The sequence below is a fragment of the Staphylococcus nepalensis genome (assembly GCF_002442935.1).
In the GTDB taxonomy this organism is placed as follows: Bacteria; Bacillota; Bacilli; order Staphylococcales; family Staphylococcaceae; genus Staphylococcus; species Staphylococcus nepalensis.
On the sequence record NZ_CP017466.1, the window covers coordinates 2,076,174 to 2,306,859 of the forward strand.

Here is a 230,686-nt window from a genome sequence, read left to right on the forward strand (position 1 = left end):
TTCAAACTCCAATCAATGGATATGATGACAAGTTTCTGGATTCCACAGTTAGGTGGTCAAAAATATGCGATGACTGGAATGACAATGGATTGGACTTTAACTGCTAGCGAAGAAGGAACGTTCAGAGGACGTAACTCAAACTTCAACGGTGAAGGATTCGCTCGCCAAACATTTGATGTCAATTCAGTTAGCCAAAGTGAATTTAAGGATTGGGTAAAAGATGCTCAAAGTCAAAAGGAATTAGATCAAGATACTTTTGATAAACAACTTTTACCAACTACTGAAAACAAAAACTTAACTTTCAGTGGTACGCATATGGCGTTTGTTGATCCAGCAGCTGATCCTGAGTATATTTTCTATGCTTATGATCGTTTCAATTACGTACAGAAAGATCCAAATTTTAATACACCAAAAGAAATAAAAGAGGACGTATTAGATAAACCTAATAAACCTGCACGTAAGCCACAAATCACAAACGCAAACTACGAACGTCATGGTATGAAAGCTATGATTCTAGGCAATAATGAACCATATAATAGTGAGTTTAAAGATGAAGAATCACATAATATGGACGAAATGGAAAAAATCTCAGAAGGTGCTAAAGACGAACAAGCATCAGAGTCTGAGAAAAAAGACCATGAACATGGAGGTGGACATTAATGAATTTCCCATGGGATCAATTGCTCGTTCAAGGTAACTGGATGATTACAATGGCACAAATTGGTGCACCGTTCGCTATCATCGCAGTGATCGCAGTAATTACTTACTTTAAATTGTGGAAATATCTATACAGAGAATGGTTCACATCTATTGACCATAAAAAAATCGGCGCTATGTATTTAATCTGTGCTGTATTAATGTTCGTGCGTGGCGGTATTGATGCCTTAATGATGCGTACACAATTAGCAATTCCAGATAATACATTTTTAGAAGGAAACCATTATAATGAAGTCTTTAGTACGCATGGCGTAATAATGATTATCTTTATGGCAATGCCTTTCATTTTTGGTTTATGGAATGTTATTGTACCTTTACAAATTGGTGCAAGAGACGTTGCATTCCCTGTATTAAATAACGTAAGTTTCTGGTTATTCTTCTCAGGTATGTTGTTATTCAACTTATCATTTATAATCGGAGGCTCACCTGCAGCTGGTTGGACGAACTACGCACCACTCGCAGGAGAATTCAGTCCAGGACCTGGGGTCAACTACTACCTTATCGCAATACAGATTTCTGGTATAGGTACCCTAATGACTGGTATTAACTTCTTTGTAACAATACTTAGATGTAAAACACCTACAATGAAATTTATGGAAATGCCAATGTTTACGGTTACTACTTTCATTACAGCATTAATCGTTATCTTGGCTTTCCCAGTACTAACAGTGGCATTAGCACTGTTCACAACAGATAGAATCTTCGATACTGCATTCTTTACAGTCGCAAATGGCGGTATGCCAATGTTATGGGCTAACTTCTTCTGGGTATGGGGGCACCCCGAAGTTTATATCGTTATCCTGCCTGCATTCGGTATTTATTCAGAAATTATTCCAACATTTGCTCGTAAACGTCTGTTCGGTCACCAAAGTATGGTATGGGCAACAGCAGGTATCGCATTCCTTAGTTTCTTAGTTTGGGTTCACCATTTCTTCACAATGGGTAATGGTGCATTAATTAACTCATTCTTCTCAATCACAACCATGCTGATTGGTATCCCAACCGGTGTTAAATTATTTAACTGGTTATTCACTTTATATCAAGGTAGAATTACGTTTGAATCGCCAATGTTATTTGCGCTAGCATTCATCCCTAACTTCTTACTTGGTGGTGTAACTGGTATCATGCTTGCAATGGCAGCAGCTGACTATCAGTACCATAATACGTACTTCTTAGTAGCACACTTCCACTACACGTTAGTAGCTGGTGTTGTATTTGCTTGTTTAGGTGCGCTCATATTCTGGTGGCCTAAGATGACTGGATTTAAGTTAAACGAAACATTAAACAAATGGAGTTTCTGGTTATTTATGATTGGATTTAACGTTTGTTTCTTACCTCAATTCATCCTTGGATTAGATGGTATGCCACGTCGTTTATACACTTATATGCCAGAAGACGGCTGGTGGTTGTTAAACGCAATCTCTACTGTCGGTGCGCTCATGATGGCATTAGGCTTTATGTTCTTAGTTGCTAGTATCGTATATAGCTTCTTCAAATCACCACGTGAAGCTACTGGTGATAACTGGTACGGTTTGGGACGTACATTAGAGTGGTCAACTGCTTCAGCGATGCCACCTAAATACAACTTTGCTGTTACACCAGACTGGAATGACTATGATACATTTGTAAATATGAAAGAACACGGTAGACACTACTTAGATAATCACAACTACACTGATATCCATATGCCAAATAATACGCCAGTTGGTTTCTGGATGGGAATTTTCTTCACAATCGGAGGCTTCTTCCTTGTCTTTGAAACAATTATTCCAGCTGTTATTTGCTTAATAGGTATCTTCGGTACTATGATTTTCCGCAGTTTCCAAGTAGACCACGGTTATCATATCCCAGCTTCTGAAGTAGCAGAAACCGAAAAACGTTTACGTGAAGCACGTATAAAAGAAAGGGAGGCTGTAAGTCATGAGTCATGATGCAAACACTATTGATCAACGTTCGCATGAAGGTAATTTAAATAGACTTGGCTTTTGGATATTCCTTACAGCAGAAGTCTCACTATTCGGTACGCTATTTGCAACCCTATTAACACTTCAACATGGTGGAGACTATGGCGGTAAAATGACGACTGAAATGTTCGAATTACCCCTCGTTTTGATAATGACATTTGCGTTATTAATTAGTTCTTATACTTGTGGTATTTCTATTTACTATATGAGAAAAGAAAAAGCAAAATTAATGACGATTTGGATGATTATCACTTTATTATTTGGTGTTGTCTTCGTAGGATTTGAAATTTACGAGTTTGCACACTACGTATCAGAAGGTGTTAACCTAACAATCGGTTCTTATTGGTCTAGTTTCTTTATACTTTTAGGAACACACGGCGCCCACGTCTCATTAGGTATTATTTGGATTATTTGTTTATTAATCCAAGTTGGCATGCGTGGACTAAATAAAGACAATGCGCCTAAGTTATTTATAGTAAGTTTATACTGGCACTTCTTAGATGTTGTTTGGATCTTCATCTTTACTGCCGTATATATGATAGGGATGGTGTTTAGCGGATGAATACAATTGTAAAACACACAGTAGGCTTTATTGGCTCAATCGTTCTGACTCTTTTAGCAGTATTCGTAACCCTATACACATCAATGGCACTTAATGCTAAGATTACAATCATCTTTGGCTTTGCTTTTATACAAGCTGCAGTACAATTATTAATGTTCATGCACTTAACTGAAGGTAAAGACGGAAACGTACAAGGGTTTAAAGTTATATTTGCGCTTATCATTACTTTAATTACTGTTATCGGTACTTATTGGGTAATGCAAGGTGGACACTCAAGCCACTTATAGCTCAAGCAAAGGCTTCTCGAAAGAGAAGCCTTTTTTATTTTATTTATTAACCTCCCTTTTCATTTTTGGATGATAGTTTGCTTTTTAACATTTTATTCGAGAAAAGTTGTAGAATATAATTAATAAGGTAACTTACGCAATAGGAGGATTAAAAATTTGATGAAACAACCAATTATTATAGATACAGACCCAGGCATTGATGATGCAGCAGCAATAAGTATTGCTTTAAATCATCCCAACTTCGATTTGAAAATGATTACTACAGTTAACGGTAATGTAGGAATTGAAAAAACAACTGCCAATGCGTTAAAACTCAAACAATTTTTCAATAGTAATGTCCCTGTACATAGAGGTGCATCTCAACCACTACTTTCAGAAATAGTTGATGCAAGCGATGTACATGGTGAATCAGGTATGGAGGGTTATATTTTCCCTGAAATAGCGGAAAGTGATTTAGCATCTACGCATGCTGTTGAAGCTATGAAAAATGCTTTGCTAAATAGTGATGCGCCGATTACGCTTGTCCCTATTGGACCTTTAACAAATATCGCATTGTTACTTACGACTTACCCAGAAGTAAAAACATATGTTAAGGAGATCGTATTAATGGGCGGTTCGGCATCTCGAGGTAATGTGACCCCTTTAGCTGAGTTTAATATTTACTGTGATCCCGAAGCTGCTCAAATTGTCTTTAATTCTGGATTGCCATTAACAATGGTAGGCTTAGATGTAGCAAGAAGTTCTAGTTTAACGCACGATACTATAAATGAATTACAATCCATAAATGACACAGGTAATATGCTACATCAACTGTTCAAACACTATAGAGGAGACGATTTTGAAAAAGGTATTAACGTTTACGATGCATATACCATCCTATATCTTCTTCATCCTGAAAATTTTGCGGTTCAAGAAGCTGATGTGCAAATTGAAACAAACGGCAAACTGACTAAAGGTGCTACAGTAACAGATTTCAAATCACATTTCCCTAATACATCAGTAGTTCTGTCAGTACAAGCAAATATCTTTAAACAAATGTTTATCGATGCCTTACAATACTGTAAATAAATTCGTATTAATAAAAAAAGCATCCAACGATTCATTTTATTAGAATCATTGAATGCTTTTTTTATTTTTTTAGTATGGTTGCTTTACTTTATTATATGACCCACCCTGTTGAAGTATATCAAAGTAAATATGCTTCATTTTCTGCTCGTTACTTGTTTTTCCGTTTTCGTAATTTGTAGCTAAAACGATAATATAATTATCATTAAAATATACAGTAAATATATTTCCATAAAAAATACCATTAATTCGATTTTTATCTGCAAAAGAATAAAAACCATAACGATACGCTTGAGGGTATTGTATAGTTAAACTTTCGTGGATAAAAGGTCTCGTAATCGTCGCATTAAAAATTTTATTTTTTTGTAGATTTAAAACGACTTTCCCCATGTCGTAAGGCGTCATATAAAGGTTGCCTGCCCCATCATATTGACTTAAAGTGTTAGGATTCTGTTTGACGCGCTTTCCAGTACTTTTATCCTTTTTATAACCAGTAGCCATATATTTTTTAAAATTTGAATCATTATACCGGCCCGTATATTTTAAATTATAGGGTTTCACTATTCTATCGTTTAAATTTTGAGTATACGATTGATATGTAACTGCTTCTATAACTTCTGACAATACTAGATAATTGGCATCATTGTATTGATATTGATTATAATATAATGGGTTAATATCTCTTTTTATTATTGCATGTACAGCTTCGTCTAAGGTTTTTAATTTTGGGTTAGCTTGATATTTATATAAACCGCTTTGATGTAACATCAACTGCTTTAAAGTGACAGGGTATGCTAATTCAAAATATGGTAGATATTGCTTCACGGGTGCTACCATACTAATTTCACTTTCAGTTTCTAATTGTTTTAACATAAGCCCTGTCATAAATTTTTGTGCGGAACCTATCAAAAACATTGTATTAGCCGTATTAGTTTCATTTTTTTCAAAATCTTTAAATCCATAACCCTTATTTAGACTTAATTGACCTTTTTTAAAAACTGTTACAGTACCATTAAATTGGCCTTCCTCTAAGTATTGATCTATTTGCTTCATTTGTGAATCACTGTGATCAACCACTGTTTTTAATTCTTTTTCCTTTTTAGTTGTTTGTTTTTTATTTACCTTTTGTGAAGCATGAGTAGGATGCATAGCGTCTTTAGTCTGTTTATCATGTCTGTAACTATACACCCCTACTATTATAAAAATAAAAATGATCATAACAATAATTAATTTGAACTTGTTGACTTTCATCTAGCTGCCTCTTTATGTTTTATTTAATATTATTAATAAATTCATCTTTAAATTGATCTGTTAAAGCAGTCATATGCTCTATATTTAATGAAAAATATAGTTTGATTTTAGGTTCAGTACCGGATGGTCTTAATGCTATAAAACCATTTTCAAAAATAAATCTAATTAAATTAGTTTTAGGTAACGTCAGTGCTTCTGTTGTACCTTCTTCAATATTTTTAATTGTACCTAATTCATAATCTTCAATTTGTTTTACTTCAAGACCACAAATTGTTGATACTTCTTTATTTCTAAATTGGTTCATTATTTTCGAAATTTTTTCAACGCCTTCTGCCCCTTCAAACAAAGGAGACAATGTTTTATCTTTATATGAACCGATATGAGCATAAATATCTTCCAAAGTATCTTTAAATGTCATACCATTATTTGCTAATAAATTTTTATATTTTATTAATAATGGAACCATTTGAATTGCATCTTTATCTCTTGAAAAAGGTTTTGCTAAATAACCATGACTTTCTTCAAAAGCAAGTAATAGTTGCTTTTCTTGTTCTGAGCTTTCTTGTTCTAGTAAATCAGAAATATATTTAAAACCAGTCAAGACATTTTTCACTTCGACATCTAAAGCTATAGCCAATCTCTCAGCTAGTTCGCTTGTGACGATTGATTTAATCATATACAGCGATTTACCTTCATCTGCTAAATCTTGAAATCTTAATTTAGTTAGTAATATACCAATTTCATTCCCATTAAAATATCTATACTCATTATCATTATAACGTTCAATAAAACCTAATCTGTCCGCGTCTGGATCTGTTGCTATAATCAGTTGTGCATCTGTATCATTTGCCAATTTTAGCCCTCGTTCAAAAACTGCTTCAGCTTCCGGATTCGCAATTGCTACAGTCGGAAAATTACCATCTGGCATTGATTGTTCTTTTTCAATTACAAAGTTATCATAATTTAATTCAGTTAAAATTTCAGATGCTAAAGGTAAACTCGTACCATGTAAACTTGTGAGTACCACTTTTGCTTCTTTTTCCGGAATTGTATCTACTAAGGATTTAACTTCATGTTTGTATGCTTCAGTGACTTCATGGGACATATATTGAATTTGTTTTTTTTGTAGCAATGCATTAAAATCACCTCGATGAATTTGTAATGGATATTCTATCGCATTGATATAATGACTTAAGCGCTCTGATTCATCTGGCAACAATTGACCACCGTTTTGGTCATATATTTTGATACCATTATAATGCTTAGGGTTATGGCTAGCAGTAATCATCACACCTGCATCTGTTTTTAAGTGTCTTACTGCAAATGATAATTCCGGCGTAGATTTGTAATTTTCTGATAAAATTGTTGTCACATTATTTTCAGCTAAGACAGATGCCATTTCTTCAGAAAATGCTTTAGATAGCAATCTAGTATCAAAATGTATCACTATTGAAGGTTCACTAAACTTTTCATTCAAATATTGTGCTAATCCTAATGCAACCTTGCGTATTGTAAATGCATTTAAACGACCAGGCCCTAATCCAAAAGTACTACGTATGCCAGCAGTACCAAATGTTAATTCGTCTTTAAATCCTTCTTCTTTTTCTTCTTCAGTTTGTGCTTCATAAAACGTTTTTACCAAACTTTCGTCTATTCTATCCAACCATTCTGACTTCATGGCTAAATCCTCCTTGTTTCTTTAATGTGTTAGAATTCATTAATAAGCATCTATTATAATGATTTAAAAAGGATTATGCTTTATGACACCTTTTATAAGTTATTTTAAAATTTCAAACTATGCTATCTACTTTATTTTTAATCTTTGAACTTATTTTTTAAACATCATCTCTTTAACCATCAATAACATTTATCATATGCTAATTATATCGTATGTTTATAAATAAATCATTTTTAGCTACATGTCTTTTTTATAATTATTTTTAATTGTGATTGACGTCGTTTCTATCAGTGATCATATTCTATGATATACATTTCAAACTTTAGTTGGATAAATTCTTTGTTGATATTTTATTATGTTAGATATAAAATTATAAGTTATAGTACAAATTTCTCTTTACAATAATTTAATGAAATTAGCGAAATTTTAACATTAAACCAATATTGTAATATAAACCAAATCATATACAATGGGGAGCTTCTTACATGAATAAATTTTTTAAATACTTTTTAATATTTCTATCTTTAATTCTTGTAGTTGTTCCAGTTATATTTGCCATTTTATTACTTAAATCATCGCAAGGTGCTTTTGAAAATTCATTGAACACAAGTGATACGTCCAGAGAATCAAGTATTCGTGAAACAAAAGTCAACCCTTCTGAAGATCCAATTTCTATTTTGTTTTTAGGTATCGATGATAATAGTGGTCGTCAAAAAAATGGTCAAAGTGCTGAACAATCAAGAACTGACGCAATGATACTATCAACATTTAATGCAGATAAAGAACAAATACGAATGTTAAGTATTCCACGTGATACTATCAGTTATATTCCAGAAGTTGGGTATTATGATAAAATTACACATGCACACGCCTATGGCGGCCCTACAGCATCAATGGATTCTGTAGAAACAACGATGAATGTTCCAGTCGATTATTATGTAAGAATTAATATGGAAGCATTTGTAGATGCTGTAGATGAACTAGGCGGTATTGAGTATGACGTTCCATACGATATCTCCGAGCCAAATACAAATGATACTGGCAAGATTAAAGTTAAAAAAGGTCATCAAAATTTAAATGGTGATGAAGCTTTAGCAGTTGCTAGAACACGTCATCAAGATTCAGATTTAAAACGTGGTCAAAGACAAATGGATTTAATCAAGAAACTATTTGTCAAAGCTCAAAAAGCAGATTCATTTAGTAAGTTAGACGACGTTATTGAAATAGTTGGTAAAAACGCCAAACATAATTTAAGCTATAAAGATGTTAAGGCATTAGCTACTTCTTACTTAAAAGACGACGTTGAAATTAAAAGTAAACAACTTGAAGGTGAAGATGATTACTTAAACGGTGTATATTACTACAATCCTAATATTAAAAATATACAAGATACTGCTAATATTTTGCGTGGTGATTTAAATTTACCTAAAATTACAGACACAAATGATTTCTTAAATAAACGTATTATTGATTTTTATGGTACACTCGTACCACAAACAGAAATTGATAGTAGTTTATTAAGAAAAAACCAAAAGAGCAGTTCTGACCAAAAAGATGATAACTCAAACGAAGATAATTCAGGAACGTCTTCCGAAGAAAATAATATGAACCAACAAGAAACTGAAATGCCAAATGGAAACCAACAAAATAATAATCAATCAATGCAACAACCAAATGAATCAAACCAACAAATGGATCCAAATCAGCAACAAAATCCTAATCAACAACCAAACCAAAACCAACAACCAAATCAAAACCAACAGCAAAATACGCAAGAATTAGAAACAAATTTATATTAGGCTGTAGAAAGGAGCACGTGGTATGTCACGAAAAACATATGAAAAATTAGTAAACATAAACGGCATGTTCAATGTTTTAGAACAACAATTAATCCATAGCCAAGATATGGCACATTTTAGAAATGAATTTTTCTATGTTAATCACGCACACCGTGAAAATTATGAAGCTTTGCGGATATACTACAAAGATAGTGACCATAATCCAGTTGTGGATGGTGCGTGTTATATCGTTGCACTTCCAGAAATTTTTGAAAAAGTTGATGTTTTCCAATCAGAATTGCCCTTTTCTTGGGTTTATAACCAGAATGGCATCACGGAAACTATGAAACAAATCAGTGTGCCCTTACAATATTTAATTGCCGCAGCTTTGGAAGTAACAGACGTCAATTTATTTAGACCGTCAGGATTTACTATGGGGATGAACAATTGGAATATCGCCCAAATGAGAATTTTTTGGCAATACACTGCCTTGGTTAGACAAGAAGCTCAATAATTCGTAAAATAACTACCCTATCACACTATAGTTGTGATAGGGTAGTTTTATTATATTAATAGAAAAGAGGCTATTTATGATTTTTAAAATTGTTAATACATCTGATATGTTAAACGATGCATATGAAATTAGAAAAAAAGTTTTTGTGCTTGAACAAGGCGTCCCACTCGAAAATGAAATAGATCAATTTGAATCTTCTTCCACTCATGTTATAGGTTATGACAATCTTCAGTCCCCTTTTGCTACTGGAAGATTTAGAACCTATAAAAATGGCGCAAAAATTGAAAGAGTGGCTATTTTAGCTTCTCATAGAAAACTAGGATACGGTAAATCTCTAATGCAATTTATCGAAGCAGCAGCAAAAGAAGCAGACTATCATACTTTAACTTTGAATGCTCAGTGTCATGCACAACACTTTTATGAAACATTGGGATACACAACATTTGGTGATGTTTTCTTAGAAGAAAATATAGAACATATCGTTATGACGAAAACAATCTAAATAAATTATATTTAAAATGCATCTTTATTATGTAACATTCCAAAGGGTGTAATATTTTAATACCAAAAAAATAAGGCGTGTTTACGCCTTTTTTAAATGTTTTATACTTTTCCCCCGGCTTAATAAGATTAATTTTATATTACAAATCAATGAAATCAATTTATTAAAACTATAGTCGTATTATAATGGTATTAAATAATAACAGTAAAAGGGGCAGTTAAATGACTAAGAAAAAATTAACTTATAAAGTACCTTCAATCGTTGCATTAACATTAGCCGGCACAGCTTTGACAACACATCACGCACATGCGGCTGACAATAATCAAAACCAAACGTCAAGTAAGAATGTGTTAGACGATGGAAATACTTTAAAACAAGGCGAAGAAATAAAGTCTGAAATTAGCAAACCAACAACCAATATTTCAGGCACTCAAATTTATAATGACCCTACGCAAGTTCAAGCACTTTCAACAGATGAACCTGAAAATTATGACGCTCAGTTAGATGAACTAGATAAAAACACATCAAGTCAAAATACATATAATGCTCAAAATCAAGAAGAACAAATTAATTCAGAACAAAAAGAAACTGAAACTAACGAAACTTCAAAACAATCATTAGAGAAAACTTCAACTACTGCTGAACAAATTCAACAAGATCTAGTTGAACCTACTTCTGAAAATGAAACTGCTACTCAAGCAGAAAAAACGAGCGATACTCAATATGATCAAGTGGATAATATTACAACTGGTACAGAAGACAATAACGCTTCTCATGAAAATACTGAAACAGAATCTGACAAAACATCTACCAAAACGGGAGATATTAACGATGCTCAAGTTAATGGAAACACAGCTAGTGTAGCAAATAGCAACGCTTCTAATAATGATGCAGAAACTCAATCTGAGGACACAACTCCGTCTAATCAATCAGTAAACAATGATAACAGTGGCGAAGTGGAAACGGATGATTCTACTACTGTCGCTAAAGATAATGATGCTGCTAATGATGAAACTGAGGCAAAATCTGATGAAGTGGCTTCTCAAAAAGAAGATACGAACGATGCTAAACATGCGCAAGACAATGACACAACAACTAACGTAAAAGACAACAACACTTCTAACGATGCAGAAACTCAATCTGAGGACACAACTCCGTCTAATCAATCAGTAAACAATGATAACAGTGGCGAAGTGGAAACGGATGATCCTACTACTGTCGCTAAAGATAATGATGCTGCTAATGATGAAACTGAAGCAAAATCTGATGAAGTGGCTTCTCAAAAAGAAGATACAAGCGATGCTAAACATGCGCAAAACAATGACACAACAACTAACGTAAAAGACAACAACACTTCTAACGATGCAGAAACTCAATCTGAGGATACAACTCCGTCTAATCAATTAGTAGACAATGATAACAGTAATGAGGTAGAAACGGATGATCCTACTACTGTCGCTAAAGATAATGATGCTGCTAATGATGAAACTGAGGCAAAATCTGATGAAGTGGCTTCTCAAAAAGAAGATACAAGCGATACTAAACATATACAAGCAGTTAATAACAAAACTACTAATGTAGCAGACAGCAAATTTTCTAACGATAAGGTTGAAACAAAATCTGATAAAGTATCTACACCTTCTCCATCTGTCAGTACAGATATAGAAGAAAATGATTCAACAAACTCAGATAATAATACATCACAGGAAATTGCACATGTATACAGTAATGCATCTGCGCCAAAATTAAGAATGGCAAGATCTGTAAGTAGCAGCCCAACAACAGCAACAAGATCTGCTGTTAGCACTAAATCTGCAACTAAAAGTGCATTACCAAAATATACACCAAAAGTAAATTCATCTATTAATAATTATATTCGTAATAATAATTTCCAAGCGCCAAATTATGAGCAAGATATTGCAAGTTATTTACCAAAATATCAGTATCGTTATGGCAAACCTGAAGGTATCGTTATGCATGATACAGCCAACGATAATTCAACAATTACTGGCGAAATTAATTATATGAAAAATAATTATAATAGTGCATTTGTACATGCCTACGTAGATGGTAACCGTATTATTGAAACAGCAAATACTGATTATTTAGCATGGGGCGCTGGCCCAGCTGCAAACGACCGTTTTATACACGTTGAGTTAGTTCATACGCATGATTACGATTCATTTGCACGTTCAATCAATAACTATGCTGATTATGCAGCTACAAATTTACAATATTATGGTCTCGCACCTGATAGTGCTGAGTACGATGGTGTTGGTACTGTTTGGACGCATCAAGCAGTCAGCAAATATTTAGAAGGATCTGACCATACTGATCCTCATGGTTATTTGGCAAACCACAATTATAGTTATGACGAACTTTACGATTTAATTTATGAAAAATATTTAATTAAAACTGGTCAGGCAGCTGCTTGGGGCTCAAGTTCATCAGGAAGTACAAGTGGCAGTAAAAATGAATCAAATAATTCTACGACGAAACCAAACACTGGTAAATTAACTGTATCTAAAAATGATGGTGTTGGACGTATAAATACTAATAATAATGGTTTATATACGACAGTTTATGATCAAAATGGCAAGAAAACGAATCGTACAAACCAAACATTAAAAGTTACAAAATCAGCTACTCTAGGAGATAAAAACTTCTATTTAGTTTCTGATTACAATAATGGTAATTTAATTGGTTGGGTGCACCAAGCTGATGTGGATTATAATACAGCTAAAACAGTTACAAAGCATAATCAAACTTATAAAATAAAACCTGGTGAAGTTGTTTATACAGTACCTTGGGGCACAAGTTCTCAAAAAGCAGGCACAGTTTCTGGTACTTCTAACCAAACTTTTAAAGCAATAAAACAGCAACAAATAGGTAAAACAAATTACGTTTACGGTACAGTTAACAATTTATCTGGTTGGGTAAGCGTGAGCAAGTTATCTTCAACAAATAATACAGCTACCTCCCCTACTACAAACACAGGACAATTGACTGTAAATACACTTACAAACAAACAAGGTACTGTAGCTAAATCGAATCATGGCGTTTATACATCTGTGTATGATAAACAAGGTGTTCAAAAATCTTATGTTAATGGCAATACTTACAAATTAAGTAAGAAAGCTACGTTAGGAAATAATTCATTCTATTTAATTACTGATAATAAAACAAATACAAACTTAGGTTGGATGCAGACACGAGATATCACAGTTAAAGAGGCAGCTACACAAGCTACTTCAACGCCGACTAAATCAGTTAGTAAGATTGGTCAATTAAATACAAATAATGCAGGCATCAAAACGACTGTTTACGATCAAAAAGGTAAAGATGCATCTAAATTTGCTGGACGTACATTTACAGTTACAAAGCAACGTACTCAAGGCGACAACACGTATGTTTTAATCCAAAATTCGAAACAGAATACGCCTATTGGTTGGGTCAATACCAAAGACATTAATACTCGTAATTTAAGTAAAACTAAAGCTACAAATGGACAATACACAGTGAAGGGAACTAATAATGGCTTATATGCAATCCCATGGGGAACTAAAGCACAGCAATTAGATACCCAAAATAATATTAAGCATAACAACTTCAATGCCTCTAAATCTGTATTCGTTGATAAAGATGAATACCTTTACGGCAACGTTAATAATAAAACAGGTTGGGTTTCTGCTAAAGATTTAAATGCAGTTCAATCGCAATCGGATATCACACCACAAAAATTCGATTATATCATTTACAACGCTAATGGAAGTTACTATCTTGATCCAAATTCTACAAAAGCAGCTGGCTCATTAAAAGATTTCCATGAAAGTATCTTCACGGTTTTTGAAAAACAAATCATTAATGGTGTAACTTGGTATCATGGTAAATTATCTAACGGCAAGGTCGTTTGGATTAAAGAAAATGATTTACGCAAAGAACTTGTGAAATACTATAAATCTAATTTAACTTTAGATCAGGCAGTAGCATTACAACATGGTTTAAAATTCAAGCCTCAAATTCAGCGTACACCTGGAAAATGGGAAGATGCTACAGCTAATGAAATTAAAAACGCTATGGATAGTAATAAACTTGCTAAAGATCCAACTCAAAAATATCAATTTTTACGCTTAGACAAAGCACAAAATATTTCTGGAATGGATTTAGATAAATTACTTGTTGGTAAAGGAATTTTAGAAGGTCAAGGGGAAGCATTTAGTGAAGCTGCACAAGCTTATAACATTAATGAAGTTTACTTAGTTTCACATGCACTTCTTGAAACAGGTAACGGCACTTCAACGCTTGCTAATGGCGGCGATGTTGTAAATAATAAAGTTGTTACTGATGGATCGAAAAAATACTATAACATGTTTGGTATAGGTGCAGTTGATAGTGACGCTGTTAAACAAGGCTTTGTCACAGCTAAAAACAATGGTTGGGATACTGTTAAAAAAGCAATTGTAGGCGGCGCTAAATTTATTGCAAATTCGTACATCAATCAAGGGCAAAACACTTTATATAAAATGCGTTGGAATCCGGACAACCCAGGGGTACATCAATATGCAACAGATGTTGCATGGGCATCTCATAATGCTACACGTATCAAAGGTTTCTATGATTCAATGGATAAATTAGGTAAATATTTCGACGTAGATACGTATAAATAATTCAATTTAATTGGCTCTTTGTCAAAGAGAACTGATACAAAATTTTGAGATTAAGCAACCTAAGTTGTTTAATCTCTTTTTTTGATCGAAGAAGCGTCAAGTCTCGGAATTAATATGATATGCAGTATATATAAAAAAACAGGTCTGACTTTTATATCAGCCCTGTTTAATATAGAATCTTAAAAAGCCTTAGCCATAGAAAGTGTCTACAACCTTTATAATATTGGCAGAAGTTGATTAGAATAAGCTTAAACTATTATCGAACTAGTTCATTCCCTTTCGTTCATATATAAATCAAGATAGCGAAATACTACTCATAAAGTTGATTTATATTAGTGAATAATTCTAAGTGTATGATTTTGAATCTTTTCTATTGGACGTAGGTATGCCGATTATTTAGTTTATGTAATAAGTTATTTAAACACTCAATATCCGTTGAGGTTAAATTTTGACATCTCGCTTCAATTAAAGCTACCCTTACTTCATTGATTTGTTGCACAAGCGCTTTGGTTTTTTCTGTAACCATTAAATCTTTACATCTTAAATCTTTGCTTGATTGTTTACTCGTAATATAGCCCATCTGACAAAGTTTTTTAATCCATCGAGACACAATAGACTGTTCTTTATTAATTTTCATAGTTAAATCATATTGCGATAACATGTTGTAATGGTGTAAAATACGTAACATTTCTAATTGTTCTGATGTTAAATCAGTGCGCTGCCCAAACCTTCTGCTAACTAAATTTAAATCGTTACTTGTAAGTGTAATTAATTGCTCAAGTTGTTTATACATGTTGTTTCATCTCCACTACTTTAATTAAAATGTTCAATAGCATTTAAATTTATTATTTTATTTTCTAATATTATAATGTTATTCTTCCTAATATACAATGATAATCTACAAATCAGTCGATTTTGTTGCATTTGTCATATGTTTTATAATAAATTAGTAACAGTGATTATATTTTCACCTGCATTATAAAAGGAGCAACCACATGGCACAATTAAAAGAAAGAGACTTTTTCTTTGATAATGCAAGGATGATATTAATATTTCTTGTTGTATTTGGTCATTTATTACAACCATACACGGAAGAAAGTAAATATCTATCATCGCTTTATTTAACTATTTATAGCTTCCATATGCCGTGCTTTTTATTTATTTCAGGTTATTTTGCTAAAAAAGCAGGCCAAGCTGGTTATTTAGAAAAAGTTTCTAAAAAATTATTAGTACCTTATTTTATTTTCTTTGTATTTTTTACTTTTTATTATTATTTCACTGGAAAGGAAGATAGCGTTACATTTGATCCTTTTGATCCGGTGTTCGCATTATGGTTTTTACTTACCTTATTTTTCTTCCATGTCATATTAGTCATAGTAAAAGATTATAAACCTTATTATGTCTTACCTATTGCTATAATTATTTCTTTATTTGCAGGTTATTCTGATAATATTGACAATTATTTAAGTTTTTCAAGGACAATCATGTTCTTCCCTATATTTTATTTAGGTTATTTATTTACAAGTAATCACACACTTACATTAAGAAATAAAAAGTTTGCCCCTATCGCTATGGGTGTACTTGTAATATTTTTCATCATCTATACTATACATCCAATTAATTCTGATTGGCTTTTAGGCCACTCGCCTTATATGTCACTCGAAGGTAAACTTGACCTTTATAGTCCAATAAAACGTTTACTATTATACTTTATTATTTTAATAACGATGTTTTCTTTTCTAAACTTAGTTCCAGAGAAAGAAAGATTTTTCACTTATATTGGACGAAGAACAATGTATGTTTATCTATTACATGGTATCGTTATTGGCGTTATACGTGGGTTTGGTGTCTATCCTTTTAAAGAGCATATTTCTGTGATGACTTATATATATCTTATCCTGCTAACAAGTATCATTGTATACGTGTTATCAACAAAATTTATTTCGAAATGGACTAACCCAGTGATTAACTTGCAAGCCCCTTCTAATTTTAAAGAGTAATGTTATATTAATCCGATTTGTAGTGCATACAAATATGTTATGATAGTAGTAATTTGATAAATTAAGCTATCCGTACCTATTTTAACTACAAATCGGTATTTCTATTTTGAGGTGAAAACGATGAAACTATCATTAAATGACAATTCCAAATTTTTAACAGCGCCAAGTATTAGACAATTTTCAAATAAAATAAAAGACATTGATGATTGTATAAACTTAACTATTGGTCAACCAGACTTTCCTATGCCTGACGTAGTGAAAAATGCTTATATTAATGCTATAAAAGAAGACCAAACGAAATATTCACATAATAAAGGCTTACTTGAAACAAGAAACGCAGTTAGTCAATATTTCAAACAGCGTTATGGTTTTCAATATAGTTCAGAGGAAATTATTATTACTAATGGGGCGAGTGAAGCATTAGACACAGTTTTAAGAAGCATTATAAACCACGGAGATGAAATATTAATCCCTAGCCCTATTTACGCTGGATACATACCACTGATAAAAACACTTGGTGGCATACCTGTGTTTATTGATACAACTGAAACGAACTTTAAAATTACACCCCATGCCATAAAAAAACATATAACATCTAAAACTAAAGCCATTCTATTAAACTATCCTACTAACCCAACAGGTGTAATTCTAACTTATGACGAAGTTCAAGCGATTACTAATGTACTAAAAAATGAAGCAATCTTCATCATTAGTGATGAAATTTATGCCGAAAATACGTTTAATAACAAACATACTTCCTTTGCCGAATTCGAATCTATTCGTGATCAATTGTTACTAGTAAATGGTTTAAGTAAGTCGCATTCTGCAACTGGCATTCGCATTGGCTTTTTACTTGGTCCAGAATATTTAATAGAAAAATTAACTTTTATGCATGCGTATAATTGTATTTGTGCTAATGTGCCTGCTCAAATTGCATGTATTGCTGCTTTAAACGAAGGCCTAGATGCTCCACAATATATGAATAAAGCCTATATGGAAAGACGCGATTTTTTAATTGATAAACTTCAATCTCTCGGCTTTAAGTTAGATGCTAAACCAGAAGGTGCATTTTATATCTTCCCCAATATTGAAAACTTTACAGAAGATGATTTTACATTTTGTGTCGATGTGCTTGAAAAAGCCCATGTTGCAATGGTTCCTGGTTCTTCTTTTACAGATATTGGTAAGGGGCATGTACGTATTTCATATGCTTATGAACTCGATGCTTTAAAAGAAGCTATGAGAAGGTTAGAGCAGTATCTTATAGAACGATATTAATTGTATAACGGTGATGCTTTGTTATAGTATATTAAAACTTAGCGTCGCTGTTATAGTTTATTAATAAGGAAAACTGTAACGAAAAGAAAACGCATACATAAACAGTTAATAAATGTTTTTCTGCAAATTTTTGTATTAATTTATAAAACATTTCTATATCTTCTGGATTTATATAAAACTGTTGTAACATGTCACTGCAATTTGTTTAAAATGATCTTTTAATGCTGTGCCTCTTCCTGTTCATTTTACTTTAACGCTACGTTCGTCTGCTTCTATTCTTATTCGTTCAATCAATCCTTTCTTTCCTAGACTTTTATAATCGTGCTAATTATTCCTGAAGCTAAATAGCGTTTGTCGCCTAAAGTTTTAATATATACAGTAACTTTATTTTCAATATATAGCATTACCGCTCAGTTCGGAAAGCTAGTATCATACTGCTTTAGATGTCTATTAAACTTGTTTACTACTTCTTTACTTGGTACATAAAATAGAAAACACATTTCTTTCATTATATGGTTCTTTGTATTTTATGTCATACATACGCTCCTCTAACCTTTCGCAATTATATTAATAGAATTTTTATTTGCTGTAAAATATAATAATAAACTACTCAAAACTTTTAAAAATACTAGCGTTTATCAATGTAATGTCACCGAAACCCATTTTATTCTAATCATTTTCTAGTTTTACAGGTAACCCAAAAAATATTAATAGTATATTACGCATATATTTAGTGCCAAAACTTAGATTTGCAATTAATTTTCTCATTATAAAGCATTTTTCGTAAAAAAATAAACCAAACGAATCGTCGTTTGGTTTACCAAATCTTTATTGATTCAATTATGGGAATTTAGGAAATTGATCGAAATCAGGGTCGCGTTTTTCTTTAAACGCGTCTCTACCTTCTTTAGCTTCGTCAGTTGTATAATACAGTAATGTAGCATCCCCGGCCATCTGTTGTAACCCAGCTAAACCGTCAGTATCCGCATTCATTGCAGCTTTTAAGAATCTTAATGCAGTAGGTGAATGTTGCATGATATCTTCACACCATTTAACAGTTTCATCTTCTATTTCATCTAATGGCACTACTGTATTTACTAAGCCCATATCTAAAGCTTCTTGAGCATTATATTGTCTGCACAAGTACCAAATTTCACGTGCTTTTTTATGTCCTACAATACGAGCTAAGTAACCTGAACCATAACCAGCATCAAATGATCCTACTTTTGGACCGGTTTGGCCAAATATGGCATTATCAGCAGCGATTGTTAGGTCACAAACAACATTCAATACATTGCCTCCACCGATTGCGTATCCTCTAACCATAGCAATAACTGGTTTTGGGATGATACGGATAAGTCTTTGTAAGTCTAATACATTAAGACGAGGGACTTGATCATCGCCTACATAACCACCATGGCCACGCACTTTTTGGTCTCCGCCTGAACAAAATGCTTTATCGCCTTCACCAGTTAAAATAATAACTGAAATACGTTGGTCATCGCGCGCTCTTGAAAATGCATCCATCATTTCTTGGACAGTGTTCGGTGTAAATGCGTTACGTACTTCAGGTCTATTAATGGTTACTTTAGCGATTCCATTATAAAATTCATACTTAATCTCTTTATATTCTTTGATTGTTTCCCATTGTCTAGTCATTTTGCTCCTCCTTATAAATAAAGCCTAATACTATTTTATCAAATTCTGCCATTTCTTCCACATGTACTGTATGTCCACTATCAGCAATTTTGAACAAACGGTTATTTGGTATCAATTGACTCATTTTCTGACCAATGCTTACAAACTTTTCATCTAAAGCACCTACAAGGATACATGTGGACACGTTTATATCCTTTATTTTTGGCCATAAATTGGGCATTTGTCCAGTTCCATAATCTCGCAATGCTTTTGCTAAACGCATTGGCGCTTGCTGCATTCTCATCTGACGCATTTTTTGTCGCTTTGTTTTGCTCAAATCATATTGTGTTTGAAATAAAGGTAACTTTTCCCAGTCATTGACAAAAATTTCTAAACCTGCAATTTCCAAAACTTTTGCACGTGCTTGGTCTACCTGAATCCTTTCAATACGATCTTCTTCTTTTTTAATACCGGGCGATGTACTTTCTAAAATCAATCCGTTTAATTTATATGCTCCATATAGTGCATAGTATAATGCTATTCTACCACCCATGGAATAGCCATGTAAAAATAATTGATACGTATTAAATAACGATAGTGTATGATTTATTTCTTCACAAATAAACTTAAAACACCATGTATAACTTTGATTTGATTGGTCGTGGCCGTGACCAGGTAAATCAATCGTTAATACATTGACTTCTTCAGTAAACAGACTGATATGGTCATCAAATGTAGTTTGGTCACTGATAAAACCATGCAATAAAATCAATAGTTGATTCGTATCTTTCTTTGATTGGTGAAACTTATAATGTAACATTAATGATATCACTCAGTTTCGTATAAAGATTTTGATGCTGATTTAAATTCTCGTCACGATTTGTCATAATCTCATAGATATGAGATCCAAATTTTGATAGTTCTGCATACTTAAACATTTCTATTGACTCAAAGCGCTTAAATGTAAAATCATAGAGTAACGCAGCGTGTTCGAAGTTCAGGCCTGTCGGTGTACCAAATAGTCTTTCAAAATAACTATCTGCTGCTGTTTTCTGTGGTAAGTAAGAGAAAATACCTCCACCATCGTTATTTAACAGGACAATATTTAAATTAATATCATTTAATTTAGACATTAGCAATCCATTCATATCATGATAAAATGCTAAATCACCAATTAATAATGTTACACGTTTATGCGCTGCCATACCAATCGCAGTAGAAACCACGCCATCTATACCATTAGCACCACGATTAGAATAAACTTCCGCTTCACAATCAATAAATAAATTGTCAACGTCACGGATTGGCATACTATTACTTACAAATAGTGCATCATCTTTTGTCAATTTATCTAATACATTAGCTACAAATGCTGATTCGTCAGTTGCTGTTCTTAAATGGTCTTTTATTTTGATATGTGCTTGTTTTTCTAATGATTGCCATTTTTCCAACCAATTTTTTCGTTCAACCGCAGGTATTTCAGATAGTTGTCTAAAGAAATCATTAGCAGACATTTCATAAGATACATGAGGCACCTTTGGAAATGCATCTGGACGATCATTATTTTGCACTAATATCTGAAATGCTTCAGTCGCTTTTAACCATTGATTTACTTTTTTAGAAATGACTGGTTTACCGACTCGTATTATAAAATCAGCATTAATTGATAATCCGGATCTATACAATAAATCATACGTCGTCACCACATTAGGATGATGTTCCCTACGCAATTGGCTTAAAGGATCGGCTAAAATTGGCATATCATGTATCGTAGCAAATGTAAGAATTTGGTCTACATCTTGATGTTGCATATCACCAACAATAATGAGCCCTTTACGCTTTTGCATAATTGTGCTTATCTCATTAATACTCGTTGTTTTTTGATAATGTGGCAAAATTTTGTTATCTGAAGTTAGCCACTCTACTTTTTCTAAGTTAGGCGTTAAAGGTTCTCTAAATGGTAAGTTTAAATGTATCGGGCCTCGGTGTGGGCCGTATAAATATTGACTCGCTTTTTGCATTTGAAATTTTACAGTATCAGCCATATAATCTTGCACTTCATTAGCATCTGCTATAGGAAAATCAAATTGGTAATGTATATAATTTTCAAACATATTTGTCTGATTAATCGCTTGCGGTGCGCCTATACCCCTTAATTCATGTGGTCTATCACTTGTTAAAACTACTAAAGGTAAATGACTTAAATTACTTTCTGCAATCGCTGGGGTATAATTTGCAGCAGCCGTGCCAGATGTACATAAAACCGCAACTGGTCTTTCACTGCCTTTCATTAAACCCATAGCAAAAAAGGCAGCACTACGTTCGTCTGGATGAATCCAAGATTTTAACTTAGGGTGCGCCTCAATTGCGATTGCTAAAGGCGTTGAACGAGACCCTGGGCTAATTACGATTTCTCTTATGCCATATGCATATATTTCCGAAACAAGTGTGAAAACTTGTTTTGTTAAAGCATCTGTATGATTATTCATATTTCTCTACTCCTAAAGCTTTCATCATTGGACTAAATTTAACAGCAGTTTCTGCTACTTCACTATCAGCATCAGAATTATGCACAATGCCACACCCCGCAAATAATGTTGCTTGGTTCTTTTTAATTAACATAGACCTAATAGCTACAATAAATTCGCAGTTATCATACATATCTATATAGCCAACTGGCGCACCATATAGACCTCTTGTACCAAATTCATACTGCTCAATATAAGAAATTGCTTCGTCCTTAGGGTAACCACCTAATGCTGGCGTAGGATGTAAGTTATCTAGTAAGCCAATATAAGATGTCTTGGTTAAGCGGCCCTTAATTTTAGTGTATAAATGAAATAAATGATCATTCGTTAAAATTTGTGGTTTTTCATTGAAAGTAATTTGTTCTACATAAGGTTTAATATCATTTAAAATACTTTCAACTACGAAACGATGTTCATTTAAATTTTTTTCATCATTTAAAAATGCATCTATATTTGCTTTATCTATTTCTTCTTGATGTGTTCTCTTAATTGTACCAGCAACTGCTTTTGTAGATAAAACATCATCGCTTATTTCCATTAACTGTTCAGGTGTCTGTGAAAAGAACACACTATCTTGCGATTCTAATACAAATAAATAACTATTATGTTCACCCTGTATTGCTCTGTTTAAGATGTATGAGATATTGACGTTCTTATCAAATATAATCAGTCGTTTTCTTGCAAGTACAATTTTTTTATTTTCGTCTAAAATATCAATTGTGTCTTTAACTAGATCACGCCATTCATCTTTATAAATGTCATCGATCCGCTTAATATCTCCTATTTTGTCATTCAGCTGTATATCTTTTTGAGTAAGCTTATCAATAATTGCTAAGAAAGCATCTATTTCAAAGTTCTCGGATTCTACAGTATATGTGATAAATGTTTTTCCTTGTTCCATCGTCACCAACACTTCTGGTAAGACAAAATGATTAATACCAAATTCGCGCCATTCATCCCCTGATTTATGTGATGAAAATTGAAAACCACCACATATTTTCAAATGATGTTTCTCGGAGCTTGGATGTATTAATTCAATATCATTCTTATATTTTTCCCACTCGCGGAAAATAGATTGCTTATTTTCAAAATCATTTTTAAATCTCTTAATAGCATGATAGCCAAAGAATGAAGTTTCGTTGTCATTTTTCTTGAAATAGAAACGGTCTCCTGCACAATCTTCGGTTACATGAAATAATATTGTAGGATCTAATTCATAATCTAATTTTGCTTCTACAGAAACCCAAGTTTGGTTACTTTCGTATACCGCTTCGACAATTTCACTTTCCTTGACATCTAAAGTCATCTATTTCACTTCTTTCATTATCAGTTTACACTCATTATAATATTGTACCACTTTTCAAAATCCATGTACGCTTTTCAGCTTATTTCATACAGACATTTTTACGTAATTTGACCTTTACCCCTTCTTCTATTAAAATAAATTTGATAAAAATTTATTACATTAAAAGGATTCGAGGTAAAAAATTATGGCATCTCAATACCAACAATATTCAACTGTCAGAAAATACTGGCATTTAATGAGACCACATACGTTGACCGCTGCAGTTGTACCAGTATTAGTAGGTACTGCTACCGCAAAGATTTTCTTGTTAGGCAGTGAAGATCATCTAAAACTTAGTTTATTCGTGGCTATGTTAATTGCTTGCTTACTTATACAAGCAGCAACAAATATGTTTAACGAATATTATGATTTTAAAAAAGGCTTAGATGACCACACTTCGGTAGGCATAGGCGGCGCCATTGTGAGAAACGGCATGAGTCCAAAACTCGTCATGAATTTAGCTATTGCCTTTTATATTATCGCTGCGATACTTGGCTTGTTTATTGCAACGCAAAGTTCTTACTGGTTGCTACCAATCGGCTTAATATGTATGGCTGTAGGTTACTTATATACGGGCGGCCCTTTTCCAATATCATGGACACCTTTTGGTGAGATTTTCTCTGGTTTGTTTATGGGAATGATTATTATCCTAATTTCATTCTTTATCCAAACTGGAAATGTACAGAGTCTAGCGATATGGATAAGTATTCCGATTGTAATTACGATTGGTCTGATCAATTTAGCAAACAATATCCGTGACCGCGTTAAAGATAAAGAAAGTGGTCGCAAAACTTTACCTATTTTATTAGGAAAAAATAATGCTGTGCGCTTTTTAGCATTAATGTATATCATCGCTTATTTGCTAGTTATCTATATTACATTCTTTAAACCAGGTGGTTCAATCTTTTTCTTAATTGCTTTACTATCTTTCCCAATGCCAATAAAAGCAGTTCGTAGATTTAAAAAGAATGATACCCCTACATCAATGATGCCTGCAATGGCAGCAACAGGAAAAACCAATACATTCTTTGGTCTCCTTTATGCTTTAGGTATCTATATTAGCGCATTGCTAGGCGGTATCTAATATTAAGACACTAAATTGAATAGCTTGAATTCAAAGTCGTTCTTCATTCATTTGAAGAGCGATTTTTTGTTACAATTATTTTAAGATTGAGTATATACTAAGTGATAATGCATATGACCATATAAATCAAATTCACTCATGATTTGGAACCCTAATTTCTCATATACATGCAACGCTGCTATATTTTCTACATCACAATTTAAACTCCATTTTTCGTTTGGATTATTATCTAATACATGTTTAATTAATTTTGTTGCTACACCATTTCCACGATATTGAGGGAACGTTGCGACAGTTTCAATATACCATTCGTCATCATTAGCTTCTTTCATTGGCATAGGCGTGCCATAAGCTTTAATATCTTCATCTACGTTTAGTTCTAACCACGCTTGCTCAAGTTCTAATTCTTGATCCCCTGGATAGGCTATCAAACACCCTGCAATATGACCATCTATTTCATATACCCAAACATTACTAATGTGCCCCCTATATTTTACGTCGACCATACTTTGTTTCATTATATTAAGTAAGCGAGACTTTTCTACTTCCTTTACCATATCTATATCTAATTGACTCCAGATGATATAACATAATTCTGCTATTTCTTTTTTATCATAAGGCTTCGCTTTTCTAATCATTTTAATTTCTCCTTTATGTTAATCCAACTATTAATTCTATTATATACGAATCCATGTGAAAATTTGAAGTAATCATAACGGTGCCCTATATACTTTTTCATATTGTTTTATTTGTCCTAATGCGTGATATAAGAGATAATTAAATCAATCAATTAAAGGAAAGGATATTATACTAATGAAAGTAAATAAAGTTATATATGTTGTACTCGCGTTTTTGTTAGGCTGGTGTGGTATACACAAATTTTATTCAAATCAATTACTACAAGGTATTATTCATTTAATATTTTTCTGGACTGGCATCCCTTACATTATCGCTATAATTAGCGGTATACTAACGATTTTCTTCAACAAAGCAGATGAAAACGGTCTAATCACGCTTGAAAAGTAACCCGCATTTAACTTTCTAAAAAATTCCCTATCTTTATTTACACTGTCTTAAACAGGGTATAGTAGTTGTATATAAATGAGTGATTTTTTATTTGCTAGGAGGTTAAACTTATGAACATTATTAAACGCATTTTTAGAACCCTTATTGTAGGCTATATTGTTAAAGGAATTAGAAATTTAATCAAAAATAAATCAAAATAAATTTACGAAATAAATTGCACGAAACTTCAAGAACAAATGTAGGCAACCGCTTATACCCTGTTGGCATAATCAATATGGGTACGAGCGGTTGTTTTACGTATAATCAGAGAAATAATCTTTCTATAATTGAATTTTTCAAACTTGGTTTTAATTATCTACGAGCATATTCGGAGTCAATTTAAATGCCACATTGCAATCTTGGATTAAAAGTGAAATTCTCAGTCTTAGAATTAACCATTTCTTTCTAACATATCATTAAGGCCTTTCAGCAAAATGTATATAATTTAAAATCAATTTAACAATACTTTGATTCTTCTGTAAAGTATAATTTCAAGACATTACGCTATTAAAGAATGAAATTGGGGTTAAAGGTTTATTATCATGTATATATAGTTAATTTTGAGCCTTTACAAGTGTTAAAACATCATAATTCAGAATAGTAACTGTTTGCTATTTATTATATTTCGTATAAAACAAATAATTTTTGATATAAACTATAGATTTATATATGTTGTTTTCATATAATAGAAATATTATGTTTTTAATTTGTTAGGAGGGTTTTTATGGGGAGTTTGTTATTTATACTATGGGTTGGCTTTTCTTTAGCTTTTATAATCATGTTAATTATCACTATAGTTAAAGCAGTTACTAAACAAAAAGTAAAAACTTCACTGATTAGTACCGGGATACTTTTTGGTGCTGGATTACTTTGTTTTATAGGTGGAATTGCTTCGGTTCCAAGTAAAGACGATGATTATACAGTAGAGAAAAATGACAGCACTGAAATAAGTGATGCAGATACTACTGGTGAAGACAGTGACGAAGATAGTAATGAAAAGAAAAAATTAAATCTAGGAGAAACGCTTAAAGTTGGTGGTGCAGAGGTTACAGTTACTACTGCCGAATTTGTACAATCTGACAATGAGTATTCAACACCAGAGAAAGGGAATATTTTAAAAGTTTCATACAAGTTTAAGAATAATGGTGAAGAACGTTTCTTAGCTACTGATGACATATTCAATCTCACAGTAGATAATGAAACTCAGAAAAATTTCTTCGGTATGGACGATACTAATGACGGGTTCAGTGAATTCTTAAATACTAATAACACAGTAAGTGGATACACATACTTTGATGTACCAGATGCAGAAGAATATAAAGCTGAAATGAACTTTGACCCTCATCTAGAAACTTATAAAGCTGATTGGATAATTAAAAAATCTGATATTTCATAACATACAAGGGCATTTTAACAATGCCCTATATATTTTTATCTTTTTTAGGAGGAAATGCCTATGAATGTAAAAAAACTGGTAAAACTTGGGAATATGATTTTCGACATAATAATAAACGATATAGAAAACGTGATTTTAAAACTAAGAAAGATGCAACTGTTGCAATGAACGAGATATATAACAATGTTGTGAATGGAGGTAAATTGCCAGATGGTATAACATTCCTTAAATATTTTGATAACTGGATTAAAGTGAATAAGGAAAATCGTATAAGTCAATCCACGTTAAATAGGTATTATAATGCTTTAAAAATATTCGATGAGAAGTTTGGTGATATCCCAATTAACGATGTATCACAGTTAAAATATCGTGAAATGTTAAAAGAATATGCAGAAGGCCATTTTGTAGGTGGTCGAAAAGAAGGACGAACAAAACAAAGTGTAAGTAAATTAAATAATTGCTTCTCACAAGCGTTTAAAGATGCTTTGAATGAAGGATTAATACAACGAGACCCTACTTGGAACACACCTATTTATGAGAAAAAAGCACCAAAAAAGGAATCATCTAAATTCTTGAATTTAACAACTTACAAAGCATTAAAAAAATTCGCTAGCTCAAAAAACGAATTGTCCTATTTAGCACTTTTTGTTTTGATAGCAACTGGTGCAAGATTCGGAGAAATACAGAAATTACAGTATAAAGATATAAACAGAAAAGATTGTACGATTCATTTACCTGGCACAAAGACTGAATCAGCTGATCGCACTATCACAATTACAGATAAGGATATGAAGCATATAGTCAGTATATTAAAATCTCGACCCACTTCATTTAATGGATATATTTTCAATACTGGTGCAAATTTAATTAGTAACAAAGCAGTAACCGATACAATGAGAAAATTTTTATTAGAAAATGGATCAGGAAATTTTACATTACACGCATTAAGACACACACATGCTTCAATGTTATTAGCAAATGGATTTTCTATTCAATATGTAAGTAAACGTTTAGGTCATGCAAATATAGAAATCACTTGGAGAGTATATAGTCATTTATTGGAAGAATTAAAAACCGCTGAAGATAGCATGCTTAATAGGGTTGTAGACTTTTAACGGACAACCAAACGGACAAGATTGGACAAAAAACAACGGAATTCAAAAAAGTTGTCCACTCGTTGACCAAAAATTTAAAAACATCCAAATAGAGAATTTTAGACAAAATAAAAAGAACGCTGATATATCAACGTTCTTAAGGCATTCTGTAAAATAGAATTTTAAAGAATTTTGTGTTATTACGGAAACGGAGGGATTCGAACCCTCGCGCCGCTCTCGCGACCTACACCCTTAGCAGGGGCGCCTCTTCAGCCAACTTGAGTACGTTTCCAATGGCTCCACAGGTAGGACTCGAACCTACGACCGATCGGTTAACAGCCGATAGCTCTACCACTGAGCTACTGTGGATTAATTTGTATCTCTAATCAAGCACAAATATTATTATATCAATTAATAACAAATTTTCAAGTACTATTGCAAAAAAATATGCAGAACATTTACACTAAATTAATATAATATTCCGCATATCCTAATTTTACATTAATAATTTAAATAATTCTTAACTATTTGCTTTCAAACAAAGAGTATTTAGCTAATGCTTCGTATATATTAAGTTGTGGTTTCGTATAATCTATTGGAGATTCCGGATCAAAAGTTGCAACCCTAGCTGCTCTGTCCATCATATAATAATAATAAATACCATTTAAATATTGATGATGCATGCTATGTGCTGAAATACTGACAATGATAGACTGATTATCAACAAAGTTAACTCTACATTTTTTATCTTTTAATGATCTAATACTTTGAACATAATGGATGTTAATCCATGTATTTTGTGTTTTTCTATCAGAATGAGTTGGAAAAAAATAAGTGGGAAATAATGGAGTAAATAGAATTGGGGGTTTACTGCTAATACCAGTGATCCGAATGGTGTCTTCTTTCTTAAACACATAACTACTACCATAAAATCTACAGGAACGATCAATAATTTTATGTGTACGTTCTTTAATCACATCTTCATCTTCTTTATACCTTAGTACGCGCGTTCCTTCATATTGTCCAATAGCTAGATGGCAAGGTTGTAATGCCATATCACCTTTTTTAATAATGTACGGTTGATTCATAGTTGTGACCTCCTTGCAAAATTTGGTGATACTCAAATAATATACCAACACCAATTTAAAATCAACTTATATTATAAAATGTTTTATAAATTTTCTGCAATTAAATTTTAGGTGCGAAACTTTTTCTATTTTTAAATTACTGAAAGTTGCATTTTACACTAATTTTTCCAGAAAAGTCAGAATATTCGTTGATTTAGGATTCAAAACCTTGTATACTATACGTAAATATAGATAGAGAGGTTGTGTTTTCAATGAAACATAATACACATGTAAAATACAATACATTAGAGTCTTTTGTATCAACAATTAACGACTTAGGTATTGAATTAATCATTGACGAATCATTAAGGAATGTACGTAAACAGCAACTAGAAAATCTGATAGATAACGCTCTTAAAAATAAAAACGAGAATGATTTCAAACGTTATACTGAAGAATACAAAAATTTGGAGGAATATCTCGTTGGCTAATTTATTAGAAGTTCATTTAAATTAAGGTCTATTCACTAATTATTTAAAGTTAGAGAATAGACCTTTTTTCGATGTTGTATTTATTTATTTATGACATTAATCTAATCAGTTCGTGTCGATCAATATCACCGAAATAATGGAAAATATCATAATCTGCTAATGCTTCTTCAATACTGTCAAAATCATGTAATGTGCCTTCTAAAGCGTGTTCTAATTCAGTAACATCCCCCACGCCAAAGAAATCACCAAAAATTTTAGCATGTTCGATTCTACCTTTTTTAACATCTAATTTAATTTGTACAAAACCTTTTTCAAATTTTTCTTCTCGTTCGAAATTATATTTCGGGTTTCGACCATAATTCCATTCCCAAGTTCGATATTTCTCATTGCTTAACTTCTCAATATTCTCCCAATCTTTATCCGAGAGTTTATATTCTTCAACTTGCTTAGCTTCACCGAATATCGTTTTTAAAATAATTTCTTTAAATGTATCAATATCTAACGATTCTTCTAAAAACTCTGAAATGTTTGCCACACGGCTTCTTACAGATTTAATGCCTTTAGATTTAATTTTAGCTGGGTTTACTCTTAAAGCATTTTGAACTTCGTTAAGCTCGCTATTCAACATTAATGTACCGTGGCTAAACATTCTATCTTTTACTTTGACCATTGCATTGCCTGATATTTTGGCGTTACCAACTTGAATATCGTTTCTACCACTCATTTCAGCATCTAAACCAAGAGATTTTAAAGCTTCTACAATAGGTTCAGTGAATTTTTTAAAATTATGAAAACTATTACCGTCATCATCGGTTATAAAACTAAAATTTAAATTACCCGTATCATGGTACACTGCGCCCCCGCCAGAGATACGTCTTACTACATCTATACCGTGTTCATCAATATACGGTTGATTAACTTCTTCAATTGTATTTTGATTTTTACCAATAATAATTGAAGGTCGATTTATATAAAAAAGAAAATAACTGTCATCATTCGGCATATTTTTTAAAATATATTCTTCCATTGCCAAATTTAAAGCGGGATCGGTAATATTATGATTACTTATAAATTTCATTTACTGCACTCCTTTTCCTCAATATACCCTTACCTTATTTATGCAATACTTTTATAAAAAATGCCAATCATTTAACTGATTTTCTCAATATTTTTCAAAAAAAGAAGGATAACAATATATTTAATGGTTATTTGTTTATTTGTCTTAAGATTTTTTGTATAATACTATCTAGTTAGCATTTCTAGGGAGGACTAAAAATGACTGTTGCAGAAGTGGGAAATATAGTAGAATTTTATGACGGTTTAAAAGGCCGCGTAGAAAAAATTAATGATAATTCAGTAATTGTAGACCTAACAATTATGGAAAATTTTAATGATCTAGACTTGCCTGAAAAAACTGTCATCAATCACAAACGATATACAATCGTCGAACAAGAAGGATAGTTATATGAATAGAATTTCAAACGCGTTAATCTGGTTTATCATAAGCTTTATCGTATTCCACATTATTTTGTATATTATGTGGGGCGAAAAGCAAGAATATTGGTACCTTTATACGGGCATTATGCTTATAGCAGGTATTAGCTATATATTTTACCAAAGAGATATTGAATCTAAAAGGTTATTAACTTCTCTTGGTATGGGTATAATTACAGGTATCGTACTTATAATTATACAGCTTATTATAGCAGCAATCTCGCCAGATATTAAATACGCTTCACTGATTAAAGAATTAACTCGTACGGGTGTATACTTTAAATGGCAGATGTTAGTTACTCTATTATTTGTGATACCATGTCATGAACTTTATATGAGAACTGTACTACAAAAAGAATTACTAAAATTAAATATTCCTATGTGGTTAAGTGTATTAATAACAGCAATCTGTTCTGCTTCATTATTTTTCTATTTAGATAAAATGTGGATTGTTTTCTTCGTATTTATAGTTCAATTAGTACTTTCATTAAGCTATTATTATACACGTAGAATTGCTACGACTGTAATAGCACAAATTGTTGCAGTTGTTATTCTATTAATATTCCATGGCTAATCCAACTTGGATAATCAAGTCTATTAATAATGATGTAGAGGAGCCTTAGACATTTTGAAATGTTTAAGGCTCCTCTTATTTTATTCATGTATTACTTTTTATTAAAAGTTTTGGATATTTTCCTTTATTTCATAACGCGTTGTCTATTAACAAAACATTTCACATGTCAAAGTTTCACATCGAATGTTTGCTTTTGCTGTATTTGATAATCATTATTTTTTAAATTTCTAGCGATTAATTCTACCATGGTAATTTCATCTGTTTCATGGATTACTGCATTTTCTAGATATTGTTTGTAATTCCTATAGCAGTAATCAGTCATGCTAACACGGTACATATGCTCTAATTTTATATTTTTTAACGTCACGCGGTTAAATGGTTCGGCATTCATATCGATAGTATAATCGACCCCTTGCCAAAAAGTACATAGCGTTTCATCTACAATTGTTAAACTTAGTTCACCGTGACTGAATTCAATGTGAGAATAACAATATTCTAATATAGCTTGAATTTGTTGGCCTTTCATTGTTAAATCAACTGGTACATCAGGATGTGGATACGCATTGAATAAATCTTCATTTGTGATAATGCCATTGAGCCCTTTTTCACCACTTGTAGGTAAATGAACACAAGATATATCATAGTCATACGCCAAACGAATACTATCATGTAATAGCTGCGTAAATGGATGCGGTTTAGTAATCACATCTCCTAATCCATTGACCGATGCTGATACTGCCTTTTCGTTGATTACCTCTTCACTCCAGTGACAAACTGCTTTTCTATCATAAAATGTTAAATCTAATAAAGCTGCATCTTCTGGATAATCATTCAAATCCACAATTTTGGAATTTACATCTTCTAGTTCATATGAATTTGTACGTTTCTTAAAATTAATCATTACATGAATCAGCTGTTCGGCATTCTGCCCTGCTTGAACGTAAAGCGTTTGATCATCCCTACCAATAAATGTTTGATGTTGATGTCCAGTTATCAATAAATCAATAACACCTAAAGTTTGCATAATTTTTTCTGCTTCATTCACATGTTGCTCTCGCTCATTAGATGTTTTATTAAGTTGATTAAGTCCGCCATGATAAATAACAACTAAAAAGTCAGGCATTTCAGTTTCGTGAATAAATCGAATCCATCGCTTAGAAGAACGTAATGTTTTTTCAATACGTACATCGTTTTCCATCTCAAAATGTTCACGTTCCATCAATCCATCTGAAGTTAAACCCACAATTGCAATCTTAACGCCTTCTATTTCTTTAATTGTATATGGCGTGGAGAAGTATGGTTCTTTCGTACGTTTATATTCAATATTTGCAGATAGCCATGGGAATCTAGATAATGATACGGCTCTTGAAAAGAATGACAAGCCAAATTTAAATTCATTTGGACTAATACCACTTGCGTCATACTGCATGGCGTTCATTAATTTAATCATGGGATGACGCTTATAAGGTGCAACAATAGCGTAATAAAATGCTGCTAATGAGCCGGCTAAACTACCGCCACTATCTAATAAAATGACATGGTCATTCGTTTCTCTTACATCTTTAACATAGGAGCCTGCTCTATAAATATTTGAATTATTTTCACCGCTTTGAAAATAACTATGCATATCGGAAGTAGTAATGATATCTATTGCAATTTTTTCACTTTTTTTCATACGCCTCTCCCCTCATTAACACTAGTCTAACACGTTTCTAAAATAGCTTGAAATAATAATGCTAGAATTTTTTCAAGTTATATATAGCAGTTTAATTTTCAATTTAGTCCACAATATAAAAGCGCCAATACATCAATGATGAGATGTACTGGCGCTGATCATTATACAAACTGACACAATCCACTTTGCTCTTTAAAATAATTTTTATAATTAGCCGATTTGTATACGTTCTTTAGGATAATGAAATTTATCAGGTTCTCTACGTCCACCGATCATAATAATAAAACTAATTAAACCAACGCGTCCGATTAACATTAATAGCATTAACACACCTTTGGTCATATCATTAACATCATCTGTGATACCCAAAGACAGTCCGCAGGTTCCAAACGCTGACATAACCTCAAAAAACGCTTGTAAAAATGATACTTTACCATTTTCTACAACGAGTATAAATATCATGCTCGCGAATGTCAGTATACTAGCCATGATAAATACAGCAAAGGAACGCTGAACATCTGTGATATGAATTTCGCGATTAAAGGCTTTGATAGATGTTTTTTCTGGTTGATTACTAAAGTTTAATAAAAACAATATTAAAATAGCAAAGGTCGTAGTTCGAATACCACCGCCAACCGAGCTTGGTGAAGATCCTATAAACATTAGGATACCCATCACTATATTAGTACCTTCACCAAATCCACTTACATCCAATGTCTGTAAACCAGCACTTCTTGTTGTTGCTGATTGAAATAATGCGTAAAATAATGACTTATGCCAACTCATATTTTGAAATGCTTGATTATGTTCTAATAATAATATGATTAATACACCAAAAATAAATAACGCAAAATAAGTTACCGTTGTAATCTTGGCAAATAATGAAAATCTAAAATTTGGTATTCTATTTTTAATATACGCTTTCACTTCTAATAGGACTGGAAAGCCTATGGAACCTAACATACTTAAAAACATTACTATTGTTTGCACAAAATAGTCATTTGCATACGGTATGAGTGATTGCCCAGTAATATCAAGTCCACCGTTTGTTGTTGCAGATACGGATACAAACATACCTTGCATAATTGCATATTGAATATCTGGCGTATCTCTGTAAAAATAAAATGCTAATAACGATGCACCCACAAGTTCTATGATTAAAATTGTACGAACGATATCTAAAATCAATTTTACAGTTCCACTCATTGTATGTTTATTATTATCTAGCATAATTAATTGACGCTCACGCATACCAATATGTTTACCTAATACAACCCACAACATGGTACCGATAGCCATAACACCAATACCGCCCATATTGAGTATAATCATTATAATAATCTGACCGAATGTCGTGTATGTATCGATTATATTAACAGGTGATAAGCCTGTTACACTCACGCCAGATACCGCAACAAACAATGAATCAATTGGGTCAACCGTTATATTGGATTTATGTACAAAAGGCAAATTAAGCATTAAAAATGCTACAATAATCGCCACTATATAATACATCACAATCCCTTGTTGAGGACTTGATTTTTTTAACAATTGATTGAAAATGGACAACGTTTCATCACCTCAACGTTATTTCAGTTTAATCTTAATATCCTTTTCTTTGCCATCTCTATATATTTTGGCTGGCAATGTTTTCAAATCATCTTTATGGCTAAAAATAATTTGTCTATATCTAAGATTATCTTCTAATTCTTTACCATCTAATTCTACTATGACATCATTTTTTTGCAACCCAGATTTTTCAGCTAATGAATCTTTTTTTACTTCCCCTATAAATACACCTTTATTTACATCATCAGGTAGATTAATGGATTGTTTTGTCGAGTCATTAATGTCGCCTATATTGGCAATTGTGATACCCGTATTAGGATATTTAACTTCACCTTTATCTTCTAGTTGCTTAGCAATACTTTCAGCATCATTAATAGGAATCGCAAAGGCTATACCTTCCACATTGTCCATGTCTATTTTCAGAGATGCTATGCCGACCAATTTACTCTCTCTATCAATAACTGCGCCACCAGAATTACCTGGGTTGACTGGTGCATCCATTTGAAAAGCACTCATCAATACATCATATTGATTGTCTTTGTCAATATCAACTGGAATATGTCGATTTAGTCCTGAAACAATGCCATTTGATATACTGCCTTTAAAATCTACACCTAATGGATTTCCAACTACTATAATAGGTTCTCCTAACACTAATTTACTAGAATCTCCCATTTTAATTGGTTTAACGTCACTATCTGATTTAACTTTGGCTTTAACCACAGCGATATCTGAGTATTTATCTGCTCCAATCACCTTCCCAATTGAATAATCATCGTTGCCATATGTAATCTTTTGCTCTTTTTTATCTCCAACAACATGTGCGTTCGTCATAATAAAAATAGAGTCGCCCACTTTTTTGTAGACGACACCTGAACCTAATTCATTCTCTTTTCCTGCTTCTTGTGTCTCTTTTTCAGCAGAGGTTGTATCATTACTTGTGTCATTTTCAACAGTTACTACGGAATGAATTGCGTTATTTGCACTTTTCATTGTTGTTGTGTATGTTTTGTCTGTATCTTGAGTATCATTGAAAGCATTGTGATTTGAACTGCCATTATCATCAACATTTTTAAATATTGCTTGTATTAATATTAATAGCACAATAATTGCAACAACGATTAAAATTTTAGCCCAATGCTCAATAAAAAACGTCCTTACCTTTTCTGTAGTACGTTGTTCACCTTTAGTTTCAGTTTCTGATTTAGATTGATGCAGTTGCTCTGATTCCTCTAATTTTGGGTTATGAGGTTGAGTCTTATTTTCATCATCATTTAAATAATGATCAACTCTAGACTGTTGTGCATTTTCTGAATAAAAGTGCTCCTCTTGTTCTTTTTTTAGCGGTGTATCTTGTATGTTCGGTTCATCTTGATTCAAACCACTGCCTTGATTATCAACGGTAAGTTTTGATGGCTGTTTATCTGTTGCATGTTTATCCTCGTTGTCAATTTGCTTTGATGTTTCATTAAATGTATCATCTAAAGGGATTTGCTGATCAGTGGTTTCTCCTTGTGAATATGTTGAATTACGCGCAGCAGCAGTTGCTTGTTGTTGCTGAATTTCTTCTTGTGTAAGTTTTTCTATGCGTGCCTTTCTCAGGTTTTCTTTAACACGTTCTTCATTGTTTTTAGCAAGAATTTCAGCTCTTTCTTCACGCTGTTTTCTAGCTTTACGCTCTTGTTGGACACGCTGCTCCCGTTCCTCATTATGAAAATATTCGCGTCGCTTACGACCGTATTTCCCTTTTGGGATGACATGTTTTTTATTTTGCGTCACAATAATCCCCCCTAATACTTCTTTATTATAACTATATTATGACATATCATATATCATTTTTCTGCTCTATTTTGTCATATAAAAATAGCATACTACAGATTATAGACCCTTGTAACAAAAAATTCTAATTTTACTACATATATGTGATAAGAAAAACTACCGTTCTATTTTTCTTTATAGATGCATGATATTAAAAATGGCTGACCTCATAAATGATATGAAATCAGCCTTGCTAAAAACTTTAATTATTTAATTGTCCACTTGATCAGACACAGTTCCGAATAAATAGCTTCGTATCAAATAAGGTCTTTACCAGTGGTTAACTAAACTAAAAATATGCTTAGTATAGATATTCACACCTATTTGATATGACACCCTATTATTGCGTTGTTTACAAGCTAAATATATTATTTATTTTCTTTTTTATTATTTTTGACAGAAGTCAACCAACCAATGATGACAAGTACAATCATAACTGTCCAGAAGATAGATTGCCATGCAATACTATGTGGGAAATGCTCTGGCAATATTTTAATATCAGGATGTGCGAGTACCATAATAACCAATTTAATACCTACCCATCCAACGATAGCAAATGCTGCACCTTCTAAGCCAGGATATTTATTAAGTAAGTTGACAAACCAAGTTGCTGCGAAACGCATAATGATTACACCTAACATACCGCCTAAGAACATCACAGCAAACTGGCCTAAGTCCATGCCTCCAAAATGTATACCTACGGTAGGTAAAGTAACTGCGATAGCAAGTGCTGCTAACATAGAATCGATTGCAAACGCGATATCCGCAAATTCTACTTTTAACACAGTACCCCAAAATGCTTTTGGACTTGCATGTATTTCTTCTCCAGATTCATCAAAGTGGTGATCGTCTGTACCATCATCTACATGATGCTCTTTCTCTTTAAAGAAGGATATGAGATTTTTAATGGACATGTACAATAGATAAAGTGCGCCTAGCGCTTGTATCCACCAAAAATGCGCGATAATACTTATTAAGAATAAAGAAATGAAACGGAAAATAAACGCACCTAACAAACCATAAAATAAGGCTTTTTTACGTTGCTCTGGTGGCAAATGTTTAACCATAACTGCCATTACAACAGCATTATCTGCTGCTAATAAACCTTCTAAAAATACTAGTACGACAAGCACCCATAAATAAGGTAATATTAAACTCGGATCCATATAGGCCAACTCCTTTAGTTTTTCAACATAAAAATAGAGACCTAAGCTAAGTAAATGCTACCCACATCGTCAATGATACAAACATACTAAAATATAATAAAACGTTAGTATGTTTGTAAATTTTTGGTGTTTGTAACATTTATAGCAAAGGTCTCACTCGACAGTATCATTCTGCCCATTTTACCGGAAACATTGCATGTTTCGTAATGACGATAAAATGACTATGTTAAAAAGATATATAAAACAGATATGTTCAAACGATGTCGCTACTTCATATATCTCTTTAAAAAAGTTGAATTACTCCCCTCTGACTACAAAGTCATAGGTATTCTATTAATAATATAGTATTATACACAATTAATCACTTTATAACAAACTGTATAATTTAATTTCTGGAAATTTCTCTTCAAACCATCTCGTAGCAAATTCATTTTCAAATAAAAATACATAATTATCATATACGTCTTTGACTAAAATAGAACGCGATGAACTCATGTTATCTTTAATATCTGCTTCGTTTTCAACCCATCTTGCAATTTTTGGACCTACAGGTTCCATTACGACATCTACATTATATTCATTTTTAAGACGATGCTCAAACACTTCGAATTGTAGTTGTCCTACTGCACCAATGAGAATTTGGTTGGTATGCAATGCTTTATAATACTGAATTGCGCCTTCTTGAACTAATTGTTCTATACCTTTATGGAAATGTTTTTGTTTCATCACGTTTTTAGCAGAAACTTTCATAAATAATTCTGGTGTGAATTGTGGTAGTTCTTGGAAACTAAATTTTTGATTTCCTCCTACCAAGGTATCACCAATTTGATAATTACCTGTATCATACAATCCTATAATATCTCCAGCTACTGCATGATTGACTGTCGCTTTATCATCAGCCATAAACGAAGTTGAACGCGTTATTTTTTGTTTCTTTTTCGTACGTTGTAACGTGACGTCCATACCACGTTCAAATGCGCCACTGACTACGCGCATAAACGCAATTCTATCTCTATGCTTTGGATCCATATTCGCTTGTATTTTAAATATAAAGCCTGAAAAATCTTGGTCATATGGACTGACTTCAATGTCTTCTTTAGTTTGTCGTGCGCTTGGCATCGGTGCATGATCAACATAAGCATTCAAGAAATTTTGCACACCAAAGTTGGCTAATGCTGAACCAAAGAATACGGGTGTTAAATCACCTGTGCTTAATGCTTCGTTATCAAAAGTTTCTCCCGCTTCTTCTACAAGCATTAATTCTTCGATTGCTTGTGTAAACGCACTATCATCTTTAATGTGGTGATCTTCTTCTAGTTCATAATCTTCGTTTAAATGAAGCACATTTTGTTCATCTCTGAATGGCTCAATTGTGTGTGTACCGCGGTCAATAACGCCGAAGAAATTTTGTCCCATACCTACTGGCCAATTCATTGGGTAAGTTTCTATTTCTAATGTAGATTCAATTTCATCTAATAATTCAAATGGTTCTTTACCTACTCTATCTAATTTATTGATAAAGGTAAAAATAGGTATGCCTCTCATTTTACAAACTTTAAACAATTTTAAAGTTTGTGGTTCAATACCTTTGGCACAGTCGATAACCATTACTGCGCTATCAACAGCCATTAAGGTTCTGTATGTGTCTTCAGAAAAATCTTCGTGACCAGGGGTATCTAAAATATTGATTTTATAATGATCATAGTCAAATTGCATAACTGAACTTGTAACTGAGATACCACGTTCTTGCTCGACTTTCATCCAGTCACTTGTCGCGAATTTCCCACTTTTTTTACCTTTTACTGTCCCTGCTTCTCTAATTGCACCACCAAATAATAGTAATTTTTCTGTTAAAGTGGTTTTACCAGCATCAGGGTGAGATATAATCGCAAAAGTTTTTCTAGATTCTACTTCTTCCTTTATACTCATTTGTTCTCTCCTTTAATTCTCAAATATCCATTGACCAATAACATCAGCAATCTGTTCTGCTGTTGATTCATCAAGTAACGTAAACAAGTGTATCACAAGTTCCTCCTTGATATCATCTTCATCTAATGAAGATTCAATTTCTATTGACCAATTTAAGTCTGGTATAACGATCAGGTATAACCCATCGCTTTTATTCTCATAAATATAACTACGTATATTGACGCCATCATGTTCTATATATTTAATCTTCAACAGGACCACCACCAAATTTTTTATAAGCAGCTTCTAAACCAATCAAATCATCTCTATGTGGTACTTTTACATGGCCTGGCATAATTTGATAAGGTTCGCGTCCTTTTGAAGCTAATACGACTGTATCTCCAGGGTTAGCAATCTCAATAGCGTGACGAATACCTTCAGCACGATCCTCAAACTCTACATAATTGTTGTGTGTAGCCCCTTTAGCTAATCCTCTAGTTAATTTTTTTGGGTCATCATTGGCCGGATTATCCGGCGTGAATATAACATAATCTGCTCTACATGCAACTCGCCCCATTTCAGGTGTTTTTCCCATATCACGTTCTCCAGCCATACCACATAAGAAAATCAACCGTTGTTTCGCAAATGGTTTCACTGCATCGATCAGCTTATCCATACCGTCTGCGGTATGAGCATAATCAATAATTAAATCAATGGGTAAGGATGAGTCTAATACTTCAAGTCTTCCTTCAACTGGTTCCAAATGCTCAACTGCTTGAATAACTTCTTTGAGTGACGGGCCCTTACTCCAAACTGCAATCATTGCTGCCATAATATTAGATACGTTAAATAACCCAACGTACGGCGATTTCACAGTGAAAGTGCCTTCTGGTGTGTTGAAATCAAAGGTCACCCCTTGTAAAGATTCATTGATATTTTCAGCCATAAATTGCGCTTCATTCTCAATTCCATAAGTAAACACTTCAAACGGCGTTACTGAAGCCAAGTACTCTGAAAAAGTATCATCTTGATTTAACACAACGTATTTTTCTCGTGATAAATCTTCTCCTAGTTGACTGAATAATAATGACTTAGCATGCCCATATGCTTCCATTGTGCCGTGAAAATCCAAATGATCTTGTGTCAAATTTGAAAAGATAGCTACATCAAAATCAACGCCGCTTAAACGTCCCAATGACAAGCCATGACTCGATACTTCTAGTGTCATCGCTGCTGCATCTTTTTCTACTGCTTCATGTATTTTTTTGGTTAAAGAAACTGTTTCTGGTGTAGTATTTGCACCTTTAGACTTCTCTTCATTAACTTGGAAGCCATTTGTACCTAAATAAGCACTACCTTTATTAAGTTTTCTATAAATGTGATGTATCATTGTTGCTATAGAAGTTTTGCCATTTGTTCCGGTAACACCATATGTAGTAAGTTGTTTACTTGGGTAGTTAAACAATACATTTGCAAGTAAACTTGCAACGCGCAATGTATCGGGTACAACGATTTGAGTTACTTCTCCTGCCAATAATTGCTCATGGGTTACTACAATGAGTTCACAGCCTTGATTTACGACATCTTGACAAAATTTATGACTATCAACTGTATAACCTTTAGAAGCAACAAAGATACTTCCTTGTCCAGCAGTACGCGAGTCCGTTGTTATATCAGTAATGTTTCTATCTAATGTTCCAATTACTTGTTTGACCCTTATTTTTTTAAACAACTCATTTGCATTCAACATTAATCGCTCCTTTATTTCCAATACTTCTATTATACACTTTTTCATTCGATTTTATAGAAACTAATATTGCCAATTAATGATTATTTGACTATTATTTCTTTCATGTTTCTTTTTCATGTATATTTATTTAATTTCTTAAATTCAGCTTATTTTGAAATAAAGCGTGGTATTGTGTATATATAGGACAACCTAAATTTACAAAGTATAATTTTTTAAATTAGTATGAATCATTTTCCATACATTTGTAAAATGATATAATCGCTATTCATTGTGTTTTTTCTTTCGCAAGACAATAAAATGCGTTAAACTTAGCATGAGCTAAATTTATACTATTGGAGGGTGACTCAAAATGGTTACTCGTAACAAAAAAATATTGATTATTACTGGTTCTTTTGGTAATGGGCATTTACAGGTTACTCAAAGCGTAGTAAACCAATTCAATGAAATGAATCTAGACAATTTAACAGTTATAGAACATGATTTGTTTTTAGAAGCTCACCCTATTCTGACTTCTATATGTAAAAAGTGGTATATCAATAGCTTTAAGTATTTTAGAAATATGTATAAATCTTTTTACTATAGCAAACCAGATCAAATTGACAAATGCTTCTATAAATATTATGGCTTAAATAAATTAATTAATTTATTACTAAAAGAAAAGCCGGATTTAATTTTGCTTACTTTTCCAACACCAGTTATGTCTGTATTAACTGAACAATTTGATATGAATATTCCAATAGCTACAGTTATGACAGATTATAGATTGCAAAAGAACTGGGTTACACCTCATTCCCAAAAATATTATTTGGCTACCGAGGAATTAAAAGACGAGTTCGCTGCAATAGGAATTCCTAGAAATCAATTAAAAGTCACAGGTATCCCTATTTCTGACAAATTTGAAAAAGATATAGATACAACTTCGTGGTTACGTCAAAATAATTTAAATCCAGAAAAACCTACTATCCTTATGTCAGCAGGTGCATTTGGTGTATCTAAAGGATTTGGACAGATGATTAATGATATTTTAACTAAAAGTCCACATTCACAAGTGGTTATGATTTGTGGTAAAAATAAAGAGTTAAAACGCACATTGGCTAACCAATTTAAAGATTATGATAACGTACTTATTTTAGGTTACACAAAACAAATGAATGAATGGATGGCGTCCAGTCAATTAATGATTACAAAACCTGGAGGCATTACTATCTCAGAGGCACTAACACGCCAAATACCAATGATTTTCTTAGATCCTGCACCAGGACAGGAATTAGAAAATGCTATTTACTTTGAAGAAAAAGGTTACGGTAAAATCGCTTATACACCAAAGGAAGCGATTCAACAGGTCGCATCGTTAACTAATAATTCAACTTCATTAAAAGAGATGACTAAAGCAATGAGTGAATCACGCATCCCCTATTCAACATATAAATTATGCAAAGACTTATTAGAACTTCTAGATCATTCTACTCGATATGAAGAAGTATATGGAAAGGTTCCTTTATATGCAAAGCTCTTCGTTAAATGATATTAACTATAACTCAAATAAAAACTTTATAATTATGTTGATCATTTTATTTTTAATGGAGTTTGCTAGAGGTATGTACGTGCTTAGTTATTTAGCGTTACTTCCGACAGCAACTTCTATTGCGGTAGGTGTTACATCTATCGCTATTTCTATTCACTTTATTGCTGATGCGTCCACAAATTTTGTCATTGGATTTTTACTTAAACGCTTAGGCACCAAGCTTGTGTTAACACTGGGTTTCTTATTAGCTTTTGGTAGCTTATTTTTAGTGATTTGGTTCCCAACATCACCCATTGTATTAATCACGAGTGCTATCTTATTAGGTATTGCCGTTAGTCCAATTTGGGTAATTATGCTAGCAAGTGTAGATGAAAAAAATCGCGGTAAGCAAATGGGCTATGTTTATTTCTCGTGGCTTTTAGGTTTATTAGTCGGTATGGTCGGCATGAACTTGATATTTAAAATACATCCAACACAATTCGCTTTTATGATGTCACTCTTCGTACTCATAGCATGGATTTTATATTACTTTGTTAAAATACGGCTTACAAATTACAATACAAGACCTGTTAAACAACAACTAGGCCAAATTGTAAATGTGACTAAACGTCATCTCATCTTGTTCCCAGGTATTTTATTACAAGGTGCATCTATCACAGCCCTAGTACCCATACTACCTACATATGCAACAAAAGTCGTCGGGGTTTCAACCGTTGAATATACAATGGCAATCATTATTGGCGGCATCGGTTGTACAGTCTCTATGCTATTTTTATCTAAAATTATCGATAAAAACGGGACATCTTTTATGTATGGCATTATATTTAGCGGATTTGTCTTATACACTTTAATGATATTTATATTATCTATTATCACAGACATTAAAATCGTTTGGGGTCTTGCGTTATTTATAGGGCTAATGTACGGCATCTTATTACCTGCATGGAATACATTTATGGCGAGTCATATTCATATGGATGAACAAGAAGAGACTTGGGGGGTGTTTAACAGTGTACAAGGGTTTGGATCAATGATTGGTCCACTTGTTGGAGGATTAATCACAGAATTCTCTAAATCAGTTAATAACACTTTCTATTTTTCAGCACTAGTATTTTTATTTTTAGCAATATTTTACGGCATATATTTTGTTAAAAATAAAAACAAACATCAGCATAGCTAATTTAAACGAACCATTCACAAGTAAAAAGGGGTCGCTATCCTTTTAGACATCCTCTAAAAGTTGATAGTGACTCCTTTTTAGTTTCAATATTATATTTTCGGTCATCGAAATATAAGTTCATCTAAAATATTATGCAAAATTGAAATTCTCTAATACTTTCCATTTTTCAGCACTTTCGTCATAATAAACTAAAGAAAGTTGCTCAATTGCTTCTTTATAGTCAATACCCGCTAAGTTCAATTGACCAAAGATGTCTTCGAACTCTTGACTCGTCAAGCCTTGTGCAATTGTAAAATGTGGCACAAATGGATGTTCCGGACGACCATAAAAATCACCACTGTTAAATTGGTTAAATAATTTTTCTAAAGTTTCAGTTTTTGCTACTTTAAAATAAATTACGTTTGTAATTGGCGCAAAGTTAGATGCCTTTGTCGCGTGTACTTCAACAGGTGGTATCCCCTCGATTCTTGATTTGATTGTCTCTTTGACAGCTTCAAGATCACTTTCGTTTATTTTGAAATGTTCTTTAATCGTAATATGTGGCATGATTGTTGCATAATGCGCATCATAACGTTTACGATATGCGTTCACTTCATCTTGAAATGCTTTTGACGGAATTAATGCTAATCCTAAAATCATTTAAATTCCTCCTTTGTTTAACATAACTACATTATATCAAATTTCATAAAAATTCGTTACTTTTAACTAAATTTCCTTCAGATAATCAAAAAGAAATATTATCTGATAAAAAATATTTTAATAAATCATCTAGTAAATTTTTCCACGATTTCCATCTATGTCCGCCTTCGAACTCTGTATAATGGTAGGTAATGCTACTATTTTCAATAATTGTCCTAAGCTGGCGGTTAGGCGTTAAAAAATCTGCGCTTTTACCTGTAGTTGGCAGGGCAAAATCGTCTTCTTCTAACCCAACTGTATGCCAAATTGTCAATTGTTCCTGAAATTGACAACGCTCAATCAATGTTTGTATTACATCATCATGTTGAGGACTTAAAAGGCCGACTTGACTAAATATTCTTGGATATGATAATGCTGTCATTAACGCTGCACTTCCAGCTAGGCTATCACCTAGCACCACCCTACCATTACCTACCTTATAAGTTGGAAACTGAGCATCAATATACGGTAAAATTTCGTTAGCCATAGCTTTCACCGTCAAAGGCGTGCGAATTCCTCGTGGATGAAATTCAGCTCTCCGTTTTTCAACATCTTCATAGTGAAATCCTACAAAGATAGCTCTTTCTATTTCATTTGCTTCCCATAATTTCTCGTATGTTCTGTGAATTTTCCCAAAACTGAAAAAATCTAAACCATCAAAACAAAAGATAACTTTATATTTAAACAGTTCTGTAAAATCTTTAGGTAAATAAATAGACAATGTTACATCTCTATCTAATATTTTACTAGGAAAATCTATCTTATTTATTCTTCCTGGTTGAAAATGATCCATAAAAAAATGCGCCCCCTCGTAGTCTTAATGACATTGTACCAAGAGACGCATTATTTTAAAATAAATCGATTAAAATCCATCTAATTTCCATATTTAGTTTTAATCATTTATGTTTTCTTTTCTTAAACGTTCCGGGTAATCTTTTAACCAAAATACAGCGTTAGGTACTTCCTCAGGATCTGGTTTATATATTGCTTTTTTACCAGAACCTAATTGTTTTTTCTGCATTTCATAATCTTTTAATGCATTAATGGCAGGCTTGTGTAATAACCAAATCGCAATAATATTAAGCCACGCCATCATTCCTACGCCTAAATCTCCCATTAACCACGCGATATCTGCTGTTTTGACAGCACCGTATACTGTAGCTAAAATCAAGACAATTCTTGTTATATTAATAAATATAAAAGAAGTTCTAAAATTTGCATTTCTTGTTAAATACGCAATATTCGTCTCTGCGATATAGTAATATGCCAAAATAGTAGTAAAAGCAAAGAAAAACAATGCTATAGCTATAAAATAAGAGCCTAATCCAGAGAATGCAGGGTCAAAGTGGTAACTGCCTCCTTGTAACGCTTTATCTATACCTGCCTGTGCATACATTGCTGTACCGGAATAATCTTTATCACCATTAGACATTTCCACAAAAATACCATTATCCTTAATTAAGCTTGCCTTATCACTCGGTGTATTGCCACCGTCAGTTACATTGTAAGTACCTGAAAGTAAAATGATCAGTGCAGTAGCTGTACAAACAAATAATGTGTCTATATAGACTGAGAAAGCTTGAACTAAACCTTGCTTAGCTGGGTGTGAAACTTCAGCTGCTGCTGCTGCGTGTGGTCCAGTCCCTTGGCCCGCTTCATTGGAATAGAGTCCTCTTTTTACACCAATTTCAATCATAGCGCCTACAATGCCACCAAACGCCGCTTCCATCCCAAATGCAGATTTAAATATTAATGCAAAGAGTGCAGGCACTGCTTCAATATTAATGATAATAATAATAACTGCCATTAATATATATATTATTGCCATAAATGGTACCACTGCAGTTGCAGCATTAGCAATCCACTTGATACCGCCAAATATAATTAGTCCAATAATGATTGCTAAGAAAATAGCAATCACCCAAGGATTTAACTGGAATGCATTTTTCATTGAACTAGATATTGCGTTTGATTGAACACCGGGCAACAATAATCCTACTGAAATAACAGTGACAATCGCAAAAATCAAACCATATATTTTCCCTGTTTTCCCCTTAATGCCATATTCAATATAAAAAGCTGGCCCGCCTCGGTACTGACCCTTTTCATCACGTTTATATATTTGGCCAAGTGTAGATTCAATAAACGCACTACTCGCGCCTAGAAAAGACGTAGCCCACATCCAAAATACTGCGCCAGGTCCTCCAATAAATATCGCTGTAGATACACCTACGATATTACCAGTACCTACACGACCGGCTAAAGATAATGCAATTGCTTGAAAACTTGAAATACCTGTTGGTGATTTTTCCCCTTGAAACATCAACCTTATCATTTCTTTAAAATGTCTTACTTGGAAAAATTTCATAAATAGTGAAAATAAAATCCCCGTGATAAGTAAACCGTAAACTAAAGGCTTGCTCCAAACAATGTCATAAAGCCAAGTTAAAAAACCTTCTATCATAACTTATCCCCCTTGTTTAACCATTATAGAAAATGATATTTTTTCATATTATACACATATATTAGGTTCCGCGCAACGCATTTTTTTAGTTATTATTTTCACAATTTATATATTAAGTTATGAAATTTTATAGAAAGTTTATTAATAAATATTATATTTATTAAAACGAATACCACACTATTTATTAAAATTTCTTATATATTCATATTATGCGAATCCTTTATTATAAATATATTTTCTACGCGTAGATTCACAATTTTATCTTTTGTTCTATCTTTTTTTAAGATATACTGAATAGTAAATTCAAATAAAGTTTTTAGGAGGAACCGTCCTATGCTTAACAAGGTATGGTTTAGAACAGGAATCGCTTTATTAATCCTGTTTTTACTAGTCAAATTAGTAATGGAAGTACACACTATCTTTACACCTTTTATTATTATTCTTCAATCGGTGTTATTACCATTGTTACTAAGTGGCTTCTTATTTTATATTTGTTTACCTTTTCAAAAAATACTTGAAAAAAATAAAATCCCGCGCTGGGGTAGTATCACAATCATCTTTATAGGATTAATTATAATCATAGGTATTATTATTGGCGTGTTAGCTCCGTTAATTGCCGAACAAATTGAAAATTTAGTAAATCAAATACCAGCTTTACAACATGAAGCTCAACACATTATAAACTTTGCGTTAGACCAGATGGAAAGATTACCTAATGACGTAACAGATAGAATTAATAAAATGGTTCAGTCTATGAGCGATAGCATCGCTGGCATTCTATCCAACTCGTTAGGATACCTTACATCATTTATTTCTACTTTGTTCTTACTAATAATGGTTCCGTTCTTCTTGATTTATATGTTAAAAGATCATGAACGTTTTATACCTTTTATCGCAAGATTGTTTAAAGGAGATAGAAAAGTGTTTACTGTAGAATTATTGAAGGATTTAAATGAAACAGTTAAATCTTATATTCAAGGGCAAGTTACAGTTAGTATTATTCTCGGAATTATTTTATATATTGGTTATTCCATTGTAGGTCTAAATTATACACTTTTACTTGTTATGTTCGCTTGTGTAGCTAATATGATTCCTTTCTTAGGTCCTTGGATGGCTTTTGTTCCTGCAGGGGTCATTGCTATTATACAAAGTCCTACTATATTCATTTGGGTATGTATCATCACACTTGTTGCACAACAACTTGAAGGTAACGTGATTACGCCTAATGTAATGGGTAAATCTCTTAGCATTCATCCATTAACTATTATTGTAGTCATTTTAGCTGCTGGGAATCTAGGTGGATTCGGCCTTATCTTAATAGCTGTACCACTATACGCGGTAATTAAGACTGTAGTTCGCAACGTGTTCCGTTATCGACAAGATATTATCGCTAAAGCAAATAGCGATGTAAAAGAATAAAATAATTGGTAAACATTAACAAAAGCAATACGTAAATCTAATTAATTATAAAAAGTTGCTTGTCTTGCCTATAATAAAAAAGCTAGGATATCAATATCTCTGCCGCCTGATTAAAGAATAAACGTCCATTTTTATTGAAATAATATAGCAATGGACGTTTTACTTGTTTTTATGAAATTTTATCTCGTTGAGCTACTATTTTTCTTACATTGTATGATTTTAGGGCAAATACAAGTTTTTGTTTGTCTTTGTCCCCCCCATTGCTCTGAATTTTAAATCATTCTTTTGGTTTGGTTCAATCTTCGTTCCTTTACGTAAATTGTGTTCTAAATTCATCCAACGCGTTATTGTGCCAAATCTGTATCAGTATTTTTAAATTTCTAATGCGGTTTTATCTTTCATAAGTCCATTGCAGCGTAATCTTATGTCTTGTTATAACCATTACCTATCATAAGTTTCCTTGTTAATTTAATTAAGTGGTGTTGATTAAAATGATATGTAAATGTAGTAGAAGTTGCGACATGCCTTCAACCAAAGGCAGTACATTAAAACTACAGGTTCAAGCTAAATCTACGCGAAGCGCGTAAAATAATACAAAGTGTTGTTATAAAATGAGCCCCAAGAAGATACTCTAAGTTAGAAATCTTTTTGGGGCTGAATGTTGGGATTTGTATCCCAAACATGTTCGCTTTTAAATAGTATTTGATAACAAACACAAGATAGCATTCAAACATTGCTACATTAATTTCTATCTTGCATTTTAATAAACATTTAATACGTGAAAATAGTTGAGATACATTGGTATTATAAAGCAATATTATTTTTTTTCATATTGATTTACTCACGAATTATTTAACGATATGATAGCCACTATCTACATGAATATTTTCTCCTGTAACACCGCTTGATAAATCACTTAATAAATATGCTGCTGTTTTACCAACTTCTTCTTGGTCTACATTACGTTTTAATGGCGCACGTTCTTCAATTTCTTTCATAATCGTATTAAATCCACCAACGCCTTTAGCGCTTAGCGTACGGATTGGACCAGCTGAGATTGCATTCACACGAATATTATCTTCACCAAGATCCAATGCTAAATAGCGTACATTGGCTTCTAGACTCGCTTTTGCTACGCCCATTACATTGTAATTCTGTACTGCAAATTCGCCACCTAAATAAGTTGTAGCAACGATACTGCCGCCTTCGGGCATAATTTTTTTAGCTTCTCTTGCAACGATTGTTAATGAATATGAGCTAATATCTTGGGCTAATAAGAAACCATCTCGAGATGTGTCTGAAAAACGTCCTCTCAAATCTTCCATATTAGCAAATGCAATTGAATGGTAAACACCATCAATATGCCCCACTTCTTCACCAATTTTGGTAAAACCATCGATTACATCGTCATCGTTTTGCACATCTATTTGGTACATACGTGGCGTTTGTTGATCCAATTGTTCTACAAGTTTTTCCATTTCTTTTCTACTACGATCTTTACGATATGTAAAAACTAATTTCGCACCTAATTTGTCTAATACTTTAGCTACACCAAAACCGATACTACGTTTATTTGCAATACCCATAATGACGAATGTTTTATTTTCTAAATTTAACATGAAAATAACTCCTTTTTTAATTTTCATTTTAAATTGGCTCGAGAATTTATAATCAATACACTAATCATTTTGCTCAATGCCAATTCTAACAAACTTCATTTTAACATTGGTTTCATTATTTAAACAATTTATTTTACTAACTTCTATTTAAATTAAATAGGAGTAGGATTGAAATCATACCTTACTAATACGATTTCGTTGCCCACTCCCTTTATATTAATAATAAAATTCTAGTTCACGTTTTAATTCATCAACATATTCTTTTGAACCTGTCACAATAACTCGGTCTTTATAACGCAATTGTGTATCACCATGAGGTACGATAGATTCATTATTTCTAATAATTCTTACAAAAATAATGTCGCCATCAAATGGGAAATTACGTAATTGAATCTGATCATACTGATGGTTTAACATTGCAATTTCATATAATGATGTTTCCACGTTACTTAAAAGGTTTAGCATATTAGGTGTTTCTATTAAACCTTTCAATAGAATCTTGTTACTCATGAATCCACTAAACACTTCGATACCTTCGCTTTGTAAAGCTTCATCACCTGTACTTGCTTCTAATCTACAAATAACTCGGTTCACACCGTGGTTTTTAGCCATTAATGCAACTTTTCGGTTAATATCATCGTCGTTTGTAGAGCAAACCACGATATCTCTTTCAAATAAACCTAAGCGTTCTAATAAACCTTCTTCATAGTCGGCAATTTCAATCATTGAAATTGCATCGGATAATTTACGTTTATCACTTAAATCATTTCGATAATAAAGCGAAACTTGGTAAAGTTGCGATGTTAAATTTTGAGCGATAGGTATGGTTAATTGGTTTTTACCAATTAAGCTCACTTCAATTTGTCTCGTAGCTTCATCTGGCATTGGGAACATCTTTTTAAATATAATCGGTACAAAAACACATGTTATCACTGCGCTTAAAATTAAAATACCTGATATTTCTGAAGATATTGTACCTAGTTGTTCTGCAATCTTCGCCGAAGCAATCACTAAAGACAATGTAGAAGTTAATAGAAATGCTGAAGAAATCGTTGTTTTCATATCAAACCATCTACGTATATACACCACTGGTATTAATTTAGATATTAAAAATGCTAATATTAAAAATGGAATAATGATTAATAACGATGGTTCTTTTATTAACGTAGGTATATTTAAATCTACACCAACCATTATAAAAAAGATTGGAATAAAGAAGCCATAACCAAATGAATCTAATTTCTCTACCATGTCTTCATCTGGACCTAATAATGAAACGATTACACCAGCTAAGAAGGCACCTAAAATATTTTCTGCACCAACACCTTCTGCTAAAGCAACCAACATAATGATGAGTGCAAATACTGCACGAATACCAATTTGCGTCGTGCCATCCATTAACTTCTGCAAGAATTGCGCTTTTTTAAATATACCACCTAAGAAATAGAAGATAATCGCAAATACAACCAAGCTACCGATTAACCAAAGTGATGTGCCGCCTGAGGCATGTAAAGCACCATATACAGTTAATAATATCATCGTAACTAAGTCAGCTAAAACTGCAACAAGCAAGATAAATTGACCTATAGTCGTACGCATAATATTCATTTCTTTTAAAGTTGGTACAACAACGCCTAATGAAATAGTTGAAATAATAATAACCATAAGCAAGATATCGTCAATTAAACCAAACCATTTGAAAGCATATGCTAGGGCAATTGAGATAATCATGATTAACATAAATACAAAGAGCGCTAATTGTAAATGTCCTGGCTCTTTGCTTTTTTCTTTATCTTTAGTTACGTTTTTTTCTTTTTTAAAGGCTTTAAAATCAATTTCTAGACCACTTAAAAACATTAAGAAAATAAAGCCTAGCGTTGATAAAATATTTAACATCGCATCACGTTCAACAATATCTAAAAATGAATGACCGATGATGATGCCCATTAATATTTCTGCCACAACAACAGGTAAAAACGTAATTCGTAATCTATTTATTAAAATCGGTGTAAAGAACGCTGCCAATACAACGACGACAAGTGATAAAAATTCCATATACCCCCCTAAAGTAAATAAGACATGAATGAAGTTGCTAATCCAAAGTAAATCAGCATACTCACAATATCATTAATTGTAGTTATAAATGGACCACTAGCTACTGCTGGATCAATGTTTAATTTATTCATTACTAAAGGTATCATTGAACCTACTAATGTACCAACTGTCATGGCAATCGTTAAACTACTTGCAACGATTGTAGCTAATATAGGTTGTCCATAAAGGATGAGTATAATAATAAATAATAAAATTGCGCAAACTAAACCACTTAAAAAGCCACTGCCCGCTTCTCTTAATGCCACTTTAAAATTACTTTGTTCATCTATTTCACCTGTGGAAATATTACGAACAGAAACGGCAAGTGATTGTGTGCCAGAGTTACCAGACATACCACTAATAATCGGAATAAATGCAGCTAACAATGAAACTTGTGCCAACGTATCTTCAAATGACCCTAATATCGTTGCTGTTATCATTCCTAAAAATGTTAAAATGATAAGCCACGGCAGACGCTTCTTAGCAGTTTTAATGACTGAATCATTGGTAGCATCGACATCTGAAACCCCTGCTAAACGTGAGTAGTCTTCACTAGCTTCTTCATCTATAACGTCTAAAATATCATCAATAGTTATAATCCCTAATAAATGATCTTGATAATCGACAACTGGCATAGCAATAAAGTCATAATCACGCATTTTTTGAGCTACGTCTTCTTGGTCATCAGCTGCGTTTGCGCTGATAACACGTTCGCTCATAATATCTTCAATATAAGCATCATTTTCTGCCACTATTAAATCTCTTAAAGACAAAACGCCAGCTAATTGTTTATGTTCATTAACAGCAAATATGACATAAATAGTTTCTGCATCTGGCGCTTGTTCTTTAACATGCATCAAAGCCTCTTTGACAGGCATAGTTGACTTTAATGAAATATATTCCGTCGTCATGATACCGCCGGCAGTGTCTTCATCATAATGGAGTAAAGCTTTAATTTCTTTAGCTTCATCACGGTTCATGAGTGTTAATAAGCTTACTATTTTCTGTTTAGACAATTGGTTCATAATGTCAACTGCATTATCGTATGACATGTCCTCTAACACTTTACTAGCATATGTAGCATCCATGGTATCAAAGAGCTCTTCATAATCTTCTTCATCAATTTCTAATTGTTCGAAGAAATCTGCTACTTCTTCAGGGGACAATACTTCAAATATTTTTTGTCTAATCTCTTCGTCGCTATCTTCAAAGTATTCACTTTGTTCATATGTGTGCATCGCTAAGAATTCTTCTCTAAACGCATCTATATGATTTTCATGTAGCAAGTTATCCAACATTGCTTGATCATATACTTGTTCATCTTCTAAAACGATTTGATCTTTTTCATTTGCCAAAAGTCCCACCTCCATGGTTAGTCAAATTATATCATTTTAAATATATTTTCTATTGCGTCATATTTATCTTGAATTTCAATTGTTTCGTTGTAAATTGGGTGTATAAAGGACACTTTACTGCATCGTAATAATTGATGTTTATATATCGGATGTGTTCCACCATATAAATCATCGCCTACAATGGGGTGCCCTATATGTTGGAGATGTACACGTATTTGGTGTGTTCTACCCGTTAGTAACGTTATCTCGCACAAACTATAATGATTTTCATATTGTAAGCATTTATATTTTGTTTTTGCTTGTTTTCCAGCAATATCTACGCGTCGCTGAATAATGCTAGAAGGATCTCTACCAATTGGCGCATCTATCAGGCCTTGACTCCTTATTTTTCCATAACATATACATAAATAGGTTTTATCTATTACTGTTTTAGACATCAGATGATGTAGAAAACCATGTTTTGCTAAGATCACAATTCCTGAGGTATTTCGGTCAATTCTAGTCACAATATGTGGGACCAACCATTGGTTTGTGTCTTTAAAATAGCCTAGCGCTTGTTCAACTAAACTAAAATGTTTATGGTCTCGTGATGGCGCACAATTTTGATTGGCTTCTTTAGATACAATTAATAAGTAATCATCTTCATATAAAATATTTAAAGGTTGATTAAATGGGTGTAAATTAGAACTTGCTGTTTCTTGGCCTAATTGTACATTTAATATATCTCCTATTTCTAGTTGTTTTCGAACGGTTTCTGGTTGCCCATTAACTATTAAAGCGCCATTATGTTTAATGGCGCTAATTGTGTTCTTGGAATACTGACGTTCTTGTAAAAAAGTTTTTAACATACACGTGCTTCCAATAATATAAGTGAATTGCATTACTCGTCGTCCCCACTGGAAATAAACGAATCGTGCACTCTTTTCCAAAATGGAAATGGTCTAAATCTAGCGAATCTAATTTTTTCATTCGCTACTCTAAATTGAATTGCATTAACATTTTTATGTTTTATACTGACATGATCGATTGTTGTTAAAATTGTATCATGATTTACAGGTGTAATAAGACATGTGTGATGCTTCGGTAACACTAAAGGCGAACCAACTGTTCTGAAAACTCTATTGTTAATAGACGCTATTTCAGCAATTTGCATTGCTTCTAAAGATGGATGTATCAAAGCGCCTCCTAAAGCCTTGTTGTAAGCAGTTGAACCTGATGGCGTTGAAACACAAAGTCCATCTCCTCTAAAGCGTTCGAATTGATTACCTCTAATATTGACATCAACAACTAACGTTGAACCATTCTCTGTTTTCATCGTTGCTTCATTTAATGCTAAGTATCTTGTTTCATACCCATTGTTATTGTATCGTACAATAATTTCTAATAGTGGATATTCTATCACTTGGAATTCCGAATTATTAATTTCAATAATTAATTTTTCAACTTCATGTGGCAACCAATCAGCGTAAAATCCTAAATGACCTGTATGTACACCAACGAAAGCACACCGAGATAGCATATGGCTATATTGGTGGAATGCTTGTAATAATGTACCGTCCCCACCAACGGAAATGACAATTTCAGGATTTTCGGCGTCTTCAATCATTTTAAAGTCTTTCATATGATTAATCATCTTATGCTTTAAAGCGTTAGACTTTGAATCACCTTTAGACAAAATCGTATATCGCATGATTACACCCCCTAATCATTATTATGTTTTTTAGCGCGTTTTTTAGAATAATATTTTTGTGCTTCTTGTATTTCTTCTTTAATTTCTGACATTTCTTCATCAAGTAAAAATGCCGCTTCTGCCGCTCGTTCTAATCGGTGCTGAATTTCTGGAGGATAATCTCCATCATATTTATAACGTAAGGTGTGTTCAATCGTTGCCCAAAAGTTCATTGCTAATGTTCTGATTTGTATTTCAGCTAAAATTGATTTTTCGCCATTAAGTGTTTCGATTGGATATTCAATTATGACATGATATGAACGGTAACCACTTTGTTTCGTGTTACTAATATAGTCACGCTCTTCTACCACTTTAAAATCTTGACGTTGTCTCAAAAGATTAACAACAATATCAATATCATCTACAAATTGACACATTAATCTCAGACCTGCAATATCATACATTTCTTCGTGCAAACGGTCAAATGAAATTTGTCTTTTATTCGCTTTATCAATAATACTTGTCATTGGCTTAACGCGGCCTGTTACGAATTCAATCGGTGAAGCATTATCTTCTACATCGTATTGCTTTCTTAGGCCTTTTAGTTTAACTTTTAATTCATCAACTGCTTGTCTATATGGAGATAAAAACTGATCCCATTGATTCATTGTGCTTCACTCCGCTTCACTCTAATTCGAAAGTATCTTCCACAACAGAAACAAATGCCTTACCATAGTTTGAATTACCTTGAATATTATCTAATATGTAATTAAGTTCTCTTCCGAATTGTTTTAATTCTAAATGATCATTAATTATTATTTTCTTGTTTTTATTTTCATGTAACATTGACCATGTTTCTTGAACAAATATTAAATAGGAATAGGATTGGCCATCATCTAAGATATATGCAAAACTATAATTATCACTGTCAACAAGCATTTGTCCTGCTTCTTGTAAACCTTCCGTAGATTGTTCTGTATAACAATTTAAACTATCTTTTGTTACTTTAATTTCATTCACATAAATACGCATGCTTGTTCCTCCTTATTCTTCATCATTTTAACATAATTATCCCGTACATAACACGTTACATTTCTATTATAATGTCATCAATATACTTTAATATAATATAATCATTTCCACCTAGCGATGCAATTCAATTTAAATTAACTTACAAGTCCTTTAAAATGAATTATCATAAATATTTAAGGAGTGTGTATTGTGTCAACGAACAACGAAATCGAATTTAAGCAACTACTATCTAAAGCAAACTATCAGGACATTTATGACAAATATTTTTTAGATGAAAAAGCGTTTAGCCAAACCAATTATTACATCGATACATTAAACTTCGATTTAAAATCACATCAATCCGCATTGAGAATCAGAGTTAAAAACAATGCCTATGAAATGACTTTAAAAGTACCTGCAGAAATTGGTTTACTAGAATACAACTTTGAAACCAATATTGAGCCTAAACTAAACAAACAAATTGAAAGTCAAGATTTACCTGAAGATATATTAGATCAACTCTTAAATATGGGTATAGATATTGATTCATTAATCATTTTAGGTGATTTAACCACTGAACGCATCGAAAAGGAAATCGATGGCAATTTGCTTGTCTTAGATAAAAATCGTTATCTTGGTTTTGAGGATTTTGAACTTGAATATGAAGTAGATGATTATAATGAAGGGTTAATTCAATTCAAATCTATTCTTAATCAATTTAATATAAAACATGAAATGCCAAACAATAAAGTTCAAAGATTTTTCAATCGTAAATATAAATTAAGCAACAACTAGTTGCGCACAATATTAAGAAGTCGAATTACTTCCAAATGTAAAAATTCATGTTATATTAGTATTATATTAGCAGAATATGGTGATATTATGACGCAAACACCTTACGAGGTTATTGGACAAGATGCCTTATTTAAAATGATTGACCATTTTTATTATATGGTTGAACGTGATGATAGAATTAATCATTTGTTTCCTGGGGATTTTGAAGAAACAAGTAGAAAACAAAAGCAATTCTTAACTCAATTTTTAGGTGGTCCGCAACTATACACAGAAGAACATGGTCATCCAATGTTAAAAAAACGACATTTAGAATTTGTAATAACAACTGATGAACGTGACGCATGGCTTGAAAATATGTACGAAGCAATTCAACAAGCACATTTTCCTGCGGGCGTCGGGGATTATTTATATGAACGATTACGTTTAACAGCGAATCACATGGTTAATTCCGAAAATTAATTGTAGGTGAAAAAAACATGGCTGAAGAATTAAAATTAATAAATGCTAATAGTCGTGAAGATGCAAATCTTTCACCTTTGAGTAAGATAGAAATTTATTCCTTTTTCGATCCATTCAGTAAAGAATGCTTTAAATTGTCAGCAATACTTTCAAAATTACGTCTCGAATATAAACAATATATTAGCATCAGACACATTTTGAATCCTTCCTTAAGGGTATTGACGAAATGCCAAGCACAGAGCACATCAAATCTAGATAATATTGCTTTAGCTTATAAAGCTGCCGAACTCCAAGGACGCATACGAGCAGAACGCTTTATACACCTTGTTCAAAATGAGATTATACCGAAGCGTGATATTATCACCGAAGAGATGGTTAATAATTGCATTAGTAACGCAGGTCTTGATTATGAAGTCTTTAAAGAAGACTTACATAAAAGTGCTTTAAAGGAAAGCTTACAAGTTGATTTGCATATTGCTCGAGAAATGGAAATTGAAGAAGCCCCGTCCCTTGTTTTCTTTAATGAAGATATACAAGAAGAAGGTTTAAAAGTTGAAGGCTTATACCCTTATCATATATATACGTATATCATAAATGAACTTATTGGTACACCAATTGAAAAAGAACTTCCACCAAGTTTAGAATCTTACATTCAACAACAACAATTAGTAACCAAAGAAGAGTTACTGACTATTTATGAATGGCCTGAAAAATTATTGAATAAAGAACTGAAAAAATTAGCATTACAACAAAAAATAGAGAAACTACACTCTCCTGATGGTAAATTTTGGAAATCTAAAGTTTGAATCCCATTTTATATTCAAAACAAAAAATGTAATACCATTTCAATTTTACAATCACGATATCCTAGTTCCAATACAAGAAGCACTGCCCAAAAATGGACAGTGCTTCTTTGTATGTAATATTTATTGTGATCTGATCTCAATGATTAAGCAAAGTTAAACGGTTAAAATAAGTCTAAATATAGCATAAGCAAATGCTCCTTTTTACTACATTAACCCCTTCTATTTTACTTTATTTATTTAAACATTAAATACAGTTTGGTGATGCTAAAATAACTGAATAGTTATTCAATATCTTATACATAACGTAACAGTTTTAAAAATAGGTATAAAAAAAACGCCGTGTCTGATTACACGGCGCTAAACAAAGGGGATGGGAGAAATTTTTCACTTCAAACAAAGGGGTATGTTTGTTATGTGATTAATTTCATGTATATAATATAACACGCTGATATATACCTTTCAACCTTTTAAATTAAATAAATCCACTTTGTCACAAATTTGTCATATTGTAAACGAATACATTCATACTAAGCTTTCATTAGTTTTTCAAAGGCGTCTAATTTTTGTTCAAATACTTGGCAAGCTTGTTCAATTGGTTCTGGTGTCGTCATATCTACACCTGCATTTTTTAAGATTTCAATTGGATAATCTGAGCTTCCTTTTTTCAAGAATTCATTAATATAACGTTCTACAGCAGGTTTACCTTCTGTTAAAATCTGATGACTTAAGCTCTGTGCTGCACTGTATCCGGTTGCATATTGATACACATAATAATTCATATAGAAGTGCGGTATTCTTGACCACTCTTTACTAATATTTTCATCCGTTTCAACGGAATCACCAAAATATTTTCTATTTAAATCCGCATATACTTCATTCATACGGTTTGCAGTTAATGGTTCTCCAGCTTCTTCTATTTGGTGAATTTTATGTTCAAATTCTGCAAACATTGTCTGTCTAAATAATGTCGCACGGAAACGTTCAAGTTCTTGATTTAATAACAGTAATCTACGTTTATCGTCTAGGTGTTTATCCATATAGTCACTCAATAAAGCTTCGTTACAGGTCGACGCGACTTCTGCTACAAAAATAGTATAGTCACTTAAGTTCGACGGCTGGTTTTGGCGACTGAAATAACTATGTGCAGAATGTCCGAATTCATGAACTAAAGTATATAAGTCTGAAACTGTATTTGACCAATTTAATAAAATAAATGGATTCGTTAAATGGGCGCCTGAAGAATAGCCGCCAGAACGTTTCCCTTTATTTTCAAATACATCTACCCAACGATTATTTAGCCCTTCTTCAACAACTTTCATATATTCTTCGCCCATTGGTTGTAATGCTTTTAGCATCCAATCTTTAGCTTCTTCATATGGCATTTCAAACTTAACATCTTTAACTAAAGGCGTATAAAGGTCATACATTTTCATATCTTCTAACCCTAAAAGTTCTTTGCGTAACTTAGTATAACGATGTAGTAAAGGTAAGTATTTATGAACTGTTTTCACTAAATTATCATACACCGTTTCTGGAATGTGATTATTGCTTAAAGCTGCTTCTCTTGCAGTATTGTAATGATGCGTTTTTGCGTTAAATACATTTTTCTTAACTTCTCCAGCTAAAGTCGCGCTAAGCGTATTATTGTATGCACCATATGCTTTATATAGGTTTTCATATGCAGACTGACGTAAAACGCGATCATCTGATTCTAAACATTTGATAAATGTACCTTGCGTTAGAGCGTGGCGCTGGCCATCTTTATCTATTGCATCTTCAAATTCTAAATCTGCATTGCTAAACATACCATAAACATTATCAGGCGTAGATAATGCATCTTGTGCCTCAGTCAATAATTTTTCTTTATCCGCGCTAAGCACATGAGGTCTTTTTTCATTAATTAATTTCAAATCAAATTGATAGCGTTTCAAATCTTCATTTTCTTCAATAAATGATTGAATCGTTGCTTCATCGATTTGTAAAATTTCAGGTACTAGGAAACTCCAAGCAGAACTAAATTTTATGATTAATTGATGTGCACGTGACTCAAAACCTGTATATTTATCATTTGCAGTATCTTGATCTTGCTTTAAGTGCGCGTAGACATACACTTTTTCTAATTTAGAACCTAATGCATCTTCAAGTGCTAAAGCATTGTAAAGTGTAGTTGAATTATCTGCTAAATGGCCAACAAATTGTTGTTCTTGACCTATATTATCTTCCACTTCTTTAAATGCTTTTTCAAAAGCTTCATCGGATTCAAAGATAGTAGATAAATCCCAAGTGTATTCAGGATATTTACGTTCTTGCTCTTCTCTTGTTAATTGTTGTGTCATAATATCTAGTAAACCTCCTATAAATTCATTAGTATAATTTTCTCACGTAATAGTCAATTTTGCACGCTATAACACCCATGGATACCATAGAATTGCTTAAAAGACTGTACAACATTATACGTAATTTGCATTGTATCTATATCTTCATTATAAAACCTATTAAATTTCAGTAAAGATTGAAATGCCCCAATTTGTAGCGTATGATTACGTAAAAAATACATGAGCTGTAATTGCCAATATATTGGATGGGATTTAATAAATATTTGTTCCGGAAAAACTATCCCTAAATAACGACTAACCCATTCATCCGTTAAGCGTAAGTTATACATAACACTTAAGCTAGGTTCCAAAACAGAACGCGCTTTACGACATTGGTTAATATAATGATATATTGATTTTCGAGTTAATTTAATCGACTGAGTTGGGCATTGAAATGCCTCTGCGCTCTGAATAAAATTGATTAAATCATCAATCTCTAGTAGATATCTTTTGGCAATAAATCGCTGTCCTCCCAAAAAATAAACTATCCTATATACATAAAACTTATCATGAATAGCGTCCCACGAAAATAGCAATCTATTGTGGCTATTTATAAAATTACGTTCATAATTTGATAGATAGAGTACGCATGTTTTGATATTATATTTCACATTTTTGATAATCCAAATCACTTTATAACCAATATTTTGCAACGATCTACTGCGTCTTACAATATGTGCTACCACTTCACTAGAAAATTGGATTTCAATTGCTATTGCATCATCAATAATCAAATCTGGATATTGATAACTATCAGGTATGTATGGCTCAATGCTTACTTTGTAATTTAATTTTTTCAATTTCTAAGCAATACAATATTTCAAATTATAATGTTCATGAGTTTCGCTTTTTTGACAGTATAAATGATTCCTTTTATAATGCGCGAAATGTGGCGTGATGATTTGCCCATTTTTTAATAGCACTTCACAATTACAAAATGGACAGCGGTATTGGTCTCCTTTTAGAGCAGACCCAGCCCAAACATTTTGATTTTGACTATTCCTTGCATATAACATGGCTCCTCACCTCGTTTATATACACGCAGAAGTCGACCTAATTACTACATGATTACATGATTATTAAAGTATTTATCCTATATATGGATAGTCTAAATAAAAAGCCATAAGTTAACTGTTACCAATTAACCTATGACTTCTCTCAAAGCAATTAATTATACATTTTTGTTCATAATTGAACTTATTTTAGTTTAATGTCATTTCTCATTATTCTGCTGTATTAGAAAAATAACGACGTACTTGTGACGCAACGTTGTGACTCATAATAATTTTAGCATAATCGTTTAAATATACTTCTGATTTATCAGTAGGATATGCGAACTCAAGTAATTGACTATAACTATCGTTAATTGCATCTTGTCCAACAGTTTCATCAAAATGAACAGCATAATAATAGACATTATCAAGACTATATAATAAATCTTCAAATTCATCCGTTTTTTGGTTGTTATGATAAGCGTAATCAATTACTTCCTCTAAATCATTAAATTTAACTATTACGGTACGTATATTTTGTGGTTTACGATTGTTACGCTCTTGGTCATGATTATTTTCTTTTTGTTCTTGACGCTGTTCAAATAAATCTTCTAAACTTTCATCTTGGTCAAATGTTTGTGATAACAAGTCATTTACTTGATGATCTAATTGATCATTATCTTCCTCAGACATATTGATAAGATCTTCATTTTTAGATTTAGAAATTGTGACTTCAACGCCTTTTTCAAAAGCATGTACTTGAATCCATAATGGACCTTCTACAACAAAATCTTCTTCTTCGTTAACCTCTTCCATCATGTTCCAAAAGAATTCTTCCCCACGCTTTCGGTTAGTCCATAAATCTTCGCGCTTGAAACCTCTAGCCTCTATATCACTATACGTTATAAATAGCTTAACTGTAGTATCGTCAACTCGCTCTATTCTCATATCATCTCACTCCTTACAGTCGATGAATAGTAATCATTATTGTATTAGAACCTAGTAAGAATTACAATTGATTTGTTTGATTAATTTTTACTATTTTCTATTTGGTCTCTTATAATAACATATCCCCTTTTAGAAGCCAAAAAAACAGCACTTTATACAGCGTGCTGTTTGACTTATGTCACTAATTATTCACAATTAAATAATCGCTTTGTTTGACGCAAGTATATGGCTATCTGTTATGGTAAATACAACAAAACCACAAAGTAATATTATGTCAACATTACTTCATGGCCGTCTTCGTTCTATTTATAATTTAATCAACCATACGTTGCGCTTCTTGCAATTGGAAGGTACGTACTTTTCTAGGTAAAAAACGTCTAATTTCGTCTTCGTTATAGCCAACTTGTAAACGCTTATCATCTAAGATAATCGGGCGTCTTAGCAAGCCTGGGTTATCTTGAATAATTGAATATAAGTCTTGAAGTGGTAAAGCATCGATATCTACATTTAATTTTTGGTACGTTTTAGAACGAGTAGATATAATTTCGTCTGTTCCATCTTCAGTCATTTTTAAAATTTGTTTGATTTCATCAATTGTTAAGTGTTCTGAAAAAATGTTACGCTCCGTATACGGAATGTCATGTTCTTGTAACCATGCTTTCGCTTTACGGCAAGATGTGCAACTTGGTGAAGTAAATAATGTTACCATACATCTCACTCTCCTATTTTTCATGAATATGAATTCATTAGATTTCAATATTTATATGATTAAGAATCTTCTAAGTGATTTTTAGCTCTCTTAACCTTACAATTAAAGTATACCCTTTCAACATTAAAATTAAATGAGAATTCTCTAATTTTTTAAAAAAATTTCAAATAGGCGTAATTCCCAATCAATTTAGTTAGAAATATTGATATGTATATAGTTTAACATAACTTACAAATGATTGAAATACTGTTATACTAATACTAAAGTATATAAAATTAAATTATTAAAAAGGTAGGCATCAAAAAATGGAAACTTTATTTTCTGGTATCCAACCCAGCGGTATTCCAACGCTTGGTAACTATATTGGTGCGTTGAAACAATTTGGTGAAGTCCAAGACGATTACAATTGTTTCTTCTGCATCGTGGATCAACATGCAATTACGATCCCACAAGATCGCTTAAAACTACGTAAACAAACAAGACAGTTAGCAGCAATTTATCTAGCTTCAGGTATTGATCCGGAAAAATCAACGTTGTTTATACAATCTGAGGTCCCAGCGCACGTTCAAGCAAGTTGGATGTTAACAACTATCTCATCTATTGGCGAATTAGAACGTATGACACAATTTAAAGATAAAGCAGTAAAACAAACTGAAGGTATACCTGCTGGATTGCTTACATATCCACCGTTAATGGCAGCGGATATCGTTATTTATAATACAAACATCGTTCCTGTTGGAGATGACCAAAAACAACATATTGAATTAACTAGAAACTTAGTAGACCGATTTAATTCTCGTTATAACGATGTACTCATCAAGCCTGAAATACGAATGCCTAAAGTTGGCGGGCGTGTCATGAGCTTACAAGATCCAACTAAAAAAATGAGTAAAAGTGATGATAACCAAAAAAATTACATTTCATTATTAGATGAACCTAACGTGGGCGCTAAAAAAATTAAAAGTGCAGTAACTGATTCAGATGGTATCATTAAATTTGATCGTGATAATAAACCAGGTATTTCTAATCTACTATCTATCTATTCAAGTTTAACTGATACATCAATTGAAACACTTCAAACAAAATATAAAGATTCTAATTACGGTGAATTCAAAGCTGATTTAGCAGCTATTGTTAAAGACTTTTTAACGAATTTCCAAGAAAAATATGAGTATTATTTTAACTCTGATGAACTAGATACAATTTTAGATAATGGTAGAGATAAAGCCCAAAAAGCTTCATTTAAAACATTGAAAAAAATGGAAAAAGCTATGGGATTAGGTCGTAAAAGATAAATTGTAATTAAATGAAAAGACACGCAATCACTTTTAAGATTGCGTGTCTTTATGATATCTACAGTCTATTTCTTTTTACCTGTTTCACGGTCAATTGACTTATCAATTTCCACATCTTTTAATGAAGTGTCCCCACCGATTTGATGATAAATCAAACCTTTAACTTGTGGATTCGTTAAGTGTGCTTCTCCTTTTTGATAAACAGGTGCAACTGGGGCATCATTTAGTAATAATTCTTCTGCTTCTTTCATCGCTGCGTTCCGTTCTTCAGGTTTTTTCAATAACTTACCATTTGCATCTTTAACGAGTTGGTCATATTTTTCACTGCTCCATGCAGTATTATTTTGCGCATTACCCGTAGTCATAATATTTAAAAATGTCAGTGGATCTGGGTAATCAGGCCCCCAACCTGATAGTGATGCTTCAAACGTTTCAGATGATTCTTGGTTTAAACGTTGTTTAAATGGTAATTGTTTAATCTTCAAAGTGACGCCTGGTAAGGTACTTTCTACTTGCGCTTTAATATATTCTGCTGAAATTTTTGCGTCTGGTGTATCTTCAGTATTCATCGTAAATGTTAATTCTTTAATTCCTAAGTCCTTTTTCGCTTTTTCAAAATGTTGCTTTGCTGCTTTTGGATTATAAGTAAGCGGTGAATCAATTGAATCAGCAAAATCTTTACCATCTGGTGTGTCTGCCGTTAATTTAGCAGTAAACCCATCTGTCGCTTCTGAACCATTATTTTTTACTGAATTCACATACCCCTCTTTATTGATAGATTGCGCAATGGCTAATCTCAAATCTTTATTTTTAAATTCAGGCACATTGTCTTGGTTCATTTTAATATAGAATGTACTAGCTAATAAACGTTTTTTCAATCCTGGATTATCTTGGTATTTATCTACTTGATCAGCGGTAATCGTCGTATCATCAACAGATGCTGTGTCATAAAGAGAAGCGCCTGCTTGTTGGTCTTTTAACACTTTGTAGTTAACTCGATCTAGTTTAACTGCCTTTTTATCCCAATAATCTTCATTTTTAACAAGTTGTATTTTATCTTCCACTTTCCAATCTTTAACTTTAAAAGGGCCATTAAAGACAGTTTTATCTGCAGTTGTTGCATATTGTTCGCCATTCTTTTTCACAACTTTTTCATTTTGTGGCATAAACGCCCCAAAAGCAAACATTTCATTAATATATGGAATTGGTTTTGTTAATTCAACCTTCAACGTATGATCGTCCAAAGCTGTTACCCCTAAGTCATCAATATCTTTTTTTCCCATATTAATGTCTTCAGCATTTTTAATGTCATACATTATGTAAGCATATTCTGCAGCTGTATCTGGGTTAACAACCCTTTTCCAAGCGTATTCAAAATCATGTGCCGTAACTGGGTCTCCGTTAGACCATTTAGCATTTTTGCGCAAATTGATGGTTAACGTCTTGCCACCGTTACTTTTCTTAGGCATCTCTTTAGCAACGCCTGGTTGCGCCTTATCATTTTTATCTAATGTGTATAACCCTTCGTAAACTTGGTTATATAAATCAAACGATACCGTATCTGTTGCTAAGGCTGTATCTAAAGAAGAAATGTCTTGTGGAATAACTTTTCTAAATACCTGTCCTTTGTCTGAATAAATACCTTCAGCACTACTACATCCCGCAGCAATTACGGCTAAAGCCAGTAGCGCTATCAATAGCTTAATCCTCTTCATATGAATCCCCCTTCCCTAAACAGATGATGCGTGTGTTTCAGATTTTAACGTCTCTGCTTCTTCATCTGTTGTAAATACATAATGTCCTGGTTGTATTTCATTTAATGAACGTTTGTCATTGTTTGAAGTATCTTCTTTATACACTGTTCTTTTACGTGAACGTTCGCTTTCAGGATCTGGTTGTGGCACAGCAGAAAGTAAAGATTTAGTGTATGGATGCATTGGATTGTTATATATTTCATCTGCAGAACCCAATTCAACAATCTTACCAAAGTGCATAACTGCGATTCTATCTGAAATATACTTAACCATGGAAAGGTCATGGGCAATAAATAGAAAAGTGATGTTGTGTTCTTGCTGCAATTTCAATAATAAGTTGACAACTTGGGCTTGAATTGATACATCTAGTGCTGATATAGGCTCATCTGCAATAATAAATTCAGGCTCCACAGCTAAAGCACGGGCAATACCAATACGTTGTCTTTGACCACCAGAGAATTCATGGGGATAACGATTAGCATGTTCTTTACTAAGTCCTACTGTTTCTAATAAATCATATACTCTCTTCTTACGGTCTTTTATGCTACTCGCAAGCTTATGAATATCTATGCCTTCTGCAACAATATCCATGACCTTTAATCTTGGGTTTAAGGAAGCATATGGATCTTGAAATATCATTTGCATCTTTTTGTTGAATTTTAATGAATCTTTACGGTTTTTTATTTTTTGAATATCCACCCCTTCGTAAAGAATTTCTCCATCTGTTATATCATTCAACTTAATAATTGCTTTACCGGTTGTAGATTTACCACAACCCGATTCACCTACTAAGCCAAATGTTTCCCCTTTAAATATATCAAATGATATATCTTCAATTGCGCGTACTTCGTTACGTTTTCCTTCATTAAAATACTGTTTAACATTTTTTACTTGCAGGAGTATCTCTTTATTTTGCATCATCAAACGCCACCCTTTCTACCTGTTGCGGTTTATCGTAATTATTAGGCATCTTACGCAAACGTTTTTGCACCATTTCTGGTGGGTCAATATAAGGCGCGCGTTCGTCAAGTAACCATGATTTTACAAAGTGTGTATCTGACACTTTGAACCATGGTGGTGGTGTCTTAAAATCTATATCTAATGCGTATTGACTACGTTCAGCGAAAGCATCACCCTTCGGTGGATGTAATAAATCTGGCGGCGTGCCTGGAATGGCTAATAATTCTGTTTCAACACCGGTAGTCAAATCAGGCATTGATGATAATAATCCCCATGTATATGGATGTTTAGGGTCATAAAATATTTCATCTACGTCCCCTGTTTCAACCATTTGTCCACCATACATAACAGCTACTCTGTCTGCTATATTAGCAACGACACCTAAGTCGTGTGTAATGAAGATAATCGAAGTACTAATTTTGCTTTGCAATTCTCTCATCAATTCTAATATTTGTGCTTGCATTGTCACATCAAGCGCTGTTGTCGGCTCATCTGCAATTAAAACCTTTGGTTCACACGCAAGCGCAGTTGCGATAACAATTCTCTGTCTTTGTCCACCTGAGAATTGATGTGGGTACGCGTTAAAACGCTTTTCAGCGTTGGGTAATCCAACTAAATTTAATATTTCTAATGCTCGTTTTTTAGCATTTGCTTTATTGTAATCTTTGTGTTTAATCAAAGGTTCCATGACTTGCTTACCTATTTTCATAGTAGGGTTGAGCGAAGTCATTGGATCTTGAAATATCATAGAAATATCTTTACCTCGTAATTTAATTAATTCTTCTTCTGATTTTTCAGCTAAATCTTCACCTAAAAAATTGATCGCGCCTTTTTTAATTCTTCCTGAATCACCTTGGAATAGTTTCGTAATAGCTTTGGTTGTCACTGATTTCCCTGAACCAGATTCACCAACGATTGCAAGCGTTTCTCCTTTATCTAGATAGAAATCCACCCCACGTACTGCCTGCACTTCCCCTGCGTCAATATCAAAGGAAACATGCAAATCGTTAACTTCTAATATTCTTTCTGACATAAATGTTGCCCCCTTTTTTATTTACGCATTTTAGGATCAAATGCATCCCGTAATCCATCACTAAATAGATAGAAAAATAAAATTAATAAACTTAAAATAACTGCCGGTATAAATAATTCATGTGGATGAATCAGTAACATTGCCCTACCTTCATTCACTAATGAACCAAGCGACGTACCCGGCGCTGGCACCCCAATACCAATAAAACTTAAGAACGCTTCGAAGAAGATAGCATTCGGTACTGTAAACATGGATGTAACAACAATAACGCCTAAAGTATTAGGTAAAATATGTTTAAATATAAGTTTGAGCTTAGATGCTCCTAGTGTCTGTGAAGCTAATACAAATTCTTGCCCTTTTAATTTTAAAAATTCTCCACGTACTACACGACTCATGCCTATCCATCCAGTGATTGCCATCGCTAGTATGATAGTCCATATGGATGGTTCGAAGATTAACACGAATAGAATAACTACAATCAATGTTGGTATTGATGCAACGATTTCAATAATACGCTGCATGACGTTGTCAAGCCGTCCACCAAAGAATCCGGAAATCGCACCATAAATAACACCTATAAAAATATCTAGTAATGCAGCGACAACACCAATAAATAATGATACTTGTGCACCTTGCCATGTACGCGACCATAAATCTCTACCGAGTTGGTCTGTCCCAAACCAGAAATTTTCATTAACGCTCGCTTCTTTATAAGCATCTACACCCTGTGCACCTTCACCATCAAATGGTAAAAAAGGAATTTGATCTAATACAGGTATTTTAGCTGGTAGATTACGTCTATCAACATCCTGTTCCGCATAATCATGTGAACTTAATAAAGGTCCAACTAAAGCGAGTATGACAATTATAATTAAACCAATCATCCCGACCACTGCTAATTTATTTCTTTTTAATTGTGACCATGCATCCTGCCAAAAGTTTTTACTTTCTCTTTGGATTTCTGGTTCTTTTTCCATATCATTGTTGCTTCTAATAAAATCTGATGCTGGGATTGCTTCTGAGGTATGTGTCATAACTGCATTTGAATAGTCTTTGTTTACTTTTTCATTTTTATTATCAGCCATTATTTTTTACCCCCTTGTACACGTATACGTGGATCAATGACACCATATAATATATCTACAAGGAATATAGAAACGATAAATAGTGTACTGAATAAAATCGTTGTTGCCATGATAACTGGGAAGTCATTCGTGGTAATCGATCTTACGAATTGGTCCCCTAAACCTGGCACACCAAAAATATTTTCAATGGTCAAAGTCCCAGTTAATATACTTGCTAACATAGGGACAATAATTGTAATTACTGGAATCAATGCGTTTCTTAACGCATGACCAAATAATACTCTCATAGTTGAATTACCTTTCGCACGTGCTAGTAAGATATAATCTGAACTTAATACTTCTATCATTTCTGCTCTTATGTATCTTGCCACCGTTGCTAATACTGCTGCTGAAAGTGCTAAAGATGGTAATACCGCTGTAGAAATACCTTCCCACCCGGCTACAGGGAACCACTGTAATCTTACAGAAAACACATATTGTAATAACACTGCTAATACAAATGATGGTACTGACACTGCGATAACTGAAATAACTGTCGCTGTATAGTCAACCCAAGTGTTTTGCCGGACTGCGGCAATGACCCCCAAAATAAGACCTAGTATAACGCCAATTACCATCGCTGTTAACCCCATTTCTAAAGATGGTAATAGTCTTGGTTTTATTAAATCCCACACTGGTTGGTTATCGTATTGGAATGAGTTACCAAAGTCCCCCGTAACAACATTCTTCAAATAACTGGCATACTGAACAGGTACTGGATCGTTTAAACCGTACTTTTCATTTAGAATTTGCTTCTGTTCTTCATTTAATTTTTCATCGTTAAATGGTGAACCTGGCATAAGCTTCATCAAGAAAAAAGTAATGGTAATAATGATGAATAACGATAGAACCATATACCCTAATCGTTTTAAGACATATTTAAGCATATCTTATCCCCCTTTAATTTCGAAATAAACATTCCCTTCACAATATTCAGAATATTTAATAACATTATACGTTTTGTTATGGTTTTAAGCAATATTCTATTGCGTTACTTTATTAAAGTTATTAAAAATGGATATTTTTTATTCATTTAATTAAATACTGTAGCTAACGAATTTATAGTTATTTATAGTTATTTTTATTCATTTTTTAGTTACTTTAAGTTACAATTAATTTAATTCTTTTTAGGAGGACACAACATGAAATATTTACAACATATCATCATATATTTACTGTTCACCCCCTTACTTTCATTTATTTTATGGTTGTTCACAGCACACACTTGGATAAATTTGATTAACGTCACTTTTTATATTTCCATGATTTTAGCGATCATTTTCTTTATCATTTTAATTACACAAGAGGGCATATTAGATCCAACAAGCTTTGGCTTTAGAAGGTTGAAGTATCAACTAACCAGAAAAAAACATAGACATACCTTAGACGAAGATGAATTCTTCAAACCAACTAAAGTTAAAAAGGATGTCTATATCATCTCACCTTGGGTTAAAATAGGATTTATCTGTAATCTTGCGTATATTGCGGTTTCAATTTTGATATCGTTTGCCATATAAAAAGACTGCATTAGATATCGTAGCGATTGCTATGATATAACTAATACAGTCTTTTAATTAGATTCAATGTTGGGATTAAAGAATAATGCATAATATAATAAGACAAAACCTATTAAAACTACACTAGCTACATAAATTGACATCATCCATGGTAATAAAAAAGCACCGAGAATAAGACCAAAGCGCGACAAAATATTCGCTCCAAAAAATGAAACCATACTAAAAGTAGCGTATGTGCTACGTTGGTCATTTGGTATCATTAAAAATCTTTGGGCATTTTGAATCGGAGAATATATTAATTCACCTAACGTAGCTATAACTGCAAAAATACATAACAATAAAAATGAGTTCGAAGCTGTAATCAAACTATAACCTACTGTATATAACAAAATCCCCAATACAAATATATATTTTTTAGAAGTGCCAGTGATTAAACGATTCACTGTAAACGTAAGTGTAACTACAACCAATGTGTTAATAATCATAATAACTGTAAACATCCTGACACCATCAATATAAAATTCTAAGAACGTGAAAGGTTCGAAATCTTTTTTTAACCTAACAATTACATAAGAATTTAGACTTAATTCTGCCATTAAGACAAACATATACCCTAAGTTAAAAATCATATAATACTTGTCTTTGATAACAGTATGGTAACTTTTCAAAAAATCTTTGAATTTAGAAGATAATTCATCTTTATGAGCATAAATTTGTTCAACGTCATAGAATTTTTCAAATAAAAACCAACTGATTAACATGGCAATAAAAAACATAATAAATAATAAATGTTTATGTTCCAAATAAAGCAAGGCACCTAGCAACATACCTAAGCCCGTGCTTATATTAAACATCCAATAATTAAATTGATACACGAACTCTCTTACTTCTTCATAAATTGCGTCCATAATTGCTGCCTCAAATATAGGTTCACTTGCAGCAAATAACATTTGAAAAATAAAGATTGTTACACAAAATACGACTAAGCCGATGCCATCCATAGTGACCGTAATACTTAAAATAATTAAGCATACAGCATAAAATGCATGTACATAATTCACTACTTTCTTTCTATTATAATTATCACCAATGTAGCCACCAACAAAGGACATAAAAAAATTCACTATAATGTTCGCAATTAAGAATGTACCTGCAAAAACTGCGCTAACTTTACTCGTTAAATATAATGCCAAAAAAGGGAGAATTGCTTGACTTGCCACAATCAAGATGAAATCTGCTATTAATCTTGTCTTTAGCGTGATTGACAATGTTAGAAATTTTTTCATCCTCATTCTCCTGACTCTTAATATGTGTTTTATTAATATAAGAATAACTTTAACATTTTAAACTTAACTGTAAACTAAGAATTTTAATATATTCAAAAAAGTTGGACGAAAAACTATTTTCTTATAAATTTTGCTGTCCACTCTGGCAGGAATGGCTAGACAAAAAGCTCAAATTTCATCAAAAATCAGTTTAGTCTTAATAATTATTATAGAGCGAACAAGCGTTTTATAAATGAATAAACTGCACCAAACGCATAGCGAATATTTTTTACAATAAAAAAACGAATGGTTTTTACTTTGTTTACGTAAAAACCATTCGTTTTATAAATATTTGAGAAGTTTATGTCCCAATTTTGTAGCAAAACTTTATATGTTTATAAATACAGAAAAAACTAATCGTTAAATTTCTTTAAAACGAGCACTGCGTTATGCCCACCAAATCCTAAACTATTACTCATCGCATAAGTAATATCTAGATCTTCAGCTTTATTAGGCACAATATCTAAGTCGCATTCTGGATCTGGTGATACGGCATGGATTGTTGGTGCAATACGTCCCTCTTTAATAGATAAAGCTGAGAATATAGCTTCTAAACCACCTGTTGCGCCTAATAAATGTCCAGTCATGGATTTGGTAGAACTGATTTTTAGTGCATTAGCTGCTTCGCCGAAAGTATTTTTAATCGCTTGAATCTCTGTTAAATCTCCGACTGGCGTACTTGTACCATGCGCATTTAAATATTGTATATCTTTAGCTTCGATACCAGCGTCGTCCATTGCAGCTTGCATTGCACGTGAACCGCCCTCACCTTCTGGTGCTGGTGCTGTAATATGGTAAGCATCGCCTGTTGAGCCATACCCTACTAATTCAGCATAAATTTCTGCGCCACGTGCTTTAGCTGACTCTAAAGATTCGAGTACAATGATACCTGCGCCTTCACCCATTACAAACCCATCACGACCTTCTTGGAATGGACGGCATGCTGTTTCTTTATCGTCATTCGTTGTTAACGCACGACTTGCGCTAAAGCCAGCTATTGCCATATGGGTGATAGGAGCTTCAGTTCCGCCTGTAATCATAGCGTCTGCATCACCACGTTGGATGATTTTAAATGCTTCTCCGATAGAATTAGTACCTGTCGCACATGCCGTTACAGTAGCACCGTTAGGTCCTTTTGCACCTAAATCAATAGAAACTTGTCCTGTTGCCATATCTGGAATTAACATTGGTACAAAGAAAGGACTTACACGTCTAGGGCCACGTTCTAACAATTGGCTATGTGACAATTCGAATGTTTCCATACCGCCAATGCCAGAACCGATCCAAACACCAATTCTATCGGCTGTGTTTGCATTAATATCTAATCTCGCATCATTTACAGCTTCTCTTGCAGCAACTACCGCATATTGAGTGAATCGGTCCATACGACGCGCTTCTTTTTTATCTATATGATCTTCTATATCGAAGTCTTTGAGTTCTCCAGCTAAATGGACTTTATATGCCGATGTATCTAAACGTGTAATTTCATCAATACCGCTTACGCCATTTAGTGCATTTTCCCATGTAGTTTTTGCATTATTACCAATTGGTGATAATGCACCCATTCCTGTTATTACAACACGTTGTTCTTTGCTCATATATTATCCTCCTATTTTCCCCATCTTATAGTTACAGCGCCCCAAGTAAGACCGCCACCAAATCCTACTAATACTAAGACATCATCGTCTTTAATTCTATCATTTTCTAACTCTTGAGCGATACTTAAGGGAATTGAAGCTGCTGAAGTATTTCCAAATTTATCTACTGATACACTCATTTTCTCTTTTGGAATACCTAATCGTTCTCTTGCAGACTCCATAATTCTAATATTTGCTTGATGTGGTATGAACATATCTATATCTTCTGGTTCTAAATTCGCTTTAGCTACAGCGTTATTAGACGCTTCGCCCATAATTCTAACAGCAAATTTAAATACTTCACGTCCATTCATAAATATTTTACCGTTATCTGGATTTAAATATAAGTATTCAGCGCCTGAACCATCTGAACCGAGTTCATAGCTTAAAATACCTCGTCCCTCTGACACTTCTCCAATAACGACTGCACCAGCCCCATCACCGAATAAAATGGCTGTCGAACGATCAGTAAAGTCAGTAATTTTTGATAATTTATCTGCACCTACAACTAGAACATTTTTATAATCGCCTGATTGTACAAATTGTTTCGCATTAATCATTGCATACATAAAACCACTACAAGCAGCTAACTGGTCCATAGAAGCAACTTTGCCAATACCTAGTCTGTCTTGTAATATATTGGCCACAGTTGGAAATGGAAAATCTCCTGTAGAAGTCGCAACAATAATCATATCTATATCTGTTGGTTCAATACCAGCATCTTTGATTGCTTTAACACTAGCTTGATAAGCTAAATCAGAAGTTTCTTCATCTTCATCAGCCCATCTTCTTTGTTTGATACCTGTCATTTTTGAAATCCATTCATCTGATGTTTCTAAAAATGTTTCAAAATAGGCATTTTCTACAACTTTTTCAGGTGCATATGCACCGAAACCTTTGATACCCACGTCCATCGTTGTACACCTTCTTAATAATTTTTTAATACCAGGTATTAATTTAACATAATACACAATTCCAATACAAGAACTTCAACTGTACAATAATCAAATTACATGCTTTATTATAATTTAAAGTAAATATGAGTACAATGAAAATTCTAGCTATATGAATTACTACTATACAAATAGCGCTTTCTTATTTATAATGAAAATATATATATTAAATTGGAGGCATTACATAATGAAATACCTCGCAGTGTTAGTTTGGGCTATACTTTTATTACAAATGACAAATTTCGTACTTAACAGTCTTGCTGGTGGGGGCACACTTAACTTAATCGCCCCTATTGTAGGTGCTGTTGTATTTACAATCCTTGTAGTATTGTTTGACATGGTAATAAAATCTTCAAAACATGATACAAATGAACAGCATTAATCATTTATAACTCAATTAATATAAAAAGCTCAGTAGCAATGAATACATTGCTACTGAGCTTTTTTCTTCTTACAATTTAAATCATTTCTGGTTCAATTTCTTCAAATGTTAATCCATCACCTGATAGATCAATTTTGATTACAGTACCTTCTGGTAAGTTTTCTCTAATCATTTTACGAGCAAGTGGTGTTTCAATTTGTCTTTGTACAAATCGTTTAAGCGGTCTTGCACCAAATTGAGGTTCGTACGCTTCTTCACCTAACCATGCTTTTGCTTTATCTGAAACATCAATAGAAATGCGTTGTTCCATCAGTCTAATATTCAACTGTGTTAAAATTTTATCAACAATCAGACTCATATCATTAATAGATAATGGTTTGAATAATACAATATCGTCCATACGGTTAATGATTTCTGGTTTGAAATATTGATTTAAACTGTTCATAACTGCTTTTTCTGTTGGTTCGGTGATTACGCCTGTATCTTTTACATTTTCTAATAAAATCTGAGAACCAATATTACTTGTCATAATGATAATGGTATTTTTAAAGTCCACTTCCCGACCTTGTGAATCAGTTAAACGCCCTTCTTCTAGTATTTGTAATAACACATTGAACACATCTGAATGTGCTTTTTCAATTTCATCTAGGAGAATAACTGAATAAGGGTTACGGCGTATTGATTCTGTCAATTGTCCGCCTTCTTCATGGCCAACATAACCTGGAGGTGCTCCAATTAAACGAGAGACAGAATGTTTTTCCATGTATTCACTCATATCTATACGAACCATATGTTTCTCTGAATCGAATAAAGTGGATGCTAATGACTTAGCTAATTCTGTTTTCCCTACTCCTGTAGGCCCCAAGAATAAGAAACTTCCAATTGGTCTATTTGGGTCTTTGATACCTGCACGAGCTCTTACCACTGCGTCTGAAACAAGGTCTACTGCTTTATCTTGACCTACTACGCGTTCGTGTAATATATCAGCTAGGTTTAAGAGTTTCTCTCTTTCCGTTTCGACTAATTTAGAAACTGGGATGCCCGTCCAAGAACTTACAATATCGCCGATTTCTTCATCAGTCACAATTTCACGAATGATACGTTCGTTATCTTCATTTTGTTCACTTTGGAAAGCATCTTCTAACTCGCGTAATTCTTTTTCTAAGGCTGGAATTTTACCATGTTGTAATTCCGCGGCTTTTTCTAAATTGTAGTTGTTTTCTGCATCTTCTAATGCTTTTCTACTTTCATCTAATTCTGAACGTTTGTCTTGTAATTTAGCTATTTTTTCTTTTTCTTCTTCCACGCGTGATTGAATAGAACTTTGTTTTTCTTTTTCATTAGCTAATTCTTCTTGAAGCTCTTGTAAACGTTGTTTACTTGCATTATCTGATTCATTTTTTAATGCAGATTCTTCGATTTCCAATTGCATCACACGACGATTGACTTGATCTAATTCTGTTGGGTTTGAACCCATTTCAGTACGTATTGTTGCACATGCTTGGTCTACTAAATCAATCGCTTTATCCGGTAAAAATCGATCAGTGATATAACGATCAGATAATTCAGCTGCCGCCACAAGTGCTCTATCTTGTATGCGAACACCATGATATACTTCATAACGTTCTTTTAAACCACGCAATATGGAAATGGTATCTTCAACATCTGGTTCAGATACATTTACTTTTTGGAAACGACGCTCTAACGCTGAATCTTTTTCAATATATTCTCTGTATTCATTTAAAGTTGTCGCTCCAATACAATGTAGCTCTCCTCGAGCAAGCATTGGTTTTAACATATTTCCTGCGTCCATTGCACCTTCAGTCTTACCAGCGCCTACAAGCATATGAATTTCATCAATAAATAAAATGATTCTTCCATCTGATTCTTTCACTTCTTTAAGCACTGCTTTTAATCTTTCTTCGAATTCACCACGATATTTAGCACCTGCAACAAGGGCACTTAAATCAAGTTCAAAAATCGTTTTGTCTAATAAAGATTCTGGTACATCTTTACGCACAATACGTTGCGCTAGGCCTTCAACAATGGCGGTTTTACCGACGCCGGGTTCCCCTATTAGTACAGGGTTATTTTTTGTTTTTCTACTCAAGATTCGAATGGAGTTACGAATTTCTTCGTCACGGCCAATAACTGGATCCATGTTACCTTGACGGACTTCTTCAACTAAATCTCGACCATATTTTTCTAAAGCTTCATAGTTGGCTTCTGGATTTTGTGATGTCACACGATTGCCTCCTCTAATTTTTTTAATAATTTCTTCAACAACTTCTTGTTTATTCCCTACAAATTGTTTAGTTGTATCGTCTATATCCATTGCAGCTAATACAATATGTTCCATAGATATATAGTCATCTTCATATTGATTCATATAAGATTCTGCTTTGTTTAATAAGTTATTAGCGTTTTGACTAATATATTGTCCATATTGAATATTATCGCCTTGAACTGATGGATATTTTTCTAATTTTGCATTATATGTTTGGTTTAATTGTTCTGTATCAATATTTGCTCTATCAAATATACTTTTAAATAAACTATCATTTTCTGTTAATGCTGCTGATAAGACAGCTTCAATTTCAATATTTTGATTTTCATTTGTTTTTGCTAATTCAATTGCTTTTTGCAAAGCACCTTGAACAGCATAGGTCATTTGATTTATGTCCAAAATGATTCACCTCACCATTTAATGATTGATCAATAAAGTAAGTTTGACTTTGACTTTCTTTGACCTTATATACATTATATAACTTCTTATTAAATTAATCAACAATAAAGATCGCTTTTTCATATTATTTTTATGAGAATTGAAAGCTTGCTACATCGTATATTTTGCCCGTTTAACGTAAAATAAAACATGCATTTATTATAAGTAAATAAATTCAACTAGCATTTTCAAACTGCTTAACTAAGTAAATACAATGACAGTTGTTATAATTATGTTACGATTATTGTAAATAGACAATATAAGGAAGTGTGCTTACATGGAACAAGAAATTAAAAAACCAATACCACCTTTCAATAAGCAAACAGCGTTGGAAAAAGTAAAGATAGCTCAAGACGCATGGAATACAAGAAATCCAGAAAAAGTTTGTCTCGCTTATACGGAAGACTCAAAATGGAGAAACCGTACTGAATTTTTTGAAGGACGCGAAGCAATCAAGTCTTTTTTATATAGAAAATGGAATAAAGAGCTTGATTATAAATTAATGAAAGAATTATGGTGTTACACAGACAACCTTATTTCTGTCCGATTTGAATACGAATGGCGAGATGCAGAATCAAATCAATGGATGCGTACACATGGCAATGAACATTGGGAATTTAATAAAAATGGTCTCATGACTAGAAGAGATATGAGTGCAAATGATTACCCAATTAACAAAGATGATAGAAAATACTAGAATCAAATATAGATTAATGAAGCTGACTAAAATTAACTATATTTTCATAATCATAAAGGAAAACAAAAAAACATTTATACTGTTAACCAAAGGAGATAACAATATGTCCCAAAACTTAATATATAAGACTGCATTAGTGACAGGCGCGACGAGTGGTATAGGTAAAGCCATCACAAAAAAATTACATCAAATGAATATGAACGTAGTAGCTGTAGCTAGAAACCAAGATAAATTAGATAGTTTAGCTTTCGAATTAAATAACGACTCTACATTACTCACGATACAAGCAGATGTTTCTAATAAAAAAGAAATAGAATTTGTAGTTAAACAAGCCGTAACGCATTTTGAGACAGTTGATGTTCTTGTTAATAATGCTGGGAAAATGGGCTCTAGTAGAATTTTAGATGGTTCGTTATCTGATTGGGAAGATATGATTGATATAAATATTAAAGGCTTACTTTATGGTGTAAATTCGGTAATTGGAAATATGGTCAATAATCAAAAAGGTCATATCGTCAATATTTGTTCCGATTCAGGGTTTGAAGTTATTGAGCGTTTATCTGTTTATTGTGCTACAAAATTCTCTGTGCGCGCTATTTCTATTGGTTTAGAAAAAGAATTAGCTAATACAGGCGTACGGGTAACAAACATATCACCAGGTATGGTGGAAACAGAGCTCAGTTCGAAAAGCCCTTTTGAAGAAAACAGGAAAAAATTAGAACCTAAAGATATTGCCAATGCTGTATCCTATGCTATTTCTCAACCAAATCATGTTAACGTTAACGAAGTCACTGTACGCCCCACTTAAAATCGTTTTTTATTTCTAAACTTTAATTTGGTTTGTAATATCATTGATATCTACATGCGATTTTTTTCTACAATTTTGTTATCTTTAAATTTTAAAAGCATCATTAATGAGAACCTCACATGTTTGCCATTAGGCCTAACGCCATTAAATGGTGTACCAGTATGCTTACCTTCAAACGTTAGATATACTGCTGCGCTGTTATTGTTGCCTAAAATAATTTCTTTAACTGGCATTTTAAAATCTGGAAAAGCAGCGAAGTTTTTTCCTTCAGACACTTTTAACCCTTCTACACCATAGTATGGCGTATCAATTTGTGGATAAAATACAAAATCATCATGACAGAATGTCTTTAATTCTTCGTAATCTTCATTTTCAATAAGTTTATAAAATGCTTTTATCAATTCTTTTCTGTTTTTTCATAATATGACCTCAATTAAAATTTATATTTATCTCCGTCTTCTGGGATAAGAATTTGTGAATCGAAGTTATTTGTTTTAGCAAATTGTTTTAAATCGCTTCTTGATAAATTCCAATGGTTAACAGCTCCCATATGAACAACGATTATATTTGAACCAGGCGCTTTTTCGGCAACTTTTTGAATATCAACTTCATCCCTAATTAAAGAGCCGCCCATATTAAACTGGTTATCACCGCCATTAACAACGATTATTTCTGTCTTATATGACTCTAATGTTTTTTCAACTTCTCATACCACACTGTATCACCAGCAACGTATAATGTTTTTTCATTTTCGTTTTTGAATATTAATCCACATACATTACCCGCAATTTTTAGCACTTCTCCTCGCCCATGTTGGGCAGGTGTTTTAATGAGTGTTATTTCTCCGAGATAATTTGTTTTTTCAAAAATTTGAACGTTAGTAAAGCCAACATTTCTTACTTCTTCTGCATCTTCACCGTTTTGTGTATATATTTTAATATCTTTATGCAATAATCTCTGAGCAGTGGCTTAATTTCCGTATAAAATTGGTTTTTATTTAATTGTTTTGGAGTCGTTTTCCCAAAGAAATTCACATCATCTACTGAAATAGGTCTCACTAAATAATTATCATATACTTCTGTTTTAAATGACGTTTTCTTATCAGAGACCGTTTTTTCCCCAATTTATCGAACGCTCCAACAAATACAAATAAACTAGTAATTAAATATCCTGAAATAACAAAAAAGTATCGACACCGATAAAGCCACCCGTTAGCCATTACTTATTTAAATGATAGATTATAATACTTATTACAACGATTGCTCTTAATCCATCTAAACCAGGCATATACCGAATTTGATACTTTACATGATTATTTTTTAAATTATGTCCATTTCTCCTCAAACTTTCTAAAATTTACATAAATACCCCTATATCACTTTGATTTACCTAGTTATTGTAATATAACTGCAATTATTTTAATGATTTGAACAATAAAAAATCTGAAATATTATATAGCGCATTGTAAAAAGAGCCTCAATTACAAAAATAAAAAAACTAGCCTAAGTTAGCGATACACATAGTTATGTGTCCCAACTCAAACTAGTTTTTAATCAATATATTAACCTATACCAAGCGCAATTTTAGCATAACGTGACATCATTTCTTTACTCCATGGTGGACTCCAAACGATATTTACTTCTGTATCTGAAATCTCAGGAATTTCAGCTAACACCATTTTCACTTGGTTCATAATTTGCGGTCCAAGCGGGCATCCCATAGAAGTTAATGTCATTTCAACTGTACATAGTCCTTCATCATCAACGTCTACATTATATACTAAACCTAAGTTTACAATGTCAATGCCTAACTCAGGGTCAATTACCATCTCTAAAGCATTAAGTATGCTATCTTTTAATCCTTCGTCCATACTTCTCACCTCTCTGTATTTAATCATATTAACAATATATCAAATATCTTACAAAACGCCAATAAAATGCTATGATAATCATACATCATTTATTATATTTAAAGGAGATTTACATGAGTTCTTATTTAATTTGTTTAGACTTAGACGGAACACTATTAAACGATGACAAGGAAATTACATCTTATACGAAAAGGGTTTTAACTACATTACAAAATCAAGGTCATAAATTAATGATTGCAACAGGTAGACCTTATAGAGCAAGCCAAATTTATTACCATGAACTAAATATGAATACACCAGTTGTCAACTTCAATGGTGCTTTTGTACACCACCCTAAAAATGATCAATTCGAAATTATGCATGAAGTATTAGATTTAGGATTATCTCACGAGATTATTCAATCTCTTCAAAACTTTGGTGTTTCCAATATTATTGCTGAAGTAAGAGATTATGTCTTTTTAAATAATTTTGACCAAAAATTATTCGATGGGTTTTCAATGGGGAATCCCAAAATTGAAACTGGTGATTTACTTACCTCATTAAATGAGTCACCTACTTCACTTTTAGTTGAAGCTGAAGAATTTATGATTCCTAGAATTAAACAAATGCTCACACGTTTTTATGCTGAAAATATCGAACATCGTAGATGGGGGTCACCTTTCCCGGTGATCGAAATCGTAAGACAAGGTATTAGTAAAGCCAGAGGCATCGATTATGTAAAATCTTATTTAGATATCGATAGAAACCATATCATTGCGTTTGGTGACGAAGATAATGATTTAGAAATGATCAAATATGCTAAACACGGTATTGCTATGGAAAATGGCTTAGATGAACTTAAACATGTTGCAAACCACGTAACTTATTCAAATAACGAAGACGGCATAGGACGTTATTTAAATGATTATTTCAAATTAAATATCCCTTATGAAGAAAAAGTAGAATCACATATATAATCAATAGATTGATAGGGAGGTAATTGGTTATGGGTAAAATTTTAGTTGTTGGTGCCGTTGCAGGTGGCGCGACTGTTGCCAGCCAAATCAGAAGACTAGATAAAGATAGTGAAATTACAGTATTTGAAAAAGATAGAGACATGAGTTTTGCAAACTGTGCGCTCCCTTATTATTTAGGTGAAGTAATAGATTCAAGGGATAAAGTGCTTGAAGCAACGCCAGCGTCGTTCTATAAATCCAAACAAATTGTTGTGAAACCCTATCATGAAGTAACAGCAATCAATGATCATAAACAAACAATTACCGTTTATAATAGAATAGATCATACATCGTTTGAAGAAACGTATGATACTTTAATACTAAGTCCAGGATGTAGTGCTAACACTTTAAACTTAAACAGTAATATCAGTTTCACCTTAAGAAATATGGAAGATACAGATGAAATTGAAAACTTTATCGAAAATCAAAAAGTTAAAACTGCCCTTGTTATTGGTGCAGGGTATATTGGTCTGGAAGTATTAGATAATCTTCATGTTAGAGGGATTGATACTACATTAATCCATCGTTCTATGCGTGTTAACAAATTGATGGATGAAGATATGAATCAGCCTATTTTTGAAGAAATGGAAAAAAGAAATATTAACTATCGCTTAAATGAAGAAGTAGAAAAAGTCGATGGTAATAAAGTTCATTTTAAATCTGGAAAAATAGAAACATATGACATGATTATTGAAGGCGTCGGTGTGAAACCCAATTCTGAATTCATTAAATCATCTAATGTGATGTTAGACAGTAAGGGCTACATCGCAGTAAATGAACGCTTCCAAACAAATGTTAGTAATATTTATGCTTTAGGTGATGTTATCACTTCTCATTATCGTCATGTAGATTTAAATGCACATGTGCCATTAGCTTGGGGCGCTCATAGAGGGGCAAGTGTTATAGCAGAACAACTAGCTGGAGATGCATCTATACACTTTAAAGGTTATTTAGGGTCAAACATTGTAAAATGCTTCGATTATACCTTCGCTAGTGTTGGCGTGACGCCAAATGAATTATCAAATTTTGATTATCAAATAGTTGAAGCCAATCAAGGTGCACACGCAGGGTATTACCCAGGGAATACTAAATTACATTTACGTGTTTATTTTGAAAAATCAAGTAGACGTATCATACGTGCTGCAGCCGTTGGTAAAAAAGGCGTAGATAAACGCATCGACGTTTTATCTATGGCAATGATGAATAAACTAACCATTGATGAGTTGACTGAATTTGAAGTTGCTTACGCACCACCATATAGCAGACCCAAAGATATCATTAATATGATTGGCTACAAAGCTAGAAATAAATAAAAATAATCCCTTCTTGAAAAACACAAAGATATCGATGATTTCTATACGAGAACTAAGTAGAAATCATCGCTTTTATTATTTATATTAAATCCTTAACAATCACTTTATTTTTATTAGTACTTTAAAGTTTAGATTTCTATAAAACAGAATACTTTTATAAAAAATTGCTTATTTTTTATAAAGGGGTTCCATATTTTCTTAACCATATGTTTTAACAACTATAATAATGATATTAAATTCTTATTTACACCTAAAAATTAATAAACATAATACAATTCAACTTTATTATATCGATTCCCTAATCAAATCATCTAAATGATTTGTTGTTAACACCGTTGGCCTATTTAATAACTTTATATCTTCGTATAAAGCATTAACTTCTGAATTTGAACCTTGAATTTGATTTATCATTTTGATGTTAATAATTAATTTTAACAGCGGATAAGCAATATATTTAAATTTCTTAAAAAGTATCGACTGTAATTTTGGGATGATCTTATAGTTACTATGTTCAATTAATAAATGTAATTCATTATATGACTTAATGATGTTACTGATAAGTTGCTTTTGATTACCTTTATATTTATTTTTCAGTGATATCCCAGTATTTAGAAGTATTATCATTGCTGCATGCGACATTAACCAATCTTCGAATCTTGTTTCATAAGTTAATTTTATAGATGAATTTTTAAAAATTGTATCAAGTTTATGATGAAATGGCATTACGCCATTGAGATGGCTTACTTTTAATTCCCCTGCATTAAATCGAATAACAGTTGTTGCACTATCCCCTCTATTTCCGCCAGTCATTAAAAAACCAAAAGATATATTTTTATGTGTGATTGATTGGCGAAGTACTGTTTGACGAAGCTTATGGGGGTTAGTGTTATTACCTATAAAAATAATATTGGTACTTATATTTTGAGCTATTGAAGGTACAACTGAGTAAAAATCTGAATACTTCATTGTTACAAAGATAACATCATAGTTATCATTCTTACCTAAATGACTTATATAGTTAAAGTGATCCGTAGTTCTTTTATTTTGTAAGTAATGATTCAATACAACCCCTCTCTTATTTAAGTGTTTATAATTTTCACCTCTAGCTAATAATGTTATGTTATTATCAGTTTTGTTTAATGTATGTGCTAAATATTGCCCTTGTACTCCAGTGCCATAAATAAGAATATTCATATGCGTCCTCCTTTTTAACGAACATTTGTTCATTAACTTGAACTTATCATTATAAAAAGTTAAACTCAATAAACAAAATAAGTATATTGACGATTATTGAACAGATCTCAAAAATCGTTGATAAATGAGGAATAATTATGGATAAAAGAAAAGAAAAATCACGTCAACTTATTATCGAAAATTTTATAAAGCTAATGCAAAAAAAGGACATTGCTAAAATATCTATGAAAGATATTGCCGAAGCTTCTAATATCAATAGAGGAACGATTTATTTAAACTTTTTAGATAAATACGACATACTTAATCAATCATTAGATTTTATATTAGCTGAAGCAATTGAAAAATGCGAGCGTACGATGAACCTTCAACAAGATGGTAAAACAAATATGCGTGGAATACTCATAGCTATAGATAAACAATATGTTATCTTGAAACAATTAATACAAAAATCTGATTTAAATATATTAAGACAAACGCTTTCTGAAAAATTTATGCAATCTATAAGGCAGAAAGATAATGAAATAACATTACAATTTTTAGGTTCAGCAATAGTAGGTGTTATTATATGGTGGGTTGAGAACACTAGACCATGCTCTATTGATGAGTTAAGTAATGAACTATGGTATCTATTAGAACCGCATATTGATACATTTCTATAGAACATGTTAAAAATCAAAGTACGCGTTTGATACGCTATTTTAATGTTTACATATCATTGCGCCCTTCAATTTAAAATTATCTATCTACTGTCAAAATAAAAAAGATGCTACGACAATAAAGTCATAGCATCTTTTTTCACATTATAAACCAAACATTTGTGTAATTGGTCCTCGTGGTAAAATAACGCCGATAATCATAGTAATAATAAATACAACGATTGTCCCCCACAATAAACCGTGGCTTGGTTGTCCTTTTTTACGTTTAGTAACTGTAACTTCCATCAAAGCTACAACAGCTACACCGCAAATCATTTTCAATGTTAACAACATATGGCCACCTGAATTATCAGAACTAAATGCTTGAATCCAAACCCAAAATCCTGAAATTAAGACTAATACCATAAATAATCTTAATAACATATGAATAGGTTTAAAATAAGGTGTCGCGCCTTGTTTTTCAGAAAAATTAAAATATGCTGCAAAAAACAAGATAATTAGCAATACCCAACTTGCAATATGCATATGTAACATAAAAGATTACCCCCACACATTTTTACTTTATAAATATATAAAACAGAACTATACCATTCTTTTAACTATAAAATTAAAAGAATGCTTCTCTTATCATACTGAAAAAGTAACTGTATTTCAAAAAAATTCTGCACTGCTTATTTTATCCGTTATTTCATATTAAAGCAATATACTATTTTTGTTCCATTAAAAATAGACTAACTTTTGAGCTAGCCTACTTTTAATGTTTTATTATTTTTCTGCAATAAAGTTTGTTAGTGTTCCGATATTATCAATTGTTACTTTGACTTCATCGCCTGGTTGTAAGAACTTCGGAGGATTCATACCTGCACCTACACCAGCTGGTGTGCCTGTTGCAATAATATCTCCAGGATGTAAAGCAACATATTTAGAAATCTCTTCTATCAATTCGTCAATTTTAAGAATCATTTCACCTGTATTACCATCTTGGCGTATTTCATTGTTTACTTTAGTTACAATGTTAACATCTTCAGGCGTAGGTAATTCGTCCTTGGTTACAATATATGGTCCAATTGGACAACCGCCTGTTAAACTTTTAGATAAGAATGCTTGATCTTGTGCTTTTTGAGCTTTTCGATCAGTGATGTCATTAATAATAGTATAACCATATACATAATCAAGCGCTAAACCTTTAGGAATTTTTTCACCTGATTTACCAATTACAATGCCTAATTCACCTTCGTAATCTAACTGGTCTGTGATATCTTTATGATTCGGTATTGTACTGTTATCACCAGTTAATGATGAAGCTGCTTTTGTAAAGACATACAAGCGTTGAACTTCGTGGTTCAATTCACTTGCGTGATCTTGATAATTACGTCCAAAAGCAATCACATTATTTGTTGGCGTTACTGGCGGTAAAAATTCAATATCAGTAAACGACACTTTATAGTCTTCACCTCTACCACTATCTTCTGCTGCAACTACCGCTTTGCGAACTTGTTCTTGGAAATCGACAACTTGGTTTTGTTGAAGCCCATTTAATAATGTTTTCGGGTGGAATTCGCCTTCCGCAAAATCAGCAAAAACTTTTTTTAAGTCCCATGCAGCCTCTTCACGTTTAACTTTCACACCATAAGATGTCTGTCCTTCATGTCTGAATGATAGGAATTTCATTCAATATCAGCTCCTCATCTATATCTTACTACATATTATAACTATATTTACCAACAAATCACAAATAAATACCCACTATTTTCAAAAAATTCAATACTCTCTAACATTTTATAAATGCTATTTTAAATACGTTAACTTACGCCATAACCATTCAATCGGACCGTATCTATAATATTTTAGATAGAAGTAACAGAATACAAGCTGTATGCCATAAACAACTAATACAATAATATAAGATTGATATAAAGGTAACTGATTATATAAACTTAACCCTACGTAAATAAATGTAAAAATAAAACTCTGCATTAAATAGACTGTTAGACTTAACTTACCAGGGTATTTAAAAATGGTCAAAACATGCGAAAATTGCTTCAACTGACATAAATATAAACACAATAAAATATAACCAAATCCTACCAAAGGCCCGCCAATCATAGAACTAATCATATTGAAGCCTTGATGTCCATAATCAATTACATAAGGTATTTTAATCATATAACCTATGAGTAGTAACGTAATTAAAGATATGATTGTGCGGCTATGATTATGTTTTACTTTCTCTACCAAATTAAATTTTTGTGCTGCCATACCGAATAAGATATATGGTAAAAATTCAAAATATGCAGAAAATGTTACTGTATCTACGATGCTATTTAAATATTCTTTAACATTAATACTTAAAAAATTAGAATAAGTACCACTTTGTTTTAATGCTATAATTTCAGAAACAGACAAACCACTTATACTAAAAGTGCTGTATGGATTGTCGTTCAAAGTCATTAAAAACGCTGGTAACACAAGAATAATGATTTTCACTGCAAATAAAATGATTGCTGCTTTTAAAAGTTGTCTCGCAGTTTTTTTAATAAATAATACTGCTATCATTCCTGTAAATGCATAGCTGAATAAAATATCTCCTGAAAACAATAAGAAACCATGGAGCATACCTAATACCAATAAGAAAATGAAACGCCTATATATAAAAGGATAGTAATTCATCGATTTTTTTAAACGATTGGTGTACATGATTGCTAGTCCATAACCAAATAAAAAAGTAAATATAGGATAAAATGAACTGATCACAAAAAGGGTGATGCCACGTAACAAACTTTCATCAAAACCGCTTACCAAATCTGGAAGAAAAGCCTCTTCATACGGCATACTAAACACTAATATATTCATTAATAAAATGCCAAATAAACTCAATCCGCGTAAAGCATCTAACTCAAAAATCCGCCGCTGTTTCAATACCTTCAGCTCCCTTTATAAAATAATCATCTTACGATTGATCATCTATTGAAAGTTGACCAAATTTAAAGAAATATAAATAACCTTTTACGGGTACATTTAGGATTGTCTGTAATGTATTTCGGTAATATTCCATTTGAATTTTATAACGAGAACGCAATTGGTTTCCTACTTCATCATCTGACATACTCAAACGACGATTAAACGCATCTGTTTTATAGTCAACAAAATAATATTGATGATTTTTAATAAAAATCAAATCAATCATACCTTGAATAATTGATGCATCCGTTTCAGCATCTTTCAACTGATCTACTTTAGTTTGGTTAACAACAAAAGGTAACTCACGGTAGATATGTTCACTTGTTGCAATGGTTAGATATAAATCGCTTTCCACAAATCTATAAATATCTTCAAATTGAATATCCATTTTTGCATCTTCAGGAATAATAGATTGAGTGATTAATTGATTCACAAACACTTCAATTTCTTCTGGTGTAAGGCGTTCTTGTTTAAATGGCAAATGCTGCATTACGGTATGCATTAAAGTCCCTATCTCATTCGCTTTTCTCTTAGTTTGGTGACTTAAAAATGCGGGTCTCTCATAAGAAGAAGTACCGATACGATATTGGCGTACTCTGTCATAATTTGTGTCAGCCTGTTCTGTTTCTAATTGTCGTTTCAATTCTGATACTGACTGTTTCGATGGTTTTACAACAGCTTGTTTGTAAGGGTACTCATAATTTAATTGCTGGCGTATTTTTGCTTTCACTGGGGTATTGCCAGTATTTGATTGTTCAATATCCGCCACTGTTCGTTGTTCATTTTCTGATACAACTTCTTCTGAAGCAATATCTTCATAAAAATCCGTATTCAATTGGACATGTGGTTTCATTGTTGCATCAATCTCTTCGATCGATTGTTCAAAGCGCATTTCTCTTGGTAAAGATAAAGATTGATATTTTGAAAGTATTGGATATATCAAATCAATCGGTCTTTGCGCTGTAATGCGGTAACTTACTGGTAAATGTGTGTCCGAAACTGAAATTTGCTCGAATTGGGCTAATTCTTTCTCTTCTTTAACGCGCCCCACTAAAAACAACTGTTCCTTAGCACGTGTCAAGGCCACGTAAATCAATCTCATTTCTTCTGAAACCATCTCTTTTTCTGCTATAGCTTTATACGTCACTGATGATAACGAAGGATAAGTTAAATTCGTTTCAACATCAAAGTATGTCATTCCCAATCCATAATTTTGGTTTAAAATGACTGGTTTATGCAATTCATCTCTTCTAAATTTCCTAGATAATCCTGAGTAAATGACATAAGGAAATTCAAGTCCTTTACTGCTATGAATTGTCATCATTCTCACAACATCATCATTAGGACCGATAATGTTTTCTTCTCCAAAATCTTTACCTCGTTCTATGAGCTCATCAATAAATCGAATGAATTGATATAAACCACGAAAACTAGAATTCTCAAATTCAACTGCCTTATTAAACAAACCGTATAAGTTCGCTCGACGGCCTTTACCACCGATAAGACCACTAAAATATTGAATAACATAGTGATCATTGTAAAACTTATCAATAAGCTGATATACAGGGTGGCTCTGACTGTATTCTTGATACATCGCAATATCATTTAAAAATGCTTGTAGTTTTTTCACTAATTTCTTATTAGCAACATCGTGTGCCATATAATGTTGTATAGATTGATAAAAGTAATCATCATTAGGGCTAAACACTCTAATGTTTGATAGCTCATCTTCAGTGAATTGATAAATAACAGAGCGCATTAAACCTACTAAATAGATATCCTGTAACGGATTATCTACAGTTCTTAAAAATGATAATATTAACTGTACTTCTGTTTGTTCAAAATAACCTTCTTTACTATTTACATGAAAAGGAATGTTATGGTCTTTAAACGCTTGTTGAATTTTTCGTGCTTGGCCATATGATCTTTCTAAAATAACAATATCTTTATATGTCGGTTTGCGATATTGTTGTGTTTTTACGTCGTAAATTTCACGTTCATCCATAATTTTTTCAACTTGTTGCACAACATACTCTGCTTCCTGTTCAGAGCCTTTTAAATCTGAAGCGCCATCTTCTATGAGCATATTCAACTGCACATCATGTGGTTCATTGTCAAACGGCGCACCATAATAAAGTTGAGCCGCGTCATCGTAGACGATTTCTCCGACTGCTTCATCCATCATGTGTTTAAATAAATAATTGGTAGTTGTCAGCACTTCGGATCTTGAACGGAAATTTTGGGATAAATCAATGCGCAGACCATACTCTGAACCATCTAAAGTAAAACGGTTATATTTTCCAATAAATAGACTAGGATCTGCTTGACGGAATTTATAGATAGATTGTTTTACATCACCTACCATAAATAAATTTCCGTCAGCCTCTTCCCCGCGCTTAATACATGATAAAATCTTTTCTTGTACTCTATTGGTATCTTGATATTCATCCACTAATATCTCTTCGAATTGTTCACGGTAAGCTTTTGCAATTGTAGATGGTGAACCATCCTCATTCGTTAATATGCGTAAAGCAAAGTGTTCATAATCAGAAAAATCCAACACATTTCGTCCACGTTTTTTTTGGTTAAATCGTTCTATCACGTCGTGCGTTATTTGCGCAAGGTACGAAACTCTTGGTGCTAAGCGTTTCATATCTGATTTTAAATCTTCAGAAGCTCTTGAAAAATAATCGTTTTTTACTTTTGATACTAACTTTTTATAATCATCATAATAAGCTTTGCCATCATCATATGCATCTATCATCATTTCATTAGCTTCTTTAATCTTTTTATCTTTTCTCGGAAACGTTTTTTCAAATTCATGTTGCGTTACGATTTCAGAGTTTATATATCCATCTTCCATCGCTTGCTTTAAAAATTGTTGTTCTCTTTCTATAACTGCAACTTGCTTATCCACTTCTTCAAGCATCATAAATAAATCGTAACTTTTATTTAAAGACTCTAGCGCAGATGTCATAAAAATCATAGCCAATTCGTTTAGCAGCTGTAACAGTGCTTCTTGCTGTTGTTCATTTTCATATGGAACTGAAAGGTTTTGTAACCAATTGACAGGATTAGGATTAGCGACACTAAAGAAATACATTTTTTTGACAATAGCCCTAAGTTGGTCATCATTTCGATCAGAAGACAATTGTTCTGTTAAATCAACAAAATTAGGGTCTAAAATATCATAATGTTGTTCTAACACTTCATCAATCGTTTGCTCAAGTAGTAAAATATTTTCTGCTTCCCCACTTGTTTTAAAGTTTGGATCTATGTCTAATACATCGTAGTGCTGTTGGATTAACTTCAAGCAAAAACTATGCAATGTAGAAATTTGTGCTTGATGAATTTTAATGCGTTGATTTTTCAAATGGGTATTGTCAGGCGATTCAGAATAAGCTTCTTGAATACGTTGATCTACACGTTGTTTCATCTCTCTTGCACTTGCATTTGTAAATGTCACAACGAGTAAACGATCTACGTCAACCTTATCTCTAAGGATACGTTGAATAATACGTTCAACTAAGACAGCTGTTTTACCTGAACCAGCAGCAGCAGCTACGAGTATATCTTGATCTTTAGCGAAGATACTTTTCCACTGATTATCAGTCCATCTGGTATCAGCTGGTTTTACAGGAATCTCACTCATCATTCTTCTTCCTCACTTTCTAATTCCAAATCTTGAACTGCTTCTAGCGGATTGATTGCTTCATCTACAGTTCGATATCTTTTACTGTCAATCATGCCATCTACATGACACACAGGTTTATAATTACAGAAATCGCATGGTAACGTTTGATTATATTTCATTGGTGCAACTTCTGTGTGACCATCCATAATATTAGATGCTGTTTCAATAAAATTCCGTTTATTGTGTTGGATTAATTTATATATAGTCTTTTCATCAGCAACTTTACTATTACGCTTGATGCCGCCATCTTTTTTCAAACCAAGTGGCACAATATCTGAATTATAATTCGGCTCTAACCTTGTATCGAAAGCTTCTAATACAGCATCATCACTGTTCAACAAACCACTTAATTTAAATGATTGAATAAATTCTGTATCACGTTTAGTCTCATTTAATTCATTCCAAGCCAATTTAATACGTGGTTCATGTACATGAAAATACAATAAGCCACCAGGTTTTGTCATATTTGTTAGCCCAAGTCTAGATTTATTCTGCAGTACAATATCCATATACGTCATCATTTGCATTTGCATACCATAATAAACTTTCGTCAAATCGAGCGTACCACTGTATTTAGAAGATTTATAATCAATAATGTTTACAAAACTTTCTTCTCCATGATTATACGTATCGATACGGTCAATTTGACCACGAATATTAATAGGGATGCCTTGTTTTGTTTGTAACGGTTGGGCATATAATTCCTCGTTGTCTCTAGGTTTTCTTCTGAAGCCCGCTTCAAATCGTTGAGGTATAAATTTGCTATAACTGCCTTGATATTTTAATGCAGTTAATGTCGTTTCAACAATAGAACCTATACGTTGTGATAAATATCGATAATAAGCCGTGGAATTTAATAAATTAAATTGTATCTCTGGTAGTATTTCAGATAATGCTTCACTTGTTAATTTATGAATTTGGTTTACATTTAAATTTTTGAAATCACCATTCACTTTTTCTGAAATAAATTTTAACACTTGATGGAAAATATCTCCTAAATCAAAGTTTTCTAATTTATATTTTGTACGCTCATTAAGTCTTAATCCATGTGAAGCGAAATGTTTAAAAGGACATGATTGATAACCTTCAAAACGTGACACGCTTGCATTGATAGTCGTACCGTATAAATCTTTTGATAACGATTCGCTAAGTTGTACCGTTTCGTTATCATAAGTTAATGCTGATAATAGATAAGTCAATCCTTCATTGAGTTGAGCATCGTCTCTCATGACTTGATATGTATCTAGCCATGTATCAGCAACAATCTCATCATCAAGCCAAGCTTTCAGTGATTCGAATAAAGCAATCTTTGTTTGATGAGGATGCTCCATTAATGTAAGTGGGTTTGCTTGATGTTGGTGATGGATATTTTGTATGTCTAGGTTAGTGAATAGTTGTTGAATTTGATTTAAGAATGGACTAGGTTCTTTTTCATCGCCTTTAGTACCCATCAACGAATATGAAAAGGTAACATCTGAACATCCTCGAGTCATAGCAATATAACATACAAATGCTTCATCCATTTGTAATATATCAGCTGTAGGGCTGAGCTCAATAGCTGACTGTTCCTGGAAATATTTCTTTTCCTCATCTGTAATCAGTCCAGATGAACTTACAGTTTGTGGTAGTACACCATCATTCACTCCAACAAGATATATGTGTTGTTTATTATCGACTTTAGCTAAATCCATTGTACCAATACTCACTTGGTCAAGTGTCTGAGGAATCATAACAAACTCTAACTGATCCAATCCAATATCTAACAGTTCTAAAAATCTATTTTGTGTCATCGTTTGAGTACCAAATACAGAAACTAAATCATCTAGCGTTTGGATAAAACCATGCCATAGTTGATCTATTTCTTCAGCTTTACGATGTTCACCCTCCGTATCCAACGTATCACGTTCAGTCATTAATTGACTCGGTAAATCAAATGTTTCTATTGCTTCATAAAATGCCGTAGCAAATTCTACAGCAGTCGAAGCATCAGCCATTTGATTTTCAAAACGCATAATTTTATCTATAACATCCGTTTTTAATTGAATCACTCTTTCAAACGTATGACGTTCTTCATCTGTTAATGGTTGTCGTTTTAAGCCCATTTTTCTAAATTGCTCAACTTGGAAATACTGGTCATCGATCCACCGTTTCCCGTAAACCCCTCGTTCTAATACAAAGTTCTCCAAAATATCAATAAGATATTGGCTATCTTTATATTTTTTTGTTAATACATTGGTTTTAAACAAACGCATTAAGGGATCAAAGTTCCAATTTGTTTGTAGCACTTCAATTAATGATCGGAGCATCTCCATAATAGGATGATGTGTCATTGAAGCTTTAATATCAATGTTATATGGAATATCATACTGGGGTAAAATGGATTCCATTAAATAAGCATATGTTTCATCTCTATATAAAATAGCAATATCTTGAAAGCGTCTACCCAATTCTCGATTTTCTTTTAAGATACGTCTTGCAACTTCATTAATTTCTTCACGCATAACTGATGATTCTATGATAGATATATGGCCTTCTGAAGCGATAGATTCAAATTGTAGTGCATTAAAATTTTGTTCTAGATGCATTAGTTCTTTGTTAGAAAATCTTTGTAAATCATTAAACCGCTTCTTATTCAAACGAATATTTAAGTCATCAGCAATATCTTCAATATGTGTTAATGACTCTGAGGCTTTTCTAAATAAACTAAAGACGTCTTTATCCCCATCAGTCGTTAATGCGACTGTTACTTTTTTCGTATTTTGTACTAAAGCACGAATCATTTGGTATTCAATTGTAGAAAAGTTATGAAACCCATCAATATATATTTCAGCGCGTTTTAACCATTCAGATTGATGCATGAGCGAAATAAAGCGTTGTAAACTATCCTCTGTAGAAACATATTCACCAGTAATTCTATCTTCTAAGTGCTTATAAATTAACGCAATATCTTCTAATTTATGCTTCGTTCTTGTTTGTAAATCATTCGCAGCGACGTATGATTCTAAATCTTGTGGAGAAACTGCATATTTTTTAAAATCTTGTATTTGTTCATAGAGTTTTTCACTGAAACCATAGTATTTAACTTGCGATTGATATAGTTTTAATTCTGATTGGTATGCTTGAATGATGTCATAAATCATCATTTCAGTACCTGCTTTGGATAATTGTTGTTCTGTCAATCCACCAACCTCTTGGAATACTCGATGACTTAAACGTTCGAAATGGAGCACTTCAGTCCTCAAACTACCGTATAAACTTGCATCGTTTACAAAAGCTTGTTCAAGTTGAAAAGTATTTTGTGTAGGTGCAATCAATACAATGGGATCTCCTAACGGATCCTGTTTCATTTTATTTTTTATTTCTTCTATTATATTGTGGGATTTGCCAGTACCGGCTCTCCCGATATATGCATTTAATTCCATTGCATATGCCAACTCCTTTGAATCACATTTTAACATATAACAAATTGTACTTCGTCCATCTTTAATTATTTTGTATTTTTCAATGGGTTGATGACTAATAACCTTACATAGTTTAAATATTACCTTATATAAAAAAGGGCAGAACAGAAATCTATTTTCAAAATCAGATTTCTTAATTCTGCCCTAGGCACAGATAAATCGTAAAAAACTGGAAAAGAAGATATTTCCAAACCAATCTTCTGTTACCTTTATTATGTTTGAGTCCGAAATATTTCAATGTCTCAAGCTTTTTGTACTTTTTATTTATTCATAGTTTGTATCCGGATTAAATCCAAATTTCATTTCATTAAGTGGCCAATATCTAAATGATACTTTACCTACAACTTGGTCTTTATCAATTAAACCAAATGAACGGCTATCTTTACTAACTTCACGGTTGTCACCTAGCACTAGCAATTTATCTTTTGGAATTTTATTTTTACCGTTTACTTGGTTGATATCTTTCGTTTCAAGGCTACCAGTAATGTATTCACCTAATTTATGTTTTTCATTATAATCTAAATAAGGTTCATCTACTTTTTTACCATTAACGATGAGTTGATCATCTTTATATTCTATTTCATCTCCAGGTGTACCAATGACACGTTTGACGTAGTCATTTTCTTTTGTAGCATGAAATACAATAACATTACCTTTTTCTAAACTACCTAGTTTTTGACCTATTAAATTGACTACTACGCGTTCTCCATCTTTAAGCGTCGGATCCATAGAGTCACCCTTTACTGTATATGACTTTGCGACAAAGTTTGTAATCAATAGCACTAACGCTACAGCAACAACGATTGACACAATCCATTCTAATATTTCTTTTTTCACTGTTTACACCTCGTCCATTTAATTAAAGTTTGCTGTGAATCTATCAAAAGGATAATACCTTAAACTGATGTCACCAATAATTTCTTCCTGTCGAACAAAGCCAATTGTTCTAGAATCATGTTTATTATTACGATTATCATTAAGTACAAAATAAACGTCCGGTGGAATAATATCTCCTTCAGACCCTTTAACATTTCTAAGAGATAATTCATCAATACGCGTATCAGTATAACTTTCTTTCACTTGTCTGTCATCTCTATACAACTGCCCTTGTTTAAAAGCAATAGATTGACCAGGTTTTCCGATAATTCTACCAAAATTGGTATCATTACCTTTACGGTACATGATAATATCATTATTATTTAATAAATTAAATGTTGTTTTGATTTTATTAACAATTACACGATCGTCTTGTTTCAATGTCGGATTCATACTTTTATCTTGAATCACAGCACCGGTAATTACAAACGCTTGAATCAATATGACAATAATAATCGCAAATATAATAGAAATCAAATGTTTTACTATCTTACTCAACTTGTCACTCCTCTGGAGAATGCATAAAATATCGCTCAAGCTTCCTACCAATAAACCATACAACCACAATTACAATTATAATCAAAATTAATCTTAATGGGTCAGTAAATAGCGTCGTAATATCATTGCCTAACCATCCAATCAAACCAATCATTATTAATTTCGAACTGAACAATACGACAAGATAAACATGCGCTTTAATATGGGACAAACTCACTACCAAATTAACTAAGGCGCTTGGTGTAAATGGGAAACATAGCAAAATAAAAATGGGGATGACCCCTTTTCTATCTATAAAATGTATCAACCGTTGAACAGATGTACGTTGTTGTAATCGTAGCATATATCGTGTATGGGTTAACCTTCTAAAACATATAAATACAAGATAACTTCCTAGAACAGTTCCTAACCACGCTAATAATGTACCCATCCAAAATCCAAACGCATTTACATTGACAATGACAAATACAATAATAGGTAACACTGGTATAAACGCTTCAATAAAAGGCAATAAAAATCCAACAATATATCCTAAACTGCCAAATAAATCAAACCAATATTGTACTTGCTCTTGAGTCATTTCATCAATCCCCACCATTGTTATTCAACGATTATTATAAGTGTATTATAACTATTTTAAAACAATAAAGTACTCATTTCATCAAATATCAGTCTCAAGTACGAAACAAAGCATCCAATTTTACAGCAATGCAAATCAAAAATAACTACTTATACGCATACACACCATCTCTAATTAAATAAAAATGAGCAGAACAGAAATCTAATTTAAAAAATAAGATTCCTTGATCCTGCTCATACGTAGGTTGGTGAAATTCTCCTTTTAATTTAACGCTATTTTCAGGACTAATCACCTACCAACCATTTAAGTAAGAAACTTGAAATACACGCCCATACAAACCTCTCACTGAATCAAATTGATACATTCAATTTTGCTAAATAAAATTATAAACGTTTTTCTAATGCTTCTTTTTTATCTTCAAATCCTGGCTTACCTAATAAAGCAAACATATTTTGTTTATATGCTTCAACGCCAGGTTGATTAAATGGGTTTACGCCTAATTGATACCCGCTCATTGCACACGCCATTTCAAAGAAGTACACGATATAGCCGAATGTTTCTTCATCCAATTGAGGAATATTAATAACAACATTTGGAACGCCGCCGTCGGTATGAGCTAATAGCGTACCTTCGAATGCTTTTGTATTAACTTCATCAATTGTTTTACCAGCCAAGTAGTTTAAACCATCTAGATTATCACTATCTTCTTCAATAGTAATGCTGTGTTTTGGCTCGTTCACTTTTACTACAGTTTCAAATAAGAAACGACGGCCTTCTTGTACATATTGGCCAAGTGAGTGTAAATCAGTTGTATAATTAGCACTGGATGGATAGATGCCTTTGTAATCTTTACCTTCTGATTCACCAAATAATTGTTTCCACCATTCATTGAAATATTGCATTGAAGGTTCGTAATTAATTAACATTTCTGTATCGTAACCTTTTGCATATAAAATATTACGGATACTAGCATATTGATATGCAATGTTATCTTCTAAGTTTTCAGAAGAAAGTTCTTCTCGTGCTTTAGCAGCACCGCTCATCATAGCTTCAATATCAATACCTGCTACTGCAATTGGTAATAAGCCAACTGCAGTTAATACTGAGTAACGGCCACCGATGTCGTCTGGCACTACAAATGTTTCATAACCTTCATTTGTCGCTAATTGTTTCAACGCACCTTTTTCTTTATCTGTTGTTGCAAAAATACGTTGTTTTGCTTCTTCTTCACCATATTTATTTTCTAAAATTTGTTTAAATAATCTAAATGAAACTGCTGGTTCCGTAGTCGTACCAGATTTTGAAATAACATTAACTGAAAAATCTTTTCCATCTAAATAGTTAATTAATTCTTGTGTATATGTTGAAGATAGATGATTACCTACAAAGACAATTTCAGGGTATTCATCACTATTTCTAAATGCAGGTGTTAGCATTTCAATTGCAGCACGTGCACCTAAATATGAACCACCAATACCAATTACAACAAATACGTCTGAATTTTCTTTAACACGTTTAGAAGCATCTAAAATGCGTGAAAATTCTTCTTTATCATAATTTACAGGCAAGTCAATCCAACCTAAGAAATCATTGCCAGCGCCTGTTCCTTCATGAATCGTTTTATGAATTGATTTAACAATATCTTTTTGTTGCTGTAATTCATGTTCGCCGAAAAATTCTAAAGTTTTACCATAATCTAATTGAATATGAGTCATCTAAATTGCCTCCAGTGTTTTTGATTTCACTAATATTTTACTAAGTTTATTTTTACTATTCAAACAACTAGCCTATAAATCAAATTTTTCTATAAATCATTTACTTTATATTGTTTTAAAATTATAACAATTCCATCAATTATTATATACATTATAAGAAACAAAGGCAAATATTATACCAACGCTATCACAATCATAAAACCAAATTATACATTTTTAGAAATTTCAAGTTTTTGCATATTTATGTATAAAAATGGTTTTATTTTCATTTTTAATCTGCTATACTTACTAATATCAAATTTATAACTAACAAATAAAAATTTTCAATAGAGGTGTAATTATGAAAGAGAAAATCGTATTAGCATATTCCGGCGGATTAGATACAAGTGTGGCAGTAAAATGGTTGATTGATAAAGGTTATGACATTGTCGCTTGTTGTTTAGATGTCGGTGAAGGAAAAGATTTGGATTTAGTTTATCAAAAAGCATTAGACATGGGGGCAGTTGAATGTCATATTATTGATGCTACTGAAGAATTTAGTAATGACTTTGTTTCATATGCAATTAAAGGAAATTTAATGTATGAAGGTACTTACCCACTTGTTTCTGCACTATCAAGACCTTTAATTTCAAAAAAATTAGTAGAAATTGCTAGCAAAACTAACGCTGTAGGTATTGCCCATGGTTGTACTGGTAAAGGCAATGATCAAGTGCGTTTTGAAGTAGCAATTAAAGCTTTAGACCCTGATTTAAAAGTATTTGCCCCGGTAAGAGAATGGGCTTGGAGTCGTGAAGAAGAAATTGATTATGCATTAAAGCATAATATTCCAGTTCCAATCCAACATGACTCTCCATATTCAATCGACCAAAACTTATGGGGAAGAAGTAATGAATGTGGTATTTTGGAAGATCCTTACGCAGCACCACCAAAAGATGCATTTGATTTAACACAAGAAATTGAAGATACGCCAGATGAAGCGGATGAAATTGTATTAACCTTTGAAAAAGGTATTCCAACATCATTTAATGGAGAAACTTATACATTAAGCCAATTAATATTAGAATTAAATAAGCTTGCTGGTAAACATGGTATTGGTAGAATCGATCATGTAGAAAATAGATTAGTGGGTATTAAATCAAGAGAAGTTTATGAAACACCAGCAGCAGAAGTCATTTTAAAAGCACACAAAGCACTTGAAACGATTACTTTGACTAAAGATGTAGCACATTTCAAACCAGTAATTGAAAAGCAATTTTCAGAACAAATATATAATGGTCTTTGGTTCTCACCTTTAACAGATAGCTTAAAAGCATTTGTAGATAGTACACAAGCGTTCGTTTCTGGTGAAGTACGTGTTAAATTATTCAAAGGAAATGCAATTGTAAATGGAAGAAAATCACCACATACATTATATAACGAAAAATTAGCAACTTATACAAAAGAAGATGCATTTAACCAAGCCTCAGCAGTCGGATTCATTGATATCTTTGGTCTACCAACTAAAGTCAATTCTATGTTACATGGTGGTTACTTAAATGAGTAAGAAAGCTTGGGGTGGAAGATTTAGTGAACAACCTGAAGACTGGGTTGATGCGTTTAATGCTTCAGTCCATTTTGATAAAGCACTCATTCAATATGATGTGCAAGGAAGCATTGCCCATGCCACAATGTTAGCCAAACAAAACATTATATCTGATGATGACTGCCATCAAATTATTAATGGCTTAAAAGATATTTTAAAAGATTATGAAGAAGGTAATTTATCACTAGATGTTTCTTTAGAAGATATCCATCTCAATATAGAACATGAATTAATTAAACGTATTGGTGACGCAGGTGGTAGATTGCATACTGGCCGAAGCAGAAATGATCAAGTAGCTACTGATATGCATCTGTATACCAAAGAAGAAGTTACAAAAATTATTGAGTTAATCGACAGTTTTAAACAAACCATTGTCGATATAGCGGAACAACACGTGGATACCATTATGCCTGGTTATACGCACTTACAAAGAGCACAACCTATTTCATTCGCACATCACATCCTCACTTATTATTGGATGTTAAATAGAGACAAATCACGTTTTGAAGATAGCTTAAAACGAATCGATATTTCCCCACTTGGTGCCGCTGCACTAAGTGGAACAACCTATCCCATCGATCGTCATGAAACACAATCTTTATTAAACTTTAGTTCTATTTACGAAAATAGTATGGATGCTGTAAGTGATAGAGACTATATTGTAGAAACATTGCATAATATTTCACTGACGATGGTTCACCTATCTCGTTTTGCTGAAGAAATTATTTTTTGGTCATCTGCCGAAGCACATTTTATAACCTTATCAGACGCGTTTTCAACTGGCTCTTCCATTATGCCACAAAAGAAAAACCCTGATATGGCTGAATTAATTAGAGGCAAGGTTGGTCGTACGACAGGAAACTTGATGAGTATGCTAATGACGCTCAAAGGTTTACCTCTTGCTTATAACAAAGATATGCAAGAAGATAAAGAAGGACTGTTTGACGCAATTCATACTATCAAAGGCTCTCTTCGCATTTTCGAAGGTATGATAGACACAATGACAGTAAATGTGGAATACTTACAACAAACTGTTTATAATGATTTTTCAAATGCAACTGAGCTTGCTGATTATCTCGTTAATAAAGGTGTGCCCTTCAGAACAGCACATGAAATTGTTGGAAAAATGGTATTATGGGCTATTCAACACAATATTTATTTATTAGACGTGCCATTAAATCAATATCAAGAAGCACACGAAAGCATTGAATCAGATATTTATGATTACTTAAAACCTGAAAATTGCGTAAGCCGTCGTATCAGTTATGGATCAACTGGTCAAGCTTCTGTAAAACATCAGTTATCAGTAATTAAACAGCAGTATAATACAAATTAATATGCCTAAGATAAAGCCTGTAAGTTAATTAAGTGAATTAACTTACAGGCTTTTTTTCCAAAATACGTTCTTTATACATTTCATCGCATTTTACTTGAACATGATTCAATATGATTGAAAAATCAAAGTGCCCTTTCTTTTATTGTTTTATTTTATAAAGTTTTTTAAATAATTTAACAGATCGTTATAAAAGTGTTAATTTTATAAATTTTAAATTTTAATATCGTAAATTTCATTCTCATATGTCATTTTATTTTGTACGGTTGATATGTAAATACATACCAAGGAGTGACCTCATTTTGAAAAGCCTAAATAAAGTGATTACAACTAGTATTGCAATTACGTCCCTGTCCCTCATAACAACTACATCGATAATCGAAGCTAGTGGTAGGAATACCAGCAACGCTTCAACTTCAAATCAGACATCTCATAACTCGTATAACTCAAATAACGTACATAATCTGACTGGCGAACAATACACAACAATCGCGCATAGGGGCGCAAGTGGGTATGCCCCAGAACACACCTTTTTCTCGTATGATAAAAGCCACAATGCCATAGGCGCATCCTATATTGAAATCGACTTACAAATGACTAAAGACGGGCACCTAGTAGCGATGCATGATGAAACAGTAGATAGAACCACAAATGGCACTGGAAGAGTTGATGCTTATACGCTCGAAGAATTAAAACAATTAGATGCAGGTAGTAAATTTAATGCTCAAAACCCAAAATACGCTAATTCAAACTATAAAGATGCTAAAATTCCTACATTTAATGAAATATTAGAACGCTATGGCCCAGATGCTAATTATTATATTGAAACCAAATCACCTGATGTTTATCCAGGCATGGAAGAAGCAGTACTTGAAGCACTGGATGCTCACCATTTGCTCAATAAACACTCGCTTAACAATGGTCATGTATTAATACAATCATTTTCAGTTGAAAGTTTAACTAAATTACATCGTTTAAATAGCAATATACCATTAATAAGATTGTTAGATAAAGGTGAATTACCACGTCTATCACAAAAAGATTTCAATCAAATCAGACAATATGCCATTGGTGTAGGTCCTGAATTTACAGATTTAACTGAACAAAATGTAAAGAATCTTAAACGCGCCAGCTTATTAGTTCATCCATTTACAGTCAATAACAAAGAGGATATGTATCGTTTAAACCAATATGGTGTTGATGGTGTTTTCACTAATTATCCTGATTTATATAAACAAGTTATACAAGATGATGGACGACAGCACAACAAAGATTAATGCAAACAAAAAAGTAGACGAAGTTCACTTTATTAATAGAACTTCATCTACTTTTTATTTAATTTCAATCATTGATTAATTAAGCCCAACCACGGTAACGTGCAGCTTCAGCAGTACGTTTAATACCAATAATATATGCTGCTAAGCGCATATCTATTTTTCTGTTTTGAGATAATTCGTAAATGGTATCGAAAGCTGTGATTAGTTTCTCACGTAATTTCGTATTCACTTCTTCTTCTGACCAATAATAACCTTGGTTATTTTGAACCCATTCGAAGTAAGAAACTGTAACACCGCCAGCACTTGCTAACACATCAGGTACAAGCAATTTACCACGTTCTGTTAAGATACGTGTACCAGCTGGTGTTGTAGGGCCATTAGCCGCTTCAACAACGATATCTGCTTTAATATCATTTGCATTATCTTCTGTAATTTGGTTAGCAATTGCTGCTGGCACAAGAATATCACAATCAAGTTCAAACAATGCTTTGTTAGAAATTGTGTCATCGAATAAGTTTGTAACTGTACCAAAACTATCTCTTCTATCTAAAAGATAATCTATATCCAAACCATCTGGGTCATGTAGTGCACCATAAGCATCTGAGATACCAACGATTTTCGCACCCATATCGTAAAGGAATTTGGATAAGAAACTTCCCGCATTACCAAAACCTTGAATAACAATACGTGCCCCTTTAAGGTTTAAACCTCTACGTTTAGCTGCTTGTTCAATAGCAATCACAACGCCTAATGCTGTAGAACGATCGCGTCCTTGTGAACCACCTAAAACAATAGGCTTCCCAGTGATAAATCCTGGTGAATTAAATTTATCTAATGAACTATATTCGTCCATCATCCAAGCCATAATTTGTGAGTTAGTAAATACATCTGGTGCTGGGATGTCTTTTGTAGGTCCAACAAATTGAGATATCGCACGAACATACCCACGAGATAGACGTTCAACTTCATGAATACTCATTTGTCTTGGATCACAAATGATTCCACCTTTACCGCCACCGTATGGTAAATCCACGATGCCACATTTTAATGTCATCCACATAGATAATGCTTTAACTTCTTCAACATCTACATCGGGATGGAAACGTACCCCACCTTTTGTTGGTCCAACAGCATCATTATGTTGAGCACGATACCCTTTGAATGTTTGGACGGTCCCATCATCCATACGTACAGGGATACGTACTTCAAGGAATCTTAATGGTTCCTTTACTAAGTCATACATACCATCATCAAATCCCAATTTATGCAATGCTTCTTTAATAATTTGTTGCGTAGAAGTAACTAAATTATTATTCTCAGTCATGATTCATTTCGCCTCTTTTTCGTTACTAATGATTTCGCTTTCACGATAATTGTAACATAAGATTTTGCTTTTTAAAGGGTTTTCAAAACTTAAGTTACAGAACATTGATTTTATTTAAAAACACTGTTTACTTTGTCTATTGCAAAGTCTAATTCTTCTTTAGAAATGATCAGCGGTGGTGCAAATCTAATCACGGTATCATGGGTTTCTTTACATAATAAACCTGCTTCTTTTAGCTTCTCGCAGTATGGTCTAGCATTTTCATTTAACTCTATACCAATAAATAATCCGCGACCGCGTACTTCTTTAATAGATGGATGTTCAATTTTTTCTAATTCTGATTTAAAATACTCGCCTAATTCTAATGAACGACCTGCTAAATCTTCATCTACTAAAACGTCTAATGCTGCAATAGATACAGCACAAGCTAAAGGATTCCCCCCAAATGTTGAACCGTGAGAGCCAGGTGTAAATACACCTAATACTTCTTCATCTGCAAGTACAACTGAAATTGGAAACACACCACCACCTAGCGCTTTGCCTAAAATATAAACATCCGGTTTAACGTTATCCCAATCAGTAGCAAATAATTTACCTGAACGTCCAAGTCCTGCTTGAATTTCATCAGCGATAAATAAAACGTTATGTTCATCACATAATGCTCTAATTTCTTTTAAATAGCCTTCAGGCGGTACATTAATACCAGCTTCTCCTTGTATAGGCTCGATTAAAATAGCTGCTGTATTTTCATTGATTGCTTTTTTAACTGCATCTATGTTACCAAATTCAACTTTACGGAAACCGTCTAATAAAGGACCATAACCGCGCTGATATTCTGGTTCAGATGATAATGATACGGGTGCCATTGTACGACCATGGAAGTTACCATTGAATGCTATAATTTCAGCTTTATCTGGTTCAATTTGTTTTACATCATAAGCCCAACGACGTGCAGCTTTCAATGCTGTTTCAACTGCTTCTGCGCCTGTATTCATTGGTAAAGCTTTCTCTTTACCAGCTAACTTACAAATTTTTTCATACCATTCGCCTAAATTATCACTATGGAATGCACGCGATACTAAAGTCACTTTATCTGCTTGATCTTTTAACGCTTGGATGATTTTAGGATGTCTATGCCCTTGGTTTACTGCAGAATAAGCAGATAACATATCCATATATTTATTTCCTTCCGGGTCTTTAACCCATACGCCTTCAGCTTCTGAAATAACAATTGGAAGTGGTACATAATTATGAGCACCATAGTGGTTTGTTAATTCAATGATTTCTTCTGATCTTGACATAATATCTCCCCTTTGTGTGAATTGAAATATAATGATTAATTGGCAATACTTATTCATAGCATAACGTATTTATTAACTTTCGAAAACTATTTTCCGAAAATGCTATAAAATCGTAAATTCAAAACTTACAACTAAAGTTTTAAATGCTATGTTTATAAAACCACTAATATAATGTAAGCCCTTACAATAATATAATGACACATTTCTAACTGTTTGCACAAGTCAATTTCAATAAATTTAACCATTTTCTTAAATTAAATTTATCGCTATCTAATCTAACCCACATTAGCTATTCATATACTATGAATAAAAGCTATATCCTAAACAAAAAAATTTAAAAATGGATTATCAAATCGATACGCGTAAACCTTGTATGGTAAAGCTTAATAAGCATACAAACAGAAATATATATTTTCTAAAATCATTTGCTCATCTTACCAATATCCTATTTGACATATAGTCATTCCTTAACCTTTATTTTTACGATAATGATAAAAAATAGCCATGAAGAAATCTATCATGATAGATTTCTTCATGGCTTATCGCTAGTGTGTTTTATATGCTTTAGAACATCATTGAACTACTTTTATTTATTGTCAGTTCTTGGTAATGGGTAAAAGCCATTATTAAATTGTTCCCACAAGTTCGGTGGTAAATGATGTTTATCTGCTCTATTAGGGTCAAATTGAGATATAATTTCATCTTCTTTGCCCTCTCTAATTTTACTTACAAAATTATAATCTAATAAAATTTCTCTTCCTAATGCAACAAGTTCTACGCCTGTTGATTCAATCGCTTCAATCGCTTGTTCAGCAGTGAAAATTGACCCGATACCTACCAGCGGCATACGTCCATTAATCCAATCTAAAATTAATTTAATACGCTCTTGTCCTTTATATTGACCTTCACGTGTTTTTGAGTGAATATCCATTAATGATACATGTAAATAATCTAATGGTTTTTCAATTAATTTTTTGATTAATGTTTCCGTTATTTCCATACTTATACCTGGTGATTCAGCTTCTTCAGGAGAAAATCTATAACCAACGATAAAATCTTCATTGCCGTGCGTTTTAGCAGTTTCTGCTACTTCATCCACCACACGTAAAGCAAATTGATAGCGATTTTCTCCCCATTCATCATTACGACGGTTATAATAAGGAGAAACAAATTGATGAATTAAATAGTGATTGGCACCATGTATTTCAACACCATCAAAGCCTGCTTCAATTACTCTTCGTGTAGCTTCACCAAATGCTTTGATTGTTGTTTCAATTTCATCTTCAGTAATTTCACGCGCATGGTGTTCTTCTTGTTCACCAAAACTTTTTAATGATATAGGGCTTGGTGCCGCAACGTCACCATTAGGCGTTAAATTAGGTAATGATTGCGCGCCACCATGATGAATTTGAACGACTGCTTTTGCACCGTTTTTCTTCATTGCTTTTGCCAATCGTTTTAAACCTTCAAGATTAGAATCATGTGCTACAGAAGGTTGTCCAGGGAAAGCTTTACCTAAATCCGTTACATTACTTGCTGCTGAAATAGCTAAACCAACGTCTTTTGAACGTTGTTCCATATAGACAACTTCTTCATTTGAAATTGTTCCATCATCATTGGATGAAACATGTGTTAAAGGGGCGAGCACAAATCGATTATCTAATGTTACATTATTTGGTAATTTTAATTTTTCAAATAATGGTTGAAATTTTTTATTCATTAAATTAAATCCTCCTAAAATTCAAAAATACTAAAGTGTCGTAATATCATCACTTTAAGTACTTTAATTCTAACTGCCTTAAATTCAAATATAAAACTATATGCTCACGCATATAATTTTATGATTTTTCATATTACGCGTGCAACTCATATAGAACAATTTACTGTTATATAAAAAATACTAACATCTTCATTGAAGATGTTAGTATTTTTTAAAAGATGATCGCTCATCTTTAATCGCGTCTTTGGACTGTTTAATCCAAACCGGTAAGCGTTCTTTAATTGTTTGAAACCCATATTTCTCGGTTTCTTTAATTTCATCTAATACTGATTGTTTTTCTTTTTTACGTTCATAGTTTTTAAAATAGTCATTATCTTTTAAAGAAAGATTTAACTTACCTTCTTCATCAATTGATATTACTTTCGCTTTTACAATTTGTCCTTCCGATAAAAACTTTTTTAAATTGTGGACGTAGTCATCCATAATTTCAGAAATATGGATTAATCCTTCAGTATTGTCAGGGGTTTCTACAAAAGCGCCATACGGTTGAATACCAGTCACACGAACTTTAATATGTTGACCTACTTTATAGTGATTATTCAACGTGATAACCCCTTAATTCGTTTTACTTAACAAGTTCATGATAGCATAAATCCTCTTAAGGTACTAACATTACCTAGAAAAATTTCACGATTTATTTAGAAATAAAGTAAAATAGCCAACGTTAAATGAGAATCGAATGCATTTATGAAAGCTCTTACAGCACATGGGGATGTATTTATTAATTCTTTTATTTTTGACAATAAAATTAAAAAAGTCTGAATGCAGTAAAAACAACAAAAAGTTTCTCTGCATCCAGACTTAATTTTCATACTTTATATTTTTTATACATTCAAAGTCGGGTTCATATTTTTCAAGCAGATGTTATAATTTTATAACCTTCAAAAGCATAACTATAAATTAATTGAAACTGTTTTAACGTTTTGCAACGGTTATAAAACACCCATGATTATATCAACACTATGCCATCTATTATTTGATTTGTATATGATACAACATTGAAACCAACCCATAACTGATATCATTCTATGTTCAAATCATTGCACTTATTGTAATATTTGTTTTTATTTCTCAACCACGTCTATAGAATCGATTGTGATGTCATGCAATGGTTTATCTTGAGGTCCCACTTTAGTAGCTGCGATATCTTCTAATGTTGCTTCTCCATCTATCAATTGACCAAATACTGTATGTTTTTGATCTAACCAAGGCGTACCACCTTTTTCTCCATAAGCTTTGACAATTGGTTCTGGCCATCCACCATCTGCAAGTTGACTTAGCATAGACTCAGGCACTTCTTTCATTTGAACGATAAAGAACTGCGAACCGTTTGTATTCGGGCCTGAGTTAGCCATAGATAAAGCACCATATAAATTGAAGGCTTCTAATGAAAATTCATCTTCAAAAGGACCACCATAAATACTTTCACCGCCCATACCACTAGCAGTTGGATCTCCACCTTGAACCATAAAATCATTGATAACACGGTGGAAAGAAATACCATTATAATAACCATTTTTAGCGTGTGTTACAAAGTTTTCTACTGTTTTGGGTGCAACGTCAGGTAATAGTTTAAAAGTCATATCACCTTTATTTGTATGCATTACTAATTTTATTTCATTTTCATTTACTTCTGAATTTAACTGAGGATAGTTCGTCATTTTTATTCTCCATTTCATGTTAAGATGATATATGTATTCTAACATAAAATGAAGGGAGTATTGAATTATGTTATATCGTTTTGCACACAAAACTGGAAGTTATGGCGTTTCAATCAAAGAAGAAGACGAGAACCAAGTATTAGTTCAAGTTGAACAAGTTATTAAACATCCAAAACAAGGTGATTTACATCATCCAAACGAAACTGAAAATGTATTTTTCCATGAGCGCAAAGCTTTAAGCCAATTTGAAAAACGCTATACATCTAAGTCAAAACTAAGACCATTTAATGTAGAGGAAATGCCTTATATAGCATCCTTGCAACTCGCAATTTCAAATTTGGAAAGTAAATTAAAAGCAGAAAACACAGCCTTTGCTAAAATGTCACTTGAGAATTTAAGCCGTTTAAAGGAAGATTATTCAATCCAATATAAAAAATTTTTTGAATAAAAATACCTTGTTTCTTCTTATTTAAAATAAACTTTAAATATAAGCTCTGCAAGGGTTGGCGTTGTTTTTCAGATTAGTGTTATTCATGTATAATGGCTTTACACTATTTTTTAAAAGGAGGATAAAATAATGAGTTTGATACATATAGCGGTCTTATTACCGTTAATATTTGCACTCATTATTCCATTTGTATATCGCATATATAAGCGAATACATTTAGGATGGTTTGTGTTACCTATCCCCGTCGTCTTATTTATTTATTTTCTTTCAGACATTTCGACTACAATGTCAGGAAATAACGTAGTACATAAAGCAAATTGGATGCCTCACTTTGGCATGAATTTCGATTTATATGTTGATGGATTAGGCTTACTATTCAGTTTATTAATAACTGGTATTGGAAGCTTAATTGTATTATATTCTATTAGTTATTTAAGTCGACAAGAGCAATTAGGTCATTTTTATTGTTACCTATTGCTTTTTATGGGTGCCATGTTAGGCGTTGTATTATCAGATAACATTATTATTTTGTATCTGTTTTGGGAGTTAACTTCTTTTTCTAGTTTTCTACTAATTTCATTTTGGAGAACGAAACAAGCATCTATTTATGGGGCACAAAAATCAATGCTCATCACAGTACTAGGTGGCCTTTCACTGCTTGGTGGACTCATCTTATTATCACTTGCAGGCGGATCTACAAGTATTCAAACGTTAATTGGCAATGCGTCAGAAATACAAACGAGTCCTTTCTTTATACTATCTATGATATTTGTAATTATTGGCGCGATGACAAAATCAGCCCAATTTCCATTCTACGTTTGGTTACCAGATGCTATGGAAGCTCCTACGCCCGTCAGTGCTTACTTACACTCAGCGACAATGGTTAAAGCAGGTCTTTACTTAGTTGCCCGTATGACGCCAATCTTTGCACTTTCTCAAGGCTGGATTTGGACGATTACCGCAGTAGGCTTAATCACGTTATTCTGGGCCTCATTAAACGCAACAAAACAGCAAGATTTAAAAGGCATTCTTGCTTTTTCAACAGTGTCTCAATTAGGTATGATTATGGCAATGTTGGGCATTGGTGCAGTAAGTTACCATTTTGAAGGTGCGGATAGCCAAATTTATGTAGCTGCATTTACGGCTGCTGTGTTTCATCTTATCAACCATGCTACTTTTAAAGGTGCCTTGTTTATGGTAACAGGTGCTATAGATCATAGTACTGGGACGCGTGATGTAAATAAACTTGGTGGTTTAATCACTATTATGCCAATTTCATTCACAATCACGATTATTACATCACTAAGTATGGCAGGCATTCCACCATTTAATGGATTCTTATCAAAAGAAAAATTCCTTGAAAGTATGATTGAAGTTACACATGCTAATATATTCAGTTTAAATAGTATTGGCATACTTATTCCAATCGTAGCTATCCTAGGCAGCGTATTTACTTTTGTCTATTCTGTTAGATTTATCGGACAGATATTCTTAGGTAGTTACAAACCTGATTCATTACCTAAGCCAGCTCATGAAGTTTCAAAATTAATGCTAATATCACCGAGTATTTTAGCAATACTAGTGATTGTTTTTGGTTTCTTCCCTTCAATATTGACAGGATCGATTATTGAACCTGCAGTTAACGCAATAAGTCATACTACAGGAACAACAGCTGAGTTTCATATGTTCCACGGATTTACGCCGGCCTTTTTCTCAACATTAGGCATATATATTGTTGGCATATTATTAATCTTTAGTTTCGGTTATTGGATTAGCTTATTAAAAGCGCAACCTACAAAACTAACAATCAACTATTGGTATAATAAATTAGGCGCAGTTACGCCAAGCTTTTCGAGCCAATTTACAAACACATATGTTACAGGATTTACACGTAATAACTTATTAATGATTTTTGCATCATTAATCATTATCACGCTTGTGACATTACTAGTAACGCCGTTCAGTATCAATTTTAAAGATGTTAGTGAAATAAGACCATTTGAATTAATCATCGTAGTCATTATCATTACGGCTGCTTCTATGATTATATTCGCTCGTTCTCGCTTATTTAGTATTATTATGGCGAGTGCTGTAGGTTATGCAGTAGCTATTTTCTTTATTTTCTTTGGTGCACCAGACTTAGCACTCACACAATTTGTTGTAGAGTCGATTTCTACAGCATTGTTCTTATTATGTTTCTATCATTTACCAAACTTAAACCGACACAATGAAACACCTTCATATAAATGGTTAAACGCAATTATCGCCATAGGTGCTGGCCTTGTGGTTACTGTATTAGGTTTGATCGCCTATGGTAATAGACATTTTGGTTCAATTGGCGAATTCTATAAAGATCATGTATATGATTTGGCACATGGAACAAACATGGTTAACGTTATTCTCGTTGACTTCCGTGGTACCGATACATTATTTGAATCTTCAGTGCTTGGTATTGCCGGATTAGGTGTTTATACAATGATTAAACTTCGTTATAAAAATAAATCAAATGATGAAGGAGGAACTCACATTGAAAAGACAGAAGAATAATTTAATTTTCCAATATTCAGCAATTGTGATTTTCTTCTTAATCGTTATGTTTGGTTTACATCTGTTCTTAACAGGACACTATACACCCGGCGGCGGTTTCGTTGGCGGCTTATTATTGTCCAGTTCACTTGTAATCATTTCTGTCGCATTCGATATTAAGACAATGCGCAAAATATATCCATGGGATTTCAAAAAACTCATTGGTATAGGCTTATTCTTTTGTTTAGCCACACCAATGGCAAGTTGGTTATACAATAAAAACTTCTTTACACATACACCCTTTGAAATTCCATTAGTAATTTTAAAACCAATAGAAATGCATACTGCGACCTTTTTTGATTTAGGTGTTTTGTGTGCTGTCGTTGGTACAATAATGACTATAATATTAGCGATTGGAGAGAATGAGTAATGGAAATAGTGATGATTTTTGTTTGTGGTATTCTCACTGCAATGAGCGTCTACCTCATTCTTTCTAAAAGTTTGATTCGTATCATTATTGGGACTACTTTACAAACACATACAGCCAATTTATTTTTAATAACTATGGGTGGGCTTAAAAAAGGTGAAGTGCCTATTTATGAAAAAGGGATCACTTCATATGTAGACCCCATCCCTCAAGCACTTATATTAACAGCAATAGTCATTTCGTTTTCTGTCACAGCGTTTTTCTTAGTATTAGCTTTTAGAAGTTATAAAGAATTGGGCACAGACAACGTAGAAAGCATGAAAGGAGTGCTAGATGATGATAGAAAGTAACCTTATTATTTCACTACTCGTCATACCAATGTTAACCATTATCGCACTCATATTCATTGGTAAACGCCCGAAAATAAAGCGTTACGTTGCTTTATCAGGTACAGCAATCACATTGATTTTTGCATTTATTAATTTAAAAAATGTATTAAAACACGGGCCAATCAAACTTGAACTCGGTTCTTGGGAGGCTCCTTACAGTATTGTATTTGTACTTGATATATTTAGTGCCCTACTTGTAATCACTAGTTTAATTGTAACAATGTTGATTATTTTATATTCATACCAATCCGTAGGTATTGAACGTGAAACATATTACTACTATTTCGCAATTATGTTTATGCTTACAGGTGTTATAGGGTCATTTATCACAGGCGATATTTTCAACCTTTTCGTATTCTTCGAAGTATTTTTAATGGCATCTTACATATTGCTAGTCATCGGTGGTACGAAGGTACAATTAAGTGAAACAATTAAATATGTACTTGTAAATGTGACATCCTCTGCTTTCTTTGTTATTGCAGTTGCCATGCTTTATTCAGTCGTTGGTACATTGAATTTGGCAGATATTAGTGAAAAATTAAGCCAATTGTCAGCGCAAGATAAAGGGATTATTAGTATCATCTTTATTATGTTCATCTTTGTCTTTGCTACTAAAGCAGGTGTTTTCCCAATGTACATTTGGCTACCGGGCGCGTATTACGCTCCACCAATAGCGATTATTGCATTCTTTGGTGCATTGTTAACAAAGGTCGGTGTATATGCGATTGCAAGAACGGCGAGCCTATTCTTTGGTGAGTCATCAAACTTTTCTCTATACACAATTTTATTTCTAGCATTACTCACAATTATTTTTGGTTGTGTAGGAGCAGTAAGTTATTTCGACACTAAAAAAATCATCATTTACAATATTATGGTTGCCGTAGGTGTCATCTTAGTGGGAATTGCGATGATGAATCAAGCCGGCATGATGGGCGCAATCTATTACACTTTACATGATATGCTCATTAAAGCAGCCCTTTTCTTCTTAATCGGTGTAATGTATAAAATTACAAAAACGCATGATTTACGTCAATATGGTGGCTTAATCAAACATTATCCTGTATTAGGGTGGACATTCTTTATCGCTGCATTAAGCTTAGCAGGTATTCCGCCGTTAAGTGGTTTTTACGGAAAATATTATATTGTTCAAGCCACTTTTGAAAAAGGCTTCTACATTAGTGGTATAATCGTATTATTATCTAGTCTTGTAGTACTTTATTCTGTCATTCGCATTTTCTTAAAAGGTTTCTTTGGAGAACCTGAAGGTTATGAAGTGAATCCTAAACTTCAATATAAAGGGGTGCTTGCAGTAGCGGTCGTTTCAGTTGCTATTTCTGTATTATTCGGATTATCTGCTGATTTCTTACACCCAATTATTAAAGATGCTGCTGAAACTTTCTACAATCCTAGTGTTTATATTGATAGCGTATTGGGGGGAGAATAGTATGGCAATTCAAATATTAGTCAATTTAATGTTATCTGTTTTTTGGTTATTTGTTACTGGCAGTTATACATTTAATAATTTTCTATTAGGTTATCTATTTGCTCTATTGCTAGTATTCCTAATGCGCGGTGTTTTACCCGGCAGATTTTATATTATTACGGTTTATAAAATAATTAAATTGTTTTTCGTATTCTTAATAGAACTAATAAAAGCTAATATCGATGTCATTCGCATCGTTACTAAACCTAAACTTAACAACGAACCTGCCTTCTTTATATATCCCACAGATTTGAAAAAGGATTGGCAGATTGCTTTATTATCAAATTTAATTACACTTACACCCGGAACTATTGTTTTAGGCGTCAGTGATGATCGTACAAAAATATATGTACACAGTATTGATTTCAGTACAAAAGAAGAAGAGATTGAAGGTATTAAATCATCCCTTGAAAAAGTGGTAAGAGAGGTAGGCGAATATGAATGAACTACAATATTATATTAATCGTTGCATTAGTTATCGTTGCATTATCCATGTTAGGTATGCTAGTTCGTGTTATTATCGGACCTTCTCTTGCTGATAGGGTTGTAGCACTCGATGCTATGGGAATACAATTAATGGCGATTGTAGCGCTATTTAGTATTTTCTTAGGTACTAAATATATGATGGTTGCCATTCTATTAATTGGTATTCTAGCATTCTTAGGCACTGCCGTTTTCGCCAAATATATGGATAAAGGTAAGGTGATTGAGCATGATAACAACGATCATCATTAGTATTGCACTTATATTGGTTATACTCGGCTCACTTATTAGCGCACTCGCTGCTATTGGTCTCTTACGTTTAGATGACGTATATTCTAGAGCACATGCTGCTGGTAAAGCTGCTACATTAGGTGCAATGTTATTAATTAGTGGCGTTTTCTTATACTTTATCGGACGCGAAGGATACGTAAATATGCAGTTGCTGATTGGTATACTATTTATTTTAATTACTGGTCCGTTAGCAAGTCATCTTATAATCAAAGCTGCTTATAATTTAAGCACACCTGCTGCTAAAAGAACAAAGCGGGATGATATTCAAGAAGACTTAAAAGACACTAAATTATAACACCGTTAAATAATGCATATATAACAATGAACAATGGAGTTATAACACCTTCATTCGATATACTCCCTCTAAAGAAACACTTAAACAGTGAAAACGTTAGAGGGGGTTATTTTTATGATTTAAAATTAACAGTAATGTTTATACTACCTTACTAACACTTACATAAAAGTGATTCACCTTCACAAAGCGTTACACGCGCTTAAACCCTTGCTAAAGTGCTACTCATCTTCATAAATGAAAAAGTATCGCTTTAACAGTCAGATGCTCCCAATACGATATTCAAAGCTGAAATGTTTTATATACCAAAGCCTCGCCTCACTCCCTAACCACCCTCCATATTAAAACTTCAAGTTTAACTCCAGATGCTTTGTTACAAGCAAATTGGAGCAATAAGCTACTTTTTTCGAAAAACAACACTATCTCATACTGATCTTTTTATTTTCCAAATCGCTTATTTCACATTAGAGCTTTATAAAATATTGATTATTGCTCAATTCAATGATATATTAAATCGTAATAATTTCGTTTTAAAGGAGTTGGAATAATGTCTACTTGGACAATCATCGGCGGCGGTATTCAGGCAGTAACAATTGCTATCAAACTAAAGACTTTAGGCATTAAGACACATGAGTTGAATATTATTGATCCACATCATAGTCTTTGCGAACAGTTTAATCATTATACAAAAAGGATTGAAATGCCCTATTTGCGATCTCCATGTGTACATCATATTCACCCTAACCCTTTTCATTTAAATCAATTCGCTAAATATCATCAATATGTTAATGCTAGCTATGGTTCATACAAACGCCCCAACAGAAATTTATTTATGGACCATATTCATAGTCTTTTACACGAATTTGAACTGAATCAGAGTCACACGGTTGCTTTTGCTAATCAAATTATACTCAAAGAAAAACAATGGTGCGTTAGGCTTTCAAATCAACAATTTCTAAAGTCGGATTATGTTGTTATCGCTAATGGTTGTAATCATGAGCCATACATACCGTCCACATTTAAAAATGCACCTGACGTCTCCCATATATTTGATTCAGAGATAGATATCGATAAAATCGTTTCTCATGTAGTTGGCAGTGGTATTTCAGCGGCACATTTAACTTTAAAATTATTAAAAAAACAGGCACATTCAATCATTCATCTTTGGACAAATAAACCTCTTGATGTGCATGATTTTGATGCAGATGCTGGTTGGCTAGGCCCTAAAAAAATGACACCCTTCAATAATATTGTTGATCCTAAAACCAAATTAGCAATTATAAAAGAGGAAAGACATCAAGGTTCTATGCCTAAGGAGTTGTATCTAAGGCTTAAAAAATATGTTAAACAAGGCCGGTTAATGATTCATATAAATGAATTAAAAGAAATTCATCGCCATCATATTTATACAGACCATCATTCCATATATTACGACCACATCTTTTTAGCTACCGGGTTTAAAGATACAATCATGCAACAACCAATAATTAAGCAGTTAGTTCAACTATATAACGCACCAGTCTCAAATGCAGGCTTACCTTCCATCACTACCAATTTAGAATGGTTGCCCAATTTATTTGTGGCAGGTGGTTTAGCTGACTTACAACTTGGTCCTTTTGCAAGGAATATCATGGGTGGGCGTGAAGCTGCCAACCGCATTGGCGCCTTATTATTATTAAAAGAAAAAATAAGATAATCAATTAAAAAAACAGGCACATGAAACGCAAATAGTTAATTTGGTTTCATATGCCTGTCTATTATAGTTATTTTTTCAAATACATGTTAGCGTAATTCTATAAATCGTCAATTAATTTATACTTCGTTATTTATTGCGTTTACGTGGCTTAATCGCAATCGTGCCTCTCATGACACAAATCAATCTATCTGTATCATCTTTAATATCTATATTCCATACTTGCGTTGTACTGCCCTCATGTATAATTGTAGCTGTCGCAAATATTGTGCCTTTAGTAGTGGAACCTATGTGATTCGCATTCATTTCTAAACCTAACGGGATATAGTGGTCCGTATCAATGGTATCGGCTGCTCCCATCGAACATGCGGTCTCACCAAGCGCTAAACTTGCGCCGCCATGCAGGAAGCCGAATGGTTGCTTCACTTCATCTGTTACTGGCATAGACATAACCATAAGCCCGTGTTCTTGTCGTTCTACTTTTATTTTCATTACATCAAGCATGTTTGTCACTCAAGACACCTCATTTTCATATTATTAAGTTTATAATATCATAGCTGCAATCGTGCCAAAAATAATTAATGGAATGTTATAAAACACAAAGTTGGGGATACAAGTATCACGAATGTGATCATGTTGTCCATCAACATCTAAACCTGCTGTTGGCCCTAATGTAGAGTCACTTGCTGGAGAACCTGAGTCCCCTAAAGCACTTGCCGTACCTATTAAAGCGATTAATGCCATGGTACTTAAACCTAAAGATTCACCTAACGGTACAAATAACGTAGCAATAATTGGAATTGTAGCAAATGAAGAACCTATACCTAGGGTTACAACTAATCCAATAATATACATTACAATAATGCTAATTAATTTATTATCTCCAATCACCCCGCTTATACTATCAACCAGCTTGCCTATATCCCCTGTTTCATTCATCACACCTGCGAAACCATTTGCAGATAAAATGACTACACCAATAAATGACATAATTTTAATGCCATCTACAAATTTTTCATCTAATTCAGTCCATTTGTAAGCGCGTGAAGCAAAGAAAACAAGTACGCCAGCTAATGCACCAAAAATCATTGAATCCGTAAACATTTGTACTAAAAATGTAGCAATGATAGAAATGATAGTTACGCCTAATATATAGGGTTTAATTTCAATTTGGCTCATATCTTTAATATCTTTATGTTCTGCATATTGTCTTGGTTTTCTATAATAATAAATACCAGCTATCAAGCCAACAATATAGCCTAACGATGGAATTAACATAGCTTTCCAAATCATCCCCATCTCAATTGGGTGATTCGCTTTAGAAAACCCACTTTGGATGATTTGATGGAAAATTTGACCGAAACCATACGGTAGTAATACATAAGGCCAACATAAACCGAAACCGATGATAATTGCTATCTGTCTTCTATCTATATTAAGTTCGTTGAACAAACTTATTAATGGAGGGATTACAATTGGAATAAATGCAATATGCACAGGTATTAAGTTTTGGCTCATGATACTCATGATGAGTAATGCGCCCATAATAATAATTTTAACTTTAATACGTGACATTTTATTATTTTCTGCATGAATCGCGTTGATAATCTTATTCACTAAATAGTCTGTAATACCGCTATAAGAAATCAAAGCAGCGAATCCACCTAATAGCGCATAACTCAATGCCACTTCGGCGCCATCGACAATATTTTCACCGAATACAGATACAATATCAGTGATACTCATACCTGCAATCAAACCGCCTACTAAAGCACTGATAAATAAACTTATAACTACATTTAATCTGCATAAACATAGTACAATCATCAGTATAACTGCTATAACAACTGCATTTATCACAAAAGCACATCTCCTTTATTACGTTATCGAACTAAAGTATCACGAGATTTATATTAACAATTAGTACCTGAATTGTCAATCATATTTTTCTCATATTTAACCAAACAATATATCATTCGTATGGTTGCGTTTCATTACAACAATATAAACAAAGAGGTTGAAACATCATAAATAATGTTTCAACCTCGAATACCCTTTAAAACGTTTTGGCTCATATTACGCTTTATGAAAATGCATAGTACTTACACAAGACTCTAGATTTTGTACACTTTTGTCTAAACATGCTTGCTAAAGCGGAGCCACGAAATTCAATTTAGACCATATGATTCCTATCTCGCGACTATTAATTCATGTTCCTATTTTTAATACGTTTTTTTATCTCATAATGTCCTCAACCATTGAACGATAGATAATATCAAGTAACCTGTTGGGCCTGCTGGACCTTTATATGATGGCTGATTCGTTGTAGCCGGGCCTGCAATATCAAAATGTAAATGCGGGGTGTCACCAGCGAAATGATTTATAAATGTTGCGGCAAATAAAGCTTTACCTTGCCCATTTGTATGATTAACTAAATCAGCAACAGCACTCTTTCTAATCAATGCTTGTTCTGTTGCAGTCATAGGGAGTTCAAATACCATTTCATCCATTGTCTTAGCTTGCTCCAGAATAGCATTTAATGACGTTGTCGCATTTTTATTAAACACTGCGGCTTTATCTTCGCCTAGCGCTGCAACTGCTGCCCCAGTCAATGTCGCAAAATCTAAAATAACTTGCGGTTCAAATTGATTTGCATAAAAAACAGCATCGCCTAAGACTAAACGTCCTTCAGCATCTGTATTTAATACTTCTACAGATTCTCCGCTTAAAGCTGTATAAACATCATCCGGTTTCATAGCTTCCTCATTTATCATATTTTCTGCAGCTGCAATCACACCAACAATGTTTATTGGCAATGCCAATTGACGAGCCGCTTCAATCATTCCTATTACATTAGATGAACCACACATATCAAATTTCATTGTTTGCATGCCTGTTTTTGATTTAATAGAATAACCACCTGAATCATAGGTAATACCTTTTCCTACAAGCGCAATTGGATTGTCACCTGGACGCCCCCCGTTATAAGTAAGTGTGATAATACGTGGTCCTTGTTTAGAAGCTTTTCCGACTGCATGAACCAGTCCAAACCCTTCACTTTGTAATGTCACACTGTCTTTAACATCTACAATAACTTCAGTTTCGCTAAAATGCTGTTGTATCAAATCTGCATAATATGCAGGCGTTAAAATATTAGGAGGTATATTACTATAATCACGCGCTAAGTTAATTGCAGTTGCGATTGCATGCCCTTGTTCAACTGAGTCGCTTATGCTTTGATCTTTTGTATGTATAGCTAATTTAAGTTGATAAGGTGCTGATTTATTTGTTTTATAACCGTCAAATGTGTAGATAGATTGTTCACTTTGTTGACCTAGAATTTCAGCAATGGTCTGATTTGTATGTTGATGAGATTTAAATGAATCAAATACTAATGTAGCCTGATCAACCCGGCTTTGTTTTAAAGCTTGAAATACATTCCCAAATATTTTCAAATAATCACTATACTCGAGCGTTTTGATATTTCCTAATCCAACTGAGATAAGTTTATGTGTTTTCTCGCCTATTTTAAAAAATGTACTAGAAATCTTTCCTATATTCGTACTTAAAATATGATGTTGTTTTAGTGGTGATAATAAATCACTTAATTCATCATCTCCAACTTTAATTGACTCTAATTGATTCAAATGTTCAGGCACGCCAACAATAAGCGTATCATTCTCAAAATTTGTAGTTGTATTAATTACTGCATCCATTCATAATCCTCCATTTCCATTCATTCATAGCATCTCACAATTTTACGCTTTAATCTACAAATTAAGTAGAACAAAGACACGGACGAGGTGCAATAAAATTCTGATTTTCGGCCCAGAAATTATCACTTGGTGTGAACCAGATGGTTGAATCGAACAACAAATGTAAAACTACTGTCGAAACAACGTTTCGCCGCCAATATTATATTTAAGGCTGAGACATTTATTTATGCCCCAGCCTTATCATGTATATCATCATAAATGTATAGCTAACACTTATGATTTAATTATTAAAATTTACCTTTTTTAAATGCTAAGCCAATGCCACCAAGTTTGAATACTGCACGAGTATCAATGACTTTTTTCATAAATGCAGCTTTTTTACCTTGGATGTCTTTGCCATAAACGACACCAACACCATCATTAGCACCTAGAGAACATACTGTACCACGGTCAACGTATTCAAATTCTTGTGTTGGTTGACCTTCTAAAATATTTTTAATGTTTTTAGCAGTATGTTCGCCTTCTTGCATTGCAATTTGTGCAGTTGTTGGTAATGGACGCTCTTCTCCAGAAGGAATAAATGCTGAACAGTCACCAATTACAAAAATATCATTGTAACCTTCGATAGTTAAATCTTGGTTAGTAACAATACGGCCACGTTTAACACCTTCAAATGATTCTTCCATTAATTTACTACCACGAACACCAGCAGCCCATACAACTGTATTCGCTTCTAATTGTTGTTCTTCGTCATTAACTTTTACTACAAAACCTTTTTTATTAGCAGCAACGATTGGCGTTGCAATTTTGAATTCAACACCTTTGCTTTCTAAATAACTTACAGCATGGTTTACTAATTCGTCAGAGAATTGTGGTAACATTTTTGGCGCTGCTTCTACACAAGTAATTTTAACTTTTGTTTGGTCAACACCATATTTATTACATAGTTCAGGGATACGATCAGTCAATTCACCTAAGAATTCAACACCTGTAAATCCTGCGCCACCAACGATAATAGCTAAATCTTTGTCATCTTTTTCTTTCGAAGCCGCATAGTTAGCAAATTTATCTTCGATGTGACGTGCTAATTTACGAGCAGTTAATACATTTTCAATTTGGAAAGCATAGTCTTTCATGCCTTTAATACCAAATGTTTCGCTTTCGAAACCTAAAGCAACAACTAGGATATCAAAATCAAAGATACCTGCATCAGTTTCTACTTTCTTAGCATTACGGTCGATTTTTGTAACTTCTGCTTTAACAAAGTTTACTTTGTTTTTATTAATTACACTTTCAACTGGATATAATGCATCTTCATAACTAAGTGTTCCTGCTGAAGCTTCATGTAACCAAGTAGCTTCATAGTGATAATCATTTTTATTAATTAATGTAATCTCAGCTTCATCAGCTGAAAGTTGCTTCTGTAATTTTGTAATAGTTTGTAAACCAGCGTAACCAGCGCCTAAAACTAATACTTTTTTACGATCTTGAGCCATTTCATTCACCTAAACTTTCATCATTTTTTTGTTGCGACAGTCTTTTTTTATACGTTAAACAATTTTTAGAATTTCATAAAAAAGACATTTTTCATCCAACACTAATTTTATAGTTTTTACAGTTTATTTTCAAGCCGTAATACCCATATTGTTTATTATTTCACATAAACATATAAAAGGCTATAGTTCTCTCTATATTTGGTCGAACTATAGCCTTTGAATGCTTGGTTTTATATTATTAACAATCTTCTGGCGCTCCGGCAACTTTAGCAGTTCTAAATGAGCTACCACAACCACAAGATGCAATAGCATTTGGATTATTAATTTGGAAGCCACCGCCCATAAGCGATTGTTTAAAATCAACTTTGGTACCTTCTAATACAGGTTTATCATATTTATCAATCAGTACTTTTAAACCATGAAATTCAAATACTTCGTCATTTTCACTTGGTTCAGCTTCTGCTGACATACCGTATGTTAATCCTGTGCAGCCACCACCGTTTACTTTAAGCTTTAAATATCCATCTGGCATATCATTTTGTTGCATCATATCTTTAACTTCATATGCTGCAGCTTCTGTTAATTCAATTACTGCCATTTAAATTACCTCCTTAGAAAATCCATGTTTCTTCTATATGTGCATAAATGTTTTGTAATAAGTCGTCTGGTGATTCTCCTTCAACGATATCACCGTTTACTAATGCATACAAGCCACTTGAGCAAATACCACAGTTTTGTAAACAACCATATTCTAAAACATCAACTCCTGGATCATTTTCAAGTTGATTATATACATAATCTCCGCCTTTCGCTAAATTCGAAATGCAGAACTCAACTATTGGATTCATATTACACCCTCTCATTAATTGTCAGTTTAATAATTATAACAAAAACAATCCCTAACTGACTACATACTAGCTTATATAATTCAATTTTTTAAAATCGTATTTTTTTAAATTACGTTGCTTATTTTATCATTGCATTGATGTTAACTTTTCCATACTAAACCGCATTTACTAACACGTAAAATTTTAAATTTATGATTGTATTTTTTATGTGCTTAAAATTTTTTGTCAAAATTAAATTAAAGCGATATATATTTTCGTATAAAACGCCATTCACAGCATTTATATATATTGTTATCATCGTTTTGTATTCAAAATTATTATATTTTACAAATTATGACGCATCGTCTTTATTTGTAGAAGTATACAAAAAAGCATATAATAATTTTAAGTAAGCTTATTTTAAAATTTAGTGTTTCGTTCAATGAAAAAACGAATATGATTTAACCACATTATATTTATTAACTTACATTGACAAAATAAGATAATAACATTGATGGTTCATTACGAAACCATCATGCTATTATTAAATTGATCAATACTATTTTTACTAGAGGGGTATCATAAATGAAAAACTTAGTACTATTAGGTGGCGGATATGGTAATATGCGTATTATGTCTCATATTTTACCATCTGCACTTCCTGAAAATTATTCTATTACATTGATTGATCGTATGCCTTATCATGGTCTGAAACCAGAATTCTATGAATTAGCTGCTGGCACAAAGTCAGACAAAGATATTCGTATGAATTTCCCAGATTCAGAGCGTATTAACACCGTATATGGAGAAATTAATGATATTAATTTAGAGGACCAAATAGTTTCTGTTGGAAATACGAAAGTGGATTATGATGAATTAGTTATAGGACTAGGATGTGAGGACAAATATCACAACGTTCCAGGCGCTTCGGAATATACACATAGTATTCAAACATTATCTAGTTCACGCGAAACATTTCACCATATTAGCGAATTACCTAACGGGGCTAAGGTAGGCATTGTAGGCGCTGGTTTAAGCGGCATTGAACTAGCAAGTGAATTACGCGAAAGTCGTGAAGACTTACAAATCTTCCTATATGATCGTGGAGAGCGTATCTTACGTCGTTTCCCTGAAAAGTTAAGTCGTTATATAGAAAATTGGTTTAAAAAAAATGACGTAACTGTAGTACCAAATTCTGATATTAATCGTGTAGAACCTGGTAAGATTTTTAATAATGATGTGCCAGAAGAATTAGATTTAATTGTATGGACAGCAGGTATCCAACCCGTTGAAATTGTTAGAAATCTACCAATCGATATTAGTAAAGATGGGCGCGTTATATTAAATCAATATCACCAAGTGCCTACTTATAAAAACGTATATGTTGTTGGTGACTGTGCAGATTTACCTCATGCACCTAGTGCACAACTTGCAGAAGTTCAAGGTGATCAAATTGCTGATGTGATGAAGTTACAATGGCAAGGTAAACCACTTCCCGAAAAAATGCCTGAACTTAAAGTTCAAGGGTTCTTAGGTTCTTTAGGCGACAAAAAAGGATTTGCATATATTATGGACCGAACTGTTACTGGTCGGTTAGCCTCAATCTTAAAATCAGGCGTATTATGGTTATATAAATACCATAATGGCTAAACTTGTATAATATTAAAATAAAGACACGACCTGACTTTTCTTTAATACATTAACTCGAAAAGTACACGGCCGTGTCTTTATTAAATAATTAATGACGCTCCATAAATTGAGTGATATCTCTTAGTTGAACATATCCATCTGAAACATACTCATCATTCATAGTGACAAGCGGATAGAATAATTCATCTTCTTGAATACGTTCAATATATTGCTGATCATGGTCAGTTAAATTTTCTGTATCTTTTTCAATATCAATATACGTAAATTCAAATTGTGTATCTGGATATTTTCTTTTTAACAACGGTTGCAACCAATCATACGTATTTCGAGCTGTCGGTGCATTGACACAACTCGCACACACAATATCTGCGCCATAAACGACTACACTTACTTTATTCATATTAACTTATCCCCTTTTGTCTTGATTGATAGATTTTTTCTTATATATCTATTATAATAAAAAGATAGATAGAAAATGAAATAATATACTTGAAAGGAGGCATTTCCATGCCAACTGAAAACGTAACAATGTTTGATCAAGTAGCAGAAGTTATTGAAAAATTACGTCCCTTCTTACTACGTGATGGTGGCGACTGTTCACTTGTAGATGTAGAAGACGGAATCGTTAAACTTCAATTACACGGTGCATGCGGTACATGCCCAAGTTCAACAATCACATTAAAAGCAGGCATCGAGCGTGCTTTGCATGAAGAAGTACCTGGAGTAGTCGAAGTAGAACAAGTATTCTAGTTTATTAACTCATTTATAAATAAAAACAACACAAGATTTAAATGCTTTAGAATCCTTCACTTAGAGAGACAACAAGCCCATTTTCTAAAAACATCATAGTCCTACTTAGGCATTGACGAATTGGACCCGAAAATAAGCTTATAGCAAGCATTTTCGGGTCCGATTCATGTTACATTTATATCATGATTTTTAAAATATGTTTCAAATTATAAATAAAGGTATACTATTACCTGTTAGTCAGCGATGCATATGTTGCGCAATATGCTCACTAATATAAGCCCAACCCTTCCATCCTATATGTACCGCATCACTAATCACGTACGGTTCATAATCTTTATCTGTCATATCATAAATTCGCCCACCACGACTAATAACAGTGTGATTAATTTTATCATACACTTTTTGACGTTTTTCTTTATGAACGCCAATATGATCATACCATTTGCCATTTGAAGGGATACTAATATATTCAACATCAGCGCCAGCTTCACGCATTGTGTCTACTAGTAACTCTAAATCTTTGAATTCTGGCGAATGCGCATTAAATTCGTAATCTCTATTAATTTTGCGTTTATGCGCTTTTATTAAGTCCCAATACTCATCTCTAATCTTAAATGCATTTGATTGTGAGTGTTTTGCACCATGAATTTCAGCTTGCTTACGAATAGCTTGCCAGGATGCCTCTTGAGCTGTAATAGGCTCGGTATCTGTTAATTCTGTTTTTGAAAGTGGCACGCGTGATTTGATCGCTTCAATTTTCTCGAATTGAGTGGTATTAAATGATGATAAATAGTGGTCTGTCTCACTTACATTGTCTTTAGACATTTTTTCTAAATAATTTCTATTATATACATTTTTAAAACTCAATAATCTCTTCGCGTAACGTTGTTTAAGTTCCGGGCTTAATTTTTTTTGGTTAAATAAATGATTTAATTGCGTTTTTGAAATGCGCGCATCAAAATTCTTATTCGTCAACCCGTGATTCGTAAACCATTGGGGCGAAATAATAAAAGCCATTTTCTTTCCTTTTAAATTGTCATACTGTGCTGCTAATTCTATTGCATTAATCAAGTCAGTAGATCCGCCCGTTCCAATTAAAAATGGTTGTTGTGAATATACCGTTTGATCACGTAATAAGATGGCTGGGTTAAATGGATCATCTTTTTCTAGTTCGCTCGATCCATATATAGGATAAAATGCATTTGAACGAAACATTTTGTCTTGGATTAAAGTACCTTTTAATACTTGGTCAGATAATGCAATGCGTTGTTTTTCCAATGTTTTTGTAGTAATTAATCCGCTAAACCAACTTGATGGTAATATTAAGAAAATTCCAAATAAACAAAGGCTAATAATAATTGGGGTAAAAGGTTTTATTTTCATCGTAATTCTTCTAGTACCGCTACTATCTTATTAGGCGTTGCCCATTCGTCCCTATCAAAGTCCATGATAGAAACTTCAATCTCTAATTGGTTTTGAATTTCTAATAAAAGCCCAACTGTTTGAAATGAATCAATAATGCCTTCTTCAAATAATGCGATATCTGGATTTTCTTTCACGATGTTATTTTCAGTTACTTCAGCTAATAACGCTAATACTTGTTCTCTAAATTCCATTATAATTCCTCCTAATTTTAAAACAGTTTCCCAGAAAAGATAAGAAAACCAAATGTTATAAAATGAAATGTCACAATAATACTTAAAGCAGTGGTATATTTATTTTGCCAACGTGGCGGGTGTTTTTTTCGCCACTTTTCGTAATAACCATAACCTATAAATAGTGCCGCATGATATAAACCATATAATATATAATATATTTCAATACCATGCCAAATACCCATAATTAAAAAGTTTAAGAAAAAAGCAACATTCGACATTGCAAATTGATTTTTTAATAACTTTTTCTTTGACATAAAAAATAGTGAACGCATGTAAATACAATCTCTAAACCAAAAAGACAATGACATGTGCCATCTGTTCCAGAAGTCTTTAATATTTTTAGCTTTAAATGGTTGTTTGAAGTTTGGTGGTGTTTGAATGCCATATATGTAACTAAATGCGATAGCAAATAATGAATAACCAGCAAAATCAAAGAATAAATATAAACTATAAGCATACATGTACAACCACTTTGTTATCATACCTGTAAAATCTAGCATCATTGGATTAATAGCAAATGTTTGTATTAAATATGCAATAATATATTTATATAAAAAACCTAACATGATCAAATGGATTGCTTTAGCAAATAAACTACTATACTCATTGCCATTTAAAACTTTATTTTCATCTTTAACAAATCGCTTGTAACGATCAATCGGCCCTGAAGAAATCGTTGGAAAGAAAGATATAAATTGTATGACTTTCCAAAAACGTACTTCTTTGATTGAACCATCTCTAATTTCCATTAATAACTGAACACTTTTAAACGTCACATATGAAATTCCTAAAAACCCTATAAACTCAACTACTTTGTTTTCATGAAGTTTTAATTGTACTGCTCCAAACCATGAACTCTGCATGACTTTCACTATTACAAGGGGCAAGATAGAAAGCGTAATGACTGTAATAAATATTGTTATTTTATTGTTTTTGGCGCGAGCGTACCAATAATACATAATAATGACTACTTGCCATATAATATAAAGTAAAAAATTGATTAGTTGCACGCTTAAATACGTTTGTCCAAAAAGATTATGTTTATCAGAAGAGAATATTAACATAATCATGATGGCTGTACTTAAACCATTATAAATTCTGCTACGTTTCCCCAAAAACCCTAATATGATAACTGGTATTAATAATAAAAATGCTATAAAAAAGAATGTAAAGTCACCGTATGGAATCATTTCAATAAATCCTCAGCAATCTTCTTACGATCTAACTTTCCGTTCATTGTAAGTGGTAATTTATCTGTATAAGTTATCTTTTTAGGAATCATGTACTCAGGAATTAAACGTTTTAATTCCTTTTTTATTTGGTGCGTTATAGTTTGGTTATCCATATGGTCTTCAACATGATTAAGAACAACTACAGCATTTAAATTGATCACTTTCCCGTCTCGGTACATTGGCACAACAATGGCTTCTCTAACATAATCTACTTCACGTAACTGACACTCTATTTCTTCAAGTTCCATTCGATAACCATTTAATTTAATTTGATAATCGATCCGACCATTTATAAACCATTGGTTGTCTTTTAATTGTGCTTTATCGCCTGTATAGTAAGCTTTCTGTCCATCTTGCATTTTAAACACTTTCTCTGAACGCGTCTTATCTTTAACATACCCTTCACTCACACATTTTCCTAAAATTACAAGTTCGCCCTCCTCCGTTAAAGTTAAACTTGTTCCTGATTGTGGTATGCCTACTGGTAAAGGGTTATATTTTTTAATAATGTCTTCAGTAATCAACACACTTGTTACTGCTACAGTAGCTTCTGTCGGTCCGTAAGTGTTATAAATAAACGCAGAAGGAAAACGTTGTTGTAATAATTGAGCAGTTCTATGAGCGAGCATCTCACCACAAAAGAAAAACTCTTTCAAACTACTATAATGCGCTTCTGTTAAATGGGGTAACATCAAACACATTTCCATAAAAGAAGGAGTGGATACCCATACATTGATCTGCGTTTCTTCTAACATTTGATTTAATAACTTAGGTTTATTGATCATTGTTTTATCTACTAAGTTCAACGTCCCTGCTGTTGCTAAACAAGGATAAATAGACATAACAGATAGATCAAATGAAAATGGCGCTTGGTTTAACCACTGTTGGTTTAATCCTAATTGATTTAGTTGTATCATCCAATTTGTAAAGAGGTTCAAACTTTCATAACTAATTTGTACGCCTTTAGGTTCACCAGTAGAACCTGATGTAAAAATAGTATAGGCTATAGCTGAATCATTTATACTATTTTCTATGGGACTATCTCCATCTACGTTTAATAATGCTGTTGTTGTAATAATAGATGGTCCCTCTATGTGTAACTGCGCATCAGTCGTATTTAATAAATATTGGGGCGCTATTTTATTTATAATAGATACAACGCGCTCTTGAGGAGTAGAGGTATCAATCGGTACATAACCACAACCTGCCTTAATACTTCCTATCATTCCTACTATCATATACGGGGACATGTGCCCATATAAAATCAATGGGCTTTTAGTATCTTTTAATATAACAGCAAGGTGGTCCGCATACTGGTTTAATGCTTCATATGTCAAACTTTCATCGTTGTGCTTAACTGCAACTTGGTCTGGAAAATTTTTTCCATTCTCTATAATTGTCTGAATGATGTCTTTCATGCTAGTCTCCTTCATTAAAATTCATTATATATAAAGTTATTATGTGTATCGCCAGTACCATAAATTAAGTATAAGGCTATTAAAATAACCAAGTACATGATAGTTAATAACCATGGTTTGAATGTTTGAAAAGAAGGTTGTTTATTGATTTCCTTTTGCATATTTCACCTCTTATTTTTATCCATTTATAGTTAAATATGTTTATTAAATCAACTTTTAAATTTTGTACGTTAAACTTTATAAAAATATTCAACTTTTTCATCAATTAATTATACAATTTTTTCTACGTTAATACAATTAAATATTTATGCATCTATATAACAAAATTGTTAGATGTCCTATAAATAAAAGAGTCATAATTATTATTTTCCAAAATACTTTGCACTTTAATTTATATTACAAATATATTATGTTTTAAGTCGTGTAAAGAAAATATAAAAAAGCAGTTATCGAATTATTCGATAACTGCTTTTTTAATTAATTTATGGTTACTGGTGTTTTAGGCTGTTTCTCATTTAATACTAACTGAATATTATCTACACAAAGTTGTACCATACGATCTCTTGTAATCACTGATGCACTCCCAATATGAGGGAGTATAGTTGCATTTTTCATTGATAATAAGGGATGCGTCGTATCAATAGGTTCTTCTCTCAAAACATCTAAACCACATGCTTTTATTTCTTCATTTTGTAATGCTGATACTAACGCTTCTTCATCAACTATTGCACCTCTACCAATATTAATGAAAACGGCGTCATTTTTCATCATTTTAAATGCTTTTTCATCAAATTTGTCTCGTGTTTCTGCTGTAAGCGGCGCGGTACAAACGATAAAGTCACTCTCTTTTAATAAGGTTTCAAATGGAACGTATAAGGCACCAAGTGCTTCTTCATCATCTGGGCGTCTTGTTCTATTATGATACATAATATTAGTGTTAAAACCTTTTAATCGTCTCGCAAATGCTTTACCAATATCCCCCATACCATAAATACCGACGTTCGCATGGAATAAATCCTTGCCCGCAAATAAATACGGACCCCAACTTTGCCATTCACCATTTTGAACGTACGATTCCGCTTCAACTACACGTCTTGCTACTGCAAGCATCAAAGTGAATCCTAATTCTGCTGTTGTTTCTGTCAAAACGCCTGGTGTATTAGTAACCACAATATCTTTGCTTTGCATTAGTTGCACATCAATATTGTCATAGCCAACTGCCATATTTGCTATGACTTTAAGATTAGGTGCAGCTTCAATAACTTCTTCATCCATTTTTTCACTCAATGTGACAAAGCATGCTGTTGCATCTTTTAAAGCAATTAAAAATTTATCCCGCGGCATAGGCTTATATGATGCATCCCACACTTCTACTTCACCTATAGTTTCTAATTGCTTAATGAATTTTTCTGGAATCTTTCTACTCACTACAATTTTTTGCATTCAATCACTCCTATATTTCGAGTTCTTTGATTACCTCATTTAAATCTTTAAAACTGTATGTCGGTGGAACGTCTTTAAGTTTTACTTCATCTAACGAAGAAACGCCAGTTTGGACATGAATTGTATCCATATTAACGTTGATGCCAGAAAGTATATCAGTATCATATAAATCGCCCACCATTGCCACTTCAGAACAATCTAAACCTAAAATCTCCATCGCCTTATTCATAATAATAGGTTCTGGTTTACCAATAAATGTAGGTTGAACGCCTGTCGATGTGGATACAACGCTTGTAATAGCGCCATTTCCCGGTAAAAATCCACGTTCTTTCGGTATAGAAACATCTTTATTAGTTGATATAAATGTCGCCCCATTACGCACGCCTAATGTAGCAGTTGCCAATTTCTCATAAGTTACAGCTTCGTCTAAGCCAATAACTACGTAATCTACGAACTCATCATTTTTAATGACTAAACCATGATTCGTTAACGCTTGTTCTAAACCAGAGCCACCCAACATATAAATTGAAGCTCCTGGGTGTGCTTCAGCAATATATTCTGCGGTAGCTATCGCTGAAGTTACTACTTCATCTGGCTTAGCTGTCACGCCCATTGCTTTTAATTTTTCTACTACTTCGGCAGGTTCTTTTGTTGAATTATTCGTTACAAATAAATGTGGAATCTCATGTTTATTTAAATACTCAATAAACTGTGTTGCACCATCAATTTGTTCGTTACCTTTGTACATCGTACCATCTAAATCGATAAGGTACGCTTTATAATGTTTCATCAAAGCTTATTTCTCTCCTTTTTGGCCAAATGCTGTAATCGGGACATTTTCATTTTTTAAAAACTGGATAACTTCATCAATAAATTGTTGATAATAATCAAGCGTTCTATCAAAAAGCGGTACTAACTGTGTCGTTTCAAGTTCATCATAATAATGTACGAATTGTTTTCTTTCATCAACGGTTTGATTGATATTACTTTGTGTATCTTTAGAAATAACATTTTCTAATTCTAAAATATCTATAACATCTTTGTAATTTCCTGGATCTCTTAAAATAAAACCATCTATAATCATATTACCAATATCTACAGATGATTCTATCAACATTTGTGAAATTCTTTCGAATGCGTAATGGTTATCTTTATGGTTAGGATAATCATTAACTAATTCTTGTAAGTAATTTAACTTTTTATCTAACTTATCTTTATTAACAAAATACATCTACGTCACTCCTATCATTCTCATCATACCATACCTTTGCAGTCAAATTCATTTATGGTTATACTGTAAATTAAGACTTTTTGATATAGAATTGTCCTTAATAATTAAATAATCTCATAGCTCAATTGTGAAAGGATGTTTATATGATAGATATGTATCTTTATGATGATAATGAATCATCACAGGTGCAATTTGTAGGATTTGTTGGAGAATTTAGCCGTTATGATTTAATGCTTGTACAAACCGATCGCCATTTTGGTAAAACAATCGTTTTAAATATGCAGACAAATAAATTTGGCATTATTGGTACAGATGATTTAGAAGAGGAAGGTTATATTGCACATATCTTAGGGGTAACAGAAGATGAAGGCAATGAAATCACAGAATATCTTAACCAAGTTATACAATAATTAAAATAAAAATTAAACGCGTTATATGTTAAATACCAAATAAACCAAAACTATCAGATTAAAAACACAAAAATCTACAACCCAATAAAAATGGTTGTAGTCTTTTTGTGTTTTTGGTTTATCGTCCGTATTTTAAAATTCAATCATACACAGCTTTATGGGTCTAGTATACTATGATCTATTTATTTTTATAGTTACTGAATTAATCTATGATGCTAACTTAGCTATGTTGAGATTGTCATATACTTGAATATAACATCCTATTATTTTTCTGTATCTTGAATCGTCGGCTGGATTTTTACATCTTGTAATTTATTTTTTTCAAATGTTAATTCAACGTCATCATCATCTTCAATTTGAGATGGCACTTCATCCTCTGGAATTTTTTTCAAAATAAAATATGGACAACCAAAATTGCAATATTCTAATAAATAATCTTGAATCGTTGAGAATCGTTTACTCAATTCTGCCTTTTTATTTGAATCTTTATAGAAGCCTTTTAATCTTAATTGGTCATATCCAAAATCTCCGACGATATAATCATATTTATCTAAAATATCTGCGTACCGTTGCGCAAATAATTCTTCATCAAAACATTCTCGGTATTCTTCTATAATTTCAAAATAGAAACTATTCACTTTTATCATTATATTCACCTAATCTAATTGTTATTTTTAATAAAACCATACTAAACTTACATACGAGAAGTCAGTAAAATAACTTTTCTATTGCTAATAAAGACTTAGTCCATCATTTAATTAACGGGCATCGCTAATTTCCAAAATGAACTAAGTCTTTGTATTTAATATCTATATTTAAATATTAGAATCTACACCAAGTTTTTCTTCACCTAAACGATGTCTTTCTTTTGCAGCTTCGTTAACTTGTTCATCTGCATGATAAGAACTTCTCACAAGTGGTCCTGCTTGGCAATGTTTGAATCCTTTATCCATGGCTACTTTTCTTAATTTACCAAATTCTAAAGGTGTATAATATTTTTCAACTTTTAAATGTTTACGTGAAGGTTGCAAATATTGACCAATGGTTAAGATATCAACATCATTTGCACGTAAATCATCCATTGTTTCATAAATTTCTTCGTGAGTTTCACCTAAGCCCACCATTAAACTAGATTTTGTTGGTATATCAGGTTGTAATGCTTTAGAACGTCTTAAAAATTCTAAAGTACGGTCATAAGTCGCTCTAGCACGAACTCTAGGTGTTAAACGACGAACTGTTTCAATATTATGGTTTAAAATATCTGGCTTTGAAGCCATTAAGGTTTCTAATGCTTCGTAATCGCCACCCATATCAGACGGTAATATTTCTATCGACGTATAAGGGTTACGCTCGCGCACTTTACGAACTGTTTCAGCATAAACATTGGAACCGGCATCTCTTAAATCATCTCGCGCAACTGCTGTAATTACAACATGCTTTAAATTCATTAATTCAACAGATTCTGCCACGCGTTCTGGCTCATCTAAATCTAACTCATTTGGTAATCCTGTTTTAACGGCACAAAAACGACATGCACGTGTACAAACTGCGCCTAAAATCATAAATGTAGCAGTTCGACGTTCACCCCAACATTCGTGTATATTAGGACATTTTGCTTCTTCACACACTGTATTTAAATTCTTTTCTCTCATCATTTTCTTGAGACCAGTGTAGTTTTCGTTAGTATTCAGTTTTATTTTTAACCAATCGGGTTTACGTAAAATTTCTTCATTTTTAGTAGCCATAACCGCACAATTCCTCCTGATTTGAAATCTGTAATCATTATAACGAAAATCGGATTAAATTAAAACGTAAAATGTAATATTTTAATAACCAAGTAATTTTTCTTTGTAAATATCTCTTAAAAACTCTGGCATTAAATAATCGATAGATTGTTCTTTTAAAGTCGGAAAATAACGACCGAATGTATACATATCCACTGTGCCAAGCACATAAGTTTTGTCGTCTTCAATTTCTTCACCGTTAATAAAGTATCTTGATTCAGATTCAATCAGCCCTAAATTATATAGAACGTAACCACCAAATATATCTCCTCTGAAGCCTAGGCCTTGCGCGTGTTCATGAAGGTACTCTTGCTTTTGACTTTTAATAATAACATTTTTTAATTCTAAACCATTTAATCGAATACGTACTGCATTGATAGGGTGAGGTAACATTTGATGAATATCAAATTCCGTGACTTGGTTGGCTGAAATACCTTTTACAATTAAACCCGCATTGATGATTGTGCAGTCTGCATTTGTAAATTCAAATACACTTTCAGCTAACATATAAGACGTTTGAGTTATGACATCTGTTCTTCTTGGTAAGTTAATCGGATGATCAATGACCGCGTCGCTTAATAAAGCTTTACCTTCTGCTTCGAAGTGTGTCACTACTTCTGGTAATGTTTCTACTGGATAAATCACTGCATGTTTATCTACAACTGTATCGTGTTCAATTTCTAATGTTACTTCACCTATAAAACGGCCGTATTTACCTGCAGCTGCCATTAAAACACCATTATTGATTTCACCTTTTTCAAAATAATGATGCGTATGACTACCTAATATTAAATCAATTTCTGGAATTTCTTGGCATAATTTCTCATCAAAGAACACACCTACGTGACTCATAATGATTAATAAGTCATAAGCATCTTCATTAGCGCTAATTTCATCTTTAATTGCTTCTAATGGATCAGTAACGACCCAGTCTAGTGCTCTATAGAATGGTGTGAATGGTGCTGTTGCTGCAACAAATAATATACGCACACCGTTTATTTCTTTAATTATAGATGAGGTGATATTACGCGGTAATTGGCCTTGCTCATCAAAAACATTCGCACACGTCACATCAAATTTTGCATTGTCATAAAGTGTATTTAAAGCTTCATGCGAAATAGTCATACCTTCATTATTCCCAATTGTCGCTATATCACAATGTGCTTTATTTAAAAGTTCAACATTCTTTATGCCCATCGTAGCTTCTGTAACAGGGGCTGATAAATCAACATGGTCTCCAATATCTAAATAGAGCGAGGGATGATCTAATTTGGGTCTCTCTTGAGCTAAATATTCGGAAATACGTTCGTACTCATGCAAATGACTGTGAATATCATTTGTATGGTAAATAGTTAATTTCACCATGGGTCCCTCCTCTTAGTTTATAAAAATGATTTTATGATTAAATATAGTCCCATTATTAGCATAACTGTTCTTAGTAACATAACGACAGTATTTGATTTTATAGATTGATTCACTTTCACGCCTATTTTAGCGCCGATATAACTAGAGATAATTAAGACAATCGAATAAACCCAAGCTACGTGTCCTTGTGCAATGTGCCCAACAGAGCTCATCACACTTGAAAAGAAAATCATCATCATACTTGTACCGACCGCCACATGGGGAGGAAATCTGAAAACGATAAGCATTAATGGCGTCATTAACGCCCCCCCTCCGATACCAAATAAACCAGTCAGTATACCGATAAATAGTGTTGCTATAAATGCTAAAACTGGCGGTACGCTATAATGATATGTTCGACCATAACCGTCAACATATGTACGTTCATATTTAGGTTTATTAAACATCTTCATTGGTTCTATATTATTTCTAATCATGAGTAAAACAGCTACAAATATCAAGAAGACACCAAAGTATAAATTAAAGGAATCTAATGTTAAAAAACGGCTTAGTATAGAACCAATTAATGAGCCTGGTAATAAGCCGAATAAAAAGATTGAGCCATTTTTAACGTCTACTTGTTTTGTTTTCAAATAGCCTAATGTTGATGATAATCCTGTAATAATCAAAATCAATGAAGATGTACCAATTGCAATTTGAGGTGTGATACCTTGTAATAAATCATTTTCTACACCTAAATAAACTAATGTAGGGACGATAATGATGCCCCCGCCAATACCAACAAGAGATCCTAGGATGGCTGATAAACCACCAATTAAAATCAATATGATTATTGTTAACATGTTTTATCGCTCCTAAAATAATTTTAATTGTTGTGGTGCTAAGCCTTCATAATCAATACCTAATAACTTTTGGTATGTTTTTGCATTTTGAGCAGCATGACCACCAGAATTATTATTAAACACTACGTAAATATTTTTAGCTTTTTGTTCTAATAGTTTAACTTTTTGCGCTAAATCTGTAAGTTCTTGCTTGTTGTAATCATATAGATATCTTACATCTCTCCACGCTTCATCTGTCATATCTTTTTTAGTCCAACCATATATATTCCGACCGTGATAACGAACGAATGCTGTTTCATTCGTAATGCGATTAATTAGTGGTATGGAACCTTGACCAGCTTGTGGTTCATCGCATACTGCATGAATAATGTCATAGTCTGTTAAAAAACCTAAAGTTTCTTCTTTATATGTTTGATTAAACCAAGATTGATGCCTAAATTCCACACATACTGGAAAATCTTTCAACTGTTCTCGTACATAACGAATATATGTGATGTTTTGTGCAGTACAATCAAACCAAGGCGGAAATTGTACTAATACCATTGCTAATTTATGTTCTGATTTTAACGGTTCCAACATCGCTTTAAACTGATTAAACAGTGTCTGTCTCGTTTCAGCAAAATCATGATAATCTGCATGTAATGTTAACGCTTGATGAATTTTAACAATGAATTCAAATCTTTCTGGTGTTTCTCTTATCCATTTTCTAATATTTCTTTCAGGTTGTATAGCATAATAAGACGCATCTAGTTCCACGATAGGAAAATGGCTCGCATATGTAATCAATTTATCTGATTTACGTTGCAAATCTTCATATAAAATATCATGGTCACCCCAACCCGTTAATCCAATATTTATCATAGTATCACCAGTTACATGATACCATAGATCTTTTAAGAGATTCACTAGATTAAATTTATTCCTCCAATGTTTCAATCAATTTCTAGCAAGCGTAATAAAATCTCAAAAAACATGATTATTTCAATATAAAAATAAAAACAGTTGCTATACTTTTTAGAAATAGCAACTGTGCATTCAATCATATTTAAGCTAATTATTTATTGAGAATACTACGTGTTTCTTTAACAATATTGTCAATCAGCACAGACGCTGATACAAATTGTGACAACCTAGGACTTTGGCCGCTCCACAAATGTGTCCATTGTGCATTACCCTTTTGAGCTGCAGCTTTACGAATACCATTCGTCAATTGATTTTGAATAGGATAATCTGGAATGTCATCGTCATAATAATCCATTTTATGTATGAACTCATTATCTATACCTCTAGCCGGTTTGCCTGTAAAAACATTAGTAATCACGGTATCTGTTTCTTTACTATGTTGTATCGCATTTTTATATAATGTAGATGCGCCACTTTCCTCTGAAGTTAAAAAGGCCGTACCCATTTGTACAGCTTCAGCGCCTAAGACCATACTTGCAACTATGCCACGCCCATCCATAATTCCACCTGCAGCTATCACTGGAATACTTACATTATCGACAACCTGAGGTATAAGTGACATTGTGCCAATTAACGGCGTATGATCACCAGAAGTCACAGTGAATGACCCTCTATGGCCACCCGCTTCACTACCTTGTGCGATAACGGCATCCATACCAGCACTTTCATTAGCAATCGCTTCTTCAACAGACGTCGCAGTACCTACAAGCGTGATTTGACGCGCTTTCAACTTTTCAATGACGCTCTGCTTAGGTATGCCAAAAGTAAATGAAACCACTGGAATCCCTTTTTCAATTACAACATTAATCGCTTCATTAAATTGCTGCTCTACACTAATATCAATGACTGGTTCTTCAAGGTTTAGTGCTCTTCTATAAGGTTTTAACCAAGCGTTCATATGTTCTACATTTTCTGGCACATATAATTGCTCACTGGGTACAAATAAATTGACAGCAAAGGGTAAATCCGTTAATTCTTGAACGTATGTTATTTCTGAATCTAATCTATTTGCAGTAAAATAACCTGCGCCAATCGTACCGAGGCCACCGCTATTGCTCACAGTTGCTACTAATTCTGGTGTCGTGCTCCCTGCCATCCCTGCTTGGATGATTGGCAACTTAATACCTAATACTTCTGTAACCTTTGAAGAAAAGTGCATATCAAACACCCCTTTATTTAAAATCAACATCTCAAATATCACTTTAAGTTTATTAATTATTTCCTGTAATTTATGGTTTGTTATTGTACGCTTGCATCTGTGCTTCTAATTTTTCTTTTTCTTGTTCATCCATCTCATCTTCGATCTCCATACCGAGCATTTCTTCAATTAAATCTTCATGAGAGACGATGGCATCGGTGCCTCCAAATTCATCTAGTACAATGGCTAAATGTTTACGAGAAACAGTCATTTTCCTTAACACCCACTCTGCCCTATTATGTTCATTTACAAATAAAGGTTCAGAAGCGTATTGTAGAATATTATTAGACTGTGCTTTGCTCCATGCTAACAAATATTTCGAGTGAAAAATACCTATAATATGATCTATATCACCATCATAAACAGGATAACGTGTATATGGGTTAGTCAACACAGTATCATAAGCTTCTTCATACGAAATATCGGATGAAAATGCAGTCACATTGATACGCGGTGTTGTATCGATATTTGTTATTTTTAATTGTTCAAAATCCATGACACCTTGAATTCGGTTACGTTCCATTTCGTTAAAAGCACCTTCACTGCCCGCAATTGTAACCATCTGCCTTATTTCTTCTTTAGATAATCGTTGTTGATCTTCTTGCCCTTTTGAAAGCAGACTATTGATCATATCAGTTAACCAGTTTAATAATTTAGTAATTGGTTTAAATATTATGACAAAAAATGAGATTGGGGTATAAACCAGTCTAGACATACGATCTGGGTAAGTTGCAGCGATAGACTTAGGTATCACTTCTGAAATGATGATAATGGCAACAGTCGTAATTGCTGTAGCAACTCCGACATTCACACCTATATTCACGGCTAAAACAGTAACTAAAGTTGGCAGAATAATATTCGCAATGTTATTTCCTATTAATATAGTAGTGATAAATTCACTAGGTTTTGTAAGTAACTTTGATAATTTTGCAGATTTTTTATCTCCATTCTCTGCTTCAGTTTGTATTTTCATTCTATTCGCCGCAGTTAAAGCGGTTTCACTTCCCGAAAAGAAAAATGAAGCAAATAAAAGTATGATTATGGCTATAATCATATAAGCATAACTCCCTTTATATATTATGTAAAAATTTAAACGATATTTATTATTTCCCTTATTTTTTATGAAATAAACGCTATTTTAAAATTTTGAAAACGTTTTATATACTTATCAATATAAAAAAACACGAAGTGATGTACATTTGATTATACCGAAAAATACGGCACCAAAATGGCATCACTCGTGTTTTTAAATTTGATTATAGATTGCATTAGCAACTATTTAAAATTAGCCGATAGAACCTTCCATTTCAATTAAATTTAGGTTATTTCATATTTTTAGTATATTCAAAACGCCTTTAAATCAACGTTTTACATGGTTTAAATTTTATAAAAAATACATTTCGAGATAAAATGGTATCAAAAATGGTATCAATAAATTAAAACACCCACCTTAATTGGTGGGTTTATCAATCCTTATATATCTTAGTATACTCTTTAATTAATTCCTTTCTATTTTTATATTCTATATTATTAAATGAATTATTTATTTTACGTAAAAAACTTTTGACTTCATCTTTTTTCGCTTTGAAAAAAGTTTTATTTTCTTCCATGATTAAATCGACAGAGATTTTTTTCTTTATTTCTTCTCTACCATTACAGATTATAAAATAAATATAATTATCAATTCCCACTGTAAAATCTTTCCATGGACCTATATATTCCATTGGTATTTCTTTTCCTTTTACATTTTTGAATAAATCACGTGTCTCATTATTATCAATTATACCTTGTATTTTATAATAAACATCTTTGAATTTTTCATGAAAAATTTGTACATCCCAATATAAAACAGCAGATGCTTTATTTAGATTTTTGTTTTTCAAACTTTCTAACGTGTCATTTATTTCTTTACAATTTTTAAGAAGTTTTTTTAAATTCGTTGGATCTAAAAAATTATCGTCTTTAATTAACTCATTAATAAAATATAAATTATTATTAACATCTTCTATATATTTCAAAACATCTAAATTTATCTCCATATTTTGTTGTAAATCATTCATTTTAATCTGTTGTTTAAAAAGTTTTCGTGATTCACTGCCTGCAATCTTAGCACCAAAATACGCACCAAAGAAAGTAGTGATCAACCCTGTGATACCTATAATAACTTCTAATCTTTCATATTTTTTTAAAATACCTATATTAATGATATCTAAAATTAGAATTACTATAAGCTCTCCTATAAAACCAGCAATCAATATTTTAAAAAATAGTTTTATTTTAATCACATCCTTATATTATTATACCACCCTCTATTTTATCTCCACAATATCTAACAAATCAACCTTACTTAATCCACTATCTTCATATAAATGTAGTGTTTGTGTATGAACATCTACTTTGTGAATACAACCCTCTTTAGTTTTAATATATCCATTTTCGAAGTAACGCAATTCAATTTTAGGATCATTGTACATTTTAAATATTAACTTATCGTTTAAATCATTCAATTGGTCATCACTTAATGATGGTCTATCAATCTTATTTTGGTCTTGTATGTATTGTTCTAGTTGTTCGTATTGTTCGGGCAGGGTCTTGAAGGCATTCCACTTAACGATTCCTCGCCCTTCTGGTATACGTGGGTTCAAGTATTCACTAGGTATTTTACGATAGTCAGTTTCATATTTATATTCGTCTGGTGCGTTAGGATTTATAATTTTCATATCATCACCTCTTGAATACATAATAGAACACTTGTTCGTATATGTAAATAAAAAAATAACCACCCCTAAGGGTGGAAGTAGGGTTATACGTTTAAGAGATATTGCGCATACAAGTGTTAAGTAGAAAAGAAATAGATCTGATTTCTCTACTGTTCTTTATGCATTTGTTATAGTATCTAAACAAAAACTATAACAAATCAGTTATAAATTTATATCCTCTTTAACAATTCTTTTATATTTTCTTTAGGATAAATTATAAAATCCTCTAATTTTTCTTTATACTCTAGCCTTTCGAAATTATAATCTTCAGCAGTACCGCCATGAAGAATAATATTATTTAAGGTCAGCCCTTCCACTTCGGTTAGTCTATTCTTAGTGAATTTTATAAAATCAATTTGAGTTTCATTCACTCCAGTAGGTCTACATTTAATTTCACATATATGAGAATTACCGTTTTTTTTCCAATATATGTCTGCAGTTTCTCTTCCTTGAACTTTTATCAATTCTCCATTTTCTATAGCATTAAAATCCCAAACAAATAAATTTTCTTGAAAATCACTCGTTTTACCAAAAATAGATATTCCTAAAGCTTCCATTAATATACCTCTCATTTTATTGACTGATCCTTTTTTATAATCAAGTATATTTTTATAATTCATTAAGGCTCTTTCAAAGTATTTAAAAGTTGCTTCTATGTTTTTTTCTTCATCATCTGTAATATCTCTTTCTATTTGAGCATATAATTCAACGATTTCAACTATAGTAAATTCCAATAATTCTACAAGGTTTTTATTTGTAAAATTTTTAAAATCCATAAAATCCTGATTTATATTCATACATAATCCATCATATAAAATACAATAAAGTTCATCATTAATTCTTAGTATTGTATTTAACTTTGAAATAAAACCATCTATGTTTTTCATAAATTGCTTATACTTAGCTTGTGCAATAGGAAAATATAATTTCCCATCAATATATCTGTTTTCAATTGCAGGCACAATTTGAATGTTATTAGTCATTTATTTTCCTATCTTCCTTCTATCGTAGATTGGAAATATAACTTTGTTACCTACTACTTCACTAATAACTTTAACAGACATTTCTTTCGCATATTGATACATAGTTATAAATACAGCTGGCTCTAACTTTGAGTAGTATTCTTGTTTAGTATCGATTTCATTTATAGTTGAATTATATTCAGCAATATATTCAATATTTAACTTAAAATCTTTAGTGCTGATAGTGAATTTCGCCAAAACAGTTATATTATTATTTTTTTCTTCTATTAAATACACTTTGAAATTAATCTCTTCAGACTTAATAGTATATGGATTGTTATATGATAAAAATTCTTCATTATATTTTTTTAATGATAAATTATTTAAATTGAAATCTGAGAGTTGGAATTCATATTCATAATTCATTAACATAAAGTAAACTCCGTAATATTTGATTTATTAATGATTTCATTTTCGGCGCTAAAATTATGTTTTATAGCTAAACTATTATCTTCTATTTTATCCAGTTTATTTAAAATGTCCGAGAATAAATTTATTATATCTTTGAAATTACTATATGCTGATTCATGGATATAATCATTAGCTTTTAACCTTTTTATATATAATTGATAAAAAGAATTATTAACATTAGTACCTTTATCTTTTATTAATTCTTTAATTTCATCATAAAGATATAAAATTCTAAAATTATATTCGAGTTGATTCTTAAATTCTTCATTTTCTAATAGTTTGAGCGCTCTTTCCCATTCCATTTCTAATTGTTGTGTAAATTCATCTACTAATCTACTTTTATCGAGGCTATTATTTTTTTGCTTTAATTCCTTAATACTTAACATAAATGTCACCTCATAACTTTTCCTATATTATAATATATAATATATCACATCTTATATATTTATAAACAAACACATCAATATACTACATATTGTGTTTTTAATTTAAAAAACTCCTTCAATCACTATAAACACTCTTAAAAATACTACATATTGTGTCAATATATTTTCTTGATATAATTTACTTTTGAGTTTTGAAACAAAGCGCATAAATACCTGCCCTGTATAGTATGAATACAATTAAATTATAGTATAAAAAAACACCCAGTAGGAAGCTGGATGGCATCAACTATTAGCAGAGTAATCATACAATCAATATAAATACTATTAAGGAGTATCTATTAAATAAATACCCACTAAAAATGTTAATAAACAAAAAAGACAGCCGAATTAACGACTGCCTATACACAATAAGGAAGTTTCTCTATCTAAGAAACTAACGAAACTATATCATACAAACATAAAAAAATAACCACCCAGTGACATGTGTGGGTGGCGGATATAAAAACTATTTGGGAAAGGGCTTATACATGTATATAAATTATAACACAAAAAAATAGGGCAAGCACATAAGTGCCTACCCTTAATATAATCACGTGGTGGTAACAAATCATAGTAACAACTTATTAACCATAGTTATAACGTAGAAAAGACAGACCCGAAAGTCCGTCTGATCCATTGTATGGTTAATAATGATCGTGCCTATAATATACAATAAAAAAGCGCCTCGCAAAGAGACGCTGAATATATTTTAAGGCCAATCACAGTGGATTGCGTGGGTTTAAAGCCTATTTATAATTTAACATATTTTTCCGTTTAATCAAATAAAAAAAGAGCAGACACGGGACAATGTGCCTACTCAGTGTGAACTAGAAATACAATCATTGAAAGCGCATTTATATAATAATATAAAAAAGACACCCCGTAAAGGGGTGTTGTGAAAACTCATTTTTAAAATGAGACGATAAATACAGTTGGTATTATATCAACGTATTTATTATATTAGCATAAATTTTTAATTATGCAAGTTAATAAAAAAGACAAGCACAGGGGCCTGTCTCTTCATACTCGCATGTTTTAATAAAAATAAAGGAACGTGAATATATGTCTACCTATAAACTATCACTTTCTAATGACTTGGTCAAATAAAATAAAAAGCACCCTATTTAGGGCGCTTAATAATGCGTTTAAATGTACTTTCAAGGCGTGCTTGTGACCAAAGCACATTCATAATATAACATATTTTGTCTATTTTAACTAATTTACAAAATTAAAAATAGGCGAACTTGAAAGTCCACCTATTCATTCGACGATTAATTATTTTAAGTTACATAGAAAGGAGTCTAAGCTCTCTGCAATTAACTTACCATTTTTTATAAACTTAATCAAGTTAAAATAAGAAGGCACCCCTAAAGGATGCCTGAAGATATAAAGGAATATAAATTTGAAAAGTGCTATGACCATAGCACTACTAATAGTTTAACATAAAATTAAAGAGTAAGCACGGGACAGTGTGCCTACTCTTTTTTATAGTAATGGTATCGGTATTGGTTAGCAATAGTAATATATTGCTCAAGACATTTATACCATAAAAAAGACACTCCGTAAAGAGTGCCTAATGCGTAAAAAATAGAATTGGTGAGTCACAATAAATATTCATTGCCTCTATTTGTAATATAACATATGAAAATTAGTTTAGCTAATAGACGTTTCAAATTTTTTAATATACTTCTACTATTCTTAATCGTTCGTGCCATACCCAACCATTATTGTTATGAGAGTATACTCGACACCAACCGTCTAACACTTCAAAAATGTAAAAGTCATCATAACCTGCACGGTAAGTTTCATTAGTGAGTGACCATTGATAATTACCTTTTTTACCACTACGTTTCGCTACAGTTGCACCGTAATGATCTACTTTACCTCTGAATTTGCATTTCTTACTCCAACCAAGTTTACTAGGTGGAATACTTCCTACCTTCAAACCACTTGTTTTCTTAGCGTTCGTTTTTTGATTGACAGTTTGTTTATCCGGTTTATTTTTTAAACTTTGTCCGCCTCCTGGCTTATAAACTTCTGTTATTCTTAATCTTTCATACCAAACAAAGCCATCGTTCGAAGGAGAATAAACTCTAGCCCAACCGTCACGTATTTCATAAACATAGAATACATCTCCTTGTCCGTACACTTCATTTGTAAGTACCATTACGTTATTGTGGTTAGGTCTACAAATTGTAGCACCTGCATTGTCTGCTACTGCTTTGAAATATGGTTGGTTAGACCAAGTTAATTTCTTAGGTGGAACACTGTTTAATTTCAATGTCTGGCCTTTTGATGGCGCTTTTGGTTTTACGTTTCCAATTGTAGTTAAATCAACACTGTCATCTGCAAAGTCTGGTACGATAAAGTGTGTTAAGCCACTATAATTATCTTCTCTTAATTTAGCCGGTGAATTAGCATTTCCATCATAGTTTTGTTCTAATATTGTGAATGATTTAGTACCACCACTGTTATCCCAAACTAGGCCTGTATGCCCCCATTTGCTATATATGCCCTCTGTATATACAGCGATTGCTGTTACAGGTGGTATATAGTTTTTCGTGTTCTCTACCACTTTCCAACCTTTAGGCATAACATTGTTAATAAGGTCTTTTGCGTTGCCCCAAAATCTGACACCTTTTGTGACATGGTGTACAAAATCAGTGATAACGTCAACGCACTGATACGCAAACTCGTCGTCAAAATCAATATATTGACCTTTCATGCTGTGCATGTACTCGATAGCCTCTTTCAGCTTGACGTGCGACTGAGGTGACTCTGTCGGTTTTTCTTTTGTCGGCTCTTTGACCTCATCGGGCATGTTGTCATCTTCTTGTACACCGCCGATGTATTTGTTCACTAGCTTATCAAGATTGCTGATATTGCGGCTGTAACTTGCAGCCTCGAGTAAGTTGCCAGGGTCTACTTTACCTGCTTGTATATCTTGATGTCCTGGCATTTCTGTTTTATGGTCTATCTTCCAGTAGTCGCAAAGATAAGCCAAGATACGCGCTAAATTATCAAGTGACTTTTTAGAACGTTTTTTATCTGAGAAATACGACCCCTCAACGCCAAATGCGGCATCGTTTGAGTCTAGGCCGTACCAGTTGTTATCCGTAACAGCATTATAAAGCACATGCCATGCTTTCTCTGTAACAGGTATGCAAATAATTGCCTCTTTGTCATCAACGAAAACATGCGCACTCGCTACAAGCGCCCAATCAATGTTATAGGAATTTCTGTAATAATTCACATTGTTTTGTGCTGTCGTGTTTAAGTTGCCTGTGTCATGTGCCACTGCAAATGCAGGCGTGCCTGTAGTGAGCTTTTGCCCGCTGCGTCTTGTTCCAATCGGCAATAAGTCGAAATACACATCTACGCCGTTCCATTTACCTATATATTCTCTAGCCATTACTTAACGCCTCCGCCTCCGATTTTATTTACGTTTTTGCCCTCACGGTTTTTGAATGTTTCCCAAATGCCTGTAGCCATTAAGCCACTGATTAGGCCTGCCAATAAGCGACCACCAATAGACAATTCTGAAACAATTTCAGGAATGAAAGTTGTTACACCGCCAATGACTATACCGACAACCATGCCTGCAACAGGTAGCCAGTTTTTAGGCACGATATTCAATTTCTTTAACACTTGTACTAATGCTATTGTGATTACTGAAATCACACCTGCAAATGCGATAATTTGTTCCATTTATAATTCCTCCTAATTAATATAAAAAGGCCGTCACTGCTCTGTGACGACCTTACTTTTTAGTTAATTGATTATTTTGATGTGTATAAAATCGGTCTTCGAATTTATCAAAACGACTATTCAAACTATCAATCTTTGAACTAACTTCTAAGATAACCTTTGTATCTTCACGTTGTTGTTTTTGTTCTTCTTTGATATCTTTTAATGAAGCATTATGATCTTCAACCTCTGATTCTATACGTGTAATTCTATTTTCATTATATTTTTTATCTTTACCTACTTTTGTAAACAGCCCCACTACAGTTACTGTTAGTGGTAAAACAGTAAAGATAATCCAATAAGTTAGTTCGCTTTCATTCAACATTGAACCTCCCACTTTCTATAATAAAAAACCACAAGCCTAAGCCTGTGGTTCTACTGGATAATCTTCTCCAGTGATTTCTTTGTATTGTTCTTGTGTAATGCAATTTTCTTTACTGTAAAAAATAACATCTTCTTTTGTATAACAATTTTTTTCATAATAACGTTTTATAGTATCAAAGTCAGGAGCATTATTTTCTTTATCAGTTAAATAAAGTTTCTTTATGATACTCGCAACATCCATTTCAATATCACTCGGTTTATATGGGTCAGGTGGATTATTCTTTTCGTATTCTTCTTTTGATGTTCCAATCCACTTTTCCCCATCGAAGTAATAAGGTTCGTATATACCTGTTGGAGGAGGTACTTCAGTCCAGTCACCCTCTGGCCATTCTTCATCATCGTTGAACAATAAATAAGTAGTTCCGTCATAATAGTTGTATATTACTTTCATAATATCCCTCCTAAATTAGATAATAATTAATTTTACCATCAGCATAAGTCGTTGTATTTTTAACATATACTGCAATTTCTCCAGTTACACCGATTTGTAAACTTAAAGGTTCGTTGTCGCTTCCACGTCCACCTACACTAAAGGTTTTTTTTGGAGCGATATTATTTGATAAAACACCTACTACATTTCTGCCCACTGCAAATGGTCCCTTAACATTTATAAATAACTCTATTTCAATCAAACCATTACCGTGTGAAATAGTTCTATAAACACTCCACTTCACTGTATCAGTCACATTACTAAATCCATTCTTAAATGTGATATCTGTGAAAGGCGTCACACTAACACGATTATTTGCTATATCACTATCAACTCTTGATATGAGGTTGTCCGTATATACTTTAGCGTTAGATTCAGCGTTTTTCGATTTTTGCTCTATAGATGTACTTATTTCTGTGTTAGCATTTTCTAATTGTTCATCAGTATAACTTTTGCTTAAATTTAAACTTTCATTAATATCATTATTGATAGTTTTTTTATCATCATTATAGTCAGTTAATTTAACCGCTTGATTGTTTTCGATGATCTCTATTGCGTTATTCGCTACATTGTCCACATCTGTAATCGCACCATTAAATTCACTTAAAACATTTGCTCTTTTAGTTTCAATTTGTTCTAAAGTTTCATCAAACGACTTATTTACTTCTTGTTTTTTATCATCTAACTGTGATAATCCGTTATTGATAACTTGCAAAAGAGATTCTTCTGCCAAACTAATTTTACCTTCTAATTCTTGTAGTTGTTTACGCAATTGAACAACATTTCCAACTTGTATGACTACTTCGTTAGGTTCGAGTGTTTCAATACCACTGTCTAATATAGCGATTGTAAAATCACATACATAAACCCTATCCTCTGAACCTTTCCTTTCAATGGTTACAACAACTTTTACATCGCCTGTTTTTTCTAATTGTTCATCTGTTAGAATGTATTCAATTGTCCCTGTGAATGGATCAACAATATTCATTTCTTGATTAATATATTTCGATTTATCGGCAAAAAATAAACTTATCATTGGACAAACATTGGGTTCTCCTAACAATAAGCTTCCGTTTTCTCTATTAATTTGTAACCTTATAACAGATGTATTATTGTCTGCACTATAATACGCTAGAATACCTTTACCTATAGTCGATTCTTTAGGTAGTATATTTGCCTTTAAACGTCCGATTTTTTCTAAGTTATTCATATCTTATCCTCCTAAACATTAGATATCCAGTCTTGCCAAGCATCATCTTGCTTTAATCTTCTTTTCTGTTTTTGGTTACTTAAAGGCGTCGCTATTGCCATTCCACTGTGATTATCTGTAGTCATATAAAGAATATAACAACCTGTATCCTCTGATTTATAAGGATTATCTGACGCATCTTTATCCATGTAATACCAACCACTAAAAGTAATTTCAGTTATTTTATTTATATTTTTAGTTACATGATATGAATTACCAAGACGTTGACCATTAAACCATACGTCGTTTTTATCGACTTGAAATAACGGCACATTACCAACTTCTAAAGGATATGGTTTATAGCTAATAATCTCATCATTCATTGTTAATTTACCTAAATACTTATCTTCTCCGTTTTCTTTCCTTCTAATTTCAATACCATATTGATCAAACGGTGCATTTTGATATAATCTAATATGACCTAAGTTCATATCTCTCATATAAAGCACTGCACTTTCAAGGTTAGACAATTCTTTTCTTACATAGCCTACCTGTTTCATCACACTATATAAATGTTTATCACTTTCTGAAATAACTTCCTTAGATACGTATAAGAAGTCTGGCACACTACGTTCAGCCGTCAATGAACTGTCGTTAGGTCTATTAATCATAGTTCCATTTACTACCGATGAAGTAGAACCTCCACCATCAAGCACATAAGCATTCGTGATGTCGTTATAATTAGCACTTAATATTTCATAACAGTCATCGATAGATAAACCTCTGTGTTTTACATTTCTTCCTTCGGAACTCAAGAAAACATAATCGCCATTTTCACGTTGAGCAATAACTTGTCTAGGGTGGAATGTTTTTGAATCAGCATGTTGATGATAAATATCTGGTCTGTGTTCTTTATTAAGAATAATTGGGTAAAATGCTGTAATAGAGTTTACTATCCCATCTTCCAACATTGTAGTAGCACTTGTACCGTTAGGGTATATTTTCATCGTTCCATCTTCCTTAAACCCTAAATGCCAACGATACGATCTATCGGTATAACTATCACTTTGATATATCTTACCGTCTTTAATTTGATTACCAATTAGATTGAAGTTAGATGTATTAAATACACTACCGTTGAAAACTGCACTTGCATAATTTCTATCACTAAATGTTCGAGCAGTTTCTTTATTTCCATTACCAAATTGTTCAGCAGCAAAACCGTGTTTTAAATTTAATTTATTCCCTTGATTATCGAATTTAGGAACATCCAACAAATAATACTCGGTATCTGTATTTCCGACTCTATAATGTAATTTTTTAAAATCTATATTAGGTACAAATGAAGTTGTGTTATACACATCGTTGAAATCACTTAACAAACGTTCTGATAGTAATTCATGGCTTTCACCTTCTCTATCGACCCTTGCATCGATAACTTCTTTTTGACCATATTCATCTGAACCCACTACTAAATTACTCGTACGACCACTATTGTAATTCAATTGCTTTTCTACATTTGTCTTATTATGTTTTATTTGTTTCGAATTATGAGCAGCAAATTCATCTGTTCTGTGTTTTCTATCTTCAATATCTTTGTTGTATATTTTATTTTCTAATCTGTTAAAATTTTCTACCAACATGTTTCTAAATGCTTGCCCAATTTGTATAGGTAAATCTTTTTTTAATTTCATTCACCAGTACCTCCTTCATTTGTGCTTGAGCCTTTTAATTGTTCTATTTCATCTTGTAAATTTTTAACAGTTATTTCTAAACTTCCAACTTTAGTTTTCAGTGTTTCAATAGCATTTTTAGATGTTTCGATATTTGTGTTTAATTCTGAAATCTTCGTTTTTGAATCTTCTACAGTATTTCTTAAATTTGTATTTTCTTCCGAAACCCTGTTAACTTCCTTTTGAATATTAAAAATGACAGTGGATAAATCTTCATCTTCATTAAAATTCAAACCTTGTACTGCTTGTATATGAGTAGCTGCGAAATATGGTTCACCACTTTCATCTAATGAATATTTAATTTCAGTTGGTTCATTCATTTACTAACACACTTCCTATCGAATCCGAAGCTAATCTAGGCATAGAAAAAGACGCGCCACCAAGTGACCCGCCTTTAACTAGGTTATTCATTCTCTTAATATTCCGGTTTATATTTTGTTGTATTTTAATAATGTCTTTAGGTGAGTTACTGAAATCAACTTCAACTGGTTCATTTACCAGTGGGTGTGAATACGTTAACTTCACTACTTTCAAATCAAGGTTATAACCTAGTGGTTGATGGATAAAACGTATCTTACTGTTTTCGTGAATATCATCGTTACCTAAATAATACTTATCTTCCATAGATCCTAAGTAATTAGTAGAAACTTCCACAGTTGGTTGATCGTTAAGTTCTTCTTTAAGCCTTTCACGTAATTCAGCTTTATTTGTGATATTATCATCAAATATGGTAGGTGCTTCTGCAATGTCGCCACCATCATAATTAGGTGATGTGTAATCGGCATACGTATGATAAGCGTCTTTACCTTTAAGTTTAGCTGTTAAATTTAATACAGTGGATTTCTCAGTACCGACATACATACATGGCTCAGATTTTTTGTAATCAATACCCTTTTTCGCACCTCTAAATATGGCTTTAAATGTGTGTTTGCCTGTTGCTAGATTTTGCGCAATTACAATTTTTTCACTTTTTGCGTTTTTACTATAACACTCATAAGTATCAACCATTTCACCATCTAAATAAACATCAAGCATACCGCCTTTAGACATTTTCTTTAATGTCCATTCAAGCGTTTCATTACCATGTTTACAATCGAATGTTTTCGTATAACTTGCGCCTACTTTTTCTGTACGCCAAGTACCTTCTTTAATAAAGCTACCTGAGTAATTTAAGTCTTTAGGTTTAATAGGGTTATAATTTTGTGTTTCTTTTTTAGTCTTTTTCTTACCGTAGCCTTGAATATAATTAAATATATCCGTGGTCGTCGTTGTTACTGTGGCTTCACTTGAATTGTATAAGTAGATTAAAGGAATATCGGACATTTCATAAAAGGTTGCTTCATCATAAATATAATATTTTTTATTATCAGCAAAATAAATATAGTTAAATAAATCTGCACCTTCTGATACATGTTCAACACCATTTTTACCGCCTAAATCATCGACAGGTACACGTTTTTGAAATTGACATCTAATTTCATACTCAAAACCCAATTTATTGTCTTTAAAACCAAAATCAAGATATTGTTCTAAAGTCATGGTCGGTGTACTATCGTCTTCATCTTCATCACTACTTTCACTTTCGACATCCATATCTTTTTGAATATAGTGTTTTTGAAATTCCATAAAAATATGTTTAGCTACAACTTCATTCGTAAGTTTAAGGCCATCGTATTTTATAGATGTTGATTTAATGACGTATAATTGCCCTTGCCACTCTATAAAAGCTTCATTAACTAAATGATCAAATATATCTGCGTTATTAGACGTTTTATATAAAGTGAAACTAATCGAACGCTCATTATTCTTTTCATATTCATATTTAAAAGAACCGAAATCAAAATCTGTGATGATTTCCGCAAACGTGCCTTTTTTATTTTTTAAAACTAATGCATCCAAACTACTCACCTACTTAAATATAAACGGGAATATCCATTGGGTTGTTGCCCCTCCGATATTCTCGCCTGTAATTTCAATATCATTAAAGCCTTCTTTAAGCGTTAACCATTGTCGATTTGTATCAATGCCTACACGTTGATTATCAAGTATTGGGTGTACACCTTTTAATATAAGTTGTTGGTTTTGTTTAATCCCTTTTTTATATTGAAATGTATTACCTGTTGTATGATTAATGATTTTAAAGCCTTTAGGCGCATCAATATTAATCAATAACTTGAATTTATGTCTTAATAAAGGGTTGATTGTATCTGAAGAACCGTTGTAAATTCGAAAGCTTGTGGTATCGTGTTTATATTTAATTCCATCATCTGCCAATAAACCGACACCGAATTGCCAATTACCATTTGATAAACTGTACTCATCTGTTTCTTTGACCGTTTCGGCATAGCCATCTCGACAACTAAAGGTCATATCAAACTTAATAGCCGAAAAATCTAAATAATCAGGATTTACATCTGGGTTATTTACACGATATTTTAACCCTGGATTGTCTGACGTAATAATGTAATAGGGTTGTCGTCTAAAAAACAGTTGTCTTAATTTTAATTCTGCTAAATTACGGTCATTTTCATCAATACCATCAAAACCGCAACTTACTTCTAAATTAAAAGGTGCGAACGTGGCTACTGTTGGTAGCTCACCGTCCACACCTTGAAATGTGTTACTTTCATTATTTTCATTTGGATATGAAGCTTTAGCTTCTAAGAAAATAAAATTAAATAAGATATCGTTGATATCATAACTCCCTTCTTGGGTTATGATTTTCATCCATCTACCGTCTATCATATAAACCTCCTATTTAAAAACCCTGGTTGAAATTGTCTAAATTAGCTTTACTACCTAACAATTGACTAAAGATATTCATAACCTCATTTTTACTCATGTTATTATTATTGCCACTCAACAACTTAATGATTGTTTGTTGCATACGATTGTTGGTGTCATTCAACTGAACAACTTGTTTTAGTAATTTTTCCATCGTTGAATTATCGTTGTTCACTGTGACATTTGCGGAACCATTATCCATGCCAATCGCTGTCATTGCTTTTTCCATCAAGCCAACGGCACGATTACGTTTAGATTTATGAAGTGGAATGATAGCTTCTGCTCTATTTTTTTCACCAACCTCAGCGATTTGATGTTTAGTTACAATACCACCATTAGCGTAAGGACCACCTACACCAATTTGTTTTAGCATTCTTCCACCATATGTCTCTTTAGCATATCACATACCTGCAATTAAGTTATCAAGTCCGTTGAATATATTTCCATGTCCACTTAACTTAAATGCGTTAAATGTACCAGGTTTAACTTGAACTAACCCTTTAGGATTACCTTCTGAACTGCCAGGTCCTACCGCTTTTGGATTGCCAGTTGATTCAGTGTTGATTTGTCTTAACCAAGCATTTGCATATGTTGATGTTTGTGGCAGACCTGCTAGACCTAATGCTTTCATTACTTCTGGTTTCCATGCTTGAACTGCTTTTTGTCCTGAATTCTTACCGCCTTTACTCTCTAATGACTCTAACCACTGCTTAGGATTGATAGCTGTATCGTTTCCAGAGTGATCACCTTTGTTTAATTGGAAGTGTAAGTGAGCTCCATTTACAAAGTTACCTGTATCACCTGATTTACCGATGACATCACCAGCACTTACTTTTTGACCTTGTTTAGCCATCTGTTCAGATAAATGCATGTACCAATTCCATAAGTTCTTACCAACCTGAACTTCAATCGATTTACCGCCACCGTAATCGTTCCAAACTTTAGAAACTTTACCGTCAGCGACAGCTTTTACTGGTGTTCCTATAGGCATACCAAAATCTATACCATAGTGGCGACCACCATTAAACATAAGCCCACCAGTGTAATGTCCAAATGTTTGCAAGATATTATCCCATGGCAACCAACTAGCATCACCATTGCCACCTTTAGCTTCTGTAAACCAGTCTTTCACTTTGTCTACTAATGAAGATTTCAAGTTTTTATAAGCAGCTTTAACTAAATTAACGGTAGCGTTATCGCCACCGCCGAAGTTGATGCCTATACTATCCATAACTTTATTCACTAATTTACCCGGATGTTTAACATATTTCCAAACATCACCGATTTTTTCACCAAGCCAAGATGCGCTATCTTTCATTTTATCTCCAACAGTTTCCATTGCATCTGCTGTTTTATCTTTGATGCCATGAGCTGTTTTAGATGCTTTATCTTTAAAACCACCAGATACATCTTTGATGCTATCAGCTATTTGTTCATATGTTTTTTTCTTCTTACTACTTTTAGAGAAACGAGGTATTTTAGTTCCTGTACCCGTTGATAAGCGTTTAGGTATTATGCCTTGTTCTTGAAGTTTGTGCGTATGCCTAGCGTTAATAACACCGTCACCTTTGCCTAATCCAACAATCGTATTTTTACCTTGTGGCGCATCAATTGAACCATCCTTACGTTGAATGAGCTCTTGTGTCCGTCCGCCCGGTCCATTACCTGGTCCTTTATCGTTAACCATTGCAACCGTAGGTTGTCTTAACCCACCATTTGAATCCGTAGAGAGCGTTGAACCGTCATAAGTACCTGTAGCTAAATGAGGTATTTTTTTTATAAGTTCGTTTTTACCCGTAATGGCTTTTGATATCTTATTAACGCCGCCAATCATACCATTCAAACCATCTACAGCTTTATTGGCAACTGTTTTACCTAAATCGCCTGCGGCTTTACCCATATCGGCACCAATGTCTTTAATCCATTGTAGCGTATCGCCCAGCCATTTTTTGAAGCCTTTATAAACAGATTCTGCTTTCTTCCAACCTTCACCAGCAATATTACCGAAACTTGTTTTAGCTTTACCCCACATGTTACTTACATTAGTTTTAACAGAACTATAAGCTTGACCGAAATATTTGCTTGTGCCTTTCCACGTAGATTTCGATTTATCCCAAGCTGTACTCGCGGTATCGGTAAATTTACCTTTTGCTTGATTATAAACACCTGTGACCTTAGTTTTAGCTTTTTCATAAGTTTCACCAAACCATTTTTTCGTACCGTCGTATGCTGATTTGGATTTATCCCACACTTTACCTGCAGCGTCTGTAAATTTATCACGCGTTTTAGTATAAACACCTGTTACTTTATCTTTCGCTGAATTGTAAGTATCTCCAAACCATTTAGATGTATTTTTCCAAATACCTTTTGTTTTATCGGTCGCAGTACCTTTAGCTTCTTCGAGTTTGTCACGGGTTGATGTCTTCACATTTTCCCAGGTATCAGATACACCTTTCGTCACTTTGCCCCAAATATTACCTGCTGTATCCCAAGCTGAATTCCAACCATTTTTGAATGATTGTTGAATATTTTGACCTTTTTCACTAAACCAACCCTTGGTATTTTCCCAACTTTCACCGAGTTTGTTAGTAATCGATGACCATAGATTACCGCCAGTTTCAAGCGCATTATTCCATCCTGATTTAATATTCGACCAAATATGACCGCCTTTTTGAGAGAACCACGTTTTAGTTTCCTCCCACTTTTCACCGAGCCAACTTGTCAATGAAGACCAGAGATTGCCTCCAATTTCAAGCGCGTCATTCCAACCTGTTTTAATATTAGACCAGATATGATGACCTTTTTGAGAAAACCATTCTTTCGTATCTTCCCATTTTTCGCCAAGCCAACCTGTTAAATAAGACCAGAGATTACCGCCCGTCTCTAAAGCATTGTTCCAGCCAGTTTTAATATTAGACCAGATGTGGCCGCCTTTTTCTGAGAACCATTCTTTCGTACTTTCCCACTTCTCAGATAACCAACCTGTTAAGGATTGCCACAAATCACCGCCGGTTTCAATCGCTGTATTCCAACCATTTTTCAAACTTGACCAGATATTGCTGCCTTTTTCAACAAACCAACCAGAAACATTTTCATAAGTCTCACCTAACCAGCCAGTTAAAGAGTTCCAAAGATCTCCGCCAGCTTCTATAGCAATATTCCAACCTTCTTTAAGGGCATCCCAGAATTCTTGACCTTGTTCAGAGAACCAACCAGTGATAGTATCAAAACCACTCTTAATATCTTCGCCAGCTTCAGAAATATTTTCTTTCCAAGAAGAAACGGCATCGCCAATATCTTCACCTATCGCTTTAAATGGGGAAGCAATCCATTCACCGATGTTCTCAAACCAACCATTAACAAGCTCTTTCCAATCCGTTTCTGTAAAGAAATCTTCAACTTTGCCCCAACCTTTTTTGAAAGCTCCAATAATTTCATCGGTTTGATCGCCTATCCAAGTGCCAATTCCAGAAGCTTGTGAACCTACATCTTGCCAAAAACTATTCCAATCATCTTTTATAAAATTTTTCGTTTTTTTATACCATTTTTCAGAATTAGAATAAACATGACCACTAGATAAATCTATGTCATCCGCTATATCTTTATTGTTCTTTTTAACTGATTTACGTATGTCACCAGTTTTGCCTTCAGCAGTATCTATCGCTTCATCATAAGCATCTTCGATTTCTCTAACTCGCTTATCGTGTTCTTTTTGATCAATTTCGCCGTAAGCAAGTAAATCATCAGCTTGAACAACATCATCTTCACGTTGTTTTTTAGCTTCTTTTTTAGCTTTTTTCTCTGCTTTGACTGCATCTTTAATAGCCTCACTTGCTTGTTGTGTATCAATAGCACCTGTGTTAGCGTTCATTCTTGATAAAATAGCTTGTTGCTCTTTTTGTCCTTTCGCAATACTTTCGGTTGTGATACGATTACGTTCATCCAATTTAGCTTTTAGGTCTTTTTCTTCTTGAGCTGTAAGTTTCCCGTCGTTAAATTGTTTTAGTTCTAATTCTTCGATTTCTTGGTTTAGCTCTTCAAGTCGTTTAATTTTTTCATCAGATGCCTCTTGATTTTTTTGAATCATATCTTGTTTTTCTTGGGCAGTAAACGCTTCACTGTTTTCAAGCATATCATTCAATTCATCGGATACTTTTTTATTACGTTTTTGAATTTGCTTTAAGGCTTCTTCTCCACCTTTTCGAACTGAAGTTTCAAGTTTTTCACGCATATCATCTGTGATTTTGCCATGATTTAGTTTGATATCTGATAAAACACGCGTTGTATCTTCTGAATACTTAACATATTTATCTAAAGCATTTTTAGTTTCTTTAGAAACGCCTTTACCTAAAACTTTAGTTGTATCGGTTGCTTTATCTGAGGCTGTACCAACTTTATCCATGAATTTTTTAAAGCCATCGCCAGCTTTTTTTAATAAATCGTCATCGTCTAAGTCTTTATAGCCTTGTTTCATTTCATCAAAGAAAGTTTCTTTGATTTTACTTCCTGTTTTCGAGAACCAACCACCTAAGTTTTTAAGTTGATCAATAGCGCCGCCACCAAACGTTTTGATGACATCAAATAAACCATCAACACCCTTTTTAAACCAGTCAACATTATTGTATGCTTTAATAAAGGCGCCACCTAATAACGTAACACCTGTAATAATCCAGCCAATTGGACCGCCCAAAATTTTAATACCATTACCTAAAACTTTACTCGCTTGACCTAATAAACTAACTTTTCCAGCTGCTTTACCTGTTGATTTACCGAAACGTCCAAATAAACCTGCAGAACCTTTAGCACTCTTACCTGACGCAGTAATTGCGCCTGCATTCGCTTTAGTTGCTCCTGCATTAATTGCAGCTTCTGCAGAGTTTTCAGCCATACGTCGATTAAGTTGTGCGTAACCACCAGCTGCTGCTTGAACCGCTCTTAATAATAGGCCTACACCTAAAGTTACGGGACCAATCGCGGCAGCTACGCCTGCAATAGCTACACCTGCTACTTTTGCACCTTTAGGTAAATCATTTAAGAAATCAACCGTTGATTTCAAACCGCCAACCATACCCGATAAAGCAGGTTGAATAGTTTCAAAAACAGATAACCCAAGCTCTTCGGCAGCTGATTTTAATTCTCTTAAACTACCACCTAAGCCTTTTTCCATTGTGTCGCCCATTTTCTTAGCCGAGCCTTCACTGTTATCAATAGATTTAGATAGTTTGTCATAATCCTTTTGAGAAGCATTAATAATAGATAACGCACCTGCTTGCGCTTCTTTACCAAATAATGTAGTCGCAGCTTGAGCTTGTTGTTTTTCGTCTAGATTTCCTATATTTTTCCTTAAATCATCCATCACTGTTTTAAATGATTTCATTTTACCGTTAGAGTCGGTTAAACTTACACCATATTTTTGGAAGTTTTCTTTTGCTTTTGCTGTATCTTGAGTCATATTAGTCATCATGGTACGTAATGCTGTACCAGCTTTTTGCCCTTTGATACCCGCATTACTCATCAACCCAATAGCTGTTGAAGTATCTTCGATACTATAACCTAATGCGCCAGCTACAGGGGCAGCGTATTTAAAGCCTTCACCCATCATTTGAACATTAGTATTCGCATTTGCACTAGCTGACGCTAAGACATCCGCAAAACGGCCACTATCTTTAGCTTCAAGCCCAAATGCTGTTAATCCATCAGTAACAATATCAGAAACAGTACCTAATTCTTCACCTGATGCAGCAGCTAAATCCATAATCCCAGGCAAACCACTCATCATATCTTGCGATTTCCAACCAGCCATAGCCATGTAGTTCATAGCTTCAGCACTATCACTCGCACTGAATTTAGTAGTCGCACCCATTTCACGGGCTTTCGCTTTCAACGCGTCTAAATCTTTACCTGTAGCGCCAGAGATGGCTTGTACCTTACGCATGCCATCGTCAAATTCAACGCCAAGTTTACCTGCGTAGCCCATAGCGCCAGCAATCGGTGTTGTCACATACATAGACATATTACGTCCTACTGAACGCATATTTTGAGACATCTTGCCATACTTCTCTGACATTTTGTCTAAATGGTCTGCTTGTTTTGTATATGAGCTATTAGCAATCATTTGTTGTTTGTTCATTTGCTTTAGCTCTTGTTCAGCTTTATCAATACTTTTTTGCAAACCATTCATTGAAGCTTTTTCATTATTAACAGCTTTTTCGGCTTTCGCTAAGTCTTTTGGATAATCTTTGATTGTTTTAGAAAGTTTGTCATATTCTTTTTCAGCAGTTTTAACTGCGTCATTTGATTGTTGGTAAGAAGCTTTAACCTTTTTATTTTCTTCTGTAATGCTTTTATTAGATTGGGTTAACTTCTTAACATTTGCAGTTTCTTCTTTGTGGCTAGCAATTAATTTTTGATGGACTTCACGTTGTTGTTTGGTCGCATTAGAAGCTTGTTTAATTTGTTCAGTAGAGGCTTTGCCTGATTCTTTTAAACGTCTTTCTGCAGAACGTAAGTCATCGAGTTTTGTTTTAGCTTTGGCCTTTTCAGCACTTAATACAGATTGTTTCATTTTAGCGTTATCTAATTCCTTATTAGATTTTTTCATCTCTTGATTAGATTTACGCATCGCTTCATCTTGCTTCTTATGTGCTTCGGCAAGCTCTTTAACTTTTTGTTCTTGTTGTTTAATACTGTTTGAAGCTTTCTCATAAGAACTCTTAACGTTATTTAAATCAGTTTTAGCTTGATCATACATTTTCTTTTGGACTTTCATTTTATTATTAAGTCCATCAAGCCGTGTTTGATACTTTTGTACAGACTTCTCAGCTTTGCCAAAACTAGACATATTCGCTTTCACTTCTGAACTTAATACACCCATCTGGCGTTTAAGACTTTTCATGCCTTGTTCTATGCCTGTGTTATCCATAGTATTCTTTATCGCGTAACCTTGAATATTATCCAAATATGTATACCTCCCTTCTTACCTATCCATTCAATAGTTTAATTATGCCTTTACCTTTGATAACTTCTTGGTCTTTTTTAGACTTAGATTGTTGTTCATCTTCGTTATCATTGCCACTTAGAAAAGCAAATAATTCTAAGTAAGGCTGTTCTTTAGCTTCTGTTAAAGTCCAACCAAAGTTTTTCATACAAAATTCATACGCATTTCTAAATCTTGATAAAATTTCTTTTATTGAGCTTGTTCTTCTGTCTTTCCCTCTTGGCTTGTTTCATCTTCTGAATCTGCTTCATCTTCACCGCTGATTTCTCGAAATATTTCACCTAATACATAAGAATATGTTTTTGTACCCATGTTATTTAAAATGTCTTCTTCTGTTAAACCTTGTTTTTCAAACAAACTAACTAAGTAATCACGTTCCATTTTTCTCACTTTTTTCATATCTGGCTTTTCTTTATTCACTTCTTTTTCTCGACTTTCCATCCATTCATAAAAACGTTCTGCTTCGCCCATCGTGATAACGTCTTTTGAATAGCTTTCTACTTTACCTGTTTCTTGGTTTTTAATTTCAAATTTGATCATGTTATTGTCTCCTTAAAGTTAATTATTTTTGTATACAAAAATAGGCGACCGAAGTCGCCTTGTTTATTTATTCTGCTGATACATCTGCATCGTTTTCATTTGTTTCTACTTCTACATTATCGGGTTCTTCTGGTGCAGGTTCTTCTTCAGTTTCTACTGTGACGGCACATGTTGCTTTTTTATTACCATCCTCAGTAGTAACTTCAATGTTAGCTGTACCGTCTGCAATTGCTGTAATTGTACCATCTTCATTTACTGTAGCTACATCTCTATTTGATGATGCATAAGTTACACCTTTATTAGTCGCAGTCGATGGCGCAACCGTTGGTTGAATAGTTTCTGTATCTCCAACATTTAGCGTTAAACTTTCTTTATCAAGGGAAACGCCTGTTACTTTAATTGGATTTGTTTTAAATCGTGGTACATCTGTTTTGTCAGATTCACCATTATCGTTACTAAAAGCAGCTTGATATGTGCCTGCTTCATATGCTGTATCTGCGTCCAGACCTTCAATCGTAACGCTAGCTTTACCATCTTCACCACGTTCACCTTGACCTACAACTTCGTTGTCTTTATAAATTTTTAAAATGTCTGCCATTTAAAAGCCTCCTAGTAATTTAATTTAAAAAGCCCCTATTCTGCAGAAATAACAGCCGATTTACTTTTAGCTGTTATCGCTACATTTTGGGGTGCCTTAGGGTGTTTCTACTGCTTCGTTATCATTTGAATTGTCATTGTCTGGGATTTCGCCTTCTCCAACATTTTCGTAACCAGGGAATACACTTTGGAACAATTCATCTGATCCTTCTTTACCAACATGATAACCATAAGTACGTGATTCGCCATTAATAGTACGTGCGATCCAATCACCTGTAAGTTGTTGTGGTTCTGGTTCTTCTGCTTCTTTTGGCGTTGTCTTCCATTCAATAGATTCAAGACTCATTATTCCTTTAGTTAACGCAAGATACACAGGTTCGCCTGATAATAAATCTTCTGACTCCCCAATTAACGCAACATAAGGCGCACGTGTTTTCTCACCCACCCATGAAGTGCCATTTTCATCTGAATCACGACCTAAAACGGCATCTAAATCTTTATCTGGTACATTAAATACATCCAGTTCTGACTGAACTTCGCCTGTTCCTTGTTTCTTAGACCATACCGTCTTATTTGAAGCACGCATTTCAACTTTTTCAGGGGCTAATCCTGAAATGTTAAGATTGACCGTACCACCTTTTACATTTTTCCATGTCATTAATTTCTTAATTTTTTCATCTTCATCAAAAATACCTACATGTACTTTTTCAAATCCTACTACTGCCATAATTTTTTCCTCCTTGAATTAAAAAGAACGCATCTATTCGACACGTTCACCTTTGTAATATTGGTATTTAGGTATGCCACGATATCTTCGTGACATCACATACCTTTGTGTTGCTTTAAAATAGTCATCTAATTGTGATGATGCTTGATTTAAATTTTCATTTGATAGTAAATAACGAATCCGTTTCGTTATATCTATCGTTTGTTGATGATTATAAGATTCAACATCGACTTGAAAAAAATAAGTTTCCGATAGATATTTATCAGAAACATATGTGCTTGGACGATCTAATATCGGGGTTAAAACGACAAACGCATCACTCGTATCATCCACTTCTGTTACTTCGTAATAATAAATGCGGTTGTTTACTTCTGATGCGAGTATAGGGTCGTTAATAATGATATTCGTAATATATTTGAGTATATTCACTTTTTGTTCAACTCTCTTCGAATGATGCCACGGTATTTGGTTTGTGATGCATCTAATGTTTTGGCAATGACACCGTAACCTTGAGGTGTATACTTTTTACCATTACGTGTATAGCCATGTTCATTAAGATGAATGATATTTTTTCTTTCCTTAGGACCTTCCCAATGAATCATAATCCGTCTTTGACCAGCAACCGTTTCAGGATTCCCTCGCTTCATTTCTTGAATGGTCGCGCCTGTATCTCTAAAATCTTCAAATTGATATTTTAATTCTTGTTTTAAAAAGTCAGATGCCTCAATTAAAGCTTTATCATTCTTTACTTTCATTGCTTTTTGACCAAATTTTGCTTCCACCTTTTTCATTAACTCTTTTTCGCCTTTAAGCTTTACATCATATATACCATTCACTTTAGATTTACTCATTTTTCACCTAATACCACCGTTATAAATCCCCTTTCAGGTTTGTCAAAACGTACATCGTATATATTGAATAAATTCTTTTCTAATCTGAAATCTTCAACTTCAACACTATGTTTATTATTAGGTGTATAAGATTGTAAAGGGTCTCTGATTGCAATTGTAAGGCCGTATTGAGTTTCATTTACATTTAGCACTTCTCTATCTTTCATTGAAGGGCTATAAGTCTCTGCCATACATGAATGTAATTCACTTTTTTCTAAATCATCTGGATAAGGTCCTTTTTTAATATATTCATAAAATGTCACAGGCGTTCTTAAATCGCCGTTACCTAATTCAGGAGGTTTAAAATTATTCTTCATAATCTTCCTCCTCCATGTTTTCTAAAGCAAAAGAAGTTATTTGAGATATAAAGTTCTCGTGAAAGTATTCAAGCAAATCATTATACGCATACCTTGTACGTTCATAAACAAGTTCAGTACCTCTTAATGATTCACCCATAACAAAACTTTGACAACGATAACTAATATCTTTGTATGATTGCTTTAGTAATGATTCTATATGTTTATTTTCAGCAGTATGAAATATTTTCAAACGTCTTTTCATTTCTTCTATATGTTCATCCGCAATCAATTAACCACCTCTTTCACTATTTATTACTGAACCCCTATTCAGCAGTAATAGAGATAGATTTTGCTCTAGTCTCTACTTCTACTTTTTGGGGACGATTAGGGCGTTTCGTTTTCTGAATCTTTATTAGGCTTACCATCCAATTTCAAGTCATATAATAAAGCTACTTTATTATCATCTGGTAAACCATGAGCATTTTGTTTAGCAATAAAGACATCTGCATCTTCTAGAGCTAACGTTTGGTCATAAGATTTAATGTTTACCTGACCTGTCTGAACAGCATAATAACGATTACCTACTACAAATAATGCTTTATCTTCCTGAATAAATTCAGAAGTAGTAACATCAACGTTAAAAGGTAATGAAGTTACCCAAGCACCGTTTACTGTTTGCATTGTATTTTGTGCTTTAACGTAGAATTGGTCTGCAGGGTTAACTACTAAAGCTACACCAGAGGATACATCGACTTTCGCACCATTTTCCTTAGTAGAAAGTGTAGTTAACGCTCCAGCTAACTCATTTGCCGTTGTTTTAGCGTCTTCAAAAGTTAAAGTTCCAGTTGTTTCTTTGTCTTTTGCACCTGTAATTTTACCCTCATCATCAAGAATAAGGTCTTTAGTTAAACCGTATGGTTCGTTAGATGCAGCACCTTTACCTAAAACAATACCTTCTTCCAATTTCAACGCCATTGCTTCAGATAATTGTGTACGAACATAACGCTCAACCCATTGCGGTCCAAAGTCAAGCATATCTTTAGGTACAATTGCAAAAGCCGTTAATTTATTTTGAGAAAAGTTTAATTCTTTAAAGTTCGCTTGAATTTGCCCTTGAATTTTACCGAAAATTTCTCCCCAAATTGCTGCGCCGCTTGGATCACCTACAATCATTCGAGTTTTAATACCAGCTAATTGAAAGTTAATTTTTGATAATAATGGACGTGCCTTTTGCATATCTTCAAATACACGTACAACGGTAGTCTCTGGTAAAATAACACCTTCTTTGTAAGTATCTAAATCTGCATCATCTTCAACTAAATTAGTGAAGAACCTATTTTCTTCAGCAGTTAAAACATTATTCCCACGGTTCATTCTAATTTGGTTATCACTAGTAGTATTATTTACTTCATCACGCGCTTGTTTTAATACTTCATCACGTAATCCGTCTGAAAATGCTGCCATATAATTGTTATATTTTTGTTCGACTACCTCTTGTTCTGCTTCATTGCGCACTGCTTCAAAATATTCTTCGCGCAAGTTTTTCACGTTTTTTTCAACGTCATCTTTAAATTTAATTGTCATAATTATCCACTCCTATAAGTATTTTGGTTTCTTTTTATTTTCTGTAGGTAACTTCTCTTTTAAAGAGGCAAATTCATTAGTCAAATTAACAATTGCATCTCTCATCTCATTGTTAAATTGCTGATTTGTAATGTTTTGCTTGTTATTACTATTTCCTTTAGATATATCAGACACATCTTTAGTACGATTGGCAAATCCTTTTTCAACTGCTTTTTGTGCCGTGAACCAAGTTTCTTCTTCCATAAGATTTACAATTTCATCACGCGATAAATTTGTTTTTTCTTCATATACATCAACAATCGATTCATCAATTGTTTCTAATGCATTTAATGTTTTTTTAACTTCTGATTTATTGCCAATTGCAATAGTTGAAGCTTCATGAACCATAATTGAAGCGCCTTTACCCATAACAGTTTCATCAGCAGCCATTGCAATAATTGAGGCTGCGCTTGCTGCCAGAGCAGTAACTTCAATCGTTATATTTGAAGGATGATTTTTTAAGTAGTTGTAAATCTCTATGCCTTCAAAAGCGTCCCCGCCTGGAGAATTAAGACGAATAGTAATATCTTTATCCACGTCATCTAATACTTCAGCTATATCAGCGCTATTTATTGTTTCATCAGCAAAAATTGAAGGTTTTGCAATCGGTCCTGAAAGAGTGAGTATGACACCACCGTCTTTTGCTTCATTTTTAAATTGATACTTAGCGCTTGCTTTCATCAATTCTTCCTTCGTTGTCATTTTTCTCACCCCCTTTCGATGTATTTTCTCCTTCTTTCTCATAGTTTTTCGTCAAAATAAAACGGTCTCCACCTTCTACAGGTTCGAGACCGAGCATTTCTCTAACTTCATTTTGTTTTGCTGCACTTGAAGATATTAACTTATCAACTTTTTCTGCATTCTTAATAGGGTCAACTTTGTTAATACCAGCAACTTCTATACGTTTTCCATTTAAAAATTCATTTTCAGTAAATAATTTGCTATTTAATTCATCTTCTATTTTTGAAATAAGAGGGTTAATACAAAAATCGATATACGCTTCCATAGCATTAGCTAAATCTGAAACATCTCCATGTATTAAATTAGGTGGAATACCAATAATCTTAGCTACATCATCAATAAATAGTTTTTTAACTTTTTGAATATTCTCTGCTCCATTATCAGTTCCTTTTGAACCATCACTTTTAGTTAGGTCTTCATATTGAAACCCTGATACTTCTGGAACAATAGCCACATTATTATTTTTAAATTTATCGTATATTTTATTAGCAAATTTTTGTAATCTACTCATTTGTTTTTCTGATATTTCGCCGCCGCCATTCTCTACTCTTAATAGCCCGCGAATTTGATTTTTTCTTAGTTGCGTATCCATCATACGACCAAATAATTCGCCGTAATCAGAAAACAGACTATTAACAAACTTTTGTAATTTATCATTATTATAATTCATATAAATAACTTCACTCATTTTAAAAGACCTTTTAAATTGATAATCTTTTATAACAACATCTTTAAACAAGTCTTCATATAATGCGTATTCTTCTCTATAAAAATCATCGGCTACCACTAAATCATCTGAATCGGTTTTAATAATTAAAACTTCATTGTCATATACCAGTTTATATATAACTTTATGCCAAAAATCAGTTGCACTTGAATCTGTATTCGGCTTAACGTTTAATTTATAATAAATTTTATTTTTTAATAACTTATTTTTATCTTTAACCCAAAATTCAGATTGGCTAAATGTTCTTGCGATGAAATTTATGCATGTTTCTAAAGCGATTCTTTTTAAATATGACCTACTGGCAGGGTCATCAGCTAAATCTAAATCCAAAGCATCTCTAAGCTCTATATTTCTTTTAAACGCATCTGCAAATATGCCCAATTAACCACCTCCAAACTAGAAATCAAGTTTATCTAATAAATCAAATGCTTTATCTAAATCAACTTCTTGTAATTCATCTAATTTATACAAAGCGTGCAGAAAAGCATGAAATCCATCAGTCTTACGACGGTGTTCATCTTTTTTAACAAATTCTTTATTTCCATCTTTTTTAACTTCAACAGCAACATTATTTGTATACCAACGCATTAATGGATTATCTCCAAATATTACTCGATGATTTGCAAATAACGTTTCTATTCGTGGTGCTAAAAGACTGTGAACACCTCTAGGGTTTCTTAATACTTCTATATCAAAACCTGCACCTTCAAAATATGGTCTTAACAAATCCATTCTAAAGTTATCTGCTACAACCATTTGAATGGCGTATTTTTCACGCATTTTTTTAAACCAATCAATAATATGAATCGGGTTAATAGAAGGTTCGTCTACAATAGTTAATAAACCTTGTCTTTCCCATTCTTTTATTGGCGGTTGAAGATTGGCTTGATCTAAATATTGCTTTCTAGCAAAAGAATGGCTAATCCAGATGACGTCGTCACCTTGTTTAAATAACAATCCAACAGCTGCAAAATCTTTAATACTACCAAAGTCTAAACCAGCAATAGCCGTTTTATTTTTTAATAAAGGAATTTCTTGATTAGTAGCATATATATCTTCATAGCTTGCTACCACTTTCGCTAAATCAACTTCTGGATAATTCATTCTCTTAGTCATGAAATTTTCACGACCACTTGGACTATGTTCTAAATCATGATATTGATTTAGAACTTTACGATATAACCGTTTACCATAGTCACTTATTGGTTCTTCAAACATAGGATTTGCTTTGCTCCATGCTTCTGGTGTCGACATTTCTTCTTCATCATCTATACGACAAATGAAAGGGAACAGTCTATCATTAGGAGATTGACCTTTTAGAATAGCCATAGAACGATCTTTTAACTTATCTAAAAAGCCTTCTCTAACAAAACCATCAGTACCAATAAAAAATTCCCTAGGGTGTTTGACCTTACCAAGACCACTAGAGAATACATCTACAATATCGTTATTTTCATATCTATGAACTTCGTCATATATTATAAAACCTTCACGCCCACCGTCTTTACTACCTGCGTTACTTGTAGCATATTCAAACTTACTATCTGTAACTTCTGAGGTAATACGTTGCTTAGTTAAATCGAAGAAACCTTCGCCTTCGACATCATTTATTCTTCCGGTATATAAATTATGCTTAGTTATTTGCCTATGCATCTCCTCAAATGATGTTTTAGCTTGTTTTTCAGTGTTAGCAACAACTGTACCATCGTAATTATCTATGCCATGTAATTCGCTTATAAGATAATTAGACAATCCACTTATCAAACCATTTTTACCAGCACCACGAGCAACTAGCCAGAAAAATTGTTCGAAGTAAAGTTCATCTTCTTCATCAAATAAAAATACAAATGCAATAAGAAATTTTTGAAAAGGTTGTAACTTAAAATAAAACTTCTCAATAAATTTAATACAACGCTCTATTTGATCTTCATCAAAGTATAAATCTTCTCGATAAAGTATATTTAACTCTAAGTGTTCGACTAACCATTGTCGCTCTTTATTAAATGTTATTTCACCGTTTTTATATTTATCTATATAACGTGTCACATATTTATTTACTGAGGTCATAATAAACTTTTCCTTTCTTCTTTAATTTCTTCTTTTACATCTTCTGGTAATAATTTAGTTAGTTGCATAACTACTTTTTGATAAGAACCATCTCTTTGATTAAAATGTTTAGCTACTGGTCTCTCTCGTTCATATGGAGGTGTGTTTTCTGATTGAGTAAATAATTCATAATCGCCATTAGTTTGTATGTCTAGCCAAGCATCATCTAACAACACTCTTAGCCTAGCAGCTTGAATAATAAGCCCCTGTGCTACTTTCATTCTATCTTGGGGTATATCTTTAAATATCTTGTTTAATCGCTCTGTTTCAGCCTTAACGCGTTCTTCTTGGTGTTCTATATGCTTTTCATCATTCTCCAAATTAATCACCTCTTTCTCTTTCATATAGGGGTGGGGGTTATGTGTGAAATAAACACTTCAAATGTGGAATATAGACTACCTATCACCGGTTCCCTTATCTCTTTTCAAACGAAAAATTTTTGGGCGGGGGATTTATAATTAAATAATTATTTTGTCTAATTTAATTTTTGATTCACCAGAATTCGTCATCCCATTTTTTCTTTTTTGGTTGATACCAATTTTTAAAATTTCTTCCATGAATTTCGTTGTGGCATTCAACACAAAGCGTTTCTAAATTATCATCTTCAAGTGCTAACTTAGGATAATGTTCTAATTCTTTTTTATGATGAACAACAAGTTTTATTTTCTTTCTATCGTTCTTGTTCTTTTCATAGTAATCTATATTCACTTTGCCTTGAGCCTTACACCTTTGACATTCATAATTGTCTCTTCGTTTTATTTCTTCTCTTTTATTTCTCCATGACTTATTGTTATAAAATATTCTTCTTTCTTCTTTAGTTAATGTCATAGATGCATCACCTTACACAAAAAGAAACACACCACTCAATGTGATGTATCTCGATATAATATAGTATTGCTTATTTATAATAACCAATTTACTTTGTTTGAGGTTGTATTCTCATTTCCTAAATCAATTATATCAATTCAATAATTTAAAGAAAATTCGTTACGGGTTGTACTGATTGTACTGATTGTACTGATGATACTGATGCTATTGATTGTACTGATTTTATTGGTTGTAAGGATACTACTGATTGTATTGATTGTATTGGTCAGACGCTTGATGTTGGTATAGCACACGAATGATATCATCTATTCTACTATCTAAATTAGTTTGACCTATATCAAATATCTCCTGTATTTCTTTCTTTCTAACATTTTCTTTAAGTAACTGTAATATATTAAAGTTCTTATCATTATCAATATATTGTTCATAGCTATCAATAAAGTTAACCACCTCTACGTGCTTATAATACATACGTTCTATCTTACTATTACCAATAACTATGTTTGACACTTTGTCTCCTTGACTACCTTGTGCTTTAGGCATAACAGACTCTATACCGTATTGAGCTGTTGAATTACTATCGTATTCATAACCTTGTTTGAGTAATACGTTCTTTCTCCAATGGTATTCAAATATCATTGTTTTAATATCTTGTGTATGATACATCCAATTCCTCCAGTTACTTTCTATTCAGGTTATTGTGTACATCTGATTCATCTACATATTATTCGTGAGTATGTATGTTATCAGTGTTATACTTTTTCATTTGTGATCTCTCGCGTAATGATTCACTTAATTTCTTAGGTTTTGTATACGGCTTACTGCTAAGTTCTCTCTTAATCTCTTGTTGTAGCAATACATTTTGTTTAGATAAATTAAATATCTTCTCGTTCTTTCTGTCGTTCAATACAATTAAACTAATAATTAACGCTATGATTACTATACTGAATACAAACGTTAAGATTACCCACATGTTATTTATTCTCCTTGTTTATTTCGTATTTCTCTGAACCTTTTTCTTCAATCACAACATCGCTGTTCATTACTTGAACACGTTTGCCATCAATGTTAACTACTAATGCGCCACCATCATTGTATTTAGTTCTTACATTGTCTCCCTTATATTGTTTCACTACATCACCTGTTTTACTATAAACAGTGACCGTTCTTTCTAATCCCTTTGTGTCACTCTCATGATCTTTCTTTGCATCATCTAACCAAGTGCAACCACCTAAGAATACTGTTAATAATAATGTTGCTGCTAATAATAATTTTTTCATCTTCTAGTCTCCTTAATATCTTTTCCATCCACCTATTTCATAACCCATTGGTGTGTTATTTACTATGTCATTTGCTTGCTTTCTTATAATCATTTCATATGCTACCTCTTTACTTAGTTCGTATAGTGCTATGATTAATAATGTTTTAAATATACGTTTCATTCACTCACTGTCCTTTCTATATATGCTACCTTTTAATGCCTTACTAATTGGATCGTTATTAAAACTAGATGGTACATAACTTAATAATCCTTTAGGTTTCTTCGCCATCTTCTCAGCCTCTTCCTTACTCTCTGCTTCAACCACAGTAAACGTTTCATTCTCTCGTGGCTTGATGACTTCTACGAAAGTGTGGTTGGTAGAGTCGGTTATGTGTCGGATTAGGTATTGCATTACACGACACCCTTTTGCATTTTTGCTATATTCAATAAAATCAAATAATTATATAATATTCGTTTGCTTTGTTGTTCTTCGTTAAAGCTATTTAAATCCATTAAATAGTTAATAGCATAACCTAGTCCATTCACTTCATCTTGAATTGTATTTTCTTCTTCTATATACACATCGATTAAGCTATTTAAATCTTTACTTGTTTGGTCATGACACATAAGAATCAACGTTCCTATTAATTTATTTAATACATTTTCATTAAATGGATTTACCAGTAATTTCTCCAAATTCTTTTTATAAAAGTTAATTTGCTTATCATAGCCTGTTGGTATATCTTGTCTTAACATCGTTACCATTACACTTTCCATCCACACTCACTCCTTGCCTAAGATTATTCGTACACGTTCAAGTATGTCTTTAATATTTCTTTTTAAATTTCAAAGTCACTACGTTTCTAAAATGTTCGTTCCTCGTATGTGTATCTGATAATTTAAAATTCGTAATTGTTTCAATAACCTCATAATTTACATGATTTAAATTAGAGATATGAATATTGGTTTCATTTTTACCTTCAAACAATCTTTTTAATATTTTTATAGTAGGCTGTTCAAATTCATTCATTTACCTAGCACCTCTTTAACTTTTTGTAGTATGTCTTTAGTATCCTGTACTTCCGAATCCTTTATCTCCTCTTGTTGTTTCATTACTAAACTCCTTAACTGGTTCTAACTCTGGTGTCCATATTGGCACGATGACTAACTGTGCTAGTCGGTCGCCTTTGTTGATTTGGTATGTTCGAAGTTTGTATTTCTTATCACTCTTTAAATCTAGAACTCCTTTACCTTCAACATTAAAGTACGCCTCGGTTTTCTTTCTTTTTTTAATTGGTATAAAGTCATTCTTAATATTAATCTTCATATGACCTTGAAAGCCTGCATCAATCTTTCCTGTTTCAACTACAAGATGTGTCTTGCTACTCACACCACTTCTGCTTGTAAGTAATCCCACATAGCCTTTAGGTATATTCACTGCTAGATCAGTAGCAACTAATGCTTTCTGTTGTGGTTCAAGTATCACTGTTTCAGCTGCATATATGTCATAACCAGCGTCTGTATCATGATGACGTTCTGGCATTGTTGCGTTGTCGCTTAGTAGTTTGATTTGTAGTGATTGGGTATTTTCATATCCCTGTAAGATAGCGTAGTTGTCTTTTCCTAATTTTGTATTTTTTGGTTCAATCATTTTGTTTGTCCTCCAAATCGTTTAGTAAGTTGCTGAATTCGTTTGTGCCGTCTAGTTTGTCCATATCTTCTAATACTGGAGCTAAACTTATCTGTGCGCCCTCTAAAATCTTATGAAATCCCATATTCTTATTTATGCGTTTCTGCCCTTCATAGTTTGCGTAAGATTCCAACATTTCCGCCTTTATCTTCTGCCATGCGTCTTTATACTCTCTATCTTTCATCGTCTACACGCTCCATATATTCACTTAAAACTGTTTCAATATCGCTTTCATACTGCCCTGTCAATTTATCTTCATCAGTAGCTTGATTATCTATTTTTAATATTTCATTAAACGCCTTTGCTTTACGATAGACTTCTTCAAGTTCTTTAATTCGTTCGTTTAATTCATCCATTGAACTTTCATTATCTACTGTAAAAACTATTTGCTTATTACTTTCTTCATACTCATACGCCATCTAATCACGCTTTCCTTTTAATGCTTTCTTATAAGCTTCATTACTAAGTGGTATCGCTTGTATGCTACTGTCTTTAGTTAACTGTAATTCAGTGACTGGTTGTGTAACTGTTAGTTCAATTTCATCTTTCATCGTCTGCACGCTCCAATTCCTTAATAAAGTTAACCAAGTGTATATAGTTATATGAATAAGGTGATGCAAACTTCATATCTCTTATGTGGTTGGTTAGGGTGGTGTATTTGTCTTTCCAATATCTAACTTCTCCATCACAACTCATTAACTCGTCGTGTTGTATTTGACCATTTAAATTAAGGTTTCTCACTCTATTATTTAGATTTTCATTAGTAGCTTTCAACTTCTCATTCTCCCGTTTCAACTGCTCTAATTTTTTTGAAAGTGTTACACTTCTTTTGTTCTCATCTCTCCAACTGTCAAATAAATTATCTTTCCTTGAAAGTAAAAATCTATTCTCCCGTTCCAACCTCTCATTATTGGCACGTAGGACTGCTATATCATCGATTAGTGTGTCTCGTTGGGCTTTGTAATCGTCACGTTGTTTCTTAACTGCTTTGTAAGCCATTTTCCAAAAATTAATCACTCGCCATCACTCCTCTAGTAAATGTGGGTGTTCATATATGTTGCCTTCAATAGTCCCTTTAATATGATTCAATGAAATCCTTGTAGAATAATCACTTATTGGATTACCTCCACCTTCTTTATCTTCTAAATAAATTCCATATGTCGTATTATCCTCATGAAATACTACTTGAGTATATTCATCTTCCATTTTTAAAATGTCCCCAATGTATATTTCGTTACCATCTAAATCAAAAAGCCCTGTGGATTGCATGAGTTCGTAATAAGTGATTGAAGATTTCGTTGTTTCTCCTGGCAACTGTTCTATAATATGTGCTACTTCTCCATTTTCTAATTCAATTCCTGCAGGGTTAATCATGCACTCGTAAAATTTATCCCACGCTCTAAACTTAATCATCTACCATCACTCCTCTACTCACCTTTAGTCATAATCATAAAAAATATAATGAATATGATAATCACAGTCCCACTTGATACTATGTCTATCATCTACTCCACCAACCCTTTATCTTTAGTCCAAATAAGTGTTAATGTTAAGTCGTCGTTTGGAATATAAACAGCTTCTACATGCGTCAAATTGAAACCATTCACGCTTTCATTTGTCCATTCGTTATAACCACCATGTGTATTTCTAGTTATCAGTCTAGGTATCACTGTATCTTCCGTAATTTCTTCTGAAGTTTCTATCACTACACCATTTTCCATAATCTGTATTAACGGTAAGTCATCAATTTCAGTAGATGGTAAATGTAAAGAAATATCGAACCTACTACTCGGACTACCCACATAGTCTCCCTCTGTCAATTTGCTTTCGTAACTTAAAAAACCAAATTTATCCACCATATACTTAGCAAAATCCCCGTGTTTCATCTCTACTTTACGTTTAATCTTTACCATCTTCTCAACCCCTCCATTACTTTCCTGTTATGTTCCTTATCTTCTGGCAACACTGCCATGACAATGCTGTGTGGATTCACTGCTATTAAGAATCCTTTAACTCCACAATCTCTTAGTAGCTTTGCCATTTCGACAGTATTTTTGCCTTTAGTATCAAGTTTGTATTTAGTTTTGATAGTGTCGGATAACTGCATTACTGTTCCCAATTCTCAAACGCTCTTTCGATATACCATTTAGCTTTTTCCACATCTTCTTTACCATTCTTGTGTGGTGAACGTGCTAAGTATTTAATAGCATTGCCAATGTGATAAGCTACGTTAGGATTGTAATGTTTCGTTACCTGCTCAATAAAATCTATTACTTCTATATCACCGTAGTTGTAATGTGATGGGTGGTTGACTGTGTCTTTACGCTTACGTTGTTGTAAGTCATTGGATAATAATTTTTTAGCCTTCTTAGTATTCTCTTTATCAAATGCAATATGTTCCGTCTTACTCTCTATATAGTTACTCCACAAATCAAAGTAGTTATCATCAGTGATTGTGTATTCATTAAAAGGTACTGATTCGATTGTCGCTTCGTTCTCATCTATATCTTTATACTCAAGTTCTGCTACTTTCCCCACAACCGTCATTCCTTCGCTATACTCACTCTTGCCTAAGTCATACACAATAACGTAATCATTTATATTCAAGTCTCTTATCTTCATCTAACGCACCGCCTTAGGAAAAATGCTCGTGTTCATTAAATACTGGCACCACTTACCTCTGTTATGCTTCTGCGGTGTACCGTCATACAACCAAGGTCGTTTTTCTCTTTGCTTTTCATCATGATAGTTTTGTTTTGCTTCTTCGTTATCTTCTTCATATTGTTTGGCATAGTTGATGTATACTAAATCTTGCCGATTAATTCCTTTTGGTACTTGGCAAGCTTCTTCTAACGTCCAATTTTTCAGTAATCTATCACGTATCATCTGGTTAGTGATGTTAAGTTCTTCCATCATTTCATGATTCTCACCTTCAATTTCATATATTGCATCGTGTATTCTGATTGTTTTTACCATCTCAATAACCCCTATCTATAATTTTTACGTCGTCAAACTCTAATGGTTTTGCGTCCATGTACTCATTTTTTAATGTCCACATTTGATTGTGTATCTTATCGGCAGCAGTGTTATCATCGTCATCGTGATTAACATACACTTTCTTCTCAACATATACTTTGTAGCGAATAGTCGCTGTTTCTTCATTCATTTAGATCACTCCAATACTCTAATTCCATAATCACTTTCGGAGTTTCTGCATACTTCTTAAAACTTCTTACCTCTACTATTTGATTATCGTCTTGCCAAACATGACCGTTTGCAGCATCCAATACAGTTTTAATTAAGTTATCAATATCTGGTTTCGTTCTCTTATACTGCCCTACCATTGCCACGTGTTTCTTCTTACTCCACGACTTGAGCAGTGGAAAGTGAAACTCAATTGTTAATCTAATCGGTTTATCTATCATCATGTAAGGCATTTGTTGTCTTAACATTTTCTTATGGTTTGTATATTTAGCAGGCATGTATGTTTGTACAAACTTCCCTGCATTTCTAAATCTCGGTCTAGGTGATGCCATAGGAGCATCTACCGTTAGTTCTATACGCTTCATTTGTCCACTCCTACAGATAATCAAAAATGTTATTCTGATGCGCTCGTTCTACTTTGTAGTTTTTAATAAATGTTTCTAATTCTTCATTATCCAAATACCAACGTTGACCTTCATAAAATGTTCTAATTACGCCACTCACTCTATGTCTGCCGTCCTTATTGTTAGGAATGACAGTAAACATTTTGTTACCTTTTGAATCGAACAAACCAAATCGTTCTCTTAATCCCATCTATCCCACCTCGCAAATAGCTTGACGTGTACGTCTTTCGTTTAATTTTTGGATAAATAGGTCATACAACACTTTCTCGTCTCCTTGTGCGTAGTTAATTAGTTTCTGAGCGTATATATCTGAACACTCAAGATTTTGTTTAATAAATTGTTTAGTTACCATGCGTCTCTCTCCCTGTAGTCATCACCAAGTACTCTCACTTGGCGTGAATTATGTTTCATTCTTGAATTAATACGTTGCCAATTCATGTTTTGATTTAATTCTTTATCGCTAAAGTTAGTAGTGAATATGTTATTTTTACCTACTCTGTTATCTACAATGCTGAATAGTTTGTTTAATGTATGTTCAGTGTTCTCTACACCTATATCGTCTAGTACAAGCAAGTCTATGCTGCTAAGTAATTTGACTAACTCGTCTGTCGTTTCATCTGCATTTTTATTGTAAGTAGCTTTGATACGATCCATTAACATTGGTATGTGCATAAATGCTACGGAATAACCTTGTGCCTTAATTGCTTTCGCTATAGCATAGGCTAGGTGCGATTTACCAGTACCGTATGAGCCTTGCATGATTAATGACTTAGGTTTATCTATAGAAAACGTTTTGACGTACTCTATGGCTGTTTGTTTAACATCTGTTTGTGATTGGTTCTGTGGTTGATAGTTATTTACTGTGGCATCTTGTAATGAGTAATTAACATTAGATTGATTAAATATATTATTGATTGCTTTCTGCTTACGTTTCTTTTCTGCTTCTATCCCTGCTGCAATCATGCTACATTCACAACCATCACGATATTCGTAACCACTACCAAACTTGTGCAAGTCATACTTGTTACCACACTTCTCACAATACAGGCCTCTTTCTATCTCATTAGCTTCATATTGCTTAAGTGTTTCCGTTATTTTAGGGCTTAACATTTGTTTCATTTAATCACTCCTAATCCCAATAACTAGGGTCATGTTTCATTCGTTCAAGCATATCTTGCCCTGTCAAAACCTTATCTTTATTTGAACGCTTATTATTTCGTGCTTTAACATCTTCTAGGTTTTTCACACCATCGTTGTACCAAGCTTTTAATATTGTGTTCACATAATTCCAATTAGTAACGTTATTGTTAACTGCTTCTTTCATAGCTTCGTTAACTATTTCATTGCCATTCTCTTCAAAATCATCTATCCAATAATTAATTTGTTCTGCTACATAAGGTTTGAGCATTCCAAATCCATTTTCTTGATAGAAATCAAATGGCGATGGCTGTGTACTACTACTGTCATTATCAGTATTGTTATTATTAGTTAATTCATTATTGGTAAAGTCATTATTAGTAGGGACGGGTTTTCCTACGTTGGATAATCCTGTGTTGGTTTTCCCTACGTTGGATAAACCTACGTTGGATAATCCGTTCTGGGTAGGTTGTTCATAAACAGAGTATTCATATTCTCTTAAACGCCCTTTGTCATCACGTTTACGTGTTCTAACAATATAACCAGTCGTCTCTAATTCTTTAATTCCATTCTTCAAACTATCTCTACCATCAAGACTGTGCTTTTCCAATTCTTTCTCATATACTTGCCAGTCATCTGGTCTACTAAGTAAATAAAGTAATATACCTTTAGCTTTCCAACTTATATTAGGGTCGTGTATAAAGTTTTTATGAACCGTTACAAAATTCCCGCTCTCTTTATAAACTCTAAATGTTGCCATCTACTTGCTCTCCTTTCAGCATCTTGTTTAGTTTCTCGTCAACATCCACCCAAGCATTTTCTAAATGATGTAGTTTATTAAAACTATCCATTCCCATATTGTGTTGTTGGTTATGGTGGAATCTACATAATGCTAATACTTTGTTTCCGTAGTGATTTATCTTGTTTCTGTTACGTCCTCTGCCTACTGCTTGATAGTGTGCTAAATCTGCATTTTTAGCGCCACAGACAACGCATATTCTGCTTATAGTAGATTTATATATAAAATAGTTATCGTTGCTCATAAGGTCGCTAGTAGCCTTATTCATAGGTATGTCATGAGTGAATATAAAGTCTAAAATTAACTCTATTAATTCACTGGCTTGTCTTCTGCTACAATTGCTTAATGAGATAGGTTCGTAACCATGTAGAAACTCTAATTGTTTTTGAAACATGTAACGTAGATAATCCATTGGTTGACCATAATGATTGAATATATCTCTTACCATTGCGAATACTTTTCTACGTTGCTTATCTGTTATCTTGTATGGATCATTCACGATTACATCGCACTCTACTTCTAGTCCGTTATCTAACAGTAAGAAGTCTTTGTTTTCTAAAGTCACACCCTTGATGACAGCAGTTATTGTGCCGTCATCTTGCTGGATGTAGTTTTTAATAAATGACATTACATCACCTTATTTATATTGCATACAATTAAAATGGTAAATCATCATCTTGAATATCTATTGGACCATTTGCATTGGCAAAAGGGTTATCATTTGCTGGTCTTTGTGTTTTAGTTTGACCGCTCTGATGCTGTGACTGTTTATTTTGTTGTTTACGTTCTACAAAGGTTACTTGATTAACTGCAATGTCAGTAGTGAATACTCGATTACCTTCTTTATTCTCATAACTTCCTGTTTGTACTGCGCCAGTGATACCTATTTTTTGGCCTTTGCTAAAATTATTAGCAATGATTTCGGCGGTTTTGCCAAATGCTACACAAGTTAAAAAATCTGATTCATACTCGTCTGTTTGCTTGTTCTTAAATGCGCGTTGTATAGCTATTCTGAAATTAACTACATTGTTGTTTTGTCCCTTTAACTCTGGATCTGCTACTAAATTTCCAACTCCATTAAATTGATTCATTATTCATTCTCCTTTGATTTTGATTGTTTACTCCATTTGTCTAATGTTGTTATCATTTTTGCTATTTGATCATTCGATAATCGGTTTACATCTGTTATTTTTAATTGTTGTTTCACTTGTGCTGTAGAGACATCTTTACCTAATGACTTCATTAATTCGCTAAACATTGTTATTTCATTTTCAAGTGTTTCTATGTTCTTAGGGTCTACTTTTGAATATTTATCTTGTTTTTCTTTTGCATCTGCATCGTCTTCATCAGTTGGTATGTTGAAAAATTTCATTAAGAAATAGCGTTCTGCATATGTTAATGCAGTGCCATGTGCTTTAGATACATCGTCTTGTTGCCCTATTGCAAAGAACGGAACATCTAGTCGTTCTTCAGGCTTATCTGCATTAATCCATGTGTACGTTAATTTTAGTCGTACAATATGTTCTGGTTTGCCTTTAGCATTTTTTGTTTCGATTACTTCTTCATCGTCTGTTTTTGGCACAAGTAGTAGTTTGTGTTCTAACATCTTAGCTCTAATTCTGTGCAACACTTGTGAGCCACTAACGTAAGTGTAGTTGTAACCTTTCGTATCTTTAGTAAAACCATCTATATTCGCCTTTACATCAGCTATTTTTTGATACAAATTTAATTCGCTACTCATTCACTTCAACCCTCTCACTTCTTTGTATTCTTATATGAGTTGATTCATATATAATTTTGTCGTGTAGTGACCAATCGATTTCCAACACTTCGAAATCTTCTTCGAAAAATTTACGTGCTGTTTCTTCTTCGTCTGTATACTCAACTTTGGGCGCTCGTTCAGTTGGACGATTGTTTACATAATGATCTACATTCTTGTGAACGATTCTGCAATATTCCTTTCTAGACATTGATTTTTCCTTCGCCATTTGACGAAACCTCCTATATTGTTGTATATTTATGGAAGTAAATTGTTTAAATTATCACTTCCGTTTTGACTGTTAGCAACTACCCTTGCTTTCAGTCTTTTTTATTGTGTTAAGGAACCAGTCCCAACACAGATATGATAAGAAACTTAGTAATACTGATAATGTAATACCGAGGAAAAACTCTTGTACTGTCAAAGCTATAATTAATGTGATGACTGGCATTGTTAGTATTGTTAAAAACATCCTCATGCTTATCTCTCCTTTCCTTTTAATACTTCTTCTGGTATCTCGTGATACGGGAATTTTTCCTGGAACATTTTAACTGGTACTCTACCTGAAATAGTGAAGTAACCTTGTTTTTCCATTTCTTCGTTCATTCGTTTGATATATTTACATGCAGTAGATGCAGAAACCTCCAATACATTCGCTACATCTTTTGAAGTTAGTACATTTTTAATCATTGCAATGACTCCTTTCTGATATAATTGATTTATCGCTACTGCGATAGTGGGTGGTGAAAAGTTATGAATAAGTACGCTATTTCTTATGACCTTAATAAAGAAGGTCAAAAATATTCTGAATTAATAAAATTTCTAAAGTCATTCCCGGATTATGTCCATATTCAAGATTCGTTTTGGTTTATCAAAAGCAATCAATCATTAGACATTATTTCTAAGTCAATTGATTCGATTTTAGATTCAAATGATGAATACCTAATTCTAGAATTTGATAGTCATCCTGTAGGGAAAGTTGCAGATGATGTTTATCAAGATTTAAAACGATTCTTAAGTTAAGGAAACTTTACAACTTTTTTATTATTACGTTTAATTTGTCTCCTAACACTCTTAATCTCTTCCGCCAAGATGACGATTAGGAGTGTTATTTTTAATACTTGTTTTAGGTTCATGTTTGCCCCTCCTATGCTTAAATGAATAAATTCTTTAAAAATTTGCGTGTTTTATGTGAATATATTGACCAATCATTAGCCAACAAGTCTTCTGCCATTGGTTGCCATAATGGTATGAAGTCTTTGTTTTGATTGGAAACTGTTATATATCCAAATTCATTTGTTGGCAGTAATCGAACAGCAACGCTAAAGTCATCTGCCTCCCATGCTTCTCTATAAATAGGCTTTCCTTTTTCCATAGCTAACTTAGTTGCTTCTTGAATGTTCATTCCGTTTCCTCCTACTGTTCGATTGTTAATTCAAAATGTTTTTCAATTTCTTGTACTGCCCAACGCATAACTTCTTCTAGATGTCTTTCTCTATCTATCTTAAAAGTTGCTGCAATACCTAATTCTTCAACTGAATGTTCATACGTCTTAGATTTATCGTTGATATTCATTTCTAGAGTGTAGTGAATATAAGTAAGTAATTCTTTTTGTTCTTGCGTCATTATTTGACCTCCTATATTTCGAATTGGCTAATATCTACGCCGTATTTGATTGCCATGTTCTTAATTACTGAAATATAAATTTCAATTAGTCTTGGCTCGTCATTAATGACATCTAATTTAGATAATTTGTTTATTTGTGATTTAGTGGCGCCTTTAGATAACATTTTTGCTCTACGGTTATTTAAACGTTGATCTAACTTACAACGCCCTTTTTCTTCTAATAATTTGTATGCTTCTGTACGAATTGATTTATGTTTATCTCCTCCACCTAAGTGTTGAGCAATTGCACCCAAAATTTTGTTAGTGTCGTTTCTCCAATTCTTTGTTTCAATACCAACAATATTACGAATGCCTGTAACTTCCGTTTCAATACGTTTGTTGAATTGTTCTTGTTCTTTTTGCACGCTGAACATCATTTCAAGTGCTTGCATTGGTGTTTGAGGTACTTGATATTGTTGTTTAAGTTGTTCTTCCATCTCATTAAACATATTAATGTAAGCCATTTTGAAATCGTTATGACCTTGAATGTTGAACATGTATAAAGTGAAACCGTCTTTAGTTAAAAGGTATTCTTTCAAATTTCTACCTGTGCTATCTTTATATTCACTAGGGATAATTACTGAATCCACATTTGGGCTGAGTAATATTTTTTCTAAATCTCTCAGTACGTGTGTGTGTCTTCTGTTAATTTCTTCTGCTACAGTTCTACTTGAAACCACCGGTCCAAGTTCTGAATTTTTTTCTATGTTGATTGTTAATAAGTCTTGCATTTTAAAACCTCCTAATATTAATTGTGCATTTTTGGAACTTGTTGTTCAAAAAAATATTCTGGAAATAAAATATGGATTGGCACTTCCAAATCTTTCGAAAAGGTTAGCGCCTCATCTAAATCTATAGACATTTCTCCTCGTTCTCTTTTTCCATATTGCTGACCGGTAATTCCGATTAATTCCCCCATGTACTCTTGTGTTTTTTTAGCTCCTTTTCGGAAACTGTACAAATCTTTGTGCATTTTTGGAACACCTCCTGACTAATACTATACTCATGCAGTTCCTAAATTGCAAGTAGCAAAAGCATATTTTTAATTTTTTTCCATTATTTGAATTTTTATTTGCATTTTTGGAACTTTTTATATACTATTGAAGTATAAAGTAATTAAAAACAGGAGGTATTAATGAATGAGTGCTTTTTCGAATAATCTTTCTTATTTAATGAACAAACATGATATAGATGATACTAAACTTGGTGAACTTGTTGATGTCAATAGAACTACAATTACTAGATGGAGAACAGGTATTAGAAGTCCAAAATTAGAAAAACTACCTGAAATAGCAAGTGTTTTTAATGTTACACCTATAGATTTGTTAAAAGACAATATGAGTAAAGTTTCGAATGAAAATATTATAACTCAAATAAATGAAGTCTCGAGTAAATTAGAAGAAAAGAGGCAAAAACGCGTTTTAGCTTATGCAGAACATCATTACTCAGTGCAGCAACAAGGTGAGAGTATTATTTACCTACAATCATATAAAGATTCTAAGACTGAAGAAGTAACTGTAAATGGTTACGTATCAGCAGGTACCGGTGAAACTTTAGTAGATGATATAGAATTCACAGTGAACTACCCTGCTGGCGTTGTACCACCTCATGATTTTGCTTTACAAGTTAATGGTGATTCTATGGAACCACTTTTTGAACATAAAGAAATTATATTTGTAGAAGAAAATACAAGTATTAACAGTGGACAATTAGGTGTATTCGTTGTCGACGGCGAAGCATATGTTAAAAAAGTCTTTATATATCAAGATCACATAAGGTTAGTTTCTTTAAACCCTAAATACGGAGATATGAATTTTTATGGGGATTCTGATGTAAGGTTTGCAGGCAGAGTTATCCTCTAATTTTTTAACCATAGATTTACAAAATTAACAAAAATATTATACCGAATCATACACGTGTCTTTGTACACGTGCGCAATTAAATAAGTTGTTCAAGATAAAAGTACATATGAATTAAATGAATAAACTACAATTTTAATAGTATGTATATTAATCCGAATATTGTGTAAAATGTTAAAAATATTTTGCTATGCATACTACAAAAAATAATATGTTTTTTGTACACTAATATTAATGTGTTTTTATAACATAAATATATTATTAGGGGAATTTTACTATGAAAAAAGTTTTATTTTTAATTTTAGCTAGTTTTTTAGTATTAGGAGCATGTGGGAATTCAGAAGAAAGTAAGTCAGAAGATAAGAAAGAAACTAAAGCGTCTGATACAAAAAGCAAGAAAGACGATAAGAAAAAAGATGAAGATAAAGAATCAGATAAAGATAAAGAATCAGATGAAAATAAAGAATCAGATGATACGTCTAACAGCTCTGACAAAGCAAAAGAAGCAGACAACGTGCAAAATAAACAAACAAATGAGAAAGAAGAACAAAAAACTAGTGAAAACGAATCACAAAACAGAGCGTTAACTAAAGAAGAAATATCTCAACAAATGAAAAATGGTGTTAATGTTAATGGCATGGTAGACGCTGATGGTGATACATGGTATCAAGCACCTGGCAATGGCGATGTTGTTGGTTATACCAAACCCAATGGTACACAATGCACAGTTGGTGGATGTGTAACACCTGCTCAACAAGAAAGAATGGATGCAGAACAAGACGATGCAGAACAATATGATGAAACAGATGATGTCAATGCTGAAATAAATTCTGCTGAAACTGAAGACGAACAGGTAGAGGCTTTACGCAAAAAATATAATGGTGGTTTATCTTCTGGAGAATTACAAACTAAAACAGCAATTGAGCAAGGTTATTATGATGGAGATAATGCTGATGAAGTTTATAATAAAATAGAAGAACGCGAAGCTGAAATTGAATCGGGAAAATATGACCAATACAAAAACTAATCACCTGGGCGCTTCCCCGCGCCCTATATATTTTTATCTTTTTTAGGAGGAATGACGAAAATATGCCAATTTATAAAGATGAAATTACTAATAAATATTATTTTTCTACTCGTTATAAAGATGTATACGGTAACAATAAGCGAAAAGTAAAACGTGGATTCAGAACGAAACGAGAAGCTAAAGCAGCAGAAGCTAGCTTTTTAACAGAAATAGAAACTGGTTACAGTGATTCTAATACATTTGATTATATATTTAAACACTATTTAGAGCATACAGACTTGAGAAAAAAGACACGTCGAAGAAAAGTAAATGAATATAACAAACATATTAAAGATAAGTTCGGCCATATTAAAATGAATCAAATTAAACAAAATCAATGCCAAGAATTTAGAACATATCTAATGAGTGCGGTAGCTAGTCCAAATACAGCAAGAGCAATATGGTCTAGTTTCAAAGTCGTTATTAATCATGCTAAAAAACATTTTGGTTTACTTATAGATCCAACTATTTCAATTACACCTATTCCTAGAGTGAAGCCCAAGCCCAAATATATGTTAAGAGAAGAATTTGAAGATAAGATAAATGATATTAAAGAAGATGATTATAGAGAATTGCTTTATTTAATGTTTTATACAGGATTACGTGTGGGTGAAGCTATGGCTTTAACGTGGGTGGATTACAACAAATATAAAAAAGAAGTATCCATCAATAAAACGATGGATACCTCAAATAGAGAAATTTATAATCGTGCAAAAAATGAATCATCTGAAGACATTGTACCATTACCAAGTTTCATAAACCAAATGTTAGCTGATAGATACGAACGAGAAAAAGCAAAATATAAATATTTTGATGAAATTTCTTATTTTATATTTGGTGGAATGGAACCTAAGCACTATAAGCACTTGCAAAAGAAATATAAAGAAGTATTTCCACAATACGATATTCATAATTTAAGACACTCATACGCATCTTATTTAGCCAACAATGGTGTAGACATCTTTGTCTTACAATCTTTAATGCGTCATTCTCAAATAACAGAAACAATGCAAACTTACAGTCATTTATATACCCAGAAAAAACACGATGCTATCGCGGTTTTTGAGCATTTTCAAAAATAAAATGGTATCAAAATGGTATCAATAGCCGTTTATCCACAAGTAAAATAGCTCAACGACAGTACTTACAGCTATCCTATACTGCCTTCCATTTCGAATTTAATTAGACGGTTCATTTCTACTGCGTATTCCATTGGAAGCTCTTTTGTAAATGGTTCGATGAAGCCCATTACAATCATTTCAGTTGCTTCTTCTTCAGAAATACCGCGACTCATTAAATAGAATAATTGTTCTTCAGAAACTTTAGATACTTTAGCTTCGTGTTCTAATGAAATATTGTCATTAAATACTTCGTTATAAGGAATTGTATCTGAAGTAGATTCATTATCTAAGATTAAAGTATCGCATTCGATATTAGAACGCGCGCCTTTAGCTTTACGGCCAAAGTGAACAATACCACGATAAATAACTTTACCGCCATCTTTAGAAATTGATTTAGATACAATCGTTGATGATGTGTTAGGTGCTTTATGCATCATCTTCGCCCCAGCATCTTGTACTTGTCCTTTACCAGCAAATGCGATAGATAGTGTACTACCTTTAGCGCCTTCACCAATAAGCACACAGTTTGGATATTTCATTGTTAGTTTAGAGCCTAGGTTACCATCAACCCATTCCATATTACCGTTTTCATGAACTAATGTACGTTTTGTAACTAAGTTATATACGTTATTAGCCCAGTTTTGAATTGTAGTGTAACGGACATGCGCATCCTTGTGTACGATAATTTCAACTACAGCTGAGTGTAAAGAACTTGTTGTATATACTGGTGCTGTACAACCTTCAACATAGTTAACTGAAGCACCTTCATCAGCAATGATTAATGTACGTTCAAATTGCCCCATATTTTCAGAGTTGATACGGAAATAAGCTTGTAAAGGCGTATCTAATTTGATATTTTTTGGTATATAAATGAATGAACCACCAGACCAAACAGCTGAATTTAATGCTGCGAATTTGTTATCTGCAGCAGGTACAACTGTTGAGAAATACTGTCTAAATAGCTCTTCATTTTCTTTTAATGCACTGTCAGTATCTTTAAAGACGATACCTTTATCTTCAAGTTCTTTTTCCATGTTGTGATAAACAACTTCTGATTCATATTGAGCTGAAACACCAGCAAGGTATTTTTGTTCAGCTTCAGGGATACCTAATTTATCAAATGTACGTTTGATTTCTTCAGGAACTTCATCCCATGAACGCTCTGTTTGCTCAGAAGGCTTAACATAATAAGTGATATCATCAAAATTCAATTCAGATAAATCTCCACCCCATTGTGGCATTGGCATTTTATAGAATTGTTTTAATGCTTTCAATCTATAGTTAAGCATCCATTCTGGCTCTTCTTTCATATTTGAAATCTCACGGACGATATTTTCTGTTAAACCGCGTTCTGATCTAAAAATGGAAACATCTTCGTCATGGAAACCATATTGATAATTTCCCACATCAGGTGCTTTTTTAGCCATTTAAATCACTCCTTTTATATATTAAAACGACTCACGTTCAAGGCAAACTCGTTTATACTTTAATCATGTTCAATCATAATCTTGTTGTTATATCTAGTGTGAATGGAAATTTACACAATGTCAACGTATCAAGATCGATTAATCTTCTGTGTTGCCTTCTTTTTCAACTGTGCCTTTTTCTAAAGCTTTCCATGCCAAAGTAGCACACTTAATTCTAGCTGGGAATTGAGAAACGCCTTGCAACGCCTCAATATCTCCCATTTCTTCGCTAATTTCATAATCTTCGCCGAGCATCATTTTAGTGAATTCTTGACTCATTTGCATTGCTTCAGCCAAGGAATGCCCTTTAACAGCTTCTGTCATCATTGAAGCACTAGACATTGAAATTGAACAACCTTCACCATCAAATTTCGCATCTTTAATGAAGCCATCTTCTATATCAAACGTAAGATGGATACGATCCCCACAAGTCGGATTGTTCATATCAACTGTCATAGCACCACTATCTAAATTTCCTTTGTTTCTCGGATTTTTATAATGATCCATAATTACTGAACGATACAACTGATTTAAATTATTAAAATTCATATGAGAAAAACTCCTTCGTTTGCTTCAAGGACTCAACTAACTGATCAATATCTTCTTTAGTATTATAAATGTAGAAACTAGCACGTGCAGTTGATGATTGATTTAACCATCTCATCAGTGGTTGTGCACAATGATGGCCTGCTCTAACTGCTACACCTTCAGTATCTACTGCAGTTGCAACATCATGCGCATGAACATCAGTCATGTTGAAAGTAATAACACCTGCGCGTCTATCTTTAGGCGGGCCGTATATTTCAACACCCTCAATTTCAGACATTTTATCGTAAGCATACGCCGTCAATTCATGTTCATGTGCTTGTATCGCATCAAAGCCTAAATTTTGAATATAGCGAATCGCTTCTGCTAAGCCTATTGCTTGAGCAATTAACGGTGTACCTGCCTCAAACTTAGTTGGCAAATCTGCCCATGAAGCATCATATTTTTCAACGAAATCTATCATATCTCCGCCAAATTCTACTGGTTCCATCTCATTCAGCAGTGCGCGTTTGCCATACAATACGCCAATGCCGGTAGGCCCTAACATTTTATGGCCACTAAAACTATAAAAATCAACATCTAGCGATTGCATATCTAAATCTATGTGTGGCGCACCTTGCGCACCATCCACGCTAATGATTGCTCCGTGTTCATGCGCTATTTCAGCGATTGCCTTAATATCGTTAATTGTACCAAGCACATTTGACACATGCGTAATTGCTACTATTTTAGTATTATCATTGATTGTCGCTTTTACATCTTCAATTGCTAGTTCACCATCTTCAGTCAATGGAATGAATTTCAAAGATGCCTGCTTACGTTTAGCTAATTGTTGCCATGGAACAATATTAGCATGGTGTTCCATTTCAGTGACTACAATTTCATCACCTTCATTAATATTTGCATCTCCATAGCTACGTGCGATCATATTAATTGAGGCGGTTGTACCGCGTGTGAAAATGATTTCTTCAAAATATTTAGCATTGATGAAACGTCTCACTGTTTCACGTGCATTTTCATAACCATCTGTTGCTAGTGATCCAAGCGTATGCACACCACGGTGGACATTAGAGTTGTAACGTTTATAGTAATCATCTATAACGTCAATCACTTGAATTGGTGTTTGACTGGTTGCAGTTGTATCTAAATAAGCAAGGCGATTATTATTAACTTCTTGGTTAAGGATAGGGAAGTCTTTTATAATTTCGTTAACATTTAGTGATTCGGTCAAATTATTCACAGACCTTTCTTATTTAAAAATCAATAATGAAACCATAGCAAATACTAAGAAAATAACAGTACGTCTCAAATTAAGTCAGTACATGTAACACGTCATTTGTATTAATGACCGATCATGTTCTCTTAATGGGCGTTTGCTGTGGTTTCGATCCTATTTAACATTCATTATTTATTAACTTTTAATTCAATTACTTCACGCAATTTACGTTGAACATCTTCAATTGGTAATTCTCTTACAACAGGGTCTAAGAAACCATGGATAACTAAACGTTCGGCTTCTTGACGTGAAATACCACGACTCATTAGGTAGTATAGTTGCTCTGGATCCACACGGCCTACTGAAGCAGCGTGACCTGCTTCCACATCATCTTCATCGATTAGTAGAATTGGGTTAGCATCTCCGCGGGCTTTTTCAGATAACATAAGCACACGTGATTCTTGGTTAGCCATTGATTTAGTACCACCATGTTTGATGTAACCAATACCGTTAAATACCGTTTGTGCACCTTCCAACATGACACCATGTTTTAAGATATAACCATTTGTTTCTTTGCCGTACTGAACAATTTTAGAAGTTAAGTTAATTTTTTGTGAGCCAGTACCAATAACTACTGATTTTAATTCACTTTCAGAACGGTCACCAATTAAATTAGTTGTATTATCAATAACTTGGCTACCTTCATTCATTAAACCTAACGCCCAATTAATTGTTGCATCTGCTTCAGTAACGCCACGACGGATGATATGGCCAGTAAAGCCTTTATCTAAATAATCCACTGAACCATATGTGATTTTTGAATTAGCGCCAGCAGTAACTTCTGAAACAATATTAAGTTGGTTACCTTCTCCACTAGCAATTGATAAATAGTTTTCTACATAAGTCACTTCAGCACTTTCTTCTGCAGCAATGATAACATGGTTAAATAAACTTGTATTTTCATCATCGTGTAATACTACGTATTGGATTGGATGTTCAACTACTACATTTTTAGGTACATATACAAATACGCCACCATTTAAGAGTGCAGTGTGTAATGCAGTTAATCTATGTTCATCAACTGTCACAGTTTCATTCATAAAATATGCTTTTACTAAATCTGGATGATTTACTAAAGCTTCTGATAGCCCTTCGACAATAACACCGTCATTTTGAGCTGAATCCGAAACTTTTGTAAAAGCTAATGTATTATTATGTTGAATAATTAAATTCTCAGTGTTTTCAACATCAATAATCTCTCTAACTTCATGTGGTAATTCCTCTAATGATTCATAAATATTACCTGTTGTTTCATGTTGTTTAAACGAATCGAAATCCCATCTAGTAATTTTTGTTTTATCTGGTTTTGGCATTTCTAAAGTTTCAGTTAATTTCAACGCTTCTTTACGTAATTCAGTTAGCCAAGAAGGTTCGTTATGGGCTTGTGAATATTCAACAAGTTGCGCTTCAGAAATGTTTAAAGTTTCAGTCGTCATACTTTTTTCCTCCCATTTGATGATTGTATGATTTAATTCATTGGTATAAATCAAAACCTAACTATTCATCTATATTAATGTTTTATATGAATTTAGACTTATTCTGCCGCGTTAAACTCTTCTTTAACCCATTCATAACCTTCTTCTTCAAGACGTTTTGCTAATTCAGGGCCACCTGAAGTCACAATTTTACCGCCATACATAACGTGTACGTGATCTGGTGTAATGTAATTTAATAGACGTTGATAGTGAGTAATAATTAATGAACCAAATGTTTCTCCACGCATTTGGTTAATACCTTTTGATACAACTTTTAATGCATCAATATCAAGCCCAGAGTCAATTTCATCTAAAATAGCAAATTTTGGTTCTAACATCATTAACTGAAGAATTTCATTACGTTTTTTCTCCCCGCCTGAGAAACCTTCATTTAAATAACGTTGCGCCATATCTTGATCAATATCTAAAAAGTCCATTTCTTTATCTAACTTTTTAATAAATTGCATTAAGTTAATTTCTTCACCTTCTTCACGTTTTGCATTAATAGCAGAACGCATAAAGTCAGCATTCGTTACACCAGTAATTTCTGATGGATATTGCATAGCTAGGAAAAGGCCTGCTTTTGCACGATCGTCAACGTCTAATTCTAAAACGTTAACACCATCTAAAAGTACTTCGCCTTGTGTTACTTCAAAACTTGGATGTCCCATAATTGCAGATGAAAGCGTTGATTTACCTGTACCGTTAGGTCCCATTACTGCATGTATTTCTCCTGTGTTAATTGTTAAATTAACACCTTTAAGAATCTCTTTATCTTCAATAGACACATGTAGGTCTTTAATTTCTAATGTTGATGGCATACATATTCCCTCCGTATTATATGATATGTTTTTCCTATCTAGTTTATAATAATTTTAATCTACAGTCAAAAGACTGATCCCTTGTTACATCATCTAATTATAACGTAATTGTCTTGGAATATAAACCTTTTCAAGTGCTAAATTAAAATTGTTATCAAAACACAATTATTTTTGATAACGCTATTATATATCGATTAACTGATAATATAAGATATGATGTTCTCAACTCAATTTTACGTCAACAATGATATTTTTCTCAAAGTGTATTCTATAATCATTAATTCGTCTTTACTTTTGTTTTTAATATAGTTCTACGTAAAATTATGCTATTATTTTTATTATATTTTAGATAGAAAGGGTTTTGATATGTCACAGTTTAAATGGTCAAATCTTTGGAAAGGATTTGCGATGGGTACTACTGATTTAGTGCCTGGTGTTAGTGGCGGTACAATCGCTTTATTGCTAGGTATCTATGATGATTTTATACAATCTGTTAGTGGGATATTTTCAAAAAGAATTTGGAAAAGTTTACAATTTCTGATTCCAATCGGCCTTGGTATGGTAATCGCCATAGGTTTATTGAGTAAAGTAATTAACTATCTCTTAAGTGAACACACAGTACCGACGATGTTCTTTTTTGTAGGATTAATCGCAGGTATTATCCCCTATTTACTTAAAACCGCAAGAGTCAAAGAAACATTTAATATATCCCATTACTTAATTATGTTACTAGGCATTGTCATTATTGTAGTTATTACCTTATTAAATAATGGAGATAAACACGCAGGAGAAACGCTTGAATTATCAACTGGTCTTATTATTAAATATTTTATTGCAGGTGTTTGTGCTTCTAGTGCTATGTTACTCCCTGGGATTTCAGGTTCCTTTATGCTATTAGTGTTTGGCGTTTATGGTACCGTGATGTTTTCAATTTCAGAATTTATGTCTTTAAACTTCAACGCTATACCTATTCTATTAACAGTAGGCTTGGGTATTATTTTTGGTTTCTTATTTTCAAGTAAACTGATTCAATATCTCTTAAATTATTATACTTACTTAACTTATGCGCTTATTATTGGCTTTGTAGTCGGATCGCTTTATGCTGTTTTCCCTGGTTTGCCAAGCGGTGCCGTTACATGGGGTGTTTCTATTATTTTTGTTGTGTTAGGCTACCTCATAAGCTATAGGTTGGGACGTATTACAAGCGACGATTTTTAATCAACCTACGTTATTGATTGATTAAATTCTTTTGTAATAATCATGACAATTTGATTATTTCTATTTATATAAATACTTATAAAAAAGGATGGTTAAATTCAAAATGTTCAATACAAACATTTCTGAAAACGAGCTATCCTTTTTTGTATATTAAGTAATGACCGTTCATTTAAGTGTTATTATAGATTGTTTTAAGCGCGTGTAATAATTTAATCCCCCATTTTTAAATGTAACTATTTTATTAAATGGACAAAACATTATTAATCTTAAATTTCACACCTTTTTAGTGGCAATACCTTTACACTTTATATATAATTTTACTTCAACCCTTTTTTGGGTTAAATTCAAAATAACGGAGGAATTAATTAATTTTTGGGAACCTTTTTTAGTTTACTTACTTTTATTATTTTACTAGCACTAACAGCTTTCTTTGTGGCTACAGAATTTGCCATTGTTAAAGTGCGCACATCCCGGATTCATTCTTTAGCAAACAACAATAACAAAAATGCCATAGCTGCACAAAAAGTTGTTACACATTTAGATGAATACCTAGCAGCTTGTCAATTAGGGATTACAATTACGGCCTTAGGTATCGGGATGGTCGGTGAATCAACATTTGAATTTCTGCTGCACCCACTTTTTAGTAGTATTGGACTTTCTGAAACAATGATTCATATATTAACTTTAATAAGCGCTTTTGTGATAGCTACGTATTTACATGTGGTTATAGGAGAAATGGCTCCAAAAACGATAGCGCTACAAAAAGCAGAAAACATTACACTTATGATAGCCAAACCAATTATTATGTTTTATAAATTATTTTATCCTTTTATCTATATTCTTAACGGGTCAGCTAGGTTCGTATTAAAACTATTTGGCATGCAGCCTTCAAAAGAAAGCGAGTTATATCATTCAGAAGAAGAATTGAAAATGCTAATTAAAGAAAGTCATGAAGGTGGCGAAATTTCAGAAAATGAATTAACACATATTAATCGTGCTTTTGCATTTGATGAAATGCTTATCAAAGATGGTTATATCCCATGGGAAAAAATGGCTGTAATCAATGTTGAAAGTGACGTCAATGAAATTAAATCATATGTTCAATCAGCTTCCTATTCCAGATTCCCAGTTTATGAAAATACAAAAAATAATATTATCGGATATATTCATGCTAAAGATTTGTTAACTAACAATTTAGGCTCACTTTTAGAAATAACAAGCCATATTTTAAAATTTAACCACAATAGCAAATATCATGATGTATTAGAACAAATGAAAGCTAATCAAATCCACATAGCACTCATTTTAGATGATAAGCAACGTACTATAGGGATGATTACGATGGAAAACATTCTTGAAAATATTGTTGGTGATATTAAAGATGAATACGATAAAATTTAAATGTTTAAAGAACGTGCCCATTTTTTTAATATCTAAAGTTTAAAGTAAAACCAACAAAAATAAAGCCCGGATTGGTAATGACTTGTCTCTATAATCACTTAAGTGATTTAAATTCAAATCCATACCCTATCCGAGCTTTTTTACATTCATATAAATACATCGATCGCGTAATGATGTATGAATGAATTTATATTGACATATCTCATACTGTTGTGAGATATGAGGATTTCAAAGTTCTCCCTATTGCTGTTTGGATGAATTTAATCACAATAAATAAGTGCAATTAATACTTTGTTGTATTTACACTTTAAAGCAACTCATTCAAACATGTAATTAATTTTACGTCATATAGTTGGACGTTTCAAATAAATACTTTCATTTTATATAGTGCATAACTATAAATCTCAAGACTATTTACATTATAGAAAAGAGTTTGTTTTAGCATTCTACCTAAGTTTCAATCTATCTCTTGTTTGTCTCCTATCATTTTGATTGCCGGAGACATTAACTTCTTAAAATATACTATTTTATAACTACCTACTTCAAATCAATATCAATTGATATCTAAACACATACATACTGCCTTACAATAATCAAAAATAGAGCCGTAGCTTTATACATAAATTGAAAATAAATACATCTTTTTTCGCAAACAAAGACCCCCTTTAGCCATTACAGCTAAAGAGGGAATAAAACGCTTGATATTATTTTGCTGGTACAACAGCACCATCATATTTTTCATTAATGTAATCTTTGATTTCTTTAGATTGTAGTGCTTCCATTAAAGCTTTGATTTTTTTATCATCTTTATGACCTTCCTTAACACCAATCAAATTAGCGTAAGGATTATCTTTTGCTTTTTCTAACACAATTGAATCATCTTTAGGACTTAATTTTTGATCAATTGCAAAGTTTGAATTAATAATGACTGCATCAGCGTCTTCATTTTGATAAATTTTAGGTAAGTACTCTGCTGATTGTTTATTATTAAATTTGATATCTTTTTTATTTTCTACAATATCGTCAAATTTAGCATCTTCTGTTTTAACACCATCTTTAATTTTAATTAATCCGGCATCAGAGAAGAATTTTAAGAAACGGCCCTCTTCAGCTGGATTATTTGAAACGTACACAGTGGCACCTTTTGGCAAGTCTTTTAAATCCTTATATTTCTTAGAATAAACAGCCATTGGCTCTAAATGAACGTTACCAGCAGATTCAATTTTATATCCTTTATCTTTCTTTTCAGTGTCCAAATAAGGTGTGTGTTGGAAGAAGTTAGCATCTAACTCACCTTTATCCAATAATTTATTTGGCGTCGTATAATCGTTAATTGTTTTGATTTTTAAGTCATAACCTTTATCTTCTAAGATGGGTTTAGCTTGTTCTAAAAGTTCAGCATGTGGTGCAGGAGAAGCACCAACCGTTATTGTTTTATCATCGCCTCCGCCTCCATTACCACAAGCTGCTAATACTAATGTGAGTGCTAATACTAATGCTAAACTAAATAATTTCTTCATATAAATGCCCCCTTTAAACTTAGCGTTTATCTATTTTGTTAGTCATTTTATCTCCAATAAATTGAATGATAAATACTATAATTAGAATTAAAATTGTCGAAACAAAAATGACATCATTTTGATTTCTTGTAAATCCGGTTAAGTAAGCTAAATTACCTAAACCACCAGCCCCAATGACGCCAGCTACTGCAGTAGAACCTACTAAAGCAATAGCAGTCACAGTAATACCAGAAATTAATGCTGGCATCGCTTCTGGTAAAAGTACTTTTCTAACTACTGTCCAAGTTGTGGCTCCCATTGACCAAGCTGCTTCAATAACACCTTTATCAATTTCTTTAAAAGCAATTTCTACTAATCTTGCATAGAAAGGTGCAGCACTGATAATTAATGCTGGTAAAGCACCTGTTGGGCCACTAATAGTTCCTAATAGTAAACTTGTAAATGGTATCAATAATAAAATTAAGATAATAAATGGTATCGCTCTGAATAAATTAACAATGAATGATACAACACTGTAAAAAATTCTAGCTACAGGTGATTTACTTTTAGCAGACAAGAATAAAAGAACGCCTAGTATCAAACCTAAAACAAATGCAAACACTGTAGCTATCAGTGTCATATAAATCGTTTCATATGTAGCTATCCAAACTTCATCCCAACTTACATTAGGCATTGTAATCATTTCCTGTAGAATCTCGCTAAATGAATTACCCATGCTTTAACACCTCCACAGAAACATGTTGCGCCTCTAAATCATTTTTGAACTTTTCAAATTTTTCAGAATCTACGTCTAATAAATGTAAAACTAAAAAGCCTAGTGAACCATCTTTGGTATGTTTAATATTTGCTTCAAGTATATTGACATCAATATTATGTGTCTTTGTTATGTATGACACGATAGGCTCAGTCGTATTATTTCCAGTAAAGTTCAAACGTACTACTGATGAGCTTTCATCCATATCAACTAATTCAAACAGTGATTCATCAAATTCATCATTTAAGTCTTCTTTAACAAACCGTTTTGTTACCTCATGTTGAGGGTTTTCAAAGACAGTCGAAACTTGACCTTGCTCAATGACACGGCCGTTTTCCATCACTGCCACTTCATCACATATACGTCTTATCACTTGCATTTCATGGGTAATAATAACAATTGTTAAATTTCTTTCTTCTTTAATTTTTAATAATAATTCTAAAATCTCATCAGTTGTTTGAGGATCTAATGCACTTGTAGCTTCATCACAAAGTAAAACATTAGGTTCATTTGCTAAAGCGCGGGCGATACCTACACGTTGCTTCTGTCCACCTGACAATTCTGAGGGATAGGCATTTTCTCTACCTTTTAGTCCTACAAGCTCTACTAACTCCAATGCACGTCGTTTCGCTTCACTACGCGATACGCCTGCGATTTCTAATGGAAAAGTAATATTATTCAAAACGTTACGTGACCACAATAGATTAAAATGTTGAAAAATCATACTCACTTTTTGACGTTTTTTTCTTAATTCTGATTTCGATAATTTCCCAATTGTATCTCCACCAATTACAACGTCACCTGAAGTCGGTTGTTCAAGGTTGTTTAAAAGTCTAATCAAAGTACTTTTACCTGCGCCCGAAAAGCCAACTACACCGAAAATTGAGCCTGATTGAATACTTAAATCAACATGATCTACAGCTAACACATCGTGTTTTTTCGTTTTATATCTTTTAACGATTTGATTTAATTCAATCATTGTTGTTGCCTCCTTGTATTGCTCATTCAATTAAAAAAATGCTTTCTCTTATTGTCGAAGAATAGAGAAAGCATAACCCGCTTCTCTCATCTTCTAAAGTTTGATAACTTTATGTGAATTGGCACCATTTCTATTAAAGACGGTTGCCGGGCTTCGTAGGGCACATCCCTCCACCTCTCGTGATAAGAGTTCATTATTTAATTATCCATAATCCTACCATTGCACTATAGTTTCGTCAATGATTATTTTAAATTTTCTAACAAATAAGGAACCGATTGAAACGCATAAATCCTTTTTTGTTCTTCCCCTTTAGACATAAGCATAAGAATAGGAACTGATTGTATTTCATATACTTGACTAAAGTCAGGATGCAAATTTAAATCTAACTTAGTAATTGGTAATTCTAACATTTCATTAGCAATATCTAACATTCGTTCTGACACCTTACATGTGCCACATGTCGGTGTGTAACCAAATATAAGATATTTATCTTTATCTACGTGTTCTTGTACATCAACACGTGGTTCACGCTTTACATTCATGTTAATAAACTAACCCTTTCAGCAATATAATCTAACTTTGCTTTCGCAACTTTTTCTTCATCTTTAACTAAAAATCCATGTTTTGCTAACACTTTGGATAAATATGACTTAGGACATCTCGCAACCTCACCGTATTGTTTATCTATGTGAATATGTTTACTTTCACTTAAATATTTTTTAAACCATTTACGTATCTTTTCACCTTCATTATCTGCGTCTGCAAGAATATAGACTTGCTTATCATATAATGATTCGATCATCTCATCTAACTTATCAACACTCATTGTGCCGTTAGTACAAATGATTTCGATTGGCTGATCAATAACTTGCTTTACCCGTTTTTTGTCTGATTTTCCTTCGACAATAATAACTTGGTTTAGTATCGTCATGACATCCACCCTCTAATGTGATAGTAAATTCATTTATATTTAGTTCTACACCCTATTTAGCTAGCATAAACATTCATAATCGTTTCTTACATTATCTTATTATTGAACCTTTCATTTGTCATCTTATACGTTCTATAGCAATCCAAATAACTTGTAGCCACTTTTTAAATAAATACATCAAAATAAATGGATTGTTTTGAATAATAAATAATAATTTTTTCTGAATTTGGGTAAAATAAAAACTCCATGATAAGAGATATCGTGGAGTTTAATCGCAATGTTATTCACCAATCATTTCTGAATATTGATCAGCTGACATTAATTCGTCTAATTGACTTTCATCATTTAATTCGACTTTAACCATCCATGCTTTTTCGTATGGTGATTCATTAACAAATTCAGGACTATCTTCTAATTCATCATTTGTTTCTACAACTTTACCTGAAACAGGTGCATAAAGTTCAGAAACTGTTTTAACTGATTCAACACTACCGAAAGATTCGCCCTCCTCGATATCATCATCAGTTTCAGGTAATTCAACGAATACGATATCTCCTAATTCACTTTGTGCATATTCAGTAATACCAATAGTTACTGTATTTCCTTCAATTTTTACCCATTCGTGTTCTTTAGAATATTTTAATTCACTTGGTACTGCCACGAGAATCCCCTCCTAAATGTTTTTACATATTAATGATGCCATATGAAAGGCTTACAATCAACTATTTAATCGCTTTTATAAGGCAACTCGTATTTTTTATCGCAGTAAATAAAACAATCTCAATAAATGTTCATCTATTTTTTAAATAGCGTAAAATTATATTTTAAGAATAATATGTGTTTATATCCAAGTTGCTTTATATTGATCTTCTTTAAAGCCTACAGTTGCTTTGTTCCCTAATACAGCTAAGGGTCTTTTTACTAACATACCGTTAGAAGATAATAAATCTAATTTTTCCTCATCAGATAGATCTTTAAGTTTATCTTTAAGACCTAATTCTCGATATTTGGCACCGTGTGTATTAAAAAGTTTGTTGATATCAATGCCAGTAGCATCAATAATTTCTTTAAACTCTTTTTTAGTAGGTGTATGCTGCACAATATCAATGGGTTCATAACTGACCCCATATTCTTGTAAAAATTTGGCAGCTTTTTTACAAGTCGTACAATTAGGATACTGGTAAAATTTTATCATTATTCTGTACCTCCTATGTATAGTTAACACTAATATAACAAAATTATGACAAAAACGCTCTAATTATTAAGCTGATTTTTTTAATAACAGGAAATTGTCCGTTATAATGTTATTATTAATATCTTTATAAAGGAGCATAATTATGGAACCAATTAGTACTAACGACCAATTTAAAACTACGATACAAAGTGACAACCCAGTCATTGTTAAATTCGAAGCGGGATGGTGCCCGGATTGTAGAGCAATGGACATGTGGATTGATCCAATTGTAGAAAAATACAACAATTATAACTGGTATACAGTAAACCGTGATGAATTAGAAGATGCTGCTGCAGATAACGATGTTATGGGCATCCCTAGCCTTTTAGTTTTCAAAAATGGGGAAAAATTAGCGCACTTACATTCAGCTAATGCTAAATCGCCAGAACAAGTTGAATCATTCTTAGCTGAAACTTTTGAATAAGTAATGATTTAAGGCGATGTCAGATTTAGATTCCCATCAATTAATAGATTAAACTTATCATTTAAGATAAGTAACTAAATACTTAACGCTAGCACCGTAAACTCGATATTGTTTTAGTCATACTTAATAGGACAGCATAAATTAGCAACTTCTACTTTATGTTGTCTTATTTTTTGTATAAAAATAAAGGAGCAGAACAGAAACCAAGTTTTTCTGTCTGCCCCGTGGTAAACACATAGTTTATTAATTAGTCAGTTTAAAATGTTTCAATGGTTTGGCTCTGTTGACGTTCTCTATGTGGCATTTTTTCTAAATCTTTAAGATCAGTTAAATATAATAGACCTACCAATTGCTCATCATCTTTTACACCAAAAATGCTGCGTATTTCAGGATTGAATATATATGCTGGTGTCTTCCAGCAAGTGCCTATGCCAGCTTCATATAGTAATAACATTAGGTTTTGTGCAAATGCACCAAAAGCCATATGGTTCTCTAAATTTTCTTTTTGTCTTGGGTCTTCTTTCACGATTAAAGCAAGCATTCCACCGAGATTTGTTGCCACTTTATAATGGTCTTCTTGCTTTTTCTTTATATTGGGGAAAGCAATCTCAGTTAATTGTTTACTCATATCTCCCAATCTATTTTTAGCGATATGAACCACTCTCCATGGTGCTCTCAAACCATGATTTGGTGCATCTGTAGCACGTTGTATTGCTTCATATAGAGCATGATCATCTATATTCATATCTCTTCTAAATGCTTTTATACTTCTACGTTGTGCTATAGCATCTTGTAGTTCCATCTGATATCGTCCTTTCATTATTGATAACTATTTTCAATTATAATCTACGAACGATTCGTTTTCAAACTACTCGTACATTTTTAATTGACACTTCAACGTTTCAACATGAATTTGTCCAGGCGCTTTTGGTTGGTCTAAACAACCATATGACACCGCGCCACCAAATAAGCCTTGCGCTGTTCTTGATATCATACCTAATTTGGACATTGCAATGCCGATGACTTGTTGTGGCACTGAGTCTACTGTTTCCGATAAAGTTGACAACAGGTTCAACACATCTTGCTTGCCATGTGGCATAGCCGCTACTTTTAAATAATCTGGATTCATTTGATGCATTTTATAATACAAATGTTTTAGTGATTCCAATGAAGGTGTTTTTTGAAAATCGTGATAAGACAATATACTTTCAACGTCATTTTTACGCGCCAAATCGATTAAGTTACGCATATATTGAAGTTTTTGATTTTTTTCAAATTCAACATCTATCATATCCACATGGTCTAAAATTATAATTTCTTTTAATAATGCTACATACGCATCTAATGATAAATCTCCTTTGCCTCCTTGTGATTGTTTACGATAAGTAACTAGGATTTTTTTATTTAAATTTAAATTATATAATTTATCTATAACTTTAGCTATCTGTTTTACGTTTGGTGTAAGCCATTGATCAATTCTCACTTCTATAATATCGAAAGATGCTTGATATTTAATTAAATCATTGATGATACATTGTGGTATATCATTTTCAGGTTCTATTGTTACCGCAATTTTAACTTCAGACATTTAAAAACTTCCTTTTTTAGTGATAATTAAAATTATTGTATAACAATACTCAGTAGTAACACAATCTTAAGCACGGTTCGTTTAAATAAATCATACAAATCATTTTGATTTATATATGATTTAAATTTTATTTTACGGGTATAACCTATATAGAAGTAATTTAGGAGGTAATATAATGGCAGTAAACTATGAAACAAAAGCAACTAATACAGGTGGTCGTAACGGTCACGTTCAAACAGATGATAAAGCAATTGATGTAGCAGTTATTCCTCCAGCACAAGCTGATGCTGAAAAAGGAACAAATCCTGAACAGTTATTCGCAGCAGGTTATGCGTCATGCTTTAATGGGGCATTTGATTTAATTCTCAAACAAAATAAGGTGAGAGATGCTGAACCTGAAGTCACTTTAACAGTTCGTTTAGAAGACGATCCAAATGCAGAAAGCCCTCAATTAAGCGTATCTATTGATGCGAAAGTCAAAAACGTATTATCTCAAGAAGATGCTGAAAAATACTTACAGGATGCACATGAATTCTGTCCATACTCAAAAGCAACTCGTGGCAACATTGACGTAGATTTAAACGTACAAGTTGTTGAATAAAAATAATTATATCCCCCAAATTCTGTTGAGAATTTGGGGGTTTTTATTTATTTAAGATTGCAAAATGCTTAAGTCATGATGTCTTTTGAATTCTTCGCTTTCTAATTTACAAATCGTCTTCATCTTTATAATTAATACAAATATAGATCATCAATACAACAAAAGAAATCAGGATAAGCAATACTAGAGAAACAATAATAGTTATTAAAGCCCCCACTTACCATGCCTCCACTCAAAATGTATAACTCACTATATTATACCATATTTATCATATGCATTTCTTTTTATTAAAAATAAAATTAATTACAATTATATTCTTAATGATCATACATTTTTTAGTTTATAAATTAAAAATGAAGTAATATCTTAGAAAAATATTAAATATAGTGTTGCTCAATTATTCTTTTTCCCTTAATATTATATTTAATATAGCAGGAAAATTTATAAAAAAAGTATACTTTTTAGGAGGCTTTCAATGTCAAACATACGTTATTTATCAATCGATGACTTAGTAGACTATAAAAAATTATTATTACATGGCATTCATGAAGACCTCGATGTATTTGCTTGGAAATTGCAAAATGAGCGGTGCTTAGCTGAGCTAAATATAGAAAAATTACTTACTTCTGACCCAAACGATAAAGTGGTCATTGGTGCTTTCCAAGAAAGCATATTAATTGGCTCTGTCACACTTATATTTAACCAAACTTATAGTTTGGCACATAAAGCAGTTATTGAAAATATGTGTGTAATGGGTGATAGTCATGCATTCAGAGAACAAATTGCTAATCAATTAATGAAATACGTTTTCCAAATTTGTAATGATAAAAATATTGAAATTTTAATGACTTCTCTTATTTCTAACAATATTAGTGGAAAAGTATTTTTAAGTAACTTGAATTTTGAAGTGCTTGCTCTTGAAAAGTATGCTAGAAAATATGGTGAAGATTACGTCGATGAGCATTGGTTAAGTTATTATTTCAACGGTGAAGAGATGAGATTGTTTGATTAAAACTATACTTAATTCTTCTGGTTGTTACAGTTATGATTGCCTCTCTTTTTGTATCATTTATTTAATTAGTAACAGTAAATATAAGTCTGTAGTTAAAAATCACTTGCAATTAAATTGCTAAGCAAATATTATTTTATTAAGTTATTTTTTATCACATTGTGCTTATAAAAGTTTATCTTAGAGAGGGCTGAACAATTTGAAATATACTACAACTTTATTATCTCTGTTCTTGTCATTAGTTACATTACTGACTCCATTATTAGCCGTTAATAAAGTTTTAGAAGGAGAATTACAATTATTAGCTGCTATCCTATTCATTTTAGGTGTGTTTTTAATTAATTTATACGCATGTTTACGTGGCGACCGTATTGCTAATATCTTTGCTATGTTGGTAACTTTATTTTCTTTTGTGCTATTAAGTTATCCATATTGGAAAGTATACGTATTCAATTTTTTCTCATGAAAAATCTAATGATACATAGCGACTTTAGACCAAAAAACAGTTAATTACGATATATTTTAGTAATTAACTGTTTTTAGTTTTACAAAATTTTAAAATGTAAAAAGTAAGTTAATTACAAAAGGGGGTTAAAAATCAAAGATATAGAAAATGTTATATCTTATGCAATTACAATTTTTTATTGGTTTATGCACTGAAATCATGATTGCTGTCAATTCCTTTGAGTCACTTATTAATACGACAATATTTTTCAGATTTACCGTTTTATTTTATTTGGAGTTGGGTAAAACTTACCGTTGGATTTACAATGTTAAGGAGTGTTTTTATGAATCAGCTCAATGAGTGTAAATATATTAATCCTTCAAAAATTTCTCTTGATTGGGAGTGTTTTGTACTCAGTAAAAGTGATATGGAATTGGACGGATTGCCTACCGAATTGATTAATACATGGATGGCACAAAATATTATAAAGCCTTTTTCTATAAGGCATAATGAAGTCAACTTTCGCACTGAAGATATTAAATGGGCTTTAGAAATTCAAAATTGGTACTATGAATAACTGATATAAACTTAATTAACATCTAAATTATTATGATATAAACTTAATGCTCTTTTAGCAGATGTCATAACTTCATTATATGTGTAATTCATTTTGAAGTATGCATATATTTCATGGTAACTCGTTGCATGTTTTGGGAAGTGCTTATCTCTGTTTATAAAATGGGCAAGTTGACCGAGCGGCGTATCATCATTTACAAAGTCAATTATAAAATCATAGAATGTCATCAGCATAACCTCGATTACCTATATTTTAATCGTTACATGTTGTACCATTTTGTGTCTTTTTACCATCATATCAAATAATAATTATTTGTCTATTACATTACATTTTAAATTTTAAAATTAGCCAAATTAATTATTGTTCTCAGGGTATTTGATTTAAATTGTAAATATTGCAAAATTTATGAAATGTACTGTCGAAATAAAAATGGATTTAATAATTATAAGTTTTAACTTTATTAAGCACATTATACTTTCAAAGCTAAAAACAGGTTGAGATACATTAATATCTCAACCTGTTTTTAATTTGGTGATGGCCCACCAGCAAAAAGTAATTGCATTATATTTTCAAATAACTACTTTTTCATTCATCACCTTTTAAAGTATTATCTCTCAATTTATTGCATTAGTGGCTACTTATAAATGAATGAGTGTTAACCCGTGTTATCTCATTCCCTATTCGCTATCACAAAAAAGAGAGCCTATTGGGCCTCAAATTGTTGTAAAAAATAAGTTCTAAACACACTGGAACAGTATAACTTAACCAAAAACTAAGATTTTTATCCTGTTCCTATCTTTAGCTATTATTTTTTATACTAAAACGTTACCATTTTGATCAGCAGGTTTAAATAAAGTAATAACCGCACCAATAATTGCTAAAATTTGTGGGATGCCTGTCCAACAAAATACAAGGAATAAAAGACCCATTCCAGTTTTTCTCGCATAAAATTTGTGGATTCCAAAACTACCTAAAAACACTGCTAAAACAATATAAATCACTTTATTCACTTCATTCATAGCATATATCTCCTTACATATTTGATTTTATTTCATTATACATCGATACAGTGATAAAAATCTAAAATTTTAATACATATTATTTTCATTATGTCTTAAAAAAGGCACTGCTTTTAAAAGTAATCACTTACTATATTTTAACATTTCTTATTTTATACCAAAATTGCTACAAATTACTATATTTCACTTCAAAAAAGGATTTTTCAACTTTCAATAATTCAGTATACTCTTCTGGCATAATTTCATCACTTAGTTCAATTAATTTATTCAAAATAATTCCAATAAACTTGCCATTTTGTTCTTTATCGCTAAAATATATTTTAGCTTTTTCAATCATTGGATTTTCTTCTAATAATATGAGTGCCCTTCCATATGCTTTATCTTTTTTTCCACGCTGGAACGCCGATTCCAAATAATTAATAATTTCATCTAATGTGTTAAATGATTCAAATGCTGTTTTGATATGCGCATCTAATTTACTCGCAATTTCTTTTAATCTTTTATCTTCTTGTTCAATCTTGGGCATTAAGTCATTTCTTACTTCTTTTTTTAAATTTATTATCAATTGTTCTGTTTCTTGAAAATCTGTGCGCTTACTTGCTTTCAAATCGTTGACCGCTTTTTTGGCATTTTCAAAATCTTCTGTTATATTGCTCATAAAAATTCCCCCATTTGTATTCTATCTATAATGTAACTAATAGTCTTTTTCCTTAAATAAATATTTAAAACAAAAGCATAAAGAAAAATTACACTATGGCATATCATTAATAAATGATAAGATAAAATTAATATTAATCTAATTAACTCATCTGTTAATTTTCAAAATATTATTTGAACAACTTATATCCTAGCGTAAAATGAAAACGATAAAGGAGGTGCAGCACTTTGAGTCTACATTTCATGATAATATTTTGGCTCTCATTATTCTTTTTAATTGCTGGCATTATTTCTCTAGTTATTTATAAAGTAAGAGGGACTCAAGAAACAAAAGAATCCCTGCTTGGATTAACTGTTATCTTAATTATTTTTGGTGTTGTTGGTGTACTATTTTCTATTATTTTTAGTTAAAAATTATGCTACTAGCACATAAACTGGCAGCTTAACTTCAAATACGAGTCAAACAGTAGATGATTGAATTGAAAATGCAACCAAACAAGGCTTTTCCAATCCTCATCATCGTCACTTAAGTTTGTTAAATACGTTGAGTTTTTCAACTATCTTTTAAATTTTTGCAAAAATTTAAAATAACGCTTAATTTTTTTAAAATAGCAGTATATTTAGTTTGTAATAAAATGGTAAATCGCCAACAAAATAATAATCAAAATAAAAAAATAGATAAAACGTTTTACTGCTCTTATTTTTTCATGACGTACTTCATCTTTAGAATGATTGATATTTTCATGTAATCGCGTATTTATAAATAAAAATGGCATTGTTGCTAAAAAAGCAAAAATTAATGCTAAAATGATAGATAATATAATATTCATTTTTCCACCTCAAATTTTGAATATGCTTACAACACTTATTCCCTTTCATATGCAATTAATTCAAAAATTTAGTTTAGAAGTGTAGTTTCAAAATTTATATACTTCACTAAAGTTTTAATGAATTGAGCCAGATCTGTACACTATTAATTTGACGCTAACAAAGGAGTGATTATTATGAAACTCACTTATTTACCGAAATGGCAACTAATAAATCAAAGTCAAAAACAATTTATGATTCAAGAAGATACAAAATCAATTTCCCTAGTAAGCCCTATTAATGAATACGCAATGGGCATTTTGAGCCAGGTTTTCTTCACTATAGAAAATGGTGTTGTTGTAAATATTAATATTGAAAATAATAGTAATGAGCTTAAAATAGAAGTTGATGAAGCAGTTTTAACTATTTATATCATTGATCTTTAATTCAAATTTATTCACATTGATTATAGGTATTTAATTCATTTAGTTAAATTCCGGGTATTATCATTATATAATCAAAGTTCTGGTATTTTTTCATGAACTTTAAATTCATATAGGTGAGTGATTATTATGAAGTTTTTTAAAAATTTATTATTAATTGTATCTGGCGTTTTAGTCATTCGTGCATTGCTTTTAAGTATCGATAGTACAAACGAAGAGAAAATAGAGAATAAAGTGAGCGTTCAAGATAAAAAAAGAACATAGTTTTTTGAATTATTTTCTTATAATTCAAAATGATTCAAAGATAGTAGACATCTGATATGTAAACGTAAAATTCCACTTCTTAAGAACTATTTTTAAAAGTGTTACTTCTTAATTTATTGAGTTAGTAATACGTATACACGGGCTTAAGCCTTTATATTTTCCCTAGCTACCCTTACCTGGGCAGAACAATGGAATCATTTGATAAAATATGATTTCAGTTCTGCTCTTTTTATATAATTTTTCAAATTTTATTATTATTAAATACTAATACAATACATAGTTTATAGAGAGGTCACTATGCAACACATCAAATCATTTATTGAAAATTATCAAATATATATATATTTTACAGCGGTTATAGGCGGTGTACTCACTGGTTTAATTTCATATTCCTTTGCTAACTTTTTAGAATCTATTGTTTCCGTGTGTATAGGCATACTCATGTTTAGTATGTTTTCTCAAATTCCATTTTTCAAAATTAAACAAAACTTTTTAAATGTAAGGTTTATAATTGCGTTATTAATTTCAAATTTCATTGTTATCCCGTTATTTGTTTTTTATTTAGTACAATTATTTAATATCTCAAATATTCCCGTCATTATCGGATTATATCTTGTACTTTTAACCCCCTGTATTGATTACGTTATCGTTTTTACTGCTTTAGGTAAAGGAAATGAGCACTTTATGCTATTTGCCACACCACTTCTGTTTATATTTCAAATTTTATTATTACCTATATATTTCACTTTATTTTTAGATATAGATATTTTTTCACATATGACCATTGTTCCATTTATAAAAGCATTTTCTATGTTTATCATATTGCCTTTGATATTCGCGCTGTTATTACAATTTTTTAGCAGCAAATCTAAAACTAGCAATCAAATATTACAATTAACAGCTTGGCTTCCTGAAATATTCATGTCATTCGTTCTATTTTCTGTAGTAGGATCACAAATAAATAAAATAATACACAACTTAAATATTGTATTAATAGTAGTACCGATTTATATTTGCTTTTTGACCATTTCTCCTTTTATAGGCGCTCTTTGTGGCAAACTATTTAAATTAGAAGCTGAAGCAAAAAGAACATTAGCATTTAGTTCAAGTACGAGGAACGCACTGGTCGTTCTACCTTTAGCTTTAGCTTTACCAAAAGACTGGGTAACAATTACTACAACAGTTGTTATTACACAAACATTATGTGAATTATTGGGAGAAATTATTTTCATAAAAGCGATACCTAAATTGATTAGATAATACTTTTAACTATTTAAAAGAAGCTAATTATTATCCATTTCACTTTAAATATATTAAAATAATGCTTAATTAACATTTTACACTTTAGTTAATTTGAATAACTTGCTTAATGCTATATAGCTATCTCAGGAACAGTTGTTAGGGTAATTTAATAATGAGGTGATTAAGATGCAAATTTTGAGAAGTGTATCTGAAAATAATCGAACAACATATCACATTAAAACAGATTTAGGTTTAATTATAAAAGTGACGGCTGGCAATGATTTAACACCAAAAGAAGTAAAAAAACTGTTGATAAATGTAGCAAAAGACATGGATAACAAGCTAAAAAGTAATATTGAGTAAGTTATTTCTTTATGATTTTTGAAAGGAAAACATTTTAAGTGCGTATAAAAAGGAGCGAAAACACGAAATCATTTAATTAATTGTGATTTCTTTTTCGCTCCTTTTTATATTTATTAATTTATAACTACGATAATAAAACCAATGAATAGTACTAGCATTGATAATCTTGGTCTACTTTTACCAAATAAACCACTTAATAATACAAATGCTAAACCAACAATTAATAATTGATTATTAAATGTTGTTATTCCCATTAAGTCACCAATCATCATGATAACACCGTATATGATAACGATGATTATTACTAAACTACATAAAATTGATAATACATTAAGCAATTTCACAATATACATCCTTTATAAAAAATTATTTACACTATATGCAGTATAAAACAAAAACGCCGCTTCGAAAAGCGGCGCCAATCTCAAAAATATATTCCACACTAAAGTTTGGAGGACTTTTTGTGCTTAGTATTTTATACCCCTCATTATAAATTAAAAACATAAAAAACTAAATTTTCTAAAAAAATCGCTAAATTAATGTTTAAGGTTTACAGTGTATTAATTTACATATGATTAAGCAAAATAATCAAATAAATTTAATCTTACCATTGGAAAAGAATTAAATAAAAAGTTATCCTATAGTTAAAGTATTAATAACTACAGTTATAAAATGCGACTTTATTCTTCTTTAAAAATAATATTTCTACGCATGTATTATTTTATATAATAGAAAACTTGTTTTTATAAAAAAAGGGTGATGAGATGAAAATATTGCGTAAAGTTTATAAGGATGAAGAACCTATTTATCACGTCAAAACTGACAAGGGTTCTGTAATTAGAATTAAAGGATCTGACGAGTTAACGGATGCTGAAACTCAAGAACTATTAACTCTAGTTGCTCAAGATATTGATAAAATGAAAAAATAAATAACCTTCCGTTTATATAATTAGGATGACTATTCAATAAGGGGTTAAATAGTATCAAATTCTTTTTAATTTATCGATTTTAGTAACACAGGCCAATATCATCCATAATATTGAAATATATAAATATTAAAAATATTAGCCAGTTGTTTTATAAAAGTTGAAGTGCAAACTGTCTCAATATGAAATATGTTGTTTGCATTCATCGATTAGACTCAAATTGTTTATATTCAATTTCACAGAACCAATTTTACATTTATAACGAAGTTGTTCTTATTTATGCAAGGGCTTAAGCTCTTGCATTTTTAATTAGGATTAATACTGGATAGCAAAAGATTATTTTAGAAAAAAACATTTTTGCCCTCGCTTATACCATTGTTATTTCTAAATGTACATCATAAACTCAATATGCGGGATACCATCTTCCATATATGTTTTTGAATTTGCTTGAAACCCAAAGGATTCATAAAATGTTTTCAAATGAGCTTGTCCTGATATTTTTAAAAATTTATGGTGGTATTGTTTTTTTATAATGTCAATCGTACATTGTACAATTTCGCGACCATAACCTTTTTTTCTATAATTTTGAGTTACTAGCACCCTACCAAAACTAATACCATTTTCAGAAGTGACAATGCGGGTATATGCTATAATATTGTTTTCATCATATAATATAACATGTTGAGCATTTCTATCTTTATCGTCTATTTCTTGATAAATACATTTTTGCTCTACAACAAAAATTTTCACTCTTTCTTTTAATATTTCTAATAATTCAATATTCGATAGTTCCTCAGTATACTTTACTTCTAACCTCACCTTACTCATTCCTTTGATTTAATATGTAAAAAGAGACCCAAAATATACTTAATATCTTGGGCATGGATATCATATTGACAGTAGATGACTGGAATATAAATTTTATTGAGTTAGCGGCATTTGTGTATGAGCCTTAACTCTTGTATTCCTTCTTTCTAGTTTGCAAAATTTATAGATAACCCAATGCATATATAGTACGCTTTACCTAGCCTCTTTTTCTAGTCATGTTTACCGCGTCAGATACCGAAATCATAAAAAATATAATCTCTTTCTCATTCTCTTATCTTACGTTTAATAAAGTTGTAATTCACATTTAAGTTATTGCTCGATTAATTGAATTAAATTGCCACATGTATCTTCAATGACTGCCAGTTTAATCCCTTCAACTTCTTTTGGCTTTGTTTTAAATTTAACATTTAAATTGGATAATGATTGATAAGACTGATCTAAATTGGAAACGCCAAACATAGTCACTGGGATACCCGAATTAAACAAATCATTTTGATATGTTTTAGCTATCGGATTATCATTGGGTTCTAAGACAATTTCAACTGGATTGTCAGAATTATTTTCTTTTACTGTTAACCATCTAAACCCTCCACCTATATCCATATCATGCACAAGTTCAAATCCTAACTTCTCTGTATAAAATCGTTTCGCTTTTTCTTGATTATCTACAAAAATACTCATTGCAATAATTTTCAATTCGTTTTTCCTCCATTTATGTTTTAGTTTCTTCTAATATCTATACCCTCATATTATACTTTTCATTATAAATAATTAAATAACAGTTAGTGTTTTATTCAAAACACTAATATTGTCCAAAACTTTAATTATTATATATTAAAAATTAGTAATAACTTAATTTGAAGATATAGATTATCTGTACTAAAATATTAATTGTAAGTTATTTATAGAAATTTTAGGAGGGAATTGGGTTTGAAAACTTTAACTGAGCTTCGTGAAAAAAAACAGTTAAGTTTGTCTAAATTAGCAATTAATTTAAACAAAAACTATGAGAAAGACTACAGAATTTGCCAAATTTGGGATTGGGAACATGATTACAGAGTACCTTCAGAAAAAGATACGAAAATTTTAGCCGACTATTTCCAAGTACCTAAAAAAACCTTTAATTCATAATTATATGAATTTATCTGATAATTAAATTCATATAATTATGAATTAGATAAACTGAAATAGAAACGTATTTTTAAAATTAAAGAGAACGGGACAAATTCTATTTTTTTTAAATCAGACACTGTAGTTCTGTATTATCAATAGTAACTGAAATCGAAAATTTTTAACGTAATCTAATTTTCAATTTACACAGCTATTGCTAACATTATATAAAAATAACCTGGGCCATTGAATTATGGTTCAGGTTATTTTTAAATGATGGTTGTTATTTTTTAAAAACAATTGTTATAAAATAGTCTACGCCTTCAACGGTGTTTGTAACGGAAGGAGTAACTGATACAAGTTCCCAATGTTGCTTGTCATTAATTTCTTGCAAAAATACATTCACACGATCATCAAACGCTTCAAAACTCTCTTCATATTGCATATGCAATGTTTTAATCATCATACAAATTCCTCCTTCCGTTAATGTGACCTAATTAATCTTTTTTATTGTAAAACCTTAAAAAGCTCAAAACAAATATTTTTTAATTGAATATGACTTAATAAACAATATTATTGTAAATATACCTTAAAAATTTTAATACCTCTGTATTTCTCTATTTAACCAGTCTACAATTTCCCTAAAAATGCTCTCATTATAACTAGATTCATTAAAAATCTCGTGCTGCAAATCATCATATATGTGTATCGATTTATGTTCAGATCCGATTTCATCAAATAATTGAATTGAATCTTTATAACTCACTAAACCGTCTTCTTTACCATGTAAAATCAGTATAGGATCAACAAATTGTTGTGCGTTATTTTTTAAGTATTCTACGCCTTCTATCAATGTGATTAATAACCCATTTGATATCTGTTTCGCATTTAAGTCATCTAAGGCATATTTTTTAACGATTGTCTCATCTGAACAAAGACCATCACTTAGAACATTCTCAATATAACTATGCATATTAGCACTTTTATCTATTTTGCCAAATGTTTCTTTATTATATCTTGTTAAAGCGCCAGAAGTTACGATACCATCAACTTTACTCGGATACTGTGTTCCAAATAAAGTGACTGTATAGCCTCCCATACTATGTCCAATCAAATATAACTCACCGTCAAATTGAGACTTAACTTCATTAATAATTGCTGTTAAATCATCAACTATTTCATTAGCAGTGCTATAAAAGGTTTGTTGCCCTTCTGAACGACCATGACCCCTTTGGTCATATCGAATGACATTAAAGCCATTATGATTTAAATAATTCGTCAACTCATCATAACGATCTAAATGCTCTGCCACCCCATGAACAATAATGATATTCCCCTTGGCACTGTTAACCTCATTTACTTTTGTATAAAGATTCGTACCATCTTTTGATGCTATATATTTTATATAGTTCAAATCTTTCACCTCATTTTTTTATTGTTAATCTATTTTATTTACACAAATAACCATAACAAACAATTGATAAACATTTAATAAGGATGAAAGCATAATTATAAAGGCCACCATATATTTATATAAATAAGATTTCCTCTCAAATATATTTAAAATAAAAATAGTGTTTTGCACTCCTAGACTTAAAAGTTTTATTAATATAAAATTCATTATTGTTATATTAACGAAATTTTATAAATAAAAAACATTAAATTAATATATTCCTAATTATTAAATGTATTGCTTTTAACTTTATAGACCATAGAGTCCTATTAATGTAAGTTTATTTTTAGCATTTCGTTAAAATTTTTCTTTTTGAAACAAATCTAAAGGAGCATTTAAATGAAATATTTTGATGAAATACCTGTTATAAGGTCGATAGCAACATTATTAGTAGTATGTGTACATGTTAGTGTAACTTACATAAATACTGCTGACCAAGATGTTATGGTAGATTTTTTAAGTTACATTAACCAGATTGCACGTCTTGGGACGCCAATATTTGCAGTTATAAGTGCATTTTTACTTACAAGTTCCACTTTAAGACGTGGATTTGATTTAAATTATTTTATTAACTCTAGATTCACAAAGATTTTTATACCTTATCTTATATGGACCTCTGTCTATTTATATTATCGAGGCGTTGTAGAAGTTAATCTTAACCCTAATATTCACTTTATGGATTATTATTTATATGGTACTGGTAACTACCATCTTTATTTCATATTAACCGTTATAGAATTTTATTTTCTTTTCCCATTATTACACAAAATTAAAAAAGGATTGCCATTACTACTCACTTATGCTTTTTTCACGGTTATCAATATACTTTGGCTGATCTATGGTGATAATATAAACTTAAGCTCATCCATTTTAAATACCTTTGTTACGAGTAGATCCTTTATATTAAATTGGATATCTTATTTTATATTAGGTATAATTTTTGCCAAATATTATCAAGAAATCATTTCAATCACTAAGAATTATAAAAAGTTATTATTACCTATAATTGGAGTATTATTTATTTCACACCTAATGTTTATTGACTTAAATAATTTACTAACATCATCTCACCCAATATACTTAATGTATACACCATTTTTCTTAGTACTGTTAATATATTTATATGCAATTATTAAAAAAATTAACGTCCTTTTAAAAGTACTTACGCTTATTGGTAATTATTCTATGGGTATATATTTAGTACATCCTTTGATTAAATGGATTGTCTTTAAAATTTCAATTTTTGATAATAGAGAAAGCTTCTTCTTAGTCGGATTGTCTTATATATCTGTGGTAAGTATTTCTATTCTTATAATTTGGCTATTGATGAAAATTCCTAATTCTAATTATATTGTACCTGTGCCTAAAAAATCTAAATATGTTGCTCGTAATAATACACCTTCTATTACTTAAATTAGAAAGTATATCGATAATATTAATTGTCACACATTTTGAGTTAATAACTTTCTCTTAAGTATATTAAACGTAATTTTTACATAAAGACAAATATATAGATGTTTTAACTTTGGGCCATCTATAAACTAATAATGTAATGGATTTTATAATTTTCACTTTTCCTTCAACCTTTTATCAACTTTTAAATCTCAGTTAATGATATGCTTATATTGGAGCGTGATATTGATGGCAAAGTATATTTTGTCCTATAATTTAAATTCCATTTCGTATGGTTATGAAAAATTACCTGCAAAATTAAATAGTGTCGGTAAATCATTGTATATTTATAGAGGGCTTTGGCTCTTAAAAAGTGATTTAGATCAAGCCACTATTTACGAAAGCATTAAAAGTTCATTCAATTCAAATGATGATTTTTTAATATTTGAAATTGAGCAAAGCCCTTTAGGGACTTTAAGTGAACAAAAATATGATGAAATATTAAATTTACTTAATGATTAAACACATTCTATAATTTGAGTGTGTTTTTTTATATATTATTTAAGTTAATTTTCAAAATATGTTATACTCTTTAATACTTAAAAGATTTATGTATAGTACAATTATATAAATGGTCGGTTTTTCATTTTTATTTTCAATTTCATAATTTAAAACAATGACCATTGTTAAGGGGATATTTATGAAAATTATTAATTTGGAGATTAGCAACTATAATATAACTTATACTGTCGAAACTAAAAAAGGTAATGTTTTTACACATGCGCTACCTAAAGATGTCACTACGCATAACGTTCAGCGTTATTTAAATTTATTATGTAATAACGTAGATAAATCAAAATATAGTGCCAAAATACCAAGAGATTTTAACTGAATTTTGATTAATCATACCAAATAACTATTATACTCCACACGCGTTCTAGCAAATGTTGATTCTATTTCATTCGCTAGGATTTTTATATACCTGTCTTTTCATAAAATACTCAAATCAATTATACTTACTTACGCGTATTATAAAATTATTACTAGAATACGTCTTGTTCTGTAAATTTTCTGAAATCTTTCTTTCTACTTCTTATAAAATTATGATATATTAACATTATTTATATTATTTAAAAGGGGTGGAAATTTGAAATTTTCAAATAACAAAGGAAAAGAAACAAACAAAAACGGAAAAAAGCTTGGTATGCCGCATATTTATGTTATTTTATTTATATTTGGCGTATTAGCAACAATATCAACCTATCTTATTCCATCAGGCGAATTTGATCGAATTAAAGGACCTGAGGGTAGAGAAATGGTAGATGCTGATTCATTTCATTATATAACAGCTGCACCAGTTAATATCGTGGATTTTATTTCAATTATTCCCAGAGGTTTGATTGAAGCTGGGGAAATTGTATTCTTTACATTAATTATTGGTGGTATGTTTATGGTATTAAGACGTACCGGTATTATTGAAATTGGTGTTGATAAACTGGCACGTCGATTTTTGAACCACAGTATTTTTATTATTCCAGTACTTACTACTGTATTTGCAATTATCGCTACTTTGATTGGAACGGCTGAGCTTTCACTCGTATACATACCAGTTATCATTCCTTTAATCATCGCGTTAGGTTATGACTCAATTACTGCTACTGCTATCGCATTATGCGGGACCGTTGTCGGTTTTACAGTAGGAGTATTAAATCCAATTAATACTGGACTAGCTCAAAAATTATCAGATATTCCTGTTTTCTCAGGCATTGGACTACGTCTAATTATATTTATAATTGTACTGTTCGTTACGATTTTATTTATTATGCGTTATGCTAAAAAGGTAAAACAAACGCCTGATATGAGTTTAGTTTACCAAGAAGATACAGAAAAAAGAGAAACTTATAAAGACATTACTAAACAAAAACCATTAGTTGCTTCCAAACGTCAAAAAGTGGGCATCGCTGTCGTATTAGCCTTTTTTGTTATACTTGTGTATGGAGTGACAACGCAAGGTTGGTTTATGGTTGAAATGTCCGGGTTATTTATCATTATGGGTATCGTCGTTGGTTTGATTACGGGGTTAAATACACGTGATATTTGCGAAGCATTCAATGATGGTTTCAAAGACGTTTTAATGGGCGCAATCATCGTTGGACTAGCGCGTTCAATCGCAGTGGTGCTTGAAGATGGCAAAATCATGGATAGTATTGTTCATGGATTAGGATCAGTTATTGATGGTGCAACGCCAACTGTTGCAGTAATCGGTATGTACATCGTTCAAGTGTTAATTAACTTCATCATATCTTCAGGAAGCGGACAAGCACTAGTCACTATGCCTATTATGGCTCCATTAGCAGATATGTTAGGTGTTACTAGACAAACAGCAGTCTTAGCTTTCCAACTGGGTGATGGTTTCACTCATGTATTCTACCCGACAAGTGGTTATTTCATGGCTGCATTAGCAATTGGCGGTGTTTCATATACTAAATGGATTAGATTCTTTTTCCCTCTTTTTATTATATGGGGGCTTATATCAATCATTTCACTAATCGTAGCACAGTTAATTGGCTGGTCATAAAAGTTAAATCCAAATATATCAAAAAAGCTATGAAAAACCTATCATGATAGATTTTTCATAGCTTTTTTTTTGTTATATAGAGAAACATTTTTTATAAGCAATTAGAGATTCATCTCGATTTTTGCATCGTAGTTTGATATAAATGTATTTTCATCTTAATTATTAAATATTTGAGGACCTATTCAAAATGATAGTATTGATATACTTTCTTTATAGTAGTCACATAAAAAGAAAATTTTAAAAGAAGACGTTTTATAGCTGAAAATTAGAAAACCATTATAAAGCCCATTAGATTTTTGTTTTAGCCCAACTTTTTATATAGCTTTTATTTAACCAATTTTAAACTAATATCGTTAGGTAATAACATATTCTTTACTTAGAAACAGCTCGTTATTTAATCGTATTTCCGCCATCAATAACAATTGTTTCACCAGTAATAAAATCCGTTGCATCACTAGCTAAAAATAAAGCAATTGCAGCGACTTCTTCTGGCTCTCCAAAGCGTCCTAAAGGAATACCCGCTAAAGCATCTTCCCTCGCTTTACCTACCCATGCTTTATCTGATAGTTCAGTAGCAACTATCGTTGGAGCGATAGCATTTACTTTTATATCGTATTTAGCCCATTCAAATGCTAAACTTTTTGTCATGTTTGTAATACCTGCTTTAGTGACACCGTAAGCAGTATGTCGATCTAACGCAATAATTGCATTTTGACTTGCCATATTTATAATTTTCCCGCCGTCTCCTTGTTTTATAAAAACATTTCCGACTTTTTGAGCCATTTTAAATGAAGCTGTTAAATTCAAATCTATTTGTTTTTGCCAAATATCATCTGACATGTTTTCAGCATAATCTAACAATGCTACACCTGCAGAATTGACTAAAATATCTATTCTTTTAAATCTCTTAATAATTTGCGATATAGCACTATCAATATCTACTTCTTTTGTAATATCGCATTGTATACCTAAGATGTTATCGCTATTCAGTTTTTGAACATCTTTTTTGATATCTAAAACTGCTACTACTGCTCCTTTTTCTATGTAAAAATCAGTAATGGCTTTACCTATACCGCTATTTCCACCAGTCACAACAGCGACTTTACCTGGGATATTAAAATTTTTATCAAACCCTTTAAATTTTTTCATATTTCTATTACCCCTTTCTTATCTAAATTATATGATTGTTATATAGCGCTTTCAAAACCATTGTATAATTTATTATTTCAAGTTCAAAATAATATAACTGAAAGTATATTGCATAAATTTAATATAATTAATGTATTACAATAATTATAGAATATAAATGTTGAGTATTTTTTATGAAAAAGCTTTTTGCCTTCTTAGCCAATTTTCTTAGTATTAACAGTTTGCAGTAATGATGTAGAGGAAGAAAGTAACTCAGATAATAATTCAAATAAAAAGTACACGCTCGAAAAGATAATTTAAAAGAAAGTAAAACGAATAAAAACCAAAATGATGAAAATAACGTTGTAGAGGAAGAAAGTAATATAACAGCGCCTTATCATCAGCTGAACTCTAGACTAAAAATGCCAGCGACGTAGGTTATTATGATGGGGACGATGCTGAAGAAGTTTATAATGAAACAAAACCACGAAAAGCAGATATTGAATCTAGTAAAAATAATCAATATAAAGGTAAGTTGATCTTACTTGTATTAAATATGGCTACTTGAAATTTAATATTTAGCAACAAAATATTACTTCTATCCTATATTTTAACAGATAATAATACAACTGAATTTGAGGCGCACTACTACTTTTTCAATTAACCAATATACTTTTCAAAAAAGACAGTCGTTTGATTGACTGTCTTTTTCATTAATTATTTATTCATGTTTATAATAAACCCTTTTTGCGTTTACGAAAATCTAGCTGTAAATAATCATACATTATTTTAAATAGCTTAATATATATATTAACCAAATTACAATTTTAAAAATAATGAAGATATATATAATGGTAATAATTAGAGATACTAAAAATTGTAAGATTATATTACTAACTTTAAATAGCATAATCGCTAAAAAGGCGAGAGTTATTATGATTGCAACACTCATTTTTCCACCTCTCAGAGCGATCAACTCTGATTTTCCAATAAAATATATCGATCAAAACCCGCTCTATTTAATAGTTATCAAGTACATTTATAACTCTATACTATTCACTATTACAATTATTATAACACGAAACATACGTTCCGTTTCATTTATTAAATATATTATAATAATAAATTATTTCAAAATTACTTTTTATTGATAAAATTACTTCAACAAAAATAATTTGAGGTTTGATATCACTGAGCCCATCTATATAAGGCACCTTAAGTTATGTAATGATAAACAACGTGAAAATTTAATCTCTTAATACTCTCTTTTTATGATAACAGTGATGAAGCAAACAAATATGCTGGCAGTTATTCATATCATCTGTCTTACTTAGAATTTATCATCTATCCTTCATCCAATACCTTTTCCATTCGATAATTTGTAACTTGAAACCCCATTTTATTATATAAAGATACTGCTCTTTGGTTATGGCCAAACACATGTAGCCCAATACTTTGTACTTTTCTCTCTTTACAGTAATTTTCTATACCCAGCATCGCCGCTTCGCCTAGCCCCTCTCCTCTAAATTTTTCATCGATATGTATATCATAAATAAAACTTTTATTATTATCTCCAGAAAAATGCAACCAACAATACCCAATATTTTCATTTGAGTTAAAGATGGAAAATAAATATTCGCCATCTGTTGCTAATCCATTTGGTAGTAGATTTTCAAAAGCCTTACGAGCTCTAGCAATTGCGCCTTCTTTTTTCCAATTACCACTTTTAATATGTTCGTTAGCATACTCATATATACTGTTTTCATAAAAGTTATCATAATCCAATTGAGTCATACGCTCTAAACTTATTGTCATTTAATAATTCCCCCTTTAAATTAGGAACAGTTTAGCACAAATTATTTTACAAATACTAATAAAAAAATGAGCGAGACAGAAATCTTTTGCTTAAAAACTTCATTGTCTCGCTCCCACAAATATGCATAGAGATAAATGGGTTTTGGCGATTATTTTCTGTTGTTCTACTTTAAAACGTGTTAATGGACTCAACGGGTTTAACATCTCATTTAATAATCAATAATTTATAAATCACTTTAATTTTAATGTGATAGCATTTATAGCCACAATAATGGTACTTAGTGACATCAATACTGCTCCGACAGCAGGTGACAATATTAGTCCAATAGATGCTAATACACCAGCTGCAAGCGGCACGGCAACAATATTATAACCTGCTCCCCACCATAAATTTTGAACCATTTTTCTCATGGTGTTTTTAGAAAGTGATAAGAAGTGAATAATATCTGAAGGTGAACTTTTAACAAGAATAACGTCACCTGATTCAACAGCTACATCTGTACCTGCACCTATTGCCATACCGATGTCTGCTCTAATTAAACTAGGTGCATCGTTGATACCGTCTCCAACCATCATTATCTTATTCCCTTTATTTTGATAATCTTGAATTATTTTTTCTTTGTCTTCAGGTAATAACTGCGCATGTACATCTTTTATACCTAGCTCATTTGCTACTGTCTTCGCTACTTCACTGTTATCCCCTGTCAACATCACAGGCGTTATATTTCTTGATAACAAATCTGAAACCATTTGTTTAGAACTTTCTTTAATTTTATCTCCTTGAGCTATAATGCCTATCACTTTATCATTATGAATTAAATAACTCACTGAGTTACCTTGTTGAGCAAGTTTTTGAAATTGGTTTTCATCATATTTAAAATTATTTTTCTCCAAGTAGCTAACATTAGTTATTTGATATTTCTGATTTTCTATAGTTCCTTCTAGACCCACGCCTGGTATATTATTAACCGCTTCAGGATTAATAATATCTATATTTTTACTTTTAGCAAACTCTGTAATACCTATAGCAAGTGGATGATTTGAATTGCTTTCTAATGATGCAAATAAAGATAATACTTGATTATCACTCTTTTGTTCTAAATAACTCTCATAGTGATTAACTGAAAAGTTACCTTCTGTTAATGTACCTGTTTTATCCATCAGAATATAGTCAATATATTGCGCTAATTCTACTGATTCTCTATTTTTAATTATTAATCCATTATGTGCAGCTATGGACGTTGAACGTGCTGTCACCAATGGTATAGCTAATCCTAAAGCATGCGGACATGCAATCACTAATACGGTTACTAATCTTTCTAGTGAAAAATCAATATTATTATATATTAGCATCCATATGATAAAAGATACTACCCCAATACTTACCGCAAAATAGAATAAATAACCCGCTACTTTATCCGATAATAACTCCGCATCGGATTTATCATTTTGGGCTTGATTTACAAGTTCCATCACTTGAGATAAGTAGCCATTTTGTCCCGTTGCAGTTACTTGAACTTGTATAGTTCCTGAACCATTAATAGAACCGCCTATAACCTCATCATTTTGAGCCTTAGTAACTTTTTTAGATTCCCCTGTTACTAATGATTCATCTATAGACGTACTACCTCGAACAATCGTGCCGTCTGCTGGTATACTCTCTCCAGCTTTCACTTCTACAATATCATTCATTGCTATTTCTGATAGTTGTACTTCTTCTTTATGATCAGAATCTATGATTTTAACTGCTGTGTTAGGTAATAATTCAGCCATTTTTTTCAGTGCATTGCCTGCATTGCCAACAGCATTCATTTCTATCCAATGACCTAATAACATAATTAAAATTAATGTAGCTAATTCCCAAAAGAAATCCATGGTATGGGCAGATGCATTGCTAAAATGATTCATATAAAATGCATACAAACTGTAAATATAAGCGACTGAAATACCTAATGCGACAAGCGTCATCATACCAGGTTTTTTAGAAACAAGTTCATCTTTCGCTCCTATTAAAAAAGGCTTACCTCCATAAAAGAATAAAAATGTGGCGAGAACTAATACAATCCAATCAGATCCATTAAATGAAAATTGAAATGGTAATTTTATTCCCATCATTGGTGATAAAATAATTATCGGTATTGCGAAGAACAGTGACACAAAAAATTTACGTTTAAAATTGCCATGGTGATGCGAATGAGCGTCATGGTTATGCGCTTCATGGTTTTCGTGGCTGTGTGTGTGAGATGCTTCGTGCATCTCATGATTATGAACGTTATGTGAGCCGTGATTTTTTAGGTTTGTCATTTTACAACCTCCTTGTCTTGTTTATATTGTTCTCTTAACATAAACAAGCATAACATATACCCCATCTAGGTATAATAATTTTGCTTTGTTTTTATATAAGTAAAAAACGGAACTGAAATCAAATTAATGACTTGTCTTGATTTCAGTCCCGTTTTATGAAAGATAATTATTTGTTTAACATAATGAATATTAATTTGCTTAAAAATTTATTTTCACTATGGTTTCGCTATAAGGTAGCTTACTCTGTTGGTATAACACGACATATTTTGGAGGAACTTAAAAACATATCGTACTGTGTATTTCTATGGATTATTATTAAAACCACCGTCTACTCCCATTTTTTTCATTTTAAGTGCCTCATTTTTGTTGTTCAAAGTAAAAACATGTACCTTCAATCCATTGTTATGAGCGCGTTTAACAATATTTTTTGTAACAGCTTTTTGATTAACCCCAATACCATAAGCAAAATTTGCTAACCGTTCTAATTCTGCATTAGTTAAATTTGAAATGTCTTTATCATCTATAAGCTTTATTAATGGAATATCCTCGTTTAAATTATGTATATTTTGTAAACTCATTTCTGAAAATGATTGTATAATTACCTTTCCTTTTTTTAAATTTTTATCACTTAATAAATGTTCACTCTCTAAATCTTTCATTAAAATTTCATCCATAAATGGATATATATCAGGATGTTTCGTTTCAATATAAAAATTAGTTTTATCCTTATACTCTTTTAGTATTTCAGATAATTCAGGTACTAACTCATGTTTAAATTTCGAATCAAAATGTGAACCAGCATCTAACGCTTTGATTTCTGATAGTGATAAATCATTTACCAAACCATTGCCATTCGTAGTCCTATTTACTTCTTTATCATGCATAGCAATTAATTTATTATCTTTTGTCATTTGTAAATCTAGTTCAATGTAATCCGCTTTTTGTGTAATAGCTTTATCATAAGCAGTAAACGTGTGCTCAGGAGCCGATCCACTTGCGCCTCTATGTGCAATGTTTAAATATTTTTTACTTAAAACATTATCAGAACAAGCAGATAATAATATGATACTTAATAAACTAACAAATATTAACTTTTTCAATTTTATACCTACCTAGATTTATTATATACACAATCTATTTTAGCACATTTGATTAAGTTAAATATTTTAGTTTTTTAATACAGTAATTTTTTTACTTAGATTCATGTTAAGCATTAAAAAGATAGAAAGCGAAGATTACTAAGCAACAAGTATGTGAAGTTTACATTCATATTTATACTATAAGGATCCCTCTTGAATTTAGCTAATTTAAAAAGACAACTTCTGAAATCTATATGTTTTTGTTTTAATCCTATCGATTTTATGGTTAACAGTTATTTTTGTTGAAATCTTATTGCATATAAAAACGCTTCTGAAAGGCTACAAGAGATTCTATAACAAAATTACAATCTTTATCCTTAAAATGTAAAGCTGCTTCGTGCTTTATAGGTAATCTGATTTTTAGTAAATTAACATTTTCTTTAAAATACGGTTCTATTCCACCAATTTTTTTAATATCGTAATTTAAACAATCTGGTATTGTTAAAATGTCACTTCCTATAATATATGCACAAAACAATTGGTAAAATGCATCTTCATCGATAGAATCTAAATAAAGTAACTCTTTTCTCTTATCTCTCGGGTGCTTAAATAAGTTATAAAAGAACTTAGAAATAATATTTCTATCTTTGTAATGTTTTAATGATTTTGAACTTTCATTTGACAATAGTTTTAAATATTCATTTATGTTTTGATTTAAATCCAAATATACCACCTCTTTAAAACACTTTCTTATACATACCCTATATTTAATGTTCTAATATATTAGTTTATGTAAGTCACTCTGTCTTTAATATGAGTTACATCACGTACGATATATCATTCGTTTTTTGCGATAAAATTTGTATTCTAAACATATATTTAATTCTGTTATTATAATATTTAATGCTGAGGCATAAATGCCTCAGCATCATATAGCCAGATGATCTTGACAATGTTTAAATGATTACTATTCAGTAACCGAAAGCTGTTACCTTACATATCAACGTACAAATAATTTATATATATCATTAAAATGACGATTGGTTAACGCATCGCACATATTAAAATTCAGTCATGAAAAGCTAATTATAATATAATACTTCATAATGAAATGATTAATATAACAAATTAGATGTAAATACAAAAATTAATTCAATAATCTTTTCATAGTGATTAAAAATATATTGTTATGACCTCTTTAGTCCTGGTTCAGCCAACCCAATATATACTGAAAACAATAGTTTTTGGGATCAATACATGCTTTATGACTTAAAAATGGAAAAGAAAATAAATATATAGTACTTTGCTTGTATTTGTTTACAAAGTTTAAAGTCGTATCTATTAATACCGATTGATCATTTAACCCATGCACAATTAAAATTTTTGAATTGTAGCCATCTTTATGAATAGGAGAAGCTTTTTCTAAGTTAGCGTCATTTGTATTTCCAAAATATTCAACGACTGCATTATCTCCAAGCCCTTTTGATTTTGTAAATAACACATCTGTAACTGGCGCTAAAGCAATCACTCTATCTACACTGTTTTCGTTTAACAAGGCCAATTGCCCACCTACTGAATGACCTAATAAGATAATCTCATCTTTTGATTTATAATAATCCGTCTCTTTAAACGTTTTGATTGCTTGTTTAATATCTTCAAAGGGTATCGGCCATCTATGCTCGCCTCTACAATATTCAATATTAACCACATTAAACCCTTCATTTAAAAACGTTTCAACTAAAGGTTCCATTAGCTTTTTGCTAAATTTTTGTCTCCAATACCCTCCATGAATAAGTAATATCCATTGCCCATTACTATTTTCTTTTTGATATACTTCAAAAAAATTTTCTTCATGATCCGAATACATTATTTTTTCCATTTAAAAACCACCCCTATGTTCTAAATACAATACACAACATGTCTTTATTTAATTTTTTCATACCAAAACGCCTTGTAGTTTTTAATATCCATTTACCTATAACCAAATCACTGAACTTGTAAACAATTGATATAAGTGCTTTTTTAATTAAAACTTGTAGAATAATTACTATTATTTAAAAACCGCCTTATATGATTTTAATTATAAAAACTAAGCATTAATTTTTCATTTTTTAGTATCTACTTTAAAGGAAGCATATTCATTTATAGCTTAAATTTTTAAATATCAGTCATGTGTTTTTTTAATGTCTAATGCAATTTGAATTTGCTTTTCTCTTTCTGTAACGGCTGAATCTATACCGCCTTCATTCACTAAATTAATTACTTTAATAGCATATCTGAGGATACTATAACATGACCACGCATAGCTCTGTTGAGGTAGCACATAAAAAACGCGAGATGCAAATTTACTTACCTCTGATTTTAAGTTCATGTCATTAGAAATGCTTGAGATTTTTTAGTAAAGTTGGAAGAAATATATTGGAGTGATTAATGTGGGCGAAAAAGAATTTTTCCAAAGATTATTAGCTATTTCTAACGAAGGTTTAAATTATTCTAAAGATCCATATGACATTGAGCGATACAATAACCTATTTGATATAACGCAAAAATTTATAAATACGCATTTAACACAAAAACCTATAAATTTTCACAAAGAGCAAGGTTATCCAACACCCAAAATCGACGTGAGAGCGTTGATCCTAGACCATAACGACCATATTTTATTAGTGGAAGACTCTAAAACTAAATTATGGGCACTACCAGGCGGATTTGCAGAAATAGGCATATCACCAGTTGAAAATATAACTAAAGAGGTTAAAGAAGAAACAGGATTAAATACTACTGTCAAAAATCTCATCGCTGTTTACGATACAAACAAATCGAATCCAGAGAACGCCTTAGCGCAATATTACAAACTAATATATTACTGTAAAAAATTAAGTGGCAATTTAACGACTAGTATTGAAACTAGTTCAGTAGCTTTCTTTGACTTAAAAAAGCTACCGGTACTATCAACTAAAAGAAATACTGAACAACAAATCATTGATTGTTTTAATAACAAAAATGGAAAAACCATTATTGAATAATATGAACTTCCTCTACTAATTCGTGGTATTTTTGTTTATTTCTTTTATCCTATAATTAGTAGAGAAAACATCATTAATCTTTTAATATTCAAACAAGGGGTTATATATAGAAAATTGGATTAATTTTATAGTGATGTCTTTATTGATTCTCATCACACCAGACCAAAGCTTTTTGCTGTTATAAAAAACAGCATACACGTTGGAATCAAAAGTGGCATTTTCACAACTTTAAGGATAGCAAACGCCCATTTAATTTACGCAATTTTAGCCACTTTAGGCCTTATTTTTATATTAATAAGTTCCCATACTGTTTTTTAGCAATCAAAGTGTTAGGCGCTGTATATATTGTTTATTTAAGTCTTAACAATATAATTAATGCGCATAAATTCAACTATCAAAGGATTGATTCTGTAAATACGAAAAAAATAAATTTGTTTAACGCTTATAAAGAAGGATTTACTACTATGATTTTAAATCCAAAGGCTATTTTATTTTATATTAATATCTTATCCCAATTTATAAACCATCAGAACAATGAAAGTGTACAAGGCGCAATACTTTCAGGATTCTTTATTGTAACTGTAATAACGTGGTTTAGTTTGTGTACCTTTATATTTAATTATGTAAAAGCAATTTTTCAAAAACCTAAATTTAAAATGGTTTTTGACTACATTATTAGTATTACCTTAATTGCGCTATCAGTTAAAATTTTGACCACAAAACAATGATATATTTGTAACGTAAATTTTTAATCCATTAAACTGAGATATAAACTAGTGTCTCAGTTTTTTGATCTTACTTCGAGATATTAACCAATATCTTTCATTCTGAACCATCACTAAATCTTATCAAATTCACAATTATTTTCTATGTTATGATTCATTTTAAATTATAGAATATCATATTAAAACAACCACCCTAGTGAGTGGTTGTGACAGTAAATTTTAAATTATATACAATAAAGTTAATAAATTTCATAACTTTGTCCCGTTTGAATGCCTTCGACGCTTTTTATATATTCTAATGAAACTCTTTTTAATGGCACTGGTTTAAAACCGGGAAAATACGCCTTCAATTGATCTGGAGACTCTTCAAAAACATTTGGACTAACTGTATTAATACGAATTCCTCTCGGTGCTTCTGCAGCTGCTGATTTAGCAAAGGCCTTTACACCACCATTTGCTAAAGCAGATGATGCGCCTTCAAAAATAGGGCAATCCATAATGACACCTGTTGTTAATGTAAAACTGCCACCATCATTAATATACTCCATCCCTAATAAAACCAAATTAACTTGTCCTTTCAACTTACTATCGATGCTTATATCATTTAATTCTGGTGTCATTTCATTTAATGGGCCAAAATGTGCAGCTCCTGTGGCACTTATAACAGCATCAACCTTGCCTACTTCTTTATACATTTGCTTAATGCTTTCAGTATCAGTAATATCTACTTCAACGTCCGCGTTATGTCTAGATGCACCAATGACTTTATGCTTTTTTTCTAACTCCTTTTTTAGAACAGAACCTAATAAACCTGTATATCCTATTAATAATATTTTCAAACCCACCACCCCTTTACTTAAAGTTAACAACCGGAAAAGAAAAAGTAAATTTATTTATTTCAGAATATTGAAATAATTTAAAACTCAAAAATTTATGCAATTTGTAACCAAAAGATATATAGTCAATAAAATAAATAACCACTCCGAAGAGTGGTTGCACAAAATTTGTTTGGGTAAATGTCTGAAGTTTACCTGTATATAGATTATCATATCATTTGTATTTACTGTATAAGGGTATTCCCTAATATTAATATATCTTTGAGCCACTACCAATTGATATGTGGGACGCCTATGAGTTTAGCGCATTAAAGCTTTCTAATGGGATGTTAAGGATTAAAAAGGCTTTATAAACATTCAAATAATATTATTTAAAAAAAGCACTGTATTGCACATGAATAACGAGTTACATATTTAAGTAATTAAAGCTTATCACATTATGTGATTTATATTATCGAAGATGCTTTATAATTCGAAGATTTCATTTATTTAAAAACAATAATCAACACGTAATATTTCTAATCGTTTTAACTACTTAGTTATAATTTGCAAACAGCTCGGATGTATGAAATAAGTTATTTCTCCAATATTTATTTTTATACTACGTTGTTCGAAAATAGTATTTTTATTTTCAATCAACCATTCTATTGGTGAGTCATAAATATCATTTATAACTACGTCTTTCATATTTGTAAGATCAGTCCAAGTGCCAATTAAATTTGCATAAATATGAGTCATATCAACACTCCTTTTCTTCATACCTTATTATTAATTTCTAGAAATATAGTAAATTTTAACATATCGTATATTTCCTCTCCACTATGCGTGTATATTGGACGGTTAAAACAGTTTTCATCCATTACACAAAAATATACAAATTTCTTATAATAATAAGATGTTTGCACACATTTATTTTTAATATAGTGCAATTAAATTATAACAATAGTTTTTTAGGAGGAGCTAAATGAAGAAAGCCTTTTTTTATTAATATCAAGTTTCTTAATTTTATCCGCATGTAGTAATAGTGAAGATAGTAAATCGAGTGATAATAAAGAAACTGAATCATCATCTAAAGACACGAAAAAAAATTATACTAAAGACGACGATACACAATCTGATATTGATAAAAATACTAGCGAAAATAAGACAGGTGCTAGCAATACTCAAGCAGCTGATACTGTAA

Annotated in this window: 246 protein-coding genes, 2 tRNA genes, 2 pseudogenes and 1 riboswitch (1 of these 251 running past the window's edge); of the genes and pseudogenes, 72 read left to right on the forward strand and 178 right to left on the reverse strand. The window is 32.4% G+C overall.

Annotation, left to right across the window (positions count from 1 at the left end; genetic code table 11):
* The 5 genes from qoxA to rihC form a co-directional block, all read left to right on the forward strand.
* Positions 1–660, forward strand: partial view of a cytochrome aa3 quinol oxidase subunit II gene (qoxA, locus tag BJG89_RS09860; RefSeq protein ID WP_096810431.1) — the 3' portion only. 462 nt of this gene lie to the left of the window's left edge; the window shows 660 of its 1,122 coding nt (coding positions 463–1,122); its start codon lies off the left edge, out of view; its stop codon occupies positions 658–660.
* The gene (gene qoxB, locus BJG89_RS09865) at positions 660–2,648 is read left to right on the forward strand and encodes a cytochrome aa3 quinol oxidase subunit I (RefSeq protein WP_096810432.1); all 1,989 of its coding nucleotides are present in this window, start codon (positions 660–662) and stop codon (positions 2,646–2,648) included. Before qoxA ends, qoxB begins: the two co-directional genes overlap by 1 nt.
* Entirely contained in the window at positions 2,638–3,243 is a 606-nt protein-coding gene (qoxC, locus tag BJG89_RS09870) for a cytochrome aa3 quinol oxidase subunit III (RefSeq protein WP_096808058.1), read from the forward strand. The genes qoxB and qoxC overlap by 11 nt, the downstream gene beginning before the upstream one ends.
* The gene (gene qoxD, locus BJG89_RS09875) at positions 3,240–3,530 is read left to right on the forward strand and encodes a cytochrome aa3 quinol oxidase subunit IV (RefSeq protein WP_096808059.1); all 291 of its coding nucleotides are present in this window, start codon (positions 3,240–3,242) and stop codon (positions 3,528–3,530) included. Before qoxC ends, qoxD begins: the two co-directional genes overlap by 4 nt.
* Before the next feature lie 159 nt (positions 3,531–3,689).
* Entirely contained in the window at positions 3,690–4,598 is a 909-nt protein-coding gene (rihC, locus tag BJG89_RS09880; RefSeq protein ID WP_096810433.1) for a ribonucleoside hydrolase RihC, read from the forward strand.
* A 69-nt stretch (positions 4,599–4,667) separates the two neighbouring features.
* On the opposite strand, the gene BJG89_RS09885 is transcribed toward rihC, so the two are convergent.
* A complete protein-coding gene (locus tag BJG89_RS09885; protein ID WP_096810434.1) occupies positions 4,668–5,846 on the reverse strand; it encodes a serine hydrolase domain-containing protein in 1,179 nt (392 codons plus the stop codon).
* Between the two features lie 19 nt (positions 5,847–5,865).
* On the reverse strand, positions 5,866–7,524 hold the full coding sequence (locus BJG89_RS09890) for a phospho-sugar mutase (protein ID WP_096810435.1): 1,659 nt from the start codon (positions 7,522–7,524) through the stop codon (positions 5,866–5,868).
* Positions 7,525–8,009: 485 nt separating this feature from the next.
* Between BJG89_RS09890 and BJG89_RS09895 the strand changes: the two genes are divergently transcribed.
* The 4 genes from BJG89_RS09895 to BJG89_RS09910 all read left to right on the forward strand — a co-directional run bounded on the left by BJG89_RS09895 (position 8,010) and on the right by BJG89_RS09910 (position 14,985).
* Positions 8,010–9,323 carry an LCP family protein gene (locus BJG89_RS09895; RefSeq protein WP_096810436.1) on the forward strand — a complete coding sequence of 438 codons (1,314 nt, stop codon included), beginning with the start codon at positions 8,010–8,012 and terminating at the stop codon, positions 9,321–9,323.
* Between the two features lie 22 nt (positions 9,324–9,345).
* A complete protein-coding gene (locus BJG89_RS09900; protein WP_096810437.1) occupies positions 9,346–9,816 on the forward strand; it encodes a DUF2538 family protein in 471 nt (156 codons plus the stop codon).
* Positions 9,817–9,895: 79 nt separating this feature from the next.
* Positions 9,896–10,318: a GNAT family N-acetyltransferase gene (locus BJG89_RS09905; protein ID WP_096811227.1), complete on the forward strand. Its 423-nt coding sequence runs from the start codon at positions 9,896–9,898 to the stop codon at positions 10,316–10,318.
* A gap of 221 nt (positions 10,319–10,539) precedes the next feature.
* Positions 10,540–14,985 (forward strand): glucosaminidase domain-containing protein, encoded by a 4,446-nt coding sequence (locus BJG89_RS09910; protein WP_096810438.1) that lies wholly within the window; start codon positions 10,540–10,542, stop codon positions 14,983–14,985.
* Between the two features lie 370 nt (positions 14,986–15,355).
* On the opposite strand, the gene BJG89_RS09915 is transcribed toward BJG89_RS09910, so the two are convergent.
* Entirely contained in the window at positions 15,356–15,778 is a 423-nt protein-coding gene (locus BJG89_RS09915) for a MarR family transcriptional regulator (protein ID WP_096810439.1), read from the reverse strand.
* Positions 15,779–15,980: 202 nt separating this feature from the next.
* Here BJG89_RS09915 and BJG89_RS09920 point away from each other — a divergent pair, with 202 nt between their 5' ends.
* Together BJG89_RS09920 and BJG89_RS09925 are read left to right on the forward strand one after the other, a co-directional pair.
* Positions 15,981–16,985 (forward strand): acyltransferase family protein, encoded by a 1,005-nt coding sequence (locus BJG89_RS09920; RefSeq protein WP_096810440.1) that lies wholly within the window; start codon positions 15,981–15,983, stop codon positions 16,983–16,985.
* A gap of 120 nt (positions 16,986–17,105) precedes the next feature.
* Positions 17,106–18,263 (forward strand): aminotransferase class I/II-fold pyridoxal phosphate-dependent enzyme, encoded by a 1,158-nt coding sequence (locus BJG89_RS09925; protein WP_096810441.1) that lies wholly within the window; start codon positions 17,106–17,108, stop codon positions 18,261–18,263.
* An 840-nt stretch (positions 18,264–19,103) separates the two neighbouring features.
* On the opposite strand, the gene menB is transcribed toward BJG89_RS09925, so the two are convergent.
* Genes menB through BJG89_RS09950 form a run of 4 tightly spaced genes read right to left on the reverse strand, consistent with a single transcriptional unit; the run spans position 19,104 to position 23,735 of the window.
* A complete protein-coding gene (menB, locus tag BJG89_RS09935) occupies positions 19,104–19,922 on the reverse strand; it encodes a 1,4-dihydroxy-2-naphthoyl-CoA synthase (RefSeq protein WP_096810442.1) in 819 nt (272 codons plus the stop codon).
* Positions 19,915–20,721: a 2-succinyl-6-hydroxy-2,4-cyclohexadiene-1-carboxylate synthase gene (gene menH, locus BJG89_RS09940; protein WP_096810443.1), complete on the reverse strand. Its 807-nt coding sequence runs from the start codon at positions 20,719–20,721 to the stop codon at positions 19,915–19,917. Before menH ends, menB begins: the two co-directional genes overlap by 8 nt.
* A complete protein-coding gene (gene menD, locus BJG89_RS09945; protein ID WP_096810444.1) occupies positions 20,708–22,390 on the reverse strand; it encodes a 2-succinyl-5-enolpyruvyl-6-hydroxy-3-cyclohexene-1-carboxylic-acid synthase in 1,683 nt (560 codons plus the stop codon). Before menD ends, menH begins: the two co-directional genes overlap by 14 nt.
* Complete coding sequence (locus tag BJG89_RS09950) at positions 22,383–23,735, reverse strand: isochorismate synthase (protein WP_096810445.1); 1,353 nt, start codon at positions 23,733–23,735, stop codon at positions 22,383–22,385. Before BJG89_RS09950 ends, menD begins: the two co-directional genes overlap by 8 nt.
* A 184-nt stretch (positions 23,736–23,919) precedes the next feature.
* Between BJG89_RS09950 and BJG89_RS09955 the strand changes: the two genes are divergently transcribed.
* Positions 23,920–24,858 (forward strand): 1,4-dihydroxy-2-naphthoate polyprenyltransferase, encoded by a 939-nt coding sequence (locus BJG89_RS09955; protein ID WP_096810446.1) that lies wholly within the window; start codon positions 23,920–23,922, stop codon positions 24,856–24,858.
* 80 nt (positions 24,859–24,938) lie between these two features.
* On the opposite strand, the gene BJG89_RS09960 is transcribed toward BJG89_RS09955, so the two are convergent.
* Positions 24,939–25,496: a GNAT family N-acetyltransferase gene (locus BJG89_RS09960; RefSeq protein ID WP_096810447.1), complete on the reverse strand. Its 558-nt coding sequence runs from the start codon at positions 25,494–25,496 to the stop codon at positions 24,939–24,941.
* A 175-nt stretch (positions 25,497–25,671) separates the two neighbouring features.
* Here BJG89_RS09960 and BJG89_RS09965 point away from each other — a divergent pair, with 175 nt between their 5' ends.
* The 4 genes from BJG89_RS09965 (at position 25,672) to BJG89_RS09975 (ending at position 28,434) form a co-directional block, all read left to right on the forward strand.
* Positions 25,672–25,884: a TM2 domain-containing protein gene (locus tag BJG89_RS09965; protein ID WP_046208085.1), complete on the forward strand. Its 213-nt coding sequence runs from the start codon at positions 25,672–25,674 to the stop codon at positions 25,882–25,884.
* Positions 25,885–25,994: 110 nt separating this feature from the next.
* Positions 25,995–26,084, forward strand: a complete 90-nt coding sequence (locus BJG89_RS14900) for an SAR1012 family small protein (RefSeq protein WP_249776154.1) — start codon at positions 25,995–25,997, stop codon at positions 26,082–26,084.
* Between the two features lie 563 nt (positions 26,085–26,647).
* On the forward strand, positions 26,648–27,319 hold the full coding sequence (locus BJG89_RS09970; protein WP_096810448.1) for a DUF4352 domain-containing protein: 672 nt from the start codon (positions 26,648–26,650) through the stop codon (positions 27,317–27,319).
* A 20-nt stretch (positions 27,320–27,339) separates the two neighbouring features.
* Positions 27,340–28,434 carry a tyrosine-type recombinase/integrase gene (locus tag BJG89_RS09975; RefSeq protein WP_096810449.1) on the forward strand — a complete coding sequence of 365 codons (1,095 nt, stop codon included), beginning with the start codon at positions 27,340–27,342 and terminating at the stop codon, positions 28,432–28,434.
* 182 nt (positions 28,435–28,616) lie between these two features.
* On the opposite strand, the gene BJG89_RS09980 is transcribed toward BJG89_RS09975, so the two are convergent.
* The 3 genes from BJG89_RS09980 to BJG89_RS09990 all read right to left on the reverse strand — a co-directional run bounded on the left by BJG89_RS09980 (position 28,617) and on the right by BJG89_RS09990 (position 29,501).
* Positions 28,617–28,705, reverse strand: a tRNA-Ser gene (locus BJG89_RS09980).
* Between the two features lie 2 nt (positions 28,706–28,707).
* Positions 28,708–28,782, reverse strand: a tRNA-Asn gene (locus BJG89_RS09985).
* A gap of 155 nt (positions 28,783–28,937) precedes the next feature.
* Entirely contained in the window at positions 28,938–29,501 is a 564-nt protein-coding gene (locus BJG89_RS09990) for a competence protein ComK (protein ID WP_096810450.1), read from the reverse strand.
* 251 nt (positions 29,502–29,752) lie between these two features.
* Here BJG89_RS09990 and BJG89_RS09995 point away from each other — a divergent pair, with 251 nt between their 5' ends.
* Positions 29,753–29,971 (forward strand): IDEAL domain-containing protein, encoded by a 219-nt coding sequence (locus BJG89_RS09995; protein WP_096810451.1) that lies wholly within the window; start codon positions 29,753–29,755, stop codon positions 29,969–29,971.
* Between the two features lie 88 nt (positions 29,972–30,059).
* On the opposite strand, the gene BJG89_RS10000 is transcribed toward BJG89_RS09995, so the two are convergent.
* Positions 30,060–31,049 carry a lipoate--protein ligase gene (locus tag BJG89_RS10000; protein WP_096810452.1) on the reverse strand — a complete coding sequence of 330 codons (990 nt, stop codon included), beginning with the start codon at positions 31,047–31,049 and terminating at the stop codon, positions 30,060–30,062.
* A 197-nt stretch (positions 31,050–31,246) separates the two neighbouring features.
* Here BJG89_RS10000 and BJG89_RS10005 point away from each other — a divergent pair, with 197 nt between their 5' ends.
* Positions 31,247–31,432: a YkvS family protein gene (locus tag BJG89_RS10005; protein WP_002508073.1), complete on the forward strand. Its 186-nt coding sequence runs from the start codon at positions 31,247–31,249 to the stop codon at positions 31,430–31,432.
* A gap of 4 nt (positions 31,433–31,436) precedes the next feature.
* Complete coding sequence (locus BJG89_RS10010) at positions 31,437–32,039, forward strand: CPBP family glutamic-type intramembrane protease (RefSeq protein WP_096810453.1); 603 nt, start codon at positions 31,437–31,439, stop codon at positions 32,037–32,039.
* A 166-nt stretch (positions 32,040–32,205) separates the two neighbouring features.
* Here BJG89_RS10010 and BJG89_RS10015 read toward each other — a convergent pair whose 3' ends face one another.
* The 7 genes from BJG89_RS10015 to BJG89_RS10045 all read right to left on the reverse strand — a co-directional run bounded on the left by BJG89_RS10015 (position 32,206) and on the right by BJG89_RS10045 (position 41,922).
* Entirely contained in the window at positions 32,206–33,714 is a 1,509-nt protein-coding gene (locus BJG89_RS10015; protein WP_096810454.1) for a bifunctional metallophosphatase/5'-nucleotidase, read from the reverse strand.
* A gap of 210 nt (positions 33,715–33,924) precedes the next feature.
* The gene (locus tag BJG89_RS10020) at positions 33,925–35,283 is read right to left on the reverse strand and encodes a TrkH family potassium uptake protein (RefSeq protein WP_096810455.1); all 1,359 of its coding nucleotides are present in this window, start codon (positions 35,281–35,283) and stop codon (positions 33,925–33,927) included.
* A gap of 18 nt (positions 35,284–35,301) precedes the next feature.
* Positions 35,302–37,062, reverse strand: a complete 1,761-nt coding sequence (locus tag BJG89_RS10025; RefSeq protein WP_096810456.1) for a S1C family serine protease — start codon at positions 37,060–37,062, stop codon at positions 35,302–35,304.
* 407 nt (positions 37,063–37,469) lie between these two features.
* Positions 37,470–38,267, reverse strand: a complete 798-nt coding sequence (locus BJG89_RS10030) for a TerC family protein (protein ID WP_096810457.1) — start codon at positions 38,265–38,267, stop codon at positions 37,470–37,472.
* A 366-nt stretch (positions 38,268–38,633) separates the two neighbouring features.
* Complete coding sequence (locus BJG89_RS10035; RefSeq protein WP_096810458.1) at positions 38,634–40,196, reverse strand: peptide chain release factor 3; 1,563 nt, start codon at positions 40,194–40,196, stop codon at positions 38,634–38,636.
* 12 nt (positions 40,197–40,208) lie between these two features.
* The gene (locus BJG89_RS10040) at positions 40,209–40,448 is read right to left on the reverse strand and encodes a YueH family protein (RefSeq protein ID WP_096810459.1); all 240 of its coding nucleotides are present in this window, start codon (positions 40,446–40,448) and stop codon (positions 40,209–40,211) included.
* Positions 40,438–41,922 carry a UDP-N-acetylmuramoyl-L-alanyl-D-glutamate--L-lysine ligase gene (locus tag BJG89_RS10045; RefSeq protein ID WP_096811228.1) on the reverse strand — a complete coding sequence of 495 codons (1,485 nt, stop codon included), beginning with the start codon at positions 41,920–41,922 and terminating at the stop codon, positions 40,438–40,440. The genes BJG89_RS10040 and BJG89_RS10045 overlap by 11 nt, the downstream gene beginning before the upstream one ends.
* A 352-nt stretch (positions 41,923–42,274) precedes the next feature.
* Between BJG89_RS10045 and BJG89_RS10050 the strand changes: the two genes are divergently transcribed.
* A complete protein-coding gene (locus tag BJG89_RS10050) occupies positions 42,275–43,450 on the forward strand; it encodes a diglucosyl diacylglycerol synthase (RefSeq protein WP_096810460.1) in 1,176 nt (391 codons plus the stop codon).
* The gene (gene ltaA / locus BJG89_RS10055) at positions 43,428–44,630 is read left to right on the forward strand and encodes a lipoteichoic acid biosynthesis MFS flippase LtaA (RefSeq protein ID WP_198401680.1); all 1,203 of its coding nucleotides are present in this window, start codon (positions 43,428–43,430) and stop codon (positions 44,628–44,630) included. The genes BJG89_RS10050 and ltaA overlap by 23 nt, the downstream gene beginning before the upstream one ends.
* Before the next feature lie 129 nt (positions 44,631–44,759).
* Here the strand turns inward: ltaA and BJG89_RS10060 are convergent, their stop codons facing one another.
* The 3 genes from BJG89_RS10060 to BJG89_RS10070 all read right to left on the reverse strand — a co-directional run bounded on the left by BJG89_RS10060 (position 44,760) and on the right by BJG89_RS10070 (position 47,772).
* On the reverse strand, positions 44,760–45,269 hold the full coding sequence (locus tag BJG89_RS10060) for a YjcG family protein (protein ID WP_096810462.1): 510 nt from the start codon (positions 45,267–45,269) through the stop codon (positions 44,760–44,762).
* A gap of 85 nt (positions 45,270–45,354) precedes the next feature.
* Entirely contained in the window at positions 45,355–46,101 is a 747-nt protein-coding gene (locus BJG89_RS10065) for an esterase family protein (RefSeq protein ID WP_096810463.1), read from the reverse strand.
* A gap of 99 nt (positions 46,102–46,200) precedes the next feature.
* Positions 46,201–47,772 (reverse strand): alanine/glycine:cation symporter family protein, encoded by a 1,572-nt coding sequence (locus BJG89_RS10070; RefSeq protein WP_096810464.1) that lies wholly within the window; start codon positions 47,770–47,772, stop codon positions 46,201–46,203.
* A gap of 333 nt (positions 47,773–48,105) precedes the next feature.
* Here BJG89_RS10070 and cozEa point away from each other — a divergent pair, with 333 nt between their 5' ends.
* The gene (cozEa, locus tag BJG89_RS10075) at positions 48,106–49,191 is read left to right on the forward strand and encodes a lipoteichoic acid biosynthesis protein CozEa (protein WP_096810465.1); all 1,086 of its coding nucleotides are present in this window, start codon (positions 48,106–48,108) and stop codon (positions 49,189–49,191) included.
* Between the two features lie 848 nt (positions 49,192–50,039).
* Here the strand turns inward: cozEa and fabI are convergent.
* From fabI to BJG89_RS10110, 7 genes are all read right to left on the reverse strand, one after another.
* On the reverse strand, positions 50,040–50,810 hold the full coding sequence (gene fabI, locus BJG89_RS10080; RefSeq protein ID WP_096810466.1) for an enoyl-ACP reductase FabI: 771 nt from the start codon (positions 50,808–50,810) through the stop codon (positions 50,040–50,042).
* 216 nt (positions 50,811–51,026) lie between these two features.
* Positions 51,027–52,865, reverse strand: coding sequence for a monovalent cation:proton antiporter family protein (locus BJG89_RS10085; RefSeq protein WP_096810467.1), 1,839 nt, complete (start codon positions 52,863–52,865; stop codon positions 51,027–51,029).
* 8 nt (positions 52,866–52,873) lie between these two features.
* Positions 52,874–54,202: a magnesium transporter gene (mgtE, locus tag BJG89_RS10090; RefSeq protein WP_369967584.1), complete on the reverse strand. Its 1,329-nt coding sequence runs from the start codon at positions 54,200–54,202 to the stop codon at positions 52,874–52,876.
* Between the two features lie 83 nt (positions 54,203–54,285).
* Entirely contained in the window at positions 54,286–55,140 is an 855-nt protein-coding gene (locus BJG89_RS10095) for an RluA family pseudouridine synthase (RefSeq protein WP_096810469.1), read from the reverse strand.
* Entirely contained in the window at positions 55,140–55,949 is an 810-nt protein-coding gene (locus tag BJG89_RS10100; protein WP_096810470.1) for an NAD kinase, read from the reverse strand. Before BJG89_RS10100 ends, BJG89_RS10095 begins: the two co-directional genes overlap by 1 nt.
* Positions 55,950–55,960: 11 nt before the next feature.
* On the reverse strand, positions 55,961–56,596 hold the full coding sequence (yjbM, locus tag BJG89_RS10105) for a GTP diphosphokinase (RefSeq protein ID WP_096810471.1): 636 nt from the start codon (positions 56,594–56,596) through the stop codon (positions 55,961–55,963).
* Positions 56,597–56,612: 16 nt separating this feature from the next.
* Positions 56,613–56,960 (reverse strand): UPF0738 family protein, encoded by a 348-nt coding sequence (locus BJG89_RS10110; protein WP_096810472.1) that lies wholly within the window; start codon positions 56,958–56,960, stop codon positions 56,613–56,615.
* 189 nt (positions 56,961–57,149) lie between these two features.
* On the opposite strand from BJG89_RS10110, the gene BJG89_RS10115 reads away from it, so the two are divergent.
* The 3 genes from BJG89_RS10115 to yjbH all read left to right on the forward strand — a co-directional run bounded on the left by BJG89_RS10115 (position 57,150) and on the right by yjbH (position 58,999).
* Positions 57,150–57,734, forward strand: coding sequence for a CYTH domain-containing protein (locus tag BJG89_RS10115; RefSeq protein WP_096810473.1), 585 nt, complete (start codon positions 57,150–57,152; stop codon positions 57,732–57,734).
* A gap of 87 nt (positions 57,735–57,821) precedes the next feature.
* Positions 57,822–58,193: a truncated hemoglobin YjbI gene (locus BJG89_RS10120; protein ID WP_096810474.1), complete on the forward strand. Its 372-nt coding sequence runs from the start codon at positions 57,822–57,824 to the stop codon at positions 58,191–58,193.
* Positions 58,194–58,210: 17 nt separating this feature from the next.
* A complete protein-coding gene (yjbH, locus tag BJG89_RS10125) occupies positions 58,211–58,999 on the forward strand; it encodes a protease adaptor protein YjbH (protein ID WP_096810475.1) in 789 nt (262 codons plus the stop codon).
* Between the two features lie 527 nt (positions 59,000–59,526).
* Here the strand turns inward: yjbH and pepF are convergent.
* From pepF to spxA, 5 genes are all read right to left on the reverse strand, one after another.
* A complete protein-coding gene (pepF, locus tag BJG89_RS10130; protein WP_096810476.1) occupies positions 59,527–61,335 on the reverse strand; it encodes an oligoendopeptidase F in 1,809 nt (602 codons plus the stop codon).
* A 53-nt stretch (positions 61,336–61,388) separates the two neighbouring features.
* Complete coding sequence (locus BJG89_RS10135) at positions 61,389–62,174, reverse strand: competence protein CoiA family protein (RefSeq protein WP_096810477.1); 786 nt, start codon at positions 62,172–62,174, stop codon at positions 61,389–61,391.
* A 3-nt stretch (positions 62,175–62,177) separates the two neighbouring features.
* Positions 62,178–62,390, reverse strand: a complete 213-nt coding sequence (locus BJG89_RS15110; RefSeq protein ID WP_096810478.1) for a competence protein CoiA family protein — start codon at positions 62,388–62,390, stop codon at positions 62,178–62,180.
* Positions 62,391–62,597: 207 nt separating this feature from the next.
* Positions 62,598–63,314, reverse strand: a complete 717-nt coding sequence (mecA, locus tag BJG89_RS10145) for an adaptor protein MecA (protein ID WP_096810479.1) — start codon at positions 63,312–63,314, stop codon at positions 62,598–62,600.
* Between the two features lie 313 nt (positions 63,315–63,627).
* Positions 63,628–64,023 carry a transcriptional regulator SpxA gene (gene spxA / locus BJG89_RS10150; protein ID WP_040030144.1) on the reverse strand — a complete coding sequence of 132 codons (396 nt, stop codon included), beginning with the start codon at positions 64,021–64,023 and terminating at the stop codon, positions 63,628–63,630.
* A 305-nt stretch (positions 64,024–64,328) separates the two neighbouring features.
* On the opposite strand from spxA, the gene trpS reads away from it, so the two are divergent.
* Positions 64,329–65,318, forward strand: coding sequence for a tryptophan--tRNA ligase (gene trpS, locus BJG89_RS10155; RefSeq protein ID WP_096810480.1), 990 nt, complete (start codon positions 64,329–64,331; stop codon positions 65,316–65,318).
* A 65-nt stretch (positions 65,319–65,383) separates the two neighbouring features.
* On the opposite strand, the gene BJG89_RS10160 is transcribed toward trpS, so the two are convergent.
* Genes BJG89_RS10160 through opp3b form a run of 5 tightly spaced genes read right to left on the reverse strand, consistent with a single transcriptional unit; the run spans position 65,384 to position 71,076 of the window.
* Positions 65,384–67,033, reverse strand: coding sequence for a peptide ABC transporter substrate-binding protein (locus BJG89_RS10160; RefSeq protein ID WP_096810481.1), 1,650 nt, complete (start codon positions 67,031–67,033; stop codon positions 65,384–65,386).
* A gap of 15 nt (positions 67,034–67,048) precedes the next feature.
* On the reverse strand, positions 67,049–67,990 hold the full coding sequence (locus BJG89_RS10165; protein WP_198401701.1) for an ABC transporter ATP-binding protein: 942 nt from the start codon (positions 67,988–67,990) through the stop codon (positions 67,049–67,051).
* The gene (locus BJG89_RS10170; RefSeq protein ID WP_096810483.1) at positions 67,980–69,065 is read right to left on the reverse strand and encodes an ABC transporter ATP-binding protein; all 1,086 of its coding nucleotides are present in this window, start codon (positions 69,063–69,065) and stop codon (positions 67,980–67,982) included. The genes BJG89_RS10165 and BJG89_RS10170 overlap by 11 nt, the downstream gene beginning before the upstream one ends.
* Before the next feature lie 17 nt (positions 69,066–69,082).
* Positions 69,083–70,150 (reverse strand): oligopeptide ABC transporter permease, encoded by a 1,068-nt coding sequence (opp3C, locus tag BJG89_RS10175; RefSeq protein ID WP_096810484.1) that lies wholly within the window; start codon positions 70,148–70,150, stop codon positions 69,083–69,085.
* A complete protein-coding gene (gene opp3b / locus BJG89_RS10180) occupies positions 70,150–71,076 on the reverse strand; it encodes an oligopeptide ABC transporter permease (RefSeq protein WP_096810485.1) in 927 nt (308 codons plus the stop codon). Before opp3b ends, opp3C begins: the two co-directional genes overlap by 1 nt.
* Before the next feature lie 255 nt (positions 71,077–71,331).
* On the opposite strand from opp3b, the gene BJG89_RS10185 reads away from it, so the two are divergent.
* Complete coding sequence (locus tag BJG89_RS10185) at positions 71,332–71,706, forward strand: DUF3899 domain-containing protein (protein WP_096810486.1); 375 nt, start codon at positions 71,332–71,334, stop codon at positions 71,704–71,706.
* Between the two features lie 53 nt (positions 71,707–71,759).
* Here the strand turns inward: BJG89_RS10185 and BJG89_RS10190 are convergent, their stop codons facing one another.
* The 3 genes from BJG89_RS10190 to BJG89_RS10200 form a co-directional block, all read right to left on the reverse strand.
* A complete protein-coding gene (locus tag BJG89_RS10190) occupies positions 71,760–72,992 on the reverse strand; it encodes an MFS transporter (RefSeq protein WP_096810487.1) in 1,233 nt (410 codons plus the stop codon).
* Positions 72,993–73,384: 392 nt separating this feature from the next.
* Positions 73,385–74,629 carry a beta-ketoacyl-ACP synthase II gene (gene fabF / locus BJG89_RS10195; RefSeq protein ID WP_096810488.1) on the reverse strand — a complete coding sequence of 415 codons (1,245 nt, stop codon included), beginning with the start codon at positions 74,627–74,629 and terminating at the stop codon, positions 73,385–73,387.
* 11 nt (positions 74,630–74,640) lie between these two features.
* On the reverse strand, positions 74,641–75,582 hold the full coding sequence (locus tag BJG89_RS10200) for a beta-ketoacyl-ACP synthase III (protein WP_096810489.1): 942 nt from the start codon (positions 75,580–75,582) through the stop codon (positions 74,641–74,643).
* 226 nt (positions 75,583–75,808) lie between these two features.
* Between BJG89_RS10200 and BJG89_RS10205 the strand changes: the two genes are divergently transcribed.
* Positions 75,809–76,003 (forward strand): DUF2929 family protein, encoded by a 195-nt coding sequence (locus tag BJG89_RS10205; protein ID WP_096810490.1) that lies wholly within the window; start codon positions 75,809–75,811, stop codon positions 76,001–76,003.
* Positions 76,004–76,079: 76 nt separating this feature from the next.
* On the opposite strand, the gene clpB is transcribed toward BJG89_RS10205, so the two are convergent.
* On the reverse strand, positions 76,080–78,689 hold the full coding sequence (gene clpB, locus BJG89_RS10210) for an ATP-dependent chaperone ClpB (RefSeq protein WP_096810491.1): 2,610 nt from the start codon (positions 78,687–78,689) through the stop codon (positions 76,080–76,082).
* Positions 78,690–79,005: 316 nt separating this feature from the next.
* Here clpB and BJG89_RS10215 point away from each other — a divergent pair, with 316 nt between their 5' ends.
* Positions 79,006–79,425, forward strand: coding sequence for a nuclear transport factor 2 family protein (locus BJG89_RS10215; RefSeq protein ID WP_096810492.1), 420 nt, complete (start codon positions 79,006–79,008; stop codon positions 79,423–79,425).
* A 103-nt stretch (positions 79,426–79,528) separates the two neighbouring features.
* Positions 79,529–80,233, forward strand: coding sequence for an SDR family oxidoreductase (locus BJG89_RS10220; protein WP_096810493.1), 705 nt, complete (start codon positions 79,529–79,531; stop codon positions 80,231–80,233).
* A gap of 50 nt (positions 80,234–80,283) precedes the next feature.
* Here the strand turns inward: BJG89_RS10220 and BJG89_RS10225 are convergent, their stop codons facing one another.
* From BJG89_RS10225 to BJG89_RS10235, 5 genes and pseudogenes are all read right to left on the reverse strand, one after another.
* Complete coding sequence (locus tag BJG89_RS10225; protein WP_232514171.1) at positions 80,284–80,634, reverse strand: ester cyclase; 351 nt, start codon at positions 80,632–80,634, stop codon at positions 80,284–80,286.
* Between the two features lie 32 nt (positions 80,635–80,666).
* On the reverse strand, positions 80,667–80,867 hold the full coding sequence (locus BJG89_RS14600; RefSeq protein WP_182478046.1) for a hypothetical protein: 201 nt from the start codon (positions 80,865–80,867) through the stop codon (positions 80,667–80,669).
* 53 nt (positions 80,868–80,920) lie between these two features.
* A complete protein-coding gene (locus tag BJG89_RS14605; RefSeq protein WP_182478048.1) occupies positions 80,921–81,184 on the reverse strand; it encodes an MBL fold metallo-hydrolase in 264 nt (87 codons plus the stop codon).
* Positions 81,185–81,377: 193 nt separating this feature from the next.
* Positions 81,378–81,520, reverse strand: a pseudogene (locus BJG89_RS15055) (hypothetical protein); the annotation flags it as partial.
* 274 nt (positions 81,521–81,794) lie between these two features.
* Entirely contained in the window at positions 81,795–82,103 is a 309-nt protein-coding gene (locus BJG89_RS10235) for a metal-sulfur cluster assembly factor (protein ID WP_019469047.1), read from the reverse strand.
* 113 nt (positions 82,104–82,216) lie between these two features.
* Here BJG89_RS10235 and BJG89_RS10240 point away from each other — a divergent pair, with 113 nt between their 5' ends.
* The gene (locus BJG89_RS10240) at positions 82,217–83,059 is read left to right on the forward strand and encodes a Cof-type HAD-IIB family hydrolase (RefSeq protein ID WP_096810494.1); all 843 of its coding nucleotides are present in this window, start codon (positions 82,217–82,219) and stop codon (positions 83,057–83,059) included.
* A gap of 29 nt (positions 83,060–83,088) precedes the next feature.
* Complete coding sequence (locus BJG89_RS10245; RefSeq protein ID WP_096810495.1) at positions 83,089–84,411, forward strand: CoA-disulfide reductase; 1,323 nt, start codon at positions 83,089–83,091, stop codon at positions 84,409–84,411.
* A 285-nt stretch (positions 84,412–84,696) separates the two neighbouring features.
* Here the strand turns inward: BJG89_RS10245 and BJG89_RS10250 are convergent, their stop codons facing one another.
* Positions 84,697–85,605, reverse strand: coding sequence for a ketopantoate reductase family protein (locus tag BJG89_RS10250; RefSeq protein ID WP_096810496.1), 909 nt, complete (start codon positions 85,603–85,605; stop codon positions 84,697–84,699).
* A 137-nt stretch (positions 85,606–85,742) separates the two neighbouring features.
* Here BJG89_RS10250 and BJG89_RS10255 point away from each other — a divergent pair, with 137 nt between their 5' ends.
* On the forward strand, positions 85,743–86,264 hold the full coding sequence (locus tag BJG89_RS10255; RefSeq protein WP_096810497.1) for a TetR/AcrR family transcriptional regulator: 522 nt from the start codon (positions 85,743–85,745) through the stop codon (positions 86,262–86,264).
* Between the two features lie 141 nt (positions 86,265–86,405).
* On the opposite strand, the gene BJG89_RS10260 is transcribed toward BJG89_RS10255, so the two are convergent.
* The 9 genes from BJG89_RS10260 to BJG89_RS10300 all read right to left on the reverse strand — a co-directional run bounded on the left by BJG89_RS10260 (position 86,406) and on the right by BJG89_RS10300 (position 100,046).
* Entirely contained in the window at positions 86,406–86,795 is a 390-nt protein-coding gene (locus tag BJG89_RS10260) for a YisL family protein (protein WP_096810498.1), read from the reverse strand.
* A 231-nt stretch (positions 86,796–87,026) separates the two neighbouring features.
* Positions 87,027–87,932 carry a fumarylacetoacetate hydrolase family protein gene (locus BJG89_RS10265; protein ID WP_096810499.1) on the reverse strand — a complete coding sequence of 302 codons (906 nt, stop codon included), beginning with the start codon at positions 87,930–87,932 and terminating at the stop codon, positions 87,027–87,029.
* 117 nt (positions 87,933–88,049) lie between these two features.
* Positions 88,050–89,180, reverse strand: coding sequence for a DUF418 domain-containing protein (locus BJG89_RS10270; protein ID WP_232514172.1), 1,131 nt, complete (start codon positions 89,178–89,180; stop codon positions 88,050–88,052).
* 31 nt (positions 89,181–89,211) lie between these two features.
* Complete coding sequence (gene addA / locus BJG89_RS10275) at positions 89,212–92,877, reverse strand: helicase-exonuclease AddAB subunit AddA (protein WP_198401681.1); 3,666 nt, start codon at positions 92,875–92,877, stop codon at positions 89,212–89,214.
* Positions 92,874–96,338 carry a helicase-exonuclease AddAB subunit AddB gene (gene addB, locus BJG89_RS10280; protein WP_096810501.1) on the reverse strand — a complete coding sequence of 1,155 codons (3,465 nt, stop codon included), beginning with the start codon at positions 96,336–96,338 and terminating at the stop codon, positions 92,874–92,876. Before addB ends, addA begins: the two co-directional genes overlap by 4 nt.
* A 303-nt stretch (positions 96,339–96,641) precedes the next feature.
* On the reverse strand, positions 96,642–97,214 hold the full coding sequence (gene lepB / locus BJG89_RS10285; RefSeq protein WP_096810502.1) for a signal peptidase I: 573 nt from the start codon (positions 97,212–97,214) through the stop codon (positions 96,642–96,644).
* 18 nt (positions 97,215–97,232) lie between these two features.
* Entirely contained in the window at positions 97,233–97,751 is a 519-nt protein-coding gene (gene lepB / locus BJG89_RS10290; RefSeq protein ID WP_096810503.1) for a signal peptidase I, read from the reverse strand.
* Between the two features lie 4 nt (positions 97,752–97,755).
* Entirely contained in the window at positions 97,756–98,331 is a 576-nt protein-coding gene (locus BJG89_RS10295) for a TVP38/TMEM64 family protein (RefSeq protein ID WP_096810504.1), read from the reverse strand.
* Positions 98,332–98,714: 383 nt separating this feature from the next.
* Complete coding sequence (locus tag BJG89_RS10300) at positions 98,715–100,046, reverse strand: glucose-6-phosphate isomerase (RefSeq protein WP_096810505.1); 1,332 nt, start codon at positions 100,044–100,046, stop codon at positions 98,715–98,717.
* Between the two features lie 340 nt (positions 100,047–100,386).
* Between BJG89_RS10300 and BJG89_RS10305 the strand changes: the two genes are divergently transcribed.
* From BJG89_RS10305 to BJG89_RS10315, 3 genes are all read left to right on the forward strand, one after another.
* On the forward strand, positions 100,387–101,589 hold the full coding sequence (locus tag BJG89_RS10305; protein WP_096810506.1) for an argininosuccinate synthase: 1,203 nt from the start codon (positions 100,387–100,389) through the stop codon (positions 101,587–101,589).
* The gene (gene argH / locus BJG89_RS10310) at positions 101,582–102,964 is read left to right on the forward strand and encodes an argininosuccinate lyase (RefSeq protein ID WP_096810507.1); all 1,383 of its coding nucleotides are present in this window, start codon (positions 101,582–101,584) and stop codon (positions 102,962–102,964) included. Before BJG89_RS10305 ends, argH begins: the two co-directional genes overlap by 8 nt.
* 299 nt (positions 102,965–103,263) lie before the next feature.
* The gene (locus BJG89_RS10315; protein ID WP_096810508.1) at positions 103,264–104,238 is read left to right on the forward strand and encodes a glycerophosphodiester phosphodiesterase; all 975 of its coding nucleotides are present in this window, start codon (positions 103,264–103,266) and stop codon (positions 104,236–104,238) included.
* A gap of 79 nt (positions 104,239–104,317) precedes the next feature.
* On the opposite strand, the gene BJG89_RS10320 is transcribed toward BJG89_RS10315, so the two are convergent.
* The 5 genes from BJG89_RS10320 to BJG89_RS10340 form a co-directional block, all read right to left on the reverse strand.
* Positions 104,318–105,562 carry a Glu/Leu/Phe/Val family dehydrogenase gene (locus tag BJG89_RS10320; protein ID WP_096810509.1) on the reverse strand — a complete coding sequence of 415 codons (1,245 nt, stop codon included), beginning with the start codon at positions 105,560–105,562 and terminating at the stop codon, positions 104,318–104,320.
* 110 nt (positions 105,563–105,672) lie between these two features.
* On the reverse strand, positions 105,673–106,863 hold the full coding sequence (locus tag BJG89_RS10325) for an ornithine--oxo-acid transaminase (RefSeq protein WP_096810510.1): 1,191 nt from the start codon (positions 106,861–106,863) through the stop codon (positions 105,673–105,675).
* Between the two features lie 586 nt (positions 106,864–107,449).
* Positions 107,450–108,583, reverse strand: coding sequence for an NADH-dependent flavin oxidoreductase (locus tag BJG89_RS10330; protein ID WP_096810511.1), 1,134 nt, complete (start codon positions 108,581–108,583; stop codon positions 107,450–107,452).
* 201 nt (positions 108,584–108,784) lie between these two features.
* Complete coding sequence (gene ygs / locus BJG89_RS10335; RefSeq protein WP_096810512.1) at positions 108,785–109,186, reverse strand: S1 domain-containing post-transcriptional regulator Ygs; 402 nt, start codon at positions 109,184–109,186, stop codon at positions 108,785–108,787.
* A 521-nt stretch (positions 109,187–109,707) separates the two neighbouring features.
* Positions 109,708–110,304, reverse strand: a complete 597-nt coding sequence (locus tag BJG89_RS10340) for a peptidylprolyl isomerase (protein ID WP_096810513.1) — start codon at positions 110,302–110,304, stop codon at positions 109,708–109,710.
* Positions 110,305–110,371: 67 nt separating this feature from the next.
* Between BJG89_RS10340 and kapB the strand changes: the two genes are divergently transcribed.
* From kapB to BJG89_RS10385, 9 genes are all read left to right on the forward strand, one after another.
* Positions 110,372–110,752, forward strand: a complete 381-nt coding sequence (gene kapB / locus BJG89_RS10345) for a sporulation phosphorelay system protein KapB (RefSeq protein ID WP_096810514.1) — start codon at positions 110,372–110,374, stop codon at positions 110,750–110,752.
* A 129-nt stretch (positions 110,753–110,881) separates the two neighbouring features.
* A complete protein-coding gene (locus BJG89_RS10350; protein ID WP_096810515.1) occupies positions 110,882–113,299 on the forward strand; it encodes a Na+/H+ antiporter subunit A in 2,418 nt (805 codons plus the stop codon).
* The gene (locus tag BJG89_RS10355; RefSeq protein WP_096810516.1) at positions 113,280–113,708 is read left to right on the forward strand and encodes a Na(+)/H(+) antiporter subunit B; all 429 of its coding nucleotides are present in this window, start codon (positions 113,280–113,282) and stop codon (positions 113,706–113,708) included. Before BJG89_RS10350 ends, BJG89_RS10355 begins: the two co-directional genes overlap by 20 nt.
* Positions 113,708–114,055 (forward strand): Na+/H+ antiporter Mnh1 subunit C, encoded by a 348-nt coding sequence (gene mnhC1, locus BJG89_RS10360; RefSeq protein WP_096810517.1) that lies wholly within the window; start codon positions 113,708–113,710, stop codon positions 114,053–114,055. The genes BJG89_RS10355 and mnhC1 overlap by 1 nt, the downstream gene beginning before the upstream one ends.
* On the forward strand, positions 114,042–115,538 hold the full coding sequence (locus BJG89_RS10365) for a Na+/H+ antiporter subunit D (RefSeq protein ID WP_096810518.1): 1,497 nt from the start codon (positions 114,042–114,044) through the stop codon (positions 115,536–115,538). The genes mnhC1 and BJG89_RS10365 overlap by 14 nt, the downstream gene beginning before the upstream one ends.
* A 1-nt stretch (position 115,539) precedes the next feature.
* Positions 115,540–116,022 carry a Na+/H+ antiporter subunit E gene (locus BJG89_RS10370; protein WP_096810519.1) on the forward strand — a complete coding sequence of 161 codons (483 nt, stop codon included), beginning with the start codon at positions 115,540–115,542 and terminating at the stop codon, positions 116,020–116,022.
* Positions 116,019–116,312, forward strand: a complete 294-nt coding sequence (locus tag BJG89_RS10375; protein WP_096810520.1) for a Na(+)/H(+) antiporter subunit F1 — start codon at positions 116,019–116,021, stop codon at positions 116,310–116,312. Before BJG89_RS10370 ends, BJG89_RS10375 begins: the two co-directional genes overlap by 4 nt.
* A complete protein-coding gene (locus tag BJG89_RS10380) occupies positions 116,290–116,646 on the forward strand; it encodes a Na+/H+ antiporter subunit G1 (RefSeq protein ID WP_096810521.1) in 357 nt (118 codons plus the stop codon). The genes BJG89_RS10375 and BJG89_RS10380 overlap by 23 nt, the downstream gene beginning before the upstream one ends.
* A 544-nt stretch (positions 116,647–117,190) precedes the next feature.
* The gene (locus BJG89_RS10385) at positions 117,191–118,339 is read left to right on the forward strand and encodes an FAD/NAD(P)-binding protein (RefSeq protein WP_096810522.1); all 1,149 of its coding nucleotides are present in this window, start codon (positions 117,191–117,193) and stop codon (positions 118,337–118,339) included.
* A gap of 126 nt (positions 118,340–118,465) precedes the next feature.
* Here BJG89_RS10385 and BJG89_RS10390 read toward each other — a convergent pair whose 3' ends face one another.
* From BJG89_RS10390 to BJG89_RS10415, 6 genes are all read right to left on the reverse strand, one after another.
* On the reverse strand, positions 118,466–118,849 hold the full coding sequence (locus BJG89_RS10390; RefSeq protein ID WP_096810523.1) for a PaaI family thioesterase: 384 nt from the start codon (positions 118,847–118,849) through the stop codon (positions 118,466–118,468).
* Positions 118,850–118,879: 30 nt separating this feature from the next.
* Complete coding sequence (locus BJG89_RS10395) at positions 118,880–120,196, reverse strand: Na+/H+ antiporter family protein (protein WP_096810524.1); 1,317 nt, start codon at positions 120,194–120,196, stop codon at positions 118,880–118,882.
* A 380-nt stretch (positions 120,197–120,576) separates the two neighbouring features.
* Positions 120,577–122,052, reverse strand: a complete 1,476-nt coding sequence (locus BJG89_RS10400) for a M17 family metallopeptidase (RefSeq protein WP_096810525.1) — start codon at positions 122,050–122,052, stop codon at positions 120,577–120,579.
* A 287-nt stretch (positions 122,053–122,339) separates the two neighbouring features.
* On the reverse strand, positions 122,340–123,548 hold the full coding sequence (locus tag BJG89_RS10405) for an NAD(P)/FAD-dependent oxidoreductase (RefSeq protein WP_096810526.1): 1,209 nt from the start codon (positions 123,546–123,548) through the stop codon (positions 122,340–122,342).
* Positions 123,549–123,786: 238 nt separating this feature from the next.
* Entirely contained in the window at positions 123,787–124,146 is a 360-nt protein-coding gene (locus tag BJG89_RS10410; RefSeq protein WP_096810527.1) for a HesB/IscA family protein, read from the reverse strand.
* Positions 124,147–124,159: 13 nt separating this feature from the next.
* On the reverse strand, positions 124,160–124,396 hold the full coding sequence (locus BJG89_RS10415) for a YuzB family protein (RefSeq protein ID WP_096810528.1): 237 nt from the start codon (positions 124,394–124,396) through the stop codon (positions 124,160–124,162).
* 564 nt (positions 124,397–124,960) lie between these two features.
* Here BJG89_RS10415 and BJG89_RS10420 point away from each other — a divergent pair.
* Positions 124,961–126,025 (forward strand): NAD(P)/FAD-dependent oxidoreductase, encoded by a 1,065-nt coding sequence (locus tag BJG89_RS10420; protein WP_096810529.1) that lies wholly within the window; start codon positions 124,961–124,963, stop codon positions 126,023–126,025.
* An 88-nt stretch (positions 126,026–126,113) separates the two neighbouring features.
* Here BJG89_RS10420 and BJG89_RS10425 read toward each other — a convergent pair whose 3' ends face one another.
* A complete protein-coding gene (locus BJG89_RS10425) occupies positions 126,114–126,425 on the reverse strand; it encodes a YuzD family protein (RefSeq protein ID WP_096810530.1) in 312 nt (103 codons plus the stop codon).
* Between the two features lie 107 nt (positions 126,426–126,532).
* On the opposite strand from BJG89_RS10425, the gene BJG89_RS10430 reads away from it, so the two are divergent.
* Positions 126,533–126,775 (forward strand): NifU family protein, encoded by a 243-nt coding sequence (locus tag BJG89_RS10430; RefSeq protein WP_019469675.1) that lies wholly within the window; start codon positions 126,533–126,535, stop codon positions 126,773–126,775.
* A 237-nt stretch (positions 126,776–127,012) separates the two neighbouring features.
* Here BJG89_RS10430 and dltD read toward each other — a convergent pair whose 3' ends face one another.
* The 8 genes from dltD to BJG89_RS10470 form a co-directional block, all read right to left on the reverse strand.
* Complete coding sequence (dltD, locus tag BJG89_RS10435; RefSeq protein WP_096810531.1) at positions 127,013–128,158, reverse strand: D-alanyl-lipoteichoic acid biosynthesis protein DltD; 1,146 nt, start codon at positions 128,156–128,158, stop codon at positions 127,013–127,015.
* Complete coding sequence (gene dltC, locus BJG89_RS10440) at positions 128,155–128,391, reverse strand: D-alanine--poly(phosphoribitol) ligase subunit 2 (protein ID WP_096810532.1); 237 nt, start codon at positions 128,389–128,391, stop codon at positions 128,155–128,157. The genes dltD and dltC overlap by 4 nt, the downstream gene beginning before the upstream one ends.
* 17 nt (positions 128,392–128,408) lie before the next feature.
* The gene (gene dltB, locus BJG89_RS10445; protein ID WP_096810533.1) at positions 128,409–129,623 is read right to left on the reverse strand and encodes a D-alanyl-lipoteichoic acid biosynthesis protein DltB; all 1,215 of its coding nucleotides are present in this window, start codon (positions 129,621–129,623) and stop codon (positions 128,409–128,411) included.
* Positions 129,620–131,083 (reverse strand): D-alanine--poly(phosphoribitol) ligase subunit DltA, encoded by a 1,464-nt coding sequence (gene dltA, locus BJG89_RS10450; protein WP_096810534.1) that lies wholly within the window; start codon positions 131,081–131,083, stop codon positions 129,620–129,622. Before dltA ends, dltB begins: the two co-directional genes overlap by 4 nt.
* A 14-nt stretch (positions 131,084–131,097) precedes the next feature.
* Positions 131,098–131,244, reverse strand: coding sequence for a teichoic acid D-Ala incorporation-associated protein DltX (locus tag BJG89_RS10455; RefSeq protein WP_096810535.1), 147 nt, complete (start codon positions 131,242–131,244; stop codon positions 131,098–131,100).
* Positions 131,245–131,560: 316 nt separating this feature from the next.
* Positions 131,561–132,526: a 2-hydroxyacid dehydrogenase gene (locus tag BJG89_RS10460; protein WP_096810536.1), complete on the reverse strand. Its 966-nt coding sequence runs from the start codon at positions 132,524–132,526 to the stop codon at positions 131,561–131,563.
* Positions 132,527–132,536: 10 nt separating this feature from the next.
* Positions 132,537–133,316 (reverse strand): TIGR01457 family HAD-type hydrolase, encoded by a 780-nt coding sequence (locus BJG89_RS10465; protein WP_096811230.1) that lies wholly within the window; start codon positions 133,314–133,316, stop codon positions 132,537–132,539.
* Positions 133,317–133,322: 6 nt separating this feature from the next.
* The gene (locus BJG89_RS10470; RefSeq protein ID WP_096810537.1) at positions 133,323–133,757 is read right to left on the reverse strand and encodes a DUF86 domain-containing protein; all 435 of its coding nucleotides are present in this window, start codon (positions 133,755–133,757) and stop codon (positions 133,323–133,325) included.
* A 143-nt stretch (positions 133,758–133,900) separates the two neighbouring features.
* Between BJG89_RS10470 and BJG89_RS10475 the strand changes: the two genes are divergently transcribed.
* Positions 133,901–134,167 carry a DUF3055 domain-containing protein gene (locus tag BJG89_RS10475; protein ID WP_096810538.1) on the forward strand — a complete coding sequence of 89 codons (267 nt, stop codon included), beginning with the start codon at positions 133,901–133,903 and terminating at the stop codon, positions 134,165–134,167.
* Between the two features lie 263 nt (positions 134,168–134,430).
* Here the strand turns inward: BJG89_RS10475 and BJG89_RS10480 are convergent, their stop codons facing one another.
* The 65 genes and pseudogenes from BJG89_RS10480 to BJG89_RS10790 form a co-directional block, all read right to left on the reverse strand.
* Positions 134,431–134,814 carry a YutD family protein gene (locus tag BJG89_RS10480; RefSeq protein ID WP_096810539.1) on the reverse strand — a complete coding sequence of 128 codons (384 nt, stop codon included), beginning with the start codon at positions 134,812–134,814 and terminating at the stop codon, positions 134,431–134,433.
* Positions 134,815–134,982: 168 nt separating this feature from the next.
* Positions 134,983–135,912, reverse strand: a complete 930-nt coding sequence (gene lipA, locus BJG89_RS10485) for a lipoyl synthase (RefSeq protein ID WP_096810540.1) — start codon at positions 135,910–135,912, stop codon at positions 134,983–134,985.
* An 81-nt stretch (positions 135,913–135,993) separates the two neighbouring features.
* Entirely contained in the window at positions 135,994–137,313 is a 1,320-nt protein-coding gene (locus BJG89_RS10490) for a bifunctional metallophosphatase/5'-nucleotidase (protein ID WP_096811231.1), read from the reverse strand.
* Positions 137,314–137,333: 20 nt separating this feature from the next.
* Complete coding sequence (locus tag BJG89_RS10495; protein ID WP_096810541.1) at positions 137,334–138,158, reverse strand: sulfite exporter TauE/SafE family protein; 825 nt, start codon at positions 138,156–138,158, stop codon at positions 137,334–137,336.
* A gap of 12 nt (positions 138,159–138,170) precedes the next feature.
* Positions 138,171–139,019, reverse strand: coding sequence for a DUF72 domain-containing protein (locus BJG89_RS10500; RefSeq protein ID WP_096811232.1), 849 nt, complete (start codon positions 139,017–139,019; stop codon positions 138,171–138,173).
* Between the two features lie 193 nt (positions 139,020–139,212).
* Positions 139,213–140,280 carry an NAD(P)H-dependent flavin oxidoreductase gene (locus BJG89_RS10505; protein WP_096810542.1) on the reverse strand — a complete coding sequence of 356 codons (1,068 nt, stop codon included), beginning with the start codon at positions 140,278–140,280 and terminating at the stop codon, positions 139,213–139,215.
* Positions 140,281–140,350: 70 nt separating this feature from the next.
* The gene (locus BJG89_RS10510; RefSeq protein ID WP_096810543.1) at positions 140,351–141,373 is read right to left on the reverse strand and encodes a hemolysin family protein; all 1,023 of its coding nucleotides are present in this window, start codon (positions 141,371–141,373) and stop codon (positions 140,351–140,353) included.
* 412 nt (positions 141,374–141,785) lie between these two features.
* On the reverse strand, positions 141,786–142,604 hold the full coding sequence (locus BJG89_RS10515; RefSeq protein ID WP_096810544.1) for a hypothetical protein: 819 nt from the start codon (positions 142,602–142,604) through the stop codon (positions 141,786–141,788).
* 24 nt (positions 142,605–142,628) lie between these two features.
* Entirely contained in the window at positions 142,629–143,039 is a 411-nt protein-coding gene (locus BJG89_RS10520) for a YolD-like family protein (RefSeq protein ID WP_096810545.1), read from the reverse strand.
* A gap of 209 nt (positions 143,040–143,248) precedes the next feature.
* Complete coding sequence (locus BJG89_RS10525; protein ID WP_096810546.1) at positions 143,249–144,061, reverse strand: hypothetical protein; 813 nt, start codon at positions 144,059–144,061, stop codon at positions 143,249–143,251.
* On the reverse strand, positions 144,062–144,472 hold the full coding sequence (locus tag BJG89_RS10530; protein ID WP_047504146.1) for a hypothetical protein: 411 nt from the start codon (positions 144,470–144,472) through the stop codon (positions 144,062–144,064).
* On the reverse strand, positions 144,466–144,897 hold the full coding sequence (locus BJG89_RS10535; protein ID WP_047504148.1) for a hypothetical protein: 432 nt from the start codon (positions 144,895–144,897) through the stop codon (positions 144,466–144,468). The genes BJG89_RS10530 and BJG89_RS10535 overlap by 7 nt, the downstream gene beginning before the upstream one ends.
* A 1,717-nt stretch (positions 144,898–146,614) precedes the next feature.
* A complete protein-coding gene (locus BJG89_RS10540) occupies positions 146,615–148,348 on the reverse strand; it encodes a peptidoglycan recognition protein family protein (RefSeq protein WP_096810547.1) in 1,734 nt (577 codons plus the stop codon).
* On the reverse strand, positions 148,348–148,644 hold the full coding sequence (locus tag BJG89_RS10545) for a holin (protein WP_096810548.1): 297 nt from the start codon (positions 148,642–148,644) through the stop codon (positions 148,348–148,350). The genes BJG89_RS10540 and BJG89_RS10545 overlap by 1 nt, the downstream gene beginning before the upstream one ends.
* A gap of 52 nt (positions 148,645–148,696) precedes the next feature.
* On the reverse strand, positions 148,697–149,005 hold the full coding sequence (locus tag BJG89_RS10550; RefSeq protein ID WP_157772549.1) for a DUF7365 family protein: 309 nt from the start codon (positions 149,003–149,005) through the stop codon (positions 148,697–148,699).
* 39 nt (positions 149,006–149,044) lie between these two features.
* The gene (locus BJG89_RS14825) at positions 149,045–149,458 is read right to left on the reverse strand and encodes an XkdX family protein (protein ID WP_232514175.1); all 414 of its coding nucleotides are present in this window, start codon (positions 149,456–149,458) and stop codon (positions 149,045–149,047) included.
* A 10-nt stretch (positions 149,459–149,468) separates the two neighbouring features.
* Entirely contained in the window at positions 149,469–150,707 is a 1,239-nt protein-coding gene (locus tag BJG89_RS10560; protein WP_096810549.1) for a BppU family phage baseplate upper protein, read from the reverse strand.
* An 11-nt stretch (positions 150,708–150,718) separates the two neighbouring features.
* Positions 150,719–152,380 carry a phosphodiester glycosidase family protein gene (locus BJG89_RS10565; protein ID WP_096810550.1) on the reverse strand — a complete coding sequence of 554 codons (1,662 nt, stop codon included), beginning with the start codon at positions 152,378–152,380 and terminating at the stop codon, positions 150,719–150,721.
* Positions 152,377–152,739, reverse strand: a complete 363-nt coding sequence (locus BJG89_RS10570) for a hypothetical protein (protein ID WP_096810551.1) — start codon at positions 152,737–152,739, stop codon at positions 152,377–152,379. Before BJG89_RS10570 ends, BJG89_RS10565 begins: the two co-directional genes overlap by 4 nt.
* The gene (locus tag BJG89_RS10575) at positions 152,732–154,318 is read right to left on the reverse strand and encodes a phage tail protein (RefSeq protein ID WP_096810552.1); all 1,587 of its coding nucleotides are present in this window, start codon (positions 154,316–154,318) and stop codon (positions 152,732–152,734) included. The genes BJG89_RS10570 and BJG89_RS10575 overlap by 8 nt, the downstream gene beginning before the upstream one ends.
* A 9-nt stretch (positions 154,319–154,327) precedes the next feature.
* Positions 154,328–155,164, reverse strand: a complete 837-nt coding sequence (locus BJG89_RS10580) for a phage tail domain-containing protein (protein WP_096810553.1) — start codon at positions 155,162–155,164, stop codon at positions 154,328–154,330.
* Between the two features lie 13 nt (positions 155,165–155,177).
* Positions 155,178–155,576, reverse strand: a complete 399-nt coding sequence (locus BJG89_RS10585; protein WP_096810554.1) for a lysozyme family protein — start codon at positions 155,574–155,576, stop codon at positions 155,178–155,180.
* Positions 155,577–155,903: 327 nt separating this feature from the next.
* Positions 155,904–162,161: pseudogene (locus BJG89_RS10590) on the reverse strand (phage tail tape measure protein); the annotation flags it as partial.
* A 22-nt stretch (positions 162,162–162,183) separates the two neighbouring features.
* Positions 162,184–162,348 (reverse strand): hypothetical protein, encoded by a 165-nt coding sequence (locus tag BJG89_RS14610; protein WP_096810556.1) that lies wholly within the window; start codon positions 162,346–162,348, stop codon positions 162,184–162,186.
* 41 nt (positions 162,349–162,389) lie between these two features.
* Positions 162,390–162,740 carry a phage tail assembly chaperone G gene (gene gpG / locus BJG89_RS10600; RefSeq protein WP_096810557.1) on the reverse strand — a complete coding sequence of 117 codons (351 nt, stop codon included), beginning with the start codon at positions 162,738–162,740 and terminating at the stop codon, positions 162,390–162,392.
* Between the two features lie 67 nt (positions 162,741–162,807).
* On the reverse strand, positions 162,808–163,338 hold the full coding sequence (locus tag BJG89_RS10605; RefSeq protein WP_096810558.1) for an Ig-like domain-containing protein: 531 nt from the start codon (positions 163,336–163,338) through the stop codon (positions 162,808–162,810).
* A gap of 96 nt (positions 163,339–163,434) precedes the next feature.
* Entirely contained in the window at positions 163,435–164,064 is a 630-nt protein-coding gene (locus BJG89_RS10610) for a major tail protein (RefSeq protein WP_096810559.1), read from the reverse strand.
* 33 nt (positions 164,065–164,097) lie between these two features.
* Positions 164,098–164,493 carry a hypothetical protein gene (locus BJG89_RS10615; RefSeq protein WP_065865682.1) on the reverse strand — a complete coding sequence of 132 codons (396 nt, stop codon included), beginning with the start codon at positions 164,491–164,493 and terminating at the stop codon, positions 164,098–164,100.
* A complete protein-coding gene (locus BJG89_RS10620; protein WP_096810560.1) occupies positions 164,490–164,915 on the reverse strand; it encodes a hypothetical protein in 426 nt (141 codons plus the stop codon). The genes BJG89_RS10615 and BJG89_RS10620 overlap by 4 nt, the downstream gene beginning before the upstream one ends.
* Positions 164,912–165,271, reverse strand: a complete 360-nt coding sequence (locus BJG89_RS10625; RefSeq protein WP_232514177.1) for a hypothetical protein — start codon at positions 165,269–165,271, stop codon at positions 164,912–164,914. Before BJG89_RS10625 ends, BJG89_RS10620 begins: the two co-directional genes overlap by 4 nt.
* On the reverse strand, positions 165,261–165,542 hold the full coding sequence (locus tag BJG89_RS10630; RefSeq protein ID WP_096810562.1) for a hypothetical protein: 282 nt from the start codon (positions 165,540–165,542) through the stop codon (positions 165,261–165,263). The genes BJG89_RS10625 and BJG89_RS10630 overlap by 11 nt, the downstream gene beginning before the upstream one ends.
* Positions 165,543–165,637: 95 nt before the next feature.
* Entirely contained in the window at positions 165,638–166,837 is a 1,200-nt protein-coding gene (locus BJG89_RS10635) for a phage major capsid protein (RefSeq protein WP_096810563.1), read from the reverse strand.
* A gap of 12 nt (positions 166,838–166,849) precedes the next feature.
* A complete protein-coding gene (locus BJG89_RS10640; RefSeq protein WP_096810564.1) occupies positions 166,850–167,578 on the reverse strand; it encodes a head maturation protease, ClpP-related in 729 nt (242 codons plus the stop codon).
* Complete coding sequence (locus BJG89_RS10645) at positions 167,541–168,725, reverse strand: phage portal protein (protein WP_096810565.1); 1,185 nt, start codon at positions 168,723–168,725, stop codon at positions 167,541–167,543. Before BJG89_RS10645 ends, BJG89_RS10640 begins: the two co-directional genes overlap by 38 nt.
* 15 nt (positions 168,726–168,740) lie before the next feature.
* Positions 168,741–170,411 (reverse strand): terminase large subunit domain-containing protein, encoded by a 1,671-nt coding sequence (locus BJG89_RS10650; protein ID WP_096810566.1) that lies wholly within the window; start codon positions 170,409–170,411, stop codon positions 168,741–168,743.
* Positions 170,408–170,770 (reverse strand): hypothetical protein, encoded by a 363-nt coding sequence (locus BJG89_RS10655; protein WP_232514178.1) that lies wholly within the window; start codon positions 170,768–170,770, stop codon positions 170,408–170,410. The genes BJG89_RS10650 and BJG89_RS10655 overlap by 4 nt, the downstream gene beginning before the upstream one ends.
* 172 nt (positions 170,771–170,942) lie before the next feature.
* Positions 170,943–171,278, reverse strand: coding sequence for an HNH endonuclease (locus tag BJG89_RS10660; RefSeq protein ID WP_096810567.1), 336 nt, complete (start codon positions 171,276–171,278; stop codon positions 170,943–170,945).
* Between the two features lie 240 nt (positions 171,279–171,518).
* A complete protein-coding gene (locus BJG89_RS10665; protein ID WP_096810568.1) occupies positions 171,519–171,944 on the reverse strand; it encodes a hypothetical protein in 426 nt (141 codons plus the stop codon).
* Positions 171,945–172,002: 58 nt separating this feature from the next.
* Positions 172,003–172,251, reverse strand: a complete 249-nt coding sequence (locus tag BJG89_RS10670; RefSeq protein WP_096810569.1) for a hypothetical protein — start codon at positions 172,249–172,251, stop codon at positions 172,003–172,005.
* 1 nt (position 172,252) lies between these two features.
* Entirely contained in the window at positions 172,253–172,558 is a 306-nt protein-coding gene (locus BJG89_RS10675; RefSeq protein WP_096810570.1) for a DUF5052 family protein, read from the reverse strand.
* Between the two features lie 12 nt (positions 172,559–172,570).
* Positions 172,571–172,720, reverse strand: coding sequence for a transcriptional activator RinB (rinB, locus tag BJG89_RS14500; RefSeq protein ID WP_157772554.1), 150 nt, complete (start codon positions 172,718–172,720; stop codon positions 172,571–172,573).
* Complete coding sequence (locus BJG89_RS10680; protein WP_096810571.1) at positions 172,721–172,951, reverse strand: DUF1381 domain-containing protein; 231 nt, start codon at positions 172,949–172,951, stop codon at positions 172,721–172,723.
* A complete protein-coding gene (locus tag BJG89_RS10685) occupies positions 172,951–173,316 on the reverse strand; it encodes a hypothetical protein (protein WP_096810572.1) in 366 nt (121 codons plus the stop codon). The genes BJG89_RS10680 and BJG89_RS10685 overlap by 1 nt, the downstream gene beginning before the upstream one ends.
* Before the next feature lie 49 nt (positions 173,317–173,365).
* Positions 173,366–173,569: a hypothetical protein gene (locus BJG89_RS10690; RefSeq protein ID WP_096810249.1), complete on the reverse strand. Its 204-nt coding sequence runs from the start codon at positions 173,567–173,569 to the stop codon at positions 173,366–173,368.
* Positions 173,570–173,605: 36 nt separating this feature from the next.
* A complete protein-coding gene (locus tag BJG89_RS10695; protein ID WP_232514229.1) occupies positions 173,606–174,082 on the reverse strand; it encodes a dUTP diphosphatase in 477 nt (158 codons plus the stop codon).
* Positions 174,083–174,182: 100 nt separating this feature from the next.
* Complete coding sequence (locus BJG89_RS10700) at positions 174,183–174,413, reverse strand: hypothetical protein (RefSeq protein ID WP_096810573.1); 231 nt, start codon at positions 174,411–174,413, stop codon at positions 174,183–174,185.
* Positions 174,403–174,648, reverse strand: a complete 246-nt coding sequence (locus BJG89_RS10705; protein ID WP_096810574.1) for a hypothetical protein — start codon at positions 174,646–174,648, stop codon at positions 174,403–174,405. Before BJG89_RS10705 ends, BJG89_RS10700 begins: the two co-directional genes overlap by 11 nt.
* Positions 174,649–174,780, reverse strand: coding sequence for a hypothetical protein (locus BJG89_RS14945; RefSeq protein ID WP_257790585.1), 132 nt, complete (start codon positions 174,778–174,780; stop codon positions 174,649–174,651). It abuts the gene before it with no gap.
* A complete protein-coding gene (locus BJG89_RS10710; RefSeq protein ID WP_096810575.1) occupies positions 174,770–175,246 on the reverse strand; it encodes a hypothetical protein in 477 nt (158 codons plus the stop codon). Before BJG89_RS10710 ends, BJG89_RS14945 begins: the two co-directional genes overlap by 11 nt.
* Before the next feature lie 6 nt (positions 175,247–175,252).
* Positions 175,253–175,642, reverse strand: a complete 390-nt coding sequence (locus tag BJG89_RS10715; RefSeq protein ID WP_096810576.1) for a YopX family protein — start codon at positions 175,640–175,642, stop codon at positions 175,253–175,255.
* Positions 175,643–175,734: 92 nt separating this feature from the next.
* The gene (locus BJG89_RS10720; RefSeq protein WP_096810577.1) at positions 175,735–176,142 is read right to left on the reverse strand and encodes a hypothetical protein; all 408 of its coding nucleotides are present in this window, start codon (positions 176,140–176,142) and stop codon (positions 175,735–175,737) included.
* On the reverse strand, positions 176,136–176,336 hold the full coding sequence (locus BJG89_RS10725; RefSeq protein WP_157772555.1) for a hypothetical protein: 201 nt from the start codon (positions 176,334–176,336) through the stop codon (positions 176,136–176,138). Before BJG89_RS10725 ends, BJG89_RS10720 begins: the two co-directional genes overlap by 7 nt.
* Positions 176,336–176,851 (reverse strand): DUF3310 domain-containing protein, encoded by a 516-nt coding sequence (locus BJG89_RS10730; protein WP_096810579.1) that lies wholly within the window; start codon positions 176,849–176,851, stop codon positions 176,336–176,338. Before BJG89_RS10730 ends, BJG89_RS10725 begins: the two co-directional genes overlap by 1 nt.
* The gene (locus BJG89_RS10735) at positions 176,852–177,205 is read right to left on the reverse strand and encodes an SA1788 family PVL leukocidin-associated protein (protein ID WP_096810580.1); all 354 of its coding nucleotides are present in this window, start codon (positions 177,203–177,205) and stop codon (positions 176,852–176,854) included.
* Between the two features lies 1 nt (position 177,206).
* Complete coding sequence (locus BJG89_RS10740; protein WP_096810581.1) at positions 177,207–177,395, reverse strand: hypothetical protein; 189 nt, start codon at positions 177,393–177,395, stop codon at positions 177,207–177,209.
* Positions 177,388–177,798 carry a RusA family crossover junction endodeoxyribonuclease gene (locus BJG89_RS10745; protein WP_096810582.1) on the reverse strand — a complete coding sequence of 137 codons (411 nt, stop codon included), beginning with the start codon at positions 177,796–177,798 and terminating at the stop codon, positions 177,388–177,390. The genes BJG89_RS10740 and BJG89_RS10745 overlap by 8 nt, the downstream gene beginning before the upstream one ends.
* Positions 177,799–177,808: 10 nt before the next feature.
* Positions 177,809–178,027, reverse strand: coding sequence for a hypothetical protein (locus BJG89_RS10750; protein ID WP_096810583.1), 219 nt, complete (start codon positions 178,025–178,027; stop codon positions 177,809–177,811).
* On the reverse strand, positions 178,028–178,189 hold the full coding sequence (locus BJG89_RS14615) for a hypothetical protein (protein WP_096810584.1): 162 nt from the start codon (positions 178,187–178,189) through the stop codon (positions 178,028–178,030). It abuts the gene before it with no gap.
* Entirely contained in the window at positions 178,183–178,956 is a 774-nt protein-coding gene (locus BJG89_RS10760; RefSeq protein ID WP_096810585.1) for an ATP-binding protein, read from the reverse strand. The genes BJG89_RS14615 and BJG89_RS10760 overlap by 7 nt, the downstream gene beginning before the upstream one ends.
* Before the next feature lie 10 nt (positions 178,957–178,966).
* Positions 178,967–179,734: a DnaD domain protein gene (locus tag BJG89_RS10765; protein ID WP_096810586.1), complete on the reverse strand. Its 768-nt coding sequence runs from the start codon at positions 179,732–179,734 to the stop codon at positions 178,967–178,969.
* Positions 179,721–180,401, reverse strand: coding sequence for a putative HNHc nuclease (locus BJG89_RS10770; protein ID WP_096810587.1), 681 nt, complete (start codon positions 180,399–180,401; stop codon positions 179,721–179,723). The genes BJG89_RS10765 and BJG89_RS10770 overlap by 14 nt, the downstream gene beginning before the upstream one ends.
* A 28-nt stretch (positions 180,402–180,429) precedes the next feature.
* Positions 180,430–180,864, reverse strand: coding sequence for a single-stranded DNA-binding protein (locus tag BJG89_RS10775; RefSeq protein ID WP_096810588.1), 435 nt, complete (start codon positions 180,862–180,864; stop codon positions 180,430–180,432).
* The gene (locus BJG89_RS10780; protein WP_096810589.1) at positions 180,864–181,514 is read right to left on the reverse strand and encodes an ERF family protein; all 651 of its coding nucleotides are present in this window, start codon (positions 181,512–181,514) and stop codon (positions 180,864–180,866) included. Before BJG89_RS10780 ends, BJG89_RS10775 begins: the two co-directional genes overlap by 1 nt.
* The gene (locus BJG89_RS10785) at positions 181,507–181,761 is read right to left on the reverse strand and encodes a DUF2483 family protein (RefSeq protein WP_096810590.1); all 255 of its coding nucleotides are present in this window, start codon (positions 181,759–181,761) and stop codon (positions 181,507–181,509) included. Before BJG89_RS10785 ends, BJG89_RS10780 begins: the two co-directional genes overlap by 8 nt.
* 251 nt (positions 181,762–182,012) lie before the next feature.
* The gene (locus BJG89_RS10790) at positions 182,013–182,222 is read right to left on the reverse strand and encodes a hypothetical protein (protein WP_096810591.1); all 210 of its coding nucleotides are present in this window, start codon (positions 182,220–182,222) and stop codon (positions 182,013–182,015) included.
* A 63-nt stretch (positions 182,223–182,285) separates the two neighbouring features.
* Between BJG89_RS10790 and BJG89_RS10795 the strand changes: the two genes are divergently transcribed.
* Positions 182,286–182,555: a hypothetical protein gene (locus BJG89_RS10795; RefSeq protein ID WP_096810592.1), complete on the forward strand. Its 270-nt coding sequence runs from the start codon at positions 182,286–182,288 to the stop codon at positions 182,553–182,555.
* A 130-nt stretch (positions 182,556–182,685) separates the two neighbouring features.
* Here the strand turns inward: BJG89_RS10795 and BJG89_RS10800 are convergent, their stop codons facing one another.
* Genes BJG89_RS10800 through BJG89_RS10815 form a run of 4 tightly spaced genes read right to left on the reverse strand, consistent with a single transcriptional unit; the run spans position 182,686 to position 184,170 of the window.
* Positions 182,686–182,937, reverse strand: coding sequence for a Thoeris anti-defense Tad2 family protein (locus BJG89_RS10800; protein ID WP_096810593.1), 252 nt, complete (start codon positions 182,935–182,937; stop codon positions 182,686–182,688).
* A gap of 11 nt (positions 182,938–182,948) precedes the next feature.
* Positions 182,949–183,158: a type II toxin-antitoxin system antitoxin TscA gene (gene tscA, locus BJG89_RS10805; protein ID WP_096810594.1), complete on the reverse strand. Its 210-nt coding sequence runs from the start codon at positions 183,156–183,158 to the stop codon at positions 182,949–182,951.
* 11 nt (positions 183,159–183,169) lie between these two features.
* Positions 183,170–183,928: a Rha family transcriptional regulator gene (locus BJG89_RS10810; protein ID WP_096810595.1), complete on the reverse strand. Its 759-nt coding sequence runs from the start codon at positions 183,926–183,928 to the stop codon at positions 183,170–183,172.
* Between the two features lie 17 nt (positions 183,929–183,945).
* Positions 183,946–184,170, reverse strand: coding sequence for a helix-turn-helix transcriptional regulator (locus BJG89_RS10815; RefSeq protein WP_096810596.1), 225 nt, complete (start codon positions 184,168–184,170; stop codon positions 183,946–183,948).
* 166 nt (positions 184,171–184,336) lie between these two features.
* Between BJG89_RS10815 and BJG89_RS10820 the strand changes: the two genes are divergently transcribed.
* The 3 genes from BJG89_RS10820 (at position 184,337) to BJG89_RS10830 (ending at position 187,204) form a co-directional block, all read left to right on the forward strand.
* Complete coding sequence (locus BJG89_RS10820; RefSeq protein WP_096810597.1) at positions 184,337–185,059, forward strand: helix-turn-helix domain-containing protein; 723 nt, start codon at positions 184,337–184,339, stop codon at positions 185,057–185,059.
* Between the two features lie 274 nt (positions 185,060–185,333).
* Positions 185,334–186,083 (forward strand): hypothetical protein, encoded by a 750-nt coding sequence (locus BJG89_RS10825; RefSeq protein ID WP_096810598.1) that lies wholly within the window; start codon positions 185,334–185,336, stop codon positions 186,081–186,083.
* Between the two features lie 62 nt (positions 186,084–186,145).
* A complete protein-coding gene (locus BJG89_RS10830; RefSeq protein ID WP_096810599.1) occupies positions 186,146–187,204 on the forward strand; it encodes a site-specific integrase in 1,059 nt (352 codons plus the stop codon).
* 68 nt (positions 187,205–187,272) lie between these two features.
* On the opposite strand, the gene sufB is transcribed toward BJG89_RS10830, so the two are convergent.
* The 5 genes from sufB to sufC all read right to left on the reverse strand — a co-directional run bounded on the left by sufB (position 187,273) and on the right by sufC (position 192,827).
* On the reverse strand, positions 187,273–188,670 hold the full coding sequence (gene sufB / locus BJG89_RS10835) for a Fe-S cluster assembly protein SufB (protein WP_096810600.1): 1,398 nt from the start codon (positions 188,668–188,670) through the stop codon (positions 187,273–187,275).
* Positions 188,671–188,808: 138 nt separating this feature from the next.
* Complete coding sequence (sufU, locus tag BJG89_RS10840; protein WP_096810601.1) at positions 188,809–189,258, reverse strand: Fe-S cluster assembly sulfur transfer protein SufU; 450 nt, start codon at positions 189,256–189,258, stop codon at positions 188,809–188,811.
* Positions 189,248–190,486 carry a cysteine desulfurase gene (locus BJG89_RS10845; protein WP_242692894.1) on the reverse strand — a complete coding sequence of 413 codons (1,239 nt, stop codon included), beginning with the start codon at positions 190,484–190,486 and terminating at the stop codon, positions 189,248–189,250. Before BJG89_RS10845 ends, sufU begins: the two co-directional genes overlap by 11 nt.
* 173 nt (positions 190,487–190,659) lie before the next feature.
* Complete coding sequence (gene sufD / locus BJG89_RS10850) at positions 190,660–191,967, reverse strand: Fe-S cluster assembly protein SufD (protein WP_096810603.1); 1,308 nt, start codon at positions 191,965–191,967, stop codon at positions 190,660–190,662.
* 98 nt (positions 191,968–192,065) lie between these two features.
* Positions 192,066–192,827, reverse strand: coding sequence for a Fe-S cluster assembly ATPase SufC (sufC, locus tag BJG89_RS10855; protein ID WP_096810604.1), 762 nt, complete (start codon positions 192,825–192,827; stop codon positions 192,066–192,068).
* A 366-nt stretch (positions 192,828–193,193) separates the two neighbouring features.
* Between sufC and popT the strand changes: the two genes are divergently transcribed.
* Together popT and BJG89_RS10865 are read left to right on the forward strand one after the other, a co-directional pair.
* Entirely contained in the window at positions 193,194–194,045 is an 852-nt protein-coding gene (popT, locus tag BJG89_RS10860; protein WP_096810605.1) for a polyprenyl-phosphate transporter PopT, read from the forward strand.
* Positions 194,046–194,417: 372 nt separating this feature from the next.
* Entirely contained in the window at positions 194,418–195,446 is a 1,029-nt protein-coding gene (locus tag BJG89_RS10865; protein WP_096810606.1) for a hemolysin family protein, read from the forward strand.
* Positions 195,447–196,150: 704 nt separating this feature from the next.
* Here BJG89_RS10865 and BJG89_RS10870 read toward each other — a convergent pair.
* The 7 genes from BJG89_RS10870 to BJG89_RS10900 form a co-directional block, all read right to left on the reverse strand.
* A complete protein-coding gene (locus BJG89_RS10870) occupies positions 196,151–196,966 on the reverse strand; it encodes a MetQ/NlpA family ABC transporter substrate-binding protein (protein WP_096810607.1) in 816 nt (271 codons plus the stop codon).
* Positions 196,967–196,985: 19 nt separating this feature from the next.
* Positions 196,986–197,681 (reverse strand): methionine ABC transporter permease, encoded by a 696-nt coding sequence (locus tag BJG89_RS10875; protein ID WP_096810608.1) that lies wholly within the window; start codon positions 197,679–197,681, stop codon positions 196,986–196,988.
* Entirely contained in the window at positions 197,674–198,699 is a 1,026-nt protein-coding gene (locus BJG89_RS10880) for a methionine ABC transporter ATP-binding protein (RefSeq protein WP_096810609.1), read from the reverse strand. Before BJG89_RS10880 ends, BJG89_RS10875 begins: the two co-directional genes overlap by 8 nt.
* 83 nt (positions 198,700–198,782) lie before the next feature.
* Positions 198,783–198,888: riboswitch (SAM riboswitch) on the reverse strand.
* A 53-nt stretch (positions 198,889–198,941) separates the two neighbouring features.
* Positions 198,942–199,241, reverse strand: coding sequence for a thioredoxin family protein (locus BJG89_RS10885; protein WP_096810610.1), 300 nt, complete (start codon positions 199,239–199,241; stop codon positions 198,942–198,944).
* Complete coding sequence (locus BJG89_RS10890; RefSeq protein ID WP_096810611.1) at positions 199,238–199,630, reverse strand: toprim domain-containing protein; 393 nt, start codon at positions 199,628–199,630, stop codon at positions 199,238–199,240. The genes BJG89_RS10885 and BJG89_RS10890 overlap by 4 nt, the downstream gene beginning before the upstream one ends.
* A gap of 280 nt (positions 199,631–199,910) precedes the next feature.
* Positions 199,911–200,291: a glycine cleavage system protein GcvH gene (gene gcvH, locus BJG89_RS10895; RefSeq protein ID WP_096810612.1), complete on the reverse strand. Its 381-nt coding sequence runs from the start codon at positions 200,289–200,291 to the stop codon at positions 199,911–199,913.
* A gap of 180 nt (positions 200,292–200,471) precedes the next feature.
* Positions 200,472–200,825, reverse strand: a complete 354-nt coding sequence (locus BJG89_RS10900; protein ID WP_096810613.1) for an arsenate reductase family protein — start codon at positions 200,823–200,825, stop codon at positions 200,472–200,474.
* A 142-nt stretch (positions 200,826–200,967) separates the two neighbouring features.
* Between BJG89_RS10900 and BJG89_RS10905 the strand changes: the two genes are divergently transcribed.
* On the forward strand, positions 200,968–201,288 hold the full coding sequence (locus tag BJG89_RS10905) for a thioredoxin family protein (protein ID WP_096810614.1): 321 nt from the start codon (positions 200,968–200,970) through the stop codon (positions 201,286–201,288).
* A gap of 256 nt (positions 201,289–201,544) precedes the next feature.
* Here the strand turns inward: BJG89_RS10905 and BJG89_RS10910 are convergent, their stop codons facing one another.
* Positions 201,545–202,090, reverse strand: coding sequence for a nitroreductase family protein (locus tag BJG89_RS10910; RefSeq protein ID WP_096810615.1), 546 nt, complete (start codon positions 202,088–202,090; stop codon positions 201,545–201,547).
* A gap of 66 nt (positions 202,091–202,156) precedes the next feature.
* Entirely contained in the window at positions 202,157–202,876 is a 720-nt protein-coding gene (aroD, locus tag BJG89_RS10915) for a type I 3-dehydroquinate dehydratase (protein WP_096810616.1), read from the reverse strand.
* A 175-nt stretch (positions 202,877–203,051) separates the two neighbouring features.
* Between aroD and BJG89_RS10920 the strand changes: the two genes are divergently transcribed.
* From BJG89_RS10920 to BJG89_RS10935, 4 genes are all read left to right on the forward strand, one after another.
* Positions 203,052–203,477 carry an organic hydroperoxide resistance protein gene (locus tag BJG89_RS10920; RefSeq protein ID WP_096810617.1) on the forward strand — a complete coding sequence of 142 codons (426 nt, stop codon included), beginning with the start codon at positions 203,052–203,054 and terminating at the stop codon, positions 203,475–203,477.
* Between the two features lie 475 nt (positions 203,478–203,952).
* A complete protein-coding gene (locus tag BJG89_RS10925; protein ID WP_096810618.1) occupies positions 203,953–204,489 on the forward strand; it encodes a GNAT family N-acetyltransferase in 537 nt (178 codons plus the stop codon).
* A 196-nt stretch (positions 204,490–204,685) separates the two neighbouring features.
* The gene (locus BJG89_RS10930; RefSeq protein ID WP_096810619.1) at positions 204,686–204,952 is read left to right on the forward strand and encodes a hypothetical protein; all 267 of its coding nucleotides are present in this window, start codon (positions 204,686–204,688) and stop codon (positions 204,950–204,952) included.
* 322 nt (positions 204,953–205,274) lie between these two features.
* The gene (locus tag BJG89_RS10935; RefSeq protein ID WP_096810620.1) at positions 205,275–205,508 is read left to right on the forward strand and encodes a hypothetical protein; all 234 of its coding nucleotides are present in this window, start codon (positions 205,275–205,277) and stop codon (positions 205,506–205,508) included.
* Positions 205,509–205,519: 11 nt separating this feature from the next.
* Here the strand turns inward: BJG89_RS10935 and BJG89_RS10940 are convergent, their stop codons facing one another.
* The 3 genes from BJG89_RS10940 to BJG89_RS10950 all read right to left on the reverse strand — a co-directional run bounded on the left by BJG89_RS10940 (position 205,520) and on the right by BJG89_RS10950 (position 207,185).
* Positions 205,520–205,735 carry a sterile alpha motif-like domain-containing protein gene (locus BJG89_RS10940; protein WP_096810621.1) on the reverse strand — a complete coding sequence of 72 codons (216 nt, stop codon included), beginning with the start codon at positions 205,733–205,735 and terminating at the stop codon, positions 205,520–205,522.
* Between the two features lie 585 nt (positions 205,736–206,320).
* Positions 206,321–206,527 carry a TM2 domain-containing protein gene (locus BJG89_RS10945; protein WP_096810622.1) on the reverse strand — a complete coding sequence of 69 codons (207 nt, stop codon included), beginning with the start codon at positions 206,525–206,527 and terminating at the stop codon, positions 206,321–206,323.
* Positions 206,528–206,693: 166 nt separating this feature from the next.
* Positions 206,694–207,185, reverse strand: coding sequence for a hypothetical protein (locus BJG89_RS10950; RefSeq protein WP_096810623.1), 492 nt, complete (start codon positions 207,183–207,185; stop codon positions 206,694–206,696).
* A gap of 227 nt (positions 207,186–207,412) precedes the next feature.
* Here BJG89_RS10950 and tsaT point away from each other — a divergent pair, with 227 nt between their 5' ends.
* Complete coding sequence (tsaT, locus tag BJG89_RS10955; protein WP_096810624.1) at positions 207,413–207,595, forward strand: type II toxin-antitoxin system toxin TsaT; 183 nt, start codon at positions 207,413–207,415, stop codon at positions 207,593–207,595.
* A gap of 209 nt (positions 207,596–207,804) precedes the next feature.
* Here tsaT and BJG89_RS10960 read toward each other — a convergent pair whose 3' ends face one another.
* Entirely contained in the window at positions 207,805–208,014 is a 210-nt protein-coding gene (locus BJG89_RS10960) for a hypothetical protein (protein ID WP_096810625.1), read from the reverse strand.
* 174 nt (positions 208,015–208,188) lie between these two features.
* Between BJG89_RS10960 and BJG89_RS10965 the strand changes: the two genes are divergently transcribed.
* From BJG89_RS10965 to BJG89_RS14620, 4 genes are all read left to right on the forward strand, one after another.
* Complete coding sequence (locus BJG89_RS10965) at positions 208,189–208,437, forward strand: hypothetical protein (RefSeq protein WP_096810626.1); 249 nt, start codon at positions 208,189–208,191, stop codon at positions 208,435–208,437.
* A 126-nt stretch (positions 208,438–208,563) separates the two neighbouring features.
* Positions 208,564–208,698 (forward strand): hypothetical protein, encoded by a 135-nt coding sequence (locus tag BJG89_RS14950; protein ID WP_255201748.1) that lies wholly within the window; start codon positions 208,564–208,566, stop codon positions 208,696–208,698.
* A 297-nt stretch (positions 208,699–208,995) separates the two neighbouring features.
* Complete coding sequence (locus BJG89_RS10970; protein WP_096810627.1) at positions 208,996–209,958, forward strand: arsenic resistance protein; 963 nt, start codon at positions 208,996–208,998, stop codon at positions 209,956–209,958.
* A 168-nt stretch (positions 209,959–210,126) separates the two neighbouring features.
* Complete coding sequence (locus BJG89_RS14620; protein ID WP_170006885.1) at positions 210,127–210,303, forward strand: hypothetical protein; 177 nt, start codon at positions 210,127–210,129, stop codon at positions 210,301–210,303.
* A gap of 113 nt (positions 210,304–210,416) precedes the next feature.
* Here the strand turns inward: BJG89_RS14620 and BJG89_RS10975 are convergent, their stop codons facing one another.
* Positions 210,417–210,647, reverse strand: a complete 231-nt coding sequence (locus BJG89_RS10975) for a hypothetical protein (RefSeq protein WP_096810628.1) — start codon at positions 210,645–210,647, stop codon at positions 210,417–210,419.
* Positions 210,648–211,067: 420 nt separating this feature from the next.
* Here BJG89_RS10975 and vraX point away from each other — a divergent pair, with 420 nt between their 5' ends.
* Positions 211,068–211,232, forward strand: a complete 165-nt coding sequence (gene vraX, locus BJG89_RS14625) for a C1q-binding complement inhibitor VraX (RefSeq protein ID WP_158266109.1) — start codon at positions 211,068–211,070, stop codon at positions 211,230–211,232.
* 381 nt (positions 211,233–211,613) lie between these two features.
* Here the strand turns inward: vraX and BJG89_RS10980 are convergent, their stop codons facing one another.
* Positions 211,614–212,057 (reverse strand): GNAT family N-acetyltransferase, encoded by a 444-nt coding sequence (locus BJG89_RS10980; RefSeq protein WP_182478056.1) that lies wholly within the window; start codon positions 212,055–212,057, stop codon positions 211,614–211,616.
* Between the two features lie 309 nt (positions 212,058–212,366).
* Positions 212,367–212,753 carry a VOC family protein gene (locus BJG89_RS10985; RefSeq protein WP_096810630.1) on the reverse strand — a complete coding sequence of 129 codons (387 nt, stop codon included), beginning with the start codon at positions 212,751–212,753 and terminating at the stop codon, positions 212,367–212,369.
* Between the two features lie 234 nt (positions 212,754–212,987).
* Between BJG89_RS10985 and BJG89_RS10990 the strand changes: the two genes are divergently transcribed.
* A complete protein-coding gene (locus BJG89_RS10990) occupies positions 212,988–213,188 on the forward strand; it encodes a helix-turn-helix domain-containing protein (RefSeq protein ID WP_096810631.1) in 201 nt (66 codons plus the stop codon).
* 262 nt (positions 213,189–213,450) lie between these two features.
* On the opposite strand, the gene BJG89_RS10995 is transcribed toward BJG89_RS10990, so the two are convergent.
* Positions 213,451–213,633, reverse strand: a complete 183-nt coding sequence (locus BJG89_RS10995; RefSeq protein WP_096810632.1) for a hypothetical protein — start codon at positions 213,631–213,633, stop codon at positions 213,451–213,453.
* A 132-nt stretch (positions 213,634–213,765) separates the two neighbouring features.
* On the reverse strand, positions 213,766–214,581 hold the full coding sequence (locus BJG89_RS11000) for an alpha/beta hydrolase (RefSeq protein ID WP_096810633.1): 816 nt from the start codon (positions 214,579–214,581) through the stop codon (positions 213,766–213,768).
* A gap of 378 nt (positions 214,582–214,959) precedes the next feature.
* Here BJG89_RS11000 and BJG89_RS11005 point away from each other — a divergent pair, with 378 nt between their 5' ends.
* From BJG89_RS11005 to BJG89_RS11020, 4 genes are all read left to right on the forward strand, one after another.
* Positions 214,960–216,033, forward strand: coding sequence for an acyltransferase (locus BJG89_RS11005; RefSeq protein WP_096810634.1), 1,074 nt, complete (start codon positions 214,960–214,962; stop codon positions 216,031–216,033).
* Positions 216,034–216,261: 228 nt separating this feature from the next.
* Positions 216,262–216,534: a hypothetical protein gene (locus BJG89_RS11010; protein ID WP_096810635.1), complete on the forward strand. Its 273-nt coding sequence runs from the start codon at positions 216,262–216,264 to the stop codon at positions 216,532–216,534.
* Between the two features lie 178 nt (positions 216,535–216,712).
* The gene (locus BJG89_RS11015; protein ID WP_096810636.1) at positions 216,713–216,904 is read left to right on the forward strand and encodes a hypothetical protein; all 192 of its coding nucleotides are present in this window, start codon (positions 216,713–216,715) and stop codon (positions 216,902–216,904) included.
* Positions 216,905–217,159: 255 nt separating this feature from the next.
* Positions 217,160–218,590 (forward strand): YfcC family protein, encoded by a 1,431-nt coding sequence (locus BJG89_RS11020; protein WP_232514179.1) that lies wholly within the window; start codon positions 217,160–217,162, stop codon positions 218,588–218,590.
* A 390-nt stretch (positions 218,591–218,980) separates the two neighbouring features.
* Here BJG89_RS11020 and BJG89_RS11025 read toward each other — a convergent pair whose 3' ends face one another.
* From BJG89_RS11025 to BJG89_RS11050, 6 genes are all read right to left on the reverse strand, one after another.
* A complete protein-coding gene (locus BJG89_RS11025; protein ID WP_096810637.1) occupies positions 218,981–219,739 on the reverse strand; it encodes a GolD/DthD family dehydrogenase in 759 nt (252 codons plus the stop codon).
* Positions 219,740–221,062: 1,323 nt separating this feature from the next.
* A complete protein-coding gene (locus tag BJG89_RS11030; protein WP_096810638.1) occupies positions 221,063–221,533 on the reverse strand; it encodes a GNAT family N-acetyltransferase in 471 nt (156 codons plus the stop codon).
* A gap of 231 nt (positions 221,534–221,764) precedes the next feature.
* Complete coding sequence (locus BJG89_RS11035; RefSeq protein WP_369967585.1) at positions 221,765–223,789, reverse strand: heavy metal translocating P-type ATPase; 2,025 nt, start codon at positions 223,787–223,789, stop codon at positions 221,765–221,767.
* A gap of 350 nt (positions 223,790–224,139) precedes the next feature.
* The gene (locus tag BJG89_RS11040) at positions 224,140–224,937 is read right to left on the reverse strand and encodes a glycerophosphodiester phosphodiesterase family protein (RefSeq protein ID WP_096810640.1); all 798 of its coding nucleotides are present in this window, start codon (positions 224,935–224,937) and stop codon (positions 224,140–224,142) included.
* A 289-nt stretch (positions 224,938–225,226) separates the two neighbouring features.
* The gene (locus BJG89_RS11045) at positions 225,227–225,640 is read right to left on the reverse strand and encodes a hypothetical protein (RefSeq protein WP_096810641.1); all 414 of its coding nucleotides are present in this window, start codon (positions 225,638–225,640) and stop codon (positions 225,227–225,229) included.
* A 474-nt stretch (positions 225,641–226,114) separates the two neighbouring features.
* The gene (locus BJG89_RS11050; protein ID WP_096810642.1) at positions 226,115–226,795 is read right to left on the reverse strand and encodes an alpha/beta hydrolase family protein; all 681 of its coding nucleotides are present in this window, start codon (positions 226,793–226,795) and stop codon (positions 226,115–226,117) included.
* Between the two features lie 553 nt (positions 226,796–227,348).
* Between BJG89_RS11050 and BJG89_RS11060 the strand changes: the two genes are divergently transcribed.
* Complete coding sequence (locus BJG89_RS11060; protein WP_096810644.1) at positions 227,349–227,942, forward strand: NUDIX hydrolase N-terminal domain-containing protein; 594 nt, start codon at positions 227,349–227,351, stop codon at positions 227,940–227,942.
* Between the two features lie 326 nt (positions 227,943–228,268).
* On the forward strand, positions 228,269–228,670 hold the full coding sequence (locus BJG89_RS14830; RefSeq protein ID WP_232514180.1) for a LysE family translocator: 402 nt from the start codon (positions 228,269–228,271) through the stop codon (positions 228,668–228,670).
* Between the two features lie 236 nt (positions 228,671–228,906).
* Here the strand turns inward: BJG89_RS14830 and BJG89_RS11070 are convergent, their stop codons facing one another.
* Together BJG89_RS11070 and BJG89_RS11075 are read right to left on the reverse strand one after the other, a co-directional pair.
* Entirely contained in the window at positions 228,907–229,506 is a 600-nt protein-coding gene (locus tag BJG89_RS11070) for a short chain dehydrogenase (RefSeq protein WP_096810645.1), read from the reverse strand.
* Positions 229,507–230,034: 528 nt separating this feature from the next.
* Entirely contained in the window at positions 230,035–230,241 is a 207-nt protein-coding gene (locus BJG89_RS11075) for a hypothetical protein (protein WP_096810646.1), read from the reverse strand.
* Positions 230,242–230,686 lie beyond the last annotated feature (445 nt).

Coding starts and splice junctions, on each gene's coding strand:
- qoxB (WP_096810432.1), top strand. CDS start 660: ATGAATTTCCCATGGGATCAATTGCTCGTTCAAGGTAACTGGATGATT.
- qoxC (WP_096808058.1), top strand. CDS start 2,638: ATGAGTCATGATGCAAACACTATTGATCAACGTTCGCATGAAGGTAAT.
- qoxD (WP_096808059.1), top strand. CDS start 3,240: ATGAATACAATTGTAAAACACACAGTAGGCTTTATTGGCTCAATCGTT.
- rihC (WP_096810433.1), top strand. CDS start 3,690: ATGAAACAACCAATTATTATAGATACAGACCCAGGCATTGATGATGCA.
- BJG89_RS09885 (WP_096810434.1), bottom strand. CDS start 5,846: ATGAAAGTCAACAAGTTCAAATTAATTATTGTTATGATCATTTTTATT.
- BJG89_RS09890 (WP_096810435.1), bottom strand. CDS start 7,524: ATGAAGTCAGAATGGTTGGATAGAATAGACGAAAGTTTGGTAAAAACG.
- BJG89_RS09895 (WP_096810436.1), top strand. CDS start 8,010: ATGAATAAATTTTTTAAATACTTTTTAATATTTCTATCTTTAATTCTT.
- BJG89_RS09900 (WP_096810437.1), top strand. CDS start 9,346: ATGTCACGAAAAACATATGAAAAATTAGTAAACATAAACGGCATGTTC.
- BJG89_RS09910 (WP_096810438.1), top strand. CDS start 10,540: ATGACTAAGAAAAAATTAACTTATAAAGTACCTTCAATCGTTGCATTA.
- BJG89_RS09915 (WP_096810439.1), bottom strand. CDS start 15,778: ATGTATAAACAACTTGAGCAATTAATTACACTTACAAGTAACGATTTA.
- BJG89_RS09920 (WP_096810440.1), top strand. CDS start 15,981: ATGGCACAATTAAAAGAAAGAGACTTTTTCTTTGATAATGCAAGGATG.
- BJG89_RS09925 (WP_096810441.1), top strand. CDS start 17,106: ATGAAACTATCATTAAATGACAATTCCAAATTTTTAACAGCGCCAAGT.
- menB (WP_096810442.1), bottom strand. CDS start 19,922: ATGACTAGACAATGGGAAACAATCAAAGAATATAAAGAGATTAAGTAT.
- menH (WP_096810443.1), bottom strand. CDS start 20,721: ATGTTACATTATAAGTTTCACCAATCAAAGAAAGATACGAATCAACTA.
- menD (WP_096810444.1), bottom strand. CDS start 22,390: ATGAATAATCATACAGATGCTTTAACAAAACAAGTTTTCACACTTGTT.
- BJG89_RS09950 (WP_096810445.1), bottom strand. CDS start 23,735: ATGACTTTAGATGTCAAGGAAAGTGAAATTGTCGAAGCGGTATACGAA.
- BJG89_RS09955 (WP_096810446.1), top strand. CDS start 23,920: ATGGCATCTCAATACCAACAATATTCAACTGTCAGAAAATACTGGCAT.
- BJG89_RS09960 (WP_096810447.1), bottom strand. CDS start 25,496: ATGATTAGAAAAGCGAAGCCTTATGATAAAAAAGAAATAGCAGAATTA.
- BJG89_RS09965 (WP_046208085.1), top strand. CDS start 25,672: ATGAAAGTAAATAAAGTTATATATGTTGTACTCGCGTTTTTGTTAGGC.
- BJG89_RS14900 (WP_249776154.1), top strand. CDS start 25,995: ATGAACATTATTAAACGCATTTTTAGAACCCTTATTGTAGGCTATATT.
- BJG89_RS09970 (WP_096810448.1), top strand. CDS start 26,648: ATGGGGAGTTTGTTATTTATACTATGGGTTGGCTTTTCTTTAGCTTTT.
- BJG89_RS09975 (WP_096810449.1), top strand. CDS start 27,340: ATGCCCTATATATTTTTATCTTTTTTAGGAGGAAATGCCTATGAATGT.
- BJG89_RS09990 (WP_096810450.1), bottom strand. CDS start 29,501: ATGAATCAACCGTACATTATTAAAAAAGGTGATATGGCATTACAACCT.
- BJG89_RS09995 (WP_096810451.1), top strand. CDS start 29,753: ATGAAACATAATACACATGTAAAATACAATACATTAGAGTCTTTTGTA.
- BJG89_RS10000 (WP_096810452.1), bottom strand. CDS start 31,049: ATGAAATTTATAAGTAATCATAATATTACCGATCCCGCTTTAAATTTG.
- BJG89_RS10005 (WP_002508073.1), top strand. CDS start 31,247: ATGACTGTTGCAGAAGTGGGAAATATAGTAGAATTTTATGACGGTTTA.
- BJG89_RS10010 (WP_096810453.1), top strand. CDS start 31,437: ATGAATAGAATTTCAAACGCGTTAATCTGGTTTATCATAAGCTTTATC.
- BJG89_RS10015 (WP_096810454.1), bottom strand. CDS start 33,714: ATGAAAAAAAGTGAAAAAATTGCAATAGATATCATTACTACTTCCGAT.
- BJG89_RS10030 (WP_096810457.1), bottom strand. CDS start 38,267: ATGGATCCGAGTTTAATATTACCTTATTTATGGGTGCTTGTCGTACTA.
- BJG89_RS10035 (WP_096810458.1), bottom strand. CDS start 40,196: ATGAGTATAAAGGAAGAAGTAGAATCTAGAAAAACTTTTGCGATTATA.
- BJG89_RS10050 (WP_096810460.1), top strand. CDS start 42,275: ATGGTTACTCGTAACAAAAAAATATTGATTATTACTGGTTCTTTTGGT.
- ltaA (WP_198401680.1), top strand. CDS start 43,428: ATGCAAAGCTCTTCGTTAAATGATATTAACTATAACTCAAATAAAAAC.
- BJG89_RS10060 (WP_096810462.1), bottom strand. CDS start 45,269: ATGATTTTAGGATTAGCATTAATTCCGTCAAAAGCATTTCAAGATGAA.
- BJG89_RS10065 (WP_096810463.1), bottom strand. CDS start 46,101: ATGGATCATTTTCAACCAGGAAGAATAAATAAGATAGATTTTCCTAGT.
- BJG89_RS10070 (WP_096810464.1), bottom strand. CDS start 47,772: ATGATAGAAGGTTTTTTAACTTGGCTTTATGACATTGTTTGGAGCAAG.
- cozEa (WP_096810465.1), top strand. CDS start 48,106: ATGCTTAACAAGGTATGGTTTAGAACAGGAATCGCTTTATTAATCCTG.
- fabI (WP_096810466.1), bottom strand. CDS start 50,810: ATGTTAAATTTAGAAAATAAAACATTCGTCATTATGGGTATTGCAAAT.
- BJG89_RS10085 (WP_096810467.1), bottom strand. CDS start 52,865: ATGGAATTTTTATCACTTGTCGTCGTTGTATTGGCAGCGTTCTTTACA.
- mgtE (WP_369967584.1), bottom strand. CDS start 54,202: ATGTTGGATAACTTGCTACATGAAAATCATATAGATGCGTTTAGAGAA.
- BJG89_RS10095 (WP_096810469.1), bottom strand. CDS start 55,140: ATGCAATTCACTTATATTATTGGAAGCACGTGTATGTTAAAAACTTTT.
- BJG89_RS10100 (WP_096810470.1), bottom strand. CDS start 55,949: ATGCGATATACGATTTTGTCTAAAGGTGATTCAAAGTCTAACGCTTTA.
- yjbM (WP_096810471.1), bottom strand. CDS start 56,596: ATGAATCAATGGGATCAGTTTTTATCTCCATATAGACAAGCAGTTGAT.
- BJG89_RS10110 (WP_096810472.1), bottom strand. CDS start 56,960: ATGCGTATTTATGTGAATGAAATTAAAGTAACAAAAGATAGTTTAAAT.
- BJG89_RS10120 (WP_096810474.1), top strand. CDS start 57,822: ATGACGCAAACACCTTACGAGGTTATTGGACAAGATGCCTTATTTAAA.
- yjbH (WP_096810475.1), top strand. CDS start 58,211: ATGGCTGAAGAATTAAAATTAATAAATGCTAATAGTCGTGAAGATGCA.
- pepF (WP_096810476.1), bottom strand. CDS start 61,335: ATGACACAACAATTAACAAGAGAAGAGCAAGAACGTAAATATCCTGAA.
- BJG89_RS15110 (WP_096810478.1), bottom strand. CDS start 62,390: ATGTTATATGCAAGGAATAGTCAAAATCAAAATGTTTGGGCTGGGTCT.
- mecA (WP_096810479.1), bottom strand. CDS start 63,314: ATGAGAATAGAGCGAGTTGACGATACTACAGTTAAGCTATTTATAACG.
- spxA (WP_040030144.1), bottom strand. CDS start 64,023: ATGGTAACATTATTTACTTCACCAAGTTGCACATCTTGCCGTAAAGCG.
- trpS (WP_096810480.1), top strand. CDS start 64,329: ATGGAAACTTTATTTTCTGGTATCCAACCCAGCGGTATTCCAACGCTT.
- BJG89_RS10160 (WP_096810481.1), bottom strand. CDS start 67,033: ATGAAGAGGATTAAGCTATTGATAGCGCTACTGGCTTTAGCCGTAATT.
- BJG89_RS10165 (WP_198401701.1), bottom strand. CDS start 67,990: ATGCAAAATAAAGAGATACTCCTGCAAGTAAAAAATGTTAAACAGTAT.
- BJG89_RS10170 (WP_096810483.1), bottom strand. CDS start 69,065: ATGTCAGAAAGAATATTAGAAGTTAACGATTTGCATGTTTCCTTTGAT.
- opp3C (WP_096810484.1), bottom strand. CDS start 70,150: ATGGCTGATAATAAAAATGAAAAAGTAAACAAAGACTATTCAAATGCA.
- opp3b (WP_096810485.1), bottom strand. CDS start 71,076: ATGCTTAAATATGTCTTAAAACGATTAGGGTATATGGTTCTATCGTTA.
- BJG89_RS10185 (WP_096810486.1), top strand. CDS start 71,332: ATGAAATATTTACAACATATCATCATATATTTACTGTTCACCCCCTTA.
- BJG89_RS10190 (WP_096810487.1), bottom strand. CDS start 72,992: ATGAAAAAATTTCTAACATTGTCAATCACGCTAAAGACAAGATTAATA.
- fabF (WP_096810488.1), bottom strand. CDS start 74,629: ATGAGCAAAGAACAACGTGTTGTAATAACAGGAATGGGTGCATTATCA.
- BJG89_RS10200 (WP_096810489.1), bottom strand. CDS start 75,582: ATGGACGTGGGTATCAAAGGTTTCGGTGCATATGCACCTGAAAAAGTT.
- BJG89_RS10205 (WP_096810490.1), top strand. CDS start 75,809: ATGAAATACCTCGCAGTGTTAGTTTGGGCTATACTTTTATTACAAATG.
- BJG89_RS10215 (WP_096810492.1), top strand. CDS start 79,006: ATGGAACAAGAAATTAAAAAACCAATACCACCTTTCAATAAGCAAACA.
- BJG89_RS10220 (WP_096810493.1), top strand. CDS start 79,529: ATGTCCCAAAACTTAATATATAAGACTGCATTAGTGACAGGCGCGACG.
- BJG89_RS14600 (WP_182478046.1), bottom strand. CDS start 80,867: ATGGGCGGCTCTTTAATTAGGGATGAAGTTGATATTCAAAAAGTTGCC.
- BJG89_RS10235 (WP_019469047.1), bottom strand. CDS start 82,103: ATGGACGAAGGATTAAAAGATAGCATACTTAATGCTTTAGAGATGGTA.
- BJG89_RS10240 (WP_096810494.1), top strand. CDS start 82,217: ATGAGTTCTTATTTAATTTGTTTAGACTTAGACGGAACACTATTAAAC.
- BJG89_RS10245 (WP_096810495.1), top strand. CDS start 83,089: ATGGGTAAAATTTTAGTTGTTGGTGCCGTTGCAGGTGGCGCGACTGTT.
- BJG89_RS10250 (WP_096810496.1), bottom strand. CDS start 85,605: ATGAATATTCTTATTTATGGCACTGGAGTACAAGGGCAATATTTAGCA.
- BJG89_RS10255 (WP_096810497.1), top strand. CDS start 85,743: ATGGATAAAAGAAAAGAAAAATCACGTCAACTTATTATCGAAAATTTT.
- BJG89_RS10260 (WP_096810498.1), bottom strand. CDS start 86,795: ATGTTACATATGCATATTGCAAGTTGGGTATTGCTAATTATCTTGTTT.
- BJG89_RS10265 (WP_096810499.1), bottom strand. CDS start 87,932: ATGAAATTCCTATCATTCAGACATGAAGGACAGACATCTTATGGTGTG.
- addA (WP_198401681.1), bottom strand. CDS start 92,877: ATGATGAGTGAGATTCCTGTAAAACCAGCTGATACCAGATGGACTGAT.
- addB (WP_096810501.1), bottom strand. CDS start 96,338: ATGGAATTAAATGCATATATCGGGAGAGCCGGTACTGGCAAATCCCAC.
- BJG89_RS10295 (WP_096810504.1), bottom strand. CDS start 98,331: ATGACTCAAGAGCAAGTACAATATTGGTTTGATTTATTTGGCAGTTTA.
- BJG89_RS10300 (WP_096810505.1), bottom strand. CDS start 100,046: ATGACTCATATTCAATTAGATTATGGTAAAACTTTAGAATTTTTCGGC.
- BJG89_RS10305 (WP_096810506.1), top strand. CDS start 100,387: ATGAAAGAGAAAATCGTATTAGCATATTCCGGCGGATTAGATACAAGT.
- argH (WP_096810507.1), top strand. CDS start 101,582: ATGAGTAAGAAAGCTTGGGGTGGAAGATTTAGTGAACAACCTGAAGAC.
- BJG89_RS10320 (WP_096810509.1), bottom strand. CDS start 105,562: ATGACTGAGAATAATAATTTAGTTACTTCTACGCAACAAATTATTAAA.
- BJG89_RS10325 (WP_096810510.1), bottom strand. CDS start 106,863: ATGTCAAGATCAGAAGAAATCATTGAATTAACAAACCACTATGGTGCT.
- BJG89_RS10330 (WP_096810511.1), bottom strand. CDS start 108,583: ATGAATAAAAAATTTCAACCATTATTTGAAAAATTAAAATTACCAAAT.
- BJG89_RS10340 (WP_096810513.1), bottom strand. CDS start 110,304: ATGACGAACTATCCTCAGTTAAATTCAGAAGTAAATGAAAATGAAATA.
- kapB (WP_096810514.1), top strand. CDS start 110,372: ATGTTATATCGTTTTGCACACAAAACTGGAAGTTATGGCGTTTCAATC.
- BJG89_RS10350 (WP_096810515.1), top strand. CDS start 110,882: ATGAGTTTGATACATATAGCGGTCTTATTACCGTTAATATTTGCACTC.
- mnhC1 (WP_096810517.1), top strand. CDS start 113,708: ATGGAAATAGTGATGATTTTTGTTTGTGGTATTCTCACTGCAATGAGC.
- BJG89_RS10365 (WP_096810518.1), top strand. CDS start 114,042: ATGATAGAAAGTAACCTTATTATTTCACTACTCGTCATACCAATGTTA.
- BJG89_RS10370 (WP_096810519.1), top strand. CDS start 115,540: ATGGCAATTCAAATATTAGTCAATTTAATGTTATCTGTTTTTTGGTTA.
- BJG89_RS10375 (WP_096810520.1), top strand. CDS start 116,019: ATGAACTACAATATTATATTAATCGTTGCATTAGTTATCGTTGCATTA.
- BJG89_RS10380 (WP_096810521.1), top strand. CDS start 116,290: ATGATAACAACGATCATCATTAGTATTGCACTTATATTGGTTATACTC.
- BJG89_RS10385 (WP_096810522.1), top strand. CDS start 117,191: ATGTCTACTTGGACAATCATCGGCGGCGGTATTCAGGCAGTAACAATT.
- BJG89_RS10400 (WP_096810525.1), bottom strand. CDS start 122,052: ATGGATGCAGTAATTAATACAACTACAAATTTTGAGAATGATACGCTT.
- BJG89_RS10405 (WP_096810526.1), bottom strand. CDS start 123,548: ATGGCTCAAGATCGTAAAAAAGTATTAGTTTTAGGCGCTGGTTACGCT.
- BJG89_RS10410 (WP_096810527.1), bottom strand. CDS start 124,146: ATGGCAGTAATTGAATTAACAGAAGCTGCAGCATATGAAGTTAAAGAT.
- BJG89_RS10415 (WP_096810528.1), bottom strand. CDS start 124,396: ATGAATCCAATAGTTGAGTTCTGCATTTCGAATTTAGCGAAAGGCGGA.
- BJG89_RS10420 (WP_096810529.1), top strand. CDS start 124,961: ATGAAAAACTTAGTACTATTAGGTGGCGGATATGGTAATATGCGTATT.
- BJG89_RS10425 (WP_096810530.1), bottom strand. CDS start 126,425: ATGAATAAAGTAAGTGTAGTCGTTTATGGCGCAGATATTGTGTGTGCG.
- BJG89_RS10430 (WP_019469675.1), top strand. CDS start 126,533: ATGCCAACTGAAAACGTAACAATGTTTGATCAAGTAGCAGAAGTTATT.
- dltD (WP_096810531.1), bottom strand. CDS start 128,158: ATGAAAATAAAACCTTTTACCCCAATTATTATTAGCCTTTGTTTATTT.
- dltC (WP_096810532.1), bottom strand. CDS start 128,391: ATGGAATTTAGAGAACAAGTATTAGCGTTATTAGCTGAAGTAACTGAA.
- dltB (WP_096810533.1), bottom strand. CDS start 129,623: ATGATTCCATACGGTGACTTTACATTCTTTTTTATAGCATTTTTATTA.
- dltA (WP_096810534.1), bottom strand. CDS start 131,083: ATGAAAGACATCATTCAGACAATTATAGAGAATGGAAAAAATTTTCCA.
- BJG89_RS10455 (WP_096810535.1), bottom strand. CDS start 131,244: ATGCAAAAGGAAATCAATAAACAACCTTCTTTTCAAACATTCAAACCA.
- BJG89_RS10460 (WP_096810536.1), bottom strand. CDS start 132,526: ATGCAAAAAATTGTAGTGAGTAGAAAGATTCCAGAAAAATTCATTAAG.
- BJG89_RS10465 (WP_096811230.1), bottom strand. CDS start 133,316: ATGAAACATTATAAAGCGTACCTTATCGATTTAGATGGTACGATGTAC.
- BJG89_RS10470 (WP_096810537.1), bottom strand. CDS start 133,757: ATGTATTTTGTTAATAAAGATAAGTTAGATAAAAAGTTAAATTACTTA.
- BJG89_RS10475 (WP_096810538.1), top strand. CDS start 133,901: ATGATAGATATGTATCTTTATGATGATAATGAATCATCACAGGTGCAA.
- BJG89_RS10480 (WP_096810539.1), bottom strand. CDS start 134,814: ATGATAAAAGTGAATAGTTTCTATTTTGAAATTATAGAAGAATACCGA.
- lipA (WP_096810540.1), bottom strand. CDS start 135,912: ATGGCTACTAAAAATGAAGAAATTTTACGTAAACCCGATTGGTTAAAA.
- BJG89_RS10495 (WP_096810541.1), bottom strand. CDS start 138,158: ATGTTAACAATAATCATATTGATTTTAATTGGTGGTTTATCAGCCATC.
- BJG89_RS10500 (WP_096811232.1), bottom strand. CDS start 139,019: ATGATAAATATTGGATTAACGGGTTGGGGTGACCATGATATTTTATAT.
- BJG89_RS10505 (WP_096810542.1), bottom strand. CDS start 140,280: ATGCACTTTTCTTCAAAGGTTACAGAAGTATTAGGTATTAAGTTGCCA.
- BJG89_RS10510 (WP_096810543.1), bottom strand. CDS start 141,373: ATGATTATAGCCATAATCATACTTTTATTTGCTTCATTTTTCTTTTCG.
- BJG89_RS10520 (WP_096810545.1), bottom strand. CDS start 143,039: ATGAAAATTATAAATCCTAACGCACCAGACGAATATAAATATGAAACT.
- BJG89_RS10525 (WP_096810546.1), bottom strand. CDS start 144,061: ATGACTAATAACATTCAAATTGTGCCTGCAATTGAAAACAGATATATT.
- BJG89_RS10530 (WP_047504146.1), bottom strand. CDS start 144,472: ATGTTAATGAATTATGAATATGAATTCCAACTCTCAGATTTCAATTTA.
- BJG89_RS10535 (WP_047504148.1), bottom strand. CDS start 144,897: ATGTTAAGTATTAAGGAATTAAAGCAAAAAAATAATAGCCTCGATAAA.
- BJG89_RS10540 (WP_096810547.1), bottom strand. CDS start 148,348: ATGGCTAGAGAATATATAGGTAAATGGAACGGCGTAGATGTGTATTTC.
- BJG89_RS10545 (WP_096810548.1), bottom strand. CDS start 148,644: ATGGAACAAATTATCGCATTTGCAGGTGTGATTTCAGTAATCACAATA.
- BJG89_RS14825 (WP_232514175.1), bottom strand. CDS start 149,458: ATGAAAGTAATATACAACTATTATGACGGAACTACTTATTTATTGTTC.
- BJG89_RS10560 (WP_096810549.1), bottom strand. CDS start 150,707: ATGAATAACTTAGAAAAAATCGGACGTTTAAAGGCAAATATACTACCT.
- BJG89_RS10565 (WP_096810550.1), bottom strand. CDS start 152,380: ATGAAATTAAAAAAAGATTTACCTATACAAATTGGGCAAGCATTTAGA.
- BJG89_RS10570 (WP_096810551.1), bottom strand. CDS start 152,739: ATGAATGAACCAACTGAAATTAAATATTCATTAGATGAAAGTGGTGAA.
- BJG89_RS10580 (WP_096810553.1), bottom strand. CDS start 155,164: ATGATAGACGGTAGATGGATGAAAATCATAACCCAAGAAGGGAGTTAT.
- BJG89_RS10585 (WP_096810554.1), bottom strand. CDS start 155,576: ATGCTAAAACAAATTGGTGTAGGTGGTCCTTACGCTAATGGTGGTATT.
- BJG89_RS14610 (WP_096810556.1), bottom strand. CDS start 162,348: ATGAAAAACTTTGGTTGGACTTTAACAGAAGCTAAAGAACAGCCTTAC.
- gpG (WP_096810557.1), bottom strand. CDS start 162,740: ATGATCAAATTTGAAATTAAAAACCAAGAAACAGGTAAAGTAGAAAGC.
- BJG89_RS10605 (WP_096810558.1), bottom strand. CDS start 163,338: ATGGCAGACATTTTAAAAATTTATAAAGACAACGAAGTTGTAGGTCAA.
- BJG89_RS10610 (WP_096810559.1), bottom strand. CDS start 164,064: ATGGCAGTAGTAGGATTTGAAAAAGTACATGTAGGTATTTTTGATGAA.
- BJG89_RS10620 (WP_096810560.1), bottom strand. CDS start 164,915: ATGAGTAAATCTAAAGTGAATGGTATATATGATGTAAAGCTTAAAGGC.
- BJG89_RS10625 (WP_232514177.1), bottom strand. CDS start 165,271: ATGAAGAATAATTTTAAACCTCCTGAATTAGGTAACGGCGATTTAAGA.
- BJG89_RS10635 (WP_096810563.1), bottom strand. CDS start 166,837: ATGACAATTAAATTTAAAGATGACGTTGAAAAAAACGTGAAAAACTTG.
- BJG89_RS10640 (WP_096810564.1), bottom strand. CDS start 167,578: ATGACAACGAAGGAAGAATTGATGAAAGCAAGCGCTAAGTATCAATTT.
- BJG89_RS10650 (WP_096810566.1), bottom strand. CDS start 170,411: ATGACCTCAGTAAATAAATATGTGACACGTTATATAGATAAATATAAA.
- BJG89_RS10660 (WP_096810567.1), bottom strand. CDS start 171,278: ATGACATTAACTAAAGAAGAAAGAAGAATATTTTATAACAATAAGTCA.
- BJG89_RS10665 (WP_096810568.1), bottom strand. CDS start 171,944: ATGTATCATACACAAGATATTAAAACAATGATATTTGAATACCATTGG.
- BJG89_RS10670 (WP_096810569.1), bottom strand. CDS start 172,251: ATGTGGGTAATCTTAACGTTTGTATTCAGTATAGTAATCATAGCGTTA.
- BJG89_RS10675 (WP_096810570.1), bottom strand. CDS start 172,558: ATGAAAAAATTATTATTAGCAGCAACATTATTATTAACAGTATTCTTA.
- rinB (WP_157772554.1), bottom strand. CDS start 172,720: ATGAAACGTATATTTAAAACATTATTAATCATAGCACTATACGAACTA.
- BJG89_RS10680 (WP_096810571.1), bottom strand. CDS start 172,951: ATGCAATACCTAATCCGACACATAACCGACTCTACCAACCACACTTTC.
- BJG89_RS10685 (WP_096810572.1), bottom strand. CDS start 173,316: ATGGAAAGTGTAATGGTAACGATGTTAAGACAAGATATACCAACAGGC.
- BJG89_RS10690 (WP_096810249.1), bottom strand. CDS start 173,569: ATGAATGAATTTGAACAGCCTACTATAAAAATATTAAAAAGATTGTTT.
- BJG89_RS10695 (WP_232514229.1), bottom strand. CDS start 174,082: ATGCCAGAACGTCATCATGATACAGACGCTGGTTATGACATATATGCA.
- BJG89_RS10700 (WP_096810573.1), bottom strand. CDS start 174,413: ATGAAAGATAGAGAGTATAAAGACGCATGGCAGAAGATAAAGGCGGAA.
- BJG89_RS10705 (WP_096810574.1), bottom strand. CDS start 174,648: ATGGCGTATGAGTATGAAGAAAGTAATAAGCAAATAGTTTTTACAGTA.
- BJG89_RS14945 (WP_257790585.1), bottom strand. CDS start 174,780: ATGAAAGATGAAATTGAACTAACAGTTACACAACCAGTCACTGAATTA.
- BJG89_RS10715 (WP_096810576.1), bottom strand. CDS start 175,642: ATGATTAAGTTTAGAGCGTGGGATAAATTTTACGAGTGCATGATTAAC.
- BJG89_RS10720 (WP_096810577.1), bottom strand. CDS start 176,142: ATGGTAAAGATTAAACGTAAAGTAGAGATGAAACACGGGGATTTTGCT.
- BJG89_RS10725 (WP_157772555.1), bottom strand. CDS start 176,336: ATGCAGTTATCCGACACTATCAAAACTAAATACAAACTTGATACTAAA.
- BJG89_RS10730 (WP_096810579.1), bottom strand. CDS start 176,851: ATGAAGATAAGAGACTTGAATATAAATGATTACGTTATTGTGTATGAC.
- BJG89_RS10735 (WP_096810580.1), bottom strand. CDS start 177,205: ATGGTAAAAACAATCAGAATACACGATGCAATATATGAAATTGAAGGT.
- BJG89_RS10740 (WP_096810581.1), bottom strand. CDS start 177,395: ATGAATGAAGAAACAGCGACTATTCGCTACAAAGTATATGTTGAGAAG.
- BJG89_RS10745 (WP_096810582.1), bottom strand. CDS start 177,798: ATGAAGCGTATAGAACTAACGGTAGATGCTCCTATGGCATCACCTAGA.
- BJG89_RS10750 (WP_096810583.1), bottom strand. CDS start 178,027: ATGGGATTAAGAGAACGATTTGGTTTGTTCGATTCAAAAGGTAACAAA.
- BJG89_RS14615 (WP_096810584.1), bottom strand. CDS start 178,189: ATGGTAACTAAACAATTTATTAAACAAAATCTTGAGTGTTCAGATATA.
- BJG89_RS10760 (WP_096810585.1), bottom strand. CDS start 178,956: ATGAAACAAATGTTAAGCCCTAAAATAACGGAAACACTTAAGCAATAT.
- BJG89_RS10765 (WP_096810586.1), bottom strand. CDS start 179,734: ATGGCAACATTTAGAGTTTATAAAGAGAGCGGGAATTTTGTAACGGTT.
- BJG89_RS10770 (WP_096810587.1), bottom strand. CDS start 180,401: ATGTCATTTATTAAAAACTACATCCAGCAAGATGACGGCACAATAACT.
- BJG89_RS10775 (WP_096810588.1), bottom strand. CDS start 180,864: ATGAATCAATTTAATGGAGTTGGAAATTTAGTAGCAGATCCAGAGTTA.
- BJG89_RS10780 (WP_096810589.1), bottom strand. CDS start 181,514: ATGAGTAGCGAATTAAATTTGTATCAAAAAATAGCTGATGTAAAGGCG.
- BJG89_RS10785 (WP_096810590.1), bottom strand. CDS start 181,761: ATGGCGAAGGAAAAATCAATGTCTAGAAAGGAATATTGCAGAATCGTT.
- BJG89_RS10790 (WP_096810591.1), bottom strand. CDS start 182,222: ATGATTAAAAATGTACTAACTTCAAAAGATGTAGCGAATGTATTGGAG.
- BJG89_RS10795 (WP_096810592.1), top strand. CDS start 182,286: ATGAATAAGTACGCTATTTCTTATGACCTTAATAAAGAAGGTCAAAAA.
- BJG89_RS10800 (WP_096810593.1), bottom strand. CDS start 182,937: ATGAACATTCAAGAAGCAACTAAGTTAGCTATGGAAAAAGGAAAGCCT.
- tscA (WP_096810594.1), bottom strand. CDS start 183,158: ATGACGCAAGAACAAAAAGAATTACTTACTTATATTCACTACACTCTA.
- BJG89_RS10810 (WP_096810595.1), bottom strand. CDS start 183,928: ATGCAAGACTTATTAACAATCAACATAGAAAAAAATTCAGAACTTGGA.
- BJG89_RS10815 (WP_096810596.1), bottom strand. CDS start 184,170: ATGCACAAAGATTTGTACAGTTTCCGAAAAGGAGCTAAAAAAACACAA.
- BJG89_RS10820 (WP_096810597.1), top strand. CDS start 184,337: ATGAGTGCTTTTTCGAATAATCTTTCTTATTTAATGAACAAACATGAT.
- BJG89_RS10825 (WP_096810598.1), top strand. CDS start 185,334: ATGAAAAAAGTTTTATTTTTAATTTTAGCTAGTTTTTTAGTATTAGGA.
- BJG89_RS10830 (WP_096810599.1), top strand. CDS start 186,146: ATGCCAATTTATAAAGATGAAATTACTAATAAATATTATTTTTCTACT.
- sufB (WP_096810600.1), bottom strand. CDS start 188,670: ATGGCTAAAAAAGCACCTGATGTGGGAAATTATCAATATGGTTTCCAT.
- sufU (WP_096810601.1), bottom strand. CDS start 189,258: ATGAATTTTAATAATTTAAATCAGTTGTATCGTTCAGTAATTATGGAT.
- sufD (WP_096810603.1), bottom strand. CDS start 191,967: ATGACGACTGAAACTTTAAACATTTCTGAAGCGCAACTTGTTGAATAT.
- sufC (WP_096810604.1), bottom strand. CDS start 192,827: ATGCCATCAACATTAGAAATTAAAGACCTACATGTGTCTATTGAAGAT.
- popT (WP_096810605.1), top strand. CDS start 193,194: ATGTCACAGTTTAAATGGTCAAATCTTTGGAAAGGATTTGCGATGGGT.
- BJG89_RS10870 (WP_096810607.1), bottom strand. CDS start 196,966: ATGAAGAAATTATTTAGTTTAGCATTAGTATTAGCACTCACATTAGTA.
- BJG89_RS10875 (WP_096810608.1), bottom strand. CDS start 197,681: ATGGGTAATTCATTTAGCGAGATTCTACAGGAAATGATTACAATGCCT.
- BJG89_RS10880 (WP_096810609.1), bottom strand. CDS start 198,699: ATGATTGAATTAAATCAAATCGTTAAAAGATATAAAACGAAAAAACAC.
- BJG89_RS10885 (WP_096810610.1), bottom strand. CDS start 199,241: ATGAATGTAAAGCGTGAACCACGTGTTGATGTACAAGAACACGTAGAT.
- BJG89_RS10890 (WP_096810611.1), bottom strand. CDS start 199,630: ATGACGATACTAAACCAAGTTATTATTGTCGAAGGAAAATCAGACAAA.
- BJG89_RS10900 (WP_096810613.1), bottom strand. CDS start 200,825: ATGATAAAATTTTACCAGTATCCTAATTGTACGACTTGTAAAAAAGCT.
- BJG89_RS10905 (WP_096810614.1), top strand. CDS start 200,968: ATGGAACCAATTAGTACTAACGACCAATTTAAAACTACGATACAAAGT.
- BJG89_RS10910 (WP_096810615.1), bottom strand. CDS start 202,090: ATGGAACTACAAGATGCTATAGCACAACGTAGAAGTATAAAAGCATTT.
- aroD (WP_096810616.1), bottom strand. CDS start 202,876: ATGTCTGAAGTTAAAATTGCGGTAACAATAGAACCTGAAAATGATATA.
- BJG89_RS10920 (WP_096810617.1), top strand. CDS start 203,052: ATGGCAGTAAACTATGAAACAAAAGCAACTAATACAGGTGGTCGTAAC.
- BJG89_RS10925 (WP_096810618.1), top strand. CDS start 203,953: ATGTCAAACATACGTTATTTATCAATCGATGACTTAGTAGACTATAAA.
- BJG89_RS10935 (WP_096810620.1), top strand. CDS start 205,275: ATGAATCAGCTCAATGAGTGTAAATATATTAATCCTTCAAAAATTTCT.
- BJG89_RS10940 (WP_096810621.1), bottom strand. CDS start 205,735: ATGACATTCTATGATTTTATAATTGACTTTGTAAATGATGATACGCCG.
- BJG89_RS10945 (WP_096810622.1), bottom strand. CDS start 206,527: ATGAATGAAGTGAATAAAGTGATTTATATTGTTTTAGCAGTGTTTTTA.
- BJG89_RS10950 (WP_096810623.1), bottom strand. CDS start 207,185: ATGAGCAATATAACAGAAGATTTTGAAAATGCCAAAAAAGCGGTCAAC.
- BJG89_RS10960 (WP_096810625.1), bottom strand. CDS start 208,014: ATGAATATTATATTATCTATCATTTTAGCATTAATTTTTGCTTTTTTA.
- BJG89_RS10965 (WP_096810626.1), top strand. CDS start 208,189: ATGAAACTCACTTATTTACCGAAATGGCAACTAATAAATCAAAGTCAA.
- BJG89_RS14950 (WP_255201748.1), top strand. CDS start 208,564: ATGAAGTTTTTTAAAAATTTATTATTAATTGTATCTGGCGTTTTAGTC.
- BJG89_RS10970 (WP_096810627.1), top strand. CDS start 208,996: ATGCAACACATCAAATCATTTATTGAAAATTATCAAATATATATATAT.
- BJG89_RS14620 (WP_170006885.1), top strand. CDS start 210,127: ATGCAAATTTTGAGAAGTGTATCTGAAAATAATCGAACAACATATCAC.
- vraX (WP_158266109.1), top strand. CDS start 211,068: ATGAAAATATTGCGTAAAGTTTATAAGGATGAAGAACCTATTTATCAC.
- BJG89_RS10980 (WP_182478056.1), bottom strand. CDS start 212,057: ATGAGTAAGGTGAGGTTAGAAGTAAAGTATACTGAGGAACTATCGAAT.
- BJG89_RS10995 (WP_096810632.1), bottom strand. CDS start 213,633: ATGATGATTAAAACATTGCATATGCAATATGAAGAGAGTTTTGAAGCG.
- BJG89_RS11005 (WP_096810634.1), top strand. CDS start 214,960: ATGAAATATTTTGATGAAATACCTGTTATAAGGTCGATAGCAACATTA.
- BJG89_RS11010 (WP_096810635.1), top strand. CDS start 216,262: ATGGCAAAGTATATTTTGTCCTATAATTTAAATTCCATTTCGTATGGT.
- BJG89_RS11015 (WP_096810636.1), top strand. CDS start 216,713: ATGAAAATTATTAATTTGGAGATTAGCAACTATAATATAACTTATACT.
- BJG89_RS11025 (WP_096810637.1), bottom strand. CDS start 219,739: ATGAAAAAATTTAAAGGGTTTGATAAAAATTTTAATATCCCAGGTAAA.
- BJG89_RS11030 (WP_096810638.1), bottom strand. CDS start 221,533: ATGACAATAAGTTTAGAGCGTATGACTCAATTGGATTATGATAACTTT.
- BJG89_RS11035 (WP_369967585.1), bottom strand. CDS start 223,789: ATGCACGAAGCATCTCACACACACAGCCACGAAAACCATGAAGCGCAT.
- BJG89_RS11050 (WP_096810642.1), bottom strand. CDS start 226,795: ATGGAAAAAATAATGTATTCGGATCATGAAGAAAATTTTTTTGAAGTA.
- BJG89_RS11075 (WP_096810646.1), bottom strand. CDS start 230,241: ATGACTCATATTTATGCAAATTTAATTGGCACTTGGACTGATCTTACA.